This is a genomic window from Robbsia andropogonis (assembly GCF_034047095.1).
GTDB lineage: Bacteria > Pseudomonadota > Gammaproteobacteria > Burkholderiales > Burkholderiaceae > Robbsia > Robbsia andropogonis.
In genome coordinates, this window is record NZ_CP139170.1 from 865,072 (window position 1) to 1,095,757 (window position 230,686).

General features: G+C 61.6%; 190 protein-coding genes, 1 tRNA gene and 6 pseudogenes (2 of these 197 running past the window's edge). 122 read left to right on the forward strand and 75 right to left on the reverse strand.

What is annotated here, in order from left to right:
• A protein-coding gene (locus SJQ66_RS17360) for a DMT family transporter (RefSeq protein ID WP_024905814.1) crosses the window boundary here: on the forward strand, window positions 1-73 show its 3' end. 968 nt of this gene lie to the left of the window's left edge; the window shows 73 of its 1,041 coding nt (coding positions 969-1,041); its start codon lies off the left edge, out of view; its stop codon occupies window positions 71-73.
• On the opposite strand, the gene SJQ66_RS17365 is transcribed toward SJQ66_RS17360, so the two are convergent.
• On the reverse strand, window positions 70-771 hold the full coding sequence (locus SJQ66_RS17365; protein ID WP_081765208.1) for a histidine phosphatase family protein: 702 nt from the start codon (window positions 769-771) through the stop codon (window positions 70-72). The genes SJQ66_RS17360 and SJQ66_RS17365 overlap by 4 nt on opposite strands.
• Before the next feature lie 100 nt (window positions 772-871).
• On the opposite strand from SJQ66_RS17365, the gene SJQ66_RS17370 reads away from it, so the two are divergent.
• The 5 genes from SJQ66_RS17370 (at window position 872) to SJQ66_RS17390 (ending at window position 21,486) form a co-directional block, all read left to right on the forward strand.
• Window positions 872-4,987, forward strand: coding sequence for an exodeoxyribonuclease V subunit gamma (locus tag SJQ66_RS17370; protein WP_320535099.1), 4,116 nt, complete (start codon window positions 872-874; stop codon window positions 4,985-4,987).
• A 44-nt stretch (window positions 4,988-5,031) separates the two neighbouring features.
• A complete protein-coding gene (locus SJQ66_RS17375; RefSeq protein WP_320535100.1) occupies window positions 5,032-9,180 on the forward strand; it encodes a UvrD-helicase domain-containing protein in 4,149 nt (1,382 codons plus the stop codon).
• Entirely contained in the window at window positions 9,177-12,161 is a 2,985-nt protein-coding gene (locus SJQ66_RS17380) for an AAA family ATPase (protein ID WP_052738116.1), read from the forward strand. Before SJQ66_RS17375 ends, SJQ66_RS17380 begins: the two co-directional genes overlap by 4 nt.
• Before the next feature lie 499 nt (window positions 12,162-12,660).
• On the forward strand, window positions 12,661-19,461 hold the full coding sequence (locus tag SJQ66_RS17385; protein ID WP_320535101.1) for a two-partner secretion domain-containing protein: 6,801 nt from the start codon (window positions 12,661-12,663) through the stop codon (window positions 19,459-19,461).
• A gap of 129 nt (window positions 19,462-19,590) precedes the next feature.
• A complete protein-coding gene (locus tag SJQ66_RS17390) occupies window positions 19,591-21,486 on the forward strand; it encodes a ShlB/FhaC/HecB family hemolysin secretion/activation protein (protein ID WP_320535102.1) in 1,896 nt (631 codons plus the stop codon).
• On the opposite strand, the gene SJQ66_RS17395 is transcribed toward SJQ66_RS17390, so the two are convergent.
• Window positions 21,474-22,913, reverse strand: a complete 1,440-nt coding sequence (locus tag SJQ66_RS17395; RefSeq protein ID WP_024905821.1) for an aminotransferase-like domain-containing protein — start codon at window positions 22,911-22,913, stop codon at window positions 21,474-21,476. The genes SJQ66_RS17390 and SJQ66_RS17395 overlap by 13 nt on opposite strands.
• Window positions 22,914-23,175: 262 nt before the next feature.
• Here SJQ66_RS17395 and SJQ66_RS17400 point away from each other — a divergent pair, with 262 nt between their 5' ends.
• Both SJQ66_RS17400 and SJQ66_RS17405 read left to right on the forward strand, forming a co-directional pair.
• Entirely contained in the window at window positions 23,176-24,285 is a 1,110-nt protein-coding gene (locus SJQ66_RS17400) for a glycosyltransferase (RefSeq protein ID WP_320535103.1), read from the forward strand.
• Window positions 24,264-24,704 (forward strand): hypothetical protein, encoded by a 441-nt coding sequence (locus SJQ66_RS17405; RefSeq protein ID WP_320535104.1) that lies wholly within the window; start codon window positions 24,264-24,266, stop codon window positions 24,702-24,704. The genes SJQ66_RS17400 and SJQ66_RS17405 overlap by 22 nt, the downstream gene beginning before the upstream one ends.
• 145 nt (window positions 24,705-24,849) lie before the next feature.
• On the opposite strand, the gene SJQ66_RS17410 is transcribed toward SJQ66_RS17405, so the two are convergent.
• Both SJQ66_RS17410 and SJQ66_RS17415 read right to left on the reverse strand, forming a co-directional pair.
• Window positions 24,850-26,643, reverse strand: coding sequence for a ClcB-like voltage-gated chloride channel protein (locus SJQ66_RS17410; RefSeq protein ID WP_052738114.1), 1,794 nt, complete (start codon window positions 26,641-26,643; stop codon window positions 24,850-24,852).
• Window positions 26,644-26,748: 105 nt separating this feature from the next.
• On the reverse strand, window positions 26,749-27,711 hold the full coding sequence (locus tag SJQ66_RS17415) for a DMT family transporter (protein WP_253463319.1): 963 nt from the start codon (window positions 27,709-27,711) through the stop codon (window positions 26,749-26,751).
• Window positions 27,712-28,062: 351 nt separating this feature from the next.
• Here SJQ66_RS17415 and SJQ66_RS17420 point away from each other — a divergent pair, with 351 nt between their 5' ends.
• The 8 genes and pseudogenes from SJQ66_RS17420 (at window position 28,063) to SJQ66_RS17455 (ending at window position 37,776) form a co-directional block, all read left to right on the forward strand.
• Window positions 28,063-29,550: an aminotransferase-like domain-containing protein gene (locus SJQ66_RS17420; RefSeq protein WP_320535105.1), complete on the forward strand. Its 1,488-nt coding sequence runs from the start codon at window positions 28,063-28,065 to the stop codon at window positions 29,548-29,550.
• A 250-nt stretch (window positions 29,551-29,800) separates the two neighbouring features.
• The gene (locus tag SJQ66_RS17425) at window positions 29,801-30,433 is read left to right on the forward strand and encodes a flavin reductase family protein (protein ID WP_320535106.1); all 633 of its coding nucleotides are present in this window, start codon (window positions 29,801-29,803) and stop codon (window positions 30,431-30,433) included.
• Window positions 30,434-30,545: 112 nt separating this feature from the next.
• A pseudogene (locus SJQ66_RS17430) lies at window positions 30,546-30,704 on the forward strand (DDE-type integrase/transposase/recombinase); the annotation flags it as partial.
• A gap of 577 nt (window positions 30,705-31,281) precedes the next feature.
• Window positions 31,282-33,870: a type VI secretion system Vgr family protein gene (locus SJQ66_RS17435; protein ID WP_320535107.1), complete on the forward strand. Its 2,589-nt coding sequence runs from the start codon at window positions 31,282-31,284 to the stop codon at window positions 33,868-33,870.
• A 118-nt stretch (window positions 33,871-33,988) separates the two neighbouring features.
• On the forward strand, window positions 33,989-34,906 hold the full coding sequence (locus tag SJQ66_RS17440; protein ID WP_320535108.1) for a DUF4123 domain-containing protein: 918 nt from the start codon (window positions 33,989-33,991) through the stop codon (window positions 34,904-34,906).
• Window positions 34,907-34,936: 30 nt separating this feature from the next.
• Window positions 34,937-36,838, forward strand: coding sequence for a T6SS effector BTH_I2691 family protein (locus SJQ66_RS17445; protein WP_320535109.1), 1,902 nt, complete (start codon window positions 34,937-34,939; stop codon window positions 36,836-36,838).
• A gap of 30 nt (window positions 36,839-36,868) precedes the next feature.
• Window positions 36,869-37,158: pseudogene (locus SJQ66_RS17450) on the forward strand (transposase); the annotation flags it as partial.
• 9 nt (window positions 37,159-37,167) lie between these two features.
• Window positions 37,168-37,776, forward strand: a complete 609-nt coding sequence (locus tag SJQ66_RS17455; protein WP_320535110.1) for a DDE-type integrase/transposase/recombinase — start codon at window positions 37,168-37,170, stop codon at window positions 37,774-37,776.
• Between the two features lie 126 nt (window positions 37,777-37,902).
• On the opposite strand, the gene SJQ66_RS17460 is transcribed toward SJQ66_RS17455, so the two are convergent.
• Window positions 37,903-39,195, reverse strand: a complete 1,293-nt coding sequence (locus SJQ66_RS17460; protein ID WP_046154612.1) for an IS110 family RNA-guided transposase — start codon at window positions 39,193-39,195, stop codon at window positions 37,903-37,905.
• Between the two features lie 81 nt (window positions 39,196-39,276).
• Here SJQ66_RS17460 and SJQ66_RS17465 point away from each other — a divergent pair.
• The 3 genes and pseudogenes from SJQ66_RS17465 to SJQ66_RS17475 form a co-directional block, all read left to right on the forward strand.
• Window positions 39,277-39,591, forward strand: a pseudogene (locus SJQ66_RS17465) (integrase core domain-containing protein); the annotation flags it as partial.
• A 100-nt stretch (window positions 39,592-39,691) separates the two neighbouring features.
• Entirely contained in the window at window positions 39,692-40,597 is a 906-nt protein-coding gene (locus SJQ66_RS17470) for a hypothetical protein (RefSeq protein WP_320535111.1), read from the forward strand.
• On the forward strand, window positions 40,581-41,327 hold the full coding sequence (locus SJQ66_RS17475; protein WP_046151914.1) for a putative type VI secretion system effector: 747 nt from the start codon (window positions 40,581-40,583) through the stop codon (window positions 41,325-41,327). The genes SJQ66_RS17470 and SJQ66_RS17475 overlap by 17 nt, the downstream gene beginning before the upstream one ends.
• Before the next feature lie 996 nt (window positions 41,328-42,323).
• Here the strand turns inward: SJQ66_RS17475 and SJQ66_RS17480 are convergent.
• The gene (locus SJQ66_RS17480; protein WP_253463195.1) at window positions 42,324-43,949 is read right to left on the reverse strand and encodes an MDR family MFS transporter; all 1,626 of its coding nucleotides are present in this window, start codon (window positions 43,947-43,949) and stop codon (window positions 42,324-42,326) included.
• Between the two features lie 198 nt (window positions 43,950-44,147).
• Here SJQ66_RS17480 and SJQ66_RS17485 point away from each other — a divergent pair, with 198 nt between their 5' ends.
• Window positions 44,148-44,660, forward strand: a complete 513-nt coding sequence (locus tag SJQ66_RS17485; RefSeq protein WP_024902453.1) for an acyl-CoA thioesterase — start codon at window positions 44,148-44,150, stop codon at window positions 44,658-44,660.
• A 41-nt stretch (window positions 44,661-44,701) separates the two neighbouring features.
• Here the strand turns inward: SJQ66_RS17485 and SJQ66_RS17490 are convergent, their stop codons facing one another.
• The 7 genes from SJQ66_RS17490 to SJQ66_RS17520 form a co-directional block, all read right to left on the reverse strand.
• Window positions 44,702-46,204, reverse strand: a complete 1,503-nt coding sequence (locus tag SJQ66_RS17490) for an MFS transporter (RefSeq protein ID WP_157685658.1) — start codon at window positions 46,202-46,204, stop codon at window positions 44,702-44,704.
• Between the two features lie 133 nt (window positions 46,205-46,337).
• A complete protein-coding gene (locus tag SJQ66_RS17495; protein WP_024902455.1) occupies window positions 46,338-47,666 on the reverse strand; it encodes an NAD(P)/FAD-dependent oxidoreductase in 1,329 nt (442 codons plus the stop codon).
• 191 nt (window positions 47,667-47,857) lie between these two features.
• Window positions 47,858-49,606, reverse strand: coding sequence for an MFS transporter (locus tag SJQ66_RS17500; RefSeq protein ID WP_320535112.1), 1,749 nt, complete (start codon window positions 49,604-49,606; stop codon window positions 47,858-47,860).
• Between the two features lie 121 nt (window positions 49,607-49,727).
• Window positions 49,728-49,919 (reverse strand): hypothetical protein, encoded by a 192-nt coding sequence (locus SJQ66_RS17505; protein WP_081764812.1) that lies wholly within the window; start codon window positions 49,917-49,919, stop codon window positions 49,728-49,730.
• Window positions 49,920-50,105: 186 nt separating this feature from the next.
• The gene (locus SJQ66_RS17510) at window positions 50,106-50,840 is read right to left on the reverse strand and encodes an OmpW/AlkL family protein (protein WP_024902457.1); all 735 of its coding nucleotides are present in this window, start codon (window positions 50,838-50,840) and stop codon (window positions 50,106-50,108) included.
• A 236-nt stretch (window positions 50,841-51,076) separates the two neighbouring features.
• Window positions 51,077-52,030 carry an N-acetyl-gamma-glutamyl-phosphate reductase gene (argC, locus tag SJQ66_RS17515; RefSeq protein ID WP_024902458.1) on the reverse strand — a complete coding sequence of 318 codons (954 nt, stop codon included), beginning with the start codon at window positions 52,028-52,030 and terminating at the stop codon, window positions 51,077-51,079.
• Between the two features lie 203 nt (window positions 52,031-52,233).
• Window positions 52,234-53,016, reverse strand: a complete 783-nt coding sequence (locus SJQ66_RS17520) for a YbhB/YbcL family Raf kinase inhibitor-like protein (protein WP_024902459.1) — start codon at window positions 53,014-53,016, stop codon at window positions 52,234-52,236.
• Between the two features lie 174 nt (window positions 53,017-53,190).
• Between SJQ66_RS17520 and SJQ66_RS17525 the strand changes: the two genes are divergently transcribed.
• The gene (locus SJQ66_RS17525; RefSeq protein WP_320535113.1) at window positions 53,191-54,501 is read left to right on the forward strand and encodes a LuxR C-terminal-related transcriptional regulator; all 1,311 of its coding nucleotides are present in this window, start codon (window positions 53,191-53,193) and stop codon (window positions 54,499-54,501) included.
• Window positions 54,502-54,618: 117 nt separating this feature from the next.
• Here the strand turns inward: SJQ66_RS17525 and SJQ66_RS17530 are convergent, their stop codons facing one another.
• On the reverse strand, window positions 54,619-55,305 hold the full coding sequence (locus tag SJQ66_RS17530; protein WP_024902461.1) for an orotate phosphoribosyltransferase: 687 nt from the start codon (window positions 55,303-55,305) through the stop codon (window positions 54,619-54,621).
• Window positions 55,306-55,719: 414 nt separating this feature from the next.
• On the opposite strand from SJQ66_RS17530, the gene SJQ66_RS17535 reads away from it, so the two are divergent.
• The 3 genes from SJQ66_RS17535 to SJQ66_RS17545 all read left to right on the forward strand — a co-directional run bounded on the left by SJQ66_RS17535 (window position 55,720) and on the right by SJQ66_RS17545 (window position 60,665).
• Complete coding sequence (locus SJQ66_RS17535; protein WP_320535114.1) at window positions 55,720-56,691, forward strand: DUF481 domain-containing protein; 972 nt, start codon at window positions 55,720-55,722, stop codon at window positions 56,689-56,691.
• Window positions 56,692-56,992: 301 nt separating this feature from the next.
• Window positions 56,993-57,769 (forward strand): DUF481 domain-containing protein, encoded by a 777-nt coding sequence (locus SJQ66_RS17540; protein WP_024902463.1) that lies wholly within the window; start codon window positions 56,993-56,995, stop codon window positions 57,767-57,769.
• Window positions 57,770-58,394: 625 nt separating this feature from the next.
• On the forward strand, window positions 58,395-60,665 hold the full coding sequence (locus SJQ66_RS17545; protein ID WP_046152010.1) for an NADP-dependent malic enzyme: 2,271 nt from the start codon (window positions 58,395-58,397) through the stop codon (window positions 60,663-60,665).
• Window positions 60,666-60,792: 127 nt separating this feature from the next.
• Here SJQ66_RS17545 and SJQ66_RS17550 read toward each other — a convergent pair whose 3' ends face one another.
• Complete coding sequence (locus tag SJQ66_RS17550; protein ID WP_024902466.1) at window positions 60,793-61,326, reverse strand: TlpA disulfide reductase family protein; 534 nt, start codon at window positions 61,324-61,326, stop codon at window positions 60,793-60,795.
• An 84-nt stretch (window positions 61,327-61,410) separates the two neighbouring features.
• Between SJQ66_RS17550 and SJQ66_RS17555 the strand changes: the two genes are divergently transcribed.
• On the forward strand, window positions 61,411-62,010 hold the full coding sequence (locus tag SJQ66_RS17555; RefSeq protein WP_024902467.1) for a hypothetical protein: 600 nt from the start codon (window positions 61,411-61,413) through the stop codon (window positions 62,008-62,010).
• A gap of 477 nt (window positions 62,011-62,487) precedes the next feature.
• On the opposite strand, the gene SJQ66_RS17560 is transcribed toward SJQ66_RS17555, so the two are convergent.
• Complete coding sequence (locus SJQ66_RS17560; RefSeq protein WP_320535115.1) at window positions 62,488-64,020, reverse strand: histidine phosphatase family protein; 1,533 nt, start codon at window positions 64,018-64,020, stop codon at window positions 62,488-62,490.
• A 409-nt stretch (window positions 64,021-64,429) separates the two neighbouring features.
• On the opposite strand from SJQ66_RS17560, the gene SJQ66_RS17565 reads away from it, so the two are divergent.
• Window positions 64,430-65,098: an MgtC/SapB family protein gene (locus SJQ66_RS17565; RefSeq protein WP_024902469.1), complete on the forward strand. Its 669-nt coding sequence runs from the start codon at window positions 64,430-64,432 to the stop codon at window positions 65,096-65,098.
• Window positions 65,099-65,339: 241 nt separating this feature from the next.
• On the opposite strand, the gene SJQ66_RS17570 is transcribed toward SJQ66_RS17565, so the two are convergent.
• On the reverse strand, window positions 65,340-65,885 hold the full coding sequence (locus tag SJQ66_RS17570) for a TetR/AcrR family transcriptional regulator (protein WP_201779102.1): 546 nt from the start codon (window positions 65,883-65,885) through the stop codon (window positions 65,340-65,342).
• On the opposite strand from SJQ66_RS17570, the gene SJQ66_RS17575 reads away from it, so the two are divergent.
• The 3 genes from SJQ66_RS17575 to SJQ66_RS17585 are packed head-to-tail and all read left to right on the forward strand — an operon-like array spanning window position 65,884 to window position 67,747.
• Window positions 65,884-66,048, forward strand: coding sequence for a hypothetical protein (locus SJQ66_RS17575; protein ID WP_201779101.1), 165 nt, complete (start codon window positions 65,884-65,886; stop codon window positions 66,046-66,048). The genes SJQ66_RS17570 and SJQ66_RS17575 overlap by 2 nt on opposite strands.
• Window positions 66,049-66,087: 39 nt before the next feature.
• Window positions 66,088-66,840, forward strand: a complete 753-nt coding sequence (locus SJQ66_RS17580; protein ID WP_157684943.1) for an alpha/beta fold hydrolase — start codon at window positions 66,088-66,090, stop codon at window positions 66,838-66,840.
• Window positions 66,833-67,747, forward strand: coding sequence for an alpha/beta fold hydrolase (locus SJQ66_RS17585; protein ID WP_024902472.1), 915 nt, complete (start codon window positions 66,833-66,835; stop codon window positions 67,745-67,747). Before SJQ66_RS17580 ends, SJQ66_RS17585 begins: the two co-directional genes overlap by 8 nt.
• A gap of 31 nt (window positions 67,748-67,778) precedes the next feature.
• Here SJQ66_RS17585 and SJQ66_RS17590 read toward each other — a convergent pair whose 3' ends face one another.
• Window positions 67,779-69,515, reverse strand: a complete 1,737-nt coding sequence (locus SJQ66_RS17590; protein ID WP_320535116.1) for a YifB family Mg chelatase-like AAA ATPase — start codon at window positions 69,513-69,515, stop codon at window positions 67,779-67,781.
• A 62-nt stretch (window positions 69,516-69,577) separates the two neighbouring features.
• The gene (locus SJQ66_RS17595; protein ID WP_081764814.1) at window positions 69,578-69,844 is read right to left on the reverse strand and encodes an accessory factor UbiK family protein; all 267 of its coding nucleotides are present in this window, start codon (window positions 69,842-69,844) and stop codon (window positions 69,578-69,580) included.
• Between the two features lie 462 nt (window positions 69,845-70,306).
• Between SJQ66_RS17595 and SJQ66_RS17600 the strand changes: the two genes are divergently transcribed.
• The 7 genes from SJQ66_RS17600 (at window position 70,307) to ptsP (ending at window position 78,071) form a co-directional block, all read left to right on the forward strand.
• Entirely contained in the window at window positions 70,307-70,645 is a 339-nt protein-coding gene (locus SJQ66_RS17600; protein ID WP_024902475.1) for a P-II family nitrogen regulator, read from the forward strand.
• 24 nt (window positions 70,646-70,669) lie between these two features.
• A complete protein-coding gene (locus SJQ66_RS17605) occupies window positions 70,670-72,151 on the forward strand; it encodes an ammonium transporter (RefSeq protein WP_024902476.1) in 1,482 nt (493 codons plus the stop codon).
• Window positions 72,152-72,945: 794 nt separating this feature from the next.
• A complete protein-coding gene (gene gshA / locus SJQ66_RS17610) occupies window positions 72,946-74,232 on the forward strand; it encodes a glutamate--cysteine ligase (RefSeq protein ID WP_024902478.1) in 1,287 nt (428 codons plus the stop codon).
• Between the two features lie 3 nt (window positions 74,233-74,235).
• Window positions 74,236-75,183, forward strand: coding sequence for a glutathione synthase (gene gshB, locus SJQ66_RS17615; RefSeq protein WP_024902479.1), 948 nt, complete (start codon window positions 74,236-74,238; stop codon window positions 75,181-75,183).
• A gap of 332 nt (window positions 75,184-75,515) precedes the next feature.
• Window positions 75,516-75,983: a PTS sugar transporter subunit IIA gene (locus tag SJQ66_RS17620; protein ID WP_024902480.1), complete on the forward strand. Its 468-nt coding sequence runs from the start codon at window positions 75,516-75,518 to the stop codon at window positions 75,981-75,983.
• Window positions 75,952-76,221 (forward strand): HPr family phosphocarrier protein, encoded by a 270-nt coding sequence (locus SJQ66_RS17625; protein WP_024902481.1) that lies wholly within the window; start codon window positions 75,952-75,954, stop codon window positions 76,219-76,221. The genes SJQ66_RS17620 and SJQ66_RS17625 overlap by 32 nt, the downstream gene beginning before the upstream one ends.
• A gap of 95 nt (window positions 76,222-76,316) precedes the next feature.
• Window positions 76,317-78,071 (forward strand): phosphoenolpyruvate--protein phosphotransferase, encoded by a 1,755-nt coding sequence (gene ptsP / locus SJQ66_RS17630; protein WP_024902482.1) that lies wholly within the window; start codon window positions 76,317-76,319, stop codon window positions 78,069-78,071.
• A 51-nt stretch (window positions 78,072-78,122) separates the two neighbouring features.
• Here ptsP and SJQ66_RS17635 read toward each other — a convergent pair whose 3' ends face one another.
• From SJQ66_RS17635 to gpmA, 3 genes are all read right to left on the reverse strand, one after another.
• Window positions 78,123-78,902 (reverse strand): HesA/MoeB/ThiF family protein, encoded by a 780-nt coding sequence (locus tag SJQ66_RS17635; RefSeq protein WP_024902483.1) that lies wholly within the window; start codon window positions 78,900-78,902, stop codon window positions 78,123-78,125.
• Window positions 78,899-80,482, reverse strand: a complete 1,584-nt coding sequence (locus SJQ66_RS17640; protein WP_024902484.1) for a S41 family peptidase — start codon at window positions 80,480-80,482, stop codon at window positions 78,899-78,901. Before SJQ66_RS17640 ends, SJQ66_RS17635 begins: the two co-directional genes overlap by 4 nt.
• Before the next feature lie 229 nt (window positions 80,483-80,711).
• Window positions 80,712-81,458 (reverse strand): 2,3-diphosphoglycerate-dependent phosphoglycerate mutase, encoded by a 747-nt coding sequence (gene gpmA / locus SJQ66_RS17645; protein ID WP_024902485.1) that lies wholly within the window; start codon window positions 81,456-81,458, stop codon window positions 80,712-80,714.
• 243 nt (window positions 81,459-81,701) lie between these two features.
• Here gpmA and SJQ66_RS17650 point away from each other — a divergent pair, with 243 nt between their 5' ends.
• The 4 genes from SJQ66_RS17650 (at window position 81,702) to SJQ66_RS17665 (ending at window position 84,242) form a co-directional block, all read left to right on the forward strand.
• The gene (locus SJQ66_RS17650; protein ID WP_024902486.1) at window positions 81,702-82,118 is read left to right on the forward strand and encodes a rhodanese-like domain-containing protein; all 417 of its coding nucleotides are present in this window, start codon (window positions 81,702-81,704) and stop codon (window positions 82,116-82,118) included.
• Window positions 82,119-82,230: 112 nt separating this feature from the next.
• Window positions 82,231-82,527, forward strand: coding sequence for a glutaredoxin 3 (grxC, locus tag SJQ66_RS17655; protein ID WP_024902487.1), 297 nt, complete (start codon window positions 82,231-82,233; stop codon window positions 82,525-82,527).
• Between the two features lie 159 nt (window positions 82,528-82,686).
• Window positions 82,687-83,175, forward strand: coding sequence for a protein-export chaperone SecB (gene secB / locus SJQ66_RS17660; protein WP_024902488.1), 489 nt, complete (start codon window positions 82,687-82,689; stop codon window positions 83,173-83,175).
• A gap of 8 nt (window positions 83,176-83,183) precedes the next feature.
• Window positions 83,184-84,242 (forward strand): NAD(P)H-dependent glycerol-3-phosphate dehydrogenase, encoded by a 1,059-nt coding sequence (locus tag SJQ66_RS17665; RefSeq protein WP_046151903.1) that lies wholly within the window; start codon window positions 83,184-83,186, stop codon window positions 84,240-84,242.
• Here the strand turns inward: SJQ66_RS17665 and trmL are convergent, their stop codons facing one another.
• The gene (gene trmL / locus SJQ66_RS17670; protein ID WP_024902490.1) at window positions 84,243-84,713 is read right to left on the reverse strand and encodes a tRNA (uridine(34)/cytosine(34)/5-carboxymethylaminomethyluridine(34)-2'-O)-methyltransferase TrmL; all 471 of its coding nucleotides are present in this window, start codon (window positions 84,711-84,713) and stop codon (window positions 84,243-84,245) included.
• Between the two features lie 76 nt (window positions 84,714-84,789).
• The gene (locus SJQ66_RS17675; protein WP_024902491.1) at window positions 84,790-85,575 is read right to left on the reverse strand and encodes a ComF family protein; all 786 of its coding nucleotides are present in this window, start codon (window positions 85,573-85,575) and stop codon (window positions 84,790-84,792) included.
• Window positions 85,576-85,852: 277 nt separating this feature from the next.
• On the opposite strand from SJQ66_RS17675, the gene SJQ66_RS17680 reads away from it, so the two are divergent.
• The 5 genes and pseudogenes from SJQ66_RS17680 to SJQ66_RS17700 all read left to right on the forward strand — a co-directional run bounded on the left by SJQ66_RS17680 (window position 85,853) and on the right by SJQ66_RS17700 (window position 90,926).
• Window positions 85,853-87,016, forward strand: a complete 1,164-nt coding sequence (locus SJQ66_RS17680) for a methyltransferase domain-containing protein (protein WP_051504282.1) — start codon at window positions 85,853-85,855, stop codon at window positions 87,014-87,016.
• A gap of 595 nt (window positions 87,017-87,611) precedes the next feature.
• Entirely contained in the window at window positions 87,612-87,887 is a 276-nt protein-coding gene (locus tag SJQ66_RS17685) for a cytochrome c oxidase subunit II transmembrane domain-containing protein (protein WP_024902493.1), read from the forward strand.
• Between the two features lie 64 nt (window positions 87,888-87,951).
• Window positions 87,952-89,019: pseudogene (locus SJQ66_RS17690) on the forward strand (COX15/CtaA family protein); the annotation flags it as partial.
• A 245-nt stretch (window positions 89,020-89,264) separates the two neighbouring features.
• Entirely contained in the window at window positions 89,265-90,176 is a 912-nt protein-coding gene (gene cyoE / locus SJQ66_RS17695; protein WP_024902495.1) for a heme o synthase, read from the forward strand.
• 15 nt (window positions 90,177-90,191) lie between these two features.
• On the forward strand, window positions 90,192-90,926 hold the full coding sequence (locus SJQ66_RS17700) for an SCO family protein (RefSeq protein ID WP_024902496.1): 735 nt from the start codon (window positions 90,192-90,194) through the stop codon (window positions 90,924-90,926).
• Window positions 90,927-90,951: 25 nt separating this feature from the next.
• On the opposite strand, the gene rpoH is transcribed toward SJQ66_RS17700, so the two are convergent.
• Complete coding sequence (rpoH, locus tag SJQ66_RS17705) at window positions 90,952-91,860, reverse strand: RNA polymerase sigma factor RpoH (protein WP_024902497.1); 909 nt, start codon at window positions 91,858-91,860, stop codon at window positions 90,952-90,954.
• 469 nt (window positions 91,861-92,329) lie between these two features.
• Between rpoH and SJQ66_RS17710 the strand changes: the two genes are divergently transcribed.
• Complete coding sequence (locus tag SJQ66_RS17710; protein WP_024902498.1) at window positions 92,330-92,899, forward strand: acyloxyacyl hydrolase; 570 nt, start codon at window positions 92,330-92,332, stop codon at window positions 92,897-92,899.
• Between the two features lie 87 nt (window positions 92,900-92,986).
• On the opposite strand, the gene ybiB is transcribed toward SJQ66_RS17710, so the two are convergent.
• Window positions 92,987-94,072 (reverse strand): DNA-binding protein YbiB, encoded by a 1,086-nt coding sequence (gene ybiB, locus SJQ66_RS17715; RefSeq protein WP_024902499.1) that lies wholly within the window; start codon window positions 94,070-94,072, stop codon window positions 92,987-92,989.
• A gap of 203 nt (window positions 94,073-94,275) precedes the next feature.
• Between ybiB and SJQ66_RS17720 the strand changes: the two genes are divergently transcribed.
• Window positions 94,276-94,974: a fumarylacetoacetate hydrolase family protein gene (locus SJQ66_RS17720; protein ID WP_024902500.1), complete on the forward strand. Its 699-nt coding sequence runs from the start codon at window positions 94,276-94,278 to the stop codon at window positions 94,972-94,974.
• Between the two features lie 84 nt (window positions 94,975-95,058).
• Here SJQ66_RS17720 and ftsY read toward each other — a convergent pair whose 3' ends face one another.
• Window positions 95,059-96,504: a signal recognition particle-docking protein FtsY gene (ftsY, locus tag SJQ66_RS17725; RefSeq protein ID WP_046151898.1), complete on the reverse strand. Its 1,446-nt coding sequence runs from the start codon at window positions 96,502-96,504 to the stop codon at window positions 95,059-95,061.
• Between the two features lie 56 nt (window positions 96,505-96,560).
• Between ftsY and SJQ66_RS17730 the strand changes: the two genes are divergently transcribed.
• From SJQ66_RS17730 to SJQ66_RS17740, 3 genes are all read left to right on the forward strand, one after another.
• Complete coding sequence (locus SJQ66_RS17730; protein ID WP_052738105.1) at window positions 96,561-98,084, forward strand: M16 family metallopeptidase; 1,524 nt, start codon at window positions 96,561-96,563, stop codon at window positions 98,082-98,084.
• A complete protein-coding gene (locus SJQ66_RS17735; protein ID WP_036008311.1) occupies window positions 98,081-99,463 on the forward strand; it encodes a M16 family metallopeptidase in 1,383 nt (460 codons plus the stop codon). Before SJQ66_RS17730 ends, SJQ66_RS17735 begins: the two co-directional genes overlap by 4 nt.
• A gap of 212 nt (window positions 99,464-99,675) precedes the next feature.
• Window positions 99,676-100,269, forward strand: coding sequence for a nitroreductase (locus tag SJQ66_RS17740; protein WP_253463315.1), 594 nt, complete (start codon window positions 99,676-99,678; stop codon window positions 100,267-100,269).
• On the opposite strand, the gene SJQ66_RS17745 is transcribed toward SJQ66_RS17740, so the two are convergent.
• Window positions 100,253-101,479 (reverse strand): thiolase family protein, encoded by a 1,227-nt coding sequence (locus SJQ66_RS17745; RefSeq protein ID WP_320535117.1) that lies wholly within the window; start codon window positions 101,477-101,479, stop codon window positions 100,253-100,255. The genes SJQ66_RS17740 and SJQ66_RS17745 overlap by 17 nt on opposite strands.
• A 61-nt stretch (window positions 101,480-101,540) precedes the next feature.
• Window positions 101,541-103,253: an AMP-binding protein gene (locus SJQ66_RS17750; protein ID WP_320535118.1), complete on the reverse strand. Its 1,713-nt coding sequence runs from the start codon at window positions 103,251-103,253 to the stop codon at window positions 101,541-101,543.
• A gap of 134 nt (window positions 103,254-103,387) precedes the next feature.
• Here SJQ66_RS17750 and rsmD point away from each other — a divergent pair, with 134 nt between their 5' ends.
• The 3 genes from rsmD (at window position 103,388) to SJQ66_RS17765 (ending at window position 105,575) form a co-directional block, all read left to right on the forward strand.
• Window positions 103,388-104,113 (forward strand): 16S rRNA (guanine(966)-N(2))-methyltransferase RsmD, encoded by a 726-nt coding sequence (rsmD, locus tag SJQ66_RS17755; protein ID WP_024902507.1) that lies wholly within the window; start codon window positions 103,388-103,390, stop codon window positions 104,111-104,113.
• 57 nt (window positions 104,114-104,170) lie between these two features.
• Window positions 104,171-104,665 carry a pantetheine-phosphate adenylyltransferase gene (gene coaD, locus SJQ66_RS17760; protein WP_024902508.1) on the forward strand — a complete coding sequence of 165 codons (495 nt, stop codon included), beginning with the start codon at window positions 104,171-104,173 and terminating at the stop codon, window positions 104,663-104,665.
• A 625-nt stretch (window positions 104,666-105,290) separates the two neighbouring features.
• Complete coding sequence (locus SJQ66_RS17765; protein WP_024902509.1) at window positions 105,291-105,575, forward strand: YfhL family 4Fe-4S dicluster ferredoxin; 285 nt, start codon at window positions 105,291-105,293, stop codon at window positions 105,573-105,575.
• Window positions 105,576-105,600: 25 nt separating this feature from the next.
• Here SJQ66_RS17765 and SJQ66_RS17770 read toward each other — a convergent pair whose 3' ends face one another.
• The 8 genes from SJQ66_RS17770 to SJQ66_RS17805 form a co-directional block, all read right to left on the reverse strand.
• Window positions 105,601-106,371 carry a hypothetical protein gene (locus tag SJQ66_RS17770; protein WP_024902510.1) on the reverse strand — a complete coding sequence of 257 codons (771 nt, stop codon included), beginning with the start codon at window positions 106,369-106,371 and terminating at the stop codon, window positions 105,601-105,603.
• Between the two features lie 282 nt (window positions 106,372-106,653).
• Window positions 106,654-107,235, reverse strand: coding sequence for an aminoacyl-tRNA hydrolase (gene pth / locus SJQ66_RS17775; RefSeq protein WP_036008370.1), 582 nt, complete (start codon window positions 107,233-107,235; stop codon window positions 106,654-106,656).
• A gap of 213 nt (window positions 107,236-107,448) precedes the next feature.
• Window positions 107,449-108,069 (reverse strand): 50S ribosomal protein L25/general stress protein Ctc, encoded by a 621-nt coding sequence (locus SJQ66_RS17780; RefSeq protein WP_024902512.1) that lies wholly within the window; start codon window positions 108,067-108,069, stop codon window positions 107,449-107,451.
• A gap of 144 nt (window positions 108,070-108,213) precedes the next feature.
• Window positions 108,214-109,179: a ribose-phosphate pyrophosphokinase gene (locus tag SJQ66_RS17785; protein ID WP_036008383.1), complete on the reverse strand. Its 966-nt coding sequence runs from the start codon at window positions 109,177-109,179 to the stop codon at window positions 108,214-108,216.
• A gap of 213 nt (window positions 109,180-109,392) precedes the next feature.
• Window positions 109,393-109,469: transfer RNA gene (locus SJQ66_RS17790), tRNA-Gln, on the reverse strand.
• 204 nt (window positions 109,470-109,673) lie between these two features.
• Entirely contained in the window at window positions 109,674-110,555 is an 882-nt protein-coding gene (ispE, locus tag SJQ66_RS17795; RefSeq protein WP_036008386.1) for a 4-(cytidine 5'-diphospho)-2-C-methyl-D-erythritol kinase, read from the reverse strand.
• Window positions 110,556-110,772: 217 nt separating this feature from the next.
• Window positions 110,773-111,546, reverse strand: a complete 774-nt coding sequence (gene lolB / locus SJQ66_RS17800; protein ID WP_253463181.1) for a lipoprotein insertase outer membrane protein LolB — start codon at window positions 111,544-111,546, stop codon at window positions 110,773-110,775.
• Entirely contained in the window at window positions 111,543-113,405 is a 1,863-nt protein-coding gene (locus tag SJQ66_RS17805; RefSeq protein WP_429499213.1) for a tetratricopeptide repeat protein, read from the reverse strand. Before SJQ66_RS17805 ends, lolB begins: the two co-directional genes overlap by 4 nt.
• A 511-nt stretch (window positions 113,406-113,916) precedes the next feature.
• On the opposite strand from SJQ66_RS17805, the gene mutM reads away from it, so the two are divergent.
• A complete protein-coding gene (gene mutM / locus SJQ66_RS17810) occupies window positions 113,917-114,747 on the forward strand; it encodes a bifunctional DNA-formamidopyrimidine glycosylase/DNA-(apurinic or apyrimidinic site) lyase (protein ID WP_024902517.1) in 831 nt (276 codons plus the stop codon).
• Window positions 114,748-114,853: 106 nt separating this feature from the next.
• Entirely contained in the window at window positions 114,854-116,047 is a 1,194-nt protein-coding gene (gene mutY / locus SJQ66_RS17815; RefSeq protein ID WP_320535119.1) for an A/G-specific adenine glycosylase, read from the forward strand.
• A gap of 104 nt (window positions 116,048-116,151) precedes the next feature.
• On the opposite strand, the gene SJQ66_RS17820 is transcribed toward mutY, so the two are convergent.
• The 11 genes from SJQ66_RS17820 to SJQ66_RS17870 form a co-directional block, all read right to left on the reverse strand.
• The gene (locus tag SJQ66_RS17820) at window positions 116,152-116,793 is read right to left on the reverse strand and encodes an LON peptidase substrate-binding domain-containing protein (RefSeq protein WP_024902519.1); all 642 of its coding nucleotides are present in this window, start codon (window positions 116,791-116,793) and stop codon (window positions 116,152-116,154) included.
• Window positions 116,790-117,752 (reverse strand): RNase adapter RapZ, encoded by a 963-nt coding sequence (gene rapZ / locus SJQ66_RS17825; protein WP_024902520.1) that lies wholly within the window; start codon window positions 117,750-117,752, stop codon window positions 116,790-116,792. The genes SJQ66_RS17820 and rapZ overlap by 4 nt, the downstream gene beginning before the upstream one ends.
• A 200-nt stretch (window positions 117,753-117,952) precedes the next feature.
• Window positions 117,953-118,921, reverse strand: coding sequence for an HPr(Ser) kinase/phosphatase (hprK, locus tag SJQ66_RS17830; protein ID WP_024902521.1), 969 nt, complete (start codon window positions 118,919-118,921; stop codon window positions 117,953-117,955).
• 33 nt (window positions 118,922-118,954) lie between these two features.
• Window positions 118,955-119,410 carry a PTS IIA-like nitrogen regulatory protein PtsN gene (gene ptsN, locus SJQ66_RS17835; RefSeq protein WP_024902522.1) on the reverse strand — a complete coding sequence of 152 codons (456 nt, stop codon included), beginning with the start codon at window positions 119,408-119,410 and terminating at the stop codon, window positions 118,955-118,957.
• Window positions 119,411-119,814: 404 nt separating this feature from the next.
• Window positions 119,815-120,180: a ribosome hibernation-promoting factor, HPF/YfiA family gene (hpf, locus tag SJQ66_RS17840; RefSeq protein ID WP_024902524.1), complete on the reverse strand. Its 366-nt coding sequence runs from the start codon at window positions 120,178-120,180 to the stop codon at window positions 119,815-119,817.
• Between the two features lie 159 nt (window positions 120,181-120,339).
• A complete protein-coding gene (locus SJQ66_RS17845) occupies window positions 120,340-121,899 on the reverse strand; it encodes an RNA polymerase factor sigma-54 (protein WP_407691545.1) in 1,560 nt (519 codons plus the stop codon).
• A 159-nt stretch (window positions 121,900-122,058) separates the two neighbouring features.
• On the reverse strand, window positions 122,059-122,880 hold the full coding sequence (lptB, locus tag SJQ66_RS17850; protein WP_024902526.1) for an LPS export ABC transporter ATP-binding protein: 822 nt from the start codon (window positions 122,878-122,880) through the stop codon (window positions 122,059-122,061).
• Complete coding sequence (gene lptA / locus SJQ66_RS17855) at window positions 122,877-123,614, reverse strand: lipopolysaccharide transport periplasmic protein LptA (RefSeq protein WP_024902527.1); 738 nt, start codon at window positions 123,612-123,614, stop codon at window positions 122,877-122,879. Before lptA ends, lptB begins: the two co-directional genes overlap by 4 nt.
• A gap of 23 nt (window positions 123,615-123,637) precedes the next feature.
• Window positions 123,638-124,195, reverse strand: coding sequence for an LPS export ABC transporter periplasmic protein LptC (lptC, locus tag SJQ66_RS17860; protein WP_046151999.1), 558 nt, complete (start codon window positions 124,193-124,195; stop codon window positions 123,638-123,640).
• A gap of 121 nt (window positions 124,196-124,316) precedes the next feature.
• Window positions 124,317-124,805 (reverse strand): KdsC family phosphatase, encoded by a 489-nt coding sequence (locus tag SJQ66_RS17865; protein WP_046151998.1) that lies wholly within the window; start codon window positions 124,803-124,805, stop codon window positions 124,317-124,319.
• 95 nt (window positions 124,806-124,900) lie between these two features.
• A complete protein-coding gene (locus SJQ66_RS17870; RefSeq protein ID WP_024902529.1) occupies window positions 124,901-125,884 on the reverse strand; it encodes a KpsF/GutQ family sugar-phosphate isomerase in 984 nt (327 codons plus the stop codon).
• Window positions 125,885-126,331: 447 nt separating this feature from the next.
• Between SJQ66_RS17870 and SJQ66_RS17875 the strand changes: the two genes are divergently transcribed.
• The 5 genes from SJQ66_RS17875 (at window position 126,332) to SJQ66_RS17895 (ending at window position 133,491) form a co-directional block, all read left to right on the forward strand.
• Window positions 126,332-128,323 (forward strand): monovalent cation:proton antiporter family protein, encoded by a 1,992-nt coding sequence (locus SJQ66_RS17875; protein ID WP_024902530.1) that lies wholly within the window; start codon window positions 126,332-126,334, stop codon window positions 128,321-128,323.
• A 114-nt stretch (window positions 128,324-128,437) separates the two neighbouring features.
• On the forward strand, window positions 128,438-129,019 hold the full coding sequence (locus SJQ66_RS17880; protein ID WP_236693330.1) for an adenine phosphoribosyltransferase: 582 nt from the start codon (window positions 128,438-128,440) through the stop codon (window positions 129,017-129,019).
• A 49-nt stretch (window positions 129,020-129,068) separates the two neighbouring features.
• On the forward strand, window positions 129,069-130,061 hold the full coding sequence (locus SJQ66_RS17885) for an NUDIX hydrolase (RefSeq protein WP_081764820.1): 993 nt from the start codon (window positions 129,069-129,071) through the stop codon (window positions 130,059-130,061).
• 49 nt (window positions 130,062-130,110) lie between these two features.
• On the forward strand, window positions 130,111-130,980 hold the full coding sequence (gene purU, locus SJQ66_RS17890) for a formyltetrahydrofolate deformylase (RefSeq protein ID WP_024902533.1): 870 nt from the start codon (window positions 130,111-130,113) through the stop codon (window positions 130,978-130,980).
• A gap of 291 nt (window positions 130,981-131,271) precedes the next feature.
• Window positions 131,272-133,491, forward strand: coding sequence for a hypothetical protein (locus SJQ66_RS17895; protein WP_024902534.1), 2,220 nt, complete (start codon window positions 131,272-131,274; stop codon window positions 133,489-133,491).
• Window positions 133,492-133,494: 3 nt separating this feature from the next.
• Here the strand turns inward: SJQ66_RS17895 and SJQ66_RS17900 are convergent, their stop codons facing one another.
• The 4 genes from SJQ66_RS17900 to SJQ66_RS17915 form a co-directional block, all read right to left on the reverse strand.
• Entirely contained in the window at window positions 133,495-135,486 is a 1,992-nt protein-coding gene (locus SJQ66_RS17900) for a hypothetical protein (protein ID WP_320535120.1), read from the reverse strand.
• 145 nt (window positions 135,487-135,631) lie between these two features.
• Window positions 135,632-136,672 (reverse strand): AI-2E family transporter, encoded by a 1,041-nt coding sequence (locus tag SJQ66_RS17905; RefSeq protein ID WP_046151997.1) that lies wholly within the window; start codon window positions 136,670-136,672, stop codon window positions 135,632-135,634.
• Window positions 136,673-136,758: 86 nt separating this feature from the next.
• Complete coding sequence (gene uvrA / locus SJQ66_RS17910) at window positions 136,759-139,623, reverse strand: excinuclease ABC subunit UvrA (protein WP_024902536.1); 2,865 nt, start codon at window positions 139,621-139,623, stop codon at window positions 136,759-136,761.
• Window positions 139,624-139,741: 118 nt separating this feature from the next.
• On the reverse strand, window positions 139,742-140,176 hold the full coding sequence (locus tag SJQ66_RS17915; protein ID WP_157684945.1) for a hypothetical protein: 435 nt from the start codon (window positions 140,174-140,176) through the stop codon (window positions 139,742-139,744).
• Between SJQ66_RS17915 and SJQ66_RS17920 the strand changes: the two genes are divergently transcribed.
• From SJQ66_RS17920 to SJQ66_RS17930, 3 genes are all read left to right on the forward strand, one after another.
• On the forward strand, window positions 140,164-141,375 hold the full coding sequence (locus SJQ66_RS17920) for an MFS transporter (RefSeq protein WP_024902537.1): 1,212 nt from the start codon (window positions 140,164-140,166) through the stop codon (window positions 141,373-141,375). The two genes, SJQ66_RS17915 and SJQ66_RS17920, sit on opposite strands and share 13 nt — an antisense overlap.
• Before the next feature lie 184 nt (window positions 141,376-141,559).
• A complete protein-coding gene (gene ssb / locus SJQ66_RS17925; protein ID WP_046151889.1) occupies window positions 141,560-142,132 on the forward strand; it encodes a single-stranded DNA-binding protein in 573 nt (190 codons plus the stop codon).
• A gap of 195 nt (window positions 142,133-142,327) precedes the next feature.
• Window positions 142,328-143,734, forward strand: a complete 1,407-nt coding sequence (locus SJQ66_RS17930; protein WP_024902539.1) for a sugar porter family MFS transporter — start codon at window positions 142,328-142,330, stop codon at window positions 143,732-143,734.
• Window positions 143,735-143,971: 237 nt separating this feature from the next.
• Here SJQ66_RS17930 and SJQ66_RS17935 read toward each other — a convergent pair whose 3' ends face one another.
• Entirely contained in the window at window positions 143,972-146,386 is a 2,415-nt protein-coding gene (locus SJQ66_RS17935) for an FUSC family protein (RefSeq protein ID WP_024902540.1), read from the reverse strand.
• 108 nt (window positions 146,387-146,494) lie between these two features.
• Here SJQ66_RS17935 and SJQ66_RS17940 point away from each other — a divergent pair, with 108 nt between their 5' ends.
• The 4 genes from SJQ66_RS17940 (at window position 146,495) to SJQ66_RS17955 (ending at window position 150,484) form a co-directional block, all read left to right on the forward strand.
• Entirely contained in the window at window positions 146,495-147,481 is a 987-nt protein-coding gene (locus tag SJQ66_RS17940; RefSeq protein ID WP_320535121.1) for an aldo/keto reductase, read from the forward strand.
• Window positions 147,482-147,627: 146 nt separating this feature from the next.
• Window positions 147,628-148,170 (forward strand): type III secretion system chaperone, encoded by a 543-nt coding sequence (locus SJQ66_RS17945; RefSeq protein WP_024902542.1) that lies wholly within the window; start codon window positions 147,628-147,630, stop codon window positions 148,168-148,170.
• Between the two features lie 11 nt (window positions 148,171-148,181).
• The gene (locus SJQ66_RS17950) at window positions 148,182-148,685 is read left to right on the forward strand and encodes a type III secretion system chaperone (protein ID WP_024902543.1); all 504 of its coding nucleotides are present in this window, start codon (window positions 148,182-148,184) and stop codon (window positions 148,683-148,685) included.
• A gap of 38 nt (window positions 148,686-148,723) precedes the next feature.
• Window positions 148,724-150,484, forward strand: coding sequence for a hypothetical protein (locus tag SJQ66_RS17955; RefSeq protein WP_320535122.1), 1,761 nt, complete (start codon window positions 148,724-148,726; stop codon window positions 150,482-150,484).
• Window positions 150,485-150,523: 39 nt separating this feature from the next.
• Here SJQ66_RS17955 and SJQ66_RS17960 read toward each other — a convergent pair whose 3' ends face one another.
• From SJQ66_RS17960 to SJQ66_RS17980, 5 genes are all read right to left on the reverse strand, one after another.
• A complete protein-coding gene (locus SJQ66_RS17960; RefSeq protein ID WP_157685654.1) occupies window positions 150,524-151,006 on the reverse strand; it encodes a type III secretion system chaperone in 483 nt (160 codons plus the stop codon).
• The gene (locus SJQ66_RS17965) at window positions 150,978-151,406 is read right to left on the reverse strand and encodes a type III secretion system chaperone (protein ID WP_024902545.1); all 429 of its coding nucleotides are present in this window, start codon (window positions 151,404-151,406) and stop codon (window positions 150,978-150,980) included. The genes SJQ66_RS17960 and SJQ66_RS17965 overlap by 29 nt, the downstream gene beginning before the upstream one ends.
• Window positions 151,407-151,498: 92 nt before the next feature.
• Window positions 151,499-151,723 carry an EscF/YscF/HrpA family type III secretion system needle major subunit gene (locus SJQ66_RS17970; RefSeq protein ID WP_024902546.1) on the reverse strand — a complete coding sequence of 75 codons (225 nt, stop codon included), beginning with the start codon at window positions 151,721-151,723 and terminating at the stop codon, window positions 151,499-151,501.
• A gap of 138 nt (window positions 151,724-151,861) precedes the next feature.
• The gene (locus tag SJQ66_RS17975; RefSeq protein ID WP_024902547.1) at window positions 151,862-152,275 is read right to left on the reverse strand and encodes a hypothetical protein; all 414 of its coding nucleotides are present in this window, start codon (window positions 152,273-152,275) and stop codon (window positions 151,862-151,864) included.
• Between the two features lie 29 nt (window positions 152,276-152,304).
• Entirely contained in the window at window positions 152,305-154,335 is a 2,031-nt protein-coding gene (locus tag SJQ66_RS17980) for a hypothetical protein (protein WP_320535123.1), read from the reverse strand.
• A gap of 90 nt (window positions 154,336-154,425) precedes the next feature.
• Here SJQ66_RS17980 and SJQ66_RS17985 point away from each other — a divergent pair, with 90 nt between their 5' ends.
• Entirely contained in the window at window positions 154,426-154,845 is a 420-nt protein-coding gene (locus tag SJQ66_RS17985; protein WP_157684948.1) for an STAS domain-containing protein, read from the forward strand.
• Window positions 154,846-154,936: 91 nt separating this feature from the next.
• On the opposite strand, the gene sctV is transcribed toward SJQ66_RS17985, so the two are convergent.
• Genes sctV through SJQ66_RS18015 form a run of 6 tightly spaced genes read right to left on the reverse strand, consistent with a single transcriptional unit; the run spans window position 154,937 to window position 159,821 of the window.
• Window positions 154,937-157,033: a type III secretion system export apparatus subunit SctV gene (sctV, locus tag SJQ66_RS17990; protein WP_046151879.1), complete on the reverse strand. Its 2,097-nt coding sequence runs from the start codon at window positions 157,031-157,033 to the stop codon at window positions 154,937-154,939.
• Window positions 157,034-157,062: 29 nt separating this feature from the next.
• Window positions 157,063-157,503, reverse strand: coding sequence for a tetratricopeptide repeat protein (locus tag SJQ66_RS17995; RefSeq protein WP_051504295.1), 441 nt, complete (start codon window positions 157,501-157,503; stop codon window positions 157,063-157,065).
• 1 nt (window position 157,504) lies between these two features.
• Entirely contained in the window at window positions 157,505-157,990 is a 486-nt protein-coding gene (locus SJQ66_RS18000; protein ID WP_320535124.1) for a hypothetical protein, read from the reverse strand.
• Between the two features lie 22 nt (window positions 157,991-158,012).
• Window positions 158,013-158,507: a hypothetical protein gene (locus tag SJQ66_RS18005; RefSeq protein ID WP_024902553.1), complete on the reverse strand. Its 495-nt coding sequence runs from the start codon at window positions 158,505-158,507 to the stop codon at window positions 158,013-158,015.
• Window positions 158,500-159,282, reverse strand: a complete 783-nt coding sequence (locus SJQ66_RS18010; protein WP_320535125.1) for a TyeA family type III secretion system gatekeeper subunit — start codon at window positions 159,280-159,282, stop codon at window positions 158,500-158,502. The genes SJQ66_RS18005 and SJQ66_RS18010 overlap by 8 nt, the downstream gene beginning before the upstream one ends.
• Window positions 159,279-159,821, reverse strand: coding sequence for a hypothetical protein (locus SJQ66_RS18015; protein WP_320535126.1), 543 nt, complete (start codon window positions 159,819-159,821; stop codon window positions 159,279-159,281). The genes SJQ66_RS18010 and SJQ66_RS18015 overlap by 4 nt, the downstream gene beginning before the upstream one ends.
• Before the next feature lie 499 nt (window positions 159,822-160,320).
• Between SJQ66_RS18015 and SJQ66_RS18020 the strand changes: the two genes are divergently transcribed.
• From SJQ66_RS18020 to sctC, 23 genes are all read left to right on the forward strand, one after another.
• The gene (locus SJQ66_RS18020; RefSeq protein ID WP_046151877.1) at window positions 160,321-160,716 is read left to right on the forward strand and encodes a hypothetical protein; all 396 of its coding nucleotides are present in this window, start codon (window positions 160,321-160,323) and stop codon (window positions 160,714-160,716) included.
• 27 nt (window positions 160,717-160,743) lie between these two features.
• Window positions 160,744-161,280 (forward strand): hypothetical protein, encoded by a 537-nt coding sequence (locus SJQ66_RS18025; protein WP_024902556.1) that lies wholly within the window; start codon window positions 160,744-160,746, stop codon window positions 161,278-161,280.
• 5 nt (window positions 161,281-161,285) lie between these two features.
• On the forward strand, window positions 161,286-161,792 hold the full coding sequence (locus SJQ66_RS18030; protein ID WP_051504298.1) for a SycD/LcrH family type III secretion system chaperone: 507 nt from the start codon (window positions 161,286-161,288) through the stop codon (window positions 161,790-161,792).
• On the forward strand, window positions 161,789-163,075 hold the full coding sequence (gene sctE, locus SJQ66_RS18035) for a type III secretion system translocon subunit SseC family protein (RefSeq protein WP_036008450.1): 1,287 nt from the start codon (window positions 161,789-161,791) through the stop codon (window positions 163,073-163,075). The genes SJQ66_RS18030 and sctE overlap by 4 nt, the downstream gene beginning before the upstream one ends.
• A gap of 62 nt (window positions 163,076-163,137) precedes the next feature.
• The gene (locus SJQ66_RS18040) at window positions 163,138-163,572 is read left to right on the forward strand and encodes a hypothetical protein (protein WP_320535127.1); all 435 of its coding nucleotides are present in this window, start codon (window positions 163,138-163,140) and stop codon (window positions 163,570-163,572) included.
• 66 nt (window positions 163,573-163,638) lie between these two features.
• The gene (locus SJQ66_RS18045; protein WP_320533713.1) at window positions 163,639-165,054 is read left to right on the forward strand and encodes an IS1182 family transposase; all 1,416 of its coding nucleotides are present in this window, start codon (window positions 163,639-163,641) and stop codon (window positions 165,052-165,054) included.
• Window positions 165,055-165,213: 159 nt separating this feature from the next.
• Window positions 165,214-165,384 (forward strand): hypothetical protein, encoded by a 171-nt coding sequence (locus SJQ66_RS18050; protein WP_320535128.1) that lies wholly within the window; start codon window positions 165,214-165,216, stop codon window positions 165,382-165,384.
• A gap of 92 nt (window positions 165,385-165,476) precedes the next feature.
• Entirely contained in the window at window positions 165,477-166,442 is a 966-nt protein-coding gene (locus SJQ66_RS18055) for a hypothetical protein (protein ID WP_320535129.1), read from the forward strand.
• A complete protein-coding gene (locus SJQ66_RS18060; RefSeq protein WP_046151873.1) occupies window positions 166,442-166,996 on the forward strand; it encodes a tetratricopeptide repeat protein in 555 nt (184 codons plus the stop codon). The genes SJQ66_RS18055 and SJQ66_RS18060 overlap by 1 nt, the downstream gene beginning before the upstream one ends.
• Window positions 166,996-167,424, forward strand: coding sequence for an EscI/YscI/HrpB family type III secretion system inner rod protein (locus SJQ66_RS18065; RefSeq protein WP_046151872.1), 429 nt, complete (start codon window positions 166,996-166,998; stop codon window positions 167,422-167,424). The genes SJQ66_RS18060 and SJQ66_RS18065 overlap by 1 nt, the downstream gene beginning before the upstream one ends.
• Complete coding sequence (sctJ, locus tag SJQ66_RS18070; protein WP_024902563.1) at window positions 167,421-168,305, forward strand: type III secretion system inner membrane ring lipoprotein SctJ; 885 nt, start codon at window positions 167,421-167,423, stop codon at window positions 168,303-168,305. The genes SJQ66_RS18065 and sctJ overlap by 4 nt, the downstream gene beginning before the upstream one ends.
• On the forward strand, window positions 168,283-169,227 hold the full coding sequence (locus SJQ66_RS18075; RefSeq protein ID WP_046151871.1) for a hypothetical protein: 945 nt from the start codon (window positions 168,283-168,285) through the stop codon (window positions 169,225-169,227). Before sctJ ends, SJQ66_RS18075 begins: the two co-directional genes overlap by 23 nt.
• Entirely contained in the window at window positions 169,197-169,910 is a 714-nt protein-coding gene (locus SJQ66_RS18080) for an HrpE/YscL family type III secretion apparatus protein (protein ID WP_024902565.1), read from the forward strand. Before SJQ66_RS18075 ends, SJQ66_RS18080 begins: the two co-directional genes overlap by 31 nt.
• 6 nt (window positions 169,911-169,916) lie before the next feature.
• The gene (gene sctN, locus SJQ66_RS18085) at window positions 169,917-171,263 is read left to right on the forward strand and encodes a type III secretion system ATPase SctN (protein ID WP_024902566.1); all 1,347 of its coding nucleotides are present in this window, start codon (window positions 169,917-169,919) and stop codon (window positions 171,261-171,263) included.
• Between the two features lie 3 nt (window positions 171,264-171,266).
• The gene (gene sctO, locus SJQ66_RS18090; protein ID WP_024902567.1) at window positions 171,267-171,797 is read left to right on the forward strand and encodes a type III secretion system stalk subunit SctO; all 531 of its coding nucleotides are present in this window, start codon (window positions 171,267-171,269) and stop codon (window positions 171,795-171,797) included.
• A gap of 53 nt (window positions 171,798-171,850) precedes the next feature.
• Complete coding sequence (locus tag SJQ66_RS18095; protein WP_320535130.1) at window positions 171,851-173,023, forward strand: hypothetical protein; 1,173 nt, start codon at window positions 171,851-171,853, stop codon at window positions 173,021-173,023.
• Window positions 173,023-174,666 carry a hypothetical protein gene (locus SJQ66_RS18100; protein ID WP_024902569.1) on the forward strand — a complete coding sequence of 548 codons (1,644 nt, stop codon included), beginning with the start codon at window positions 173,023-173,025 and terminating at the stop codon, window positions 174,664-174,666. Before SJQ66_RS18095 ends, SJQ66_RS18100 begins: the two co-directional genes overlap by 1 nt.
• Window positions 174,663-175,532, forward strand: coding sequence for an EscR/YscR/HrcR family type III secretion system export apparatus protein (locus SJQ66_RS18105; RefSeq protein ID WP_320535131.1), 870 nt, complete (start codon window positions 174,663-174,665; stop codon window positions 175,530-175,532). The genes SJQ66_RS18100 and SJQ66_RS18105 overlap by 4 nt, the downstream gene beginning before the upstream one ends.
• A gap of 15 nt (window positions 175,533-175,547) precedes the next feature.
• Window positions 175,548-175,817 carry a type III secretion system export apparatus subunit SctS gene (sctS, locus tag SJQ66_RS18110; RefSeq protein WP_024902571.1) on the forward strand — a complete coding sequence of 90 codons (270 nt, stop codon included), beginning with the start codon at window positions 175,548-175,550 and terminating at the stop codon, window positions 175,815-175,817.
• A gap of 46 nt (window positions 175,818-175,863) precedes the next feature.
• The gene (gene sctT, locus SJQ66_RS18115) at window positions 175,864-176,736 is read left to right on the forward strand and encodes a type III secretion system export apparatus subunit SctT (protein WP_096335532.1); all 873 of its coding nucleotides are present in this window, start codon (window positions 175,864-175,866) and stop codon (window positions 176,734-176,736) included.
• Window positions 176,737-176,745: 9 nt separating this feature from the next.
• Window positions 176,746-177,816: a type III secretion system export apparatus subunit SctU gene (sctU, locus tag SJQ66_RS18120; protein ID WP_036008454.1), complete on the forward strand. Its 1,071-nt coding sequence runs from the start codon at window positions 176,746-176,748 to the stop codon at window positions 177,814-177,816.
• Window positions 177,813-178,379 carry a type III secretion system chaperone family protein gene (locus tag SJQ66_RS18125; protein ID WP_024902572.1) on the forward strand — a complete coding sequence of 189 codons (567 nt, stop codon included), beginning with the start codon at window positions 177,813-177,815 and terminating at the stop codon, window positions 178,377-178,379. Before sctU ends, SJQ66_RS18125 begins: the two co-directional genes overlap by 4 nt.
• A gap of 104 nt (window positions 178,380-178,483) precedes the next feature.
• Entirely contained in the window at window positions 178,484-180,589 is a 2,106-nt protein-coding gene (sctC, locus tag SJQ66_RS18130) for a type III secretion system outer membrane ring subunit SctC (RefSeq protein WP_320535132.1), read from the forward strand.
• Between the two features lie 112 nt (window positions 180,590-180,701).
• Here the strand turns inward: sctC and SJQ66_RS18135 are convergent, their stop codons facing one another.
• The 3 genes from SJQ66_RS18135 to SJQ66_RS18145 all read right to left on the reverse strand — a co-directional run bounded on the left by SJQ66_RS18135 (window position 180,702) and on the right by SJQ66_RS18145 (window position 183,317).
• On the reverse strand, window positions 180,702-181,526 hold the full coding sequence (locus SJQ66_RS18135) for an RNA polymerase sigma factor (RefSeq protein WP_024902575.1): 825 nt from the start codon (window positions 181,524-181,526) through the stop codon (window positions 180,702-180,704).
• Window positions 181,527-181,701: 175 nt separating this feature from the next.
• The gene (locus SJQ66_RS18140) at window positions 181,702-182,112 is read right to left on the reverse strand and encodes a hypothetical protein (RefSeq protein ID WP_024902576.1); all 411 of its coding nucleotides are present in this window, start codon (window positions 182,110-182,112) and stop codon (window positions 181,702-181,704) included.
• A gap of 722 nt (window positions 182,113-182,834) precedes the next feature.
• Entirely contained in the window at window positions 182,835-183,317 is a 483-nt protein-coding gene (locus tag SJQ66_RS18145) for an ATP-binding protein (protein WP_320535133.1), read from the reverse strand.
• Between SJQ66_RS18145 and SJQ66_RS18150 the strand changes: the two genes are divergently transcribed.
• Genes SJQ66_RS18150 through SJQ66_RS18165 form a run of 4 tightly spaced genes read left to right on the forward strand, consistent with a single transcriptional unit; the run spans window position 183,316 to window position 189,803 of the window.
• A complete protein-coding gene (locus SJQ66_RS18150; protein WP_046151867.1) occupies window positions 183,316-184,371 on the forward strand; it encodes a hypothetical protein in 1,056 nt (351 codons plus the stop codon). The two genes, SJQ66_RS18145 and SJQ66_RS18150, sit on opposite strands and share 2 nt — an antisense overlap.
• Entirely contained in the window at window positions 184,358-186,175 is a 1,818-nt protein-coding gene (locus tag SJQ66_RS18155) for a hypothetical protein (RefSeq protein ID WP_024902579.1), read from the forward strand. Before SJQ66_RS18150 ends, SJQ66_RS18155 begins: the two co-directional genes overlap by 14 nt.
• Window positions 186,172-188,484, forward strand: coding sequence for a PP2C family protein-serine/threonine phosphatase (locus tag SJQ66_RS18160; protein ID WP_253463151.1), 2,313 nt, complete (start codon window positions 186,172-186,174; stop codon window positions 188,482-188,484). Before SJQ66_RS18155 ends, SJQ66_RS18160 begins: the two co-directional genes overlap by 4 nt.
• On the forward strand, window positions 188,481-189,803 hold the full coding sequence (locus SJQ66_RS18165; RefSeq protein ID WP_036008480.1) for a hypothetical protein: 1,323 nt from the start codon (window positions 188,481-188,483) through the stop codon (window positions 189,801-189,803). The genes SJQ66_RS18160 and SJQ66_RS18165 overlap by 4 nt, the downstream gene beginning before the upstream one ends.
• Before the next feature lie 122 nt (window positions 189,804-189,925).
• Here SJQ66_RS18165 and SJQ66_RS18170 read toward each other — a convergent pair whose 3' ends face one another.
• Both SJQ66_RS18170 and SJQ66_RS18175 read right to left on the reverse strand, forming a co-directional pair.
• Window positions 189,926-190,744: a siderophore-interacting protein gene (locus SJQ66_RS18170; protein ID WP_036008492.1), complete on the reverse strand. Its 819-nt coding sequence runs from the start codon at window positions 190,742-190,744 to the stop codon at window positions 189,926-189,928.
• Between the two features lie 459 nt (window positions 190,745-191,203).
• Window positions 191,204-191,680: pseudogene (locus SJQ66_RS18175) on the reverse strand (PadR family transcriptional regulator); the annotation flags it as partial.
• Between the two features lie 110 nt (window positions 191,681-191,790).
• On the opposite strand from SJQ66_RS18175, the gene SJQ66_RS18180 reads away from it, so the two are divergent.
• The 3 genes from SJQ66_RS18180 (at window position 191,791) to SJQ66_RS18190 (ending at window position 194,821) form a co-directional block, all read left to right on the forward strand.
• On the forward strand, window positions 191,791-192,996 hold the full coding sequence (locus SJQ66_RS18180) for an amino acid aminotransferase (RefSeq protein ID WP_024902583.1): 1,206 nt from the start codon (window positions 191,791-191,793) through the stop codon (window positions 192,994-192,996).
• Window positions 192,997-193,196: 200 nt separating this feature from the next.
• Window positions 193,197-193,352, forward strand: coding sequence for a hypothetical protein (locus tag SJQ66_RS18185; RefSeq protein WP_157684951.1), 156 nt, complete (start codon window positions 193,197-193,199; stop codon window positions 193,350-193,352).
• A 401-nt stretch (window positions 193,353-193,753) separates the two neighbouring features.
• Window positions 193,754-194,821 carry an alpha/beta hydrolase gene (locus SJQ66_RS18190; protein ID WP_320535134.1) on the forward strand — a complete coding sequence of 356 codons (1,068 nt, stop codon included), beginning with the start codon at window positions 193,754-193,756 and terminating at the stop codon, window positions 194,819-194,821.
• Here SJQ66_RS18190 and SJQ66_RS18195 read toward each other — a convergent pair.
• A complete protein-coding gene (locus tag SJQ66_RS18195) occupies window positions 194,784-195,695 on the reverse strand; it encodes an EcsC family protein (protein WP_253463147.1) in 912 nt (303 codons plus the stop codon). The two genes, SJQ66_RS18190 and SJQ66_RS18195, sit on opposite strands and share 38 nt — an antisense overlap.
• A 37-nt stretch (window positions 195,696-195,732) precedes the next feature.
• On the opposite strand from SJQ66_RS18195, the gene SJQ66_RS18200 reads away from it, so the two are divergent.
• Both SJQ66_RS18200 and SJQ66_RS18205 read left to right on the forward strand, forming a co-directional pair.
• On the forward strand, window positions 195,733-196,065 hold the full coding sequence (locus SJQ66_RS18200; protein WP_081764822.1) for a hypothetical protein: 333 nt from the start codon (window positions 195,733-195,735) through the stop codon (window positions 196,063-196,065).
• 694 nt (window positions 196,066-196,759) lie between these two features.
• On the forward strand, window positions 196,760-197,692 hold the full coding sequence (locus SJQ66_RS18205) for a MarR family winged helix-turn-helix transcriptional regulator (protein WP_024902587.1): 933 nt from the start codon (window positions 196,760-196,762) through the stop codon (window positions 197,690-197,692).
• An 83-nt stretch (window positions 197,693-197,775) separates the two neighbouring features.
• Here SJQ66_RS18205 and queF read toward each other — a convergent pair whose 3' ends face one another.
• Both queF and ilvA read right to left on the reverse strand, forming a co-directional pair.
• Window positions 197,776-198,606 carry an NADPH-dependent 7-cyano-7-deazaguanine reductase QueF gene (gene queF / locus SJQ66_RS18210; RefSeq protein ID WP_024902588.1) on the reverse strand — a complete coding sequence of 277 codons (831 nt, stop codon included), beginning with the start codon at window positions 198,604-198,606 and terminating at the stop codon, window positions 197,776-197,778.
• Between the two features lie 16 nt (window positions 198,607-198,622).
• Window positions 198,623-200,191, reverse strand: coding sequence for a threonine ammonia-lyase, biosynthetic (gene ilvA, locus SJQ66_RS18215; RefSeq protein ID WP_024902589.1), 1,569 nt, complete (start codon window positions 200,189-200,191; stop codon window positions 198,623-198,625).
• A gap of 64 nt (window positions 200,192-200,255) precedes the next feature.
• Between ilvA and SJQ66_RS18220 the strand changes: the two genes are divergently transcribed.
• Complete coding sequence (locus tag SJQ66_RS18220) at window positions 200,256-201,167, forward strand: CDP-diacylglycerol diphosphatase (RefSeq protein WP_024902590.1); 912 nt, start codon at window positions 200,256-200,258, stop codon at window positions 201,165-201,167.
• A gap of 24 nt (window positions 201,168-201,191) precedes the next feature.
• Here SJQ66_RS18220 and SJQ66_RS18225 read toward each other — a convergent pair whose 3' ends face one another.
• Entirely contained in the window at window positions 201,192-201,938 is a 747-nt protein-coding gene (locus SJQ66_RS18225; protein ID WP_253463143.1) for a nucleotidyltransferase family protein, read from the reverse strand.
• 261 nt (window positions 201,939-202,199) lie between these two features.
• Between SJQ66_RS18225 and SJQ66_RS18230 the strand changes: the two genes are divergently transcribed.
• The 17 genes and pseudogenes from SJQ66_RS18230 to SJQ66_RS18310 all read left to right on the forward strand — a co-directional run bounded on the left by SJQ66_RS18230 (window position 202,200) and on the right by SJQ66_RS18310 (window position 224,522).
• Window positions 202,200-206,282, forward strand: a complete 4,083-nt coding sequence (locus SJQ66_RS18230; RefSeq protein ID WP_320535135.1) for a DUF3683 domain-containing protein — start codon at window positions 202,200-202,202, stop codon at window positions 206,280-206,282.
• Entirely contained in the window at window positions 206,279-206,728 is a 450-nt protein-coding gene (locus SJQ66_RS18235; protein WP_024902594.1) for an HIT family protein, read from the forward strand. Before SJQ66_RS18230 ends, SJQ66_RS18235 begins: the two co-directional genes overlap by 4 nt.
• Window positions 206,729-206,803: 75 nt before the next feature.
• On the forward strand, window positions 206,804-207,202 hold the full coding sequence (locus tag SJQ66_RS18240) for a gamma-butyrobetaine hydroxylase family protein (RefSeq protein ID WP_024902595.1): 399 nt from the start codon (window positions 206,804-206,806) through the stop codon (window positions 207,200-207,202).
• A 44-nt stretch (window positions 207,203-207,246) separates the two neighbouring features.
• Window positions 207,247-207,978, forward strand: a complete 732-nt coding sequence (ubiE, locus tag SJQ66_RS18245; RefSeq protein WP_024902596.1) for a bifunctional demethylmenaquinone methyltransferase/2-methoxy-6-polyprenyl-1,4-benzoquinol methylase UbiE — start codon at window positions 207,247-207,249, stop codon at window positions 207,976-207,978.
• Between the two features lie 136 nt (window positions 207,979-208,114).
• Window positions 208,115-209,203: a Tim44 domain-containing protein gene (locus SJQ66_RS18250; protein WP_082102348.1), complete on the forward strand. Its 1,089-nt coding sequence runs from the start codon at window positions 208,115-208,117 to the stop codon at window positions 209,201-209,203.
• A gap of 76 nt (window positions 209,204-209,279) precedes the next feature.
• The gene (locus SJQ66_RS18255) at window positions 209,280-210,098 is read left to right on the forward strand and encodes a ubiquinone biosynthesis accessory factor UbiJ (protein ID WP_253463141.1); all 819 of its coding nucleotides are present in this window, start codon (window positions 209,280-209,282) and stop codon (window positions 210,096-210,098) included.
• Window positions 210,098-211,681: a ubiquinone biosynthesis regulatory protein kinase UbiB gene (gene ubiB, locus SJQ66_RS18260; protein WP_024902599.1), complete on the forward strand. Its 1,584-nt coding sequence runs from the start codon at window positions 210,098-210,100 to the stop codon at window positions 211,679-211,681. The genes SJQ66_RS18255 and ubiB overlap by 1 nt, the downstream gene beginning before the upstream one ends.
• A gap of 101 nt (window positions 211,682-211,782) precedes the next feature.
• Complete coding sequence (locus SJQ66_RS18265; protein WP_320535136.1) at window positions 211,783-212,157, forward strand: FmdB family zinc ribbon protein; 375 nt, start codon at window positions 211,783-211,785, stop codon at window positions 212,155-212,157.
• A gap of 58 nt (window positions 212,158-212,215) precedes the next feature.
• Window positions 212,216-212,950 carry a DUF502 domain-containing protein gene (locus tag SJQ66_RS18270; RefSeq protein ID WP_024902601.1) on the forward strand — a complete coding sequence of 245 codons (735 nt, stop codon included), beginning with the start codon at window positions 212,216-212,218 and terminating at the stop codon, window positions 212,948-212,950.
• A 108-nt stretch (window positions 212,951-213,058) separates the two neighbouring features.
• Entirely contained in the window at window positions 213,059-214,864 is a 1,806-nt protein-coding gene (aspS, locus tag SJQ66_RS18275) for an aspartate--tRNA ligase (RefSeq protein WP_046151979.1), read from the forward strand.
• 165 nt (window positions 214,865-215,029) lie between these two features.
• On the forward strand, window positions 215,030-215,509 hold the full coding sequence (nudB, locus tag SJQ66_RS18280; protein ID WP_024902603.1) for a dihydroneopterin triphosphate diphosphatase: 480 nt from the start codon (window positions 215,030-215,032) through the stop codon (window positions 215,507-215,509).
• A gap of 28 nt (window positions 215,510-215,537) precedes the next feature.
• Window positions 215,538-216,941 (forward strand): phospholipase D-like domain-containing protein, encoded by a 1,404-nt coding sequence (locus SJQ66_RS18285; protein WP_407691547.1) that lies wholly within the window; start codon window positions 215,538-215,540, stop codon window positions 216,939-216,941.
• Window positions 216,942-217,182: 241 nt separating this feature from the next.
• Window positions 217,183-217,779, forward strand: a complete 597-nt coding sequence (locus SJQ66_RS18290) for a TetR/AcrR family transcriptional regulator (RefSeq protein WP_024902605.1) — start codon at window positions 217,183-217,185, stop codon at window positions 217,777-217,779.
• A gap of 120 nt (window positions 217,780-217,899) precedes the next feature.
• Window positions 217,900-219,630, forward strand: a pseudogene (locus SJQ66_RS18295) (acyl-CoA dehydrogenase C-terminal domain-containing protein); the annotation flags it as partial.
• A gap of 300 nt (window positions 219,631-219,930) precedes the next feature.
• Entirely contained in the window at window positions 219,931-222,411 is a 2,481-nt protein-coding gene (locus SJQ66_RS18300; protein WP_046151977.1) for a 3-hydroxyacyl-CoA dehydrogenase/enoyl-CoA hydratase family protein, read from the forward strand.
• Between the two features lie 18 nt (window positions 222,412-222,429).
• Window positions 222,430-223,659 (forward strand): acetyl-CoA C-acyltransferase, encoded by a 1,230-nt coding sequence (locus tag SJQ66_RS18305; RefSeq protein ID WP_024902607.1) that lies wholly within the window; start codon window positions 222,430-222,432, stop codon window positions 223,657-223,659.
• On the forward strand, window positions 223,659-224,522 hold the full coding sequence (locus tag SJQ66_RS18310; RefSeq protein ID WP_024902608.1) for an enoyl-CoA hydratase-related protein: 864 nt from the start codon (window positions 223,659-223,661) through the stop codon (window positions 224,520-224,522). The genes SJQ66_RS18305 and SJQ66_RS18310 overlap by 1 nt, the downstream gene beginning before the upstream one ends.
• 12 nt (window positions 224,523-224,534) lie before the next feature.
• Here SJQ66_RS18310 and SJQ66_RS18315 read toward each other — a convergent pair whose 3' ends face one another.
• A complete protein-coding gene (locus tag SJQ66_RS18315; RefSeq protein ID WP_024902609.1) occupies window positions 224,535-225,440 on the reverse strand; it encodes a formate dehydrogenase accessory sulfurtransferase FdhD in 906 nt (301 codons plus the stop codon).
• 168 nt (window positions 225,441-225,608) lie between these two features.
• On the opposite strand from SJQ66_RS18315, the gene SJQ66_RS18320 reads away from it, so the two are divergent.
• Window positions 225,609-226,151, forward strand: coding sequence for a nitrate reductase associated protein (locus SJQ66_RS18320; protein ID WP_024902610.1), 543 nt, complete (start codon window positions 225,609-225,611; stop codon window positions 226,149-226,151).
• Window positions 226,152-226,155: 4 nt separating this feature from the next.
• Here the strand turns inward: SJQ66_RS18320 and SJQ66_RS18325 are convergent, their stop codons facing one another.
• Entirely contained in the window at window positions 226,156-226,500 is a 345-nt protein-coding gene (locus tag SJQ66_RS18325) for an acyl-CoA thioesterase (RefSeq protein ID WP_046151976.1), read from the reverse strand.
• Between the two features lie 261 nt (window positions 226,501-226,761).
• Here SJQ66_RS18325 and SJQ66_RS18330 point away from each other — a divergent pair, with 261 nt between their 5' ends.
• The 3 genes from SJQ66_RS18330 to SJQ66_RS18340 all read left to right on the forward strand — a co-directional run.
• The gene (locus tag SJQ66_RS18330; protein WP_024902612.1) at window positions 226,762-228,615 is read left to right on the forward strand and encodes an ABCB family ABC transporter ATP-binding protein/permease; all 1,854 of its coding nucleotides are present in this window, start codon (window positions 226,762-226,764) and stop codon (window positions 228,613-228,615) included.
• Window positions 228,616-228,636: 21 nt separating this feature from the next.
• The gene (locus SJQ66_RS18335; RefSeq protein ID WP_320535137.1) at window positions 228,637-229,710 is read left to right on the forward strand and encodes a LysR family transcriptional regulator; all 1,074 of its coding nucleotides are present in this window, start codon (window positions 228,637-228,639) and stop codon (window positions 229,708-229,710) included.
• Between the two features lie 271 nt (window positions 229,711-229,981).
• A protein-coding gene (locus SJQ66_RS18340) for a Glu/Leu/Phe/Val family dehydrogenase (protein ID WP_036008519.1) crosses the window boundary here: on the forward strand, window positions 229,982-230,686 show its 5' portion. 603 nt of this gene lie beyond the right edge of the window; the window shows 705 of its 1,308 coding nt (coding positions 1-705); the start codon lies at window positions 229,982-229,984; the stop codon falls past the right edge of the window.

The window sequence follows — 230,686 nt, forward strand, 5'->3', positions numbered from 1 at the left end:
CACCATTCTGGCCAGCGGCATGGGCGGCAAGCGACCGCTGCAACCCGCCAGGAGTGTCTCAGTACGGGGTTAAAGGCTCGCGCGCCAATTCCAGCGCCGAATCGCCGGGGTTTCCCTGTCAAAGCCCAGCACGCTGATGGTCGCCGTGTCGAGTGTCAGATGGCGGCCCAGGCGGGCGTCGCCTATCCAGGTGCCGGCCAGTACCCGCAGGAAATGGCCATGCGAGAACACCGCGATCCGCGGTCGGTCCGACTGGTTGCGGGTGCTTGACAAGGCGGCACGCAGCCCATCCGCCGTGCGATGCGCACGCACGGCGATGTCGTGCAGACTTTCGCCATCGGGCATCGGCGACTCCCAGACAGCCCAGTCGGGCTCGCTGCGCCGGATATCCGCCGTGGTACGGCCCTCGTAGATGCCGTAATCCCATTCTTGTACATCGGGTTGCGCGAGGCATTCCCGTGCTGCCGCGCCGTTTGGCCCGAGAATGCCGGAGAGCATGCAGGTCTCGCGAGCGCGGGAAAGGGGGCTGTACCAGACCGCCTGGAAATCCACATCGGCAAGTGCGGGCCGGAGTGCCATGGCCTGCTCGCGACCGGTCTCGGTCAAGGGCACGTCGGTACGGCCTGTATGCTGTCCCGACTTGCTCCAGGCGGTCTCGCCGTGGCGGATCAACCAGATTTCCGCATGCGAGGGGATGACGGCGTCCGGGGTCGTGCGGAGGTTGTCTCCTTCGACCTCGGAAGGGAAACGGGTGACGGAAGGAATCGACATGAGCGTTTCGTCGTCCAGGGAGGGTAGTGGGGGCATGGCGTCGTGCACCATTAGCTTAGAATAGCGGTTTCGCACGCAGTTGTCCGACCCCGTTCCCGCAATGCGACCTCCTTTTCTGCGTCCTGGCTTCATGGTCATTCATGGCAATCAGCCGGACGCGTTGCGCGCATTGCTGGTGCAATGGATCACACGCCATCCGCTGGGGCCATTGGAAACCGAGGTCGTGCTGGTTCAGAGCAACGGTATTGCGCAATGGCTGAAGCTCGCGCTTGCGCAGGATGCGGACGCGGCGGCGGGGAGCGGCGGTTGCGGCATTGCGGCCGCGCTGGATGCGCAACTGCCATCGCGGTTTCTCTGGCAGGTTTATCGTGCCGTACTGGGTGAGGATGCGGTGCCTCGCACCTCGCCGTTTGATAAGGCGCTGATGACCTGGCGGTTGATGCGATTGCTGCCGACGCTGCTCGAGGATCCGACGTTCGTGCCCTTGCGCCGCTTTCTGGCGCGCGATGCCGATATGCGTAAGCGGTATCAACTGGCCGAGCGGCTGGCGGATCTGTTCGATCAATATCAGGTGTACAGGGCGGATTGGCTGGAGGGGTGGGCCAATGGTCGTGACGATATCCAGACCAGCCGACAAGGCACCCAGCCGATTGCCGCGTCGCTTGCCTGGCAACCGCGTTTGTGGCGCGCCTTGCTGGAGGACGTCGGGCGCGATCATCGTGATGATCGCGAAGCGGAAGAAAGCGGCAACGAGGGCGACGCGCGCGCGCGTTCGAGCCGGGCGGAAATTCATCGACGCTTCCTGACGCGAATCGCGCACATGCGCGCGTCCGTGGCGCGTCGCGTGCGCGGCACCACGGACGCGCGTGACGCGGCTTCGTTGGACGCCGATGTGTCCGATGCCGCCGATACCATCGATTGGAACGCCATCCCCGATGAGGTGTTGCAACCCGCCGTGGACGCCACGCGCGCGAGGATGCTGCCGCGCCGCCTGATCGTCTTTGGTATTTCTTCGCTACCGCAGCAGGCCTTGGAGGTCTTGTCGGCCATCGCGCCCTGGACTCAGGTGCTGTTGTGTGTTCATAACCCGTGTCGCCATTACTGGGCCGATATCATCGCGGACAAGGATCTGCTGCGCGCCACGCGGGCGCGACAGTCGCGTAAATCGAGCATGCCGGCGATATTGGACGACACGCAGCTGCATCAGCATGCGCACCCCTTGCTCGCCGCCTGGGGCAAGCAAGGCCGGGATTTCATCGGCCTGCTGGACCAGCACGACGATGCGCAGTCCTACGCGGCGCGCTTCGCCGATATCGATCGTCGCATCGACCTGTTCGAATCGTACGGCGAGACCACGCTGCTGCAACAGTTGCAGGACGACATTCTGGCATTGCGGCCGCTCGGCGAGACACGGGAACGATGGCAAGCGGTGGACCCGGACGAAGATGCATCGATCCGATTCCATCGCACCCATAGCACGCAGCGTGAAGTGGAAGTGCTGCATGATCAACTGCTGGCGGCCTTCGCCGACGACCCCACGCTGCAGCCACGTGACGTGATCGTGATGGTGCCCGATATCGATCACTACGCACCGCATGTGCAGGCGGTTTTCGGCTTGACGGTCACCCGCGATCCGCGCCACGTCCCCTACCAGCTGGCGGATCAGGGTGCCTTGCGGCACGACCCCTTGCTCGGCGCGGTGGAGATGCTGCTGGGGTTGCCGCAGTCCCGGCTGGCGCTCAGCGATGTGCTCGATCTCCTCGACGTTCCCGCGTTGCGCGCCCGCTTTGGCATTGCCGAGGGCGACCTGCCGCTGCTGCGCCGATGGATGGTGGGCGCGAATATCCGCTGGGGACTGGATGCCGCGCAGCGAGAAGATGTCGCATGGCCGGATAGCGACGATGCGGAGTCGGCGGAGGGTCGCGGCAACCTACCCGACCTCAATGCCGGACGCGTGGGCGTGCCGGAGCAGAACAGCTGGCTATTCGGCTTGCGTCGGATGTTGCTGGGCTATGCGGTTGGCAGTGACGCCGCGTGGCGCGGGATCGAACCGCTGGACGAGATCGGCGGCCTGGACGCGGCGCTGCTCGGACCGCTGACGCATTTGCTGGACACGCTGCACCGGTATTGGCGCCTGCTGCGCGACACGGTGTCGCCCTCGGACTGGGGCGTGCGATTGCGTGGTTTGCTGGCGGATTGTTTCGACGTCGATGCGTTGGCCGGCGTCGGCGAGGGGAACGGAAAGGGCGCCGACGGTCGCAATCGCGTGTGGACCAGCGGCGAGATCGAAAGCCGCGATGGGTTGACGTTGCTGCGGCTGGACGCGACCTTGCAGTCCTGGCTGGATGCCTGTGCCGAATCGCGGATGACGGATGCCATCCCGCTATCGGTCGTGCGCGAGCATTGGCTGGCGCAGATGGAGCAGCGTGGATTGTCGCAACCCTTCTTTGCCGGTGCCGTGACGTTCGCCACGCTGATGCCGATGCGTGCGATTCCTTTTCGCATGGTCTGCCTGCTCGGCATGAACGATGGCGACTATCCGCGCACCCGCGTGCCCATGGACTTTGATCTGATGGCCGCCGATTACCGGCCTGGTGACCGCTCACGTCGAGAGGATGATCGATATCTGTTCCTGGAAGCGGTATTGTCCGCGCGCGACAGGCTGCATATCAGCTGGGTGGGCCGCAGCATTCATGACAATTCGGAACGGCCGACGTCGGTGCTGGTAGCGCAACTGCGCGATCACCTTGCCGCGGGATGGCGCCTGGCCCGCCAGGATGACGATGGGGCCGCGCCGGCGTCGACCGCGTTGTTGTCGGTGGGCCACGATGATGCGCTGCTGTCGGCGCTGACGGTGGATCATCGGATGCAGCCGTTCAATCGCGCGTACTTCGCCAATACCGGGGACCCGCGCTTGTTCAGCTTCGCACGTGAGTGGCGGGACGGCCTGGTCGCGCAAGCCGAGGCACGCCGGCAACGCACGATCAACTCGGTGCCGGTTGCGGCGACAGGGTTGGCCAGCGTGTCGCGGCAATCGTCACCGTTGCCGCCCATCGCGTGGGACGGCGAGTTGACGGTGCATCACCTCGTGGATTTCCTGCGCAACCCGGTTCGTGCGTTTTTCCGCACGCGATTGAAGGTGACGTTCGAGACCGATGATCCGATCGGCGAGGACCAGGAACCCTTCGTCGTGGATGGACTGCAGACCTGGGCCTTGCAAGACGAGTTGATTCGCCGTCGTGGCGCGGTGCAGCGCGCGTTGCTGTCAGGCGATGCGCATGGCGCAGTAGACGGGAACGCGGCACACCACGTTGCCGCTGATCAAGCCGCCATCGCCGCGACGCTCGACGCCGCCGTCGATGCGCAGCTGCGGCGCTTCGCGCGGCGTGGCGCGTTACCGGTCGGTGCCTTTGGCGATGCCGCGGTGGCGGCGCTGCGCGAACCACTCGTGCCGCTTTTCGCGCAATACGATGGCCTGCTCGCCACCTGGCCGTATCGGCTGCCCGACGAAGCATTGGACTATCGATATCCGATTGATGCGGTGGATGGCGACGCCGACGCGCGCCAGGTACTCGATTGGATTACCGGCTTGCGCGGTGCCGACGACGGCGCGCGGGCGCGCATTGTCACCAGCAGCAGCGCACTGATTTCAACCACGCAAAGTTATCGGCGTGACCGGGCGATTCCGCATTGGGTGGAGCATCTTGCCGCGCATATCAGCGGCGGCCCCTTGACGACATGGGTGCTCAGCAAGAAAGGCGAAATGCAGTTCGCACCGATAGCGGACGCCGACGCATTGGCGTTCTGGCAAGCGCTGCTTCGTGCGTGGGAGATCGGCATGCGGGCGCCATTGCCGTTGGCGATCCGTGCCGGGTTCACCTGGCTCGAGCGCGGCGGGGCACGGGCGGGTCACCTTTCCGACGGCGATGATATCCGGCCCGGCGCGGCGCAGGCGTCCGCCGTCCCCGATGCCGTCGTGCCAGACGTCGATCCGGGCGGCCCCGGCAGCGACGCATGGGAAGCAGCCCGCGCCGTCTACGAGGACGGCGCGTCGACGACCCCGGCGGAACGCGACGAGAACCCCTACCTGGGGCGAGCGTTTCCGACGTTTGCGTCGTTGTGGGCGCATGGCGATGCCGCGTATTGGACGCGTACCTTGCTGGAACCGATTTATCACGCGCTGCCGCGCAAGCATCGAACAAAGGGGGAGCGGTGACGCACGGGCCTTTCATCGACGCTGATGTTCCTACGGACGACGGCATGCCAGGGGACAGAATGCCTGGCATTGTCGATCCCTTGTCGTTTCCGTTACGCGGAAGCCGCCTTATCGAGGCAAGTGCGGGGACCGGCAAGACGTTCACGATCGCCGCGTTGTATCTGCGTCTTGTCCTGGGGCTGGGGACGGCGCGGGCACTGTCGCCGCCCGAGATTCTCGTCGTCACTTTCACGGATGCCGCCACCAAGGAACTGCGTGACCGCATTCGCGCGCGCTTGAGCGAGGCGGCCGCGTTGTTTCAGGCGGTGGCAACGCAGTGGGACAGTACGACAGCCGGATTGCACGATGGTGACGTCGGCGTGGAGGACGTCGAAGCGGCGGTACAGGACGCCGCGTTGCGTGGCGATCTGTTGTTTCGACTGTTGGCGATGATGCCTCCGGATCAATGGGGCGCGGCGGCGCACAAGTTACGCATTGCCGCCGAATGGATGGATGAAGCGGCGGTATCGACCATTCACGGCTGGTGCTATCGAATGTTGCGTGAACACGCATTCGACAGCGACAGTTTGTTTGCGCAGCGCCTGGAGACCGACCAGCGCGACCTGCTTGCCGAGGTGATCCGCGATTATTGGCGGACGTTCCTCTATCCCGTCGATGATGCAGGTGCGGCCGCGATCCTCGGATGGTGGTCCGGCCCTGATGATCCGCCGACGGGGCCGCTGCTCGGCAAGCCTTCCCTGTATGCGCAGGTCACGCGGTTGCTGGCGCATGTTGGCGTATTGCCGCCCGGCGAGATCCCCGTGGACGCGATTGCAACGGCGCGCGCCGCGGCACAGGTGCGGTTCGATGCCTTGCGCGCGCCATGGGCGGCATGGGTCGATGAGCTCGCGGTGCTGCTCGATGACGCGTGCGCGGCCAAGCGCGTGGACGGGCGTAAGATCCAGGCACGCTATTACAAGCCCTGGCTGGAGATCTTGCGAAACTGGGCCGCGCAGGAAGCGCCCGCACCGTTGCTGCTTCCTGATGCCGCATGGAATCGCCTCTCGGAGGCGGGGTTGGCGGAAGGATGGAAGGTCGGCGAGCCGCCTGACCATCCGGCGTTATCGGCGTTGCCGTCGTTACGGCAGGCATTGGCCGCATTGCCTGATGCGCGCGATACCATTTTGCGACATGCGGTGCATTGGGTGGCCGGACGTTTTGCGCTGGAGCAGGAGCGGCGCGCGCAGATGGGCTTTGACGACCTGTTGCGCCGTCTCGATGCCGCACTCCAGGGCAACAATGGTCAGCGTCTGGCCGCGTTGATCCGACGCCAGTTCCCGGTCGCGATGATCGATGAGTTTCAGGATACCGATCCGCTGCAGTATCGAATTTTCGATGCGGTGTATCGGGTGCGTGGAGCCGACACCGATGCCGGAAGTGAAGCTGAATTGGAATGCGCAGTCGAGGGTTCACGTGACGAAGACGGTAGCGCGCATGCGTCTTCCAACGGGGCGGTAGAGGCGGATGCGGTGCCGTCCGGCGCACCGGTCCATGCACTGATTCTGATTGGCGATCCGAAGCAGGCGATTTACGCGTTTCGGGGTGCGGACATCCACACCTACTTGCTGGCGCGCGAGGCGACGGCTGGCAGGCATTACACGCTGGGAACCAATTATCGATCGACGCGATCGATGGTGGCGGCCGTCAATCACTGTTTCCAACAAGCCGAAATCCGCCCTGAAGGCAGAGGCGCCTTTCTGTTCCGCGCCGCTACGGACGTGTTGGCGGCGCATGCCGGCGTAACGCGTAATCCGCTGCCGTTCTTGCCGGTGGACGCCTCTGGCCGGAATCGGGCATGGTGGGTCGACGGGGAAAGGTCGGCGGCCCTGACGGCCTGGTGGACCGATAGCGACAACGGCATCGCGCTGCCGCGCAACGCTTACCAGCATCGCTTTGCGCACGCATGCGCCGCGCATATCGTGCATCTGCTTGCCTTGGGCAAGCAGCATCGCGCCGGGTTCCGCGACGCCTCCGGTCATGTGACCCCGGTACAGCCCGCGGACATCGCCATACTGGTGAATACCGGTGCCGAAGCCCGTGCCATCAAACAGGCATTGCAGGCGCGAGGTATCCGCTCCGTGTATCTCTCGGATCGGGAGTCGGTTTTCGCGAGCGAGGCCGCGGATGATGTGCAACGCTGGCTTGCCGCTTGTGCGACACCGGATGACGACCGCTTGCTGCGTACCGCGTTGGCTTCTCCGATACTGGGGTTGGATTGGAGCGACCTCGATCGGTTGAATTCCGACGAAGCGGTGTGGGAAGCGCACGTGACGCAATTCCGCGAATACCGTCGATCATGGCAACGCCAGGGGGTGCTGCCGATGTTGCATCGCTTGTTGCATGATTTTGGCGTGCCGGGCCGTCTGCTGGCGGCGAACCTGGAACGTGCCCTGACCGATGTGCTGCATCTTGCCGAACTGCTGCAACAAGCCAGTAGCGTGCTGGATGGCGAACACGCCTTGATTCGGCACCTGGCCGAACAACGGCGCGATGCCGGTAGCCAGGACGACGCACGCAAGCTACGCCTGGAAAGCGATGCGGAACGGGTCAAGGTCGTGACCGTACACAAGTCGAAAGGGCTTGAGTATCCGTTGGTGTTCCTGCCGTTCGCCAGTGCCTATCGCGCGGTGAAGGACAGTGATGTTCCACTGATCTGGCACGATGCACGGCACCAGACGCACGTGCGCTTGCGCGGCGACGCCGATGCGGTGCGCCGCGTGGATGACGAACGGCTGGGTGAAGACCTGCGCAAGCTGTACGTGGCATTGACGCGTGCCCAGTATGCGACGTGGATCGGTGTGGCGCCGTTGGCGGACTTGCATCGCGGTGCGCTAGGCTATTTACTGCACGGTGGCCAGCCGATTCCGCCGGGCGATATTGCCGCGGTGCTCGAGCGTTTCCGCGGCGGCTGCGGCGATATCGCGGTGACCGCCTTGCCGACCACTGATGTGACGTCGTCCCTGGACGGCAGGGCGGATGTGGCACTGCATGTGGGCGAGGCCGCGCACGCGGACGGGCAGGAGCTCGCGGCATTGGCGCCGGAACGGGCACCGCCCGCCGTTCCGCGAGAGACCTGGTGGATTGCGAGCTATACGGCGCTTGCCGCGATGGCGCAGGGTTCGCGTGTGCAGATGGCGCCGCCCTTGGAAAGCGCGCACGAGGCCCTGTACGCCGAGGAGGTGGACGATGCCTTCTTCGCCACGAGCGACGAACTGGACACGGATGCATTGAATACCTCTCCGCCGTCCCCGCTCGATGCCATGCATGCTTTTCCGCGCGGTCCCGGACCGGGTAGTTTTCTGCATGGTCTACTGGAATGGGCTGGTGAAGAAGGATTCGATCGTGTGGTGACAGGCGACAGCCTGCGCGACGAGATTGCGCGCCGTTGCCAGGTGCGAGGATGGGATGTCTGGATCGCGCCGCTTACCCAATGGCTGCAAGACTGGCTTGCCACGCCGCTTCCGCTGCCGATTGCAGTGGGGAAGCCGGTTGAGGGCGACGTAGGCGATGCAGTCGACGAGGAATCGACTCATCGGGACAGTCCCGCCGCCACGTTGAAATCGGCGGAGCGCGTTTCAACGGTCTCGTACGGCCCGTCATTGGCTGACTTGCATGGCTATCAAGTGGAAATGGAGTTCTGGTTCAGTCTTCACGACGTGTCAGCTCCGCTGCTCGACCAGATCGTACGGCGCCACACGCCCGAGGATGCGCCGCGTGCGCGACTGACCCCGCATCATATGAATGGGATGTTAAAGGGGTTTATCGACCTGGTGTTTGAATATCAGGGGCGCTACTACGTCGTGGATTACAAGTCGAACTGGCTGGGGGACGATGCGCGTGCCTACACGAGGCAGGCCATGGCGGAAGCGGTGGCGGCAAAACGGTACGATTTGCAATACGCCCTGTATGTGTTCGCATTGCACCGCCTGCTGCGCGCGCGATTACCGGATTACGACTACGACACCCATGTTGGCGGCGCGCTCTATCTTTTCTTGCGCGGTGGCCGGGCTGCAACGCATGGCGTCTATCATGCGTGCCTGCCACGCGCGATGATCGACGAGATGGAGGCGTTGTTCACCGCCTCGCCATCACAGGTACAAGATGTCGCTGGCGCACCGACCGATTTCGACGGCATGTCGGAGGGGGGGCGATGAGCGGCGTGCGCGATAGCGACAAGAAGGGCCGGACGACGCGTAAGCCGACGCATCAAGGCGATGCGCGCGCGCGGGACGATGTTCAAGCGCAGGCGCAAATGGCGTTCACATTCGCCCAGGAGCCGGATCTCGGCCTAGCCATGGCACCGTCGAGCGCGACCGCCGAACCGAAATCGATCACCCCACCGAAGCCCGCCTCCGAACCGCAACCGATTATTGAACCGGAGCCCCCCAGCGAGCGAGACGCTGACGTGCCGCCGAACGTGCTCGTCTTATCGGGCGCGGAGATGCTGGTGATCCTTCGTGACTGGGCGCGACGCGGTTGGCTGCGGGAGTTGGACCGTGCCTTTGCCGCCTTTCTCATGGAGCAGGTGCCCGCCGCGCCGGCGTTGCTGCTGCTGGGCGCGGCGCTGGCCAGTCACCAGCTCGGGCGAGGCCATGTTTGCGTGACGCTGGCCGATACCTTGCACGATCCGCGTTTTGCCTTGTCCTTGCCTCCCGAGGAAAGCGCCGCGTTTCAGGCGTCCGGTGCCGTGCTCGCTTCATCGGATGGCACGTCCTGGGGCGGGCCACCAATGCGTGGCGCACCATTCAACCATGTGGCCGATGACGCGCGTGCGCTGGATACTTTCGCGCGGCGCGTTGCGGAACGAGCGGTAACGCCGGAAGTGCTGCTGAATGGTATCGACGTCGCGGTCTGGCGTTCGGCCCTGCTCGTGCCGGGCCTGGTCACACGCGTTGCGACATCGACGATGCCCGCCATGTCGCATGTCGCATCGGCAATGGCATTTTTCGATCCGCCACCCGACGCGGCTTCGCCACTCGTTCTGGTGGAGACGGACGAGGGCGATGCGCGTTTGTATCTACGTCGGTATTGGCGGTACGAGCAAGCGGTCCGCACCGCCATCTTCCAGCGGGTCGCCGCGCCCACATCGCGAACCGGCGCAGCGACCGACGGCACCTTGCGTGCGTTGTTGAACTGTCTTTTCCCTCCGTCCGGACGCTTGCCCACGGACGTCACCGATTGGCAAAAACTGGCGTGTGCATTGATGACGCGTCAGCGTTTCGGGGTCATCACCGGCGGTCCCGGGACCGGCAAGACGACAACGGTCGTTCGTCTGCTCGCGTTACTGCAATGTCTCGCCCTGTCGGATGGCGGCGCATCCGGCGTTCCTCCAGCGCAGACGGCGGATGCATCGATGGCGACCCGTCATGGCACGGCCGATGGCCCGCATCGCCGCGGCCGTGCCTTGCGCATACGCCTTGCCGCGCCCACCGGCAAGGCGGCGGCGCGCCTCAACGACGCCATTTCCCGCGCGGTGGCATCGCTACCGTTGTGCGACCTTGCCGCGCTATTGCCCCCCACGACGCACGGCGAGGGTGCGTCATTCCCGGCGCACGTCGATATCGCCACTGCCGCCCATCCCGATTCGACCAACGCCATCGTGGCGCGCTTGCGGGCCGCGATACCCACCGAGGTGACCACGTTGCATCGGTTGCTGGGGAGCCGCCCCGACAGCCGACGTTTCAGACATGATGCCGATACGCCGCTGGCGCTGGACGTATTGGTCATCGACGAAGCGTCGATGGTCGATCTCGAAATGATGGCCGCCGTGCTTGCTGCATTGCCGACGGGTGCGCGGTTGATTCTGCTAGGGGACAAGGATCAATTGGCCTCGGTTGAGGCCGGCGCGGTGCTCGGCGAACTGTGTGCACGCGCGCAGCAAGGTCATTACACGCCCGAGACTTGCGCATGGATTGCCTCCGCGACGGGCGCATCGATCGATGCGTCGTTGCGCGATCCCGACGGCGCCCCGCTGGATCAAGCCATCGCGATGCTCCGGCATAGCCATCGCTTCACGGCGGACAGTGGTATTGGTCGCCTGGCCCACGCCGTGAACGAGGGAGATGCTCGCGCGCTGCGCGAGATCCGCGCGACACCGTATCCGGATCTTGCATACGTCGCGCTGTCACCGGCGTCCGACGTGGATGCAACGGTTTTCAGGAATCTCGTGATCCATGGCGGGGTCTCGGATGCCGATGTGTCGACGAACGGCACGCTGGCGTCGGCGGCGGATACGCCAGCGTCGCGGTCCGGCTATGCGCGTTACCTGCGCGTATTACGGGAGCAAGCCCCGCACGGGGCGTTAACCGCCGACGGCACGGCACCAGGCGTGGCAGTGCCAATACCCGATGCGCGCCATGGTCTGCACTCAGGGACATCCGCATTCGGGGAGGCGCGCCATGATCGGGTAACGTCGTCGCATCCGTTCAATGTCGTGCGCGATGATTACGACAACTGGGCGCGCGCCGTGTTGGACGCCTACGGTGGTTTTCAAATGCTTTGCGCGCTGCGGCGGGGCGAATGGGGCGTCGATGGTTTGAACGATCGCATTGCAAGGACGCTGCATGAAGCGGGTTTGATTGCGTTGCCATCGATGCGTCAAGTTCGCGCGCCTACGCCGTGGTACGTTGGACGTCCGGTACTGGTGACACGCAACGATTACGGGCTGGGGCTGATGAACGGCGACATTGGCATGACGTTGATCGGGCCGCCCTCCGATCCGGCGAACGTCATATCGACAGTCGATGACACGGGAGCAACCATCAAGGCAGGCACGCCCCCGTTTGCCGCGCAGACGGGCATGTACGAGCGTGCCGGGCAGGGATTGAGTCGATTACGTGTGGCTTTTCTTGCAAGCGATGGCAGTCGCGCGGTCAAGTGGGTGCTTCCCAGCCGATTGCAGGCGGTGGAAACGGTGTTTGCCATGACCGTACATAAATCCCAGGGCTCGGAGTTTGCCCATGCGGCCCTTGTCCTGCCGCCCCGGATGAATCCGATCCTGACCCGTGAATTGGTGTACACCGGCATGACGCGCGCCCGACAATGGCTCACATTGGCCAGCGCCGCCCGTGACGACCATGTGTTGATGCAGTCCATCGAGCGGCGTGTGCTCCGCGCGAGCGGCTTGATGCGCTAAAACCATTCGCCAAGCTGTCGTTGCAACGATTTTGCGTTGCCTTTTGAAGGCACGGCTGGTATTGGCGTTCCTATCTAGCGGCGTATCCTATCGCCGTCGTGATGCGGTGCGAAGTTGCGTCACGAAAAAAGCAGTCATGCTGTCTTCAACGTCGCTTAGCCGGCATTCCAATCGTAGAATCCGCCATTGCATTAAGACCTTATTGCCATGCCTCATTTGGCATTACGTGGAGGCGTATAGGCAATAACTAGTCGAATCTTCTGCTTTTATCGTACGGCGATGGGCGCGACACGGAAAGACGTCATTAATTAGGATGACGATGTATTTGCGTGATGAAATTTATCGATAGGGTGGTGTTGTTTTAAAGCGCATGACTTCGAAAAATGGTTGCAATAGAAGTCGAAAAGTTGATTGGTTGGTTACGAAAAAAGAGATTTACACAATGCCAGATGGAACGCTCGTTTATAAGAGAAGGGATGTTTGGTTCGTACGACGCCATATGAAAATAGTGATATGCGCACTATTTTCAACCTTATCGTGTCAAGCTCTCGCGCAGATCACGGCGGACCCCACCCACGGGCCGATCCCGAACGTTGTTAGCACGCACAACGGCCTGCCGCAGGTCGATATCGTTGCGCCTTCTCCCGCGGGCGTATCTCACAATCACTATTCACAATTCGATATCGGTGAGCGCGGCGCTATTCTGAATAACGCACCATACGGGGCGAACACGCAATTAGGCGGTGAAATTCTCGGCAACCCGGCGCTGCTTGGCCGATCCGCGACGCTTATCATCAATGAAGTGCATGCCAATGCGCCTTCGCATTTGCGTGGTTTTCTTGAAATAGCGGGGCAGCGCGCGGATCTCATCATCGCGAACCCGAACGGCATCATGGTCGATGGTGGCGGTTTCATCAATACGTCGCAGGCGTGGTTGAGCACTGGCGTGCCGCGTTATTCAGCGGGTGGGTTGGTCGACGGCCTGCGCGTTGATGACGGGACGGTCACGGTGTCCGGAAAGGGGCTTGATGCGCGCCAAACTGACGGGGTGGCACTGCTGGCCCGTGCGACGCAGATCAACGCCGCAATACATGCAAACGAATTGACGATTGCAACAGGCCAAAATGATATCGACTATCAAGGGATGCGGGTAACGCCGAAGCCGCGGGCAGGCGATGACCACGGTATGCCCCCATGCACGGCGTCATCACCGGGCGCGCGCAAGGGCGTCGCTATCGATGTCGCAAATCTGGGTGGCATGTATGCAAATGCAATCACCTTGACGGGAACAGAGGATGGGATGGGCATGCGGGTGGCGGAGGGCGGCAAGTTGTCGGCCGGTCGCACACTGGCGTTGAACATCGAAGGCCACCTCGAATGGGATGGCCCTCATCGGGACGGCCACGGCGGCCATGCTTCGGCGCCGCCGCATCTCGTGGCCGACGGCGAGGCGGAAACGCTTACGTTCAAGGCACGGTCCGCCGACATCCGGGCGGGTCTGCTCGCGGGGAAAGACATCGACATACAGGCGGACCAGGTTGCCTATGGCGGGTGGGCCGAAGCGGGAAACCAGTTGCACATCCAGGCCGGCGAAGCGAACGTCGCGGGAAACCTTCGGGCCACCGATGCGGTGGTGGAGGCCATTGACCGCATCACGCTTACCGGCGTGGCACACGCGGATGCGGGGGTGCGGTTCGCCGCCAATCACGTCGTGCAGCGGGGACAACTGCGCGCGCCCAATGTCACGATCAATAGTGCTAAAACGGTCCTTCACGAAGGAGATACCACGGCTAACACGTTTCGGGTGAGCGGTGGTGACGTTGATATGGCAGGGAACGTCACGGCACGAAATGCGCTGACAGTCAATGCACGCGGTCCCTTGCGCTTGCGTGGTACGTCCAGGGCACGGGGGCCCGTTACCTTCGAGGGGAGCGGAGTTGACTGTACGGTCGCACGGACGTATTCGGGTGACGTGCTGACGATCAAGGCACGCGGCGAGGATATTGTCCATGATGACGCCGTGTCTATCGGTAGGCAGCTAGCCATGGAATCCCCTGGGACGGTGTTCAATCGCCGTGGCCAGATCGAGGCAAGGGATGATCAAGCCTCTGCGGATAATGCGCATGGTCCTGCGTCAGCAAAACATGATGCCTCCGGAGGCGTGTCAATAAAGACCAAGACGCTGACAAATGCGGCCGGTGATATCCGTGGCCGGGACGTTGACATTGCCGTTGCGGATTACAAAGGCGGCGACGGCATGGCCTTTGGATCGAAGCAAATCCGGATCGTGGGCGGCAGTACTTTCTCCCTTGATGCAAATGGCAGTATTGGCGGGCAAGGCGCGGTTGAAATCGTGGCCGACGATATACAGAACGCAGGTACGCTCTCTGGCGGGTCTGTGCTGATAACCGCCGCGAACCAGCTTGGGAATAGCGGGAAAATACGTGGCGTCGACGTGTCATTACTGACAAGAAGCAAACTATTCAACATCGGAGGCGAGGTTGTTGGCAACAATGTCAATATTCTTGCGGCTGACCTTTTAGTGGCGGACGGGTCGCTCGATGGACGACGTAGTCTTACCATCGAAGCAGACAAAGGGGTGTCGCTATTAAAAACGGGTCATATAGGCGGCGACGGTTGGGTTGATATCAAAGCGCGGCGTCTTGATAATGCGGGAGAAATCAACGGATCAGACGTTGCCATCGATGTTGGCGAAAGCGGCGTGCTGTCCAACCAGGGCGGCAAGATTGTGACCAAGGAACAACCCGTCGCTGCCACGCCGGGTGCCAATGGTTGGGTGGGCAGTGAAACCGTATCCTTAAACGCAGGGCGTGTGGATAACAGTGCCGGCGGGGAAATCGGCGGCCGCAATATCGATATCGCGGCGGATATCTATGACGGCGGCAATGGCACGATTGCCGCGACGAATGACGTCGTCATCAAGACCGTTGGTACGGTATCACTCGACAGCGGCGGCGTGATCGACGGCAACCGTCATGTTGAGATTAGCGGCAGCGGTATCGTCAACGGTGGGAAAATCAGCGGGCAGCATGTCGCGTTGCAAGCAAAAAATGCCATTACCTCCGAGCGTGGTGGGCGGATTGCGGGAGGCCAAGTCGATGTTCACGCTAAGACCGTAACGGTGCCCGGTGGTGCGATCGAGGGCACAAGGCAGGTCATGGTGAATGCTGACCATCTTGTAGCGTTGGAGGTCGACGGATTTATCGGGAGCCACGGCGCGGTCGATATCAATGCGGAGGAAATCCGCAACGCGGGGGAAATATTCGGGCAGGAAGTGTCGTTGTTTGGAACGAAACATATAGTGAATCAAGGTAGATTGATCAACGCCGGTCCTGATCCGCTGAAACCCGAAGGCTCGATCTCTATCCAGACACCGCTTTTGCATAATCCAGGTGGCCGCATCACGGCCAAGGATATAGCGATTCACGTCGATGAATATCAAAGCGGAAACGGCATTGTTCTCGGCACGCACCAGGTAAAGATACTAGGGAAAAAACGGGTATCTCTCGATGAACATGGCTATGTCAAGAGTGCCGGTCATCTCGCTATTGACGCACCCGAGATTCTAAACCGTGGCGAAATCAGGGCGGCGTCCGCAGACCTTCGCGCGACAGACATGCTGTCTAACGAAGATGGCATTCTTGGAATCCACGCCGCCGGCAGCGCCATGGGCGAAGGCGCCTCGCTGGACAGCAATGGTCGTGCACGGATTGAAACGTCTTTACTGAAAAACCATCGTGGTCAGATAACGGCGCATGACATCGAGATTGATGCCACGAAAGTCCAAGGCGATGGCGGTGTCATTGTAGCGAGCGGCGACGCCCGTATCACCAGCCTTGAAACGGTGGCGCTCGCTTCGGGGGGGTATATCGGAGCCGATGGGCAGGTAGCAATAGATGCCCGTGATATCTGGAATGCCGGAGAGATTTCTGCGTCCAATTTGCATCTCACCGCAAAAAACAGACTTTTGAACGCGGGTGGATTGGTCAAGATCGAACCGATCTTGACGCACGCGTCGTGGGAGAAAGAAGGGTCATGCCTTCAGGCGCGTGAATTGGATAATCGAGGCGGAAAAATACAATCTCGGTCGCCGGATTCGATACGGGTTGTCGCTGACGCCCTGGACAACCAGGATGGTGAGATATCTCATCGCACGACGCATCTCGCCGCGCATCGCCTCGATCCCATGCTCGCTTTCGATATCGGCACGGTTCGTGGCGTTGGTAAGGTTGCCGCGGATTTTGACGTTGCGTTGCATGTGAAGGACCCGTTGCGGCTATCGGAGCGCGACGTTGTTGACGCTGGCGGAAAGCTGGATATCGCGCTCGATAACGGCATGTCGCATGCGGGCACGATGCAGAGTCGATCGGACATGACGTTAGCCAGCAAGCAGGATATCGTGCAAGAGGCTTCGGGGGCGATGGAGTCGGGTGGTTTGCTGGACATTCGCACAGACGCCGCGATTCGTAACGTCGGCCGGATGCATGGTGCAAAGGGCCTGACCGCTCGTGCCAATGCATCACTGGAGAACCGCGAAAAAGGATCGATCGACAGCGATGGCGATATCGGACTGACGACAAATTACTTGCATAACGATGCGACGATTCGTTCATCTATAGGTAAGTTGGACGTAAGCGCGAACCATGTAAAAAACACTGGTTTGATGGATGCCGAAGCGGTAAGCGTAACGGCGTTGGATATAGAGAATCACGCTGGATTGTTTGGTGGAAACGTCACGCTGAAAGCCGATTGGATCAAGCAGTCGGGTAACCAGGCGCGGATCGTTGCACGGGACAATGTTGCACTCTGGGTTCGGGATCATCTTTATAACGCCGACCGGGCACGGATATACAGCGGGGCGTCAGTGATGATTGGCGGGGAGGCGTTTGCTAACGTTGAAGCCTCGCGTACTGCAACGAAGACGCAATTGGTCGAGAACGTGGACGCCGAGATTGTTGCGATGCGCGATATGGGTGTGGCTGCGCAGACGTTGCGTAATGTCAATAGTCGCCCTGGACGCATTGAAGAGCGCACTGAAACCACGACAACGCGACTGCGGCCTTTACCGTGGTTTCATCGTACCGATCCAACTGAATCCGGTACCCCATGGCACAACGCCAATACAAACCAGTTCGATGTCTATTTCGTCCGGCCAGAGGACATTCTGTCCACGCATCACGTTGTCACGCCGGACGGGATAGACCTCGATCGCGTGGTGATACGGACGCACGGTAATGACTCGGCTTTCAGGCTCATCGAGGGTGGGACGAGCTATCACGATAAAGTCCAGCATCGATTCGAAGAACGGCTGGACGTTAGCGCAGGTACGCGAGAGGTTTTTATTCATCGTCGCGAAGACAATGTCGAAAACCCGGACCATGTTCTTGGCGCACCCGTCTTCGGGCCGAATGGCCGCAGGCCTGCGGAAAATATGCATGGCGCAATCCAGTTTGACAAGGCTGCTCGGGGGGCAGCCACGGGTTGGGTGAGGCTGGACGCGGAATCAGACTATCGAGATCCGATACTTGATCTCGTGACCACACAACGGAAAAGCAGGGAATCGCGCTATCCGATCGAGATATGTCGCGATGCTAAAACGACGGTTACGCGCCAGGTACATGTTCCTGATTCTCAAGCCACACCTGCGCGTATCGCTTCCGGTGGGGCAGTGCACATGGCAATGGGTGAGCGCCTTGAAAATCTCCATGGCGAGATTACGAGCGCTGGTGACTTGCAAATCAATGGTCGACTGCGATCGGGAGATGGCACGGATCCCGGCGGAGATGCGGGCGGCGGCGCGACAATTGAAAATAGCGGAACGCGGCTAACGCAACGGACCACTTTCGACATCACGTCATCTTATGGGCGTGCGCTTGGATCTTTTGCTGACAAGGAGACGCAGGCTGATCGAGAAAAACAGATAAAGGAACAAGTGCATTGGAAAGCGCCACCTCGAAGTGCCGTGATTGGTCACGTCGGAGGTGTCATACGTGGCGGCGCAATGGCTGCTGTCGGTGTTGGCGAGGTATTCAGCGTCGCCCAACCGATCGCCCAACCGATCGCCCAACCGCTCGCCCAACCGCTCGAAAAATCCTGTCGCGCATCGGATGCTCATTCAAGCAACTTCGCCCCCCCCAGTGGCCATCGGTTTGTTGCAGGAAATGAAAGTACGCTAGTACATGACGAAGCACACCGGTTTTCACAGAAACCGGAGAATCTCGGCGGGAACCTTGATCTCAGCACCATCGTCGGTAAGACGGGCCGACCACTGTCGGACTTCACTTCGACTCCGCACGATCTCGCTGGCGATGTACAACCGAAAAGTGCTGGAACGACTCCGAATCTCGTTTGGCAAAATGTCTTTGCCGATAACACCACGGCGGCGCGCAGCAACGGGGAGAGCGACTCTGCTGCAGAAACCCCAACACTGACCTCGCCAAGTGCAATACCGACCGGTGCGTCGCCACCCAATGCATCGGGCTTTGCGCAAGACCCGCATGCCAAACGGCCTCACAACGTGGAGTGGGAGGTCGATCTGACTGACCTTGAGTCAGGTGGCGGTGTGTCTGATTGGTTAGGCATCGCACCGCGCCAAGGTGTGCACATTCTCCACCCGGCGCTGGACGCTCGATATCTCATTGAAACGGATGCGCGCTTTACGAGCCGCACTGCATTGACCGCCTCGGAATATTACCGACGAAAAATACTGAAGACAGTTGTTGCATTGGTGGAGGACGATGAAGGTTTTTCGTCGAGCGAATACGTGCTGCGGGCGCTTGGAGAAGATCCGCGACTATACAAACGCTTAGGCGATGCGCAATACGAACTGAATCTTATTGTTCGGCAGATGCTGGCGGTAAACGGAATGGTACGTCGCGCGGATGACGCTGACGCCTACGCGGGCTATCGCGCGTTGATGGATTCCGGGGTCGCGCAGGCTGCGGCGTTGGGTCTTCGCGTGGGGCAACCATTGACCGAGGCCCAGATATCAGCGTTATCCGAGGATATCGTTTGGATGGTGAACAAGCGGGTCCGCCTGGCCGACGGTAGCGAACAGACGGTGCTGGTACCTCGGGTCTACCTGGTCCGTCCGGAAAGTGATGACGCAGGCATCGCGTTCACGGAACGTATGTCGCCGGTGCATGCTGTCAACATCGAAAATTGGGACGGCACGCTGGGAGCAAAAAACGCATATACGTTTCACAAAGCGTCGTTGACTGAGAAACTATTTCACCGTGAGTCGACGAACGCGCATCCTGTGGCGAGGCTTGCCAATTAAGTCTCAATCGTTCGTTGTGCATTTAAACGGCAGGATTGTTCGTCGTGTCGCTTTGATGTTGCAATTGAGGGGTTTCGGTATTTCAATTCAGGCCCTTTTATAATGATATGTACTACATATGAAATAGCGTTGAACTATGAAAAGCCGTTGCGCGCGTTCATCCGCATCATTACTGCGGGTTGCATGGCGTTCGCAATGGCTTCCCCTGTCAACGCCGTGGAAAGCGACGAGTCGCATAATGAACGTACTGATCTATTTTCTGAAGACGCACGTCGATTGGAGCAGGAGCGCGAGGCGCGTGATAGAGAGCATGCACTTAATGCACCTTCAATGCGCTTGCAGACCCGTGCTCCTGCGACCTACCCGGCACTGCCTGTCGAATTGCGCTGCGTGCCCATAGAACGCATTGTTTTGAGTACATCTCCGAATGCGGCATTGGCACAAGACAACAATGCTGTTTCGCAATGGGGCACCGACAGAGAGCCCGGGGCATTCAGGTTTGCGCAGCGATGGGTGGATCACTATGCCGGTCAATGCATCGGCCCGAAGGGTGTGCAGGCATTGGCTACGGGTGTTACCCGTATATTGTTGCAGCATGGATATGTGACATCGAGTGCCCATCCGGTGCCGCAAGACCTCAGCAAAGGCACGCTCGTACTCGGATTATCGCCCGGCGTCATTCGCGCCGTACGTTTTGAAGGGGATGCGCCACGTGCCGGATTGATGCTGGCGTTTCCCACCGGCGCTGGCCGCATCTTGAATATTCGTGATCTGGAGCAAGGTCTCTCGAGCATCATGCGCACACGCGGCCAGAGTGTGACGATGCGTATCGAGCCTGCGGACAGGGTTGTGGGCGACAGCGCGAACGCCGCAATGCAAATCGGCGGCAGGGACGACACGACGCGCGGCGGTGTGACGGAACTGCACAATCTGAGCGATGTCGTGTTCGTGGTCCGTCACACCCGGCCATTTTCGTTCCAGGTCGGGTATGACGACGGCGGCAGTGCGGGAACGGGGCGACATCGCGGCACGGTGGGCGCGAGTGTCAGCAATCTGTTCGGTCTGAACGAAACGTTCGAGGCGAGGGTCTTGCAGGATGTCTTATGGCGCCGACCATCGGGCGTGCGTCATCAGAGCGGAAGTTTCAGCATTCCTTTTGGATACTGGACGTTCGATGTATCAGGCGGACAGACGAAGTATGCTGTTTACATACCTACCAACACGCGGAATTTTTTCTTCAATGGCGAGATGCGGTACGCGGATTTCCGATTGCAGCGTGTCATATCGCGGTCGGCGTCGCAAGTCACGACATTAGGGGTCCGACTCGGCAAGCGGATGGGCAATAATTTCGCCGATAGCCATCGTCTCGAAAATCAGCGGCGTAATGAAACGCTGCTCGATCTCTTCGCGTCGCATCGGCATTATATCGGTCGTGGGCAGGCCGATATCACACTGACATGGCGACAGGGTTTAGGTTGGTTGGGCGCGCGGCCTGACCCCGCATCGGCTCGACCGGAAGGCTTGGTTTCGGACCCGACCGGCGTTTTTGGCACGACGCGCTACGACATGATGCTGGTGGATGCGAGTCTGCTCTGGCCGTTTCGCGTCTCCGGCCAGACGTTCTCTTTCAGCACGGTCTGGCATGGACGTTATACGGAACAGGCGTTGCTCGCGATCGATATGCTGACGATCGGCAATCGCTTTTCCGTGAGGGGTTTCGATAGTGATAGCGTACTCGCGGCCGAGAAAGGGGTTTTCGTCCGTAACGATCTTGCCTGGCATATCGGCCAGACCGGCGCGCAGCTTTACCTGGGAGTGGATGCCGGTCATGTCAGCGGCGCGTCCTCGCGCTATCTTGCAGGGCGGCACCTCGTCGGCGCCGTGCTCGGCTTTCGCGGTTACATCGGCTCCGCAGGGCTCGGCGGCGTTTCCTATCACGGTTTCGCCGGCAAACCAATCGTCAAGCCGAACGGCATGCCGACTTCGCGTTGGGTCAGTGGTATCGAGCTAGGTTACCGCTTCTGACGCGGCCCTGAATCGGTATCGATGATCTCTCGCAGGAACGTCCACAATGCCGGATCGTCGGACGTGGCCACGTTGAACCGGAACCACGCCGACGGCTCGTCGCCAGGGCGAAAATACGTGCCCGGCGCCAACCAGATGCCGCGCGCCAGTGCCTGTTCGCTGATCACCACCGCATGATCCGGTGCGATCGGCATCCGCGCCCATAGGAAAAGACCGGCGCGTGGCAAATGCATCGGTTTCAGCCCGGCTGCCAGCAGGGCGGGGCTGACGCGGTCATGGGCGGCCGCGAGCCGCTCCCGCAATCGCACGACGTGCCGTTCGTAATGGCCTTCCACCAGCACGTTCGCCACGGCCCGCTCGGTGATCTCGGAAGATGTCAGGCCCACGGCCATCTTTGTCAATGCCAGTTGCGACACAACGGACGGTGAGGCGGCGACGTACCCCACCCGCACTGCCGGCGTGATGGTCTTGGAAAATCCTGACAGGTAGATCACTCGGTCGAGGCCTGCCATTGCCGCAAGCATGGGTGCGCCGGCCGGCGCGAGTTCGCGGGAGATATCGTCCTCGACTACCCAGATCCCATGTCGATCGGCAGCCTGTAAAAGACGAAACGCGGCCGAGACGGTCAGTGACGTACCGGAAGGATTCTGCAGCACCGTGTTGACGAACAACGCCTTTGGCCGATGTGTGCTTATCGCCTGTTCCAATGTCGCGATATCGAAGCCGTCGACGGTTCTCGGCACGCTGACGACGTTGACACCAGCAAGCTTCAGGATCTGCAGCAGATTGCAATAGCCGGGGTCTTCGACCAACACGGTGTCGCCCGCCCGCAGCAGCGTGCGCACGACGAGGTCGAGACCCTGGGTCACACCTTGGGTCAACAGAATCTGACCCGCATCTACGCGCAACGACCACCGCCGTAACGTCGCGGCGATATGCTCACGTAACGCGGCCCAGCCATAGGGATGCCCGTAGCGGCCCATGCGTGCGCCAGGTGATCGGCTCACACGCCGCAAGGCATGTTGCAGTCCTGCATCGTTCACCCAGTCGCCCGGCATCCAGCCGCAGCCGGCCTTGATCGGCACCTGGCGGTCGGCGAACACATCGGACAAGAGCCAGGAGGCACTCAACGCGTTGTCCATCGGTGGCGGAACGGGGGGCGGCTGCCATTGACCCAGTCCCGTATCGGCCACCTTGTAGCCCGCGCCGGCGCGAGCGACGATCAAGCCCATTGCTGCCAGCCGCTGGTAGGCTTCGGCAATGGTATAGGGGCTCAACGACTGTTGTTTCGCGAATGCGCGCACCGATGGCAGCGTCGCGCCCGCGGGGACAATGCGCTGGTTGATCGTCGCTGCGATTCCGTCCACCACTTGGTCAACAAGGGACCCATGTTGGCGACGATCGCGGGAAAGGGACAGATGAAACATCGTTAAGGTCGGAAGACTTACGGGCGCGGCGCGTGCACTGAAGGCGGGGCTCGACGATCGACAGCGGCTACCCATGACGCGACTGAAAGCGTAACACAACGCCCCGTGCACGCCATGCGCAAACGCCCAATCCTCTTCAGCGTCCGCTTGGCCGTCATGATCCGCATCGCATCGCGTGATAAGAGACTGGCTAATCGGCCAGGGGATGCGCTCTATCGGTTTGGCGCAACGCGCGGCACACTCGCAGTGGAGATCGGCAACGGTGAAGGGCCATAAAGATATGCAGGTAACGTACGAAAAAACGCGGACGCCTCGCGCGGGCATCATCGCTGATAATGACGCGAGTGCCATCGGCTGCGAGCATGCACAGACAAACGAGGCGTCCGACACGACGGAGCTGGGTTCGGCAACGGCCTTGAGACAGTTGCCGACACCCGTGACAATGCTTGGCACGGGCTATCGCGTCGAGGAGCCACGCCGGAACCTTTGGCACGCCGGCGAAAGCCTTCCTACGTTGCAGGCAACGGATCATCGTGCATCGGCGAACGAAGAGATCGTGATCATTCCAGGGTGTGCTACCGTACGATCCGGTCCGAATATATTGACGCCTTCTCACATGGCTTTCTTCGAAGTGCGGAGTGAGCATGAGATAAAGCCCGTCATATACGATACAGCGTCGGGTAAATGGTGCGACGCCGACGATGACACCCCTATCGATTCGTCCGCACCCACGGACGCGATGATGGGGGCGTTGACGTTGTTTCGTCCCCGCTGCGTGGCGGAGACCTTTCCTGACGCGAGACCCATTCCCAAAATCGCATTCAGCTTCTGGGTTGGAGCTCCGCCGCCGAAGCATTACCTCAAGAAGGTAAGGCATAACGCCAAGGTGTTACGCCGGTCCGGGTACCGGTTCGCATTGATCCTCGATACGCATGATCCAGTCGGCGATGGCACCGAGGATGCATTGAAATCCGGCATCTGGCCTTTCAAGCGCAGCCATATCCAGATAGAACGCTGGCGTGATACCAAAAAAACGCTGCGCGACTTTTGTCGCGGTCATCCGGATCGCCTCGCGATGATTACCGCCGCGCTGGAAAATTACCGCGCCATTTCACATCTCGGGATCTATGCCGGCGCGGCCGACATCGCGCGCTATCTGCTGTTGTTCCAACGCGGTGGTTTGTACATCGATATGGACGACGCCTTGCCTGGCGGATTCGACGGTGTGTTACTGGCGGATTCGCATATGGTGTGGTCGCCGCTTCTGGAGGGGGGCCACATGAGAGCGTCCTGGGCGATACCCGATCGCTTGCGAACAATATGCTCGCCGCGCAAGCAGGGTCGCCGATCATGGCACGGGCGTTGTCGTTGAGTAACGAGCGCCTGGCGAACGGCGGTCTTGCCGCGCTGACGCGTGCCGCTAGTCCAGGTGCCGGACTGCGTAAAGATGGCGGTCAACATTACCATGGCGGACAACGGGCATTGGTGACGCGCGAAAGAGCACAGGCGCTGTTCATTAACACGGGGCCGGTGCTGCTGCACGACGCCGCACGCGAGGTCGCACCGGGCTTTGTCACGTACTTGGAGAGGGTCGACTCCGCTCGCAAACGTGCTGCCGATTTGATTCGGGACGGCGCGTATCAAGCGCGGCTCACCAGGACAATGCTGCCATTGGATGCCGCGTACGAAGTCCGAACCGAGACAGGGGCGAGCTGGGATCGCACACCTGTACCATTCTCCAGGAGGTTCTCGCGACGATGTCCTCCGCGATCGAACAGCGACGGTGTGTGAGCGGTGTGATCGAACCCGATGTCGCGGACGGTGTCGCTCTCTCAGATTATCGCGTGATTACCGCGCATGAAGCGATTGCCGTGTGCGCCTGAGCGTTGTTGCGGAGCGCAGTACCCATCGTCGGAGGTCTGATCGATGCGTGCCTTTACACCAGCGACTCGATCCGATTCAGGAAGTCCGCTTTTGAGATGACGCCCAGAAAAGTCCGATCGTCCGGCGAGGCCACCACAGGCAGACGTTCGCCTTCATGACGCAAGAACGCTTGCAAGGCGACGGCGGCGCTGTCGTCGGGGTAGAGTACGGGAACATGGGACGTTGCCATTTCCTTTGCCGGTGCGTCGAGGTTCAGTTTGCCCGCGGCGACGAGCTGGTTGAAGTCGCTGAGCGCGACGAAACCGTACAATTTGTGACTGGCATCCACAAGATAGACATACTTTACCGGCATCGCCAGGAAGACGCGCCGGACCGCTTCCAGCGACGCGTCGACATCGACGATCTGCTCGGTGGTTTTCATCAGTTCGCGCACGCGGGTGCCACGTGCGCGTTCGTCCGCTGCGCGTTTTGCGTTGATGCGTGACGTAGCCGAATACATCGGATCGGCGGTGAGTGAACGGCTGACGAAAAACGCAACGATGGCACACAGCATCAGCGGCAGCATGATCTGATAGCTCGACGTCATCTCGAAGACCATCAGGATGGCCATCAAGGGTGCCTGGGCGGTGGCCGCCAGGAACGCGCCCATGCCGACGATGACACAGGTGATTGTGTCCGGATGAATCGACGGCATGATCACTGCCAGTATCTTCGCGCATAACGCACCCAGCGCGGCACCGACGAACAGCGTGGGCGTAAAGACCCCGCCGACGGCCCCCGATCCGGCCGAGATGACCGTCGCCAGCACCTTGAAGAGCAGTATCAGCACCAACGTGGTCCAGGGCCAGGAAACATGCATTAGCTGGTTGACCACGCCATAGCCGTTTCCCCATGTCTGCGGCAGCCAGATCGATATGGTGCCAACCAGCAGTCCGCCCAGTCCCAGACGCACCGGCAGCGCACAGGCGGGCGGCAACGGCAACGCCTGCCATGCGGTTTTGCCCCCGCGGAGTGCCGCCATGAACAAGGGCGACAGAAAGCCAAGTACCAATCCAATCAGCGGAAAGGCCAGAAACTGGATGGTGTCCAGTTCGGGCAGGGCCGGCGGCGTATAGAGCGACGCGTAGCCGGGGAGCGCGCGCATTGTCACATTCGAGACGACCGCGGCAACGATCAACGGGCCCATCCGTTCGGCAACCACCGAGCCCAGGACGATTTCCGAGACGAAGAAGGCACTGGCGAAAGGGGCGCCGTAGGCCGAGGTCAATCCGGCCGCCGCGCCACAGGCGACAATGGTCCGCAGGCGCTCTGGCGAGACGCGGCGTGCTCGTCCGATCAGTGAGGCCGCGAGCGCCGCCATTTGCACCATCGGGCCTTCGCGACCAATGGAGGCACCCGAGACGATGGAGCAGAGTGATGCCGCGGAGCGGACCAGCGTCTGTCGCACGGGGAGGACACCCTCACCCAGCGTGATGGCTTCCATGTAGTCCGAGTGACGCGTCTTGTCGGTGTAGCGCCGCGCCAGCATCAGTAACAGGCCAGCCAGGATGCCGCCTGTCACTGGCACGATGATCCGCGTTTGCCACGGGACCAGCGCCGCCAAAGTGGCCATGTCGCCGTCGCGGCCAAAGATCAGGCGTTCGAGGCTGTCCATCGTATCGCGAAACGCGAGCGTCGCCAGTGCACCAGCCATACCGGCAGGCACCGCCCACAGCAGGGCGATCTGTCCGTCGGACGGATGCAGACGTTCGACCAGGGACAGCAGGAGCCGTGTCTGCAGGAGCGTTTTCCAACGTTGCCAACGCGATGGCGGGGCGCGATGAGAAGGATCGGGGTGGGACGGCAAGATCGTGAACAGTGAGTATCCAGCGAAGGGCGGGACGTGCCTACGATCATACCAGTGCGCCGCGGGCGTATCGCGGCACACTGGTACTGGTTTGTTCCAGCCGGATCAGGTCGATCCGCGCTTGCGTGCGGTCGTGCGTCGGGCCATCGCGACGCAGCCGACGACGGCCGCGCTGACGAACAACATCGACGGCTTGATCGTTTCGCCGAGTACCACGCCGGCAAGGAGCAGTCCAACGAAGGGCTGTAGCAACTGCAATTGCCCCACCGCCGCGACCCCACCCATCGACAACCCGCGATACCAAAAGAAAAATCCTATCAGCATGCTGAACAGCGAGACGTAGGCGAGGCCGAGCCAGGCGCCGACGGGGACCGACGATACCCAGTGCAAGAAGGTTGGCGGGGCGCTGGATGTCCGGTGCGCGTGCAGTCCCGGCAGACCGATGGTGTCGAACAGCGGTCCCGATGACCATGGGCGATCGAACCAGCCGGCCATCAGCATGAACGGCAGCGCCAGCACCAAGGCCCAGCAGATGACCTGCCAGCCGCCTAGATCCCGTGCCAGGCGCGCGCCTTCCGCGTACGCGTAGCCACAGACGATGATGGCGAGCAGCATCATCATCTGCCCCAACAACACCGCGGCGCTCGCGGGCGATGCCCGAGGCGAGGCTGGCGCATGCCCGATCATTTGATGGAGCGCGTAGCCAACGATGATCGCCGCGCCGAACACGGAATAGATCCAGAACCACCGCGAGGGTCGTTCCGACGTCCTCAGCACGCCGAACAAGGCGGTGCTCAGCGGCAGCAGTCCGATAAATACCAGTGCTTGCGCCGAGGTGATAGATTGCAGCGCGATGCCGGTGAACAACGGAAAACCAACCACCGCGCCAAGCGCGACCGCCGCCAGCGCCGTCCATTGCGCCACGGTGGGGCGCCGGCTACGCGTCAGCCACAAGGCGGCCAACGCAAGCACACCGGCCAATGAGGCGCGCGAAAACGTGAGAAACGTCGGGGAAAAACCTGCCAAGGCGACACGGGTCGCGGGCAACGAGCCCGAGAATATCAACATGCCAAGCAGGCCGTTCAGCCATCCGCCGATCGCGTCGGGCGTCGTTTGGACGCGGATATCGACATCCCTGTTGCGTGCGGAGAATGACGCGCCGGGCGCGCGCGCGCCATACGTAGTCGCCGGTGCGTCGGACGACAAGGGTCCGATGGGGGCGGCGGAAGCGGAGGAGGAATGGGACATGTCGGTGCAATGCCTTGGTTCGAATCTACATGAGTGCCTAGCGTGCGCCGATCGCGTTGCGTTGCCCAGACACACACCGGTACAATTGGAGAAAACTGTACCGGTCCTTGTTGCAGTACGGTACTGCGGAGCGCCCCGGTGCGTAGGTTGCGCGGGTCGCGGGAATCTCGAATGACGGATCGATTGACCAAACTGGCTGGAACGGCGGGCGCGCCCCCGGACATCCTGGCCCAACGACGTAGCGAACCGAGCGCGGGTGTCACCACGCGCATCGACGAGGTGATCGCATGGGTTCGCTCACGGGTGGATGCGCGCCTGCTGTCACGGGGTGAGCGATTACCATCGCTGCGGCAGATGGCGCACCTGTTGCAGGTGTCGAAAGCGACTGTCGTGACGGCCTATGATCGGATGCTGGCACAGGACCTGATCGAATCCCGGCCTGGCTCCGGTTTCTATGTGCTGGGCCATGCCCCGGTGCGGGCATTGCACACGGAAACACCGGAGCTGGTGCGCGAAATCGATCCGCTATGGGTAACCCGGCAGTCGCTGGAAGCCGCGGAGGGCTCGTTGAAGCCGGGCTGCGGCTGGATGCCCGCGTCCTGGATGCCGGACGAGGCGATCCGGCGCGGCTTGCGCGCCTTGTCCCGTGGACGTACACAGACCTTGAGTGAATACGGTGTGCCGCTCGGCTTACCGGCGTTGCGGCAACAACTGAGTCAGCGTCTCGCGAAAAACGGTGTGCCTGCGGCGCCGGAGCAGATCGTGCTGACGGATTCAGGGTCACACGCCCTGGATTTGCTTTGCCGCTACCTTGTGGTTCCCGGCGATACGGTGCTCGTCGACGACCCCTGTTATTTCAATTTCCAGGCGCTGTTGCGCGTGCATCGGGTCAGGGTGCTGGGCGTGCCGGTGACGCCGGATGGCCCGGACCTGGAGGTCTTCACGCGAATTGCCACCCAGGAGCGGCCGCGCTTATACCTGACGAATTCGGCGGTGCAGAATCCCACGGGTGCGATCCTGACACCGGTGCGCGCGCATCAGGTGCTCAACGCGGCCCATGCGCAAGGCGTCACCATTGTCGAGGATGATAGCTTCGCGGACTTCGAGCACCGTCCCGCGCCGCGTTATGCCGCTTTCGATGCACTGCAACGGGTGATCGTGCTGGGCAGCTTTTCCAAGACGCTGTCGGGTGCGGCGCGATGTGGCTATATCGTACTCAGGCCGGACCTGGTGGACGCGTTGGTCGACTTGAAACTGGCCACCACCTTTGGTAACGGCGGCGTATCGGCCGCACTGGTCGCGCAGCTATTGCAGGATGGCACCTACCGACGGCATTTGGACAGCCTGCGTGGCAGACTCGCCGATGCCATCGGCGAGACACTGCGTCGGCTCGAACGGGCCGGACTGACGCCATGGCTACGTCCGGAAGCCGGCATGTTCGTCTGGGCGCGACTGCCCGACGGATTGGACGCGGCGGCGGTAGCGCGACGGGCGCTGGATCGTGACATCGTGTTGGCGCCGGGTGATGTCTTCAGCGTTGGCCGGAGAGCGCCGGATTACCTCCGCTTCAATGTCTCGCAATCGTTACATCCGGCGGTCTTCGACGGACTTCGTGCCGCCATCGACGACACCCGCCGGGCGTCGGCGCGAGGCGCCTGACGCTGTGTGAGGGGCCTTGATCAGGCAGGATGGGTAAATGACGGCGATGCACGTGGCGGGCGCGTCCTGGTTGATTCGTCCACGCGCGAAGGCATTCTTGATGCGTACCCATGGGTTTGCCCTGCCGCGGGCGCGCGGGGCCGCGCACGTTATTTCCGGTTGGTCTACGATGCGAACGTGATGGCTGACACGCGCGATGTGAGCCGTCTCTTCATACTTTGATTGATGTTACCGCTGAAAGGAACCGACCATGACGCATGCCGAGCAAGCCGACGATGTCCATTTTTACCATCCCGGCGAAGGACATCGCCTGGCGCATGATCCGTTCAAGGCGATCGTGGCCCCACGGGTGATCGGCTGGATTTCGACGCAGGACAAGGCCGGCAACGTCAATTTGGCGCCTTACAGTTTCTTCGGCGCCTTCGCGAGCTTCCCGCATGTCATCGGTTTTTCAAGTGAGGGGCGTAAGGACAGCCTGCGCAATATCGAGGAGACGGGGGAGTTTGTCTGGAACTTGACCAGCGCGGAACTGGCGGAGCAGATGAACCAGAGCGCGGCGCCGGTGGCGCATGGTGTCGATGAATTCGATCTCGCCGGGCTTGCGAAGGGTGCGGGGAGGAACGTCCAGGTGCCCCATGTGGCCGATGCCCCGGCATCACTCGAATGCAAGTTGCTGCAGATCGTGCGGCTCAAGGGATTGGACGGCAAGGACCTGAATAATTGGTTGGTACTGGGCCAGGTTGTCGGCGTGCATATCCGCAAGGCCTTCTTGAAGGATGGCCTGTTCGATACCGTTGCGGCCAATCCCGTCATGCGCGCCGGCTATCGCGGCGACTATCTGGGCATTGGCGACACGTTCGAGATGATTCGCCCATCGGCCTGACCGGCGCGCGATGCGACAGGCCGATTGGGCACTGTCAAGTTAGCGAGAACATCGGTAAGCCAGTCAGATGAAATCCTAGTTCATCTATCGCGGCCACCGTTTCCCGCCTGCCATCATCATGCAAAAGCACCGCGATACCTCGGCAGCCCAGCGATTCTTTAAAAGGATATTGCGCAATCACCCGGCACCGAGGGTCATCGTCATCGATCAGCTCCGCAGTTACCCTGCGGCGTTTGCTAAGACGAAGCACGTATTGGTATGCGCTGCCGCATGGATGGATTAGCTTGCATCAAGACCAAAGAGAACATATTCACTAATTTTTAATTGTTAAGCGAACGAATTCATTTAAAAATCATTACGGTCTGGCCGTATGCTGCATGCAGCGCAATAATTTCCTGCCTCAAGAAAAATAAGAAACAATTACTCCTCGATCGAAGCTAACCGTCGTGCGCTCGCCATTACCTTTGAAACGATATTGAACTGTCTGGTAGTGGCCGGTAATATTACTTGTTAATCTCACCGAGTTAATCGAACGGGCTAGTCATTTTGGCTATTTTGGACTATCCATTTGGTGTGCGTCACCGATGCGATCACGCGTTTCGAATGATGTTTGTTCGACAAGCTTTTTCATAACAGAGAGACGCGTGCCCATGGCTCCAACGACCGCCGTGCCGAGACTTGTGCGGCAGTTCAAGAATGCCTGTTCTCCATATACTCGCGGCGTACGTCGAGTCTGAGCTCAGGAGCCGGTAGACGGCGCTACCCGCTGTTCTACTAAGCCAAGCCGGCTTTTAATGAAAGCGATGACTAACCGCGCGTAACCGCGCTGTGAAACGAACTCAAAAATCATGGATGTCTACGAGCAGATCCAGTCCGGTAACCCGCTGGGGGTACAGAACAACCGGCCGCTGAAGCTCGATACCCCGGCGGGAAAGGATGTATTGATGCCATTGCGCGCGGTAGGGCACTCACGCATCGGTCGCGGTTACGCCTTCACGGTCGACATGGTGTCAACGTCGCGCAAGCTCGAACTCAAGCAGTTGATCGCACAGCCCGTCACGCTTTGGATGCGCCAGAACGACAAGACGTACAAGCCGCATCATGGTTACGTGCATACAGTGCGTCGCCTTGGCATGGACGGTGGGCTCGTCCATACGCAGCTGGAATTTGCGTCCTGGCTTCACTTCCTGCGCTTTCGTAAGGATGCCAGGATCTGGCAAGGTAAGACGGTCATCGACATACTGACTGACGTGTTTAATGCGCATCCTCAGGCACGGGGCAGATTCAAGTTCAAGCTGTTCGGGGAACTGCGCGATCCCTTGCCGCAACGCTCGTTCTGCATGCAGTACGAGGACGACTGGAACTTCGTGCACCGGCTCCTGGAGTCGGAGGGATTGTGGTTCTACTTCGAGCAGTCGCCGGATGGGCAGTCCCACACGATGATCATCACGGACTACAACTACTACTGCGACGAACTGCAGCCCGGTCAGATCGATTTCTCCCGTGCACAGATGGACGCCGAGGTGGAAGGATTTTCGCATTGGTCGGGAACCCGCAGACTGCAGAGCACGCGCTATACCGGTGTCACCGGCGACTACAAGTCCCCGGGCTCAAGCAACGCGCGCAGCAAGGATACCCTACCTAACCAGGGCGATTTGCCGCAGCAGACCGAAGTCTACGAATACACCGGCAAATATACGTGGCCCGACTATAAGCTTGGCGACCATCTGGCTACCTTGCGGATGGAGGAGATGGAGTCACGGGCCAAGCGGTTTCATGGCGCGGGCAGTATCCGCCGGATGGACGCGGGCCGATATTTCGAGTTGCGAAATCATCCGGACCATCAGAATGATGGGCAGCAGGAACGTGAGTTTCTCGCCATCGACGTGCGGTGGTTTATCGCAAATAACTTGTCGACGGGCAACACCCGACCATTGCCCGGGAGCCTGGAGACCGAAGTAGCCGATGCACGTGCAGACTACCTCGGTGACCAACTGGGGGCTGAGAAGACCGGGAGCGCAAAACTGAGTGCGTCCGCGAGCGGTGGGAGTGCTGGCTTCTTCTTGACGCTGGTTGAAGCGCAGCGCATGAGTGTGCCGTACCGCAGTCCGTTCGAGCACAGGAAGCCGCAGATGCGGATTCAGACGGCGACCGTGACGGGACCTGCGGGCTCGGAGGTCTACACGGATTCGCTGAACCGCATCAAGGGCAAATTCGAGTGGGACCGGCTGAATAGCGGAGACGAAAATGCCTCGTGTTGGCTACGGGTGGCGATGTCGGATACGGGTGGCAGTTACGGCGGTGTGCACGTGCCCCGCGTGGGCGAAGAAATCTTGGTGGATTGGGTCGACGGGGATTGTGACAGGCCGATTGTGACGGGGCGCGTATACAACGGTTCGAAGACGCCAAATTGGCATTCGAACGGACTGCTGTCGGGTTATCGGTCAAAGGAGCACAGCGGGGATGGCTATAACCAATTGGTGATGGACGATGCCACCGGCCAGAGTCGCACGCAGCTTTATTCGAGTACGGCAGATACAGGGCTGCACCTAGGATATCAAGTCGCGCACGAAGGTAACACGCGGGGGCAGTACCTGGGCAGTGGCTTTGATTTGAAGTCGCGGGCTTATGGTGCCATTAGGGCCACGCAAGGGCTGTTTGTGTCGACTTACGCTACTTCGGGAATACAGCCGTATGACACAACGCAAGTGCGTACGCAATTGACAAGCGTTAAAACACTTGTCGAGCGTATGTCGAGCGCGAGTAGTGCCAATCAGGCCGAGTCGTTGGACGGCGCTAAAAGCGCTGCTGGGAGCTTGGTTGATGCGACACAGCACACGGATTCTGGTGCAATCGGCGGTGGTGGTGGCAGTACCGCGGGAGGCGGCACGGGCGATGCAGCCGGTTTCTCGCGTCCTGTGATTGTAATCGGCAGCCCGGAGAGCGTTGCGGTGTCATCGCAACAAACAGCGCAGCTTTCGGGCAGTACGCACGTCAATATCGTCAGCGGTGAAAATACACACGTTGTGGCCGGCCAGTCTCTGCTAGCAAGTGTTGCGGAGAAAATCAGCATTTTCGTCCAGAATGCCGGCATGAAATTGTTTGCCGCGAAAGGTCCGGTGCAGATTCAGGCGCAAAGCGACGCAATGACGTTGAAGTCTGCGCAAGATCTAACGATCACCAGCACGGAAGGAAAGATCGTCATATCTGCGAGTAAAGAGATCTGGATCGGGGCTGGTGGGTCCTACATCAAGCTTGGCGAAAATATGATCGAGCATGGCACTCCTGGTGACCTGACGTTCAAATCACAGGCTTTTAATAAGGTCGGCCCAGCCATGATGCGCGTCAACGATACGTTGAAGAGTACCGCGCCAGGATGTTCGTGGAAATCAGCGAGTGCTAGCGCGGATAGTGCCTCAGCGCTCACGCTGGATTAATCAGTGCGATGTCGAATAAATTTCAAGACAACATGCGTGTGAGAGACCAACGTCAGTGTCCGATCCAGAAAATCTAAAGAAGCAAATTCGAGCGACAATCCAAAAGCAACTGGCGCGGATGGAAGACGCACGCCTTTTAATCGTCGTCGACCCCGCAGCGTCGCCGCTTGAGTCATTGGATGCGGAGCCGTCGTTTCGCGGTTTGCCATCCAGTCCAATCTTGGTGCAGCACGACTTGTTTCCGTCGTCAGACTGTCCGTACTTGATTGAATTGGATATTGAGATTCCGGAAGTAAGGACGTTGCTCGAACGTAGCATTAACACTGTCTTGTCCGATCGTACGGCAGATCGGATGGCGCGCGGCGCCGGGCAGCGTATCGGAGGTTGGATCGTTACTCAAGAGACACCAGAAGCACTGGCGGCGTATTGGGGCAATTTAATTTTGCAGCGCGACGAACGAGAACGAGCAACATTGCTTCGTTTCTACGATAACCGCGCCTTAGCATTGCTTTGGCCGATGTTAACGATGCGACAACGGCAAGGGTTATTAGGTCCCGTGACAACCTGGCTGTCCCTGGATGCCGTGGGCGACTTGACGACATACGAAGTGTCCGAGCCGTCCATGGCCGGGATGAGTATTGCCGCGGCGCAATGGCCTGCGATCCGTCGGCATGGGCTTGTGAATAAAGCACTGGCACGATTTGCATTTCACGGTGGCACATTGCAGCCCGTGAGCGTCGATACGGCAATCGCAGCAGCAGAGAGAGCGGACGTATTGGAGTTAGAGGACTCTGCCGATGCGACGCTCTTTGTCAGTCACGCATTGATCTGGCATCCGCGATTTTACGAGCATCCTGCGGTGGAGAGGGCCTTGGGTGAAGTGGGCCCGGAAACATTCTACGCAGAAGCGATTTCCGTGCTCAGTGATACCGAGATAGAGGATATCAAGGGCGGCAGATGGCTGGAGGCGCAGAGGCGCAATACAGTCGAGGAACCCGACGGGCAACAACGTGTGATTGGCAGCGTAAAGACATGATTACGCGTGGGCGATATGAAGGTATGAACCATGGATAAAACAATAGGTGGCGTTGTATCTTGCGTGAATTGCCAAAAGGCGGGCCTTGCTATCTTACCGGTGCGATATGCGGTGGTGCCCACCACAATGCCCGGGATACTTCCCGCCGGAATGACGGGGCCCGGCGTTCTCGACGTCCCCTTGACGATGCATCGTTATAGCCTTCGCACGCTTCGAGAAGGGTGGGTGTACGTATTCTACGAACAAGGCGCGCGTGGGAAGCATTATTGGGAAGCGTATCAGGTCACGGCGGATGGCTTGCTGTGGAAGTTGAACCCGCCGCCGCATCCTACCGAGCCGAAGATCGATATGGCGTGCGCCGCACATTCCGTTGCGGTGCCTATGGCGTTGCTTGTGATTGAGCGGCCGGAAAAAGCCACCAAAGTGTATTTGGCGTTCTCTGAGCACGCCTGGGTTGACAATACGTTTAAACAATACGCATCGAATGCGAAAATTCGCAGCGAGCGTATGCAGATGATCAAGCCTTCTAGCTGGATCACTTCCTCCGATGGGAGCTTTGGTGGCGGCAAGGGTGAGCATGGGCATGCTGTGGCTGCGACGACTGCTGGTATCGAGACCGTTGTTGAATATCATCCTGGTATAGACCCGAAAAAACTGCAGCCGAGCGCGCCTGTTTTTAATGCGGATGCGGACGGGGTAGTCAAAGATTCGAATGTTTGGCGACAAGCGTCGACCCGTTACCCGCTTCATATGCGTCAAGCGTCGACGGTGTCGGTTAGCGCCGAGACGCTGAAGTTGATGGAGCACATCGGTCATCGGCCCTCGGGTAAGCCGTATACGCCGATGCTTTTGGGGTTGTGGGATGGTATTGGTATTACGCATGAACTGAACGGGTTTAGCAATGATCCGGCGGGCGTGCTGATGCAGTACACGAGTTCGCAGGATATGCGCGTGGATGCGGTGCAGTTGATCGGCGCATCTGAGGCGGCGGTGCGCAGTGGGGCGGCCCAGTCAAAGAGCCGGTGGCGGAAGACCTGGATGACAATGGCGTTGGCGGGCGGTGGCGTTGACGATCCCATGGCACTCTCGCGCCCCGGCGCGCAGGAAATGATTAATGACGCGGGCAAGCTTACGCCGGCGGAGGTCAAGGAAGCAGGTGATAGCGCATGGAAAGACTACGTTTCTTACTTGAAAGATAAGGCATGGCCCAATAAATTTAAAAATGGTTTGGACACAGCGAGCAGCGAGTGTACGCACATACAGTCGCAGCGAACGGTCGACGTCGGATCTTGGATTGGTTCCGACGTTTTTTTGCACGCCTTACATGACTACGATCAGGCAAATATTGCTGACGGACTAGCATTTGTTCGAGTAATCGACACGGCATTCTCGGGGCTTTCTGGAACAGCGGTCGGGCAAGCTATCATCGAGAAATACGTTAAAAACTTCGATGCAACGGATGATAAAAGTTACTTCTGGCGCGCTTTCGCATATAACCAGGCAGAGACGCGTCAAGAGGTAAAGCAGTTGGTTGTGGTGGCCGCTAATGATCCGCAGGCGTGGGTTGCAGACCACCAAGCGACGCTTTATTTGTACATGGGGTATATAAAGTCGTTCAGCAAGCTTTACGAAAAGATGGAGGAAGTCGCAAAGCATGAGACAGCGATCTCCGGCACAGAGAAAGCTGTGAAGGCGATAGGTGCCGAACGCCTGATGCTCTGGGCGGGACGAAATTTAGTCAAATTCCTCGGTCCCATCTCCAATACGGTCGGGGGCGTGGCGATCAAAGGAGCCCTGCTTGTCCGGGCCGGTATCGCTTTAGAAGATGCGAAAAAACTCATTGCCGAAGTAGCTACTTGGGAAGCGAGCATTGCCGGAAAACTTGCGGAATACGAGCAAGTGACCTGCTCCCCGCGATTGGTACGCGAATAATGTAGAGTCCGTTCCAAAGGGAGCGGAGAGATGAAGAAGCGATTCACGGAAGAGCAGATCATCGGCATATTGAAGGAAGCCGAGGCGGGTCTGAAGGCAGCTGAGCTGTGCCGTAAGCACGGAATTTCCGAGGCGACCTACTACAATTGGAAGGCGAAGTTCGGCGGGATGACGGTTTCAGAGGCGCAGCGGCTGAAGGAATTGGAATCCGAGAATGTCCGGCTGAAGCGATTGCTGGCTGAGTCGATGCTCGACAACGCCGCCTTGAAGGACCTCGTGCGCCAAAAGTAGCAAGCCCGCAGGCCAAGCGCGAAGCGGTTCAGAAGTTGATGACCGAACGCGCTATGGGCATCACCCGTGCCTGCGGGCTGGTTGGTATCTCCCGGTCTTTTTTTCTTTATAAGTCGACTCGCGAGAGCGATGTGGCTTTGAACGAACGCATGACCGCTATCGCGGCCGTGAAGCGCCGCTATGGCTATCGCCGTATTCACGTGCTTCTGCGACGGGAAGGCTGGATTGCGAACCATAAGAAGATATGGCGGCTGTACAGCCTCGCTGGCCTGAGCGTTCGCCGACGCAAGCGCAAACGAATTGCGGCTGTCGAGCGAGTCCAAAAGCCCGTGCCCAGCGGCCCTAACCAGAGCTGGTCGATGGATTTTGTATCGGATGGCCTAGCGTATGGACGGCGCTTGCGAAGCTTGAACGTGGTCGACGATTACACGCGAGAATGTTTGGCGATTGAAGTTGATACGTCGTTGCCGGGCTTGCGGGTACGGCAGGTTATGGAGAGGCTTTGCGAGATGCGTGGCTTGCCGTTATCTATCACTGTGGATAACGTACTAAATGCAATAGGCTCAGACAGAAAAGTTACAGCATCCCCTGGCGGCGAGATTTCGCTCGTCGCACATTTAAAAGAGCGCGTCCTGCAACATTCCTAGCGGTCTTCCGCTCTGTAACGGGCTCGCCCAGCTCACCATAGTAGAAACAAGATTCGAGATGCCCGCACCTCGATCTTCACGTTACTTAAAACAGCATAAGGGCCCAGCGGAAGGTCCAATCATTATCTACGAGGTCACTTGCTGCTGTGCCTCAACGGCCCTGCAGAGAGGGATCGATCCGCTGGGTAAGCTTTGTTCAAAGAACCGCTGATACGGACGGTTCGTTTTAATCATTCCGTGTGCGACTCGCGCCATCTTCGCGCAAACAGCAGTGAGGGCTTTGCGCTTTAAGTCGGCGTTGCCAGGATCGGACTTGATATATCGATCGTATTTATCTTTAAATGAATTCTCACGTAGGCGAACTGCGACAGTGCCTGCCATCCAAAATGCCAAGCGCAGTCTCGCGTTTCCACGTTTGGACAACTGCTCACGACCTCGTGCCGTTCCAGACTGATGCTTGGCCAGATCAAGGCCACAATATTTCAGGAATTGCCGATAATGGCGGAATCGGCGCAAATCACCCGCTTCCGCGAGAATGGTAAGTGCGATGATCGGACCAATACCTGGCAACGTTCGCAAACGTTCGTAGTCGGCATTGTTCAATAATGCCGCTTCGGCACGCTCCTCCAAACTCGTACGCGCTTCGTTGAAGTGCTGAAGTTGCCGAAGTGACAGTCGAAATGTTTCTACGGCTAGGCTGTCTGGGTGATGCGGCAGCGCAGCTGACTGTTGTGACATGTCCCAGATTTCACCTAGTTTTTGGGTCTTCTCGACCTTGCGACCGACAAGGTCCCACGCCGCTTTTACAAACTCTTCTCGCGTCAGCCGTTGCACATGAGCCGGCGTCGGAAATTCCAGCATGAATCGTATCCACCACTCACTGCGGCTGCTGCTCCAGTACTTGTACATCTCCGGAAAGTACAGAGGGACGTGGTGATTGATGATTGAATGCTGAACGCGTGTTCGCAACCTCGATATCTGGAAGTAAGTCTTGGACAGCTCTTGCAGATCATGGTTGCCAGCGATCATCGGGTCAACGTATTGCTGCACGATGCCGTGTTTCAGCATATCCAGAATCACTGAGGCGTCTTTGGGATCATTTTTATCCCATGAGTTGAATTTGGCCTCGCGGTAGCGAGCCTGTGCGACCGAAGACACACTGACAAGATCGACACCGGCCATCAAAAGTCGATGAGCTATTGGGCGGTGGTAATCGCCGGTCGGCTCCAGTGCACCTTTACACCGACCTCCAAGGCTTTGAATGAATTGGATAAGCCGGTCAAAATCCTGAGCGGAGTTTGCCATCTTGAAGCGATGCTTCATACCGGTCGCGGTTTCGATCAACACAGCGTTCCATTGCTTTGCAACATCGATTGCAAGGAAATGCACGTCAGTCGTAGTATTGGAAGTGTCAGCCATCACGGTGTCCTCCTGTGGTCCTCGAGAAACCTAAGGATGCCAGTCACTGGGATTGGCTGACCACCATTCTGCATTTACTACGGGCCCGAATTCGCAGGCAAAGTGCTTGATGCCTGGGCTTATGAGGCTGGGGTTACGCTGTCGTTCATTCGACCAGGAAAGCCCGTCGAGAACGCGTATATCGAGAGCTTCAACGGCAAGTTTCGAGACGAATGTCTGAATGAGCATTGGTTCACGTCGATGCGTCATGCCAGGGAAATCATCGAAGCCTGGCGCATCGAGTACAACACCGAGCGGCCACATAGTTCGCTTGGTTATCTAACGCCTGAACAGTTCGCCACCGCGTACTGTCAGAAAGGGTTTTTAACGACGGACTCTACAGCCGTTGGAGACTAATGCCGGGGGCAGGTCACAAGCAGCCTTGGCAAAAGGGGTTGCTGCGCTAGAGGCAAGGACAACCGCACTCGAGCAGCTATCCCGAGAGCGGCGAAGTGAGGTGGTCCAGGCACTCTATGTCGATGCGGAAAATAACGCGAGCACCGGGGTAGCAAAAGCGATTACTGCCAAGGCACTTTATGGAACCCTCTTGATAATAGAGTTGATAAATTTTAGCGTAATGGCGGCGAAGCCCCATAAGTCTGGTGCCGACTATCTAACATTGGGGAGTGGGACGTTGTCACTTGTGGGGGCATGCCTAAATGTCCCGAACAAATGGCTGGGGGGCTTTGCGAAGACAGCTGCGGCAACCACTCTCGCGAATATGAAGGTGGCGGCGAGTTATTTGAGTGGGCTTAGTGGTTTCATCTCTTTATATGCCGATGCGGATAAAGCGATCAGCAATTGGCGCGACGGCAAGCTGACGGAGTCACTTTTATACGGCGTCAAGGCAGTCAATGATTTTACTTCCGGAACGGCATATGTGTTGACGGCAATGTCATCATCGGCATCTGTCATAGTCAGGTCGGTTCAAGGCGGAACGAACGGTGCTGCGAAAGTACGCTTTTTAGGACGACTCGCTCTCGGGAATTTGGCGAATGCAGAGCGAGCGACGCAGCTTGCGGCAGGAGCTGGTAAAGACGCCGCTGCAAGTGCCGCGCGCAAAGTTGCGGCCACCGCGCTTTCAGAAGCTGCGGGCGAAGTAGTTACCGAGCAACTTGCCTCAAGGGCGGCATTAATGATGATGGGACGCCTTTTAGTCATAGCCTCAGGTTGGGAAATCGCTGTCCTAATTCTTATTGTTCAAGTTGGCCTGAATTATTTCCTCCCGAATGATTTGCAAAATTGGATTAGCCGATGTGTTTTCGGTAAGGCCCCATGGGGCGAATGGGACATCGAGAAACAACGATTGGAATTTCACAAAGCTATGACCTCACAGGGTTTCGAGAATGACACAAAAAATTGAAGGGCCGCAAGGTACAACCGTGCTCAAGGGCCGTATAAGTAAGTTGCATGTCCGGATCGAGTCACGCGAGGCTCTTTTTACTGCGGATGACAAACAAGCTTTGCAAGGTACCGCAGTAGCGGCAGCGGCGATGGGATTAGGTGGGATTGCGATCGGTTTGAGCGCATCGGACGATTTCACTGCCGACGACGGGGAATTAATGACATTTGATTTGGAGGATGAGCGCGTAGAGGCTTGGGTATGGCATAGCGAATTTAAAGACGGTGATGAAGTCGAAGTCGTTGCAGAGAAAATAAACGGTCGATGGATAGGTTTTGCGATTAGGCGAGTCGCTGATGGCTTAATTGCGGTATATCCGCATTGTGAGCGAGGCAGTGCTGCGTTCTATGTATATGCTTTAAAGTTTGTTGGAGCGCTTTATGGATCCGGGTTTGTCGTTGTATATATTGTTGGGATGTTAATAAATTATTTCAAGTACAACAATGAATGGCTTTCGATAAATATTATGATGGGATGGTTGCTTCTCATCACTTTGGCGATGGCTGTATTTATTACGTGGCGAGTCGGGTCAAGGTTCTCAAAAGCTAGGAAATTAGCAGATCGAATTTTCTCAGCCTACGGTTGGAAGAGACCCTCGTTCATAAATCTGCCAAGAGAATCGAATCGTGATCGACGAGCCGGTGATACATTGTATATGGGAATTTCTATCTTTCGATATAATCCAAAATAAATTACAGATTTATAATTTTAAAAGCGATTGTTGAAGAGATTTTTTGTATTTTATTTCTCAAATTTCGCGATTTAGAAATATTGCTGTAGTATTTCCAAGTTTTTCGCTGTTAATTTGATTATCTGGGGTTAAGTCCTTGCGATTGCCGTGTTTATATACGGTACATGCTGCGAAGGGCTCTGGCACCGATACGCAAGAAGACGGGCGCGCGCGCGTGCTTGATGGCGATCTTGTTCTGTGCCCATGCTAGAAAAACCTTGTAAAAGCCAGTGTTGAGTACCGGGGTAGCAAAAAGCGATTACTGCCAAGGCACTTTATGGAACCCTTTTGATAATAGAGGTGATAAATTTTAGCGTAATGGCGGCGAAGACCCATAAGTCTGGCGTCGACGTATCTAACGTTGGGGAGTGCGACGTTGTCACTCGTGGGGGCATGCCTAAAGGTCCCCAACAAATGGCTCGGCGGCTTCGCGGAGACAGCTGCGGCAACCACTCTTGCGAATATGAAGGTGGCAGCGAGTTATTTGAGTGGGCTTAGTGGTTTCATCTCTTTATATGCCGATGCGGATAAAGCGATCAGCAATTGGCGCGCGGGCAAGCTGACGGAGTCACTTTAATACGGCGTCAAGGCAGTCAATGATTTTACTTCCGGAACGGCATATGTGTTGACGGCAATGTCATCGTTGGCATCTGTCATAGTCAGATCGGTTCAAGGCGGAACGAACGGTGCTGCGAAAGTACGCTTTTTAGGACGACTCGCTCTCGGGAATTTGGCGAATGCAGAGCGAGCGACGCAGCTTGCGCCTCCGTAAACTTGCTCGTCTTCATGGCATCTCTTCCCGGTTCGGACCAGTCAAATAATGCCGGATTCTCTAGTTTTCAACGAGACTATTTTCTGGGGTAGGGTCATCAGCGTTCATCTGATTGTTGGGCTCAATACTCTAACCGATTCGCGCCGCCTATTTGCACCAGAGCCGTCTCCCGCACGTTTGCGTTCTCAGGCGGATGAGCGCCGGCTCAGGCGGAAAACCATGACGAAGGCGATGAACATCAGGAAGCCGCCGGTGATGAGGCTGGTGCCGATGGCACCTTGATAGGCGTGCGCCAGCATGTGCTGTTGCGCGACGGGCAAGGCACGCATGGCGCTGATGCCATGCTCCAGCAACGTCGTGACATCCACGTCCAGATGCAAAGACGCCAGGCGCTGATGCAGGGCGAATGCCATGACGCCGCCGGACAGCGCCGTGCCCAGCGAGCCGCCAAGCGACCGTACGAAGGACATGGAGGCGGTGGCCGCGCCCAAGGACGTGGGGGGTACGGCGTTTTGCACGACAACGGTGGCGTTCGGCATGCCGATCCCCATGCCCATGCCGAGCAGTGCCATCACCGCGAGAAACGCCCATACGGGCGCGCCGAAATGCGCACACGTGGCAAGCAGTGCCAGACCGAGGAATTCGAGGAACACGCCTAGCGCCAGCAGTTGGGTGAAGCGCTTCGTTCGCGACGAAATCCGGCCACCCACCACTGAGCTGATCATCATCGCGATCACCTGTGGCAGCATCATCATCCCGGATTCGGCGGGCGTCTGGCCCAACACCAACTGGTAGTACAGCGGCATGAACACGAGTGAGCCCATCATCGCGAATGCCATGCAACCGGAGGCGGCAACGCTGATCGCGTAGGGGGGCAATCGGAACAGGGTCAGATCGAGAATCGGCTCCGCCGCCCGATGTTCCACCACCAGTAACAGGCCGAACGCCAATACGGCCAGCAGGCCGAGCCCGATTCGCGACAGCAGCGCGTCCATCGCGGCATTGGCGTGAGCACTCGCCACCTCGGTTGCCGCACCACCGCTGTTGAGCAGCAGCAGGAGCGCCGCGGTCCCGATGCTCAGCAACGCGGCTCCGGCGTAATCGATTCGATGGCGGCCGCCACGTAACCCTTTTGGTAGCGCGGACATCACCAGCGCCAGGGACACCACGCCAATGGGCACGTTGATCAGGAAAACCCAACGCCACGACGCGTGGGACGTGATTATCCCCCCAAGCAACGGCCCCGCGACACTACTGACCGCAAACGCCCCGGTAAACAGGCCCTGGTAACGTCCGCGTTCCGTCGGTGTGACGATGCTGCCGATAACCGTTTGCGACAGCGTCATCAGCCCGCCGGCCCCCAGTCCTTGCAGGCCACGAAACAGGATCAATTGCATCATCGTCTGCGCGGAGCCGCAGAGCCCCGATGCCACCAGGAACAGGACGATGCTGATGGCGAAGAGGGGGCGTCGCCCGTACATGTCGGACAACTTGCCGTAAAGTGGTGCGCTGATCGTCGAGGTCAACATGAAGGCCGTCACGACCCACGTCATATGCACCAGTCCGCCGAGGTCGCTCGCGATGACCGGTAATGCCGTGGAGACAATGCTCTGATCCAGCGCGGCCAGAACCATTGCCAGCATCAGCCCCGCGAAAATGACCTTGCGCCGACTCGGCGCCACCAGCACGATATCAGCAGTGCGATCGGCATCGGCATGCTCCCTAGTCTGCGGGTCCGACGCGCCGGCCGTCTTTCCGGCGGCGTTGTCGGGTGAGGGGTAAGGGGATGGCGGTGTAGGGGAATCCGGCAAAACAGAGCTCCAGGGAAAATGGGGCGACGATGTCGACCGATGGTATCCGTTTCCGGGATGGAAAGTCTTTGTAAGGATTCTGTGCATCAAGGGCCAGGAGGATCATCGCGGTATGATGTCCTCGCGTGGCGCTTGTCTGTCTTGCTCGAAGACACGGCGCCGTCATCGCTCAACCCACCAATACACACGAAAAATACGATGAACGAGGCCAGTCACCAGTTATCGATGACGGTGTTGATGACGCCGGACATGGCGAATTTTTCCGGCAACGTCCATGGCGGCGCGGTCCTGAAGTTGCTGGACGGCGTTGCCTATGCTTGCGCGAGTCGCTATGCGGGGCGATATGTCGTGACGTTGTCCGTCGATCAGGTCGTATTTCGTCAGCCCATTCACGTGGGAGAACTCGTCCATTTTCTCGCGGCGGTCAATTACACCGGACGCAGCTCGATGGAAATCGGGATCAAGGTCGTCACGGAAAATATCCGAAGCCAGGTCGTCCGCCATACCAACAGCTGCTATTTCACGATGGTGGCCGTCGACGACGAGGGCCGCTCGGTCGAAGTGCCGCAATTGCAGCCGTCGACCGTTGAGGAGCAGGAACGGTTCCGCAAGGCGCAACTGCGGCGACAGCTGCGCAAGGAGATGGAGGATCGCTATCAGTCGATCCGTGCGTCCGGCTTCGATGTCGCGGGAGGCGCGAAAGGCGACTAGGCGATCCACGTCCGCTTCCAACGGGGTTTCTCCGCCGGTTGCTACAGAGCCGCCGCCGGCGCGTTGCTCGACTGGTTGCCGATGCGCGCCCTGACCCTGAAGATGATGGCCGCGCATCCCGCCAGCGTGATCGTGAAAATGGCCGTGGCGGCGGATATGCCGAGCCAGTCCGACAACACGCCGAAGGCGAGGATCGGCATCGTGCAGCCAACGTAGCCGATCACGTAGAACAGGGACACCACTGCCGCGCGGGCATGTTCCGGCGCCGCATGATTGACGAGGGTAGCCGCGCCGACGAACGCGGCCCCATATCCCACGCCAAGCAGCACCATCGAGGCCGCGAACAGCATCGGCAGCTTCAGCCAGGCGGCGGTGGCGCACAAGGCCAGCATCACCGCGACAACCACGACACCGCCGATGATGGCGCCATGCGGCGGCATTTTTCGTGCGACGAGCTGCGTGCTGCCGGTCACCAGTTGGAACAGGCTCAGCAGCAGTGCGATCGATGCCGGATCATGGATCTGCATCAGCGTGTCCGCAAGGGACGGGGTCAACGTCATGACGAACGTGCCCGCGCACCACACCAGACCCAACGCGGCCGAGGCGATCAGGAACGGGGCACTGGACATCGCCTGCCATTTCGCCGGGGCCGCCGCCGTCGCGGTCTTGCCGGCGTCCCGCGTATCATGGGCGCCCGTGGCAGCATCGGGCGCCGAGGGCGGCGTATTCGCTCCCGCTGACACCGCAGCCGCGGCGGCTGCGGCGGTTGCCACCGGGACCGTTGCGCCATGTTGCAGCGCCGCCTCGAAGGCGTCGGCGACGATGTCCACGCCCGTCCCGGACGCGAGCGGCGCGAACGCCGACGGAATCGATGCGTCGGTTGCCGAGGCCGGGGGCAGCACTACCAGAGTGTCTGTTTCCTGCACGTCGGGCGCGAGGTCGAGCACCGTTTCCCGAACGGGCCAGTACACGCGGGTCAACGCCACCACCGTCGCCAGCCCGGCGGACGCAATCAGCAGGAAGGACAGCCGCGTGGGGATCACATCGATCCACAGCGCGCCCGCATCCAGCAGCGGACCCAATGCGCAGCCGAATGTAATGGCGCTGGTGCCGAACAGGGCAGCACGCTTGCGCAATTCGACGGGCGCCAGTTCGACGATCGCGGCGCTGGCCGAACCGGTCAATGCCCCCACGCCGAGGCCTGAAATAATCCGGCCTCCCACCAGCCACCCGATCGACTGCGCGAACGCCATCGATACGGCGCCAATGCATACGCAGACCAACGCCGGAATCAGGATGACACGCCGGTCGGGCAGACGGTCGGACAGACGGCCCGTGGTCAGCAATGTCACCAGCACGCCCGCCGAATGCACCGCATAGATCACGGTTAGCATGGTACTGTCAAAGCCCATCCGCACCTGTAACTGGTGGTACAGCGGGGACGGCGCCGTGCTGTTGGCCGAGGCGATGACCAAGGCAAGCACGGCGAGCAAGAGGGCCCTCAGGGAGGCGTCGGGAGAGGGCGAACGCGAAGACGAATCCACTTGAAAACCGCGTCGGTCGCGGAAAAAGAAAGGGTGGCAGGGCCGGGACGTGGCAACGAGGTCGGTTTTCGTGCGAACGCAGCGATGTCTTCGGACATGGATACCGCGCGGAAACCGGCCGGCGGGGACGTAGCTAGTGTAGTTTGATGCGGGGCGTCGACGATTTGCGCAGCCGCTGCGCAATGGCGTCGAGCAAGGCGTGCATCGGGCCGGTCAAGGCCATGAGGTGCTTACGATACAAGGACACGTACATCAAGCGGGCCAGCAAGCCTTCGATAAACAGGCTCTTGCCGCTGACCCCGCCCATCAAACTGCCCACCGCGGTCCAATGGCCCAGCGAAATCAACGAGCCGAGATCACGATACACGTACTGCGGCAGTGCCTCACCGCGCATGTGCATGGGTAGCGCCTTGGCAAGGAACGCCGCCTGCTGGCTGGCCGCTTGCGCGCGCGGCGGCACCAGGCGGCCAGTGGCGGGCCAGGGGCAGGCGGCGCAGTCACCGAACGCAAAGATGTTCGGGTCGTCCTTCGATTGCAGCGTCTGATGAACGTCGATCTGGTTCGAGCGCGTAACGCTCAGCCCCGCCAAGGTGCCAAGCACCGCGGGGCCCTTGATGCCGGCAGCCCACACAGTCAGATCGGTCGGGATGTACTGGCCACCCTTGGTCTGCACGACGTTTTCCTCGACCTTCGCCACGACGTCGCCCGTCAGGATCGACACGCCCAGCTCGCTGAGTTGCTGCGCGGTCGCCGTGGCCACGCGTTCTGAAAGCGCCGGCAGGATGCGCGCATTGCCTTCGATCAGCGTGATGGTCACGTCCTGCCACGGGTCCAGCTTATGTACACCGAAATCGCGCAGTTCGCTGGCCGTCGTGCGCAGTTCGGCCGCCAGTTCGACGCCGGTTGCGCCGCCGCCGATGATCGCCACGCGGACCAGCGGGCGCGCGTTGTGCTGGGCCTTGGCCGGCGCACGCACCAGTGCGCTGATCAGCAGACGCCGGAAACGCTCCGCCTGCGCCACGGTGTCGAGTGCGAGCGCGTGCTGTTCGGCACCTTCCACATTGAAAAAGTTCGTCGTGCTGCCAATTGCCAACACCAGCGTGTCATAGGGCAGCGTACGTTCCGGCAACAGCGCCACGTCCTCGCCGCTGTCGCTGAACACCAGCGGCGCCAGCGTGATCGTCCTTGCTTCCCGGTCCAGCGCAACGAACTCGCCTTGCTCGAACTGGAAGTGATTCCAATGCGCCTGTGCCGCGTACTGTACCTGATGAATGTACGGATCCATGCTGCCGGCCGCAACCTCGTGCAGCATCGGCTTCCAGATGTGCGTGGCGTTGCGGTCGACCAGCGTGATGTGGGCCGTACCTGGCTTGCCCAGCTTTCGGCCGAGTTGCGTGGCCAGTTCGAGACCCCCGGCACCGCCGCCGACAATCAGGATCCGATGGCTGGTTTGCGTCTGCATCTTGGGTTGCACCTTGCTGAAGATCACGCCGCGCGGGGTGCGTCGACGTTAGGTCGGGACAAAAACATTATTGTAGCGACTGCCTGCCGCCGCTGTCGGTCCCGGCGCGTGTATCGCATCGCGTTTTACGACGATCGTGGTGCCTTCGGTCCCAGGGCGGACGCTTTGCCGCGCTTGCGCGATGATCGTTGCTATTGTTCATCCGACGCCTTCGGGGCGGTCTTTTCGGGGGAAGGCGGAGCGGGTTGTGCCGCCGGGGCGGATGGCGCGGCCGATGACCCCGCCGATGGCGTCTCGCCCGCGTTGTCCGGATGCATGGTTTCGGGCGGATGCGCCTCTGTGGTCACTGTTGACGTGGAGAGCACCACTGCGATGGGCTTTGCGTGCAGGGTGATGTGCAGCAGCTTGCGCGTCATCAGCACGGCGATGAACGCGGCGCCTGCCGTCAGCAACATGCCCATATGAACGGAACCCACCAGCACGTCGCGGCTGGTCGCGATCAGGGCACGGCCCGCGACACCGATTTCTCGCAGCGCATCGAGGACCTGTTGCTGCGCGGCCGGATCGACCAATAACTGCGGATCGCGAAACCGCTGGGCAAGGGCTTCCGGCAGCGGCGTGTCGAGCGTGGCAGCCAGTCGCCGGCCCACGCCATTTTCGTAGCTATGCGTGACCATCACCCCAATCAGCGTAGTGCCCATCATGCCGCCAATCATCCGGGACGACTGCATCAGCGCGGTGGCAATGCCGAAACGGGCCTTGCCGGCGATATTTTGCGAAAAAATATTGAGATTGTTCAGCGTGAAACCGAGGCCCAGTCCGGCGAACATGACGGACAGCACCAGGAACCAGTGAGGCGTGTAGGACTGCGTGGCCATCACGCCCATCGCCGACGCCAGCATCAATGAAAAGCCGATCGTCAACGTGAGGGCCGGCCGACGCAACCGTATGACGATCGACGTATTGACGACGCTGCCCACCGCGATAAACGCGGCTTGCGGTGTTGCCAGCAGGCCCGCCAGTTGCGGCGACAGGCCGAAACCCCCTTGCAGCAGCAGCGGCGTGAAGAACAGCAACGAGAACATCACGAAGCCGGCCAGTACGGACATGATGAACAGCCGCACCAGTTCTGCGTTGCGAAACAAGTCCAGCGGGATGATGGGATGCGACGCCCGCTTCTCGCACCATAGCAGTCCGGCGATACTGCAGATGACAATGCCCAGCAGCCAAAGGTTGTAGGTCGTCAAACCTTCCCGAGGGATGGCCTCCACGGACATTTGCAGCGCCCCCAGCGCGACGGTGATCAGCACCGCGCCGCCGATATCCAGCTTGACTTGTCCGGTATGCACGTGCCGCACCCTCGGGAGGAAGCGCATGATGCAGAACAGGCTTGCGGCGCCCACGGGCAAATTGATCAGGAACGTCGATCGCCAGCCATATTGTTCGGTCAGAAACCCACCCAACGACGGGCCGGCCGCCGTACCGATGCCGTACGCGGCGGCCATCACGACCTGCCACCGCACGCGGGCACGCGCATCGGGAAACAGATCGGGGATCGACGCGAATGCCGTGGCCACCATCATGCCGCCGCCAATCCCCTGCAGGGCGCGCGCCAGTACCAGGAACAGCATGTTCGTCGCCAGACCGCACAGGATGGAAGCGACGGTGAAGACAATCACCGCCGCGACGACAAACGGCTTGCGACCGAAGAAATCACCGATACGCCCAAAGATCGGCACCGTCGCGATCGATGCCAGCAAGTAGGCATTGGCGATCCAGGCGTAATACTCGAAGCCTTTCAGCTCGGAGATGATGGATGGCAAAGCGGTACTGACGACAGTCTGATCGAGCGCAACCAGCATGTTGACGAGAGCGATACCGATCATCGCGAACAACGCTTGCTGGAAACGCAGCGCGGAAGGCGTTGCGGACTGAGACATGGGTGGGACCGGGCAGGCTGGTGAAAAAGATGAGAGAGGCGCGTGGGGCATACAGCGGGGCTGCAAGCGCAATGCCACGCTGCCAGTGGCAACTCGGCGGTCCGCGCGGGTCGCGCGATACTTAGCGCAGCGTGACTTCGATCGGTGCGGTATCGGTGAAATCCGGCATGGCTGCGAGCCGCATCTCAAGGCGCTCTACCCACTGCCGCGCTTCGTCGCGTGTGACATCGATCCAATACGGATCGCCGGCCATGTCATTAAGACGATGCTGGGGAAATTGGATGATCAAGGAAGGCGTGGGCTGTGCGGGCATGGTCAAGGTGTCGGCAGGGGAGCGGCTTGAGCGCGGGGCCGAAGCCGTCGCGCGTTCAAACCTGTATTGTGCCCCTATCCCGGACGGCGCGCCTGTCCGAATCGCGCCATCGATGCGATCCGCGCCACAAAACTGTTCTCGCGGCGACGCGACGGGGTTTCCGCGGTCGCCGCTTTTTTGCCGGTGTTAGAACGTATAGCCCACGGACACGAAGGTCACAAGCGGGTTCACGCGCAATCGGGTCTTGCTGGTCACCGTGCCCACTGCTGACTGCGTCGTCAGCGTGGCGTCCGTGTTCAGCCACATGTAGGAGACCGATGCACCGATGGACCAATGCTTGTCGAACTTATATGACGCACCGGCATTGATCACGGGTGCGAATGAGCTGCTCAGGTCCGCACTGGTCTTCCCGACCAGCAAGGGACTCTGCGCGGCAAGGAATGCACCGTTGGCCATCTGGCCCGACAATTTGACGTTCGAGTACCAGACGTATGACACACCCGCACCCAGGTAGGGACGGAATTTCGCCTCGGGCTTGAAGAAGTTGTATTTCACAAGCAAGGTCGGGCTCCACTCGTTCGCCGTGCCCAGTTCTCCTAGCGAAGACAATCTGCCCTGACCATTCAGCTTCATTTTCGGCGGATAACCGAACACGCCTTCGACCGAAATGTGATCGGTGACGAAATAGTTCAGCGTGAGGCCGGCCGTGTTCGCATTGCTGACACTCGCGCCGGTATTGGCGACCGTCGTGGACGTGCCCCGCGCGCTGACCGTCAACGGCTTGCTTGAATCCTGAGGCGCCAGATGAAACCAACCGGCATTGACCGTAAAGCTGCCGGCGGATTGCGCCATTGCCGCGGTGCTGATACCGCATGCACAGGCGGTGAGCGCGGTGAACGCGCACGCTTGGCGGATTGTCATTGCTGTCTCCTTGTACCTTGAGCCTCAGGCGGGGGTGCCCGTTTATTAGATGTGGCTGCAAGTGATAATACGACGAACGATCGTGCTTTTTCGATTCGGTATTATCCCTGATGAGTCAAATAGGTAACACTCGACAGGTCAAGGTTTCGGGAGGATGGCGGAAAAAATCGGCGCTGTTAGCGGGAAGTAAAAAAATAAGCGTCCGAAGACGCTCGTTGGTTATGCCGCGCGACGGATCAATCCCGCGCCAGACCCTGATTCTCGGCACAACCCAGGTGCAGGTTCATGCATTGGATGGCGGCGCCGGCGGCCCCCTTGCCGAGGTTATCGAGCCGCGCAATCGTGACGATGCGGTCTTCATCGCCGAAGGTGAACAGATCGACGCGGTTGGTGTCGTTGCACGCTTGCACGTCGAAGAAGCCGCCATCGAGATTATCGGCCGCGCCGATCGGACGGACGTTGATGAAGTGTTCGTCGGCGTAATGCGCGCGCATGCAGGCGTGGATATCGGCCACGTCGGCTTTTCGGGCGAACTGGCGCGGATGCCAATAAGTCGTGACCGCCAGACCCTTGAGGAAGTTGCCGACGATCGGCGTGAAGATCGGCGCCGCGTCCAGCCCACCATGCGCCTTCATTTCCGGCAAGTGCTTGTGTTTCAATTCCAACGCGTACGGACGCGGACCTTCCAATGCGGGGGAGAGCGGAATCGACTGGTAATCAGCGATCATCTTCTTGCCACCGCCGCTATAGCCGGTCAACGAATAGGCGGACACCGGATAGGATGCCGGCACGATCCCCGCCTTGACCAGCGGATGCACGCTCAGGACGAAGGCGGACGCATGGCACCCTGGCACTGCGATGCGCTTTTTCCCGCGGATGGCGTCACGGTAGGCAGCGCCCAGTTCCGGCAGGCCGTATGCCCAGTTCGGATCGGTACGAAATGCGGTACTGGCATCGATGATGCACGTATGCGGATTCGTCACCAATTCGACCGACTGCCGCGACGCGACGTCGGGCAGGCACAGGAAGGTGACATCGGATGCGTCGATCAACGTACGACGTGCTTCCGGGTCTTTGCGTCGGTCTTCATCGATACGGAGGATCTCGATATCGGCGCGCGCGCTCAGGTATTCGAAAATCCGCAGGCCGGTCGTGCCTTCCTGCCCGTCGACAAACACTTTGAAGCTCATTGCGCTTCCTCTATCACGTCATGGGAACGCCACACACGGCGCATCGGCGCGCATCGCTCGTCGCAACGCGCACCCTTGTATTTTAAAGCCAACCGTGAGGCATTTGTCCGGTTTTCTGCAAAAGCCGCCAACGACGGCAGGACATTGTCGTGACGGGCCGTGCCGCCTGAAAGCCACGGCCAGACTACATCGCGCGGCTTCCTTCAGGGTTCCGAGAAGACCGGCGGCACGGCGCGCACTTCGATACTGGCTTGCGCAATCGCGTCATTCGCGATTTCATGCTCGAAGAACGGCGCCGGCAAGCCTTGTGCAACATGACCAATCGGCCCTTTCATGGCGTAGACGGTCAATATGTATCGGTGCGTTTCGGCGTACGGCGCGGTGGCCCAAAGGGGGTGGTCGACTGGCTTTTGCGGGAGTTCGCCGCTGGGGCGGTTCGTCATGCAGGGGCCGGTGTATCCCCCTTCGCTTGCGTCGTTGCGCGCTTGTACCGCCCCGAGCGCGGCGAGGGCACCAGACGCCGCCGCATTGGCGGGCAGTTGACTGATGCTGGCGGGGATACCCGCGACGGCCCAAAACCACCAGCCATGCCCAGGGGAATCGCGATCGAAGAACGTAATGGCGAAGGAGGTCGTGCCCTCGGGGGCATCGCGCCATTGCACGGCGGGTGATCGGTTCTTCCCTCCGCAGTCGAGACCGATCTGCGCTACGTCCAGCGGCATGCCCGGTACAAAATCCGGACTGCTGATGGAGAAAGGCGGTGCGGCGTAGGCGGATGGCAGCGTCATGCGGCAGACCAAAACCGCGCCCACGATCAATCGGACAAGTCGACGCCGAAGAGGGGATACCTCGAACCGCCTCGCACCCGTGCCGGTCCGGCGCGAAAAGGGGATGCCAACGAGGCCATCGAGGATGGCGGCGTCCCACGCTTGCGGGGCCGGCGCGTCGATCCAATCGACGCCTGAACGGAGAGCAAGCGGCCTCATGAGATATGCATGCGATTGAGCTGACAACGATAATCGAGTCTATCACGCCCCAGGCCCGATCGGTCGGTATCCCTCGGGCAGGGACCGGTGCCGTCGGACATGCCACGGCGTTGCGTCATCGATGTCATTCAAGCGTGTGTTGCACCGTGTGTAATGCGATAGGAGAGAGCAACGATGAGTGGAAGGGAGGACGCAGGCGCGTGCGCCATCCGGGTGATGCTGGCGGACGATCACCATGTCACGCTATGTGGCATGGCGATGATATTGGACGTGCCATTCGCGTTGGAGTGGCTGTATCGATCCGAGGCGCAGGGGCGTACGCCCACCGGCCAGGTCGCCAACGGGACGCGCTCGTGCGCGACACAGGGTGTCAAGGAGCGCGCAAAGCCGCGCGATGCCAGCGCGGCGCGCGGGATCGTGCCCAATGCGATCGACGCGCCGAATGGCATGTCCGACCGCATCGTGGTCGACGTCAACCGGGGGGGAATGGCTGCAGATGGGCCGCCGTCGCCGCCCGTTTCGTCATTGCAGCAGTGCGTGTCCGCGTCACCGGCGCTGGCATCATCAGCGGGGCCGTTGGCGCCCGCCGCCTGGCATCCCGCGACGAACGGTTTCACGTCAATGCCCTCAGCGCGCGCGCCACGGCGATCCGCATTGCCGCGGGTCGATCATGGCGATATCGATGACGATGAGGATGCTGGCGAGGTGCGTGCGTTATTCGCCGTGCGTGGCGGCTTTGAAGCGATCGCGGCGTATCGGGGATACACACAAGCGTGCATGCGTGACGGCCTCAAGACTGCCGCGCGGACAGGCGCGCGCGGCGCCGTCAAATACGCTTCACCCCGTCGCGACCGGCCGCCGTTCGACGTCGTGGTGACCGGCGCCTACTCGCGGTCGGTCGATCTGTTCGACGCCTTGGCCGGTACGCCGTGCGATGTACTGATCTGCGATCTTGCCATGGGGGAGGGGCCTCATGGCGATGGACTGACGATGATCGGTTATCTACGTCGGCATTATCCGCGCATCAAGTTGATCGTCCATACGATGTGCCTGCATGCTTGTGTGTTACGCAACCTGCAGTTGCTCAACGTGCAAGGCATCCTCAGCAAGATGGACGATCTCGCCCTGGTGCCCACGGCGATTCAAATGGTGCAGAAAGGCGGGACATTCCGCGGGCCGTCTATAACGGCGGCGTTGGTGCAGGCGGGCTATCCGGAGAGCGAGACGACGCGACCGGCGATCTGGAGCCCACGGGAAGCCGAGGTGATTCGTCGTTTCGTTAATGGCGATCCGGTAAAGCACATCGCGCAGGCCTTGAACCGCAGTGTCAAGACGGTCAGTACGCAGAAGATGAGCGCGATGCACAAGGCCGGTATCAGCAGCAATGCCGAGTTATATCAATACGCTGCCGCGAACGGTCTGCTGTCGATACCCGGTGTCGCTTCCACTGCGTGGCAGTGGCATGACGGTGGCGTCGACGATTGACCTTATCGTGCATCGGCAGTCCGTCACATCGGCCTGCGGACAATGACGTTGAAAGCACAACGCGCGCATCGGGCGCAACCGGAATTGCGCGCGCCCGCTGTCGCTATCAACAGCCTGTCAGGCAGATACGCCGTTTGAGCCGCCGTTGCGCGCTGACCAGCCTGCCGGGTCTTTCAGGAAGGCTTCCACTTCATCCAGCGTGTTCTGGTCGAAGTACGATTGCTTGCGCGCCACGGCGAGCACATCGTGCCAGGTCGCCAACGCGTGCAACTGCACCCCGATATCGGCCAGCGCCGTCTTGCTCTGTTCGAAGATACCGTAGTGGAATAGCACGAAAGTGTGCTTTACCTCGGCGCCCGCGGTGCGCAGGGCTTCGCAGAAATTGATCTTGCTCTTGCCATCGGTCGTCAGGTCCTCGACCAGCAGCACACGCGATCCTTCTTTCAGGTATCCCTCGATCTGTGCATTACGACCGAAGCCTTTCGGCTTCTTGCGCACGTACTGCATCGGCAGGTCGAGCTGATCCGCGATCCATGCGGAGAAGGGGATACCGGCCGTTTCACCGCCGGCAACGGAATCCAGTTGCTCGAACCCGATATCGCTCAGGATGACGTCCTTCGCCATTTGCATCAGTGCACGGCGTGCGCGTGGGAACGAGATCAGCTTGCGGCAGTCGATGTAGACCGGGCTTGCCCAACCGGAGGTCAGCTTGAACGGCGTTTCGGCGTTGAAATGGACCGCCTGGACTTCCAGCAGGATCTTGGCGGTGGTTTCGGCGATTGTTTGGCGGTCGGCGCTATTCATGTCGATGGCGTTCGGTGGAAATCCAATGGGATGCGCGGCGCCCTGGTGCGTACTGACGTCGCTGCGGCAGGCTGCGCACCGGCGCGCCGTGAGGCGGCATCAGTCGCAGACCACATCGGGCGATCGCGTCCCGGTCGGGACGCGCGCCAGGGGCGCGGGCGCGAGATGCGCGCCCGGCAACGGAATTGGGGCCACATTTTACATCAGTTGGACCACGTGCCAGGGCAAATATCGCTTTTTGATCGGCAGGAGCAACATTCCAGCCTCATTGTAACCGGCAATGATCATAAAGGTGCTGAGACCGAAGTCTTGCTGTATTTGTATGCCTTCGCTTTGGTGGTTTGCATATTCGCGGATCAATGGGCGGCCAAACAAGTCGACATCGACACTACGGAGACTATTTACCGGAGTGACATGATGATTGCTTTTCCCTCCCGATTCGTTGCAACCTTGCCCGTGTATCGCGGTATGCCTGACCCCGGGACGCATACGATGTTTGTCCACCTTGCCCGTGCAAGTGTAGCCGCCCACGACGATGCGGGAGCCGTCGGCAAGGGGACCGGTAAAAGATTGGCCTCTGCCGTCATTGTGCTTGCCTTATCATGCGCGGCACTCAGCGGCCGCGAAGCGCGAGCCGATCTTGTGGACCCCGGTGGCACGGTGACCGTGGTCTCGCCCTACGGCTTGAAGACCAAGATGGATTCCCGGTGGCGCGGGTCGATAAATGGTGGTTTCACCGGGGTCAATGGCGACGTACGCTCTTTCGCCGTCAATCTCGATGCGGATGCGCAGCGTTCAACCGGCATCGACACGATTACTTTAACCGGCATGGCGGTAAGGGGCCTGACACGTACCGCGAATGGTGTGTCCGCGCAGACCGCGAATTATCAACGCGGCCTGCTGCAGTACGATCGAAACATTAGCGATCGGGTGTACGGCCTCGGATATGTCGAACTCGAACGCGCACCATTACGCGGACTGTCGATGCGGACGACTTTCGGTGTTGGCGCGGGCTATCATGTTTTCAAGGATGTAAGCAAAACGTTCGACGTGTTTGGCGGTATCGGCTATACCACGGAGCGCTACGCAGCGTCGGATACCCAGCCCGGTGTTACGATCAAGGCACCGGAATTGATGGTGGGTGAACGCTTTACGTATCAGTTTTCCGAGCGGTCACGATTTGAACAACGCTTTGTTGTTTATCCCAGTGTGGGGCCGTTCGGTCGCGTCCGCACGCAGTTGGAACTGGCATTGAGTACTGCGATATCGGATCGATTGCAGGTAAAAATGTCCTTTCTGAATATCTATCGCAGCCATCCGCGTGCCAATAATAACAAGATGAATTCGATGTTAATGGCCAGCATTGGCTATGTGTTTGGCGGTTGATATGTCGGAGCCCGTCGCGCTGCGGCGGCGCGTCGGCGTGATGAAAGGTCATGAAAGATCCGTTCGTCCATTCGTGTTTCACGAAGAAAAGTGACATGCGGCAAGCGTCGTTCATGTCAAAAGCATTTTGGTTGCTCGCACGCGCGAATTGTTTGTCTGTTCTATGATCAGAGAGCAGCCGGTGCAAATGGCGGGGGCGCGTATGCGGTCGCGCTTTCCGTTTTTGCACTGGAAATCCAGGCTGTAGATGTGTCCGGTTCACGAATCGGGTCTCGCTTCCCTCATCCGCCTCTCTGACAACATGAAATTGAAAAACTTCCCTGTTCTGCCGCTTTTCATGATGTTCGCCAGCGCGCCTGTCTGGGCAGATCCCGTTGCTCTTGAGAGTAGCGCGGCCGTCAAGACAGACGGGCAATGGCGAGGATCGTTCAACGCGGGGCTGAGCGCCGCGTCGGGTGACACCAGTTCCATGGCCGTCAACGCCGCGGCCAACGCACAGTGGGCCAATACGACCGACAAGTTCGTGGGATCCTTGACTGGCCTCTACGGCTGGACGAAAGACAGCGACGGTACAAAGTCCACATCAAATAATTTGATCAAGTTCGATGCCGAATACGATCACGACCTGACGCCGAAGGTATATGCGCTAGGCGTGTTTCAGGCGCAACGTAATGAATTGCAGGATTTGAACTTTCAGTCTTCAGTAGGCGGCGGTTTTGGTTATCACGTCGTGAAGACGAATCCCACCGTGTTCGATGTCTATAGTGGTGTGTCGTACAACTATGAGCAGTACCACAGCAGTTCACGCAATTACCCTGAACTATTGATGGGTGAGAACTGGGTGCAGAAAATCGGCCCCAATACGACGTTCAACGAGCGCATCGCGGTGTATCCCAACCTTGGCTACATCGGCAACGTTCGTACGCAGCTCGACGCTGGCCTGACTACCCAAATCACCGATCACTTGAACTGGAAGATCACGGTTTCAAACAGCTATCAAAATCATCCAGTCTCAGGCGTCAAGAAAACAAATACGATTGTGATGACGTCCATCGGATACAACTTCGGTCCGAAATAAAGCGTATTGCATCGCAGCATCATGACACCGCTTTATTGCGTCGCAACATCCTGCCAGGAAGGCATTTCCGCGCTGGTTGCGTGCTTTGTCGCATGATGCAAGGCAGTTTGCATGTGACGTTCTGTCGCGCCCTGAGCGTGTAGCGATGCAAGGCCGGGACCATTTGTGCCCTCGTACAGCGTCCCCGGCGAGATCGTCGCGCTCTTTCCTTTTTGCATTGCCGGCAGTTCTCGCGTCGGACCCTTCGTGTCATTTCTTCGTAACGCCCCGCGCCATTTGCACGGATCATGCATGAATGGCACACCTCACGCCTTGCGCCACATAATGTTTCGGCCCTTTAAATAAGAGGTAGAGCGCGAGCAATTGGTTTGCTCCGTTTTGCTTCTCAATATATTCAGGGTGCCCGTCGCACGCTTTCCGCCAAGCGACGCAACTCGTGCCGCCCTCTCTCCATATGTGCCCCGCTGGCGGTTTGTGCTGGCAAAGGTGTACACTGGGCGCCGCTTATACTGGCCTAGCGTGGCCATCGTAAAGATATTATTGCGCGGTGTTATGGATGATCGGCGTGCTGGTATCCGTGACACCGCGTTGTTGCTTTTGATTCAGGTAACCAGGGGAGATGCAGATGGATGAAGAACTGAAAAAGAACGCGCTGGCTTATCACCAGTTTCCGCGTCCTGGGAAAATCTCTGTTACGCCAACGAAGCCATTGTCCAATGGCCTTGATCTATCGTTGGCGTATTCCCCTGGTGTGGCGGCCGCTTGCATGGAGATTCATGCGGACCCGCTGAATGCCAATAAATACACGTCGCGCAGCAACCTGGTGGGTGTGATCAGCAACGGGACCGCGGTACTGGGCCTGGGCAATATTGGCCCGCTTGCGTCAAAGCCGGTGATGGAAGGGAAGGGCTGTCTTTTCAAGAAATTCGCCGATATCGATGTCTTCGATATCGAGTTGGCCGAGACGGACCCCGACAAGCTGGTGGATGCTATAGCGATGCTCGAACCAACGCTAGGCGGCATCAATCTTGAGGACATCAAGGCGCCCGAGTGTTTCTATATCGAAAAGAAGCTGCGCGAGCGAATGAAGATCCCGGTCTTCCACGATGACCAACATGGCACCGCGATCATCGCCGCCGCTGCGATTCTGAACGGATTGAAAGTCGTCGGCAAACAGATCGGCGATGTGCGCCTTGTTTGCTCCGGCGCTGGCGCGGCGGCCATCGCCTGCCTTGACTTGTTAGTGCACCTCGGCGTGAAAAAGTCGAACATCCTGATGGTGGACTCCAAGGGCGTTGTGCATACCGGGCGCGATAATCTCGATCCGTCGAAGGCTGTCTATGCGGTGGAGACGAATGCCCGGACACTTGCCGATGCCACGCGCGGCGCGGATATCTTCCTGGGTTGCTCGGCTGCCGGTTTGTTGAAGCCGGAGATGGTCAAGGACATGGGGACGCAGCCACTGATCCTGGCACTGGCCAACCCTGAACCGGAGATCCGTCCGGAAGCGGCGCGTGCCGTGCGCCCGGACGCAATCATCGCCACGGGTCGGTCGGATTATCCGAACCAGGTCAACAATGTACTGTGCTTCCCGTTTATTTTCCGTGGAGCATTGGATGTCGGCGCCACGTCGATCACCGAGGAGATGAAGCTCGCGGCGGTGCATGCCATCGCCGAACTGGCCCAGGAAGCCGACCAGGGCGACGAAGTAGCAAAGGCGTATGAGGGCCATACGCTCGAATTCGGTCCGGACTACTTGATTCCCAAGCCATTCGACCCTCGTCTGATCATCAAGATCGCGCCGGCGGTGGCACAGGCAGCGATGGATTCCGGCGTGGCAACCTTGCCGCTCGATAGCCTGGACGCCTACCGCGACAAGCTGGCTTCCACGGTCTATCACACGGGCATGGTCATGCGTCCTGTTTTCGTCGCGGCCAAGGCGAACCAGGCGCGCATCGTCTTTGCCGAAGGGGAGGATGAGCGCGTATTGCGGGCCGCGCAATATGTCCTGGCTGAAGGCATTGCGAAACCGATCCTTATTGGTCGTCCTGCCGTTGTCGAAATGCGCTTGAAGAAAATCGGCTCGAAACTGCTGGCCGGTGAGCATTTCGATCTGGTGGATCCTGAAGACGATCCTCGCTTCCACCAGTGCTGGCAGGCATATCATGAGATTGGTGCGCGCGAAGGGGTGACGCCGGAGGTCGCGAAGGCGTCGCTGCGCAAATTCAACAGTCTGATCGCAGCGATTCTCGTGCGCCTTGGCGAAGCCGACGGCATGATCTGCGGCTTGATCGGCGGCTATCACGACCACCTGAAGTACATCGATCAGGTATTGGGTCGTGCCGACGAAGCGAAGAACTTTGCGGCGATGAACCTGCTGATGTTGCCGGGCCGGAACCTGTTCATTTGTGATACCTACGTGAACGAAGTGCCCACCTCCGAGCAACTGGCGGATATGGCGGTCCTGGCTGCCCGGCAGATCGCGCGTTTTGGTATTCAGCCGAAGGTCGCCTTGTTATCGAATTCGAACTTCGGTAGCGTCCCCAGTGCATCGGCAAAGCGGATGGCGAAAGCCCGCGAGCTCATTGCCGCACGGGAACCTGGTCTGCAAGTGGAAGGCGAAATGCATGGCGACGCGGCACTGTCGCAAAGTATCCGCAAGGCGGCGTTCCCGGCGTCGGCGCTGGAGGGCGAAGCCAATCTGCTGCTGATGCCGAATGTCGAGGCGGCCAATATCGCGTACAACCTGCTGAAGATGACCGGCGGGGAAGGCATCACCGTGGGCCCGTTCCTGCTGGGCGCCACGCATCAGGCGCATATCCTCACACCCGCCGCCACGGTCCGTCGCATCATCAATATGACGGCAGTCGCCGCCGCGAATATCGCGCAGGAATAAGTCGATGGAAAACGCCCGCTTTCCGTCGTCCGAGAGATCCGGGGCGGGAAAGCGGACGTTTTTCTTATACGGTGGGCATGTGCGCAGTGGGCGGTCGCACTACGCGGTGCCGGCGACATACCATGTTTTATGCTTGTGCCGACAAGGCTTTGGTGATCAGTTGGTGCAATTCCGCGAAAGAGGGCTCGCCAACGTACCGCTTCAGGATCTTGCCATCGCGGTCCACCAGGAAGGTGGTGGGGGTGAGTTGCACATTGCCGAATTCCTTCGATGCGTCGCCGGTGTTATCGAAAGCGACTTGGAACGGCAGGTTGCGGCTCTTCGTGTAGTTTTCCACATACGATCGATTGTCGTAATTCATCGCCACGGCAACGAACTCCAGGCCATCGTTCTTGAACTGGTTGTAGGTGCTGATCATCTGCGGCATTTCCTGCATGCAGGTTTCGCAGCTGGTTGCCCAGAAATTGACCAGGTACACCTTGCCTTTCAATTCGCCGGTAGAGACTTTCTGACCCGAGAGCAACGTGAACGTGGCATCTGGAACATGTTTTGTCGACGTAAACGCGAACCATCCCGACAACGTGAGCGCTGCGACGATGATGGCGGCGGCAATGCCGTAGATGCCCTTGCGACTCGTGGCCGTGGACGATGTTGGACGCATGACGTCATGCCTCTATGACCGCGCGAAAAAACGCGAATGGGGAACTGCGGCGATAATACACCGGTTTCTTAAATTGTATTGATTATGATCTTTCGCTTTGCTTCCGGTGCGACAGCCAGTGCCGAATGGACCCGTCGCGGCGTGGTTTCTCTCTGTATCGTGGGTGGTGTTGTCTGTGGCGTGTTTGCGCTGGGCGGGTGCAGCGATAAGACACGCTGGCGCAGCGCAACCGACGCCACGGGGAAATACAGCGCTGATTTCCCCGATGCGCCGCAGATGGAAATTGACAAGATCGTGCTGGACGAGACGCATCAGGTTGGCATGCGCACGCAGACCGCTACCAATAAGGATGGGGTGACCTACGCCGTAGGGGCGATGATCTTGCCGGAAGACAGCGACGCCATGCGCCGGCTTGCGCAGCGTGCGTTGCTCGATGGCATGGCGCGCAACGTGGCGCACGCCGTCGCTCCGGCGCCTGTTTCGATGACGGCTGCGGATGGGACGGTATTGTCCGGCGAGTCATGGCAGTCGACAGACACCGTGCCTGGCACCCGCCAGTCGCGCGTGGTGCGGGCGCAGTTCGTCTCCCGCGGCGATCGGGTCTATGAGGTGGTCATCGTCGGCGAGCATTTACCATCCGATCAGGATCAACAGCGATTCTTTAATGCTTTCAAGCCTTTCTGAGCGACGCGTCGCGCTGGATGGGCGCAGACCCAATACCATCGGACAGCCTGTGGATAACCTTGTTCACAACTTTTTTTCACTTGACGCAAAGTTGAAGGGGCTTGTCAATAGTCGATGCGTGTCAAATTTGTTTGGTAATTATTTTTATAAAAATCAATAACTTATTAAAAATATATTACGTAATGCGATACGCGAAGACCGATTGTGTAAGCGCATGCCTACGACGCGGTTTTGTGTATAAGTCAAGTCTTGACAAGGCAGTCATTTTGACTTTCCCGTCATTCCCTTGAAATAACGAGCTTACTTTTCCCATACGCCGTTCAGGGCCGGTAAGAAAGATACCAAAACGTGACCGCGATGGCGCCTGTAAATATTGCCAAAGCAATAATATGGCGTGGTCGGCACATCGCGGCCCGCCCGCTGGTCACCGTCTCACCGCTGCTGCGGCGCGCGATGTTGGCGATTTGCCGGGCTTCTTTATGGCGCAAGCCGCGTGCAATCGGTTGCCAGGCGCTTGCTGATGGTGCGCTGGAAGTCTTCCAACCCGCACGCGCCGTTCGCGTCTGAAGCGTCGCAATCGCGCAACCGCAATGCGCTGCTGTTCGCCAGTGTAAATGCCGTTGATGTTGGTAGCGCGCCCCGATTGCCTGAGCGTCCCTTCATCACAGGCGTCGGCGTGTCGACGGCGTTGACCCGCACATAATAGTGCTGGTCCGCTGGATCGCGCCAAAGGGAGAACAGCCATTGTGCGGGCTGTCCCGCGTGTCTGATCGCTCGGGGCGCAGTGGTGGCGCCGTCGAGCATCGATGTCACCGCATCGAACATGGAGCCATCTCCCGAGATCCAATACACGCGGCTTTGCGTGCTCGCATATGTCCAGGGTACCGTTACGCCGAAACGTTGCTGGGTCAGCGCCCCCAATACCTGACGCATTGCCAGCGTGCCGCGACGCGCCGTAAAGTAAGGCGATGCTCGCAACAAGGGTCCTTCGTCGTTTAGTGCGAATGCCACCACTCCCTCCGCGGTCGTCTTGCCCTGAATCAGCCGGGCACCGGGGCCGGAACGCACATCGCGCCGCAGCGCCGTGGCGTCGATCAGGCAGGCGCGACTGCCCATGCTGTCGAAAAGGGGATCGGGTCGACCCAGGTCGTTTTGCCGATGCACGGGAACGCCGCAGCCGGGCGCCATGGCATCGGCTGCGTGACGCGCGCTATCCGTGGCGGCAGCGGTGATATCGGCATGAACGTACAGTTGATCCGGGGCGGGGCAACCGTGTAGCGGCAGTAATTGCCAACTGCGCAGCCAGCCTGCTTCGTTCCGGGCCAATCGCGTTGCCGCTTCCGGGCGCGTCAACGCGATGACCGCCTGCAACTGCCAGCCGTTCGCGTCATTGGCGGACACGGTACCGGGCCGGCTGTCGCCATCGGTGCCAGGTTGCAACGCCCGTACCTTCGTCGGGCCCGTGGCAAGCGCCAATGCCAGGCGCAGCGTATCGGGATCGATTGTCCTGACGCGCGGTGCCGGTGTCGCGGCGGTATTGTTGACGGATTGATCGTTCGGCGAGGCTGGATTCTGTGCGGCTTCATTGTCTACCGCCGTGCCGGCCGCGACGCTTGCAACGCGGCGGTCGGATCCGACCGTGATGACGCGCAGGTCTGACGGCACGGGGCGCGTGTCTACCACGGTGGACGTCGGGGTGGCCGGGCGCGATGCGGCGTTGGCGGGAACCGTCATGCTGACGGTCCCCGACGAGCGGGGCTGATCGGGTCCGGAAAGGGGGGCGGCCGTCGATGACGCCTTCCACTGCGCGATGAGCGCGCAACCTCCCATGCCAAGGCCTAAAGACAGACCGAGGACAAGCGGTGCGTGGCGGACATATCCGCCGAATAGCGCATGCACCGAGGCGCATGCGCGGGCGATCCGTGCTTTGTGTGTCATCGGTGCCATGGGTGCCTGCGCCCGATCTGCCAGTCTCGCATACGCTTCTCGTTCCATTCCTCGCGCCGTCATGTCGCTCCTTCTCAGCCGCATGTTTCGCGTGTGCCGCGTGTTCGAGGAAAGCCGCCGGTAGAGCGATTGGCGTTCTTTGATATCGTTGCGCACACATCAAATTAATTGTCGCGCCATTTTCCAGAAAGCCGCGCGGAACGACAAGAGCTGTTTGAGCGCACAGGGGCGCGGACACGACGCGGCGATGCCCGTATCGCCGGGCGGGGGCGTACACGGGTGCCGGTGCGGCGTCATGGCGGAGACGATGGCGTGGGTAACGATGATGTGGATGTGGACATAGACTCGCGGTCGTGCTGCGGTCCGTGAAGGGGATCGCTACAATGGATTTTTTACCGGTGTACGTACGACGTACGGCGAAGCAGCGTGTTCTTCGTTGCCGGGACGCAATCAAGCGAAGGAACCCGTAATGTTGTTGTCGAATTGGGAAATGATCGGACGGCTGACCGGAGCGGCCATACTTGGTGGCGCGATCGGGTTCGAGCGGGAAAGGCTGTCGTGGGCTGCTGGCCTGCGCACGCATATGCTGGTCAGTGTCGGCAGTTGCTTGATGATTCTCGTATCTGCCTACGGATTCTCGAACATCATGCAGGCTGATCATGTGGTCCTAGACCCGTCTCGGATTGCCGCGCAAGTGGTTTCAGGGATTGGTTTTCTCGGTGCGGGTTCGATTATTCTGCGCAACGAAGTGGTTCGGGGTTTGACCACGGCGGCAAGTGTCTGGGCAGTCGCCGGTGTCGGTCTTGCGATGGGGGGCGGCATGTACATTCCCGCGACCGCGGCGACCCTGATCATCCTGCTGATTCTGGCAGGGATCAAGCCGCTGGAGGAACGATATCGCGCCAACCGGCAATCACACCAGATCGTCCTCGATGCGGAGCGAGGTGTGTTGACGCTGCATGTGCTGCACGATGTGCTGGGGCCCGAGGCGGGCCGGGTGCGGCAATTCGTTGTCGAACGTCATGAAGAAGACGATAACCTTGATCAGATCCGTATCACGTTCTCGCGCGTGACGACAGGGCAATACCGGAAATCCGTGGAAGCGCTTCGGAAACTGCGGGGCGTTACGGTTCGGGATTGAGAAAGGCAGCGTCAGCGCGTAACGCGGAAGGCTGTCTCGGCGGACACCATACGATGCGAGCACTTAGCAGTGCATCCGCTTCCAGAGATCTCGCCGGCGTTATACACGCCCCCGTTCGCGTTCTGGATGCGCCCGCCATCGGCGATGCGCACCTCGTCTCGTTGGCGCGCAGCAGCGCCGGGACTTCTCGATCCAGCGCCTTGAGCCGTTCCCGGTGATCGTGAGCCCATCTCTCTCAAGATCACATATCTCCTCGAAATCCAGGGCGCTTCAAGGCAAACGAATGAGCGATATGTTCCGCGGTTTCCAGTAGCGCTTCGCGCGACACACCGTCGCGCGCTTGAATTGAAAAACCCTGCAATACCGCCGCCAGGTGTCGTGCGGTGGCGGCCAGTTGAGAACCTTCGACCCAAGGCGCAAGCACTGACGCGATGTCCTGGCGGATGCGGTCGCGGCGCTGGGCCAGTTCGCTGGCCAGTTCGTGGTGATCGGGGTGTGTGCATAGCATGCCGCTCGACACCATGCAGCTACGTTCCCCCTCTACGGAAGTGACCGTGTCGACAGCGGCGACGAGCAATCGGCGCACCGCCTCGGGCAGGGAGTCCGCCTGCTGGACGGCTGAACGGTCGATCAAACTGAACGCTTGCGAGTAACGATCGAGCGCTCGTCGATACAGGTTCGCTTTGCTGCCGAATACACCGTACAGGCTGGGTGGCGCCACGCCAATTGCCTTGGTCAGTTCATTCATGCCTACGCCTTCATAACCATGGCGCCAGAAGAGCCGCATGGCTGTTTCCACGGCCTTGTCTTCATCAAAGGCGCGTGGCCTGCCGGTTTTGCGGGATGAGGCGGGCTTTTCCGCGGGGCTTGTCTGTTTCATAGTGATCATTAAAAAACACTTGACGCCGTTCGTCAAGCTCCTCAGACTGATGTTTTTTAGCGATCACTAATAAACAATGATACCTCATTCTGCACCTCCGGCGTTCCTCTTGGTTCACGGTGCATGGCACGGCGGATGGTGCTATGCCCGGGTTGCCCGGATACTGCGTCGTAAGGGTTACGACGTTTTTACCCCGACTCTGACCGGCCTGGGCGAGCGTTCGCATCTGGCGTCTGCAGCGGTCAATGCGTCCACCCATGTACGAGACGTTCTCAACGTCATTGAATTTGAGGGGCTGACCGATGTGGTGCTCGTAGGCCACTCGTATGGCGGAAGTATCGTCACGGCTGTCGCAGATGCCGTCCCAGAAAAGGTCCGGTCGCTGGTCTACCTTGATGGTTTCATCGGCGAGGATGGAAAGTCTCTTTTCGACATGGACGCGCCGGCAGCCACCGCCGCGTACGTCGACATGGCCCAATCGCACGGGGGGCACACCGTACCGCCGCTTCCGGCCGCCGTATTTGGTGTCAATCCTGACGATCAGGCGTGGGTAAATTCGCGGACGACCTCCGGTTCATTGGCTTGCTGGACTGAGCGATTACGTCTGACCGGGCGTCATGAGTCTGTTACCAACCGCTCATATGTGCTTGCAACCGGATGGACTGGCCCATTTACGAAGTTCTACGACCGTGCCCGTGCTGAAAACTGGCGAACATACGCGTTCGACTGTGGGCATGATGTCATGATTGATATGCCTCATGACACCGCGGACGTTATTGAGCAGGCCGCTTCACCAGGAGCAACGATCGTGTCGCGGCACTCTCCTCGCCGTAAACTTATCAGGAGTGCCACGCATGGTTGAATCGAACGCTGCCATCGCTCCACCATTTTTCCCGTCATGGCAACGCATCGATGCCGAGGCAGGTGGCGTGCATTTCGCTGGCGCGAGGGGAGGCGATGGTCCGCCGTTGCTGCTGATTCACGGTTATCCCCAGACCCACATCGCCTGGCGGAAAGTGGCTCCGGAACTGGCCGAACACTATACCGTGATCGTTCCGGACCTGCCAGGCTACGGTTCCAGTCGACCCAGTGACATGTCGCCACGATGGACCAAGCGACGTGCCGGCGACGCGCTTGCCGCGCTCATGACCCACCTTGGTCATGAGCGCTTTGCGGTCGTCGGCCACGACCGCGGCGCACGCGTCGGATATCGGCTTGCACTCGACCATCCGACAAGGATATCGGCCTATGCATCACTTGCTGTGCTACCCACCGCGGACGCGATGGCAGCCATGGACTATCGCGCTGCAGCGCGCGCCTTCCATTGGTTTTTCCTTGCCCAGGAAGCCGACTTGCCTGAGCGCCTGCTTGCCGCCGCCCCCGACGCCTTTATTGACCAAGCGCTTGACAGGATGACCGACGGCAGAGACATCATCGAGCCAGCGGCCTTAGACGCCTATCGCGCTGCGTTTCGTGACCCCTTGGTACGACATGCCATCTGCGAGGATTATCGCGCCGCGATGAACGAAGACCTCGCGCTCGACCTGGGTGACCTTAAGGCGGGACGCAAGATGCCTTGCCCGGTTCTCGTGTTATGGCCTGAGGCCGATCATCCATCCAAACAACGTACACCGATCGACACCTGGCTGCGATGGGCAGACAATGTAAGCGGAAAGGCGACTTCGGGTGGGCATCTTCAGCCTGAAGACGCGCCCGGGGAAGTGCTGGAATCACTCTTGCCATTTCTTACAATATGTACAACGAAGTAATAAAAGCAAGCGCAATACGTTGAGTTGGTATTCAATCTTCCGCCTTTCGATATTGGATTGCTTCCGCGACGTGTTGCGTGGTGGGCAGATCGCTATTGTCAAGATCCGCGATCGTGCGGGCCAGACGGAGTACGCGATGGTGCCCGCGGGCCGACCAACCAAAGCGTTGCATGGCGCGCGCGAGGAGATCGCGCGAAGCGTCGTCGAGGCGGCAATGCTGCGCCAACTGCCGTGCGTCGAGCATGGCGTTGGCACAACCTTGCCGTGTCGTCTGACGATGCCGGGCTGCTTGTACCCGCGCCCGCACGTTCGCGCTGCACTCACCGCGCGGGCGCTGGCGTTCCACCGCGCTCGTTCGCGTTCCGGCGTGCCGAGGCGCGCTATTCCCCGACATCAATTCCATCGGCGTCAATGCCGCCAGTGTCAGCCGTATATCGATCCGATCGAGCAAGGGGCCCGAGATGCGGGCCTGATACCGTTGTACGATCGCCTCGCTACAGCGGCATCGTCCCGACGGGTCGCCGGCATATCCGCAAGGGCAGGGGTTCATCGCCGATACCAACTGGCAAGCGGCGGGAAAGTGGGCTTGCTTGCCCGCACGACTGATTGTTATATGACCGGTTTCGAGCGGTTCCCGCAACATATCCAGCGTACGCCGATCGAACTCCGTCAATTCGTCAAGAAACAAGACGCCGTTATGCGCCAGTGACACCTCTCCGGGCCTCGGCGGATTGCCGCCGCCAACAAGAGCGGCCGCGCTCGCGGAATGGTGCGGTGCGCGGAACGGACGCAGGCGCCACCGTAAAGGGTCGAATCGCGCGGCGCTGCTGAGCAAGGAGGCCGAGGAAAGCGCTTCCGCGTCGGACATGGGCGGCAGGATACCCGGCAGACGCGCCGCTAGCATCGATTTACCGGCGCCCGGTGGACCGACCATCAGGATGTGATGGCCTCCCGCCGCCGCGACTTCGAGCGCGCGCCGTGCCGCGGCTTGACCAATGACATCCGCCAGATCTGGCAGACCATCGGTACCGGGCGAAGTGTCCGGGGACGTCGCTTTCGAACGACAATGAAGTGTCGCCGTGCCGCTACCGTTATTGCCGTCGCGGCTCTTGCCCTCTTCCCGGCCATCACCGCAGCAATCGTCGATGACATGGCCGTCGTGGCACGTCCCCGCGACTGTGCGGGCGATTTGCGCGCCACGTTCGCCGCGCAGGTGGGCACACAGGGCAGGGAGATCGAGCGCGCCGTAGACCACGCTGCCTGGGACGTAAGCCGCTTCGCGTGCATTGCCGAGGGGAAGGTAAAGCGCTATTGGCGCGACGTCGCCGCCCTGTGCGGGTGCGTATGCCGGTGTCGGCATTGCCTGCCGCGTAGCGGCAACCGTGCTGCAACTCAGCGCGAACGCACCCTGTATGGCCCGCAGTTCGCCGTTCAGCGACAACTCGCCGACGAACACCGCGTTGCGCAGTGCACTTTCCGGTAATTGGCCGCTGGCGACGAGAATGCCCAGCGCAATTGGCAAATCAAAACCGCCAGAGGCCTTCGGCACGTCGGCAGGTGCCAGGTTGACCGTGATGCGGCGCGGCGGAAACGTAAAACCACAGTGATGTAGTGCGGCTCGCACGCGTTCGCGGCTCTCCCGTACCTCGGCATCCGGGAGTCCGACGATGGTGCAACCGGGCAGGCCATTGGCCAAATGCACCTCGACGGTGACTGGCAATGCCATGCCAATGGTCAGGGTCCGGCTGTGGACCACGGCTATCGTCATCGTGCGACCCCTTTTGTGTTCGTTACATCATTCATTAAAGGAGAGGTCGCCGCGCGCGCATGTCAGCGGGATGTGCTGCCCGGCGTGCCCGCGGTATTCGCCTGCTGCTCGAGGCTGGCGACACGGTGCTCGAGCTCCTCCAGGCGCTGACGCGTCCGCGCCAATACCTGCGCTTGCGTGTCGAAATCCTCGCGCGTGACAATGTCAAGTTTCGCGAAGCCTTGGGCAAGGACTGCCTTTACATTGCGCTCGACATCTTTCGCCGGGGATTGCCGCAACAGGTCAGCAATCCTCTCTTGCGCATCTTTCAGAAAAGCTTCGGGTTTCATATTTATCCTTGTATGCACTTTATTGGTGCGGGAGGCGGTGTGTGGCGGAAAAGCACCAACAAAGTGCGCACCAAAATGGACAAAGAGCGTGGTATTTTACGTGCGTACCACAGTCAAGGCCGCTGAAATGGGCGTGCCGCCATACCGTCACGGATGCACTCTAGCATGAACCAAACGAGAATTTGTCAGGGATGAAAAGGGTTTGACCGTCTGGACTACAGCCCGTTCGCGCCGCGTCTCTGTTCCCTTGGCGTCCGGGAACGTCGACGACTCTTGGCATGGCATAAGGCTTGCCTAGGGGTGGACTGGTCCTGCGATAAGCAATCCGAAAACCTTCGGTACCAGGGGTGTGCCGATGGCAACATCGGGACCGTGAGAGCACCGTAGCGCGTCCGCTTCACGGCGCATGCGCATCGCGGATCGTCTTTCACTGAGCGAGGAGCCGATTAATTGGAGCATGCGATGAAACTCATTACAGCAATCATCAAGCCGTTCAAGCTCGACGAAGCGCGCGAATCGCTGTCGGCGCTCGGCGTCTCCGGGATTACTGTCACGGAGGTCAAGGGTTTCGGACGGCAAAAGGGGCACACCGAGCTGTATCGCGGTGCGGAGTATGTCGTGGACTTTCTGCCGAAGGTGAAGATCGAGGCGGCGGTTTCCGACGATCTCGTCGATCAGGCGATCGAAGCGCTCGAGCGCTCCGCGCGCACGGGCAAGATCGGCGACGGCAAGATCTTCGTCACGCCGATCGAGCAGGTGATTCGTATTCGGACCGGGGAAACGGGCGCTGACGCGCTGTGAGTGAGACAGAAGAGGGAATAGCAAATGCGTAAATTCTTGTTGGGCATTCTGATGGCGGGATCGCTGCTCGGGGCAGTGGTAGCTCCCGCGGTAGCGCAGGATGCGGCATCCGCAGCGTCGGCCACGCCGGCGGCAGCATCATCGGCGGCTCCGGCCTCCACTCCGTCGGCAGCGCCCGATGCGGGCTCCGGCACGGCGGCAGCGGCAGCGGCGTCGGGTGCTTCTGCTCCGGCAGCGGCGGCGCCAGCGGCACCGACCGAGCCGTTCTCCGTGGATGCGTCCAAGATCTCCAGCGGTGACACGGCCTGGATGTTGACGTCGACGGCACTCGTGCTGTTCATGACGATTCCGGGTCTGGCACTGTTCTACGGCGGCATGGTCCGCAAGAAGAACGTGCTGGCGACGATGATGCAGAGCTTCGCGATCTGCTGCGCGGTCACGATCGTCTGGATGGTGCTGGGCTATACCTTGGCGTTCACGCCGGGCAGTGGCTTCCTCGGCAACTTCTCGCGGGCGTTCCTGAGCGGCATGACGTACGCGAAGTCGGCGGACGGTGCAACGGTCACGGAAACGGTCAGCCACTTGGCGCCGACGATTCCCGAATCTGTCTACATGATGTTCCAGATGACGTTCGCGATCATCACGCCGGCCCTGATCACCGGTGCGTTCGCTGACCGGATGAAGTTTTCGGCGATGCTGGTGTTCTCGGTGCTGTGGTCGATCATCGTCTACGCGCCGTTGGCACACATGGTCTGGGAACCGACGGGTTGGCTCGCGGCTTCAGGCGTGCTGGACTTCGCCGGTGGTACGGTTGTTCACATCAACGCCGGTATCGCTGGTTTGGTTGCCGCGCTGGTCCTGGGCAAGCGGATTGGTTATCAGCGTGAAATCATGGCGCCGCACAATCTGGTGCTGACGCTGGCTGGTGCCGCCATGCTGTGGGTGGGCTGGTTCGGCTTCAACGCGGGTTCGGCAGTGGCAGCGGACGGCCGTGCCGGCATGGCGATGGCAACGACGCAGATCGCAACGGCGGCCGCGGCGCTGGGCTGGATCTTCGCCGAGTGGATTTCGCATGGCAAGCCCTCGGCCCTGGGTCTGGCCTCGGGCGCGGTGGCAGGTCTGGTTGCCATTACCCCCGCGGCGGGCTTCGTCAATCCGACAGGCGCGTTGATCATCGGTATCGTTGCTGGCGTCGTCTGCTTCTGGGGTGCAACCTGGCTCAAGAACAAGATGGGCTGGGACGATTCGCTGGACGCTTTCGGCGTGCACGGTATCGGCGGTATCATCGGTGCGGTGTTGACCGGCGTATTCGTTCAACCGAGCATCGGCGGCCTGGACGGCAACGTGCTGACGCAGATCAAGGGTGTGGTGACGACGCTGGTCTACAGCGGCGTGCTGACCTTCGTCCTGCTGAAGATCGTCGACGTGATCATCGGGTTGCGTGTCACGGAAGACGAAGAGCGCGAAGGTCTCGACGTCTCGCTGCACGGCGAGCACGTGGAGTAATAACAGGGCGTCACATCGGGGAGGGCCGTGCATCGCACCTCCCGGTATGTCGTTTCAATGACGGACCCGCCTTTCGGCGGGTTTGTCATTTGGGCCGACCGTCCGGCGCGAGTGCGCTGTGATCCGTGGTGCAATCGATGTCGTGGGGGGGGCGTCGCGGCCGACGCGAACGCGATCGCATGCAAGCCCAATTCCCGATTTCCGTAGCGATGTTGCATCTCGCTCGTTTCATCGTTGCTACCGATGACGACGGGCGGCGTACGGGGCAATGACGTTAAGGCACACAACCTTAAGGCAGCGCCCGCCAACAGGAAAAGAGCCAGCTTTCGCAGAACACGGGAGAGATGGTATTCCTTCTTTCACATGTCACGCTCAATCGTTGCAATTCGCGCCTTGAAACGGGTGCGTGCGGCCCCATATGTAAGCGCGTCATGACGTTTTATGCCGGGCGGTCGGAAAAAATGACCCACCGGTCATCAATCGGGTCTCGGGGCGTCGGGTGATAAAATTAGGCTGATCAAACACTTATCGCGGTGTGGTCCAGGGTGCCCGCGCAATATCGAAGTTGGCCTGATTTTTGCGCTACGATGAGCCCGTCCCATGCCCAACGGGCCGGCCTGTGCATGACGCATGGCACCGGACGGCAGGGGATTTTGTCCTCCATGTTTCGGACGCGGGCGGATAAGGATTTGACCGATCTGGGGGTCGTGTCTGGTCTGTGAAAGACGGTTTTCAACGTCTCTCCGCTCTATATAAGCATACAATTCCCCACATTAACCGCCCGCGAGATATTAATGGTTCCGCATCTTGTTACCGCGCTGAACGGTCCCTTGCTCGAATTGGAACGGAAGATCCTCGATGCCACGCCGGCGATCGAGCGTTGGTTCCGACTCGAGTGGCAGGAGCATACGCCGCCGTTCTATTGCTCGGTGGACTTGCGCAATGCAGGCTTCAAACTGGCGCCCGTGGACGCCAATCTCTTTCCCGGTGGTTTCAATAACTTGCCGCCAGAGATGATTCCCCTGGCGGTGCAGGCATCGATGGCCGCCATCGAGAAAATCTGCCCCGACGCGAAGAATCTGCTGTTGATCCCGGAAGGCGGGCATCACAGCCGCGCTTATCTCGAAAATCTGGCGCAGTTGTCGTCGATCATGCGGCAGGCGGGCTTGAATGTCCGGATCGGCTCGCTCGACGACGACCTGATGGACCCGATGACCGTGACGCTGCCTGACGGTCAGACGCTGGTGTTCGAGCCAGTGCAGCGTATGCCGCGGCGCCTCGGCATGCAGAACTTCGACCCGTGCTCGATTCTGCTGAACAACGATTTGTCTGGCGGTATTCCACGTGTGCTCGAGAATCTGAACGAGCAATACCTGCTGCCGCCGCTGCATGCCGGATGGGCCGTGCGGCGCAAGTCGAACCACTTTGCGTGCTATGACGACGTGGCCAAGCGCTTCGCCAAGGTTGTCGATGTCGATCCCTGGATGCTGAATCCGTATTTCGCGAAGGTCAACGATGTCGATTTCCAGGAGCGGATCGGCGAGGAACGGTTGGCCGACGCGATCGATTCGGTGCTGAAGAAGGTCGCGAAGAAATATCGCGAATACGGCATCGGCGAGAAGCCGTACGTGGTCGTCAAGGCGTCCGCGGGAACGTACGGCAACGGTGTGATGACGGTCCACGACGCGGCCGAGGTGGCCGGCCTCAGCAAGCGCGACCGGAACAAGATGGCGACTGGCAAGGAAGGCATCGAAGTCCATGACGTGATCGTCCAGGAGGGCGTGCCCACGTTCGAGCGCGTCAATGCCGCCGTGGCCGAGCCGGTGGTGTATATGATCGACCGCTATGTCGTGGGCGGGTTCTACCGGGTGCATCAGAACCGTGAGCGCGACGAGAACCTGAATGCACCGGGCATGCAGTTCGTTCCCTTGTCGTTCGAGAGCGCGGCGATGCCCGACCAGCACGCCGCGGCTGCCGCGCCGCCCAACCGGTTCTATCTCTACGGCGTGGTCGCGCGCCTGTCATTGCTGGCTGCGTCCATCGAACTGGAAAAAACCGATCCGGAGGCCATACAGGTCTGATCCATGAAAATTCTGTTCATCGCCGATCCGCTGGAACAATTCAAGATCTACAAGGACTCGACCTACACGATGATGGTCGAGGCGCATCGTCGAGGCCACACCGTGTTTGCCTGTGAGGCGCAGACGCTGGCCCTGGAAAGCGGCGCGGTGTCCGCCGTCTCCAGCCAGATCGACATCGTTGGTGAAGAGCAGTCGCATTGGTTCGCCCGTCAACCTGCGCGGCAGCGCGTGTTGACCGACTTCGACGCGATCCTGATGCGGAAGGATCCGCCTTTCGACATGGAATACGTCACCGCGACGTGGTTGCTCGAAATCGCCGAGCGGGCGGGTGCACGCGTATTCAACAAGCCACGGGCAATCCGCGACCATTCGGAAAAACTGGCGATCGGCGAATTCGCGCAATTCACCGCGCCGACGCTGGTGACGCGGAATGCCGCCCAATTGCGCGCGTTCCATGCGACCCACCGGGACGTCATTTTGAAGCCGCTCGACGGCATGGGCGGCACTGGTATTTTTCGCGTGCGGGACGACGAATTAAACCTCGGTGCGATTATCGAGACGCTGAGTGATAATGGTGCCCGCACCATCATGGCGCAGCGCTACATCCCGGAAATCAAGCAGGGTGACAAGCGCATTCTGCTGATCGGTGGCAAACCGGTGCCGTTTTCCTTGGCGCGCATTCCGCAGGGCACGGAGGTACGTGGCAACCTTGCCGCGGGAGGCGTCGGGCGTGCGCAGCCCCTGTCGGCGCGGGACCGGGAGATTGCGGAGACCCTGGCGCCGGTCCTCTATCCACGTGGCTTGTTGCTAGTAGGGCTGGATGTAATCGGTGATTGCCTGACCGAGGTCAACGTCACTAGTCCGACCTGCTTCCGGGAGATCATGGATCAGACCGGCTGTGACGTGGCCGCACTGTTCGTCGACGCCCTTGAGACCACCGCCAATGCCTGATCCAGTCGACGCACGGTAGGCTGCTGTCGCGAAGGGTTTATGGCAACACTTTGATGACCGGTCCATCATTGTGCAGCGCACTTCGGCCGCCGGAATGTTACAATCGATTCAAAGCCTGACGCTTTCCCGTCAATCCGGGCGGATACGTCATGTTCGCGCGCATGTAACGTACCAGGGTTGGTGCGAATGCCGCGGGGCGCAATATCGCCGGGAGGTCGCGTAATCTTGCCGCGCGTGCCTCATCGGCGGCGGCTGGCGGTAGACCGGCACCTCCCCCGATATTCGCAGCGATGGCGCGCCTGGCAACTCGAGCCTTTCGGGGCTGGAAAAAAATGGCCGGTATTTTGATTGTTGCTCACGCCCCGCTGGCAAGTGCGCTGCGGGATTGTCTGAAACACATCTACTGCGGATTGCCTGCGCAGATTGGTGCAATCGACGTATTGCCCGATAGTGATCCCGCCGCTGTCGAAGAAGTCGCGCGTGCGGAAATCGAGCACCTGAAAGACAGCAATGGCACGCTGGTCTTTTCTGATTTATATGGCGCAACCCCGGCAAATATCGCCGGGAGGCTGGCGTCGATACCCAATGTTCGGGTGCTTTCCGGCGTGAATCTGCCGATGCTGCTTCGTGCGATCTGCTATCGCACCACATCGCTGGACATGCTGGTCGAAAAGACGTTGGCCGGTGGCACCAATGGCATTCAGGCGGTCGCGCAGGCGGCACCCTACGTTTTCCCCGTTCCCCCGGTTACCTGTCCGTCCGAGCACCATGCAGCGCGAAGAAATCACCATCATCAATAAACTCGGGCTGCATGCGAGAGCATCGGCTAAACTGACGCAGTTGGCAGGCAAGTTTGCCTGCGAGATCTGGATGTCGCGCAATGGACGCCGGATCAATGCAAAGAGCATCATGGGCGTGATGATGCTAGCGGCGGGCATTGGCAGTACGGTGTTGGTAGAAACCGAAGGCGCCGATGAAGCCGATGCCATGACGGCGCTGAAAGGGCTGATCGCCGACAAATTCGGTGAAGGCCAGTAGCGCATTCGCACGCGTCGTCGTCACCCTCTTTCCTCCGTCCTGCGCGTGCTTTGTGGCATTCAACCCCATCGACCTCTTTTGTTGGGAGCGCGCGCGTGTCTTTCACTCTGCATGGGATTCCGGTTTCGAAAGGCATCGCCATTGGTCGTGCCTGCCTGATCGGATCGGCCGCGATCGACGTCGATCACTATGTCGTCGAGCCGGGTGACGTCGACGCAGAGGTGCAGCGGTTCCGGACGGCGCAAGACGCCGTGGGCGCGGAGCTGGAAGTCTTGCGTGCGGAACTGCCGCCCGATGCGCCCGGCGAAATGGACGCCTTCCTGAACGTCCACGGCCTGCTATTGCGCGACGCCATGCTCGGCGACGCGACGGTGGAGTTGATCCGCACCCGGCGCTACAACGCCGAATGGGCCTTGACCGAGCAGTTGGCCAGCCTGATCCGGCACTTCGACGAAATGGACGATCCCTATCTGCGGGAACGTCGCGCCGACGTCGAGCAGGTCGTGGAACGTGTCCTGAAGGTACTGGCCGGTCATCCGTCCGCGGCGTTACTGGTGGCCGAACGCACGCGTGATGGAGACATGGAGATGATCGTGGTTGCACACGATATCGCCCCGGCCGACATGCTGCAGTTCAAGACGCAACGTTTCTGCGGCTTCGTCACCGACTTGGGTGGCCGTACTTCTCACACCGCCATCGTCGCGCGCAGTTTCGGGATCCCTGCGGCAGTTGGCATGCAGCAAGCGAGTACCTTGATCCGGATGGACGATGTGATCATCGTGGATGGCGAGCGCGGCGTCGTCATCGTTTCGCCACCAGAGACCGTGCTGGAGGAGTACCGCTACCGGCAAAGCGAACGCGCGCTCGAGCAACGCAAGCTGCAGTTGTTGCGCTCGGCCAGTACGCAGACGTTGGACGGCACGCCCGTGCATCTGCACGCCAACATCGAATTGCCGGACGATGGATTGGCGGCGTCTGCCGCAGGTGCTACCGGGGTCGGCTTGTTTCGAACCGAATTCCTGTTCATGAACCGGCGCGGCACCTTGCCCGATGAGGATGAACAACTGGCGCAGTACCAGCGCGCGATCGAGGCGATGAATGGTCTGCCGGTGACGATTCGGACCATTGACGTGGGCGCTGACAAGCCGCTCGACTCGCGTACCGGCGAGGGTTTCGAGGCGGAGATGAACCCGGCCCTGGGGCTGCGCGCCATTCGGTGGTGCCTGTCAGAGCCCCAGATGTTCTTGACGCAGTTGCGTGCGATACTGCGCGCCTCGGCGCATGGTCCGGTTCGCATCCTGATCCCGATGCTGGCGCATGCCAGCGAGATGGATCAAACGTTGGCGTTGATCGACGAGGCCAAGACGCAGTGCGACGCTGCCGGCATCAAATACGATCCGAACGTGCCGATTGGTGCGATGATCGAGATCCCGGCCGCGGTATTGGCTCTGCCCTTGTTCCTGAAACGTTTCGATTTCCTGTCAATCGGGACCAATGACCTGATCCAGTACACGCTGGCAATCGACCGTGCGGACAACGCCGTTGCGGCGTTATTCGACCCGTTGCATCCTGCTGTCCTGAAATTGCTGAGCATGACGATCAGCGAGGCGAACCGCGCCAAGATTCCGGTGGCGGTCTGTGGTGAAATGGCGGGTGACCCGCTGATGACGCGACTGCTGCTCGGGATGGGTCTGCGTGAGTTCTCGATGCACCCGAGCCAATTGCTGTTGGTGAAGCGCGAAGTGTTACGCTCGGATCTCGAAAAGCTGGAAAAATGTGTCGCCGACCTTGCGGCAATGGTGGAGCCTGCCGAGATTCAGGCGACCGTGGCCCGGCTGGCGGCGTTGTAGCGCGCGATGAACATCGGAGGCAAGCCGGCGGGAACTGTGGCGGCGCGCCCGTTATATCGCATGCGGTCGTGTCGCGCCTGCATGACCGCTGCAGACCGGGCAATCCGGTTGCCGTGAGACCTTGAACTCGTTCCAACGCATGGTCAGGCTGTCGAGCATCAGCAGTCTGCCGGACAGTGTCTCGCCCATTCCCCCGGACAGCACCTTCAACGCCTCGCCTGCCTGGATCGCCCCGATGATCCCGACCGTCGGGGCAAACACCCCCATCGTCGCGCAGGATGCCTCTTCTGGCGCAGGCTCGGGTGGAAACATGCACGCATAGCAGGGTGCGTCGTCGTCGGTGAGATCGAACGTCGTCACCTGGGCATCGAATCGCAATGCCGCTCCGGACACGAGCGGTACCCGATGCGCTACGCAGGCACGATTGATGGCCTGGCGAATGCGGAAGTGATCGGTGCAGTCGAGCACCACATCGGCCAACGGCACCTCGCGCGCCAGCAGGGCATCGTCGGCGGGGGTGCGAATAGCGCGGAAGAGAACATCAGCGTTGAGACGGGCCGCCGTGTCCGCCAAGGAGTCGACCTTGGCCTGGCCCACGCTGGCGGTGGTATGCGCTATCTGTCGCTGTAGATTGGTGAGGTCGACATCGTCACCGTCGATCACCGTTAGTTGCTTGATGCCGGCCGCCACCAGATACAGCGCCGCCGGACATCCCAGCCCGCCCGCGCCGATGATCAGGACACGGGCGTTGCATACGGCCTGCTGAACCTCGATACCCCATTCATCCAGCAGGATGTGCCGCGAATACCGCAGCAACTGCGCATCGTTCATTTGCCGGCCGGTGCCGAGGCGCCGGGGACTGCCGGCAACGCGGGCTTGGTCGTGACCACGGGGGCCGATGCATCAACCGGCGGCTTCGCGGCCGACAGCGTACGTTCGGCTGCCGACTTCGACAACTGTACCGGCAAGCCCTTGAACTTGTTCAATGCCTGTTGCAGCATGAAGTCCGCATTCGCGCCGGTTATCGTTCCGAAATCAGGCGGTTGGCGATTGCGCTCCTTCTGACGCTGTTCCGGCGTCATCTTGTCGTTGCGTTCTTCCAGTTGGCGCAGTTGCTCCATCCGGTCTGCTTCCCGTGTCTCGGCTTCCTTCTTCTCGTTCGGGTCCTGCAGGTTGGCCAGATGGTTCGTGTAGTCCACTTCACGTGTCACCAGCGCATCATCCGGGTCGCCTTCGGCAAACTGGTCGACGGTCAGGTCCGGACGGATTCCCTTGTTCTGTATGGAACGGCCGCTCGGTGTGTAGTAGTACGCCGTCGTCAGACGCAACGCGGTATCGGCGGTCAGCGGCCGGACCGTTTGCACGGAACCCTTGCCGAATGTCGTCTTGCCCATGATCAGCGCGCGATGATGATCCTGCAGCGCGCCCGCGACGATTTCGGAGGCCGACGCCGAGTAGGCATTGGTCAACACGATCATCGGCACGCTCTTGAACTCGTCGGGCAGGCCCTTGAGCGGATCGGTGGTCATGCCTGGCAGACGATAGTTGTCGAACGTGTCGCGATAGGCCTGCTTCGAATCGGCGATCTGGCCGTTCGTCGACACCACCAGGGAATTGGCCGGCAGGAACGATCCGGCCACGCCCACCGCGCTTTGCAGCAAGCCGCCGCCGTTGTTACGCAGGTCCAGCACCAAGCCCTTCAGGTTCGGCTGTTGGCGCGCGATATCGCGCAGCGCGGCGGCCAGATCCGGTACCGTCTTTTCCTGGAAACTCGTGATCCGGACCCACGCGTAACCCGGCTCCTCGATCTTGTACTTGACGCTCTTGACGACGATTTCCGCACGGGTCACCGTGAGCGGGAACGTGCGCTGGTCCGATTTGCGGAAGATCGTCAACGTGACCTTCGAACCCGGCGCGCCGCGCATGCGCTTGACCGATTGATCGAGCGTCATCCCACGTACAGGCGTGTCGTCGATGCGGGTGATCAGGTCACCAGGACGGATACCGGCCTTCGCGGCGGGCGTGTCCTCGATTGGCGAGATCACCTTGATCAGGCCGTCTTCCGACGAGATTTCGATGCCGAGCCCCGCGAAGCGGCCCTGCGTCTGTTCCTGGAGTTCCTGGTAGTCGGTCTTATCCAGATACGACGAATGCGGGTCGAGGCTGGACACCATGCCCTTGATGGCGGCGGTCAACAGCTTCTTGTCGTCTACCGGCTCGACATATTCATGCTTGATCTGTCCGAAAACTTCCGCCAGCAAGCGGAGTTGATCCAATGGCAACGGCGCTACCGCAGCCGCAGCCGTGTTGTTCGCAGTGGTCTGGGCGGCCGCTGAAATCTGCAGTGTGGCCAGCACGCCGGTCGCCAGACCGGCAACGATCAATACCAGGTGCTTCAGGTGTTTGCGCATAACGAAGGTGGGAATGAGCGGATTGGTCCGCGTGCAAAACGGGCGAATTAGGAAAATACGTTAGAACGCGCCGTTATCGACGGGTATCCCAGGCAGTATAGCGTGGTTTGCGTGCATGATTTGAACCGGTGTTGCCTGAGCAAGGCGGGTGAAAGGCCGTGCGCGGGCGCCGTCCAGGTTCGGCGTGGGCCGGGCGGGCGCCAGATGCGCGCGTCCGCCCGGCGCGGATTTATTTCGCCTTGCCCTGGTTCGCCACGGCAGCTTGCGCTTTGGCGATGGCGTCGGCATCGCCTAGATAGTAATGCTTGATCGGCTTCAGGTCTGCATCCAGTTCATAGACGAGCGGGATGCCGTTCGGGATATTCAGGCCGACGATATCGTCGTCCGGGATGCTGTCCAGGTATTTGACCAGCGCACGGATGGAGTTGCCATGCGCGGCGATCACCAGGCGCTTGCCGCCGCGCAATGCCGGCGCGATCGACTCGTTCCATAACGGCATGACGCGTGCCACGGTGTCTTTCAGGCACTCGGTCAGCGGCAATTGCTCCCGTGGCACCTTGACGTAACGTGGATCGCGGGCCCACTTGTCGGCTTCCGCGGCATCCAGCGCCGGTGGCGGGGTGTCGTAGCTGCGACGCCAGACCAGCACCTGTTCATCGCCGTACTTCTGCGCGGTTTCCGCCTTGTTCAGACCCGCGAGCGCACCATAGTGACGCTCGTTCAAGCGCCAGGAATGCACGACGGGCACATACATCAAGTCCATTTCGTCTTGCACATGCCACAGCGTGCGAATCGCACGTTTCAGCACCGAGGTGTAGGCGATATCGAAGGTGAAGCCGGCATCCTTCAGCAGTTTGCCGGCTTGCCGGGCTTCGGTCGCGCCTTTTGCGGTCAGATCGACATCAACCCAGCCGGTAAAGCGATTTTCCTGATTCCAGGTGGATTCGCCGTGGCGAATCAGAACGAGTTTGTACATGGCGAAACATCGGTAGTGGATAATGCGGCCTGCGCGCGAATGCCTGGATGCCAGGCCACACGGGGTTCCCCCCGGGGAGAGGAGGCCTCCACCAGGCAGGCGCCGGGTGCTTGATTCGCGCGCATCTATCCCCACATTCTAGAGTGTCCGGCGCACAACCGTACCATTGCGCCGACGCAATTGGCCCGAAAATCCGGCGAGACTGTCTATAATGCGCGAATTCCCTTTTTGCGGCGGTCGCCTGTGAAGTTTTTTACAAATCCCTTCAACCTTGTCCTGATCGTCGTCGTCGTGGTTTCCGGCGTGATGTTGTTGTGGCCCACGTTGACGCGGCGCAACCGTGGGCTGTCGTCCAGTGAAGCCATTTTGCTGATAAATCGCCGGAATGCGGTTGTCATCGACGTCCGCACTGCCCAGGCGTACGCGGTGGGGCATTTGCCGCAGGCGCGGCACCTTCCCGCTGCTGATCTGTCGGCGAAGGCGCAGCAGGTGGCAAAAAACAAGGTGACCCCGGTGATCGTCGTCTGCCAGACCGGCCAGCAATCGGCCAAGGCGCTCGACGTGCTGCAACAGGCTGGTTACACCGAAGTCCATTCGCTGCAAGGCGGTGTGGACGGCTGGCAGAAAGCAGGGTTGCCAGTGGTGGCATCGAAAGCGTGACATGCTGGGAAGGTCCCTGAACGCATCCGTCCGGTTCGGCCGCGCCTCGCGAGGCGTGCGGTGACCGATGTAACGGGCGCGGCATCGAATGCATGAAGCAAGGAGCAAACGAATGAGTAACCCACAAGACAAAGGCGCACATCACGTCGTGATGTACAGCACGCAGGTCTGTCCGTATTGCCAGATGGCGGAACGCTTGCTGAAGCAGCGAGGCGTCGAGCACGTCGAGAAAATTTTGATCGACAAGGACCCCGAGCAGCGGGCAGCCATGATGTCCCGTACCGGCCGCCGCACCGTGCCGCAGATTTATATCGGTGAAACGCATGTTGGTGGCTATGACGACCTGTCCGCACTGGACCGCGCCGGTGGCCTGATGCCGCTGTTGGATGGTGCGGTGACGGGCAGTTGACCCGCTTGCCCGCTGTGCCGCGTCCGCGTTCGCGTGTTGTGGCGGCCACCGGGCGGCACCCCGGATACCACCTGTTTGCGCGTTGTCGCGCATGATGGGTTGGCGTATTGCACCGGCGATATGATCCGCATGTCGCCGGTTTATTTTCTGAGATGATCGATGAGCGACCAAAACGACCAGCCTTTCTTCAATATCCAGCGTATCTACCTGAAGGATACGTCCCTGGAACTGCCCAATGCTCCGCAGATTTTCCTTGAGCAGGAAATGCCGCAGGTGGAAGTGGAAGTGATGGTCAAATCCCAGCAGTTGCAGGAAAACGTCTACGAAGCGAGTGTCATCGGCACCGTGAAGGCCAAGGTCGGCGAGAAGGTGGCGTTTTTGGTGGAAGCGACGCAAGCAGGCATCTTCGATATCCGTAACTTGCCGGCGGATCAGCTCGATCCCGTTCTGAATATCGCTTGCCCGCAGATCCTGTTTCCGTACCTCCGCTCGAACATCGCCGATGTGCTGACGCGCGCGGGGTTCCCGCCGATTCACCTGGCGGAAATCAACTTCCAGATGCTATACGAGCAGCAACAGCAACAGCAGCAGGCCGGCGGCCCGGATAGCGACATCATGGTCGCCCAGAGCGCGCCGCAGACGCACTGAGCGTCCGCATGAAAATAGCAGTATTGGGCGCCGGTGCCTGGGGTACCGCGGTTGCCGCCCATCTCGCCCGCCGCCACGACGTGGTGCTGTGGGCGCGTGATGCCACGCTCGTTGCCCGTCTCGCGGCGAATGGCACCAATGAAATCTACCTTCCTGGCTGCCCGTTGCCGGCTATGCTGCGCTATGGCACGGACCTCGCGGCAGCCGTCGCGCATGGCACGCCTGATGCCACCGTTTCTCCCACGCTGCTGGTTCTGGCAACGCCCGTTGCCGGCCTGCGTCCGATGCTGTCGCGACTGACGGGATTGGACGGCGCCGGCCCGATGTTGTTGCCGGCCGGTACGACCATTGTCTGGCTGTGCAAGGGCTTCGAGGCCGGGTCAGGCAAATTGCCGCATCACGTTGCCACCGATGTCCTGGAGGCCGCGTATCCTGGCGCGCAGAACGTTGCACGGCCGGCTTTGGGGGTGCTGACCGGCCCCAGCTTCGCGAAGGAGGTCGCGTTGGGTCTGCCGGTGGCCTTGACCGCGGCCAGCACCGATCCGTCGTGCCTGCAGCGTATTCGTGATGCCTGTCATCACGATGCGATGCGAATCTATACGAGTGACGACTTACCGGGTGTGGAGGTGGGGGGGGCGGTCAAGAACGTGATGGCGATTGCCACCGGTATCAGTGATGGCCTGGGCCTTGGTCTGAATGCCCGTGCGGCGTTGGTCACGCGAGGGTTGGCCGAGATGACCCGTCTTGGCGTCGCACTGGGCGCCCGAGCGGAAACGTTCACCGGCCTGTCCGGCGTGGGGGATCTGATTCTGACGGCTACCGGGGATCTGTCGCGCAATCGCAAGGTCGGCTTGCAACTGGCGAGCGGGCAATCGCTCGATGCGATCCTGGCGGGGTTGGGTCACGTCGCCGAAGGCGTCGCGTGCGCGCGTGCCGTGGATGCGTTGGCCCATGCGCGCGGTGTCGACATGCCGATCACGCGCGCTGTGTGCGCCGTGCTGTTCGATGGACAACCGGCACGCGACGCCGTTGCCATGCTGCTCCAGCGAGACGCGAAGGCCGAATAGTCAAAGCCCGCCCTCATAGCCGACTTGTCGCCATGCCTCGAACACCGTGACTGCGACGGCATTGGACAGGTTGAGGCTGCGATTGTTCGGCCGCATCGGCAATCTGAGTCGATGCGCGGTGTCGAATGTCGCCAAAAAAGCGTCCGACAAGCCACGTGTTTCCGGGCCAAAAACAAACCAGTCTCCGGGTTGCAACGCTTGACCGGCGAAGCCGGTGGCGCCTTTCGTCGTGAACGCGAACATCCGGGCGGTATCGGGTTGCGTCGCGTCCAGAAACGCCTCCCATGACGGATGTACCCGCATGCGCGCGTACTCGTGATAATCGAGCCCGGCGCGTCGCAGCTTTGCGTCCTCCAATGGAAAACCGAGGGGTTCGATCAGATGCAGGTCAGCGCCCGTGTTGGCGCAAAGGCGGATGACGTTGCCCGTATTGGGTGGGATTTCCGGTTCGACCAGAACGACGTTGAACATGGTGGCGACAGCGTGATGAAACAGTGAATCGATAAAGTACGAAAGAAGGTATCGGGCAATGCCGCCACGCCGGGTTTCAAGCCGTCCGAAATACGACGATGGCCGTGACGCGCCGTGCACCGTGGCGTTTCAAGGTGGTGGCAATCGCATCCAGCGTGGCGCCCGTTGTCATGACGTCGTCGACAACGCCGACATGAATGCCGATCGTGGACGCGTCCGCCTCCGACATCGTATCCAGGGCCGTAAGGGACACGCCACCGGCCAAAGAGAACGCACGTTGCAGGTTGCGCTGTCGGGCAGCGCGCCCCAGCTTTGCCTGCGCTTCCGTATGCGCGCGTTGCAACAGTCCGGCATGGGTGCCGATTGCCAGATGTGCACCCAGACGTCGGGTGATTTCCCAGGCCTGATTGTACCCGCGGGTGGCCAGACGCTCCGGTGAAAGTGGCGCCGGAATGAGAAGATCCGGTCGTGCGGATGCGGGCATCGTCGTCATCCGGGAGGCGAGACGTTGCGCGAAGTCGGAAGCCAGGCCCACGCGGCCCTGGTATTTCAAGGCAACGATCAATGCGTCGAGCGGCGCCCGGTAATCGGCAAGCGCAATGGCCGCATCGAAGGCCGGCGGGCGGATGTGGCACTGGCCACACCGGCGCAGCGCCGCGCGGACGCCTTCGCGTTCCCGGGCGGGAGGCGCCTGCAAGGACAACCGTACGGCGCAACGCTCGCAACGCGGCACGGCGTCGTCGGCGTGCCAGTAGCATTGTTCGCAGCGCCGGCACAAGGGGCCATCGGCGCGATGTTCACATAGCAAGCACGCCGCGGGCAGGAGCGCCCGCCATTGCTTGCTCGCCCAGGCCCGTATCATGCCTGCGAGCGTTCTCGAAGTCCCGGGCATGAGGGCGTGCGGCGGATGGCGTATCGGGATGGGGGAGGCGATGCGTTCGACATGAGAGGCTCAGGGTCACGGGTGGCCGGCGCCGGCCACGAACGGTGTCCGCGTGCGTGAACGCGTCGCCGGTGCGGTGGACGGTATACTGCGATACCAGTGTAGCGTCGTCCCGACGCGTGGAAAACGCCGTTTCACTATGCCGAACGACTCAATTTCTCCGTTGCCCGGTGATGCCGGATCGCCAACATCAGCCATGCCCGCGCATTCTACGGTGTTGACCAGCGTGCGCCGCGGGTTTGAACGGCGTGCGGCGTCGTTTGGCGAGTTCAGCTTTCTGCCTCGGGAAATTGCGTCCCGGATGCACGAACGTCTGGACTATATCAAGGTGTCCCCGTTACGTATCCTGGACGCCGGTTGTGGCCTTGGGAGTGATCTGGCTGCATTGATGCAGCGCTATCCCATGGCGCAGGCGGTGGGCGTGGATCTTGCGCATGGCATGCTCGCGCGGGTCCCGGAGACGCTCGACGGCGCGCAGGCCGACAGCGCCGGGTGGAAGCGCAAACTGTCGCGGAATCTGCCCGCGCCACTGCGTCGCGCGATGGGAGAGAAAGCGGCGTGGCGCGTTCAAGCCGACTTTACCGACCTTCCGATCGCGGCTGGCAGCATCGATCTGATTTGGTCGAATCTCGCGCTGCAATGGCACCCGGCGCCCGATCAGGTGTTTCCGTCGTGGCAACGTGCGCTGGCCGTGGGGGGGCTGTTGATGTTCTCCACAGTCGGGCCGGATACACTCGCCGAAGTTCGGGATGCCTGGTACGACGCGTACACCGCGCTGTACCCAATGCCTGTCGTGCCCGCCACATCGACGAGCGCGCGGCAGGGTGCGGCGGCGTCCGCGTTGCCTTGGACAGCCCCTGCGTCAACGGAATCACCAGCCGCGTCGGACATGCCCCGTGCGCCGGTACGCGATTTCGTCGATATGCACGATTTTGGCGACATGCTCATCGCCAGCGGTTTCGCCGAGCCGGTGATGGATATGGAGCGGCTGACGATCACCTATCGCGAGCCCGCCGCATTGCTCCGCGACGTCAAGGGATGGGGACCGTGGGTGCGGGGCGTCGGTGCGCAGGGCGCGATGTCCGGGCCAGTGGAGTTCGCGTCCGTCGGTGCCGCGAACGGGCAAACCATGGCGACTCGATCATCTGGGTTAATGGGGCGCCGGTTCTACCAGGCCTGGCTCGAAGCGCTGGATGCGCGGCGCGACGCCAATCGAGTGATTCCGTTGACGTTCGAAATCGTCTACGGCCATGCGTGGAAGGCCGCACCGAAGCAGACCGCTGATGGCCGCGCGATCGTGCGGATCGATGAAATCGGGGGACGACAGGGGCGGCAACGCTTGCGCCGCGACCCCGGCTGATGGAAGCGCCTGGTGCGCGCCGCAGCGCGCGCGGGATGAGGCCGCACGGCAGGGCAGGAGGCGAGTGTGGCGTCGCCGTCGCGCGCACGCTGCACTGCCGCATTGCAGTAGGGCATGCGCCCGCGTGAGATATCGAACAGCGTCGCAAAATGACATCGTTGCTGCCGCCGCATTGTATTGTTTTGGGCGGTGCGGCATTTGGTCGCGAAAGATGAGGGGAGACCCTGAATAAAAACCGGTCCGCGTTAAAACGGGGTGGACTGACGATGAAATAGCGGCAAAACCCCGGAAAATTCGGCCAAGTTCCGCTTACCTTCATGATCGATGCGGGCGGATGTGTCTGACATTTCGGCGCCTGCGGAGCAGGGTGGCCACGTACCCGGGCGCGTGCTCGGTTGCTGCCGTGGTGGGGCGGCGCCTATAATGCGGCGCTTGGTCGCATGACGCCGACCATGCGCTGGATCGCCATTTTCGGAGAAGTTCGTACCGGAGGGACGGCGGGCACATCCTGATTCAGTATGGTGTTGCGCCGACGCTGGTGTGAAAGTGACCGCGCCACATTTGGCGCGCCTGGTCCGGTCCCCGGTGGGAGGTAATGATGGCCGCATTTGACTTCGCGCAGTGGTTGCATGCGCTTTTAGACATTCATGTCGCGCTGATGGTGTTCTGCTTGCTGGTGTTCGCGGGCGTATTCGTCGCGATGCTTTATTCCATCCTCCGGCTTCGCCGCATTCGCGGTCGTAGCGAGGATGGCACCAATTTCCATGGCAGCATGACCGTTGAAGTGGTCTGGCTCGTTGTGCCGTTTCTCATCATCATCGGCATGGCCATTCCGGCGACGCGGCTGGTGTTTTCGCTATCCGCCGGCTGATCCATGCGTGGCGTAGCGGGACGATCTTCCCGTTACGCTGTCGCCGTGGAGACCCTTTAAGACGATGATTTCTCTCGCTCATTTCATCCAGCTTGCCGCCATCGGACTGTGCGTCGCGCTATTGCCGTTGTCATATGTCCTGGTCAAGGGTGACAAGGCGAAGTTCCGCAAGTTGCTCTGGGTCACCACGTTCCTGACGCTGGACCTTGTGATGTTCGGCGGCTTCACGCGGTTGACCGATTCCGGCCTGGGTTGCCCGGACTGGCCGGGCTGCTACGGTACCGCCTCGCCATTCAGCGCCGGTCACGCCATTCATCAGGCCGCCACGGCAATGCCGACGGGACCGGTGACGATGACAAAAGCATGGATCGAAATGATCCATCGCTACATCGGCATGGCTTTGGGCGTGCTGATCATCACACAAGGCATCATCGTGTTCGCGCGCCGGAAGACACTGGGTATCTCGCTTCGCTGGCCCTTAGGACTTCTCGGACTTGTCTTGGTGCAAGGGGCATTTGGTGCGTGGACCGTTACGCTGAAGCTGCAGCCGGTCATTGTCACAACCCATCTGTTGCTGGCCTTGACGCTGCTTGGCGCGCTGGGATGGTTTGCCGCCTCGCAAACGCCGCAGCCCGCGTTCGATCCAGGTATACGCCGCTGGCGGTTTGCCGTATGGGCCGGCTTGTTGCTGCTGGCGGTGCAGATTGCGCTGGGTGGCTGGGTCAGCACCAATTACGCGGTCCTGGCCTGCACGGATTTCCCCTTGTGCAACGGTCAGTGGGTCCCGCCGATGGACTTTCACCAAGGTTTCCACTTGTGGCGTCAGTTGGGGATGGGGGCGGATGGCGAGATGATCACGCAGGCCGCATTGGTGGCGATTCACTGGACGCACCGGGTGTTCGCGATTGTCGTGGTGGCCTATCTGTCATGGCTCGGATGGATGCTGAAGCGCTCGCCGGCCCTGCGGCAACCGGCGCGTTTGCTCGTCGCGCTCGCGATCGTCCAGTTCCTCACCGGGATGTCGAACATCGTGCTGAAGTGGCCGTTGCCGATCGCGGTGGCGCATAACGGCGGTGCCGCCATCATGTTGCTGACCCTCGTCATGTTAAACTACCGCGTGTCGGCCGCACGCTGGCGTTCCGTGGAAAACGCCGGTTCAGGCGTGGATTCCGATACCGGTGTACCTGCCGGATCGACGCCGCCTGCGCGTGGTGCGCCGCACCCGGCCGTCCTTTCGAATCACGCGGCGCCAGTGGGATCCGCACCGCTCTCTTCGACGCCTACGCAAAAAGCGGCGGCTTTTTCAACGGATTCCGCGTCGTCCGCCGTATCGGGCAGGGGCGCCGATAATGGCGCCACGCCCGCACCGATCAAGTGATGGATAGCACAACTCTTTCCTCCGTGCCGCGCAGTCGCGCCGCGCAGTACTATGCACTGACCAAGCCGCGCGTTACGCAATTGGCGGTGTTCTGCGCCATCATCGGCATGTTTCTGTCGACGCGTGGCATGGTGTCCTGGCGCGTGCTGATTGGTGGCACCGTGGGCATCTGGATGACCGCGGGCGCCGCGTTCGCGGTCAACTGCCTGGTCGAGCAAAAGGTCGACGCGATGATGCGACGGACCGCCTGGCGTCCCTCTGCCAACGGCCAACTCGACAGCCGCCGCATTCTGGCGTTTTCAGCGGTGTTGGGCGGAGTGGGTATGTGGGTGCTGTATCGATTCACGAATCCGCTGACGATGTGGTTGACCGTGGTCACCTTTGTTGGCTACGCGATCGTCTACACATTGATCTTGAAGCCGTCGACACCGCAAAACATCGTGATTGGCGGCGCGTCGGGGGCGATGCCGCCCGCGCTAGGGTGGGCCGCCGCGACGGGTGCGGTGCCCGCGGAAGCCTGGCTGCTGGTGCTGATCATCTTCATCTGGACGCCCCCCCACTTCTGGGCGCTGGCGCTCTATCGCCGCAAGGACTATCTGAGTTCCGGATTGCCGATGTTGCCAAATACACATGGCGAGGCACTGACACGGTTGCATATCCTGCTGTACACGATCGCGCTGTTCGCCGTCACGCTGATGCCTTTCGCGGCGCGGATGAGCGGCTATCTGTACTTGGTGAGCGCCATCGTCCTGGGCGGCGTCTTCATGCGCTATTCATGGCAGATCTGGCGCCACTATTCCGATGCGCTGGCGCGTCGGGCGTTCCGTTTCTCGATTGTCTACCTGTCTTTGCTGTTTGCGGCGTTGCTCGTCGATCACTACGCGCAGATGCTGTACGGCGTGTTTGCCTGAGCGCACTCCGGGGTCATGACTTCCTCCAACCGGCACGCCCCATGCCACGCGGCCTTACCAGCGTCCGCCGGCCGTCGCCGTGCGCTTTTGTGCATTGGTGCGGCTGGCGCGTCACGCCCCCTTTGCCTGTCGCCGCTCGGCTTGATGAGCGCGGCCCTCGGCGGCTGCGGTAAACGCGGTGCGGATTTCGCCAATCTGGATATCACGGGCAGTCGTGATTTCGATCCGCGTTTCTCTCTTGCTGATTCCCACGGCACCTTGCGCACGATTGCTGACTGGCATGGCAAGGTGGTGGTGCTGTTGTTCGGCTATGCGCAATGTCCAGATGTCTGTCCGACGTCGTTGGCCGAGCTGGCGCGTGCCAAGGAGCGCCTGGGGGCCGATGGAAATCGCCTGCAAGTCGTTTTTCTCACCGTCGATCCCGACCGCGACACGCCGGCTATATTGACGGAATATGTGCGGGCATTCGATGCTGGTTTTGTTGCACTCAGGCCGGAGACCGATGCAGCCGTCCAGCAGTTGGCAAAGCAATTTCACATCTATGTGGCAAAGACGCCCGCAACATCTGCAGCCGGCGCTTCTATGTCACAGCCGGGCGCAGGGCACTACGGCATTGCCCATACGGCAGCCAGTTTCGTGTTTGACCCTGAAGGTCGCCTGAGGCTATATGCAAAGGATGGGGAGGGCGTGGACCGGTGGGTCCACGATGCCCGTCTTCTACTAGCACCGGAGCGCACCGGCGCCGCGTAGGGCGCCGCGGCCGCGGCGCGTGGGATCAGGCGAACGCGTTCAATGCGCCACGCATCTTCTTCATGGCGCTGGCTTCGATCTGGCGAATACGCTCCGCCGAGACGCCGAATTCATCGGCCAGCTCATGCAGGGTCGCACCGCCGCTACCGTCATCCTCGACGTTCAACCAGCGCGCCTGGATGATTCGGCGGCTGCGCTGGTCGAGCGACTCCAAAGCCGTGCTCAAACCATCCGATTGTAGGCGATCGAACTGACGGGTTTCCAATACTTCGCTGGGCTCGGCCCGCGAATCCGACAGGTAAGCGATGGGCGCATAAGATTCTTCGCCGTCTTCCACCTGGCCTTCGAGGGCGATGTCACCGCCGGACAGCCTACGCTCCATCTCGGCCACGTCTTCACGCTTGACGGACAATTCCTTTGCCAGGCCATCGATCTCGGCCGGTGAGAAGGCCTGAGCGCCCTGTTTGTGGCTGCGCAGATTGAAGAACAACTTTCGTTGCGCCTTCGTGGTTGCAACCTTCACCAGGCGCCAATTGCGCAGGATGTATTCATGGATCTCGGCCTTGATCCAGTGCATTGCATACGATACGAGTCGCACGTTCTGCTCCGGATCGAAGCGCTTCACCGCTTTCATCAAGCCGATATTGCCTTCCTGGATCAGGTCGGCATGCGGCAGGCCATAGCCCAGATAATGCCGCGCAATCGATACAACCAGCCGCAAGTGCGATAGAACGAGTTGCCGTGCCGATTCCAGGTCCTGATGTTCACGGAAATCGCGGGCAAACCGGGTCTCTTCCGCCTGCGTCAGCAGGGGAATCCGGTTTACTGCTTGTATATAAGCGTCGATATTGCCGATGTGCCCGGTCAGCAACGACTTCGGCGCCAGCGCCAGCGCGCCGCCGCGCACTGCCGCGCTTGAAAGGGTAGGGGACATGGCTTCGCTCACGTGAAATCCTCGGTTAGCTTGTCAGAAAAATAGCCGAACAGCAGCATCATGACAGAGAGATATTAGCACTCAATGCTGCCGAGTGCTAATAGCCAATTGGACAAAACCCTGAACGAAAAGTTCAAAAACTATCAGGTATGCTTCACCGATAGGGTAACGTCTATGGTACGCCTCCGCGCCGGTCCGCGTCTAGTGCGCAGCGTGTACTACTTACCGGGGATTTGTCTCTAAATCTTACGGAAACCCTTCATTTTAGCCGTATCCCCGACGTTTCCGCAGCAAATCGCCAAAGTGCTTAGAATGAATTCAGCATGTGTCCCCGCGATCTTCATCCAAGGGCGGCAAGCTGTCAGACGTGATGCGCTGAACGTCTGGTCTAATGGTTTGAGTAATCAAACATATTAAAAAGAACGACTGCGGTATTCATTACCGCGGTAGGTAGACGACGGAGCGGTAGATGCAAATTACAAAACGGATTTTCCGCAGCGCACTGATCGCGGGCGCTGCGGCAATCATGTATGGGCCGACCTTGGCTCACGCGGCGAGTACCTGGGGTGCGCAGTTTGCTTATGGCTTTGCCAACGATCATGAGGTGCACACGCAAAAATACGATCTAGGCCTTGTCTGGGATCCACATTTGACGTGGTGGCAGATCGGTGGCTGGAATTTTTCGGTCGTCGGTGAAGCCCATGCGGTGTACTGGGATGTGGGAAGCAGCGCCACCAAGACAATTGGTGAATTCGGCGCCACTCCGGTGTTGCGTTTCGAAAAGTCGTCAGGTGCGTGGCGTCCCTATGTGGAGGCGGGAGCAGGCGTGCGCATACTCACACATACCAGATTGTCGGATACATACACGATGTCCACCGCGTTCCAATTCGCCGATATGGTGGGCGTGGGGGTCAAATTCGGCAATCATCAGCAGTATCAACTGGGATACCGGTTTCAACATCTCTCGAACGCCAGTATCAAGAGCCCCAATCCGGGGATCGACTTTCACCAAGTCTACGTGCAATACAACTTCCAGTAGCGGAGCTGAAGGCCGACTTTTCGGTTGATGCGTTGGCCGAAGAGGCCGAGTTCGCGTGCCGCCGACGGCATGGTGGCGGCGCGTGAACTAGCGCCCGCCGTCGCTGGCAATCGCCACGATCTGCGTCACTTGTCGCGCGATGCCGGCCGGAATCCGCGTGGCGTCGGCCAGCGCCGCCGTAATCCATGCCGCCGTGGCATGTGCGTCCATCGCCTGCGCGGCGTCGGGCAATTGCAGCATTGCGGGATCGTCGGGCACGTCGTCGCTACGGCTGGAGGGCACCAGCACATCGGCAGCCCCCTCTTTCAGCCGATCGATCTGTACTTGACGCCGAACATCCGCCACGGCTTCTCCTTCCGTGCCGCGCGCCAGCAGGATATCGCCGCGTGCCAGCGACGGATGCGCCGCGAACAGGCCGGCCAGACTGTCGCGATAGGGGGGGTGCGTGTAGTTGACCAGGCGTATGCCATGCCTGCCCTCCGGATAGGCGAACACATCCAGCAATTTGACAAGGGTATGGGCGCTGTTACGTACGCCCATCGTCGCGCGCAGTTTCAGCAGCCGATCCAGCCCTGGCGACAGCACATCGATTGGCACGAAGACGGGTTTGCCTTCCCTTAACCGTTCCGTCGCATCGTCCGCCGACGCGACCGGGGGCAACCCCATTGCCGTGAAGATAGCCGCGCTCGTCACCCGGCCGGGGTCGTCGCGGACGCCGTGTACGACAACGGGAACGCCCCGCTGTGCCAACATCGCCGCCAGTAGCGGCACGAGGTTCGCCATCTTCCGGGCGCCGTTATAAGACGGGATCGATACCGGACGCAACCATCCAGTGGCGCGATGCGAGGCGGCTGTCTCCGCGACCGTTTCCACGCCATCGCACGGAAACGGGATCGCGTTGACGCGCGTTTGCGCGGCGGCGAGCATGCCGGCTAACTCGTCAGGCGTCTCCCCTTTGATGCGGTACGCCATCAACAGCGCACCCAGTGCCACATCATCGACGCGGCCATCCAGAATGGCGGTAAACAACGCCTCCGTGTCATCGCGGGACAGTGCCCGCGCGCCGCGGGCGCCGCGCCCGATTTCCTTGATCAGGTGCGCGCAGCGGAAGGCGCTTCCGTCCGGGGCGGAAGCGGGTGTGGCGGAGGCAGCGGCGGTAGGGGAGGATTGCATGTTCGATTTCGGTGAATAACGGCTGTCGCGAGTACTATAGCGCTTTCATCGGCCAGGCTTGCGGCGATGTCCCATGGAGGATGGTCACGGGACGATCTGCTCGCCCCCCTGGCAGTATGGCCGCCCGTGGCGGAGGTGGCCGCCGGTTGCTACATTCGTATTGCGATCCGATCGCTTTTTGAGATGTTCTTGGGAGACTTGTGATGGCCTATGTTATCGAACCCCCGGTCCAGGCAGCCGTTCCGGTGGCGGGCACCGATGCCGACTTTCCGGTACGCCGGATCTATTGCGTAGGCCGCAACTACGCAGCACACGCGCGTGAAATGGGACATGACCCGGACCGCGAACCACCGTTCTTTTTCGGTAAGCCGTCCGACGCGGTGGTCTACGTCGCGCCAGGCACCGAAGGCGTTTTCCCCTATCCAACGAAGTCCGATGACGTGCATTTCGAATTGGAACTGGCGGCGGCCATCGGCAAGGGTGGAAAAAATATCCCGGCCGCCCAGGCATTGGATCATGTCTATGGCTATGCGCTAAGTCTGGACATGACACGTCGGGATTTACAGACCGCGTCCAAGAAGTTGGGGCGCCCTTGGGAAACAGCAAAGGGCTTCGATCATTCGGCACCCATTGGTCCGATCCATCGCGTCGCCGATATCGGTCATCCTTCGAAGGGTGCGATTTTCCTGGAGGTCAACGGTGACGAGCGTCAGCGCGGCGACCTGTCCGACATGATCTGGTCGGTGGCCGAGACGATCGAATACCTGTCTGGCCTGTTCGAGTTGTTCCCCGGCGACCTGATCCTCACCGGCACGCCGGAAGGCGTCGGCAAGATCGTGCGCGGCGATGTGATGCACGGGGTGATCGACGGCGTGGGGGAGTTTACCGTCAAGGTGGTCTGAGCGCGGCGGCTGGTGGTTGCGGTTGGATCGCGTCAGCACGGGATCGGCGCGGCGTGATGCCGCGCGTTGCCCGGTAGAGGACAGTCAGCCAAGTAACGCGTCGGCGAATTCCACGGCCGAGAACGGCTGTAAATCGTCGACTGATTCGCCAACGCCGATGAAGTAGACCGGTACCGGGCGTTGCCGGGCGATGGCAGCCAGGATGCCGCCCTTCGCGGTGCCATCGAGCTTGGTCACGATCAGGCCGGTCAATCCCAGCGCGTCGTCGAATGCCTTCACCTGGGCCAAGCCGTTCTGTCCCGTATTAGCATCCAGTACCAGCAGCACCTCGTGTGGTGCGCCGTCCATCGCCTTTGCCGTCACGCGCTTGATCTTGCGCAGTTCGTCCATCAAGTGCAACTGGGTTGGCAGCCGGCCCGCGGTGTCGGCCATCACGATGTCGATCTTGCGTGCTCGCGCGGCGTTGACGGCATCGAAAATAACGGCGGCAGGGTCGCCACCGGCTTGCTCGATGACGGTGACATTGTTGCGCTGGCCCCAGACCACCAATTGCTCACGTGCCGCCGCGCGGAACGTATCGCCCGCTGCCAACAGCACGGATTGTCCGTAGTGCTGTAGATGTTTGGCCAGTTTGCCGATGCTGGTGGTCTTGCCCGCGCCGTTCACCCCTGCAATCATCATCACCATCGGCTGTTCCCGGCCAAGGGTAATGGTGCGTTCCAGGGGCTTGAGCAGATCCACCAGCAAGTCGCGCAATGCCGCCTTGACTTGCGTGCCGTCTGTCAATCGGTCGTTGCGGACTTTTTGACGGAGGCCGTTGATCAGGAACTGCGTGGCTTCTACGCCGGCGTCGGAGAGCAGCAGGGCGTCTTCCAGTTCCTCGAAAAGCGCCTCATCGACCTTGACACCGACAAACAGCGTGGTCAGATTCGAGGACGTGCGCGACAGGCCGCCTCGCAGACGCCGCATCCACGATTGTTTCGCCGCCGGTTCCGGCACTGGTGGCGGTACGATTTCAAAGGCGTCGGCTGCTGGTGCAGGCGCGCGTGCGCGGGTTGCCGCCGGTGCGGCCATGCCGTCGGTTGGCGCTACAGCCGATCCACCGATCGGCGTGGGAGCGGCCGGAGGCCGGCTGGCAATCGAGGAAGACGAAGTCGCCGGCGTCGAGGGGGCGGCCGGCGCAGGTTCCGCAACGGGGGCGGGGGCACCGAACGGCACCGGTGCCGCGGGCGGTGTCACTGTCGATGCCGCGTCGGCGACCTGGGTGGGCTGCGTTATCGGTGCCGTGGAAGGCGCCCCCGCGGGTGCGATTGACGTACTGTCGTGAGGTTGCGCCGGTCCGATGGCAGGCGCCTGCTGCGCTGGAGACGGCGCGACGGGGGGGCGATCGTGTGCCGATGGCGACCGTTGCGCATCGGGCACGGCGGGAGCAGGCTGCGTTGGCGCCAGTGGCGGCGTATCATCGCGCTTCTGTTCCGCGTTATCCTTGCTGTCCTGCGAGCGGCCGAAGCGTTTGAAAAAACTGAACATTTGTGAAATCCGGAAAGCAACGCGCGAGCGCCCAGTATTCTAACAGAGAGGTAACGATGGATCTTGACGCAGCACTGGCCGAACTCGCCGTGACGCCCGTCGCCGCGGATGCGCCGCTGTCCGTGCATCGTCTGGACAATGGTCTGACGGTTTACGTGCTGGAAGATCACCGTGCGCCGGTCGTGGCGCATTCGCTGTGGTATCGCGCCGGTTCCATCGATGAGACCAGCGGGGTCACGGGCGTCGCCCATGTCCTCGAACATATGATGTTCAATGGCACGAACCGATATGGGCCTGGTGAATACGACAAGCAGATGCAGGCACTCGGCGCGTATGCCAATGCGCTGACGTGGACGGACTATACCGCTTATACGGTGGAAGCGCCTGCTCGACATCTCGGCGCTATCATGTCCTTGGAGGCCGAGCGGATGTCGCGTCTGGCAATCGACGATGCCGAGTTCGCCCGCGAAATCCGCGTGATCATGGAGGAACGTCGGCAAAGCACGGACGACGATCCCAGTGGCTTATTGTTCGAGCAATTGTACGCAACCGCATTCCATGCGTCGCCGCAGCGCTGGCCGATCATCGGTTGGATGAGTGATCTGGAGTCGATGACCGCCGACGATGCGCGTGCGTGGTATCGGCAGTGGTATCGGCCTGACAATGCGGTGCTGGTGATCGCCGGGGACGTCGCGCCCGATCAGGTCTTGGCCCTGGCGCGGGACCATTACGGCGACATTCCGTCGGACACCGGCGCGCCCTTGCCCACGCGACGCGCGCAACACGAGCCGGAACAAGGTGGCACGCGTCGCGTGACCGTACGTGCGTACGTGCCCACGCCGCAGTTGGCGCTTGGTTTCAAGGCGCCTCGGCTGCATCGCGCGCAACCCGGAGGCACACCGGCTCAGGCGGCACTCGATGAGGATGTGTTTGCATTGGCGATCCTGGCCGAACTGCTGGATTGGGGGCGCGTGCTGGAGACGGCCTTGGTACGAAAGCGCCGTCTTGCCGACGAGGCGTGGGCTTCGTTCGACTATCTGATGCGCGCACCGGGATTGTTCACCATCGGCGCGGTCTGTGCCGCCGATGTCTCGCCCGCGCGCGTCGAGCGTGCGCTGTGCGACGCCGTGGCGGCGGTCGCGCGGGATGGTATCGACGAAGCGTCGCTACGGCGGGTCCGGATGCAAATGATGGCGTCGCGACTTTACCGCGCTGATTCCGTGTTCGAGCAGGCCGAGGAAGTGGGGCGCCTGGCGATGCTCGGTTTTGGCGACGATGCGCGTGTGATCGATGCGCGACTGGCGGCGGTCACCACGGCGCAAGTGCAGTCGGTGGCGCGGCGCTATTTCAGACCGGAAACCATGACCGTGGCGCTCCTTGTGCCCGCCAACGAGGATACCGGGGACGAGCCGGACGAGCATGTGGAAGTGATTGCGCCGACACATGCCGGGGGCGCTACCCAACACGCCGGAGCGGCGGCTGCGGCGCAATGCGATGGCGATGCCACTAACGGGGCGGCATCGCCGATCAGACAATCGGGTCAGGCGCTTGCCCGGACGGGCGGGAGGATGAGCGGGTGATTGAACAGTGGACCAGCGCGAGCGGCGTCGTGGTGTATTTCGTGCCGCGTCGCGAAGTGCCGATCGTGGATATCAACATCGACTTCGCTGCAGGCAGCGTATTCGACCCGCCGGGCAAATCCGGCCTTGCCGACCTGCTGGCAAGCGTGCTGTTGACCGGCCAGAAAGCCTACCGCGCGACAGGGCCATTCGTCGAGGAGACATTACCGGCGATGCGCGAGGAAGTCGCCGAGCATGCATTCGACATGATCGGCGCCAAGGTAGCGGCCGATGCACAGGCGGATCGTCTCTCGGTTGGATTGCGCGCGTTATCGCATCCGGTGCTGTTGCGGCGCGCGGTGACATTACTTACCGCTATGCTGGCCGTGCCGTCTTGGGCGGCACGGCCGATCGCCAGAGAGCGAGAGCGCTTGCTGGCCGCCGCCGAGGAGCAGTTGATCGATCCTGAGCAGTTGGCAAATTTGCGGCTGACGCAGGCGCTCTACGGCGACCACCCTTATGGAAGGTTGCCCGACGTCGCGAGTCTGGAGGATATTGAAACGGCCGACCTGCGTGCTTTTCATCGGCGCTATCTGACCCGTGAACGGGCGGTCATCACGGTCGTCGGCGATCTCTCGATGGACGACGCCCGCGCGATGGCCGAGCAACTGGGGGGCGCGTTGCCGCCGGCCTTGCCGGAGGATGCGCCATGCGTCGCGCGGGACGGCGAACACGTCCGTAGCCGAGGTGCCGCGATCGATCCCCTGCTCAAGGATCTGCTCATCGCGCCAGGTCCGTCGGCACGGGCGGGCGCGCAATGGATCAATCACTCGGCCAGCCAGGCGCATCTGTTGATCGGTGCCTTGACACCGGGTATCGCGCACGCCGACTATTTTCCGCTGATGCTCGCGAACAGGATGTTTTCCTGGATGCTGAACGATATGGTTCGCGAGCGTCTCGGGTTGGCTTATGAGGTATCGAGTACCTTGTACGCGTCGCGCGTGGGCGAACATCGCATTGTCGTAAAAACGCGGGCGGACCAGGCGCGCCGCTGTGAGCAGGCGATTCGCGATACGCTGGTCGCGTTCGTCGGTGACGCGCTGACGGATCAGGCGATGTTGCAGGACTTGTATCTGCGCACGCGGACCGAGATGATCGAGGGGCGAGATCTAGCGCTGGATTCGAATGCAAAGCTGCTGCGACAGGCCGCCGATATCGGCTTCGATGGCCTGCCGTTGGATCGCATCCGGACGTGGGTCGATGCGGTACGGAACGTCACGTATGCGCAGGCGCGTGAGACCTTTGCCCGTTGGATCGACCCCGCACGACAGGCACGGGTCGTTGTCGGCGCTAGCGACGAAGTGACGCATGACAGCCGACCCGAGGCCGATGCCGTATGACCGAACGTCGCGTGATGCAGACAGCCGTGGCATTCGAAACATCGGATAGCCTGTCGACCGGAATGCGCGCCATTTTTACGCCCGAGACGCATGACAGTCGGACGCCGTGCGATCTGTCGGCCGCGGATGGTGCGTTTGCCATCGATGCCGATCATCCTTTGGTCACGCGCCGATCGACGCGGCAGTTCCTGTCGACGCCACTGCCTGACGGCATGCTGGCGCATCTGCTGCGTGTGGCGCGTCAAGCGCCGAGCGGCGCGAACTTGCAGCCAGGCGAGATCATCCACGTACGCGGCGCGGCGCGCGCGAGGCTCAGTGCCGCGCTGTGCGAGGCGCATCGTGCGGGGCGACAGGAGGTGGAGGACTATCGGTACTTCCCGAATCCGATGCCGCATACGCTGCGACGCAGGCAAGTGGCGGCGGCGCAGGCACTGTATCAGGCCCTGGGTGTCGCGCGGGACGACAGTGATGGCCGTGCCAAGCAGTTCACGCGGAATTTTCAGTTCTTCGATGCGCCGGTAGCCTTGCTGGTGACGATCGATTCGAGATTGGGCGCGGGCGGTTACATGGACCTGGGCATGATGCTGCACGGCTTGATGGTTGCCGCGCAGGCCGAGGGCCTCGGCAGTTGCGCGATTGGGGCAATGGCGCATTTTCCGCGCGTGATCCGCGCGTCGCTTGGCCTGACCGATAGTCGGCACGTGGTGTGCGGCATGGCGCTGGGGTATCGCGACCCGGCGGCGCCGGTGAATGCATGCCGGACCGCCCGCATGCCGCTCGCTGACTTTTTTACCGAGATTGGCTGAGAGGCGCCGCCTGCGTCGCATCCTTGTGTAGGGCGACGAGGGCTGCCGCGCCCAGCCCACCCGCGCCTGCGATCGCCGCCAGTCCAAGGTCTCCGTCCTTGCCGGTGTGATGGAGATCCGCCAACACCCGTACCAGGGCGATCGCACCCGATGCGCCAATCGGATGACCGCGTGCGATGCCGCCGCCGCGACGGTTCAATTGCAGCGGATCGACACCCAACTGCTCGGCAAAGGCGAATGCTTGCGAGGCGAACGCGTCGTGCAGCTCGATCGTATGGAGTGCGCAAGCCGATAGCGCGTGACGCGTCAGAAGCGCGTGCGCGGCGTGGCCCGCGGCGAGCATCGGCTGTTCCGGCGCGCCGCCTAGCGAGATGCCGCCGCGCCATACCAGGCGTGGCAGCGTGGTAGGCGCAAGCCGATCGGCGCGTGTCAATACGACGAATGCCGCGCCGTCCGCGCGGGGCGACACCGCGATGCGGCTTTGCGCGTACACCGCATCCGCAGGCGTCAAGGCAACGGGTCGTCCGTCCGCCCGCATCGCCAGGGGCATGCGGGCGGCATGATTCGTGCCGAGGATACGCGGATAAAGGTCGGCCTCGACCTCGGCGACAGCGACGATTTCTTCGTCATTCAGGTCGGCGTGGGCGACCGCGCGCGCATGCATCGCGACGGCGTATCGGTCCTGATCGGCGCGCGTCCATTGTCGCGATCGTGCATGCTCGGCCGCCGCCGCGAATAAATCCGGATCGCGCGCCGGATCAGGTGCGAAGGCGGGGCGATCGTAAGGTATGGGACGATCGTCGGCTTTCGCGGGGCCGAGAGGGCGGTGCGCGCGGATCGGCGCACGGCTCCATGCCTCCACCCCGCCCGCGATGACGATCGATGCGGTGCCGGCCGCGATCAGGCTGGCGCCGATCGTCACGGCATCGAGGCCGGCACAGCACTGGCTGTCGATCGAGAGGGCGGCGCACCGGTCCGGCAAACCCGCGGCGAGCGCCACCATGCGCGCCGGATTGCCGTTGGCGGCCAAGGCGTTACCGGCAATCACCGCGTCCACTTGCGCGCCGTCGATTCCTGCTCGTGCGAGCGCCGCGCGAAGGACCGGTGCACCGAGTGCATCCGGGGTCAATCGCGAAAAGGCGCCATTCACGGGGACGACCGCGCTGCGTGCCCATCCCGCGATCACGACCGACGTATCATGTGCCATCATCAAGTATCGTTCCGTGCAAGGGGCCGCTGGCGCATCGGTGAAAGATTCGTCCATGCCTTGTCTAGAGCGGTCGCAGCGTCGCGTGGCCGGTATCGCGCGCGCAGGCCGTCTCCAGTAGCGCCGCCACGGCTGGGTGATCGGTTTTGCCGCTGGTCGTGCTGGGCCAGTGGGTCTCGGCGTCGAAAACAAAAAACCGGCGGGGGGTCTTGTACGGTTCGAGCCGCGCCCGGCACCAATGGAAGAGTTCCGTGAGTGCCGGACGCTTGTCCGATTCCGCCGGCATGTCGCGCCACCGTATGGCCGCCACCAGTGCACGTCCTCGAATCGGGTCGTGGACCCCATGCACCGACGCTTCCTCGATCCACGGGTGCGCCCGCAGCACGCTCTCGATCTCTTCCGGGAAGAGGTTTTTCCCTTGCGTCACCAGCATCCGTTTCGCCCGGCCGATCAGACAAAGGCGACCCGCCTTGTCGAGATAGCCGACGTCGCGGACAGACAGCCAGTCGCCTTTCCCGGCGTCGCGCTCCCGGATGGCGGCGGTCTCATCCGCTGCGCCGTCGGCATTGGCGTAGACATAGTCGTTGAAGAGCATCGGACTACGCACGAAGATAAGACCCGCACGATCCAATCGCTCCGATCGCGCGTCGGGATCGATATCCTCGGCGGGACGCAAGGCATGCACTGCATCCGTCGCGTTGGTGGACGCCGCATGGTCAAAGCGATCGGTGCCATCGATCTCCGCATGTGACACTTCCGCGTCGTCGCCGGGCGTGGCGTCCAGAGGCTGGATACGCACTTCGACATTGTCGAACAGTCGTCCAACCACTGCGTCGGGCAAGTGCTCGTCGGCATCGGTCCAGGCGACAAAGCTCGTTTCCGACGCGCCATAGAATTCGACAATGCGCGCGTTCGGAAAGCACGCCCGCAGTGCCGGTGTGCGTTCGCGCATCCAGCGCGCGCCGCTTATCATGACGAGCGTGACACCGGTTAGCGGTGCAAGTGTGCGTCGCGCCGTAAGGTCGAGCATCACCGCCAACTGACTTGGCACCGCCACCACGCAGTGTTCGCCGCTGCGTAGCGTCTCGAACGCCCGCGCCGCGGAAAATCGTTGTTGCAATACCACTCCGGCACCGGTCCACAGGCCTTGCAAGGCACCGAACAGAAACAAGGAGTGAGAGAGGCGTCCGGGGCAGAATACACGCGACTGCGCGCCGGGCCCGAACGCGGCGATCGCCGTGCGCAGGCTTTCCGTCCACGACAGGTGATGTCGGCGAAACCCCTTAGGCAGACCGGTGCTGCCGGACGTGAAGCCGACGTAGAAAGGTGTCAAGCCACCGGGTGCCGGGGGCGCGGCCGGCGTGTCTGCGAGGGCATTGCCCAGGCCTGACCTGACGGTATCGGGCCAGTCGTCGTCGGCCACGACGGCCGCGCGGCCGCTATGGATGATTGCCAGAAAGTCGCGCAAGCGCGCGATCGGATCGTCATGACGACCTGACAGGGTTGCGGAGGCGAGGTCGCCAGGATATCCGGCCTTCCGCCGCGTCGGTGCCGCGGCATGTCCGGCGTCGTCCGTCGTGGGGGCGTCATGCCATAGCGTCGCGTCGAGCCATACATGCCACGGAGCGTCGATATCGCGCAGGTAGGCGGCACGTGCCTCGACAGCGCGATGCAAAGCGGCAAAGCTTAACTGCCGGGTGCCATCGTCCAGCGCAATGCGGTTGGGAAACTGATCGGCCCAATAGGCCAGCGGCGCATCCAGCGTGGCGAAGTGCATCGGTGTGACCAATCTCGCGTGACGGGAAGTTGCCCATTATAGGGAAATCGGCTGCGGGAATCGTGCGGCGGGAGCGGCCCTTGCGACGTCGAACCTGCGATAATCGCGTTTTGCTTTCACCGGAATTTCCCGTCATGCCTCGTTCGTCCTCTTTTGGCGCCACGCCGTCACGTGCTGGCAGCCCCGCCTCCAAAGTCGGCGGCGCTGCGGTGACGCGGCCTCGCGGCGTTGCACAGCAGGTACGGATCATCGGCGGCATGTGGAAGCGCACGCCGCTGGCGGTGATCGATGCCGAGGGGCTGCGGCCGACACCCGATCGGGTGCGGGAGACCCTTTTCAACTGGCTGGGGCAGGACCTGAACGGTTGGCGTTGTATTGATGTTTTCGCCGGCAGCGGGGCGCTCGGTTTCGAGGCCGCGTCGCGCGGCGCGGCGCAGGTACGGTTGATCGAGCGGCATCCGCGCGTGGCCGCGCAACTGCGCGCCGTGAAGGATAAGCTGGAAGCCCGTGGCGTCGAGGTGCTGGAGGCCGATGGCGCACGCCTGCTGTCGAGCATGGCGCCGGGCAGTGCCGACCTGGTATTTCTCGATCCGCCTTTCGACAGCGGTGCATTGCCGTCCGCGCTGCTCGCCGCGTCGCGCGTTTGTGCGCCGCAAGGTTTGATTTACGTGGAGGCGCCTGTGCCGCTGGCACCGTTGCCTGTGAAGAAAAAAGGGCCGGCCTCGTTGACGCTCGATCCGGAAAGCCCGCTGGCACGTGCATGGGCCGGTTTGATGCAGGAAGAGGGCTGGGAAGTCTCGCGTCAAGGCGTCGCGGGTGCGGTACATTATCACTTACTGCAGCGCAACACGACGACCTGACGGGCGCTGCATCACCAGCATAGGAGCGGCCCTGCGAGCCGACGCGGAGAAGAGACAATGATCATTGCGGTATATCCCGGCACCTTCGACCCCTTTACGCGGGGGCATGAGGATCTCGTGCGACGCGCGTCGTCGATGTTCGACGAACTGGTCGTAGGGGTGGCGGCCAGCAAGCGCAAGGGGCCGTTCTTCTCGCTCGAAGAGCGCTTGGAGATTGCGCGGGACGTGCTTGGGCACTACCCGAACGTGCGGGTGGAAAGCTTTTCCGGCTTGTTAAAGGATTTCGTGCGCGAGGTGAACGGACGTATCATTGTCCGGGGCTTGCGCGCGGTTTCGGATTTCGAATACGAATTCCAGCTTGCAGGCATGAATCGGCATCTGCTGCCGGACGTCGAGACGATGTTCATGACGCCTTCCGAGCAATATCAATTCATCTCGGGCAACATGGTCCGGGAAGTTGCCTTGCTCAGCGGGGATGTCAGCAAGTTCGTGTTTCCCTCGGTCGAGGCGCGGCTTAAAGAGAAGGTCGCACGGACCGATATGGGAAGCTGAGCGGTGAACCGTGGCATCGGCGGGCGCAGCGCGCGCCCGCCGATGGCATCATTGCCTTGTGCTGTTTGACATAATGGTTTCGACGCGCCTGGGATGCGTGGTATCAGCGGCCTGTTGCAATATGGCCACTGCTGTTTCCAGCGTATGTCGATGGTAATCGGTCGGAGATTTTCTGACGGCGGCTGTCGACGTGACGGAAATCTGGCTTCATCCCACGTTCCGGTGGGCATCGTATCCATGGTTCATGACATTTAATATGTAGTCCTATTGAATAACAATGTTTATTGTTTGTAAGATTGTGTTTTTCAATTGATGAAGCAGTGCCCTTCGATGGGGATACCTATGTTCATGCTTCGTCCGCGCCGTCAGCGTTGACGTTTCAACAGGCATTGCTATTAGGTATCGCGAGAATCGCCTGGGGTTTCCTCGCAATGCAGACTAGTGCCATCGAGCGCGGCGGCGCTTGAACCCTATTCGGGCGTGCATTCGCCTGACCCGCGACGCGACTTTCCCCGGCATTCGACCATTCGGCGTTAAAATGCAAGCGCCTGACTTGTTCCGACGTCGCGGTTTCGTAGGCGACACACGATAAGTTATTGTATTTTTACGTGTTTATGGTTTCGATATGGCGCTGATCATCACCGACGAATGCATCAACTGTGATGTCTGCGAACCCGCATGCCCGAACCATGCAATCAGCATGGGCATCGAGATCTATGAGATCGACCCGGACAAATGCACCGAGTGCGTCGGGCACTTCGACGAGCCGCAGTGCCAGATGCTTTGCCCGGTCGAATGCATTCCGCTTGACCCGAACCACACCGAAACGCGATCGATGCTGCTTGTCAAGTACGCGCGGCTAACAGGGCGCGACGTACCTGCTGAGGACGGTGCGCCAGCGGCCACCTAACGGCGAACCGGCCGTTGCGCCGACATTATCCGACGGAAATCTTATCCAGTAACGCTGCCGGCTCGCCTTCAGGCGTATCCGACATCGCTGGCCGGCTTTCCGATGTATCCGATACGATCGATGGCTGTGCCGGCAAGTCGCATAACGATTTGTCCTCGCGCGCTGGCGTCAACAAGTATTCCGACGGGTTGGATGCCCAGCGCGAAGGTATATCCGGCAACGCAGGTGCCGACACTCGCAGTGGCGCGTCGCTTCCCAACGAAGCCAACGGATTCACCGTGTTTTGCAGCGAAAGCATGTCGGTCATCGACAGTGAGCGATCAGGGGCGGACATCGCCAGCGTCGTCAGACTGGCCGCGATGACTGCAGGGGGACTGCAAGTGGCATCGCGTGCCCACCCCTGCATCAGGTTGCTCGACAGGACGCTTTTGGCGGTCCATCCCAACGCCCTGCCGAGATAGCCATCCCCTCCTGCGACACGGATCTGATCGGCGACCAGTCCTGGGAAGCTTTCCTGCCTGACAAACGCCCAACCTAGCTCACCGGACAGTTCCGTCAGCGCGGTCTGCAGGTAGGGGCCGACGAAGGCCGCGCTTTGTCCCAGCATCCCCGATTGCGTGACAACGGCATGCAGGTGCGCCGGCGCGTGTGCATCCAGCGTCTCTTTTGACAGATAGCCCCAGGTAACAAAGGAACAGACGCCATTTAAACGGTCTGAGGCGTGAAGCGCGCTGCTCGCGGCGATTTCCGTCGCTGCACCTATTATCGTACCGAATCCAGGCAGTGTCGCATCCATAGCTACTCTCCAGGTTGACCGAGCCGCCCTGCTTGCACGCAGGCCAAGGCGGCAGGGTGTGATGAAACTCGTTACCTGGTGACGCTAATACGGATTAGCCGTTGCCACGCCGTGCCTTTCGGATTGCGGGGGAGATGTACGTATTCTTTCGCCGGGCTTCGCGGCAAATGGACTCCCTGCGGCGCAATAAGCGCTTTTAGGCAGACCGCCGAACGCGGCCGCGCTTTTTGTATGATGCGGACCTCGATCGAGCGGCAGGCTGTGTCCGTGCTGCCCGCTGCTTTATTGTCGATGCAATGCCATCATCGCTTTTTCCTGCTGTCCCTGCACGAAGGTAGGCAGGACGGCGCGACAGCGGTCGATGGATGCATCGATCTCGGCCTGTTCCTCACGGCGCGGCGGCTTCAGGACGAAGTTCGCGACATCGGGCTTGCCAGCGGACCCGGGCACCAGATCGCGCGGATGCCCGATGCCGATCCGCAGGCGCCAGTAGTCCTGCGTGCCAAGTTTCGCGCTGATGTCCTTCAGCCCGTTGTGACCGCCACTCCCGCCACCGCGCTTGAACCGCGCGATGCCGGGTGCCAGGTCCAGCTCATCGTGTACCACGAGAATCTCGTCGGGCAAGATCTTGTAGAACCGCGCCAGGCCACCCACCGATTGACCGGAAAGATTCATGAACGTGAGTGGTTCGATCAGCCAGACCTCGTCGCCATGGAGACGGGCGCGCGCCACCAACGCATTGAAACGGGGTTCGACACGTAATGTCGCACCGGCCTCGCGGGCCAACTGGTCGATCAACCAAAAACCGGCGTTATGCCGCGTGTCTTCGTATTCCGGACCGGGATTGCCCAGTCCGGCAATCATGCGGATGGCAGCCACCACGCTCTCCTGAAAATAAAAAAACCCGCCAGCGTGATGCCTGGTGGGTTCTGTCATACCGGCTCCGCCCCTATGATAGCGGCGGAATCGGTGAAGGGGGAGGGACGCCGGCATCGTGTCCGGCAGGGCCGCGCGAGCGCCCTGGCAACAACGGTACGATACCGCTCGACCAGGCAAGACACCTGGCCGATGTCGAGATTACGACGCTGCCGCTTCGCCGCCTTCGGTGGCGCTGCTGTCGTCGCCAGACTGCGCCGCTGCCGGCAACGTCGCCGTGACGATGACCGGGTTTTCCGCCGCGAATGCCGGCGACAATTGCACGCCGTTCGGCAGCTTCACGTCCTTCGCATGCAGCGACTGGCCCAGCACGAATGCCGCCATGTCGACCGTCACGAATTCCGGCAGGTTCTTCGGCAGCGTGACGATGTCGAGTTCGTAGTACACGTGCGAGATCACTGCACCGCTCAGCTTCACAGCCGGCGACGTTTCCTGATTCAGGTAATGCACCGGCACCTTCGTGTGCAGGACCTTCGATGCATCCACACGCATGAAGTCGACGTGCAGCACCATCGGCTTGAACGGATGGTATTGCACATCGCGCAGCAACACTTGCTGCGTGGCGCCATCGGCAACCTTCAAGTTCAGGATCGATGCGTGGAACGATTCCTTCTTCAACGCGTGGAACAGCGCGTTGTGATCCAGTTCGATCAGTTGCGGCTCGCCGACACCGTACACGATGCCCGGCGTCTTGCCAGCGCCGCGCAGGCGGCGGCTCGCACCCGTGCCCTGTACACTGCGCTCAAAAGCGATAACGTCCATCTTGTTTCTCCACAAACTGCCCGCGACCAGGCAGTGTAACGAATCCGTATCGGATTCTCGTCAAAAAACGACGCGACCCGCTTTGCAGCAAGGCCGCGCCGATTGGTCCCGCGTCGGCTTCGACCGGCGCGGAGCAATGGGGTATCAGGGCAGCAGGCCTTCGCCGTCCTGAAACAACGACAACACCGAATCACCCCGACGAATCCGTGAGAACGTCTCGGCTAGCAGGCCGGCGCTCGACAAGGCACGAATCTTCGTGCAGGAGCGCGATTCGTCGCTCAGCGGAATCGTGTCGGTCACCACGAGTTCGTCCAGCTGTGATGCGGCAATACGTGTGGCGGCACCGCCCGACAGCACCGGGTGCGTCGCATAGGCGAAGACCTTCAACGCGCCACGTTCCTTCAGTACTTCCGCGGCCTTGCACAACGTACCCGCCGTGTCGACCATGTCGTCCATGATCACGCAGTTCCGACCTTCGACATCGCCAATGATGTTCATCACCTCGGCGACGTTCGCCTTGGGACGACGCTTGTCGATGATGGCCAGTTCCGTGTTCAATTGCTTCGCCAGCGCCCGGGCGCGCACCACGCCACCGATATCGGGCGATACCACCAGCAAATTGTCGTTGTTGCGGCTGCGCAGGTCGTCGAGCAGGATCGGCGTCGCGTAGATATTGTCGACCGGAATATCGAAGAAACCCTGGATCTGGTCGGCATGCAGATCCATCGTGATGATCCGGTTCACGCCGGCAATCTGCAGCATGTTGGCCACGACCTTCGCCGAGATCGCTACCCGGGCCGAGCGTGGACGCCGGTCCTGACGCGCATATCCGAAATAGGGAATCGCGGCAGTGATCCGACCCGCCGATGCGCGACGCAGCGCATCGGTCATGATCATCAGTTCCATCAGCGTGTCGTTTGTCGGCGCGCAGGTGGACTGCAACACGAAGACGTCCTTGCCCCGGACATTTTCCTGGATCTCGACCGATATCTCACCATCGGAGAAGCGGCTGACCGTTGCCTTGCCCAACGGCAAGCCCATGATCTTGACGACTTCCGCGGCAAGGTGCGGGTTGGCATTGCCAGTGAAAACCATCAGGCCTTCGTTCATCGTTTTTTCACTCGGGGGGGCGGCTTTGAAGGAGGCAACACGGGCGGACAAGCGCTGATGCTGGATGCCTGCGCCACCCGAAAGGCTGACGTCTTGCTTTAGCTTCTTCATCGGACTGGCCGAAGATCAAACTGGGAGACTTATCGAGCAACGGGGCCATGTGGCCCCGTTTTTATAATGACTGCCGCCATCGCTCGATGGGAAGAATTCTTTTGGCAGGGGAGGAAGGACTCGAACCCTCGCATGCCGGAATCAAAATCCGGTGCCTTGACCAACTTGGCGACTCCCCTACGTACTGCTGCCGGCGCGATGCCGGTTACCGCTTTATCGAGACATCGCCTACACAACCACGCTGTTCGACTCGTTCTTTCAAGTGCTTCCGAAGTCGCGTTTGCGTTCGTTCGGATCACTCAAGAGCCCTGCATTATAGGTGGGTTTTTCCTACCCGTCCAGCGTTTTCGCCAGATTTTCTCAAACACCGTACTACGCAAGGTTCATCCTGCCAAGAGCGGATGTCGTGCAATGCCCGGCGCCACCACACTGAACCAGGAAGCGTACGGCAATCGCGCTTGTGCATCCTGTGCGGCCTGTTGGCTGGCGAACGCTGCAAAGACGCTTGCGCCAGATCCGGACATCCGCGCCGGCGCAAAAGCAGACAACCAGACTCTTGCTTCCTCGACCATCGCGAATTGCTTTTCCACGGCAGCTTGCATGTCGTTCGCGCCGAACCCGAAGACTTCGGTGGCGCTGGCGCCCGCAGCAGCGTCTGGAAAGTCCGCAATTGTGATGACTTTCGTGTCCCTTGTCAAATAAGGCGAGGAAAATATTGCCGCTGTGGAGGCATGTGCCGGGGGCGTGACGATCAGGAACCAGGCATCCGGGGTCCGCACCGGTTGCAGTACCTCACCCACGCCTTCGGCAAAGGCGGTTCTGCCATACACAAAGAAGGGAACGTCGGCCCCCAACGCCAACCCGAGTGTCTGCAGTGCTTCCCGGGATTCCGACAGTGCCCAGAGTCGATTCAAGGCAAGCAGGGTCGTGGCGGCGTCCGAACTGCCCCCACCCAGGCCAGCGCCCATCGGAACACGCTTCTCGACGACGATGTCGACGCCGTGGCGGGTCCCGGAATGCGCTTGCAGCAATCGTGCGGCACGCACCGTCAGATCCATTTCCGGATCAACACCGGGCAGCGGCGTCAACAGGCGGACATTCCCGTCGTCACGCCGCGCGAAGTGCAACGTGTCGCCCCAATTCACCATTTGAAACACGGTCTGCAACAGGTGATACCCGTCGGCGCGCCTGCCGGTGATGTGCAGGAACAGGTTCAGCTTCGCTGGTGCAAGGCAGTCCGTCAACGCGGGTGCGCCGGAAGGCAACAAGGCGCGAAGCGCTGCGTCGGGTGAAGTGATATCGGTGGCGGAGCCTGAAGGGCGCGAAGTCGATAGCGGCGGCGTGGTCATGTTGAAACGGCAAGGGACATAATAAAACGCGGTGACGAACGCGGCGGGAAGCAGGTCCCGCCGACGTCGTCTGCCAGGCCCGGAACACGGATGAGCGTCGGCGCGCGGCGCGATCCGTGGCCGGACGTCTTGATCAAGGATTCAACACGAGCCGGACATCAAGTGGTGCATCCTTGGGGGCGTCAATGCGCGTCAAGTTCATGAGGCGCACTCGCCCCGCCGACGCCGTGGCGGGGCCGGACGTGGACACGTCATTCGATGCCGATGCCGCGCGGGTCGACGCCGACGCGTCGGCCGAACGGTCGGCGAACGCGAGATAGTCGATACGCCAACCGTCCTGGACGATCCGCGTGATCCGGCCTTGCGCATCGCGTGTCAGCGTCGCATGCGTTTCCGGCGCCGGGGTGTTCTTCAGCCAGTATCGCATTCCGGAAACGGGCAAGGGGAAACCGAGGGCGCCACGCATCAGGTCCTCGACGTTATTCGCGGTGCGAGGCGCCTGATTCGGCAATTCGAGCGTGGCTTGCGTGGGGGTACTGCCGACGATGGCCAGCGTGCTGCCCAGCGGGCTTCGCAGTGACAATGTCACCTCGTCGCCTTGTTCGAGCCAGTCGAAATTACCGTAGGCGCTCTGAATGTGTTGGTTCTGATCGGCATATCGCACCGAGAAGCGGCCTTGATATGCGTCGCGCATCGTTGCCTGTCCGGTTTCGGACGTCTTTTCGCACTGTGGTGTTTGCTGGGTGGCGCACCCCCCGAGCAATGTCACCGCAGCGAGGCAGGTCACGGTGCAATGGAACGCCAGACGCCGGGTCGGCCACGGTTTCCGACGCTGCACGTCAAGGACGACAGCGCCGCTGCCCTCGACGTCCGGCCGTCGACGGTCATGCAGGGGCGCGCACTTCATTCGATGGTGACCTTCAGGCGGGACATCACGTTCAGCAACGTGTCATTGGTCGGATCGAGCTGTTGCGCCGAGCGCAGCACCTGACGCGCGTCGTCCTGCTTGCCCTGACTCCACAGCACCTCGGCCAGATGGGCACCGATTTCCGCGTTTGGCTGGATCTGGTAAGCGCGGCGCAAAAGGGTGACAGCCTGATCCTTGTCACCCAGCTTGTACTTGACCCAGCCGGCGCTGTCGGTGATGTAGGCATCGCCCGGTGCCAGCGACATCGCTTTCTGGATCAACTTGTCGGCTTCCTCCAGCCGTATGCCACGGTCCGCGAGCGAATAACCCAAGGCGTTATAGGCCTGCGCATTGGTGGGATCGAGGGCGATAACGCGCCGCAACTGTGTTTCCATCAGCTGATAGTGGGCGTTGCGTTCGGCCGCCATCGCATAGTCGTAAGCCAGGTCCGGGTCCGTCGGCGCCAGTGGGATCAGCGCGGCCAATCGTTGCTCCGCCTGGTCGTACTTGCCAGCCTGCATCAGGACGCTGGCATCGGCGCGACCCAAGGTGAGGGCTTCCGCGCCGGTACGCGGCTGCACGTTCGACAGCAACGCATCGGCTTGGTCGTAATGCTTTTGCTGGACCAGCAATTCGGCGCGGCCGATCTGCGCAGGCACGTACTGCGTGCTGTTGAGATCCACCTTTCGCAACCAGGCATCGGCGGCGGAGTAGTCCTTGCGCTCCGCGGCGATTTGCGCCAGATACAGATACGCCGGCCCCCCGTCGATATGACGGGCCACCAGCCCGTTGGCCGTGCCGCCGCTGGCTGTGCTGGCGCTCTGCGCCGCTGCATTCAACCTGGCTGCCTGATCTGCGTACTGCGTGAAATATTTCTCGGCGTCCGCCTGCTGCTTGAGTTGCATGCTGAGCAAGCCCAGCGCGAACAGCGGCGCGGGGTCCGACGGGTTCGCGCGATGCAGCGTCTCAAATTGCTTGCGCGCCGGATCGATCTGATTGTCCGCCAGGTACAGCTGGGCCAGCAGGAAACGCGCCTCGCGATCCTTCTGGTGCTGCTGTACATAGCCGGAGACCGATGCAATCGCGTCGTGCCGTGCGTCGGCGCCCATTTGTGCAAGCAATAACGCCGCCGGCGCATAATCGGGCTTCAGTGTCAGCGCCGCGTTGAATGACTTTCGTGCGCCGGGCTGGTCATCCGACAGCAATTGCTGCCGCCCGATGGCGGTAGGGGCTTCCGGCCGGCTCATATCGTCTTGCAGCAATTCACGCAGGACGCGAATGCCGCCGATATGATCCGGGCCTCGGCCAATCAGGTCTTGCAGCGACAGAATCGCCGCACCGCGATCCGCATCGGACACGGCGGCCAACTGGCGCGCAAGCAATGGCTTGGCTTCATCCAGATAGCCGTTCAGCACGAGCAGCGTCGCATCGAATTGCGCCGCTTGTTCGGAGTGGGGGGCATATTGGCGCCACAGGCGCGCGGCGGTCAACGCATCGCTCGGGCTTTGCACGCTCACGGCGATTTCCGCCGCGCGTTGCGCCATGCGCGGGTCCTGCGTCGAACGGGCCAGGGACAGATAGGTCTGATACGCCGGCGCGGGCTGACCGCGCTGCAACGCGACTTCGGCGGCAAGCACCTGGAACACGATCTGGCTCGTCAGTTCGCGATTGGGGAGGTCGATCGTGTCTTCCGATGGCAGGGTGCGGCCATTCGGCATCATGACCGCCGCCGCCCGCGTCGATATCGCGGTGCCGGTGGGCATGGGCGTAACGGACGGGTCGTCGCCATCGTCATCCCCGTCCGGTGCTGCTTGCGCCGGCGCACCGGACGAGGGCGCCGTATTTCCCTGCGCCAGCATCAGCCCGGCATGCGACGGGCGCGTGACGGTTGCGCCGTCGGCGGCGAACGCGGCATGCGACGTCAAGCCACCCAATGCAGCGGCGGATACCGCCGTCACGACGGCGGCACGCACCAAAGCGACGATCCGGCGTACGGCGAAGGCCCCGGCTGTATGCGTGGGCGCTGTTGGCATCCTGGTGATGCGCGCGCTACCGTGCAGCCCGCGTTGGTGGACGGGGGCAGCCTGCGGCGCTGCGATGTGCTCGGCGGACAATAGGGACATGGACAGTGCATCCTGATGCGTCGTTCGCTCCGGACGCGATAAACGGGCGGGTGTGGCGAAAGAGTGGTTCATAAGTTCCGGGCTGCGGTTTCCTTGATTGTATCGCGACCGCTACGTTTAGACCCGCCGCTACATCCAATCGCTTGCAAAATGCCCATTTCTGAAAGTTCCAGGCGCAGACATCGTCGGGATGGCGGTGGTACATTGACGGACCGTTGTCGGGACAGGGCGCCCGCTGCCGCTGATCATGCCTGAATTACCTGAAATAGAAGTGACCCGGCGCGGCATCGCGCCTTATGTCGAGTCGCGCCGCGTGCGTGCGGTGCATGCACGTGCCCCGGCCTTGCGCTGGCCGATTCCCACCGAACTGCCAGACGCGATGCGTGGACGCGTCATCACTTCGGTAACGCGTCGGGGTAAATATCTGTTGCTCGAATCCGATGCCGGATGGCTGATCCTGCACTTGGGGATGAGCGGTTCACTCCGCGTGCTGCAAGGCGAGGACCGCCACCTGGCGCCTGGACGGCATGATCATCTGGACGTCGTGTTTGATGACGCGGTGCTGCGGTTACGCGACCCGCGCCGTTTCGGCGCCGCCTTGTGGCACCCGCGCGCGGCGGGCGATGTCCTCGCGCATCCCTTGCTGGTCTCCCTGGGTGTCGAGCCATTCTCCGATGCGTTTTCCGGCGCCTTGCTGTTCGCGCGTACCCGTGGGCGGTCGATGGCAGTCAAACAGGCGTTGCTGGCCGGCACGATCGTCGTCGGCGTGGGGAATATCTATGCCTCCGAGTCGCTGTTTCGGGCCGGTATTCGCCCAACCACCGCTGCAGGCAGAATATCGCGTCAACGCTATGATCTGCTTGCGGAGCGGATTCGCGAAGTTCTCGGCGAGGCGATCGAGCAGGGGGGCAGCACGCTGCGCGACTTCATCGGCAGCGATGGGGCCAGCGGGTATTTCCAGATGGCGCATGCGGTGTATGATCGCGACGGCCAACCGTGCCGCGTCTGCCTGCTGCCGATCAGGAAGATCGTGCAGGGGCAGCGCTCCACGTTCTTCTGCCCGCGGTGCCAGCACTGATTCGTATCGATCCGAGGCGTGCCCCATGCGGATACGGACGTCGCGCACCGCGTGTTTCCGAAACAGGTAGCCCTGGCGCTGCCATTGAACCGTCCTGTGGGTCCTCGTGGTTTCACTGATCGCAAAAGACACTTTCGCGCCGCGCCTGATCGCGTGGCAACGGCAGCACGGCCGGCATGACCTGCCTTGGCAGACCGATGACGCCTATCGCGTCTGGCTCTCCGAGATCATGCTGCAGCAAACACAAGTGGCCACCGTCATTCCGTACTATGCCCGCTTCACCGCGCGCTTCCCGGACGTGCATGCATTGGCCGCCGCGCCGGAGGACGAGGTCATGGCGCTATGGGCCGGGCTGGGCTATTACTCGCGTGCGCGAAATTTGCATCGGTGCGCGAAAGACGTGGTGGCGCGCTTTGACGGTCGCTTCCCGGACAATATTGCCGAGCTGGTCACGCTGCCCGGTATCGGTCGCTCGACTGCCGCTGCCATTGCCGCCTTTGCCTATGGCGCGCATGAGACTATTCTCGATGGCAATGTCAAGCGTGTCTTGGCGCGCGTGTTCGGTATCGAGGGCTTTCCCGGCGAAAAGCGCATCGAGATCGCAATGTGGCTGCTTGCCGAGTCATTGTTGCCGAAACCTTCCGGGTCGACCGGCTCGGCAAAATCACGTGCGACGATGAAGGCCTATACGCAAGGCCTGATGGACCTGGGCGCCACGTTGTGCATTCGTGCGAACCCGTTGTGCGAACGGTGTCCGTTCAACGACGATTGTGTCGCCCGATCCACCGGTCGTCAGAAGGATTTGCCCACCCGCAAGCCGCCGAAGGTCATTCCGCAACGGGAGACGACGATGCTGGTATTCGATAGCGGTACGCATCTGCTGTTGTATCGGCGACCGCCGAACGGTATCTGGGGAGGATTATGGAGTCTGCCGGAGGTATCGGATCAGGCGCAGGCTCGCACCTTGGCGCGTGAGTACGGTGCCGATTGGTCCGCGACTTCCTCGCTGGCGCCATTCACGCATCAGTTCACGCACTTCCGTCTGACGATTACGCCGCTGCACCTGCCCTGCGCGGAACCACAAGGTGGGCCATTGCCCTTGTTGTCCACGGCGTCCGCGCCGAAGCCGCGCGCCGCGGCGACATCATCGGCACGCAAAGCGTTGGAAGTCGATATCGACCCTGCCGCGTCAGCGGACAGTGCGCCGGTGGAATGGGTGGCATGGACGGCCCTGGATCAATACGGCCTTCCGGCACCGGTGCGCAAATTGCTGGATGGCATGCACGGTGCCTTGTTGTAGCAACGGGACGAACCGGCGGCGATAGCGCGCAAGACCGCCCGTCTTGGCAGGCTTTCATGCGGTCAAAAGCGCTTGCCGCGTGACCGGGCTTGGCAGCCGGGACACTACAACATCTGGTGTCGCATCATGTACTGATGAACCAGTTCTAGGCGTGTACCCGCATCGTCGAGTTCCATCAATTGCTGGCGTGCGCGTATCGAAATAGGGAGCACTTCGGAGAGTCTATTCGCGACCCAGCTCGCATCGTCGAGGCGAAACGGCTCCAGAAACGGTATATGGTTAGGATCACGCTCTTTGACGTTATCGATAATGCGGCTCAGCGCTTCGGAACACGATGCAAGCCGCATCCGATGCGCGTCCGAATCATCCTCTACGGTGTCGTCACCAAGCGGCTCGGCAACCGCGCGAAGCAATCCATCTTTTTCGACGTGCGTCGATATCACCCTGAACCGCTGCGAACCGCGGCACCGCAGTAGCAGCACACCCAACTGCTGCACATCGCAATTAACGATCTGGGCAAGGCAGCCGATGGGCTCCGGCTCCGGCTGGTCGCCTCCCGGCAGTGACACTTCGCTGCCGCTCTTCAACAGGCAGACGCCGAACGGCGCGTCACGACGCAGGCAATCCCGCGCCATATCGAGGTATCGCGCCTCGAACACCCGCAACGACAGCAGGCCTTCCGGGAAAAGCACGGTTCCCAATGGGAAAAGAGGCAGGTCGGCCAACAGCGTTGCCATGATCGTCACCGTCCGGTGGAGGCGCCGGCCAGGTATACCGGCGCGATTTCACGATGCCGCAGAATCACGCGCTCGACGCCGCCGAAACGCTCGGCCAATGTCTTAGAGATAAAGACCGAGCGGTGTTGGCCGCCAGTGCATCCAATCGCCACCGTCAGGTAACTGCGATTGTCGCCCCGGATAGCGGGTAGCCAGGTTTCGACAAAATGCGCGATGTCGTCAATCATCCGATGGACTTCCGGAATGGCGTTCAGATAATCGATCACCGGCTTGTCGAGGCCGGTCAGCGGGCGCAGCGCAAGATCGTAATAGGGGTTGGGCAGCATGCGCACGTCGAACACATAGTCGGCGTCAAGCGGCAGCCCTTTCTTGAAACCGAAGGACTGGAACATGACGGTCAAGCCTTCGTTCTGGTGTTCGGCAAACGTGCGAACCCAAGCACGGAGCGTATTCGCGCGGAGATTGCTGGTGTCGATCTGATGCCCAAGACTTGCCAGCGGCGCGACCAGCGTGCGTTCGCGTTCGATCGCATCGGCCAGGGAGGTATCGGCAACACTCGACACCCCGTCCGGCGACGATGGCAGGCCGCCGGCCGCGGACAACGGATGGCGCCGCCGTGTTTCGGAATATCGCGCGATCAGCGCCTGGGTGCTTGCGTTCAGGAACAGCACGCGGACGGTATGACCGTCGGCACGCAAGTGGGTAATGATGGCGTTGATATCGGCTACGGACGGTGCGCCTGCGTCGCGGGCGGTTATCCCTTCCATTTTGGCCATTGCCACCGCGCCAGGCCGTGCATCGATGGCAACGGCAAGCCGTGTGCAGCCATCGCGATGCAATTCATCGGCGAGATCTTGCAGGAAGCGCGGACGAAGATTCTCGACGCAGTAATAGCCTACGTCTTCGAGCGCGTTCAACGCGACCGATTTGCCCGACCCGGAAATACCGGTGATGAGAATGATCCGCATGGCGGCAGCTGTACTAACCCAAGTCGCCCAGATGTTGCGGCATACCGTGTCGGCATGCGCCGGTGGCACTGCGCGCGTTGGCGACGTCTGCTGAATCGAATCAGTTGCCGCGCGCCGCGCCACCGTCTGGATAAGCAGACGATGAACCGGTTCATACCGGCGATTGCAGCCATCATAGCACTGTCGTCACTGCCTGCGCGTCAGATCATTTTTCCAGGAAACTGACTGTCCGGTTCTTGCATGGCCAGCCTTTGCCGATCCATGAAATCATGCAACGTGTCGATGCCGCGCAGCTTCAGGATCGTATTGCGGACGGCCGCCTCCACCAACACCGCCAGGTTTCGGCCCGCCGCTACCTGCAAATTCACTTTCGGAATCGGCAGGCCGAGGACGTCGAGCGTCTGTGCATCGATAGGCAGGCGGTGGAATTCCCCGTCCGGCCGCCGCACCAGATTGACGATCAATTTCAGCTTCATCTTCCGGCGAACAGCGGTTTCGCCGAAGATCGTCTTGATGTCGAGCAGACCCAGCCCGCGGACTTCAAGCAGATTCTGCAGTAGCGGCGGGCAGCGTCCTTCGATGTAATCGGGGCCCAGGCGCACGAAATCGACGGCATCATCTGCCACCAGCCCATTGCCCCGGCTGATCAACTCGAGTCCCAGCTCGCTTTTGCCTAGTCCTGAATCGCCTGTCAGCAACACACCGAGACCGAGAATATCGAGGAAAACGCCGTGCATCGTCGCGCGCGGCGCAAGGATGCGGGACATATACAGTCGCAGGCTGTCGATGACGGCGGCCGACGAAAGCGGTGTCGTGAAAACGGGCGTCGAGGACCGTGTGCAGCGCAGGATCAACTCGTCCGGCACCTCGCCAGTCCCCGCGATCACTAGAAACGGCGGTTCGAGCGCGATCAGCTTGGCGATGTCGTGCGAGCGGTCCTCGTCGGACTGGCGTTGGTAATAGGCCAGCTCGGCGTCCCCCAGCACTTGGATCCGGTTGGGATGGATCACGTTCAAGTGTCCTACCAAATCCGCGCTCGACGTCGCGCTCTCGACCGTTTCCGGAGAGAAACCGCGCTCCCAGCCTTCATGGCCGGTCAGCCAGCTGAGTTTCAATTCGGCGGCGTTATCGTCGAAGATGCTTTGCGCATTGATGCTCGACGTGTCCATCAGGCGGAAAACTCCACGCGAAGAAGAGGAGGGTCAGTTATGCCACTGCGTCAGGACACGATGAACGTGCAGCGGGTCGGATTCCGCGGCAAGCATTTCGCGTGTGTCGCGGTCCGACAGCAACTGGGCGATTTCGGACAAAATTTCCAGATGTTGCTGCGTGGCCTGTTCCGGCACTAATAGGAAAATCAGCAACGAGACAGGCTGGCCGTCCGGTGAGTCGAACGGCACCGGCGTATCCAGCCGCATGAATGCGGCAAGCGGTTGCTTGAGTCCCTTTATGCGGCCGTGCGGAATGGCGACGCCTTCCCCCAGGCCGGTGGACCCCAACCGCTCACGTGCAAAAAGGTTGTCAGTGACGGTGCTGCGCGCGATGCCATGCTGGTTCTCGAAGATCAGACCCGCCTGCTCGAACACGCGTTTCTTGCTCGTGACACTGACGCCGAGTTGTACGTTTTCCGGCGCTAACAGTTTGGCTAAACGATTCATGTTGAAAAGCAGGCATCCGCCGCTAGCGCTTTGTGCGCACGCTAACGTCATGCCGAGCCGAATTTCCCCGTGATGAACTTCCTATTATAGAGCACGTGCTTTCGTTATTGCGGCATTGTTGCGCGCGTCAAATGAAACCACACAATGGCATGATGCGGGCAAAACACATTGCAAACAACAAAGCCGGTGGCATGACCACCGGCTTTGATACCAGATGCGACACGAAGCGCGGTGCGGTAACGCGTAACCGGCACGCAGCCGAGCCGTTGTACGGCCTGGAAAGGGCGCATACGCCCGCGACTATATCGACATCGTAACGATTCCTTACCGCCACTTTCCCGATCCGGACACATGTGCCACGGCATCAACGGGATTATCGCGTGGTACTCACCACGCCGTGGCGCTTATTGCATTGCTTGCACTTCAGCCTGCGCCGCATCCACCGCGACGTACTTCAGCGCCTCGCGCTCATGGCCTTGCAGCCGGTCCTTGTGGCGCAGTACCTGGCGGTCGAGTTTGTCGACCAGAAGATCGATCGCCGCGTACAAGTCTCCGTCGGCACTTTCGACGTAGATGTCGCGTTTCTTGACCGTCAGCGTGATTTCGGCGCGTTGCCGTTTTTCCTTTTCCCGATGGTTGTCTACTGTCAGCAGCACATTCACGGCGATTACCTGATCATAGTGCCGTAGCACCTTGTCGAGTTTGTTCATCACATACTCGCGCAAGGCGGGCGTAACATCGAGATGGTGTCCACTGATGGTCAGATTCATTGCTGCTTCTCCCATGCTGGGGCCGGAGGATCGCCGCGCAGCGTAGGCTGTTCAGTCGATCGCGGCCGGTACAAACCCGGCGCAACATGCGACGGGCTACTACACCCTCGCTGCGAGCCACCGGCCGCAGCCTTGCTGGGCAACGGCTGGGACGGGAACCTACAGCGACTTTCGGAGGTTGACAGCAGGAATGCGAAGCGCTTCGCGGTACTTGGCAACCGTGCGTCGTGCGACGACGAAACCTTGTTCGGCGAGAAGTTCGGCGATCCGGCTGTCCGATAGCGGAGATTTCGGGTCTTCTGCTCCTATCAATTGCTTGATCAGTGCACGTATCGCTGTGGATGAGGCCGAGCCGCCGGTATCCGTTGAGATATGCGACCCGAAGAAAAACTTGAATTCGAGCGTCCCGGACGGCGTCAGCATGTACTTACCTGTGGTGACGCGCGATACCGTCGACTCGTGTAAACCTAGCGTATCAGCAATCTCGCGCAAAACCAAGGGACGCATGGCGATTTCGCCATGGGCAAAAAAATTCTTCTGCCTTTCCACGATAGCTTGCGCCACACGCAAAATTGTATCGAAACGCTGCTGAATATTTTTGATCAGCCAACGTGCTTCCTGAAGTTGCTGACGCAATGAACCACTGCCGGGATCGCCCCGGTTATTGCGCAGGATATTGGCATACAGATTGTTGATCCGGAGTTTCGGTACGACTTCGGGATTCAACTCGGCGATCCAGCCCTGGCCGGTCTTACGAACAAGCACGTCCGGGACCACGTAGTCTGCTTCCGCGCTACTATAGGCCGCGCCCGGGAAGGGTTCGAGCGAACGAATCAATTGATGCGCTTCTCGCAGCGCGTCGTCGTCGACCTTCAACTGGCGCCGCAGCCGCGTAAAATCTCGCGCCGCCAGCAATTCGAGATGATGATTGACGATCTCGATCGCCAGTGTCCGCGTCGCGCTTGGTTCATGCCTGCGCAATTGCAGCGCCAGGCATTCCGACGGCGAACGTGCCCCTACACCAGGGGGGTCGAAGCTTTGCAGCAACGTCAACGCATTGGTCAAATCATCGAGATCAACACCGCTGTCTTCGGACAATTCATCGATGATTTCGTCCAGCGTGGTCGTCAGATAGCCGGCGTCATCGATCGACTCGATCAGGAAAGTTACCAAGGCCCGGTCGCGTGCATCCGTACGGGTCAGTGCGAGCTGGCCGTTCAGATAATCGCGCAGGTTCGTGGGGACTTCCTCGAGCTGCATCGGTGGCAAGTCATCATCGTCGTTGCCGGCGCTATTGCCACCCGAGGGACCGCGCGCGTAGTCGTCGAGACTCCAGGTCGGGCCGTCGTCGCTACTGTCGCGCGCCGGCTCGTCACGTCGTTCGCCGTCGTTGCCGCCATCGCCACGCGCATCCGCCCCGGCGCCGCCGTCCACGGCACCGTCGCCGTCCCGCCGATCCGCCCCGCGCGCGCCATCGTTGGAAGCGGCCGTACCGGCGCTCGATGCCAATGATCCATCACTGGCGACGCGCAACGACTTGCCGCCCCAATCGTCATCGCTCTCGAGCAATGGATTCTGGGCGACAGCGGTGGCAACTTCCTGTTGCAATTCCAGCGTCGACAGTTGCAGCAATCGAATGGATTGCTGCAACTGCGGCGTGAGCGCGAGGTGTTGAGAGAGGCGTAACTGGAGGCTGGCTTTCATAATATCGCCAACCATTGTAGTGGCTTTGCTGACGCGGCGAAACCACTAGATTGCGTTTGATACGTAACATGGCCCGGTAATTGCAGCGCGCCCCGGGCAACGTAGGTCGACCGGGGCGCGGGAATGTAGAAAAAGCGATGTGACGCGGTTGACGGATCGGTTTTTGGCCGTGTATTACATCCGGAAATGTTCGCCGAGGTACACCCGCCGCACGTTTTCGTTGGCGATGATGTCGGACGGCGCGCCTGCGGCGAGGACATGCCCGTCGCTGATGATGTAGGCGTGATCGCAGATACCCAGGGTTTCGCGTACATTGTGATCGGTGATCAGTACGCCGATATTGCGGCTTTTCAGAAACCTTACGATCTTCTGGATCTCGATCACCGCGATCGGGTCGACGCCGGCGAACGGCTCATCCAGCAGAATGAAACCGGGATCGGTCGCGAGTGCCCGTGCGATTTCCACGCGTCGCCGTTCGCCACCAGACAAGGACAGTGCCGGATTTTGACGCAGATGCGCAATCTGCAATTCTTCGAGGAGCGCCGTGGTCCTGTCTCCCAGTTCCTGGCGCGACAATTTGCGGCCGTCCGGGTGATGCTGCAATTCCAGCACCGCGCGGATATTCTGCTCCACGCTCAACTTTCGGAACACGGACGCTTCCTGGGGCAGATACGACAGGCCCAGCTTTGCGCGCAGGTGAATCGGCAGCTTCGAGATAACCTCGTCGTTCAGCTCGATTTGCCCAGCGTCCAATGGCACCAGACCAACGATCATATAGAACGATGTCGTTTTGCCCGCGCCGTTCGGACCAAGCAGACCGACGACCTCGCCACTTGATACGTCCAGGGACACGTCCTTGACGACGGTACGCGCACCATAGCGTTTTTCCAGGTTGCGCACTTTCAGCGTGCGGCGCTCGCCGGCATGCTGCAATAATCCGCTGCTTTCGTGCGCTGTCGCCTGGTCGTTCATTGCTGCGATGACCGTGTCCGTCATTGTGCATCCTCCAACTGACGCGCGGGTTCCAGCGGCGTGGCGCCCGATGTGGTGGATGCGCCGTCCGTCGCCGCCGGCGACAGGTTGCTTCGCGCCTTGCCTGTCGTGGCGGGGGGCGGCGTTACGTCGCTGCTATCGCTCGGCGTCAACACGGCGCCGCCCGACGTATTGGTCGTCGGTGCGATCATGCCACGCACGCGACCACCGGGCGTACCCGTCTTTGTGCCGCCATTCGATTGCGCCGTGTAATAGCCCGTCTGACCATCGTAGCGGATGACACTGCCGTGTACCTCGTCGATAGGCGTGGTCAGACCTGACAGGCGTCGCGCGACGGCCTGGCCAGTCAGTGTCGAGACGTCGTTCTTGCCGTCATAGTCGATACGCTTGCCCTGTCCCTCGAAGTATTCATTGACCCCATCGCGCTTCTCCCGGATGTAGGCGAGCCCCTTGTCGGACGTGGCCGTGGCGTAGGAATAGCCTTCCGGGTCCTGGTGAATTTCAGCCCGGTCGCCGCGAACGATGATCGTACCTTTCGTCAGTTCGACATTGCCGGTCAGGATGGTCGTCTGTTTCAGGTCGTCGTAGGAGAGATGGTCAGCCGAATAGACCAGCGGCTTGTTCTTGTCCGCTTGCTCGGCATGCACGGTCGACGTGATCAACCCGCTCAACAGGGCTGTGATCGTTGCCAGCGCGGCCGTCACGCGCCGCGCGAGGATACGAGGCTCTTGATACATGAATGTCATCTGGTCGTTCTAATTCAGCGCGACCCGCCGTTCAATTCCTGTGCCGCGATGGAACCGCGTACATTACCGAACAATTGGGCCGCGCGGGTCGTGTTGATATATGTCATGCCTTGCGTGGACGTCGCAACCGACGGGCCGCGGGTCAGCTTGACGGGTTTTTCTGTCCGAATCGTGTCGTCGTTCACCAGTACTTCGAAATGAGATGAATCGGCTTCCATTGGCGGGTCCGCGGGCCCTGGTGCACGGACGATCTTCGCATCATCGTACAGGTTCACGATGGAGCCATCGCTATTGACCACGCCCCATTTGGACGTGGCGGTGATGATCGGCGAGCCCGGCTTGAACGAGCGCAACGCGGGCTCGGTCAGGAAGCTCGTCTGGTCGTCTTCAAAATGCTTCATCGTTTTCGCATTGAGCCGGTACTGGACGTTGCCGGTATCGTCCAGCATCGTCACGGATAGGTCGTTGCCAAAATAATCCGGCGTATGTTCAAGCTTCTTCGTGACCGTTTCTTCAGCAGGGCGCAGCGATGTCTGAAGCACCCAGTACGTCCCGGCAGCCAGAATCGCCATGATGATGATCGGCAGGAACGGCGCGACGCGCTGTGTCCATTTCACCTGATGCGCACGGCGCGGGCTGGGTGGCGGTGGCGGGGTGGGCGTGCCGCCGGCGGAAGCGCTGGAAGTCATCACATCAGCTCCGGCATTGCTGTGCCAGCAGCGCGTCGTAATGTCCGGTGGCCCGCAGGATCAGATCGCACACTTCCCGTACCGCACCCTCGCCGCCACGCGCTTGCGTCACGACATGCACACGTGCCTTGACGTCCGTGTGCGCGTTCGCCGGCGCGCAGGCAAGACCGACACGGCATAGCACCGGCAGATCCGGCCAGTCATCGCCCATGTAGCCGATGTGCATGTCTTGTAACTGCAATTCGGCCCGCAGCGCCGCCAGGACATCGTCTTTTTGCTTGACGCCCTGGAATACGCGCGTGATGCCGAGTTCGCGCGCCCGGGAGGACACGATGCCGGACTCCCGGCCCGTGATGATGGCTACCTCGATGCCACACCGGGCCAACTGCTTGACGCCATGGCCATCGAGCGTATGGAACGCCTTCAGCATTTCACCATCGGCCCCGTAGTAAATCTCGCCGCTGGTGAATACGCCGTCTATGTCGAACGCCATCAACCGGATACCGGCGGCGCGGCGTGCCACGTCGTCGGCGTCGAATGGCGCAGGAAGCGGCGCTGCCGCATTGGCGAGGGCGGTCTGCCGGGTCATCAGATTACCTTCGCGCGGAAGAGGTCATGCAGATTCAACGCACCAACCAACGTGCCGGCGGGTTCGACCACCAGAATCTGGGTGACGCGGTGTTTTTCCATCTGGCTGGCGGCTTCGCTTGCCAGATGATCCGGCGCGATGACTCTCGGCGATGGTGTCATCACATCGCGGATCGGCAGCATATCCAGATTCGAATGGCTCTTCAGCACGCGCCTCAGGTCACCGTCCGTGAAGACGCCGATCAATTTGTCGCCAGCCTCGGTCACCGCGGTCATGCCCAGCCCTTTCGCCGTGATTTCGAACAAGGCGTCATGAACGCTCGCGCCTGCCGAAACACGGGGGACGGCGTCACCGACGCGCATGATGTCGCGAACGTATGTCAGCAGGCGACGACCCAGGGCGCCTCCAGGGTGCGACCGTGCGAAATCTTCAGGGCCAAAACCGCGTGCGTCCAGGACCGCGCAGGCCAGCGCGTCACCGAGGGCCAACGCGGCGACGGCGCTGGCGGTGGGCGCGAGATTCATCGGACACGCTTCTTTTGTGATATGCCCGTCGAGATGCGCATCGGCTAATCGCGCCAGGCTGGACTGCGGATTGCCGGTGATAGCGATCAAGCCGGTATCCATGCGTTTCACCAGCGGCATGATCCGGAGCAACTCATCGGTCTCGCCGGAATACGAAATCACGAGAAACACGTCGTCCGCGGTAATCATGCCGAGATCGCCGTGAACCGCCTCGGCCGGGTGGACGAAGAATGCCGGCGTGCCGGTACTCGCCAATGTGGCCGCGACCTTGCGCGCGATATGGCCGGACTTGCCGATGCCGGAGACGACCACCCGTCCGCGGCAAGCCAGCAGCAACTGGACCGCGTCGACGAATTGCACATCCAGACGCTCCGCGACGCCGCGCACGGCGTCCGCTTCGATGGCCAGGACGTTGCGTGCCAATGACATGGCACGGTCTTGATTGATTTTCGCTATCATTCGCGGAGTATAACAAAAGGCCTGTAATCGGGTATTTCGGGCGCCCGCCGGGAAACGCATTTCCGTTACCGTTCTGTGACGGAACATTACCGGCCGACGACGGAAGGGCACGCGTCGATCTGCCATCGAATTCAGCCTGTTGCAGGCGCTTCCCCGTGGTGAATGTTGGTAGGAAGCGACAGTGTTGTCACAAGATGATGCTATTTTCGAGGTGGTTACCTTTCCTCTTCGAGAGATATGCCGTGCTTGCGGCATCGCCGTTCTGTTTTCTCCTGTTCTTTGCCCGCTGCGCCACCTTATGCCTGATGCCCGATGCCGTGGGCGCCGCGCATGCCTGCCGCCGATGTGTACCGGACCGATCCGGTTCCGTATGGCGACGCTTGACATATTCGATGCGCTCACCGTAGTGCCCGTTCTTACCTGACTTTCCACGAGCAAGACCTGACGATGACGACACCGCTGGAGCTGACCTTGATGCTGTTGCTGGCTGCCGTGGCCGGCGTGGTCCTGTTCCGCAGCTTGAACCTGCCGCCGATGCTGGGGTATTTGACCGTCGGCATTCTGGTGGGACCGCATGCGTTGGGCATTGCGTCCGATGCGTCGCGTGTTGAATATCTGGCCGAGTTCGGGGTTGTCTTCCTGATGTTCTCGATCGGTCTCGAATTTTCGCTGTCACGATTGCGTGCGATGCGTCGCATCGTTTTCGGCTTGGGCGTGGCGCAGGTGGTGGGTACGATCGCCGCGTCGATGCTGGCAGGCGCGGCTATTAATGCGTTCGCGCATTTCAGTTGGCAATCGTCTTTTGCCCTGGGCGCGGCACTGGCAATGTCGTCCACGGCGATCGTCAGCAAGATGCTCGCGGAGAAGCTGGAACTGGAGTCCGAACACGGGCGAAGGATCATTGGCGTCCTGTTATTCCAGGATCTCGCGGTGGTGCCTTTGCTGATCATCCTCGCCGCGCTCGGCCAGAATGCACGGGATCTGGCGGTTTCGCTCGGGCTGGCCGCGGTGAAGATCGGGGTCGCACTGTCGTTGCTGTTGTGGCTCGGACAGCCGTTGATGCGTTTCTGGCTGACGTTGGTCGCGCGTCGCCGTTCGCAGGAACTGTTCATGCTGAACCTGCTGCTGGTGACGCTGGGCGGTGCTTTCCTGACCGAGGAACTGGGTCTGTCGATGGCGCTCGGCGCGTTCATTGCCGGCATGCTGATTGCGGAGACGCAGTATCGGCATCAGGTGGAAGAGGACATCAAGCCGTTCCGCGATGTGCTCCTCGGGCTGTTTTTCATCACCACCGGCATGCTGCTGGACCCGATGATCGTCTGGCACCATCCGATTGCCGTCCTCGTGCTGTTTGTCGTGCCGATGGCGTTGAAGTTGGCGTTGATCACGGGTCTGTCGCGGCTTTTCGGTGCAACGCCCGGTGTCGCGTTGCGTACCGGGTTGGGCCTCGCGCAGGCCGGCGAGTTCGGTTTTGTCCTGATGAACCTGATCAATGACAAGCACCTGCTGGACCCGGTGACCAGCGAGGTGATTCTTGCAGCCATGCTGTTATCGATGATCGCTGCGCCGTTTCTCTTGCAGAACATGAATCGGATCGTGATGCGCGTGTCCTCCAGCGAATGGCTGGTGCAATCGTTGCAGATGACGAAGATCGCCACGCAGAGCATGAAGAACAGCGGTCATGTGATCATCTGCGGTTATGGTCGCTCCGGGCAGAATCTGGCGCGCATGTTGGAACAGGAGGGCGTCGACTACGTCGCGCTCGATCTGGACCCGGATCGCGTAAACGCCGCCGCGTCCGCCGGGGAATCGGTCGTGTTCGGTGATGCCTCCCGGCATGAGGCGCTCACCGCCGCCGGCCTGCAACGCGCCGCGGCGGTGGCCATCACGTATGCGAATGTATCGTCGGCATTGCGGGTGCTGGCGCATGTGCAGGAGTTGAATCCAGGGTTGCCGGTGATCGTACGTACCATCGACGACGCGGCATTCGACAAGCTGACGGCCGCCGGCGCGACCGAAGTGATTCCCGAAATCGTCGAGGGCAGTCTGATGCTGGCGTCGCACACGCTCGTGGTGGTGGGGGTGCCGATGCGGCGTGTGCTGCGGCGCGTGGAACAGATGCGCGACGATCGCTATGGCCTGCTGCGTGGCTATTTTCGGGGTGCCGATGATCCCGACGATGAGAACGAGGACGAGCAGGTCAGGCTACAATCCGTCAAAATCGAACCGCATGCCGATGCGGTGGGCCGGACGCTGGGCGATTTGCGCCTGCGCGAGATCGGTGTGGAAGTAACGGCCATCCGGCGTCGCGGCATTCGGGGAGGGGAGCCGGATGCCGCGGCCAAGGTGATGATAAACGACGTGCTGGTGCTGCGCGGCACGCCTTTGGCCCTGTCGGAGGCGGAGGAAAGGCTGCTCCGCGTGAGCGCCCGCGTGTAGTCCTGTTTGCCGCGCCCGCCGTGCGATGTGGCGCGATCGCGCGGCAGACCAGGGTGGCGGCGCAGGACTGCACGTCAAACGACCTGTCGGCCGACGAATCAACAAGGGTATCCAGTGGATTTTTCAACAAAGACGTTGCCGGCTCCCGGTGATCGGGAGGCCGTCGCCGCCTATCTGCGCGCGCGTGTCAGGACTGTTCCCGACTGGCCGTCGCCAGGTGTGCAATTTCGTGACATCACGCCATTACTGGCCTCCGCCGCGACGATGAACGTCATTGTCTCGGCGTTTGCCGCCCGCTACCAAGAGCAGCGCATCGCGCACTTTGCCGGACTTGAGGCGAGAGGGTTCATCCTCGCGCCACTGCTCGCCCATGCCTTGGGCGCGGGCTTTATTCCATTGCGCAAGCAAGGAAAACTGCCTTACAAGAAGATAAGCGAATCGTACAAGCTCGAATATGGCGAGGCAACGCTGGAAGCCCACATCGATGCGTGCCAGCCTGGCGATCGGGTCGTATTGGTGGACGATTTGATCGCGACGGGCGGTACGTTGCTGGCCGGGCGGGCGTTGTTGCAGCGCCTGGGCGCCGAGGTGGTCGAAGGGGCGGCATTGATCGATTTGCCCGAGTTGGGAGGATCGACGCTGCTGCGTAATGCCGGGTTGCCGTTGTTCACGCTATGTACGTTTGAAGGACATTGATCGGGTGCTCCCGGCAAACCTGGCTTCGCGACCTATGGGGATGGGCGGCATGAATATATCGGACAATACATTGGACGCGGCGCGGGAGCGGTTGACGGGCGGCCCGACGGGTGCGCCGGCATGCATCGCGGACGCGCGTTACTTCGATCCGAGCCGTTTCTGGCGATTCGAGATCAACGGTGTCCGCGTGGGCTGGGTTCGTCACGATGACGTCGCGCGTCTGGCGCGCTGGCCAGGGTATTTCGCTTTCGTGCCGGGGCGGCGTGCGATCGACGGCGGCGCTGAACCGACGCGCGGTGCGGACGAAGGGGGCGCCGTCTTTGACAATACGCAAGGCGCGGGGGTCGTGATGCTGGCGCCGTCGCTTGCCGACGAGCCTGCGCGCACGCGTGCGCTGGGCGAGGTCATTGCCACCTTGCGCGACGACGGCCGAATCACGGGTTGGCGTGACGAGATTTTCGCGATCCGCAATACGTTCGATGATCCGCCGCTGGCATTCATCGAGCGGGCCGCGTCGCGGTTCTTCGGCACGATGACGTATGCGGTACATGTCAACGGGGTGCAAGGAACGCTAGCCGACGAAGCGGGTATGTCGATGTGGATTGCACGGCGCAGCAACGCGAAGGCCGTTGATCCAGGGAGGCTGGACAATTTGGTGGGCGGCGGCATCCCGTGGGGCTGCAGTATTGCCGAGGCCCTGGTCAAGGAGTGCTGGGAGGAGTCGGGTATCGCCGCCGCATTGGCGGCCACCGCAACGCCTGGTGGCATACTTCACGTCTTGACCGAAATCGACCAGGGCGTGCAAGCCGAGCAACTGTTCGTTTTCGATCTGGCGTTGCCGTATGATTTCGTGCCGCATGCCGAGGATGGCGAAGTGGCGGAGCATCTTCATGTCACGCTTGCCGATGTGCTCCTTGCTATCGCACGCGGCGAGATGACGATGGATGCCAGCATCGCCACGCTGGATTGTGCGTTGCGTCGGGGCTGGATCACGGCGCAGCACGCAATGGGATTCGGTGCGCTTTATAGCGCGCCACTATGATACGTTTCAATTTAATCAAGCAATAGTAGAGAGTTGAGGGAAGCATCCTATGTCAGCGCGCCACGATTACATATTGACGCTGGGTTGCCAGGACCGCCCGGGCATCATTCACGCCGTGACAGGGTTCCTGTTCGAGCGTGGCGCCAACGTGCTGGATTCCGCGCAATTCGGCGATGCACACACCGGGCGTTTTTTCATGCGTGTGCACTTCGAGGAGATTGGCGTGGAGGCCGGGCATGCATTGTTGCTGCAGGCGTTCGCGCCGCTTGCCGAGCGTTTTGGCATGCAATGGGAACTGCATGCGATGGCGCACAAACCGCGGGTCATGTTGATGGTGTCGAAGATCGGGCATTGCTTGAACGATTTGCTGTTTCGCTATCGGACCGGTCAACTACCGATCGAGATTCCGGCAATCGTGTCGAATCACAAGGACTTCTACCAGTTGGCGGCGTCGTACGATATTCCGTTTTATCACTTCCCGCTGATGAACGCGACGCCGGAAGGAAAGGCGGCGCAGGAAGCGCGGATCATCGAGGTGCTTGAAGAACAGCAGATCGACCTGGTGGTGTTGGCGCGATACATGCAGATTTTATCGCCGGCACTCTGCGAGAAACTCACCGGGCGGGCCATCAATATCCACCACTCGTTCCTTCCCAGCTTCAAAGGTGCGCGGCCGTATTTCCAGGCGTTTGACCGGGGTGTGAAACTGATCGGCGCAACCGCGCATTATGTAACGACGGATCTGGACGAGGGCCCGATCATCGAGCAAGGCGTGGAACGTGTCGATCACAGCATGAACGCGGAACAACTGACCGCGATCGGTCGCGACGTCGAATGCGTGACCCTGGCACGCGCCGTCAAATGGCACGTCGAGCACCGCGTGCTGATCAATGGGCATAAGACGATCATATTTTCGTAGCAGCACGGCAATCGGCCGCAGCGGTTGATGGCCGTAAGCGCATTATTTCCACCGAAATCGTCCATTCGATCGCCTGCCTTTTGACGCGGCTCGATTCGATTGCCTGACAGCGTTTGGCGGATTGCCGGATGTTGGCCGTGTTCGACCCCGTGGGGCCAAGGTACGCCTGCTTGAACGGCGTGGATGCACCGGCGAGACGTGTGAGGATTGGCCGAATGGCGGAGCCTCGCCTGGGTGCGTCAAAGCAGCAAGTCTGCGAAGCTTTCTGCTTGCACACATTCGGATTCTATCGTGAAAGCCTTGCTGAGCATCGACGCTGCGAACCAATGGACGGAGCGCGCAAGACGCTTGCTCGTTGATGCCGCATGCGATGGGGGACTCCTGGAAGGGCAGGGCGAATCTGTGACTCCGGCAGGCGCTTCGGTGCCGTTGGTTGTTGGTGAGATGCTCCGGCGCACGCGTGATGTCGCGATGCCTGCAAGCGCACCGATGGCGATGACGGAGCGAATCGTCGTGCTCTTGAGCAACGATGGCGTCAGTCAACGTACAGCGGTGAAGGAAGTCATCAATAGCGGGGCGACTTGGCTGGTGGAGGCGCCTGACGGGCAGATCACCGATGCGCTCCGGGTATTTCAGTGGGTGCCGGGCACGGAGGATACCGTGTCGGTCACGCGCCGTTTCGCGCAAGAGAGGCCCGTCGCGCGTAAGCTGGCATCGTCGCAAGCATGGCGAGAACCACGGGTTTGTCGCTTGCTTAACGGGCAATTTCAGAGCGTCTCCAGATCGTGCTACAAGAAAATGTTGTCCGGGACGGATATCCCGTTACGCCTTTATATCGTTGCGCACGGCACGACGCGAGGCGAGTCCGCAGCGGTGGGCGTACGTCGCACGCTGGATCGTGTGGACGCGCCCGACCTGGTGGGTTTCTTGATGCGCAACGTGTTCAGGCATTTGCCGGGCAAGGGAAAATCACACACATCCGGTGTAACCATCGATATGGTGGCATGCGCGTTGTCTGTTCCTGGGGAGTGCTTGACGGATGCTTCCTCCTTCGTTGGTTGCTTTCTGAAGGCACTGGCGGATTGCGACCCTTCGCTGGCGGAGCGATCAACTATTGTCGCCAGCACATTCAAGATCGGCTATCCCGCTCATGGCTTCGAACGTGCGCAGCAGATCACGATCAGCGGGCGCGATTTGATCTTTCCAGAATCCATGTTGACCCAATTTGGCATTTCGCATCGCTTCATGGCGATATTGCCGAAGGCCAGCCTTGGCCGCCGGGAACCGATTCGCATTTCCTTCGTGCAACATGATTTCTTGCAGCAAGAGTTCGTCGTGCTGGATGCCTTCGTAGCCGCGTATGAACATTGGCAACGCGTTGAAGGTTGGCATGCACATGAGCTGTCGAGTCGCTTTGTGCTGTTTGAGTTGATGGCCGATCTCACTTTCACCCTCGATCATCCGTCTGACATCGCCATCGTGCGGACGTTTGTCGAACGGCTGATGATTCGCCGGACGCCATCGATGTCAGTGCCGAGTGAGGGGACGAATGCCACGGTATCCATCGAGGGTGGGACCACGGAAGGGGTTGCGCCAATGAGCGAGGTCTTAAGCGGAGCGCATGATGATCGGTCCGTGTTCGAGCGTACGACCTCATTGCGGATCGACGGGGGAGTGATTCGGTTGTTCGCCGATGCCACCAGTCAAACGCCGCTAGCCGTGTTCGATCTCAAGGATGATATCGGCTTGTTCGGTATTACGCTTTTCAAATATGCAACGTCCACGCATTTGATTGATGAGTTGTCGGATGCGGAGCGACAGACCTTGCGCAGGTACTTGCTGACGCAGGTGCGGTTGTTGGATAACGGTATTTATCGGTGGATCGGGGTCCCCGAGACGGGTCGGGAGTTTGTCGCGCGTTGGCGTGGCCGGTGGGCGGCCGCGCCAGATGACCAGATGGCGCGTACACCGCCTGGTTACATGGGCGGTGAACTGTTCAACGCACTTCTGAAAACGGCGTGGATACACGGACGTACCGATGACGTGCAAGCGCTCGCCGCGCTGACATTGCCGGGAGGGGTGTTCGATGCGTCGTCGGCGGTGATGCGCCTCAACGGGTTCAACGAGCAGGCGGGTCTTCACATCGGACGCACGGGAGGCTGGTACGTACATGCCCGGCATGATGGTGTGCAGGGCTGCCGTGCCATACCCCGATCAGCTGAATGGGAGGTCGTCTTTGGCGAGATTGGGGCGGCGGTAGGTAGCATGATCCGGGCGGACCTGATGAAAGCGGATGATCTTCGGTGGCGGCTGCTGAAGATGGCGCGCGATACCGTTGCAAGCGGTCACCCCAATCCTTTGCTGTCACGGAATGACGGCCTGAGCGTGTCGACGTCCGCAAGTCATGCGGGATCGACGGGGATTGATCCGGCGCTCAGCGCATCGAGTGTCTGGCAGCGCGGCTTGTCAGGACGCGCGTCCTATTTTCCCTGTACGCCGGCACGGCGGTGATTTTTAAAGTCGCGTGATTTCATCGGGACGCATACGTTCCGATGGCAGGGCGTTGGCGGAAATGTCTGCGTTGCGGTGTGCGCGATTTTCTTCGCCAGGCGCGATGGCGAAGTGTGCGTTGCCTTCCTCCATCCGTGCTATTGCGGCGTTCGCGTTTTGTGTTGTTGTATCGTTCCCATTGATTTCCGTTTTTGGTGCTTCAGAAATAGAGAGGCTTGCCGCATTTGCACGTTTCAACATGGCGGAATGGACTTTCTCCGTTTCGAGTAGCGCACCGAAAAGGCTGTTTATGGGCCAGACCCACGTTGCCACGCCATTGTTCTGGGGCATACTGAACCCGAGAAACTTATCGATGCCCAGGTTCGAGTACAGTTCGGCATGCCGTGGCATGGTTTTCATGTAGCGCATGCGCTCACGCGCGAACGCGCTAAACGAGGACCATCGATAGCGGGCGCCGCGGTAGACGAAACTGGCCCCGGCGATACCGTTGCCACCGAGTTGCAGTAGCGGCATCACCCCCCCGAACGCCATCACTTCCGTGAAAGTCTTTGCCGCCCACCTCGAGAAAAACCATGGCACGGCCTGCATGTGCGCGTTCTCGATTGCAAGGAACAATCCGGCACGGGTGTAATGCATCCCGATGAATGTGGTGAAGATCACCGCACACCACGAGAGCACGGTGCGACGCGACGCATTCCCTGGACCGCTTTCACCGGTCAGACCACAGGTGATCAGCATTTCCCACACCTTGTCGACGATGAACCCGACGACTTTCCCCACGGTGCCGGCGCGATCGGCGAGCACGGATAATCCGACACCGAGAGCGTATAAGCCCGCATAGACGGCGTGCTTCAACGGGGTGTCGCGGACGCGATAGTGCCGCAAGTGTCGGACGGCATACATGACCGCGACACACATGCAAAAGATGGCCGTCAACCATGGAAGATGGGGCGCCGCGGAAAAGGGTATCAGATCCCATAACAAGAGCAACGCGCCAGCGCTGATGTTCCGCAAAGCGGCGAGTGCGGCATTGCCGCGCATGGCGGCCCACAGATTGTGCCGATTCAATGGCTGGACGATATTGGCTTCGGTGTCCTTGGCGACGGTTTCATTGGTGTTCTCGGTGGCGGTATCCTCGGAGCGGCCGGGCCGCCGCGATAGCCACTTTACTGCGCTACGTGCCGACGTCGCAAGGCGATGCAAACCACGGTTCACGGCATCCGCGACTGCACCGAGGTCATCGTATATTCCCTCTCGTCCGATGCGCGTATGCAGCGGGCTTTCGCCTTTTTCGGGGCGCGAGAAATCGTGGATCCGGGCGGGGGCGATCGGTTCCTCCACGAACGCCTCGCGGTCGAGTCCTTCGAAAGGCGAACGTACGTCCTGAACGGGTGCGTTTGATATGCGATTGACGGGATTGCGTGCGATCGGCGCTTGCAGGTGCGCCCCATGTCCGCGCTGGGCGACGTCAGGAAACGCATGCATAACGCGGATTTCGATCGGTGGCGGCACATATTCGACGGCATCGCCTTGATCCGCCACTCCCATTGGCGCGACAGGATCACCCTCGGGACGCGTGTCGAAATGGGCCAGGGATGCGACAACTGACTGGAGCAACCCTTCCACCGTGGCCTCGACTTCCGTGGTGAACAACGCATTCGCGGCTGCCGCCATTCCAGTGTCGACGGTAATCGAGGCGCGCATCGGTGTCTCGCCAATCACGGATGTACGGTTTATGGCGCGCGCGACAGTCGCGTGGGCGTCACCGCCCGTTGCCTCGGTTGGCGACGAATTATCTCCATCATGCGATGCCGGGTCTGTCGGCGAAACCATTTCCCACGCATCCAAATTCGCCTTGTCCAGGCGTGCCGTGCCAGGCACCGATAGCGGTTGGTGCCAGCCGCGATGCGCGCCGGTCCGCGACATCTCACGGGCAGGTATCACGCGCTCCAGGTGCGACGGGGTATCCCCCGACAGCGCATCAAATCCTCGCATTATCATCGTCTCCGGTCGCGGGAAAACACGATGCACTATAGCGATGGCGGACAGGCGCGGGCAGTTGGCCAAAAGGCCTTGCCGCGAGATGGCGAGCGCGTGTCGTCTTGGCGATGACGCGCGCCAGCGGCGCGCCGTGCCGGGATCAAACGAGTTGTTTCAGCCGTAGCTCGCGCTTGAGGTAGGCATAGAAGATGGGGGCCGCCACGACACCGGGCAGGCCGAATGCCGCTTCCATCGCGATCATCGCCAGCAGCAGTTCCCACGCTTTGGCTTCAATCTCGCCACCGACGATGCGCGCGTTCAGGAAGTATTCGAGTTTGTGGATCGACACCAGGAACACGAAGGCCGCGATGGTCGTCGGCAAACCGACCGATAAACCGGCGACGATGATCAACGTATTCGAGATCAGGTTGCCGATGACGGGCAGCAGTCCGACGATGAAGGTCACCATGACCAGCGTTTTCGACAAAGGCAGGCGCGTATGAAACAACGGCAGCAGCACCAGCAGGAACAGTCCGGTGAAGAGGGTATTCAGCGCGGAAATCTTGACCTGTGCAAACACGATGCGGCGGAATGCGTCGGCCAGACGCGCGAAGCGCGTCATGAGCAGGGCCGCCAGCGGGCGTCGCGCCGTGGCGTCGGACGCGTCCACGGCAATGATCGCGCCGATGATCATGCCTAGCACCACATGCGCGAACGCACGTGCGACTTCGCGTCCCGCCAATTGCAGCGTTGACATGTGCTCATGCAGCAAACTGGCCGCCGCAAGGCGAATGTCTTCGATATCGTCCGGTAGATAGCCATCGACCCATTCGGGCAAATGATCACGCGCCTGATCGATGACCTGCATTGTCTTATCGAGCAGGTGCGGCATCATGCTGGCGTCCGCCTTGAAATGCGCGATGATCATGAGCGTCAGAACGGTCAATGCGCCGACGATGGCCGCCGACAAGACAGCCAGCGCGAGCAGGCGTGCGCGACGGCCGGACACGCGCCGGGCAAGGACGGGGGCCAGCGTATTGATCAACTGGTAGACCAGCAGGCCGGCGAGCAAACCGCCAAGCAGGTGCAAGAGCAGTACACCAAGCAAACCGGCGCCGACCAGCACGAAACTCACGGCTTCCAGCCAGCGTATTGGTGGTTGAGCAGTAGGCGTTGCGTGCCCGCCGAGGGAGGAATGCATCGGCGCGCCCGCGCCATGACCGCCCTTGGGTCCCGAGCCGGATGTTCCTTTTGGTCCCGCCGTGCCGCGCTTGCCGTCCACTTGTACTATTTCCTTGCCAACAGCGATGCCAGGTATTTACCGGTAAAACTGGCCGGTGTCGCCGCAACCTGTTCAGGCGTGCCTTGCGCGATGATCTGACCACCACCGGCCCCGCCTTCCGGGCCCATGTCGATGCACCAGTCGGCGGTTTTGATGACGTCCAGGTTATGCTCGATGATCACGATCGTGTTTCCCTGCTCGCGGAGGCGATGGATCACCTCGAGCAGTAGTGCAATGTCGTGGAAGTGTAGCCCGGTTGTCGGCTCGTCGAGAATATAAAGTGTGCGGCCGGTATCGCGTTTGGATAATTCCAACGACAACTTCACGCGCTGCGCCTCGCCACCGGATAACGTCGTCGCGGATTGGCCGAGTCTTACATAGCCCAGTCCGACTTCGAGCAGCGTCCTCAGCTTGCGTGCCACCACCGGCACCGGCTTGAAAAAGTCATGCGCCTGCTCGATCGTCATTTCCAGCACGTCGCGGATATTCTTGCCCTTGTATTGAATCTCAAGCGTCTCACGGTTGTACCGGGCGCCGTGACAGACGTCGCAGGGCACGTAGACGTCGGGCAGGAAATGCATTTCCACTTTGAGCACGCCATCGCCCTGGCAGGCCTCGCAACGGCCGCCTTTGACGTTAAACGAGAAACGGCCTGCTTCGTAGCCCCGTTCCTTTGCCGCGGGCACGCCGGCGAACAATTCCCGGATCGGCGTGAAGACGCCGGTGTACGTCGCCGGGTTCGAGCGCGGGGTACGGCCGATTGGAGACTGATCGACCGCGATGACTTTGTCGAAATGCGACAAGCCTTCTATGGCCTCATGCGGCGCGGGTTCGGCGGCCGACCCGTAAAGATGCTGGGCGATGGCGTTATAGAGCGTGTCGTTGATCAGTGTCGACTTGCCCGAGCCGGATACGCCGGTCACGCAGGTCAGCAGGCCCACCGGCAGGTCCAGGGTGACGTGCTTCAGATTGTTGCCGAATGCATCGACGATACGAAGCTGGCGTTCGGGGTCGGGCGCGCGCCGGACCTTCGGCACGGGAATGCCTAGCTTGCCGCTCAGGTAGCGGCCCGTCGTGGAGTTGTCGTTCGCGACAATTTCGTCAGGGGTGCCGCGTGCCACCACCTGACCGCCGTGGACCCCGGCGCCAGGGCCCATGTCAACGACGTAGTCGGACGCGCGGATCATGTCTTCGTCGTGTTCGACGACGATGACCGAATTACCGAGATCGCGCAGGTGCTTCAGTGTCTCGATCAGTCTGTCGTTGTCGCGCTGATGCAGGCCGATCGACGGCTCGTCCAACACGTACATGACGCCGGTCAGTCCGGAGCCAATCTGCGAGGCGAGCCTGATACGCTGCGCTTCACCGCCTGACAAGGTGTCCGCACTGCGTTCCAGTGACAGGTAATTCAGGCCGACATTATTCAGAAACGACAGGCGTGCGACGATCTCCTTGATGACCTTGTCGCCGATATCGCCCTTTGCACCTTCCAGATGCAGTTCCTGGAAGTAGATAAGGGCATCGCGCAACGGCATCGCGCCGATACTGTAGATCGCACGGGCCTGGTTGCCTTCTCCCACGCGGACAAAGCGTGCCTCGCGCCGCAGGCGCGTGCCGTCACAGCTTGGGCACGATTGGATGTTCTGGTACTTCGCCAGTTCCTCGCGCACGGCAGTCGAATCCGTTTCCCGGAAGCGGCGTTCCAGGTTCGGAATAATGCCTTCGAACGGGTGCGAGCGAACGGCGGCCTTGCCGCGCTCGTTGATATAGGAAAAGGGAATGTCTTGATCGCCCGATCCATGCAACAACATGTCGCGGATAGCGTCCGGCAACTGGTCGAACGGCATCTCGATGTCGAAATCATAGAACGCCGCCAGGCTTTGCAGCATCTGATAGTAAAACTGATTACGACGATCCCACCCCTTGATCGCGCCGCCTGCCAGCGACAGCGACGGATGGGCGACCACACGCTTTGGATCGAAGAACGTCTGTTGGCCCAAGCCGTCGCAGGCCGGGCAGGCGCCCATCGGGTTGTTGAACGAGAACAGCCGTGGTTCCAGTTCCTGTAGCGAGTACGAGCAGATCGGGCAGGCGAATTTCGTGCTGAACACGTGTTCGCGGCCACTGTCCATCTCGATGGCCAGCGCGCGGCCATCGGCCAGCCGGACGGCCGTCTCGAACGACTCGGCAAGCCGTTGCTTGATATCCTCGCGGACCTTCAACCGGTCAATGACGACGTCGATCGAATGTTTTTCGGTTTTCTTCAGCTTCGGCAGGTCGTCGACATCGACGATGCGCGCTTCGCTGTCATGCACCGCCCCGCCGCCCGAGCGCACGCGGAAGCGGACAAAGCCTTGCGCTTGCATGTCGTCGAACAAGTCGGTGTACTCGCCCTTGCGGTTCGAGACGACCGGTGCGAGGATCATCAGCCGGGTATCCTCGGGCAGCGCGAGCGCTGCATCCACCATCTGGGAGATGCTTTGTGCCCGCAACGGGACGTCGTGGTCGGGGCAGAACGGTGTACCGACGCGTGCAAACAACAGGCGCAGGTAGTCGTGGATCTCGGTGACGGTGCCCACGGTGGATCGCGGGTTGTGAGACGTGGCCTTTTGCTCGATCGAGATCGCGGGGGACAGGCCTTCGATCAGATCGACGTCCGGTTTCTCCATCAATTGGAGAAACTGGCGCGCGTAGGCCGACAGGCTCTCCACGTAACGGCGCTGTCCTTCCGCATAGAGCGTATCGAACGCCAATGAGGATTTGCCAGAGCCGGAGAGGCCGGTGATGACCACCAGCCGGTGCTTCGGCAAATCCAGATCGATGTCCTTCAGGTTGTGCGTGCGCGCACCGCGGATGCGGATTTCTTCCATGAAGCTGGTCAGATCTCGGAAGGAACAAACCTGCTACTATAGCGACTTTTCCGGCACGCCGTAGCGGGATGGTCGTCTCGCGTCTTTTGCCGCCCCTGTTTCGCCGACGGCGCCGTTTTCAGATCAGGGGTGCCCGCGCCCGGATGGCAACGCTTGCGACTGGCTGACAAGCCAGCTTGCAGATGGCTTTCCCAGGGGCTTGCGCGCCTGGCTGGTAACCGCCAGAAAAGAAGAAAGCGATAGCGCCCCACGCTTCCCATAGAGTCAATACGCGACAAATCGTCACCCGGCCATGGACGGCCAGGTGACGTAGCATGCCGATGTACGGTGAGATCATGCCGACGCGCGGCGCCGCGGTCCTGGTTGCCGCCTTGCCCTTTGTGTCTCGCCGTCCCGCGTCATGCAGGCTGTAGACGGTGCCACGGAGGCGAGTCTGTGCGTGGCGTCTCGCCGGTGCGCGCGGGGGCGTCAGCGTCTTTGCCCGCGTTGGTGCGCCTGGAGCCTGGGGCGCCGACCCTTGCCTGAATTGCGGAATTTCCGATGTCACACTCACACGCATCATCCACCGGCATGACCGCGCTGGAACGGCGCGCGACGTTGTCGCTTGCCGCGATCTTCGCATTGCGCATGCTTGGGCTGTTCATGATCATGCCGATCTTCTCGATCTACGCCAAGACGATCCCCGGCGGTGACAATACCGCGCTCGTGGGCCTGGCGATCGGCATCTATGGCCTGACCCAGTCGTTGTTGTATATCCCTTATGGATGGCTGTCGGACAAAATTGGCCGCAAGCCTGTCATCGTCGCCGGGTTGCTGGTGTTTGCGCTGGGTAGCGCCATCGCCGCGCTGGCGCCAAACCTGGAATGGATCATCGTCGGTCGCGCCATCCAGGGTGCCGGTGCCATTTCGTCCGCCGTCACCGCCTTTATCGCCGATTTGACGTCCGAAGCCAATCGGACCAAGGCGATGGCAACGGTGGGGGCCAGCATCGGCGTGTCGTTCGCGGTCGCGATCGTGGCCGCGCCTGTGGTGTATCGCTGGATCGGGATGGAAGGGCTGTTCTCCGTCATCGGCCTGCTCGCGATCGTGGCCATCGCCGTCGTTTTGTGGGTCGTGCCGGATGCGCCGAAGGGGGCGCCGACAGTCCGCACGCCGTTCTCCGAAGTGTTCCGCAACAGCGAGTTGTTGCGAATGAATTTTGGCGTCTACGTGCTGCACGCAACCCAGACGGCGTTGTTCGTGGTATTGCCCCATATGCTCGTGTCGACGGGGCTGCCGGTGTCTTCCCATTGGATGGTGTATCTCCCCGTAATGGGGGTTGCCTTCGTTCTGATGGTGCCGGCGATCATCGTCGCCGAGAAGCGCGGCAAGATGAAGCCGGTGATCAACCTCGCGATTTTTCTTGTGCTGATTGGTCTACTGGCAATGTTATGGGTGCCTGATACGATCTGGTCTATCGCGATCGTGTTGCTGGTGTACTTCACCGGATTCAATATCCTGGAGGCATCGCAGCCGTCGATGGTATCGAAGTTGTCGCCGGGACCGCGCAAGGGCGCCGCCATGGGCGTGTACAACACCCTCCAGGCGCTGGGCTTGTTTTCCGGCGGCGCGCTGGGCGGCTGGCTGGTCAAAAGCCATGGCGATCATGCGGTGTTCCTCGCAACCGGTACTTTGGTTCTGGCATGGCTTATCATTGCAAGCAGGATGAAAGCGCTACCGGCGACCTCGAAGACACCGGTGGGGCGCGCTTGATCGTTGCCTCGGCACAATTGAGGTGGCACTCAGCCTTTTGAAGCTTGTCGATACCGTTCGACCTATGTATTAGTGAATCAGTGGCATCGATGCGCGACGCCGCCGCCACGCCGGGCTTTTCAGGCCTGGACGTGGCGGGCGGCGTCGTCGCACATCGGGCCCAACCGAACCGCAAGGAGAAAGCATGGCATCGGTCAATAAAGTCATCATCGTTGGCAATCTCGGTGCCGATCCGGAGGCGCGTTCGTTCCCGAACGGCGGCAGCGTGACCAATATTCGCGTGGCTACCACGGAGCGCTACAAGGATCGGGACGGCAATTTCCAGGAAAACACCGAGTGGCATCGGATCTCGCTGTTCAACAAGCTGGGCGAGATTGCGAGCCAATACTTGAAAAAAGGCTCGTCGGTGTATATCGAAGGACGCATTCGTACGCGAAAGTACCAGGACAAGGATGGACGTGACGTGTACGCCACGGAAATCGTCGGCGACCAAATGCAGATGCTTGGTGGCCGGAGCGGTGGCGGTGGTGGCATGGGCGGCGATGAAGGCGGCTATGGCGGTGGCGGTGGCGGGGGAAGCTATGGCGGCGGCCGGTCCGGCGGCGGTGGCGGCGACGGCGGCTTTTCACGTGAGCCGGCTGGCGGTGGTGGTGGTCGGGCAAGCGGCGGCGGTGCCGGCGGTCGCTCGGGGGGATCGGGCGGCGGCTACAACTCGCCGAACCCGGGTTTTGATGCCGATGACGACATCCCGTTCTAATAGCTGAAACGCGTATTTTTGTTGACTGAAGCCCGTCTGCCTGGTGCACGCGGGCTTTTGTTTTGCCATCGCCACCCGCGGCGTTTCTCGGTCGCATCGACGTTTGTATAAGCAGAAACCCGTACTAAAAAATCATGTTATTTTGAAAGAGTAAGAAAAAAATGAGTTAAAAAACGTTAAAAGGGCCTATCTTCTATGGATACTTCCGCACAAACGCAAAGCAATGCTCTGGCGCCGAACGTGTACATGGCCATGGTGGCTTCGGTGTCCGCAATCGCCGGTGGGTTGTACGGTTATGACACCGGTATCATTTCGGGTGCCTTGCCTCAGATCGCGCATGATTTTCACCTGAACTATCGGCAGCAGGAATGGGTGACGGCCGCCATCCTGCTCGGCGCGGTGATCGGAGCGCTCAGCTCGACGAATTTGTCGGCCCGTATCGGCCGTCGCCGCACGATCATGATCGTATCCGCCATCTATTGCGTCGGCGTCGTGGCCGCGGCGCTAGCCCCTAATGTGAGCAGCTTGATGGTGGCACGCCTGGTACTGGGTTTCGCTGTCGGCGGCTCCACGCAAATCGTCCCAACGTATATTGCTGAACTCGCTGAGCCGGAAAAGCGCGGCCGTCTGGTCACGTATTTCAATGTGTCGATTGGTATCGGCATCTTGTTGGCGGCCATTGTCGGGGTCGCGGGGCAGCATGTATTCAACTGGCGCTGGATGATTGGCGTGGCGGTCGTGCCCTCGCTTGCCTTGCTGCTTGGCATGACGAAGTTGCCCTTCAGTCCGCGTTGGCTGGTGACCCAGGATCGGATGGAGGATGCAAAGGTCGAACTGTCGAAGGTGCGTGAGACCGAGAGGGCGGTCCGTCGCGAATTGGACGACATTCGGTCGCTGGTGAAGAAGGAAGAGCAGAACGACGTGAGGGGCTGGCGCGCACTCGGTCAGCCGTGGGTGCGTCCGGCGCTCGTTGCGGGCCTGGGAGTGGCGGCTTTTACCCAGTTGAGCGGTATCGAGATGATGATCTACTACACGCCGACCTTCCTGAAAAATGCGGGCTTTGGCGCGTCGTCGGCGTTATGGGCGGCCTTGGGCGTGGCGTTGACGTACCTGGTGATGACCTGGCTCGGCAAGATGTTCGTCGACCATATCGGCCGCCGCCGGTTGACGCTGTGGATGATGCCCGGCGCCGTGATTGCCTTGCTCGTGCTGGGCGCCGTGCTGCATTTCAATCTGATGGGTGCGGCGCAATCATGGTGGATTGTGGCATGCCTGATTGTGTTCATGATCTTCAATTCGGGCGGCATCCAGGTGGTGGGATGGCTTACCGGTGCCGAAATCTATCCCGTGGCCATTCGTGACGCGGCAACCGGCGCGCACGCCGCCATGCTATGGGGCTCCAACCTGTTGCTGACCGGCACGGCATTGACGATGACGCATTGGCTCGGCGTGGGGGGCGCGATGTGGGTCTACGCCGGCTTGAATGCAGCAGGCTGGTTGTTCGTCTATTTTCTTGTGCCGGAGACGGGCGGCAAGAGTCTGGAGGATATCGAGCGGGCCTTGAAGCACAACACCTTCCTGCCCGGCCAGCGTACAGCGTGATCCACTCGGATAGCGCTTGTATGCGGCGGTGATCAATCGATAATGCATGACGCATGACGCATGACGCATGACGCATGACGCATGACGCATGACGCATGACGCATGACGCATGACGCATGACGCATGACGCATGACGCATGACGCATGACGCATGACGCATGACGCATGACGCGGGATAGGCAAAAACTCCCTGCTCGCTCGTCAGCTCCGCGTCATGGGCCGGCCTTTGCCACTATTTCAACGCGGTCTGCCAGCACTTGCGGCTGTCTGCAGCGCATCCTGGATGCGCGTATCGACGCTGACGAGGCGCGCGAGCGCCAGCCACCGACCATCCGTTTGGGGCAGCGCCGGGCGCTGCGGTGGGGTGAAGTCCGCTTGCGTGCCTGCCGGTGCGCCATCCCGCAACCAACGCGCCGCCGCCCGTAGCATGGCGGCAATGTCATCGGCGTAACGCCGAAGCGCGATGTCATGCTCGTTGGCCGGCGGTACGGCATCGGGCCGGCGCCACGGTTGCAATTCGAGGACGGTCGCGGCAGCGGTCAACGCTTTCATTGCTTCCACCAACGACGCACAGAGGACCAACCGCCGATCGCGCTGTAGCGGCGTCTGACGCAATGCACGCAGCAATACCTGTGCATTGTCGGCAGCCACGCAGGCCTCGCGCCGCAGTCCCGTCGACTTGAGCGCCGAGGGGCGCGGCGGTGGCGTGCCGTCGCTGCGATCGAGCATGCCGCGCAAGACGTCGAGGACATAAGTCGCATGCCGATCAAGCGCATCGGCCACCACGCGGGCGAGCCGTTCGCCACCGCGTTCGGGCCATAGCAATTGGCCGATCGCCAGCCCGAGCAAGCCGCCGTAGATGCTGTTCAAGGCGCGTAACGCGGCCAGTCCGAATTCATGCGCGGCAGGCTGCTGTATTTCCGCGACCAGCACGAACTGCAAGGTGACGAAGAAGGTGAAGAGCGCGTAGTGGACGGTGCGACCGACGAAGGTGCCGATCGCGATAGGCAATACCGCGAGGCCTACCGCCAATGGCGATGGCAGCAGAATGCCGACCAGCGCTGCGCCCACCGCACCGATGACACTGCCGGCGATGCGATCGAATGCCCGCTGCCACGTGGAGGTTAGATAGGGCTGCAGCACGAAGACGACGGTCAGCGATATCCAATAGCCGTGATTCAGCGCGAGGCTCTTACATAGCGCCACCGACAAGGTCGTGGCAATGCCAACACGTAACGCATGACGCGCGATGTGCGTGCGAGGATGCAGCTCGCGACGCGCCACCGCTAGCGCATGTCGCGACATCTCGCCCAATCGCCGCCATAACGCCGGCCCCATCCCCTGATGCCCGGACTGCGGCGCATCGGTATGGTTGGCGTGGGTCGAGGAAGGGGGCGTCGCACGCGATGTACGGTCTGTGCCGCCCCCCTGGATCAGGACGGCAGTCGCGGTCGCGCCGGCATCGAGCAATTGCGTCAGCAGATGCAGGACCGTGTGCAGCGTCGGATCGTCGGCCACGCTGAGCGTCCGCGCGGACGCATGCGCCTGTCGCACTGCTTGATCGACCAGCGCCAATGCCTGTTGCAGGCGTTGGCGTTGTTGCGCGTTGGTCAGGTCGGAGACTTCGGCCACGCCGTCCGCGCATTGCCCGAAACGATAAAGCACCCGCAGGATGCTGGCGTCGGCGATCCGTTCCTGCGCGCTGACTGGCATGTTGCGCGGACGGGCGGCCAGCGTATCCGAAAGCGCCACCAGGACGACGAATCCGGCTTCGGCCGCGTCCAGCAACGCCAGCAGTTGCTGACCGCGCTCGCCCCGCGAGGGGCGGCTGCCCAACACTTCCCGGACGCGGGCTCTCGCGGCTTCGATTCGCGCGCGCAGCAATTGCCGGTGTGTGATGCTCACATCCCGTAGCGCGGCGTCGTCTTCGCCGACGATGCCGTCAGCCGCCACGTCGTGGGCGCGGTGTGTGCCGTCCTGAGGCGCGCTTGCCGACGTGGCCGCGTCGCGTGCCTTGCGCCGGGCGTCGCGTCGCGCCTCGCGGGCCGGCGATGGCATATAGCGCAACCCTAGCGCATGCGCGTAATCACCCAGTTCCACAAAGCAGCCCGCCACGGCGGCGGTCGCGTGGCGCCACGGTCGCCGGCGCCACACCAGTGCGGTCATGACGATGGCCCACACGCCGCCGCCAATGAAGAAGATGGCGTACGCCGCGCTCTCGCGAATGTCATGCGTCGGTAGTTCAGTCGAGACGACGAATCCGGCGCAAACCAATGCGCCGACAATGGCATTCGACGGACCGGTCAATTGCGCGAGGCTGGCGATGGTACAGCAGAGGAAGGTCAGCGGCAGCAATAACCACAGCACGTGCTGGGCCGCGCTGCCGAGAAAGCAATAGAGCGCCCCCACCAGTGCGACCGCGGCCATGGTGCCTGTTCGACGCGGCAGTGGTCCGCCCGGATCGGCCAGGCAGGCCCAGAACGCGGCAATCGCGCTCCAGCCAAGGCGCGGTTCACCCAGAAGCACGGCCAGGATGACGGGGACCGCACTGACCACGGCGGCGTGGCCGGCATCGGCCCATGGCAGGCTGCGCCAGGCGGCGCGAGCAGGAAGTCTTGCAGCTGTCCTGGCGCGGACGGAGGAAAAACGCATTGGCGCAAAACGGATTATCGTATCGAGGAGAGGTCATTGTATGCGCCCGGCGTGCCGTTTTAGCGTGCGCGGGGGCGACTTTTTACTTATTTCGCCAGGAGACGTGCTGTGTCAGCAAAACGCAAACTGGGCCGCCAAGGCCTGGAAGTCTCGAAGATCGGCCTGGGTTGCATGGGCATGAGCCAGTCATACGGACCCGCGAATGAAGCGGAGGCTATCGCCACGCTACATCGCGCATTGGATCTGGGGATCACCTTCTTCGATACCGCCGAAGTCTATGGACCTTTCACGAACGAGGCGTTGCTCGGGCGTGCGTTGAAGCCATATCGTGGCAAATGCATTCTCGCCACGAAATTTGGCATGCGGATCGAGGATGGCAAGACCACGGGTCTCAATAGTCGACCAGAACATGTGATCGAGGCGGTGGAGGGGTCGTTGCGGCGCTTGCAGACCGATCATATCGATTTGCTGTACCAGCATCGAGTCGATCCAACGGTGCCGATCGAAGACACCGTTGGCGCGATGGCGCGATTGGTGGAGCAGGGCAAGGTTCGCTTTCTAGGCCTGTCTGAAGCCGGCGAGGCGAATATCCGGAAGGCGCATGCCACCGCGCCTATCTCCGTGCTGCAAAGTGAGTATTCGCTGTGGGAGCGGAATCTGGAGCCGCGCATCATCGGCGTGCTGCGCGAACTGGGTATCGGCCTCGTGCCTTTCAGCCCACTGGGTCGCGGCTTTCTGACCGGAACGGCCAAGCGGGCCGAGGAATATCCTGCCGACGACTTCCGGCATGACGATCCGCGTCTGCAAGGCGATAACTTCGATGCCAATATGCAAGCGGCATCGGTGGTGCAGGATATTGCGCGACATAAAGGCGTGAAGCCGGGGCAGATCGCCTTGGCCTGGGTGTTGCATCGAGGAGATGACATTGTCCCGATCCCAGGCACGAAGCGCCGAACCTATCTGGAGGAAAACGCGGCCGCCATGTCGATCACGCTGTCGGTCGATGAACTGCAGGCGCTGGATCGCGCGCTGCCGCCGAACGTTGTTTCCGGGGCCCGCTATAGCGAAGCGCGGATGAAGTCGATCGATCGTTGAGGGAGGGCGCCGGTGGTTGGCCGAGGTGTTAAGACAGGCGGCGCGGAAGGGGGTGACGATGGGAACTCGGGGCGTGGGCCGGTTACTGAGCGGCTGTGCGGGAACCCAGAGCCGTCCTTTTTCCCGCTTACTCACTCGAGGCCGGAATGAATTTCACCGAATTGCTGGAAGCGCTCAGCGCAGAGACCAAGCTCGATCTAAAGGATGTGAAAAATGGGGAATCGTGCTCGATACGTTTTGATGACAAGGTAGACGTCACCCTGGCGTCCGCGCCGGAGGGCGTGGGCGTCAATTTGTTCGCTGTTCTCGGTACGGTGTCGCAAGAAGATCGGTCGATCTTGTTTCCGGTGTTGATGCAGATCCATTTGCTCGGCCTGGTAACCGACGACGCCTACTTCAGCTTTGACGAAGCCGCGAGCCAGGTCACGCTGTTTCGCACCGTCCAGCTTGCGGGCATGGATCGCGCGGCCGGCATGAAAGCGGTCGAGTCTTTCGTCAATCAAGCCATGCGATGGTCCGCCGCCCTGCCGGATCTGAAAAATATTCCCCTGCATGCCGCCGTCAACGACATGGCGGGCAGTGGCGATCCTGCCGCCGGCTCCGTGTTGCGCCCAGGTGCTTCCACGACGCCCACGGGTTCCGGGCCGAATGCCGCCGGTAATGGCGCGCCTTTTGTCATGCCGGTATAAGGGGATAGAACATGATGCAATATCGCGATCTGCTGCTGGCGTTGGGACTGCAGGAAAAAATCGATATCGACCAGGTTCTGGAGACCGGAAGTTGCCTGGTGCGGATGGACCATTCGGGCGGCAAGGCATTGGAATTGACGCTTGAATGCGACAATGAGCGGCAGGTGGTCTGGCTGTATGCGCCACTGGGACGCGTGAAGGCGGAGGCCCGCGCAGATGTATATGGCATGCTGCTGCGCATGCATCTCTTTGGCCTGGCGACCGGGGGCGCGTATTTCGGTTTCGATGCGCAACGCGATACGATCAACTTGTTCAAGTCGATCCGCCTTGCATCGGCCGTGGCGCCGGACGCGGCACGACAGGTGAAGGCCTTCGTCAACGATGTACAGGCAATGTTGCAGACGCTGCCGGTGGAGCCGGACACGGCCATGACCGGGGCAGGCCTGAACCACATGACGCTGCTCACCGGATCATCGGCGGGCGCTGGCGGCATGGCGTCGCCGCAACAGGTTTGACGTTTGCCAGAACATCGTGACGCATGTGAGGAGCAGGGATGCAGTCGACAACCGGGATGTCGGGGTTGGGTGCGGTGCCAGGCCTGGCGGGGTGGCACGCGGTAAATGTGACGAATGCCGCCGGAGAGGTCGCGTCCGCGTTGGTCACCATGATTCGCGGTGCCCGGGTCAATGCCATGTCGGACGCAGTACGGCAGCACTTCCTGCATGGCGCGCTGATGGCGGGCATATCGGCGATGTCGACCGCGGAAGGCGCGCTGGATTTCCAACGTCGTATCGGTGATCGCCAGGCACGGGAAGTGTCGCCGCGCGAAGGCCACGATGCCGGATTGCGCGACCGCGTCGACCGCGCCAGACGCAGCGGTGCCAACGATGGTGTTGGCGCCGCTTCCGCCGAGCAGGATGGGGGCAGTGCCTTGCACTGGCATGACGCGGACCGGGTGGTGACATTGGGCGCGCATGCCCTGCGCCACCATGTCTGCGTCGCATTGGATGATCTCCAGAATCGGTATGCCGCGGACCAGGGCGAGACCACGGTACCGCTTGCGCTCGCCTACTTTCAGCAGGATCAGGATCTCACCCCGGACGCGGCATTGGCCGTGTCTTTGGCCGCGGCGGCAAGCCCTGCACCGCGTAGTGACACGCTGAGCGATGCGTTGGGCCACATGCTGTCGCTGTCCGCGTCGACGACCCCTGCCACGCGCTCAATGTTGCGCCAGGTGGATGATGGCCGTACCCCTTTCTGGCATGAAGGTGTGGCGGACGCGAGCGCGGTCGCGCACCGGACCTTGCGGCGTGCACTGCAATTGCTGACGGAGCAGCAGGGGTCGGTGCCTGCCGAACGTCATACGCCTTTGCGCGAGGTCTGCGCGGCATTCGACCCGTCGAGAATCGCACCGTTCGAGGCTGGCGTGCGTGTCGGCCTGGCACGCCACTGGAGCGGTACGATCGCGGCGGTGCGCACCGCCTCCTCCTTCACCGCCACGGTGACGCCCGCGGAACACGCGGATCCATTTTTGAGAAATATGCTGGAGCAGTTGCCGCGCGACGCGGCCGCTCGAAGGTCGGCGGTCGGTGGGGGAGCGTTATCACGACGGCTCGATCCGGCATTCGTCGCTGAAGCGGCGTTTGCATCCATTGGCATCCGCGACGGCCAGGATGCGAGGTCTCCGGCGACGTTCGATGCGTGGCCGCCGTCATCGCAGGCGATCGCCTCGCCGATATCCGCCGGGGCGGTGGACGCTCGTGCATCGGCACTGTTTGCCCGACTGCTCGCGCTCTGCGGCGGCGACGAGGCCGTGCTGCAGGTGCTGAGCCATCGCATGCATCAGAGCAGCCTGTTGGCGGCGACGTCGCCGGTCCTCGCGCAATATGCCCATGGTGACGACCCTCAGGTCTTGTTGCTGCCAGGGAGTAGTGGCCCTGGGCGCGATCAATTCGTTGTCCTGGGCGATGCACCGCTGTTTCACGTCGATGTTTGGGCCGATGCGGCCGGTGGTGTATGCGCCGATGGCGAAGTCAAGTGGCCGATTACGCAATATGGTGCGGCGGAGGATGCGTACGGCGCTGGGGCAGGGCGGCGCGCCGTTGTTCCGGCGCTGGCCGAATGGCACGTGCCCAGCGCGCCGAGCTGGCTGCAGATCCGCCGGGTTGTCCATGCAGGGCGTGACGAGGAGCCGGAGGGTATCGCGGCAATGCCGTCCGCCGGCGCGGTCCGCCTGACGTATGGCGTATCGCACATGGTATGCGAGATCGCACACCATATGACGTTCAATGCCGACACCGGCGCGCTGGTCTGAACCCACGGATATCATGGGCCGGGTCCGCGGTATCTTTGGTCAGTTGGCGTTTTGCCGGACGACGGGGCCAGTATGCACGTCCCTGCGCCAGATCATCGTCACATGCTTCAAGTCGTTTATTTTTGCGATCAACGACGCCGGTTGCGTGATCGGGATCGGCAACCTGGCATATAAGGTGACGACACCGGTGTCGCGATGCTGCCCGAGGGTGCAGCCACCGGTGCCCGCGCCGTGGTGATTGCCTTCCAGCAATTGCCGGTTCAGTGCAAGGATGTGTTCTTGCAATGGCTTGCCCAATGCGGCGTAGAGGAGGATGTCTCCGTGCGTCGGGTCGCCATCGCACATCATGCCGATGGGCAACCCGTCCACTCGCAGTTCCTCCTGATTCCAGAGTTGATCCACCGTCATGCCGAGCGAGGGGCCGTGCCGCATCAACGCCATGCGCAGCGTGTCATAGGTCCAGGCAATGTCGGAACGGGCCGGCACGACAGGGTCAGTGTGTGTTGCGGGTATCGGGGTCACGATGAATATTCCCATACCAATCGCTTGCAATCGCGTGAAAGGCATCGAGGGCATTTTGCAATGCGTCGGCATCCAGCAGGTCGAGTGGCAAGCGCGCGTAGATGCTGACATTGCCCTGTGCGCTGTCACGTCCCAGCGTACATCCGGATGTTCCAAGTCCCAGGTGATTCGCTTCGAGCAGGCGTTTGTCGACGTCGGCGTCGCGCTCGGGGTGAGGGCGGCCCAACGACGCTGTCAGCATCACCTGGTCGTGGCCGTCATCGGCTTCGTGGAGAATATCGATGAGAAGCGTACCGTGACGGGGGCGAGCGGTTGCACAGTGGTTTTGAATGACGATCTCCATCGAACGGTCATGCAATTGAAGCAATGCGTGCAAAAGGTCGACGAATGCACTGGTCACGGTGTTACGGATACCTCATCGAGGAACAACAACAGGTTCGACACCGTGTCATCGCGACACACCGCCGCGATCACCTGTTCGACCTACCATGTTCAAGCCATCTTCTGGACGATGCCGCCGAAGGCGTCGTACAGATTCTTGATCAGCGTACTGCTCAGGTTCGACATCAGTGACCATTTGCCGATCAGCCCCTGGAATTGCAGCAGTTGCGACGTGCTCAGGTTGGGTTGCGTGATGAAGGTATTCATGTCCGCTTCGGTCGCCGTCAACGTCGAGCCGAGTGAGTTGATGATGCCGTCTGGCGAGAAAGTAGCCATGAGATTGCCTGTATCGGTTTGAATACGGTTGTGGAAGAAAGATCATATTGAGTGACGGAGCGTGCCGTGCCGTTCCGTTCACCCCGTACCGCTTTTCATCAGGCGGTCGTATGCAATGCGCCGGCTTCGTCGCGGACGTCACCGGTTCGGTTTCTCGCGATCCGGGGCCGCGCCATGGGTGTTCGCCGTGGCATCGCCCTCCGATCGTAATGCGGGTGGCGCAGCGGATCGGACGTGCAGCGCATGCGCGGTGTCCGGGCCGATTGACACGCGAAGCGACGACACAAAAGACAGGCCGGCCTCCAATGCCCGCACGCACGCTTGTGCCTTTACGAAGGCATCCTGCGGCAAGCCCGCGACGATCTGGGCGCGCAGGCGATCACGCATCGCCGTGATTCTTATCGTCAGCGCATCGCATTCGGCGCGCGTTCGAGGCGCACCGAAGTTGCCGTTCGCGCCATGGGGCGGCACATCGGCCGCGCCGCTTTGCGGCTGGCTGTCGCTTTTGGGCGCGATGCCGGGCGTGGGTGAAAGTGGCGGGGCAGGATGCATGGTGTCGACTCCGATGGCTTGAGCGATGCTTAGCGTTGCAAGACGATCCGCTGTGGTGGCGATGGCGGCGGCGCCTGCGTGCTGGACGCTGTGCGGGCGGTGCCTTGTTGCGCGCGTTGTGGTGGCGCCGTTTCCCGATCAAAGACAACGGTGGCGTCATCGACGAATATCAGACGGAAGCCGCGATACGCGCCACCCGGCAGCAGGCGCACATTCCCATCCACCACCACCGACGGCAGGGGGCCGCTGCTGATCGAGACGATTGCGAACGGCAGCAAGGTTGGGGTGAAACTGGCCCGGCTACCGCCGATCAGTGTTCGAACGGGGACGCGGTCGCCATAGCGCTGGTGGAAGCTGTCGAGCATACTGCGCAGCCGTCCGGCATCCGTCGTGGGGGGGGCATCCAGCACCAGTTGGCCGAGGCTTTGGGCCGCGCTCGTGCGGGCGCTCGCGACAGTGGGGGCGGTGGCGCCGGCCGGGGCCCAGTGAATGGCGGCTCCGGGCAAGCCCACCGCGCGCATCGCGTCTTCGAGCGCCGTCACCGCGCCGTCGGCGGTCAGCAACGCGGTGTCGGCCAGCGTTGCGTTCGGCACCGCCGAGGCGAAGGCGTCACGCAACATGGTGCGCAGCGATGTCAATGCGGGATCGGTGTCAGTGCCGACTCCCGCTGCCGTTATCGAAGGCATCGCGGACGTTTCCGTCGATGCCTCGGACGCCGTCGGGGATGCTGGCGGGACGATACCGAGCGCATCGGCATCGGACGGCGGCAGGATGACGCCGCGGATGCGTATCTGGCCGCTATTACCGGCATCGACGCTGAGGAAAGGGCCGAAGTGACTTGCCATGTCGCGTGCGGCCTGCACGGCCTCGGCGATGATATCGATGCGCATCGCGGGCATCGGCGTCAGACGCGCCAACGCATTGGAGAGGCGATCTCGTGCCCCGTCGTCGGCTACCCAGCCCGAGACAACCACGCCGCCGAGCGGATCGCGCTCCGCGCGGATGGCATCGCTCCATCCCCCGGCGCGCAACGCTTGTCGCACCTGCGCGAGGATGTCGTTTGATGGCGGGGGGGAGGGCGTCACCGGGGGCGGTGCGTGGCGCGGCAGGATGACGAACAGCGCGAACAAGGCGGCGATGATCGACAGCGCACCGGCCACCATGATCCAGCGGGTGGGCACGCCCCCCGCTGATGCGGCCACGGGGGTAAGCGCCGTTGCGTCCGTTGCGTCCGTTGCTTCGGTACGGCCCGGGGCACGATGGATATGGCGGCGTAGCGCCCCCCAGGGGCCGCGTTCCACCGCGCGGGTCGGTTGGTTCGTCACAGTGGGTCCCGAAGCTTTCGCCGTCACTTCTTCCGCGTCCACTCGCGCATCGGTGTCCACCGGGTCCAAGGGAGATGCATCGTATGCGTCCGGCGTCGACCCATGGGTTGCCATTGGGGTCTCGATCGTTCCGTCCTGTCCCGAGGGCGTCGCCATATCGCGTGACGGGGATGTCGATAGCGCGGCGCCTAGCTCGGACAGGGTCACGTCTTCCGGCAGATGTACGGCGGGCCAGGGAGCGTCGGCATGCGCGACGGTCACCGTCAATTGCCCGATGTCGATCGGTGTGTCGATCGGCATGACCGCGTCGTGATCGCGCGTGGCGTCGCGGTTGCCGCCGCCGCTGTCGTTGACGGAATCAGCGTGGTGATGCGCGTCATCCGCCTCATCGGCGCGCGGTGGGTTATCGGCGCCGTCGCGATGATCGTCCTGGTCGCGATCGGCTTCGGCGTTGGTGCGGTGCGATGCGGGACGCGCGTCTTGACGACGCAGGCACCAGCCGGTGACACGGCCGTCTGATGCTTGTGCCAACCGTACGCGCAGCGTCAAGTGAGAGACGGCGTCATCGGTCAGCATGATGTCGCAATCGTCCTGCCCGCCGACACGCAGGGTTTCACCCGGCCCCACGGCAATCTGCGCCCCTGCATGCCAGCCACGCAGTATGCGAAGCGCGAACCTGGCAGGTCCCTGCGATGGCGCAATATCGTGCGGCGCTGAGAAATCCTGAGGTTTCATCGTCTATCTATTTTTAGGATATGAGGCGCAAAGCCCGCCACTGAGGTGGCGTTGGCGGCACATTTGCCGCGACAAACCGGAAACCGAACCATGCAGATCGATCAAACGGAACAAGATGGCTGGCAGGTCATGCACCTCAATGGCAGACTCGACGGGACGGGCGCGCCGCTTCTCGAGCACGCGATCGATGCCTACCTCGGCGACGGGGGGCGTCATCTTGTGCTCGACTTGTCGCGGCTCAGTTACATCAGTTCCATCGGCTTGCGCGTCCTGCTGATGGCGGGAAAGCGGCTGGCGCGTCCGGGCCCCGGCAATACGACGTCCGACGCGCGGCAGTCCGCTTCGGTCGCCGCCGCGGGCGGCGAGGTGACAGCGGAGCGCGGCGCCAAGGGGCAACTCGTGCTGGCTTCGCTTAAGGCGAACGTACGGGAGGTACTCGAGATGAGCGGCTTCATCGCGTTGTTCCCAGTCATCGACGACCTCGCGACCTTGCAGCCGGCAGCGGCGTGATACCGGCACGTCATCATGCAAAAGACCTTCAGGCGCACCGACGGGTTGGCGTGCCTGCCTGTGCTGCCGTGCGTGCATGATCGGCATGGTCCTAGAGCACGATGCGGTCGAGCGGCTGAACATTGATCTCGGGCGTCAACTCCTGGTACGACAGCACCGGCAGTTCGTAAAAGTCGCTCTCGATCAGCTTGCGCATATAGCGCCGGATATCCATCGACGTCAACATCACGGGGGGATGGGCACCCCCGCGCAGATCGCCCACGACGAGCTTGATCGCCGCGATCAGTGATTTCGAGACGGCGGGATCGAGGGCAAGGTAACTGCCGCCGGACGTCTGCCTGATGGCGCTGCGCACCGTATCCTCGATAGCGGGTGCCAGCAGATACGCGGGCAGCACGTTGTGGTTGCTGGCGAACTTGTAGCTGATCTGGCGCTTCTGGCTGATGCGGACATACTCCGTCAGCAAGACGGTATCCTTCTCTTTCTGACCCCATTCGATCAATGCCTCCAGAATGCCACGCAGGTTACGCACCGAGATGTCTTCCGAGACGAGGCGCTGCAAGATCTCCGCGATCTTCTGGATCGGCATCACGCGCATCGTCTCCTTGACCAGGTCCGGAAACCGGCCTTCCATCGACTCGATCAGGAAACGTGTCTCCTGGATGCCGATGAAATCCGCGGCGTATTTTTTCAGTACGAAGGCGAGGTGGTAGGTCAGGATCTGGCTCGGGTCCATCGTCGCGATGCCGACGTTCGTCAAGGTACCCCGCAACGAGGCGTCAACCCATAACGTCGCGATGTTTGGCAGGAAGGGCACATCGGGTTCGAACGGCACTTGCAATGCTTCAAGGTTGCGCTGCGTGTCACGTACCAGCAGATGTGCGGGTCGCAGGCGTCCGCTGGCTACCGGTACCTCGGAGAGCAGTACGCTGTAGCGCTCGTCGGCCAGCGCGTTCGTGAAGCGCAACGCGATGCCAGGGAAGGGCACGCCCAGGTCGGCGTACAGCGCGCGTCGGATCTTGATCAGTTCGCTATTCAACACATTCGCGCTGAAGGTACTTCGCAGTCCCGTGGCCACGTCGACACTCAACGGAACCGTGGGCGAGAATTCCGTATGTTCCTGAGCGGTTTCGGGCGTTTCTTCCCCTTGTCCCGCGGCCCGCAGGCCGGGGATTTCAGAGACCGTGCCCGTCTTCGCGTCCACGACCCGTCGGGTGGAACGCAGCAGCACGAAACCAATCAGGCCGGCGGGAATCGCCAGGCAGATGAACACGGCCATCGGCATGCCCGGAATCATGCCCATGCCCAGCGCCACGCCCGCGCCGATCAGCAAGGCCCGCGGTTGCGACAGGATCTGCATGCCGATGTCGCGACCTACGTTCGACTCGCCTTCGCCGGTTTGGACACGCGTGACGATCATGCCCGCGCAGATGGCGATGAATAGCGCCGGAATCTGCGCGATCAAGCCATCGCCGATCGTCAGGACGGAATAAGTGCTGACCGCCTCCGCCATCGGCATGCCGCGCTGGACGCTGCCGATGATGATGCCGCCGAGCATGTTGACCGCCACGATGATGATGCCGGCGATGGCGTCGCCCTTGACGAATTTCATCGCGCCGTCCATCGAGCCGTACAACTGGCTTTCCTTCTCTACGCGTGAGCGGCGTTTGCGCGCTTCGGTCAGGTCGATGGCGCCGGCGCGCATGTCCGCATCGATCGACATCTGTTTGCCCGGCATGGCATCCAGCGAGAAACGCGCCGCGACTTCCGCGACCCGTTCGGCCCCTTTCGTGATGACGACGAACTGGACGATGGTCAGGATCAGGAATACCACCAGGCCGACGACGAGATTACCGCCGACGACGAAGTTTCCGAATGTCTCGACGATATGGCCCGCATCGCCTTGCAGCAGGATCAGGCGCGTGGTGGATATCGAGATGGCCAGACGAAACAACGTGGTGACCAGCAACACCGACGGGAACGACGAAAATGACAGCGGTGAAGGGAGATACATCGCGACCATCAACAGAATGGCCGACAACGTCATGTTGATCGCGATCAGCGTGTCCACCAGCCAGGTGGGCAGCGGCAGGATCATCATGAACACGACCCCGACCAGGATGAACGCCAGCAGGATATCGTTACGGCTGGTGGCCAGCGCCACCGCGCGTTGCAAGGTCTGGTACATGATCGGGCGTGTGAAGGAGGGTTCGGGGGTCAGGCGTCCGGCACGAATGGCGCCGCATCCTGTGCAGGCAACGGGTCCGCCGCGCGGGCAATCGCGAAGGCCTGCATGGCGCGCGCCGCTTCTTCATGGCGTCCGAGCGCGGACAGGATCTGGGCACGTAACAACTGGTAGGGTGCGCTTACCTGTACCCGCACCGGAATAGCCGAGAGCGTCGCCAACGCCGCCTTCGGCTTGCCGGCGCGCAATTGCGCCAGCGCCAGTACCCCGCGGATCGGGTCGTCGGCGGCGGCATCGTGTGCCAGCAACGCGAGCAGTGCGGCGGCGCGGTCCGCGCGCTCGTGTGACAGGAACAGAAAGGCAAGCTGTTCGATGAAGGCGCGGTCATCGTGGTCGGCCAGCAACATCCGTGAAGCGGTGGGCGTCTGACGCGCGGCGGGTGGAGACGAGGTGTCCAATACGGCGGAGGCCATCTCAACCCGCCACTACCAGGCCGCGATACGTTGCCAGCTCCTGCCGCATTTCACGGGTCGACACGAGCACGCGGTGCGCCGCCCGCATGGTCCTTGCCCCGGTGTCATTCGTCGCGTTGACGTTGTCCGTCCGTCCTGCGTCCTGGCGCACCGCCTTTTCGCGCGCGGCCAGTCCGCGTTCAAGCGATTGACAAGAACGATCGAGTGCTTCGCCATAGCTTTTCGGCTTTGCAAAGGCGCGGGTGGATGCGGCTATTGATGCATCGGCGGGGGCATGTTCTGGCGCAGTACTGCTTTTAACCCCGAGCGCGGCCAGCAAATAAATGTCGAGCCCTTGTTCACGAAACAGCTTTTGTAACGGGCCGCCGGTCGGCGTATCCGATGGCAGGAGCGAGGCGGGTCCGGTGGGTAAGCGCGGTCGATCCGCGGCATCGAGTTGGCTGACGTTCGTCAGGCCGTGGTCCAGTCGATATGGGTGCAGTTCCATCTTTCTCGATCAAAGCGTTTCTTCAGTCCATCGAATGCGGTTGCCACCCGTGCAGGTAACGCAGCGCCGCTTCAGCCTCATCGAGATGCAGCGCACTGCCGTGCAAACGCACCATGACGATCAAGGCGTCCTCACGGGCATGCGCGTCCTGCACCGACTGGGCCGCAACATGTATCGACCAGTGCGGATGCGGCGGATGCAATGCATCGGTGGCGTGGGACGCGTCGCGGTTCCGTCCGCCGAGCATTTCCCGCGATGTGGCGGCCAGACGCTGCATCGCGTCCAGCACATGACTTGGCAACTGCGACGCCACCGGGAAGATGGCTTGCAGCAATAACGTTTCATCAAGCGGTTCGATACCGATCCGCGCGCCGGACGCGAGGCGCAACACCGTGCGCTGACGGCTTTGCGCGGGCTCGGCGGCAAAGCCAAGTCGCACGGCCAATGCTTCCACCAGCGCCTTGACCGCATGGGCGGCATCCGATGAGCCGGATGCACCTACGCCGAGATCAGACATGCGCGTTTTCCTCGTCTATCAGATCGTCCAGCGCATGCTGCACCGCTTCGCGGGCACGCATGCGTTGTTGATCGTCCACGAATACCCGCTCTGGCATGTCTCGCAGCACGGCGCTGAAGCCATGCAGGAAGGGAATGGCGCGCGCCAGTACGACAGGAACGCCTTCCGTTCCGGGCGTCGCGTCGGGGGCCGACGGATCTTGCTCTTGGCCAGCCATTGTGCGCGCGAAGGCCACGAACGCTTCCGGTGTAAAGTACGATTGATCAGTCAGATCAACCGCTTTGCGCATCGTCTGCAACGCAGCCGCGCCCGCATCGGCCGGAGAACCCGGGTGGAGTACTTCGGCCAACGAGTCGCACTGCTGCAGCACGGTGACGGCCGTGGTGACGTGCGATTTTTCCGTCAGCAACGCGTGCAGGTGCGCCCGATCGACCGAGGGACGCAGCGAGTCGATATCGCGCCCCACAGCCAGGATGAATCGTTCGAGCACTGCTTGCACCACGCTACCCGCGGCCTGGGGGGATGTACCGTTCTCCCCTGCTGCCGTGCCGGCGCGGGCAGGACTGTCGAGCAGGGCGGTCACGCCGTCCAGCACCCGATGCAGCACCGAGGCAATGCGCGTGTCGCCTTCCACCAGCGTTGCATAGGACGCTTGCAGCGACACGATTTCAGCCGCATCCAGTCGCCGTCCGTCTCCGGGCGTTTGCCAGACGCCACCGGTATTCAGGTCCGCACGAATCCGCGTGCCGTGCGAGAACTCCAGTTCCTGCGTCATGTCTGCGAGCCGTTCCAGGATTGCCTCGGTGTCTTCACGCCGTCCGCCTCCGCGTCTGCCCGCGCGCTGTCCTGATCCTGATCCGACCCCACCGCACCACGGCGCAGCGCCCCCGCGGCCTGCTGCAACGCCACGAAGAGTTTTGTCGGATTGTTGTCGCATCGTTCGCGCAACAACTGCAGCATCGTGTGCGGTGCGCCTTGTTGAAGATCGGCGACCAACGCCTCGCGTGTGCGCTGCGCATCTTCATCCTGCTGCAATGTCTCGGCAAGGAACTCGGCCAGCGCTTCAGGATCGATCCATTCGTGCGTCTCTTCCTCCCGCAACGCGCGATCAGCCTCGTCTTCGCTATCCATTTCGGCCGCGATGTATTCCGCCAGGGCATCGGCTTGCTCGGCCAGACGTTCCCCGTGCTCGATGGCGAGGAGCGCATCGTTCTTGAAGATAGGGGCCGCGCCGTCATGGCTTTGTCCGCCGGGCCGCGCCGTGGTATCAGCGCGCGGGCCGACGGAATCGAACGTACTTGGGTCATGTTTCATGGGGGTGGAGCCGATGTGAAAAGCGGTCATGGCGGTGCACGCAGGTAAGCGAAATAGCGAAGGAACGAAGAAGCGCGAAGTCATCGGTGCTGCGCGATGTCGATGCATGGTTTGATGGATCGATACAACGCCTCGGTTATTCGTGGTCCAGGAACGTGGCGCCTGTCGAGACGCGGCGCGGCAGCCCGACTGTCTGCTTTTTTTACCGTAAGGAAAGGTTGTCGGGATCTGCTGGTGCACAGTAACGCGGCAGGGGACATGCGTTCCTCGCGCGCGCTGAATTGCCGCGCGGGGTGGTCGCCAGATCGCATGGGTCGGCAAACAATGTGACGGGCGGGCGGGTCGTGCATTCGGAAACGCCGGATTGGCAAAGGGAACCCGAACGAGCCGGAGGGTACAGAGTTGGGACGCCTATATAAAGTCGAACGCGGATCGCGACGATGCAGCCCGCACGAGGGGATTGGGCGACGTTTTCATCTTTTCATATGAAGGAGGGTTTGTGTCCACGCATTCCGAACCCGATGACCGCCATGTTGATACTGCAAATGCGCCGTCGCCCGACGTTGGCAATGCCACGTTGACCCCTGCCGATATTGAATTGGATGCCCGTATCGCCGCCTACCTTGAGAGCGGCGCGGAGACGATCGCGCAAGCCGAGGCGTTGCTGATCGAAAGTCAGGCGCTGTTCGATGAGAGTGGTTTGGATCTGGCGTCCGTCATGTCGCGGTTGTCGCCTGCGGAGCGGGCGCAGCTCAACGAAATGACGGCGGAAGACGAGGCGGAAATCGAGAAAGCACTAATGCAGGCCAAGGCGGCGCAGGCGTTTTCCGTGGCGGATCGCAAGGACGTCGGCGGCATGGCCGGCGCGGTGCGCCGCGGGCGCTTGTTTATTTGATGATGTCGGTTTGCAAGGAGGAATGATATGAGCACTCCCGTTTCTGGTGTCGGCGGTGTGACCGATTTGACCGGGAATTTTGAGACCGATTTGAATCTGGTGATGGCGGCGCGTTTATCGGTCAGTGAGCAAAGCATCCAGGGAAAGCTCACGGCGATGAAAGCGTCCACCACGCAGATGCAGAAGTTGAACGAACTTTCGGGTTCCCTGTCGCGTCTGGCGGCCAGCATGCAAACGAGCAAATCGGAAGATAAGCTCAAATTGACAAACGCCGAGCCGCAGAAAAGCAATATCGAGGAAATCAAGACGCTTTGTAGTCAGACCGGCCTGGATGTGACGTCGATCCTGGGTAATGCGGATTTATCCCAGGTGACGCTTAACCAGTTGACCAGCGCGGCGACATCGGTACGCCAGAAAGCCGACTCGATTGGGAGTACGAGTCAAACGGATCAGCTCATGACGCAGCAGGCGATGAGCAGAATGGGGCAGATTGTCGATCAGTGGTCAAACATGATGTCGAAGATCGCGCAGGCAAAGCAGACCCCCATCTCGAATATGCGTTAACGACCATGAACGATGCGGCCGAAGGGGTCAACGAAAGCAAGGCCACGCCGGATGTCCAGGTGGTCGGTGGCCGATGGGTGGAATGGGTCGCGCAAGGCGGTCTGACGCGTGACTTCGTCGGTATCGATGAGCGGGAAATGGAAACGGCTTATCACTACGCCACGCAGCTTTATCAACAAAAGCGCTATCAGGATGCATCGGTGCTGTTTTTGTTCCTGAGCGCGCATAACCAGTGGGAAAGCCGTTATCTGCTCGGGGCGGCCGGGTGTGCGCAGATGCTGGGCCGCTTCGAGGATGCCCTGTCTTCGTATGGCACGGCCGCCAGTCTCCAGATGTCGGACCCGATGCCGCAATTCCGCATTGCGGAATGCTTGATCGCATTGAACATGCGCGAGGAGGCCGTGGAGACATTGCGCTTTGTCATCGATCTTGCCGATGCGCCAGAGCACGTCGCGCTTCGTGCCCGCGCACGGGCGACGCGGGAGTGGTTGCTGCAGGAGGCCAGGCCATGAGTGATACAGCGTTGCCGTCGAGCGGCGCGTGGTCATCGACGAACGAGACCTACGGGGATGGCCTGGACGGTGGTAACGCCGCGAAGCCCGGTGGCGGTCGTGCGCCGGGGGAGCCGACGTCGACCACGGGCGCGCCGGCCGGCGCACCGCGCATGAACGTGGGCGTTGATCCGACGATAGATCCCCTGCGCGCGCTTCGCGATTACCTTCGTACTTCCAGCGTGTCGGGCGGCAGTGGCGACGACGATAACGGCGCACCCGCGCTGGCGCCGTCACACCTGAGCGGCAACGTCGAGGATATGGCGCTCGCGATGCATTTGATGCAAGCGAGTTTTTCCAATGCCCAGGCTGGCACGGCGCTCGCGGAGATCAAGAACAATTCGGTGAAGCTAAAGGCCAGTCAGGCCGAACAGAATGCGCACTACAAGAAGGCCGTGGAAAGCGGGCGAGAAGCGGAAGCCAAATCGGGCGGCGTGCTCGGATTTTTCAGGAAACTTTTCAAGGCGACTGCGGCGTTGGCCGGCATCGTGTTGTCGGCGATCGCCGTTGCCGCGACCGCGGGCGCCGCGGCACCCTTGCTCGCGTTCGCCGTCGCCGGTGCGATTGGCGCGACCATCAGCCTGGCCAGCGAAATCAGCCAGGCGGCGGGCGGCCCCCCGATTTCCCTGTCGGCGATGCTGACAAAAATGGGTACGGCACTTGCCCTGGCCTGTGGGGCTTCCGAAGAGGATGCGGAGAAGATCGGCAAGGTCGCGGGAAATAGCATGGGTGTCTTGCTGGCCGTGATCGACCCGTCGATATTGGGGGAACTGGCGGGGGGCATCGCTGCGCTGTCGGGCGCTAGTCCCACGGTGATGGGGATCATTACCGTGGTGGCGACGCTCGCGGCCGTCGCATTGACGATGGCGGGGACGAATGCGCTGCTCAAAGGAGTGGAAGGCGGTAACAAGCTCGTTGGTGTGCTCGCGAAAATGGCCGGCTTGAAGTACGGGTTGATGGTCACGAAAGGGGTGGCCGAGGGCGCGGGCGGCATCGTTGGTGGGACGCAGGGCATTCTGGTCGCGCGCAGCCAATTCGAGGTCGATACCGCTCGCGCCGATGCGAAGGCGGCGTCTGTACAGACCATGAAATTGCAGAAGCAGATGGACGATCTCCTGGAAGAAGTCCGCCGGTTGTTCGAGCGGGTAGAGGATAGCTATAGCGGCGCCACGCGGATGTTGGGCCGCGCATCGCAGTCGTATCAACTGCTTGCCCGCAACATGGGCGCCCGAATGGGCGCGTGAGTACAAGCGCGTAAGTTCGAATAACGCCGGGCCTGATCGAAGGCATGAGGAAGGAGAAAGTCATGGTGGACACGCAATTATCGGCTAAACGAAACGATGCCGGCGCGATCGGCAACGCTTACGCGTCGGAACGGCAAGGGGCAGCCACACGATCGGTCGAAGATATCGAAGGGTTGGTCAGCCGTCTGCGGGAGGGACTGTCCACGCTTTCCTTGACGTCGCGCTACACGCGCGACGAATTGGACACGATCTATGCGTTGGGATGGTCACATTTGTCGCGTGGGCAGGCAGACACGGCTTTGCGTCTTTTTCTGTTCCTGACGGACTACGCGCCTACCGCCCCGACCTATTTGACGGGCTTGGGCGTTTGTCTGCAGCAGTGCGATCGATATGAGGAAGCGCTGACCGTGTTTTCCTGGGTCGGCACGCTTGACGGTGAAAACGTCGAAGCCACCCTTCGCAGCGCTGAATGTCTGCTCGCGCTCAGATTGTGTTGAAAAAGTCTGTCGACGTGCGGATTGTTCGGTATTCTGGAGGACATCGATCGACGGGAGTGATTCGTCATGATGGGTCAACTGGGCAGCGAACAGGACAAACTTTTCTACTCGTTCAACCTCGACAATCACGTCCCTCGCGAACACCTGTTGAGAGGCATCGATCACTTCCTAGATTTGAGCGATCTTCGTCAGCATCTCGCGCCGTTCTACAGTCCGATGGGACGGCCATCGATTGATCCGGAGCTCATGATCCGCATGTTGATCGTCGGTTACTGTTTCGGCATTCGGTCAGAGCGCCGCCTGTGCGAAGAGGTGCATCTGAATCTTGCATATCGATGGTTCTGCCGCCTGGGTCTGGAGGACACCGTACCGGAACACTCGACATTCTCCAAGAACCGCCACGGTCGCTTCCGCGATAGCGATGTGCTACGCCATGTGTTCGAGTCGGTAGTGGGTCGATGCATGTCCGAAGGGCTTGTCAAGGGAGAAGGATTCGCGATTGACGCGAGCATCATTAGAGCCGATGCGAGCTCTGTACGCGCTGTTCCGGGTTCTGATCCCATCGACGGGGACTGCGTCAACGGCCAAAGCCGTGCAGTGCGGGAGTATCTGGAAGCATTGGAAAAAGCCAATTCGGCAAACACCGAAGTGGCAGAGAAGGAAGAGACATTGACGCCTCCAAAGAGGCTATCTCTGACGGATCCCGCCGCGAGCTGGACAGCCGCGAAGGGTGGCTTGCCGTTCTTCGCCTACTCGACCAATTATCTGATTGACCTGCAGGCGGGGATCATCGTGGACGTCGAGGCGACGCCCGCGAACCGGACGCACGAAGTGGAATCAACCAGAACGATGATTGACCGTGTTGAGCGGCGGCATGATCTCAAACCTCGACGTCTTGCAGGCGACACCGCGTATGGCTCAGCGGCGATGCTTGCCTGGATGATCCAAGAGAAGGAAATTGCACCACATGTTCCGGTCTGGGATAAAACCGCACGCAAGGACAACACATTGTCCAGCAGCGAGTTCAAATGGGATGAACTGGCCAATGAATATCGCTGCCCCACCGGGCACGCACTACGCAGTGATCGACGCAAGTTCAGAAACCCGCGCTCGCGAGTCACGAAGGCTGACACGATCATCTATAGGGCAAGCCAGTTTGACTGTGAGGGCTGTTCGATGAAGGATCGCTGCTGCCCGAATACACCATTTCGCAAGATCGCCCGCAGCATCCATGAAGCTGCGCGTGACGAAACGAGGCGTATTGCAAAGACCCCTGAATACAACCGATCTTGCCGTGAGCGAAAGAAGGTGGAAATGCTATTCGCCCATCTCAAACGCATCCTGAAACTGGACCGTCTGCGACTGCGAGGTCCGAGCGGTGCCCATGATGAGTTTCTGATGGCAGCAACTGCGCAAAATCTGCGAAGAATGGCCAAGCGGCTCATGCTAGGAAGCCAGCAGATGAACCAGGCAGTCGCATGACGGGCAACGGGCCTCGTTGCCCTGTCCAAGTTCGCCGCTTCGCCAATCCCCACAACTCGAAAACGTACTGCTGACTCCAGCGTTTCAAGACAAAACAAGACTTTTTCAACACAATCGCTCAAGGACCGGACAGAGGCGGAACGCCTGCTGGATCTCATCGTGACGGATTCGATGGTTTCTTCTGGAAAACGGACGCATGTGGCCTATCGTGCGCAAGCCTTGCTCGATGTGCTGCGACGCGGCATCGAGGGCAACGGCGCGAGTTCCGTTAGCGGGCGAAGGACCGCAAGCGCAGCGGTTGACAGCGGTCCGGTATCGGCACCGTTCTGACGGTGCGCGTGTACCCGACCGTGGAACCGGGCGCCGCTGGCGGGTTACACAGGTAATGGAATAGATGACGACAGTATTGAGGAGAAGGAACGATGGTTGACGGAATTCGCGGTGACGGGGCCGGGATTACCCAGTCCGTGGTCAACGAAGGCGCAACGAATACCGCGGGTGCGTCGTTGGCAAAGCCGGGCGCTGCCGGGGCGTTGTCGTCGCAAACGTCAACGCCGGTTACCGCCGATCATCCGGGCCTGGCGTTCGACGCAGCGGCGAAAGCGCCAGGGGCACCGATGCCGTTGCCCGCGCCGGATGCCGATGCGTTGTCGAAACCGCGAGTCGGGCAGGCAATGACCGCGATCATGGGGGGCGGCGATGACGGCGGCGCCGCAGCGGTATCCGAGATCGATATCAATCAGTTGATGTTGATGATGTTCGAAATGTCACGCAGTCTGCGTGATACCGCGATGAAGCAACGCGCGATGAGTCAGGAAGCGAATATCGCCAGCCAGTCGGCGGCGATCAACGCGATGCGGGATGCGGCGGCGCAACGCTTGGCCAGCGCCATCATTGAGGGTGTGAGCCAGTGTGCGATGGGCGCGCTGGCACTGGCTCAGGCCGCCGGCACGGCAAAAGCGTCGTTGGCGGCGGAAACCGCGAAGGTGGAGTATGCCGGTGCGAAGGAGCTGTCCAAGCAAGGTAACGCCGCTGCGCCCGGGATCGGCCCGATGCGTCCTACTCCCGCCGACGTGCGGGCGGTAGGGGCGCGGTTCGCGGAAGCGAAAGTGGCAGCCAACACACTGGCGGCCCGCAACGACGGCTACCAGAAGATGGGCGCGGCGATTGGGAAGGCGACCAGCGCCGTGACGACATCGTTTGCCGACGAGGCATCGATCACGCAGCGCCGGCATGAACTGGATGCAAGCCGGCATGATACTGCGACGAATTCCGCCGCGGAAATGGCCGGCGTGATGCGCGACCGCGCGAATGAAACATTGCAAACGCTGCGTGCGATTCACCAGTCGCTGGCGGATGCGTCCAACGCGATCACGCGCAATCTGTGATGTCCGCCCGACCCGGCACCGCGCACGTGGCCGATACCGCTCAGGGGCCTGCCGGATCCCTTCTCGACAGCGGCGAAATCAATCTGCTGAACCGCCTGGGATACCTGGCGGCGGAGCGGGGTGATCTGAAGCATGCCGAACCGATCCTGGCCGGTGTCATCGCCATGCGGCCGAATCGCGCCGCGGGCCATATCGGCCTAGCGTTCGCGGCCATGAGCGCGGGTCAGGGGTCGCGCGCGATAGCGGTGTTCGAAAACCTCCGGCCGCCGGTGCCCTCGCTGTCGGCGCTCTGGCGGCGCACGGCGGCCCCCGACGACACCGCGGCGGATGCGCCCGACCGTTTTGCGCCCCATGAGCGCGTGGCGCTTGACGTGCATCACGCGGTGATGCTGCACGCGGTAGGTCGCCAGGCCGAAGGCGAGCAGATCGTGTCGGCCATCCAATGGGATAACGTGCCGGCACAGGATGCCGATGGCCAGCCGCTCGATCCGGCGTTACGACGACTCGCCGATGTCTTGACGAATAAGACAACTGCAAACGCAAGGAGCAGGTGATGTTGGAGGCACTGGCACAAAACGCGGCGGGCATACCCGCTGGCGCTGGATCGGGTGGCGGCGTGCGCGGCGCGGCCGATCCCGCCGCAGTCGCGCGTTTCAACGCGGCACTGCAAGGCGAACCGCTCCCCAGGAGTATCAGCGACGGTGCGTTGCAGGCGGACGGGCAGCCGGTGCCCGCCCTTGTGGCACCAACCTCCTCGACCACCGCATCCCGTTTTGCCAACGACGTGAAAGGCGCGCTGCGAGGTGTGTCGCAATCGTGGCATGAGGTCATGCATAACGTCGCGGCGACCGATGACATGTCATTGGCCACCTTGACGCGCCTGCAGATGACCACGCTCGGCGCGACGTTTCAGATCGACCTTGCGACGAAGTTGATCTCGAAGCCCCCTCAAATTATCGATCAGTTGGTAAAGACACAATGATGCGCGCCGGATGCATGGGGGCGGTGCTGCTGTGCCTGTTGCTGGCGGCCTGCAACTCGCGGGTGGAGTTGATGTCGACGGTCCCGGAGGACGAGGCGAACGACATCATGTCGACGCTGCTAAGCGACGGTGTCCAGGTTACCAAGACGGTAGTCAAGGGTGGTTCATCCTTGTCCGTGCCGAGCGATCAGGTCGCCGTCGCGCTGGAAGTGATGCGCGCGCATGGGTTGCCGCGCGAGCGTTTCACGGGTATCGGTAATGTCTTCCGCAAGGAAGGGCTGGTGTCCTCGGCGCTCGAGGAGCGCGCGCGATACGTTTTCGCGCTGTCGCAGGAGCTGGGGCAGACGCTGTCTCAGATCGATGGTGTCGTCTCCGCGCGCGTGCATGTGGTATTGCCGGAACGTGGCGGCATCAACGAGGTCGCCACGCAGGCAAGCGCGTCGGTTTTTATCAAGCACAAGGCGGGCGTCAGCCTGGATGCGCTGATGCCACAGATCCGGACCATGGTCGCCAACGGTATTCCGGGTCTGAGCGTGGCCCGGGTGACCGTGTTCATGGTGCCGGCGCAAGCGGTGCCCCATGGGGACGCGGTGCCGTGGGTACGTGTGGCCGGTTGGCATGTCGCGCCGAATTCGGTGTCGGGATTGCGCATCGTGATCGGCGTGACCTGCGCCCTGGCGCTGGCGATGGCCGCCGGTCTGGCCGGAATGGGCTGGTGGACATGGCGGATGCGCGCATCGTTGCGTGACGCTATCGCGGCGTCGGGCGCGAGCTCGCCGCCTGCTGCAAAAAGTCCCGGCCTGATGGCAGTGCCAGGCGGACAGGCTGCCGTTGGGCCTGGCACTGAGGAAGCGGGTGATGAACGTGCCAACCCCCGTTGACCCGGAGAACCGGTGGCAGTTGCCCGCGCCGCTGGCCGAGCGCCTGGATGACTTCACGCGCTGGCCGTCGCGGAACCTGCACGCCAGTCGCCAGGAACCGTCGGACCGGGAGACGCTGACGCGTCTGAGCGCGTTTGGCCCCTCGGCGGCGGTGTACTGGCACCGCGTGAAGTCCGAGGCCTTGTCCGCGACGCATGGTCTTGACGATCTGCCAGTGCCGGCATTGCCTGCCGCATTGGCGCGCGTGGTGCTGCTGGATGCAAACGAGTTAACCGCGCTGGCCAGCTTGTGTGGCGTTACGTTGCAGGCACCGTGGGTCCGCTCGGCAATCCGGCGTGAAGAGGTGGCGCAATGGCGCGAGGCGCTTGGCGATTCGCTCTACACGTTCGCGCTGCGGCAGGCGCATCGCTTCCACCCCCTTGCATGCATGACGCCGCACATGCTTGCCATGGAAGCGGGTGAAGCGTTTGCCGATACGTTGCTGGCCGGCCCCGCCATGACGAGCGAACCCGCGCCGGTACAGACACGCGCCGCGCTGCCCCAGGGCGCCGTTCTCCTCCCCGGTGCCTTCGATCGCGATCATCTCAGCGTACTTGGCACGCCGCGGATGCGGCAGACGGTCGATGCCATCGGCTGGCGGGTGCTGGCCACCCTCGCGCTGCGCACGCCGGATGCAATCGGTCGACGCCTTGCCTTGAAGCTGCCCGTCGACGCGATTGCGGCGGTGGTGCCGGATCGCTTTCCCGGGTCGCCGCTTTTGGCCGCGGGACAGGTGCGCGCGGCGGCCTCGCTGCGCCCCACCGTTTTGCCGGCCGCACCGGCACTGACCGCCTTCGCCGACACGGACTTGCTGACGTTTGTCGCCTCTTTGACCACCTGCCTGGATGCGCCATGGCTTTCCACATTCGACACGTTGCCGTGACCCCGCAGCAGGCCAGTGTTCACCTCACGCCCGGAACGCGGGTGGTGAAGGCGTCCGCATCCGCGGCATACGTCGCCGCCGACCGGCTGCTGGCAGAGGCAACACGAAAGGCACAAGCGATCATCGACGACGCCCAGCGCGCCCATGACGAAGAAAGTGCCCGAGGCTATGCAGAAGGGCGCGAGACGGCGCAACTGGAGCAAGCGGAGCGCATGATCGAGAACGTTGGTCGCGCGATCGACTATTTCGCGCGGGTCGAACGCGACGCGGTGGATCTGGTGATGTCCGCCGTCACGCGCATCATCGATGATTTCGACGACCTCGCAAAGGTGACGATGGTCGTGCGCTCGGCGCTTGCCGCCGTGCGCAATCAGAAGCAGGTGCTGTTGCGCGTCCATCCGGAGCAAGCCGCGTCCGTGCGCTCGCGTCTCGATACCATTTTGTCGGGTTTTCCATCGGTCGGTTTTGTCGATGTGGTGGCCGATGGCCGGCTTGGACATCACGCCTGCATCCTGGAAACCGATATCGGCATGGTGGATACCAGCCTTGATGGTCAACTCACGGCAATCCGCAACGCGCTTGGCGCCGTTCTAGGGGAACGTTCGGAGCGGGACGGTCACGCGCGACCCGCGAGGCGTCTTACGCGCGGCGAAGACGTACATGCCCGTGGCTCGGAGGATTGACGCGCCATGCGCACATTCGACTACATCACCGACATGATGCAGGCCGCGCTGCAGGATGCGCGGACCGTTGAGGTCAAGGGGCGTGTCACGCAGGTGACCGGCACGATCATTCGCGCGGTGGTGCCCCGCGTGCGCGTAGGCGAACTCTGTATCCTGCGCGACCCGGACGGCCGTTTCGAGATGCGCGCCGAGGTGGTGGGTTTTGTCCGCGACGCGGCCTTGCTGACGCCGCTCGGCGACATGTATGGCCTGTCCGCGGGCACGGAAGTGCTGCCCACCGGACAGTCGCATCGCGTGCCGGTGGGCGACGAATTGCTCGGCCGCGTATTGGACGGCCTGGGACGTCCGCTGGACAACCTGGGCGAGACCGATAAGAACGGCGCGCCCAAGCCGTTGCGCACCGGCATGTACTACCCCGTGTTCGCCGAAGCGCCGGACCCCCTGACACGCCGCATCATCGATCGGCCTTTGGCGCTCGGTATCCGAGCGCTGGATGGCCTGATGACCTGCGGCGAGGGGCAGCGGCTCGGTGTATTCGCCGCGGCGGGCGGCGGTAAGTCGACGCTGCTAGGCATGCTTGTCAAGCACGCGGACGTCGATGTGACGGTGGTGGCCCTGATCGGCGAGCGCGGGCGCGAGGTTCGGGAATTCATCGAGCGCGAACTCGGACCCGAGGGGCGCCGACGCGCGGTGATCGTGTGCGCCACGAGCGACCGCTCGTCGATGGAACGCGCCAAGGCCGCCTATGTCGCCACGGCGATCGCCGAATATTTTCGCGACCAGGGCAAGCGCGTGCTGTTCCTGATGGACTCGGTGACGCGTTTCGCGCGCGCGCAGCGTGAGATCGGCCTGGCCGCCGGAGAACCGCCTACACGGCGCGGTTATCCGCCGTCGGTATTCGCCACGCTGCCCAAGCTGATGGAGCGGGTGGGAACGAACGACAAGGGTTCGATCACGGCGTTGTACACGGTGCTTGTGGAAGGCGACGACATGACGGAACCGATCGCGGACGAAACGCGTTCGATCCTGGACGGGCACATCGTGCTGTCGCGCGCGCTTGCGGCGACGAACCATTATCCAGCGATCGATGTGCTTGCGTCCACGAGCCGCGTGATGAATGCCGTCACGTCCCCGGAGCATCGCGCGGCGGCCGCGCGCGTCCGTGAGCTGATGGCGAAATACGACGACGTCGCGTTGCTGCTGAAGATCGGCGAATACCAGCGCGGCGGCGATCCCGTTACGGATGAGGCGATTGCAAAGCGGGACGCGATCGTCCGGTTTCTGCGGCAAGGGGTGCATGAGCACAGCACCTTCGAGGAGACGCTGGGGCAGTTGATCGCATTGGCGCGCTGAACGATGGAACTGATCGACGAGTTGTTGAAGATAAAGGAACTACGCGAGTCGCGTGCGCAACTCGCGTTGACGCGCGAGCAATGGGCATTCGCGAAGACACGGCAGGAGCGGGACGATGCGCTGCAGACCTGGGAAGCGCAGTGCGATGAGGCACGCGAACGCGAGACCACCTTGTTCGGCGCGATGATGGGCGCATTGCGACGCGTCCGGGAAATCGAGGACACCCGCTGGGAAGTCCAGTCGATGCGGCAGGAGTCGGACCGACTCGGCGACCTGGCGAGCCAGGCCGAGCTTGCATTGACGCAGGCGCAAGCGCGGCTCGATGAGGTCAGGAACACCGCACGCCGCGCCGAGCGCGCCAAACAGAAGTTTGTCGACCTGGCACTGCGATACACCCATATTGCGGCGCGCGAGGCGCAACGGGTGGAGGACCTAGAAATGGAGGAGGTCGCCGCGCAAGGCAAGGCCGGGGCGGATCGCGCGGACCAGGAAGCACGGGAAGAATGGAACGCCGACCACCCTCCGGGTGACTGAGCGGCAAGAAAACCGCAGTGCTCACCCGGTAAGCTGGTTAAGGAAAGCATGTGATGACAACAACGCGAATCACCGGTGGCGATGCCGCCTACGATACGACGCGCGCGGGGCGGGATCGGGTAGCGGGGGGCGCGCGCGGCGCATCGGCGCAGGTCAAGGCGGGGGTGGGCGGTGACCGGGGGCGGAACGGCGCGCATGGCGATACGCGTGACACCGTGACGCAGGCACGCGCTTTCGCGGCGGCATTATCGCGTCATGCTCCAGAGAAGTCGGTCTCACCTTCACCGCGACGGCCTGAACCATCATCGACCGGGTCTTTATACGGACGCACGGATGTGCGTGATGGTGTGCAATCGCGCCATGCGTCATTCCATGGCATGTCCGACGCCGATCGACAGGCTAGCTGGTCGGACGAACATCGCTCGTCCGGCAACGAGGCGGACGCGTCGCCCCGGTATCCGTCAAGTAATGCTGCGGCGGAGGTCATTGCCGATGGCAATGAAGCGGACGATGTGGCAAACGCACGGTTGCAGGCCGACGGTGACGTCGAACGCGATGTTGGCGACGAACGTGGCGGCCTCGGGGAAGAAGAGGGGGAATCCGTCGGCAACCGCGAGGGCCTGGCCGGGCATGGCATGTTGTCGACATCACATGCCGGTTCCCCGCCGCCAAACGCGCGACGTGGCGATGGCGAGTTCGCGGGCGGCGAACGTGACGGCGAGGGAGGGGAGGCGAGCGACGGGATGGCACGGCACGCCCAGGATGCCGTGTTGGCGGCACTGACGCGATCCGGAGCAGGCGCGTTGCAGGGCGCGGTGACGACGTCCCTTCCAACACGCGGGCAGGTGTACGCGTCGCCGCTTATCCCGGAGCTGGGGCCGACCAGCGCGGAGATGGCCAAGGCCTTGTTACGCGAGATGGTGGATGCGATCGACGCGTTGCGGGTCGATGAAGAAGCAGGGCGCGGCGTGGAGATGGATATCGCGGTGCCGGGAACGCGCGGCGTCACCGTTCGCGTCGAGGAGTACGAGGGGTGTCTGCAGACCACGCTGTCCTGCCGCGAGGCGAACGACGTGGCACGGCTGCAATGCGGTATCCAGACGCTCGCCGATCACCTTGCCACGCGTTTCACCCGCGCTGCCCGGGTTCGGATTAGGACAGCAGAAGGCGAGTCTGAAAGCGTGGCTGAGGCATTCGCACCGTCGCCGGGCGGGGAGTCGGTTTGATGGGGGATTTGCCACCACCAGTCCAGCATGAACCCACGCTGACATCGTCGGCGTTTTCACCCACGCTACAGGTTCCGGGCGAGGTCGTGCCGGCGATGTCGCCACCGCTTGCCACGGGGCGCGCACGGCCGGCGCGCGTGGCATTACGTCGCCTGTCCGCGGACGTGGCGCAGTCGTTGACGTTGCTCAGCCATCGCGGCATCGACTGCTTGATCGACATGAAGGCCGGCGCGACGCCGCGTGGCTGGCGGCTCAGCCTGTCCACGGGCGTGGCGCAACCGCTGCGCGATGCGTGCGATCGCGAGGCCGTCATCGATTGGTCCGGCGCGCGCATGCGCTTGTTGTATCGCAATGCGGCGACGTTGTCCTGGCTTGCGGCCCGTCTGAATATCGATGGCGATATGCCGCTTGATGATGCTTCGGCACGGTCGCTGCGTGGCGCCGCATTGGACGATTTGATCGGCCGCCTGGCGCTGACCGGACTAGGCATGCCGCATATCGTGCACGACCGGGCGCTGTCCGCCAGCGCACGTGGCACTGCGTCCGGGGCGTTTTCCTTTGTCGTGTTGCTGCAGGCCTTGGATGCCGCCAAGCCAACGATTCTCGCCGCGCTGGAGGCCGACGCGTTCGGCGTGAACGTGTTGGCGGCCTTGCTGCAAAACCGTCCCGAGCGGCCGCGTGGTAGCGCGCGGGACGACACGTTGCCGCATGTGCATACGACAGCAGGCGAGGACATGGTGCCGCCATGTCCGGTGCATGTATCCATGCCGATCGTCGTGCGGGCCATCCTGCCGCCCGCGTACTTGACGCTCGCCGAACTACGCGCGCTGGCGGTGGGCGACATCGTGTTGCTGGGTGTGCCATGGACCGCCAGGCCGCATACGTCTGGAGAGGGGCACGCGCCGTCTGCCGCGCCGGGGGGGCAACACGGCCTGCGCGCGGTTGGCGTTGAAGCAATCGACGACGCGGCAATGCCTGTCTTTATCGAAATTGCCGGCCGGGTGTACTGGCGCGTTGTGGCGAAAGGCGGAACGGGGGCGGCGGCGGACGGCTGGTGCGTACGCTTGATCAATCGGGAGCGCGGTGTGGTGGACGACGGGATGAATGACACGAATGGCGGCGGGAGTCGGATGGACGGATCCCCGGTAAGCGGCAATCTCGACGGCCGCGATGGTGCGTCGTGGACGGATCATGTCGCCGTGCGCGTATCGTTTGAACTCGGTGGGAAAACGGTCCCGCTCGCGGAACTGCGGCAGTGGCGCGAAGGCGGCATCCTGACGTTCCAACCGTCATTCGTGCCGCAGGCAAACGCTACTGCCTCCGCTGGGAGGGCGGCCCGGCGCGACGAAGACGATGAGGCGGACCTGGATATCGACGACGACATCGAGGCCGCGCTGGAGCGGCACGACACACATGAGATGGGCGAATCGGCGGACAGTATCGCGCCGGATGCCCCGCCGTTGGTGCGGGTGCGCATTCGTGTCAACGGCGCGCCCGTGGGCGTGGGTGAACTCGTGGAGATCGACGGTCAACTGGGCGTGTCGATCATGACCTTGTTCGCGGACGGGGCGTATTCGCGGACGCACCCGGAAGAAGAAAAGGCGGATGAGACCGGCGGCGTTGAAGCGGATGGATCGCGGTGAGCAATCTCGATCCCATCGCACTGGCAGTGATCCTGGCGTCGCTGACCTTGGTACCCACGTTGGCGGTGGTATCCACTTCCTTTCTGAAAATCTCGGTGGTGATGCTTCTGGTCCGCAACGCATTGGGTGTGCAGCAGGCGCCACCGAACGTCGCCATCTATGGCATGGCATTGATCCTGTCGGCCTATGTCATGGCGCCGGTTGGCGCGCGCATTTACGATGCGGTCATGACGACATTGCCGGCGGGGACGGTCACCGCGTTCGGTCCGGCGGCGCCGGCCGGCATGGGCGCCAATGTCACCGATCCTCGCAACGTCGATGCGAATGGCGGTAGCGCACCGTCGATGTCGGCGCCGCCGCAGACCGTGAACGGCTATGGTGCCGCGAGCCCGCAACTCGGCCGCCAGGGCGGGGCGCAAGGCATGGCACCCGGTGTGTCGCGTCAGGCGACCTCGTCGCAGGGCACGGGCATATCGCTGGATGGTCTGATGCGGGCAGTGGCGGCCGGCGGCGCGCCGTTCAAGGCTTTTCTCATTCACAACAGTCGGCCGGAACATCGCACGTTTTTTGTCGATACCGCGCGCCGGATGTGGACCGGTACGATGGCGGCCGATGTTGCCGAGGATGATTTGCTGGTCCTGATTCCCGCCTTCGTTCTGTCCGAGATGGATGCGGCGTTCAAGATGGGTTTCCTCCTTTACTTGCCGTTCGTGCTGATCGACCTCATCGTCTCCAACGTGCTGCTGGCGATGGGCATGATGATGGTGTCGCCGGTCACGATTTCCCTGCCATTGAAGCTCTTTCTGTTCGTGATGGTGAACGGTTGGACCCGGTTGATCCAGGGCCTGGTTCTTTCGTACTTATAGGCGCCGGGGCACATCATGCAGACCGTGGACCTGGTTGGATACCTGAAGCAGGCGATGATGCTGACGCTCTGGTTGTCGCTGCCGCCCATCGCGGTGGCGGCTGTCGTCGGTACCCTGTTCTCCTTATTTCAGGCATTGACGCAGATCCAGGAGCAGACGCTGTCGTTCGCGGTCAAGTTGATTGCCGTGATCGCCACGCTCATGCTGTTGGGCGGATGGATCGGCACGGAGCTATACAACTTCACCGTGGTGTTGTTCGAGCAGTTCGGCGATATCGTGCGATGAAGCGGCGTGGCGACGTGGTGCGCGCCGGGGGCGGTCGGAGGCTGCAATGTCGACAGCGATAGCCGGTTTCGACACGGTCGCCTTCGAGGGGCTGCTGCGCATGATGTGGGCCTGGCTCGCCACGCAACCGCGAATGCTGGCGATGTTCACCGTGGTGCCGCTTTTCGGAAAGCAGGCGATTCCGATGACGATGCGCATGGCGATATCCGCGGCCTTCGGCTTCGTCGCGATGCCGGTATTGCTGGCCGGGGCGGCGGACGGATCAAAGGCACCCCCCGGGCTCGATGGCGTGGCGTTTCTGTTGTCCGGTGCCGTGGGCGTGTCCACGGGCGACGTCGCCGGCTTTGTCGTCTGGGTCTTCAAGGAGGCATTCATCGGGCTGGTGCTGGGCTATGCGTTTTCGGTGCCGTTCTGGATTCTGGAGGGCGTGGGGTTTTTCATCGACAACCAACGCGGTGCCGGGCTGGGCGCGACATTGGATCCGTTGACCGGCAACGACTCCTCGCCGCTCGGTCAACTTTTCCTGCAGGCCTTCGTCGTCTTCTTTGTCATTGCCAATGGGCCGCAAATGATGCTGACTTGTATCTACGACAGTTTTCATTTGTGGCCACCGGCGTCGTGGTATCCGTCCCTACGCGGCGACAGCGTGCCGGCGATGCTGGATATGCTGAGCAATCTCGTGCGCACGGCAATCCTGCTTGCCTCGCCGGTGATGATCGTGATGTTCATGACCGAGGTGGGCATTGCGCTGATCAGCCGGTTCGTCCCGCAGCTACAGGTGTTTTTCATCGCCATGCCGGTCAAGAGCGCGGTCGCCTTTTTCGTCCTCGTGCTGTACATCGGCACGTTGATGCAGCAACTCGAAGGGGTGCTGACGGAACTGGGTGGCCTGCTGCGGTTCCTCAACGCGCAATGGTGAGGAAAAAGCATGAGCAGCGAAAAAACGGAACAGCCCACGCAAAAGAAACTCAGGGATGCCAGAAGGAAAGGCGATGTGCCGAAGAGCAAGGATTTCACGCAGACCTTGCTGATCCTGTCGTTGTTCGGTTACTTGATCGGACGGGGAAAGGCGATGTACGAATCCCTTACCGGCTTGATCCTGGTGCCGCCGACGCTGATGGACATGCCGTTCGATTCGGCCGTTTCGGCGTTTACGCATATGGCGGCGAAGGAGGTGGCGATGATCGTCGCGCCCTTTCTCGTGATCGTGCTGGCAGTGGGCATTTTCGGGGAGATGATCCAGTCCGGCGTACTCCTTGCGTTCGAGAAACTGAAGCCCAGCGGGAAGAAGCTCAATGCACTGACGAACCTGAAGCAAATTTTCTCGAAAAAGAACTTCGTCGAGTTCCTGAAATCGACGCTGAAGATCGTTTTCCTGTCGGTGCTGGTCTACAAGGTGCTGATGAATGCATTGCCGCAATTGTTCACATTGCCGCGTGCAGGATTGGAAGGGGTGTTCAGTGCGATCAGTACGCTGATGCTGACGTTGCTGATCAACGTGGCGCTGGCCTATCTCGTCATCGGTCTGGCGGATCTGGCCTGGCAACGTTTCCAGCATCGCACCCAGTTGAAGATGAGCAAGGACGAGGTCAAGCGCGAATACAAGGAGATGGAAGGAGACCCGCATGTGAAGGGTATGCGCCGTCGCCTGCAGCGCGAGATGGCCACGGAAGGCTCCGTCAAGCGTGCGCGCAATGCCACGGTCGTCGTGACCAATCCCACGCACGTGGCCATCGCGCTGTACTACAAGCAAGACGATCCGGACTCGCCATTGCCTTTGGTCCTGGCAAAAGGAGAGGGCGCGGTGGCGGAAGCAATGATCCGCGAGGCCCGGGACGCGGGCGTACCGATCGTACAGAACATTCCGCTTGCACGCGGCATGCTCGCGGACGCCACGGTGGATGAATACATTCCCGAAGTCTTCCTGGAGCCGGTGGCGGAAGTGCTGCGTTTCGTGCGGGAAATGTTGGGGCCGGACGACAGGGGAGACGGATCATGAAACAGGACGGCGAGGCTGCCGCGCGGCGGCTGATCGATGCCTATCTGCTGCGCCGCGGACTGCCCGGTGAGGTGCGTGCGGCGCAGGGCGCGTCGAAGACGCGGGTCGTCGTGTTCGATCAGCGGTATCGCGTTGAAATGATCCCGTGCCGGGAAGGCAGCGTGTTGCTTCGTGGACGCTTGACGCTGCTGCCTTCTCCTGGGACGCAGCGTGACGCGGTGTTGTTGCGGCTGGGCCGCCTGGCATTGTGGTCGGCGAACCGGTATCGCGCATATTGTGTCGTGGACGCGGCGGCACGTGCGGCATGGCTGCAGCGCGTCGTGGACATGGCGGAGCAAAGTGGTACGTCAACCGGCGTCCATGTCGACACGTCCTACGGTCCGTCGCGGCGGGAGGCGCTTCGGACGCCGCACGTCGGCCAGGATGACCTGGATGTCTTCGCTCGCACGCTAGGTGACTTCGTCAATGGATTCGCTGCGTGGCGCACGCTTCTGGCGCGTGCCGAGCGGATCAATGCCGTGCAGGCCCCTGCACGGATGCCCGTTTTTTTCATACCCGCGTGATGGCGTCGGCAATCGTCGCGCGTCATTATGCCGTTGCGTCTTGCGAGGCAAACGCGGATGCAGATCGTTTCATCTTCTGGCCCTCCCCCACTTCCAAGTCCGTCATGCGCCTTTCAAAGCAGTCTGCCTCTCTCGTCGGGCACGCCCACGCCGCCCCGGTTCCGGTGTATCGCCTGCGGTCCGTCGTCATCGCTTTTGCATTGGCGGCAGTCTGTGCAACGGGCATCGATAGTGCTGCGGCGGCGCCGCGCTGGGACGATGCACCGTTCACGTATTACGCGAACAATGCGCCCGTGACAAAAGTCCTGCAGGACTTTGCGCGCAATTTCAGCCTCCAGCTCGATCTCGACGGCGTCGCATCGGCCCGCGCTGATTCACGCCTTGGTGCACGGGTAAACGGCCGCTTCAACAGTGCGAATCCCACCGCCTTTCTCGATCAGATGGGAAGCGTCTACGGTTTCTCATGGTTCAGCTATGCGGGCGTGCTGTACATCAGCGGTGCATCCGATGTCAGCACCCGCGTGGTGGATGCGCGTGGCGGGAGCATCGGCGGCCTGCGCAGCGCGTTGTACACGCTCGGGGTACTCGACCCCCGGTTCGGATGGGGGGAGATGCCGGAGCGGGGGGTTGCGCTGGTGTCCGGACCGCGACGTTATGTCGAGCTGGTCGAGCGGCTGGTCGCGCAATTGCCGAGTGCTGCGGGCGCGCAGGAAGTGCGGGTGTTCCGGCTCAAGCATGCATCGGTGCTTGATCGGACGATTCAATACCGGGACCGGCAGATTGTCACGCCCGGATTGGCCACCACGCTCCGTGCGCTGATCGAAGGGGACGGCAGCGGCAACGGCGGGGGGCGTGGCAGCAACGAGGTCATGTCGGCATTGACCGCACCCTTGCGGGCGAATCCGCCTTCGTTTCAAGCGCCGAATCTACCGCCATCGTATTCACCGTTGCAGGGCGGCGGCACTGGATATCCCTCATTGACGGGCGTGGCGGGCGGCATGCCACCACTGCCGCCGATGGGGTTGTCGGCCGGTGCCAGCGTCTCGCCACCGAACGGTCTGGGCCAGGCGCTGGCGGCGGGGGGGGCCGGAAACGGCAATGCCGTTGCGGCAGGCACTGCCGGCGGTGAGATGGCGCTCCAGGCCAACCTGCCGCGCACGATTCAACCTTCGATTCGCGCCGATGCCCGGTTGAACGCCATCATCGTTCAGGACGTACCGGACCGGATGCCGATCTATCAAAAGCTGATCGACGAACTGGATGTTCCCACCGCCATCGTGCAGATCGAGGCCGAGATCGTTGATGTCAGTAAAAACCGCGTGCAGGAACTGGGAATCAACTGGAGCGCACGCACGGGCAATGTCGGCATCGGTTTAGGGAGCACCACGGCGACCGCGGCAGCCAGGGGCGGCGCATTGTTGGGCGCAACCGCCGGCGCCAGCGGCGTGTTGTCATTGGTCGGCAATGCAGGCAACGCCTTCGCATCCCGGTTGACCCTGCTGGAGGCGGATGGTGACGCACGCGTGCTGGCCAGTCCGTCGATCTTGACACTCGACAACCTTGGCGCCGTCATGGATCTGTCCGACACCGTCTATATCAGAACGACCGGCCGGGACGTGGCAACGGTCACGCCCGTCAGCGTGGGGACGACGTTGAATGTGACGCCGCGGTATGTGGCAAATGCGCCGTTGGGTGAAATCGAGTTGACGGTAGACATCGAGGACGGCACGATTCTGGAGCTGGATGACAGCGGCCTGCCGCGCATACGCAAGACCACGATCGGGACACAGACACGCCTTTCCGAAAATGAAGCGCTGGTGATCGCGGGGTATAACAGCAGCAATGAGCGGCTGGCGTTGCAGCGTACCCCCTGGCTGAGCAAGATTCCGCTGCTGGGCGCCTTGTTTCGCAGCCGCCAGACCAACTCCGCCAATACCGAGCGGATCTTCATCATTCGGCCGCGGATGATCAGTATTCCCGATGGCCCGGCCTATCGTCCAAACGGCAATCCCGTGCCGAACGGCGCGACGAGTGGCGTAATACCAACGCCAACGCCAACGCCAACGCCGGCTCTGGATGGGATGACCTCGATCGACCGGGGCAGGACTCCGCCCGGTAGTACCGTCAGCCGTGATGCATTGGGGATCACTACGATCACCACGCCGCTACTGCAGCCTCCTGGCGTTTCAACAGTGCCGGATCGCCCCTAGCCAAAAAAAAACCAGCCTCCGTTTCAAGCGAGGCTGGTATCAATCGGTATGGTGTGGCGTGTGCGGGCAACAAGCGCCGCCTGTTCGCGCCCCATGACGTAAGGGCCGGGTATCAAAGCACGATGCCACGCGCCGCGAGTTTCTCGGAGAGCGCTTTGCGCGCGCGTGAGAGCCGGCTGCGTACGGTACCGATTGGAATCGTCAGCATGACGGCGGCTTCTTCATAGGACAACGCTTCCACGCCGACCAGAATCAACAGCTCGCGCATATGTACCGGCAATTCCGCCAGCGCGATGTCCATTTGCGCGAACAACTGTGATTGCGCAAAACGTTGCTCGGGGTCATGCACGGTACGCCCCGCGATCTCGCTTTCCGGCATGTCGTCGAGTATCGAGTCGTCCGTCATATGATGCCGACGATGCGGTGCGCGAGAAAGGTAATTGCGCACCAGATTCATCGCGATGCCGTACAACCAGGTAGACAATTGTGAGTCACCACGGAAGGTGCGGTATGCCTGCACGGCTTCAACGAATGTCTGCTGGGCCAACTCTTCCGCATCAGACGCGTTGCCGATATGCTTCAAAATAAAACGATAGAGCCGCGACGCGTGGCGATCGATTAATTCCTTGAAAAGTGCGTTCTCGTCGACGTAGCCGGTGAACGGCATCGTATGGACGATTGGTTCCACTCCTGCGGACTGCGCTGCCGGGGACTGCAATAGCGCGCACGATTCCAATCTGGATGCCGGCGCCGGTTCGCCCTCGACATCCAGCGATGTCGTAGTAATTGTCTCATCGAACGCGCCATCGGTAAGCGCATCGTCCTCATTTACCTCCGGATGGCATTGCGTCGCATCGACCGACGTAAGGCTGACCGATATCTTCGACAGCGATGCAACATGGTGAAAGTGATCAGTACTACATATCATGTCTTTCATTTTATTTCCCCGGAGGCGGTATCCGCCGGCATGCGTGCGGCTTGGCGACGAACGCAAACGTTGATAGGCAAATTTTCACAAGGGGCGCCTGCGGCACGCGCAAACCCGGTCCGTTGACTGTCGACGATTATGAAAACCGTTCGTCCCGCGGACAGCGTACGCCCTGTCTTAGGTGTTAAAGCGCAGTGCCGAGAGACGCCTTGATGTGTAGCGTCTGCATGAATGCCACACCTTCCAGTGATGCCTTTGCGCTTTCAGCCATCTCTATCGCGTTCTGTATCAGCGACGCTGTCAATGGCACACTCCCATACGACGTCAGATTCAGCTCACGGGCGGTATGCTCCGCTATCCGTTTGCCAAATGCGTTACCTAATGACGACACAAAATGCGCCGCCGTGTCTTCGTTCGCTCGTAACCAGGCCACACTCCGGGCATCAGGCGTCAACCCGACAGCGATTACCTTGACACTGGTGCGGTCTCGCACGACAGCTACAGCGGACCCGCATTCGGCACGTCGACGGAACTCGGCAAGATTCAAGGCCGCGATACCAGGGGTCGTGCTCGATGCGTTGCGAAAACTCATCATGTCGCTTGTGCTCCTTCGGGTAGCTCCGGAGGTGGGTAACCCCTGGCAACCGACGGTTCCGCCAGGGAGGATCGCCCCCGGCGAATACACGTGCTATGAGATAACGATTGATTACATTAGAAACGATCTTTCTCAAAAAATCGATACCTGGATTTAGGTAGTCTTCGAATTATCCCTAAAAAAAGTAGCTGGCGTTGATTAAGGGTTATCGAAGTTCGTTTTGAATTATTATTTTTCGGGTTTTTCTGTGTTTTGCAGGTAGGTAATTCCCTAGAGCATGGATTTTTTATTGGTGATACGGGTGTTTTAACTTGTGTCAAGATAAGAAATTTTGAAATTCATGTACCTAACAACAGTAGTTCGTGAGCACATCATGTAGATGATAGTGTAAATCAAACGATCGTTTAGTCGTTTTTTTCAAACGATCGTTTTAACTGGTATAAAATACATTCAAAGGAATTTGCGTAAAGGGTTTTACGTAACTAATTTGAATCGTGGTTTTTACTTCTGGCGATGGAAAATCAATTTCAATACCGGATGAAGATCGTTGAGAGACATCTGGCATTCGCGAGGATTCACGTCGATATACTGCCAGATACGCAAGGTTTGTTACGCAACTTTTAAGAATTTACGGACATGACAAGAGACGTTTCTGATAATTGGAATGCTGTTCGGTAAGCATCTCACGGGGTGCTTCGGTGAGACGAGCAGCTTGGCCTGAGCTAGGGCAAGACGAGGATGAAAAGGCGATTTTCTCCGTTTTGCACGTGATAATGCGCCGCGTGCAACAACCGCTTCACCAGCACCAGTCCCAAGCCCCCCATCGGATCGTCGAGTGACGGCGGGGTCACGCGTGCCGGCCGCGCCGTCAGCGGATCGAAGGCGATCCCATTGTCATGAAGCGTGATCGCGAAACCCGTTCCCATGGGGGTCACCCAGAGCGCGAAACATGTGTGGTTGCCCGGGTCATCGTCGGCGGATCGTTGTCCGTGCATTGACACATTGTGCAGCAGCTCGTCGATGATCAACGCGGCGTGGAACCCATGGCGCGACCCCGGTGACCTAGCGTCGAGCCATTCGTGCAATGCGCGGATGCAGCGTGCCGTTTCGTCGATCGTTGCAACCGTGCACAGATGAAAAACCGGGGCGCAGGGCTGGATGCTTTCGGCCGGTAGGAACGGAAAGGGCGGAATCGGGTCTTTCATGTCATGTCACCATAGCATCACGCGGCCGCGCCGCTTCACGTTCATCGACACCACGCATTTTTTCTCCTCTCGACGCGCGGTGCGCGTTCTGGCTGGCTGGCTGGCGCTGTTCGGTGTGCCGTTGCTGTGCGCCGTCACGGCGGTGAGTGTCATGTCGGCCATGTTGCGTTCACACGATCAAGGTGTACTGGAGGCGACGGCACAGGCACGCGCGCGGCTGACATTGGCGTCCGTGGCCGAGCGTCTCGGTCGCTTCACGGCATGGGACCCGATATTCACGTCGATAACATCGTCGACGCCGCCCATGCCAGCGACGGGAAAGGCGGGGGCGGTGCATGCGGTCGAGCGCCAGGACATGCCTGTAACCGATCCATCGGCAATGGATGCGGACAATGCGACGTTCTCGCGAGTTCCGGCGGTGCTGGCCCGGGCGTACGAGGATGAGACGTCACTGCATTGGATTGCGCTGGTGGACTTGCAAGGCGTCATCCGTGCGGGAAGTGATACCACGGGCACGGGCGGCATCTTGCCCGCGCCCGTACGTGATGCGATGCACGGAGGTACGGGCGGCGATGCGGGCACGATGGAGTGCATTCTGACGAGTGGCCGCGCCTCGGTGGGACAGGTGCCATGCGGCGCGGCGCACGACGATGTCTACCGACGCTCGCCGGAGGCGTGGGCCATATCGCCGTGGTCCATCGTGCATGCGGGAGAGCGCCTGATTGGCGAACCTGTACGCGATGCGCTCGGCCGGGGCGTGGCGTTCGCCGTCATCGGTGTGGATACGGCCGAAAGTGGCCTCTGGCATGAGGCGGCGAGCCTTCGTGACACGGACGGCGCGGCGTTCATCCGCCATTGGCGTTGGGTGATCCGATACCTTTTAGCGGCAGGCCTGCTGTCATTGGTCGTGTCCGCCGGCGCGTGGTGGCGTGCACGCCGGCAGCAGGTGATGACCGATGGATGGCGCGCCGCGTGGTCGCGCGCATATCGGCGCCAACATGCGTTGGCGCATGCAATGGTGGAACTACCGGGCGTCACCGATGATCCCCTCTGATAACCGTGCCTTCACCCGGGCACGCACCGGCCGTTGGCAGGGCCTTGCCGTTGCCACGTTTGTGACGGCGGTGTTGGCGTTGGGGACGGCGATCGCGATACCGGTACTGATCGACAGCGCGGCACAGCGCCGTATCGGCTTGCAGGCGCTGCGGCAGCATCGTCTCGAAGCGGTGGTGACCGCCGTGGCGCGTGAAAGCATGGTGGCGTCGCGGATCGCGCCATTGGGCGAAATCGCGGGACTATCGATGCAATTGCGGGAGCGGGTCCAGGATCAGCCCGGCATGACGATACGCATCGTCGATCCGGCAGGTGCGGAGTTGGGATCATCCTGGCTATCCGACGCGCCGAGGATGCCGGCCTCGCCGGCATTTGTCGTGTCGATGCCGGTCGATGACGCGGGGGGGCATGTCGTTGCATATGTGCAGGGAAGTTTATCGCCGATGCCTGTGCAGGGTGCCGGTGCGATCGTGCTATCGGCGTTGCCGCGTGACTGGACGTTTTGGATGCCGCTGTTCTGGTTCGGCGGCGCAATGGCAATCCTGTGTCTCGCCGCATGGCGTTATGCGTGGTGGTCGGGCCCCATGGTGCGCGACGCGGTTACGAGCCGGATGATCGATGCGCTGCTGCACGACGATTATCGGACGCTCTGGCGCGTGGGAGGACGTGGCGGGTTCCTGGCCGCGGTATCCGCGGACGCGGCGGATGATGTCGATCGGGCGCGTATTGCCGCGCGTGCGGTACAACGCGTCACGGCGCGTTGGCATACGCTACGCGAACGATCCGGCATCCTCGATCGCACCGAGACAGACCCCGCATGGCCTCCCCTTCGCGCGGCGTGTCTTTCCAATGCGGCCGGCGGCGCGGCATTCGCGCAGGGAACGGTCACCACGCGCATCGTGGTACCGGTTGGCGCGCAGACGCGATGGTTCGCCCTCCTATGCGGCATTGGCGCGGGCAGTCTGGCTGGCTTGCTGGGACAGGTCGGCGCGTCGGTTATGTTCGGCGCGTACGCGGTCGTTTGCCTCGCTGCGGGATGGGGGCTGCATCGGCTATGGGCCGTGGACCGGACCGTGCACGACGTTTCCCCGATTGAGGCGCTCCTTCAAACGACGGCGTTGCCGGCACGCGCGACACCGGATGTCGAGGCCGGCGCGGCGTCATTCGGCATGCATGCCAGCGGGATCGCGCTGTGGATCGGCGTGGCGGTCGCGTCGTTGATGGGTGTGCGTATGTGGCCGGCGCTGTTGGATTGGCCCGCGGCGCTTTTGCCAGCAACGATATTAGTCATGGTGGGATACCTGTTGCGCGAGGCCGTGTCCTGCACATGGTGCGTACATGACATCACGCGGCATGACCCGGTCTACATTGACGTTTGTGACGTGCGTGACCTCGAGGATGTGGCGTCCAGGCCGTACCCGCATGCGGGAAAGGACGCATGCGGCACGTCGTCTCTTTTCCCGCGTGCCGGAGACGGTGGTTGCAAGCCACGGATGCGGGCGAGAATAAGGGCGAGGCGAGATGTGATCGCGGCTGTCGCGGTGGGCGCGCTGATCGTTGGACCGGGCTTGAGTTGCATGGTGGTATCGGGCTGGCCATTCGCGGTGACCGTGTTGGCACTGACGTGTTTGCCGATGATGGCGGCTGTGCAGGCGTGGCGTTGGCAGGCGGTCGCCAGTCCGTGGCAGCGCGCGGCTCGCCGATCGATTGCTTTGCGCCCGCGTGCGCCAGTGCGTTGCACGTCCACACCCGTCTACGACGGCGATAACGGTGACGGTAACGGTATCCATTCGGGGCCACCATGAAGGGGCGATCACGGGCATCCCGCACGCGTATCGAACGCGATGTCTTTGCCGTGACCGGCATCGCCTTGCTGGGCGCCGCATGGATGACAGTGCTGGTGATCGGCTTCTGCCTTGTTGTTTTCGGCAAGTTTTCCGCGGCACCGGTATTGCGCGGGGCTGGCGTGGCGCATGTACGGGAAGAGGGCGCCGCAGCCGGCGGGCCGCTGCCGTGGCGCCGGCTTGCGGACTGGGGCGCATGGCACGAGACGGGCCACTTCCCCACCTGGTCGCAAATCGAGGACCGGTTGACGGGGCAGGATGCAGGTGACAGCGCGGTGTTGCTTGCGTTGCTGGCACGTCGCTGGCATGACGAACGTGCGACGGCCGCCGAGGCATTGGGCTGTACGGGTCCCGCGTTACTGCGCGCGCTTGATGGTGCACATTATGGGTGGTCCGACTGCATCGATACCGGCCCGATGTCGTCATCGTCCTTGCCGGGATCGCCACCGCTCGCCGCCGTACGAGACGTGGCGACGGTCGTGTCGGCCGCCCCCGCCTTGGAACGATTGCAACGCGGCATAGGTGGAGACGTCGCATTGGTGAATCTCCATGGTGGCGTGGTCGAGCGCGCCGCTGCCGCCATGGGCACCCAGGAAGCGCAGCCGGGTGACGATGCCGTCCCGTCGGTGAGTGCGATGCGCGGTATTCGCGGCGCGCCCCTTTCCATCGCGATGCGTCCTGGATGGCCAGCGGACGCGCAATGGCCGGTGATGCACCGTGACCGCGCCGAGGTCCGGCGCGTGACAGTCGATGGGCGTCATTATTGGCAAACGGCGTTGCCGGTGACGGGTGCCGACGACAGGCAGATCGGCTGGCTTGTCTGGCGCACGGGCGGGGCGGCGCTCGCATCGGCCGATGTCGCGCCAATCGATACCGGCGCGATCGTCGATGACGACCCGATTTCCCGTGTCGACCGATATCGGAGCAGTGCGTTCGGGATGGTATTTTTCATCGCGGTCGTGTTGGTGACGATCGGCTTTGGGGTGGGATTGCGCGGATCGTTTGCCGTGATTTTCGCGCCGCTGCGACGGGCCATGACCGGCTTGCGACGCGTGGCCGATGGTCGAAGCGATGTGCATCTCGATGATGTCGACCGCGATCGTGATGACGAGGCCGGCGTCATCGTGCGGGCCGCCACCGCCTTGCATGCCGAGCTGGCGGCGTTGCAGACGTTACGTGATGAACGCGCGCGCGCCGTTGCGCAACAGGGCCAGTTGATGCGGGCGCAACTGCGTACGCTGGCGGCAACGCTCGACGAGGGGGACCGCGCGGCGATCCTGCGGACCCTCGATGCGCTGCAAGCCCCATCGGATTCGCTGATTGACCTTGCCGCGGTGCTGACCCAGATGACGCGTCTGGTGTGCGAGCAGCATCAACGGTTGCGTGGCCTGCTTGCGGAGCGAGAGGCGGCGCTGGTGCAGGAAGTGCGATTCGCCGCATTGCGCCAGGAACTGCTGATCGCGCAGCAGATGCAGATGTCGATACTGCCACAGGGACTTCCCGCCGCATGCGGTCGCGCCGGACTGGCGCTGGCGCCGGCGATTCAACCTGCGCGCGAAGTTGGCGGCGACTTCTATGATTACTTCATGCTCGACGACCGGCATCTGGCGATCGTCATTGCCGATGTATCGGGCAAGGGCGTGCCGGCCGCGTTCTTCATGGCCGTCGCGCGATCCTTGCTGAAGAACATCGCGGGCCTGACGCCGGAGCCGGCTGCCGTGATGACGCGGTTGAACGCATTGTTGTGCGAAGACAATCCCCACTGCATGTTCGTCACGCTGTTCTTCGGCGTGTTGGATCTCGAAACCAGGACATTCGATTATGCCAATGCCGGGCACAACTTCCCGGTGTGGCTGAACCGTGCGGTGCCCGATGAGGCACGCTGGCTCGATCAAGGCAGAGGAATGGCCCTGGGCGCGTGGTCCGAGGCGTGCTACACGCAGCACCGGGAGATCCTTGACCGGCGCGACATCGTTTTCTTTTACACCGATGGCGTTACCGAGGCATGCGACCACGCCGAGGCCCTATATGGTGACAATGCCTTGCGGGATACGGTGATTGCGGCGGTGGGCGTTGAACGACTCGTGGATGCGTCCGTTCTTGACAACGTAGCCGCAACCGGTGGCGCGCCGCCGTCTTCGGCGATGCGCGTTGCGGCCCATGTCACCGACGCCGTGTTGCGATCGGTTCATGCCTTTGCGGACGGCGTGCCGCAAGCCGACGATATTACGTGTGTCGCCCTCGCCTGGAACGACGAGGAGGCGCGATGATGCGTTCGGTCCCATCGCGGCGCGGCAGCCACTGGTGGCGTCGCATGATGATCACGCTGGCTGGCGCGGTGTTGTTGATTGCCGGCGTGTGGTGGAAACTGGCGCCGCCTGTGGCATGGGCCGGGCTGTTGCAAGAGATGCCACGCTTCCTGCGGCCTGGCGTGGCGTTGTTATTCCGGCAGGGTGCCGTGCCGGCATTACGTCGGGAGGACAATGGATCAAGACTGTTTGACACGTCGCGCGCGGCGGCTTTTCCCACGGTGATGATCATTCGACCGGACAGTACGGCGGCCGCGGCCAAGGCGCAGGCCTTCCATGATGCGTTGACCGATGCCAATTTCTTTCCAGAAGTCGATGCGGTATTGCTCCCCACGAATGATCGCGAGGCCGATTGTGACGTGACGGTCACCAACGCCTTGCAGCGGCGCGGTACGCGGCCCGCCGTGGTCTATACGATAGGTGCCTGCGCGACCGGTGCTGTTAGCACGGTAATGCAGCGTGAGGCGGCCATGCAAGGTGACCGGGCCAATGCGTCGCCGCGCGGCGACGTCCGCGTTGTCTTCAGCGACGTCGACGAGGTCACGGCAAGGTGTGTCACCGATATGGCGCGCGAGACCAAGGCACACTACGCGATCGGTGGTGTCATCGCAGGTCCGTCCGAGGCGATGCAATGGCAGTGGGCGCGCCGCTACCTACCGCATCAGGCGCCGCTACGCATCGGCTATTGGCGAGGGGAACCGATGACAGGCATCGGCGTTTTGCAGAAGAGGTCATTGGTGGGAGGTAGCACATCGGGGCAAACGACATCGGCGTTGGGCATGCGTGCGGATGCGACGGAGGGCATTGAGGTCGTCATGGCGGACGGCGCGCTCGACAGCGCCGTGGCGTACTGGCGTGCAAAGGGGGTGCGTTTGCTCTATGTCGATGGGCGGACCCCGGAGACAGTGACCCGTGCCGCCCTGGCCGCCGGAATTGGGACGTTTTGCGCGGCGGATGCGTTGCCGCGCGAGGCGATGCCGGGACGATGCCTGTTGCGCGTGATGCCGCTACCCCAGGCCGCAGCGGCGATGGCGGCGCGGCTGGCATTGCAGATGATGCGGGAAGGGCAACCGTCGCCGAGCGGGGTGATGCCGCTGCATGCCAACGCGCGGCAAGCCGCGTGGCAGGCGTTGCCGCAAGGGCCATTGCAGTTGGATATCGCCGTGGCCCGCCGGCTTCGGCAGATACCACCATTATCTTTATTGGACGACGTGCAGATCGTGGATGACGGCGCCGACGGGGTGGACAATGCAGGGCTCCACGGTACAACGGATCACTGATCGTAGCGACGCCACATGGTGCCCGGGGTCGATGACGATGGCACGTTCACTTATCACCGTACCGCGGTGCGCGTGACACACGGCACATCGGCACATCGGCACATCGGCACATCGGCACGCGCCTAGTCGTCCAGCGATTCATGCTGGTTGCTGGCGCCGTTGCGCCAATAGCTTGCCGCCCGCACATGTTGTTTGTCGAAGCCGCGCGCGTCGATCAGATGATGACGCACGGCGCGGGCCGCACCGGACTCGGCCGCGACCCAGCCATGCCCGACCCCCTTTGGCAGCGGCGTGTCGCGAACGGTCTGCAACAATACATCGCTTGTACCGGGCGGGGCATTGCCGCGCAGCGCCGGCACGACACGCACGTTCGGCCGCGCGGGCCACTGCGGTATGTCCTCGGGCGTGCTCGCTTCTACAAAGACGAAAGCCTGGCAATGTCCCGGCAACTCGTCGATACGACGGCCGATGGCGGGGAACGCCGTTTCGTCGCCTGCCAGCAGATACCAGTCAAACGTGTCCGGTACGACGAAGGAGCCGCGCGGTCCCGCGATACCGAGCAGGTCGCCCGGCTTCGCCTGTGCCGCCCACCGTGCAGCTCGACCCTCGTCGGAAACGTGTGCCCTGTCCGCATGGTCGTCCGCGCCATGTCCGTGATGCAGAACGAATTCGATATCGAGCTCGTTGGTCGCCGGATCGTAGCGGCGCGGGGTGTAATCCCGTGCGATTGGACGTTGCGTGGGATCGTCGCTCCGGCGTTTCAGATCGCTCAGATCGGGCATGCGGGGCGTGTCCTCGCCTTCACGCGGAAAAAAAGCCTTCACGTGATCGTCGAACGATGCACTGACGAAGCCTGGCAGGTCATCCCCCGTGAGTGTGATGCGTACGAGATGCCGCGTCACATGTGTCACGCGTTTTACCTGCAGCAGGCGGCGCGACAATGTGTGCCTTACCCGTTGCGGGAGGAAACGGTCCGCGGGGACATGGGGCGCCTCGGCAGCAGGGTCGGCAGGGCGATCGGCCACAGGCTCGGCGGGCCGCGCGGTCGACGTGTCGGGGGCTGCCGTCGTGACGGTTGTTGATTCGCCGATGGCCGATGCGGTTCGGCTATGCAACGGCGAGCTACCCGGGTCGACGATGGATAATGCCGCGCGTTCGATTTCCGCCGCGACGCGATCGGCCTCGGCATCGTCCCAGCGTGCGCCGGGCGCGAGTAGCGCTTGTTTCAGTGTTTCCATCGCCTGGCGCACCCGGGGCGGCAGGGATTCGCGGGCCCGCATCCGCGCCACCATGTCCAGGCGTGCGAACGCGCCGCGGATCAGGCCGTCGTTCGCCGTGGCGTGGACCCGCCCCGACTCGGTGGCTAGGAAACGCCGCTTGCCGGTCTCGTCGGCGCCGAGTCCCGCGATCCACAATTGTTCTTCCAGCATCGTCAGCGTGGGATAGACCACCCCTGCGCTGGGTGCGTAACCGCCACGCGTGCGTTCTTCGATGATCCGAATGATTTCATAGCCGTGACGCGGCGTATCCACCAGCAGCGCGAGCATCACCAGCGGCAGCTCGCCACGCCCGAGCACACGACCACCTTCGCCATGCCGCCCGCCGTGTCCATTGTGACCGTGATGTCCGCCGCCGTGCGGCATGTCCGCCGGTGAAAAGGTCGCGCGCTCGATACCGTCCACGCCGTCGAGGCGCGTGGTACGGCCTCGACGGCCGCGACCCCCGAGGCCGGCCCCGTGAGGGCGTGAGTCAGCCGCGCCGCCGCCAGGAAAATCATCCCGGGCGCGTACCGGCCCCCAGGCGCGAAAAAAGGGGTGAAGGAATGGTTTCATTTCGATATATCTAAATATAATATCGAAAAGATATATCGATAACATTGCAATGTCAACGAATGCGTTATCAACGGGTGGTGAGAAGGGACTTTCTACGCGCCGAGGGCGCGCAAACAGGCTAGACTTACGCCTCGCGCACCCATCAGAGAAACGGAATGTTCCAGCACGTCGACGCCTATGCAGGCGATCCCATCCTGTCGATGATCGAAACCTTTGAGCGCGACACGCGCGCGCGCAAGGTCAATCTGTCGGTGGGGCTGTATTACGATGCGGCTGGCCGTATTCCCGTGCTGGACTGTGTGCGCGAGGCGCAGCATCGCATTGATGCGCAGCCGGTACCGCAGGTCTATTTGCCGATGGAAGGGCTGGCCGGTTATCGGACGGGGGCCCAACGCCTGATTTTCGGTGCCGACCAGCTCGCGCTGCGGGAAGGGCGGATCGCGACAGTGCAGACCGTTGGCGGTTCCGGCGCATTGAAGATCGGCGCCGATTTCCTGCGGCGCTATTTCCCCGAGAGCCATCTATGGGTCAGCGATCCGACGTGGGACAACCATGTCGTGCTGTTCGGCGCGGCGGGCTTCAAGGTCCACACCTATCCGTACTATGACGCAGCAACCGGTGGTCTACGTTTCGATGCGATGTTGGCCACGCTCGCGGCGTTGCCCGAGAAAAGCATCGTGTTGCTGCATCCGTGCTGTCACAACCCAACCGGCGTTGACCCATCGCCGGCGCAGTGGGCGCAGGTCACCGACGTATTAAAGGCGCGGAACGTCATCCCTTTCCTGGATATGGCTTACCAAGGCTTTGGCATGGGTATCGAGGAGGATGCGGGCCCGGTGCGGATGATGGCGGATGCCGGCTTGCCAATTGTCGTCGCGCAGTCTTTCTCGAAGAACCTGTCATTGTATGGCGAGCGGGTCGGCAGTTTGTCGGTCGTGGCCGAAACCCCGGTGGCAGCCGATGCCGTGCTGGGTCAACTAAAGGCAACGGTGCGCGGCAATTACTCCAGCCCGCCGCGACACGGTGGCACGCTGGTGTCGACGATCTTGAATGACGCGGCGTTGTTCGCCGGCTGGATAGCTGAGGTGGCGCCGATGCGCGATCGGATTCGCGCAATGCGTGACCGGCTGCATGCCGAGTTAAAGGCGCGACTACCGGACCGCGACGTCCGTTATTTCGTGACGCAGAACGGCATGTTCAGCTATACCGGCCTGACGGGGGCGGAGGTGGACCGTTTGCGCGAGGAATTTGCGATCTACCTGATCCGTTCGGGCCGGATGTGCGTAGCAGGCCTCAGTGAAGACAATGTCGGCTACGTGGGCGAAAGCTTCGCGCAAGTGTTGCGCGATCGGCACGCCTGAGCTGCGCCCGATGCCATCTGTTGTATAAATCCCGCGCCATGGCGTTGTATCGGTGTTGAACTGACGGTGAATGGATAGAGGCGGTGCATCTTTCGCGGCTCAGGATGCACCAAAAGAATCCGACAACTTGCAATGTGGCGGTCGACTGACTAGACTAGGGGTAATCCCTAGGTAATATCCCTAAGTCAGAGGATGCCATCATGACCGCCATTGCAAAATTCCTGATTCGTGAAAATAACGTGTTCGCCCGTAGCCTGGCCTACGTAGGCGCGCAATCGCGCTTGGCGCTGCGGCAACATCTCCAACTCTGCCAGGTTGTTGTGGATGCGATGGCGCAGCAAAACGCCAAGCGTTGATCGACACGGGCCGCGCCGGAAGCGGCACGCGGCGGATGCCGCATCAGTACGGGTCGGTTAACACGTGGCGTTGCGAAAAAAGGGGATGTCGCCTGCCGACAAGCCCCTTTTCTTTTTTTTATGTCTGCGAAAAAAAAGCGCGGCCGTCAGGCCGCGCCAAAGGACCGGACACCTCCTCAAACGGAGGTCTCCTTCTCGCCTGCATATTGTAGAAGCTTGCCGCGGCCGATATGCCGTGAGATTCGGAAACGGGCCATTGCCTGAAAGCGAACAGTGCGGCAATGCTATCGTCTTGCATGGCGCGCGGCGTCGCCGTTGCGGGTGACCGTGGCGGTGAGGGCCGGACAGCGCAGTATGGATGCCGATCGACGAGCAGGGCGAAAAAAAGGACGGTTGTCGCAATGAGTTGGCAGAACGGGCTATTGAGTTGGTTTTTGCGTCGCCGCGTGCGCGCGTTGCGACATTCCCCGCTGGACCCGGTGCGCGTGCGGCAAGGCGCTGAAAAGATGATCTGGCCGGCGCGACCTGCCACCGGTTGGGTGATTCGTGAGATGGAAGACCTGACGGTCAAGGCGTCCGACGCGGCGTCAACGCCATCTCGGGTATCGTCGTCGACTCCTGCGGACGGCTTACCGGCCTCGGCTCCGAAGGCCAGTGCACCGCCGGCTATCGCGACTGCACCGGTTCTGTCCACGCCAGGCCGCGTGCCTGGTGAATGGATCACGACGGCATCGCCCCGATTGCTGAAGACCACACGTCGCGTGGTGCTGTACCTGCACGGCGGCGGATATTTTTTCTGTTCCCCGCGAACCCACCGCGCCATTACCTGTACATTGGCGCGCCGCGGATTGGCGCGGGTGTGTGCGCCAGATTATCGACTGGCCCCGGAGTATCCGGCACCCGCCGCGCTGGATGACGCCTTGCGCGTGTGGCACGCCTTGCGCGATTCGGGAGAGCCGGCTGATCAGATTGTCGTAGCGGGAGATTCCGCAGGCGGGGGGTTGGCCTTGGCGCTGTTGCAGGCGTTGCGTGATGCGGGCGAGCCGATGCCGGCGGCAGCGGTATTGTTTTCGCCGTGGACCGACCTGGCATTGACCGGTGCGACGCTCGAATCGCATGCCGGCACCGATGTCCTGATGGACTCCCAGGGCCTGCACGATGCCACGGCGCTCGTGTTAGGTGCCGGGGGCCTGGATGCCCATGATCCGCGGATTTCCCCGCTATATGGTGATTTCCATGGCTTGCCGCCGCTACTGATCCAGGCGAGTGACGTGGAGATGCTTCTTGACGACGCGCGTCGCGTGGCCGAGCGTGCGCGGGAGGCGGGCGTCAATGTCACGCTCGAGATCACGTCCGGCGTGCCCCATGCCTGGCAGATGTTTGCGCCGGTGCTGCCCGAGGCACGTTGCGCATTGGTGCGCGCCGCGCAGTTCATCCGAGGTCATACACATCCGAATAGGCAAGCCTGACGGCCTCTTCACCGTATTGCCGCTCCAACGCCCGCACGGTGAAGTGTGCATGCGCCATGGCCTGGAAATGTGCGATAAAGATCGTGTTGATGGCCGCGCCGAACACGGCGCCGACCACCGGGACCGCTTTGGCGGCGGCTTGTTCGCTGACCTGCGCCGAAAACCGCGCGGCGACCGAGTGCAACAGCTTGGTGACCAGCGCCGAGCTGTGACCACCGGCGCCGCGGGCCGCCAGTTCCGCGGTGGCGGCCGCCACCTGCTGCGCCATCGCGCCACGCACCATGAAATAGCCATACGACGCATCGTCGTCGGCTACCGTCGGGCCGCCCATGGCCAGCACCGTCAGGCATTGCAACTGTACTTCCGCGCGACGGATGTCCTCGCCGTGCCGGGCGGCGATGTCCCCGATCGAGCGGAACATCAGGGTCGTGGTAACCGGCAACTCGATTGGCAGCGAGATCATGCCGAACGCGCCGCCCGCCGCCCCGGTGGCGGCCACCGCGAGTTGATGCAGCCGACGACTGCGCTTGCCGTCCCGTCCATTCCCGTCCGTCACCACTTCGGTTGGCACGACAGGCGTCACCGTATTGGTTTCATCGATGGTGAAGGCCAGTTCTTCAGTGCGCGGCGCTCGAATCGTACGGATCGCGAGTGACAGGCAAGTTTGCAACGCGCGGCTGGTTGCGTCGTTGACGAAGCGACCGGCCAACCTTGGCAAGCGGCCAAGCAATTTTTCTAAAGGTGCTCCCATCGCCGAGGCGAGTTTGACCGCCAAGCCAGGATTTTCTAGCGTCTGGCGCGCGGCGCGCAGTTGTGCCAGATCGGCGGGTGCGAGCGCGGTGGGAAGAGGCGAATCCGATACCGAATCAATCATGACGTGTCCGTACCATGGGCATGTTTGCGAGCGCAACGTGCGTGCATCTCTCTCGATCATACTGCGTGTTCATCATAACGGCCTGTCGTCCTTACGGTTAGACCGGACATCACGCTCCCTGGCTTCCGCCGGCTCGTTGACGCCTTCGGGGCGTCACCCGTTTTTGCTGGCATCGATCGCAAATACCGCCATCATGCGGGTGGCGTCCGTTCAAGGGGGCTTCGGTTCGCCGCCCGGAAATGCGGGTGCGCTTGTCACGCCATTGGTTGTCTGTATTACAGTAGGCAGCATCACGAACAGCCGGATCGTTACCCGACTAAAGCGGCCTGACCGCGTCGGGTCGCACGGGAACGTAGTCGGCTGGCGATGAATGATGTCAAGTGCATGGCAATGTATATGTTTCCTGCGTCATTGATGAGATATCGGCATCTGGTAGTTAGCTAGCGATGTTGAGGAGACCGGCGCAATAGTCCACTCTGCAAATTTTGGTGGATCAAAAAGATGAGACTTGGCTGGTCGCGCAACGGTTGCGGGCTGGGCATAATGGTCTGGTAATCGAACCTGTCTTTACCGCGTCTAAAAGCGTTGTGCGTGTCTGATGCGTGTGTGGTGGTGACCGGATAACAGGGCCGTGGCGGACGTGCCGGGTCATCTCTTTTTAATCGTTTTCTCGAAGGATAAGAAGGTCGGCTTCCGGCCTGGCATTGCCAATGCGTTATCCGATGCCGGCCGCGACACACACGTGATACGACGGTTGCGCATGGTGTTGATATGTCTTTGGCGACATGAGCGTGCTGCTGGTGGCGGCAACCGCTGCCGCAGTCACCGGGTGGTGACAGTGCTGTAATGGATGTCGTGGAATGGTCGCGAAATGTCAATCAGACAGTTCGGATACCATAATAATTTCCAAGATGACGAAATAAAAAGAAGGTGCGCCCGCTTCATGCGAAGCGCCACCGGAGGCGGCTTTGTGCGGTGAGGATAAGGGTTGGTAGGGTCAAGGCGGGCCGATGGGTTTGGTGGCGCGCCGGCTGGTCCGGAAATCGGGATAGGAGACAGGAAACGTGAGTGGAAACTTTATCGGCGACGTAATCGATGTGCCGGGGCGCAGTATTTTCGATGGAATGAACCGTATGCAGCAGCGTGAGGATGAAACCGCATGGACGCCGGCACCTGTGGCGGCAATTGCCCGAAAGTCGCTGACATCGGAGCAAATCGATGCGTTGAACGCTGCCTTCGACACCATTTCCGGCATTGTCACCGACCAGTCTGGTGATGCGGCCGAGGGGCGGCATCCCGAAACTGTCGCCAACGGTGTGTCTGATAGCGGTGTCAACGAAGGGGATCGGGCCGGATCGATCGATGCGGTTGCCGTGCGCCGGGAGGCATTGGCCCGTGGGTCGATCGCGCTGCAGGACGTGATCGAGCTGGCGCGGGGCGTGATCCTGGGCACCCGTGCTGCGGATGCCAGGACGGCTGCGGAACCTCCTGTGGAGACCGATGTTGCACGGGCGCTTTCGCTGGACGAGTTGTGCAATGACCTCGCACAGGCCTGCAATCGTTTGAGCCGCGACTATACCACTGGCTTGTGCGGCCATAACGAGCAGAAGATTTCGGCACCCGAATGGCGTGTGCTGAAGTGCATGTCGGACTGGAAGGATGAGCACCCGCAGAAGCTGTTGGTCAGCACGCTGGGTATCGACGCCGGTGCATTGACGCGCGTCTGTCAGGGGTTGGAAAACGGACGCGGAGCGATCAATCGCGAGCCGGATGCGCGGGACAACCGGTTGAACAACCTATGCCTGACGGATCAAGGCCGCAAGTTGATCGAGGATGCCACGCCCCAGATCGCGGCGTTTCATAGTCGTCTTCAGGACGCGGTGGCAAGCGGTCCGGTCCTCGAATTCCTGTTCTTGCTGGTGAATCAGGTTGAGCACCGCTTTGCGCAATGGTCGAGCAGCGACCAACGGGCGCGCGTCAGCGCATCGAAGAATTGACGGAGGGCCATGGATGAGGAATCGCGTATTCTGGAAGGGCGATTCCTTGCGCCGCGCAGATGGCGGTCAGCGTGGACTTAAGCTTATTGACGCGCAGTCCGGGCGTTGTCCGGTACCGGCATATTGAAGTTGGTCCGGAAAGGATTGATATCCAGGCCGCCCCGGCGCGTGTAGCGCGCATATACCGCCAGTTTGACCGGGCGGCATTGTCGTAGCAGATCGAGGAATATCTGTTCGACACATTGCTCATGAAAGCCGGTGTGCTCCCGGAATGACACGATATACCGCAACAGTCCGGCCTGGTCGATCTGTGGCCCCGCATAGTGGATTTGCACGCTGCCCCAGTCTGGCTGCCCGGTCACAGGGCAATTAGAACGTAGCAGATTCGACACCAGCGTTTCCTCGACGGGTGCTTCATCAAAGCGCGCTTGAAGAAACGACGGGTCGGGCGTGTAGACTTCGCAATCCAGATCCAGGCGGTCCACATCGGTACCTGACAGCTCGTCGAGAGTGAGCCGACCGAACGCATGGGGCGGCGTTAATTGCACACTGACGCTTGCACCGCAGACGGCGCCGATGTCGTGCCGCAATGTATCACGCAGGATCTCGATCGATTCCTGGCGCGTTTGCGCAAATGATCCCAAATACAGCTTCAGCGATTTCGACTCGACGATGCAAGGTGCGTCGGCTGGAACGATCAGCGTCAGCACGGCGATCTGCGGCTTGCCGCGGCCATTCAGCCAGGACAATTCATACGCGTTCCAGATATCGGCGCCGAAGAACGGCAATGTTGCGCCCGGCGCGATGCCGAGCATGGTACGACCTTGGGCGCGAGGAATCGGGAAAAGCAGGGACGGATCATATCGATCCGTGTATCCAACGCTTTTGCCGAGAGATGATTGTTCCGGGGTCATGTCTGTAGCCTGCGCCTTAGCGCGAAGCGGCGCCGGGCGTGCGCGGCGTCGGCAGGGGCGGGTCGGCGAGGAATAACCGGTAGGCCGGATTGGCCGTTTCCTCTTTATAGGGATAACCGATGCGTTCTAGGAAAGCGGCAAACGCCGTACTGTCTTCAGTGGGGACCTGCAGGCCCACTAGCGCGCTGCAATAGTCCGCACCCTGGTTGCGATAATGGAACAGGCTGATGTTCCAATTCGGTGACATCGACGACAGGAAACGCATCAGCGCACCGGGCCGCTCCGGGAATTCAAAGCGATAAAGCAGTTCGTCGTGCGCATTCGGCGAATGGCCACCGACCATATGCCGCACATGCTGCTTGGCCAGTTCATCGTGCGTCAGGTTGATCGTCGAGAAACCCGCGTGTTCGAATGCATCGACCAATTCCCGGCTCTCTTCACGACTGCGCGTCTGCACACCGACGAAAACATGCGCGGAACGCGAGTCGGCGATGCGGTAATTGAATTCAGTGACCGAGCGTTCGCCGACAATCTCGCAGAAGTGCCGGAAACTGCCGCGCTCCTCCGGAATCGTGACGGCGAACACCGCCTCACGCGCCTCACCCACTTCCGCACGTTCCGCGACAAACCGCATCCGGTCGAAGTTCAGGTTTGCACCTGAGTTGATCGCGATTAATGTGCGATCCGTCAGGCCGTCGCGCTCCACCACGCGCTTCAAACCGGCCAACGCGAGCGCCCCAGCTGGCTCCAGCAGGCTGCGTGTGTCCTGGAAGACATCCTTGATTGCGGCGCACAGGGCATCGGTATCGACACGAACGATCTCATCCACATGCATCTGACATAGGCGGAATGTTTCTTCGCCCACCAGTTTGACCGCCGTACCGTCCGAGAACAAGCCGACGTCTGTCAGCGCGATACGCTCGCCGGCGGCGAGAGACTGGGCCATCGCGCAAGAATCTTCCGTCTGCACGCCAATCACCCGTGTTTCCGGCCGGACGGCCTTGACGTACGTCGCCACGCCGGAGATCAATCCACCGCCCCCGATCGGTACGAATATCGCGTCGATCGGGCCCGGATGCTGACGCAGGATTTCCATGCCCACCGTGCCGGCGCCGGCGATGACGTCCGGATCGTCGAACGGATGGACAAACGTCAAGCCGCGCGCTGCCTGGAGCGTGAGCGCATGGCCGTAGGCATCGGAGTAGGACTCGCCATGCAGCACCACCTCGACGAATGCGCCGCCGTGCGCGCGCACCGCGTCCACCTTGACCTGCGGCGTGGTGGTCGGCATCACGATCACGGCTGTGCAGCCCATGCGTGCAGCCGCCAGCGCGACGCCTTGCGCATGGTTACCGGCGGAGGCGGCGAGGACGCCACGTCCCCGTTGCGCGTCGTCCAACCGCGCCATCTTGTTATACGCGCCGCGCAGCTTGAACGAAAAGACCGGTTGATTGTCCTCGCGCTTGAACCAAATGCGATTGCGAATGCGCGCGGAAATATTGGGCGCGAAGTCCAGTTCGCTTTCGCGCGCTACGTCGTAGACACGCGCATTTAAGACTTTTCGCAGATAGTCGGGGGCTGACATGATGCCACGGGCGGAGAGGAAAGGGCCTATGATATCGCGATTCGTTACCCGTTCCGGCTGATAAATGACGACAGAATGGCTGTCTTGGCGCTTTTTGGGCAGCATTGCCATTATTCGCGCCATTGCCGGTCTGACGCTGTTCGCGGCGGTGGCGGCCAGGAGTGACATCATGTCGTCGCCGAAGGGTGAGCGACACGCACCGGCAGTGCGGGCCGACGTCGGCACGCAGCCTGTTGGCGCAACGCCGACGAGCGACGCCACGGCGTCAAACGGACCGCGGCGCCAGGCCCTGGCCCGCATTGTCGCACGCTGCGTCGCGGCGGCGGATCATCAGCCATGCCTTGTATATGACCCGGCGGGCGACGATGTCCTGATCAAGGATATCCGCGGCCGCGCGCAATTTCTGCTGATGCCGATTTCGGCGATTTCCGGCATCGAGTCGCCGGCCGTATTGCGTCCGGACGCGCCGCCGTATTTTTACGAGGCGTGGAGCCGGCGTCGTTATGTGATCGCCGCGCTGGGCAAACCGGTCGACGACAGCGAGATCGGGCTGGCGATCAATCCCGCCAACGCGCGGTCCCAGGATCACCTGCATATCCACATCGATTGCGTGCGCGCCGATGTGCGCGACGCGCTCGCCGCCGCGCGCATCACTGCCACGTGGTCCGACCTTGCATTGGGTGGCAGTCGATGGAAGGTGCGGCGTCTCTCGGTCGACGCGTTACGTACGGGCAATCTGTTCGCGATGGTGGCGCGGGATATGCCAGACGCCGCCAATGACATGGGGCGCAAGACGATCTTCGTCAGCGGTGCGCCCTCCGCGACGCACGGCGCGGCGGATGCAACCGAGGTCTACGTCGCCGTACGCCATGTCGCGATGCCGCTGATCGGGGGAGCCTCCGCGGAGGATTTGCAGGATCATGCTTGCGGTGTGGCGTCGCGGCTGAGCATCGGGCCGGGGGCGCGTTCGTCGTGACCGGTGCCCATCGACGGCCCGCCGTCAGCCCAGGTCTTCCGGGTGGTCGATATCGCGGAGCACACCCGCATCGCCCGTTTCCACGGTGATGAAGCCGGACGCCTTGAACCAGCCACCGGCGCCGCGATCACCGTCCAACGCCAGCAGCGCGGCCAGATGACCTGCGCCAATGCCGGCCGGATGGCCACGTTGCCCTTCGTATACCGGCGCGACGAGGGCGAGCGGATCGCCTGCGGCCAGCAGTGCGCCGGCTACTTCCTGCGTGGTCGCGGGAGCGATCATCGGCATATCGGCCAACGCGACGACCCAGCCGGGCGGCGGCGTGCCGCCGGCAACGGCTTTTGCGTCGGCGGCTGTTGGCGCGGCGGGGGCTGTCGCAGGGGGCGCCGATGCGACCGCCGGTGCCGCTGCAAGGCTTGCCTGCACGGCGTCGGCAAGGCTGGCTCCCATGCCGAGTCGGGCGCGTGGGCTGGCAATCACCTCGCAGCCGGCCTTGGTCAGCCAGTCGCGCAGGGTGCGTTGGTGCGCCGCCTGTGCCGGCGTCAGGTCTGGATCACCGTCGATGACGGCGATCACGCGCGGCAATGCGTTACGCAGGCGGCGCGCGGCGACGAAGGCGACCGGAAGACCGGCCTCGGCGCCCGTCGGCAGCGTTGTCAGCAACTTGTTGTGGGCCCCGGAGGGGTCGAAACGGCTGCCGCGGCCGGCCGCGAGCAAGATGCCCACCGGCTGGGAGGGGACAGGGGGTGAGGGCGCGTGGACTGGTTTCATCGGCGTATTGTCACGGTTTTTTCGGGCAGTGGCTACGGGCGCGCCGGGATCAGGCGCCACGCGGCGGACGGCCTGGCATTCGCGCGGCAAGGCAACAGTCCGGCGATGTCCCCGCTTCCGGGCCGGTGCGCGTTGCCCGCGCGCAACGAGGCGTTGCAGTACAATGCGCTACTTTCGAGGCAGTGATATCGCCGAATACCGCGCCTCGCGGCGGCTGTAAAAGCCGGTCCGGCGGCATGCCGGACACGACCTCAGTTGACAATGAACGCTCCCCAGATATTCGATCAGAACGGCGTGCCTGTTGCCGTTGGCAGTGGCGTCGACGCGCATGGCGAATTGCGCTTGCGCGAAATTCCCTACAACTACACGTCGTTCTCGGATCGCGAAATCGTGATCCGGCTGTTGGGCGACGAGGCTTGGCAAGCGCTGTCCGCGTTACGCGAAGAACGCCGCACCGGCCGTTCCGCACGCATGCTGTACGAAGTGCTGGGCGACATCTGGGTGGTGCGGCGCAATCCCTACCTTCAGGACGACTTGCTCGACAACCCCCGTCGTCGCCAGCTGCTGATCGACGCATTGGAGCATCGGCTGGCCGAGATCGACAAGCGCCGCCGCGCGGATCTGCGTGACCATGGCGACGAGCAAGGCCGTGAACGCGCGGCGCGTGTCGAGCAACTGATCGCGGCCGCGCGTCGTGCCGTGAGCGCCTTTGCCGACGAGTTCGGCAAGATGGCCGACCTGCGCAAGCAAGCCGCGCGTCTGCTGGGCAAGCACACGCAGAAGGACAATATCAAGTTCGACGGCCTGTCACGCGTATCCCATGTGACCGATGCGACGGACTGGCGTGTCGAATATCCGTTTGTCGTGCTGACGCCGGACACCGAGGAGGAAATCGCCGCCTTGATTCGCGACTGTTTCGCGCTCGGCTTGACGGTGATCCCGCGTGGCGGCGGTACGGGCTATACCGGCGGTGCACTGCCGTTGACGCCGTTTGCCGCGGTGATCAATACCGAGAAGCTGGAGCAACTGGGAGAGGTGGAGAGCACGATGTTGCCGGGGCTCGGCGTACCGGTCGCCACCATCTTCTCCGGCGCCGGCGTGGTCACGCGCCGGGTCACCGAGGCGGCCGAGAAGGCCGGCTTCGTGTTCGCCGTCGACCCCACATCGCTCGATGCATCCTGCGTGGGCGGTAACGTGGCGATGAACGCCGGCGGCAAGAAGGCCGTGTTGTGGGGCACCGCACTTGATAACCTCGCCTGGTGGCGGATGATCGATCCGAATGGCGACTGGCTGGAAGTCACGCGCCTCGAGCACAACATGGGCAAGATCCATGACATTGCCGTGGCGAAGTTCGAATTGCATTGGTTCGATGGCCGCCATGCGCCCGGCGAGAAGCTGCTGCGCAAGGAGACGCTCGATATCGAAGGGCGCCGTTTCCGCAAGGAAGGACTGGGCAAGGACGTTACCGACAAATTTCTGGCGGGCTTGCCCGGCATTCAGAAAGAAGGCTGCGACGGCCTGATCACCAGTGCGCGCTGGGTGCTGCACAAGATGCCGGCGCATACCCGGACTGTTTGCCTGGAATTCTTCGGCCAGCCGCGCGACGCGATCCCGTCGATCGTCGAGATCAAGGACTACCTGTTCCAGACCGCGAAAGAAGGCGGCGCCATCCTGGCCGGCCTTGAGCATCTGGATGAGCGTTATCTGCGCGCCGTTGGCTATGCGACGAAGTCCAAGCGCAATGCGTTTCCAAAGATGGTGTTGATCGGCGATATCGTAGGTGACGATCCTGACAAGGTCGCCCATGCCACCTCCGAGGTGGTGCGCATGGCCAACGGCAAGAGCGGCGAGGGTTTCGTGGCGGTCAGCGCCGAGGCGCGCAAGCGATTCTGGCTCGACCGTTCCCGCACCGCCGCGATTGCGAAGCATACGAACGCCTTCAAGATCAACGAAGACGTCGTGATCCCGCTGAACCGTATGGGCGAATACACCGACGGTATCGAGCGAATCAATATCGAACTGTCGCTGAAGAACAAGCTGCAACTGGTTGAGGCGCTCGACGCGTTCTTTGCGCGCGGTGACCTGCCGCTTGGCAAGAGCGACGACGCCAACGAGATCCCCAGCGCCGAACTGCTGGAAGACCGCGTGACGCATGCGCTGGACCTGCTCGCGCAGGTCCGCGCGCGGTGGACCTATATTCAGTCGCATCTGGACCAACCGTTGTCCGAGGCGGCGCCGGCACTGCGCAGCCTCGGTCTGGCGCACCTGGACGACGCGTTCACGAACCGTCTCGCCACGCAGCCCGACGCCACGTTATTCGACGTCGCGCAGGATCGCACGGTGCGGATCTCCTGGAAGCAGGAAGTTCGCGCCGAGTTGCGCAAGATTTTCAACGGCGGTGAGTTCAAACCGATCCTCGATGAAGCGCAGGCGATCCACAAGCGCGTGTTGCGGGGCCGGGTATTCGTCGCGCTGCACATGCATGCGGGCGACGGCAATGTCCACACGAACATTCCGGTGAACTCGGACAACTACCCGATGCTGCAGGACGCCCACGCGGCTGTGGCGCGGATCATGACGCTGGCGCGTTCCCTCGACGGCGTGATTTCCGGCGAGCATGGCATTGGCGTGACGAAGCTCGAGTTCCTGACCGAAGCGGAAATCGCGGAATTCCGCGCGTACAAGCGTCGCGTGGATCCCGAGGGACGCTTCAACAAGGGCAAGTTGATGGAGGGGGCGGATCTGCGTAACGCCTATACGCCCAGCTTCGGCCTGATGGGGTACGAGTCTTTGATCATGCAGCAGTCCGACATCGGCGCGATTGCCGACAGCGTCAAGGATTGCCTGCGCTGCGGCAAGTGCAAGCCGGTGTGCGCAACGCACGTGCCGCGCGCGAACCTGCTGTATAGCCCGCGCAACAAGATCCTCGCCACGTCGTTGCTGGTGGAGGCATTCCTGTACGAGGAGCAGACGCGACGCGGCGTCTCGATCAAGCATTGGGACGAGTTCAATGATGTAGCCGACCACTGCACTGTCTGTCACAAGTGCGTGACGCCGTGTCCGGTCAAGATCGACTTCGGCGATGTCACGATGAATATGCGCAACTTGTTGCGCAAGATGGGCAAGAAGAAGTTCAACCCGGGCTCCAGCGCGGCGATGTTCTTCTTGAACGCGACGAATCCGAACACGATCAACGCCACGCGCCAGGTCATGATGAACTGGGGCTACAAAGCGCAACGCGCCGGCAATGACCTGTTCAAGCGACTGGCGCGCAAGCAGGCCGCGCATCCGCCGGCTACGGTTGGCAAGCCACCGTTGACCGAGCAGGTCGTGCATTTCGTCAACCGCAAGATGCCGGGCAATCTGCCGAAGAAGACCGCGCGGGCCTTGCTCGACATCGAGGATAACAAGATCGTCCCGATCATCCGCGATCCGAAGGGAACAAGCGCGGATACGGAGGCGGTGTTCTACTTCCCGGGTTGCGGTTCCGAGCGCTTGTTCTCGCAGGTCGGCCTGGCGACGCAGGCGATGCTCTGGCACGCCGGGGTGCAGACGGTGCTGCCGCCGGGCTATCTGTGTTGCGGTTATCCGCAACGCGGCGCGGGACAGTTCGACAAGGCCGAGAAGATGATGACGGACAACCGCGTCATGTTCCATCGCGTGGCGAATACGCTGAATTATCTCGACATCAAGACGGTGGTCGTGTCGTGCGGCACCTGCTATGACCAGTTGGCCACGTACGAATTCGACAAGATTTTCCCCGGGTGCCGGATCATCGACATACATGAATTCCTGTTGGAGAAAGGGATCAGGCTCGACGGCGTGAAGGGCACGCGCTACATGTATCACGACCCCTGTCATACGCCGATCAAGACGATGGACCCGGTAAAGCTGGTCAATCAGCTGATGGGCAGCGAGCGCGACGGTTACAAGATCGAAAAGAACGACCGGTGTTGCGGCGAGTCTGGCACGCTGGCCGTCACGCGCCCGGACGTATCGACACAGGTGCGTTTCCGCAAGGCCGAGGAAATGCGCAAGGGCGAGGCGCGGGTGCGCCAGATCCCGGTGCCGATCGCCGCCGCACCTGTCCAAGGCGACGCATCGGCGGATCCGGCGCTGTCGGTCACGCGGACATCGGCCGAGCCGGCGGCGTTCGACGGCAACGTCAAGATCTTGACCAGTTGCCCTTCGTGTCTGCAGGGCCTGTCGCGCTATGGTGAAGACGTGGACGTCAGCGCCGACTATATCGTCGTCGAGATGGCCCGCGCGGTACTGGGTGAGAATTGGATGGTCGAATACGTCGACAAGGCAAACGCCGGCGGCATCGAGCGGGTGCTGGTATGACGCGCGCAGCGGACTGTCCGTTATGCGAGAGCGATGGCGGAGTGGTGGTTTGGCGCAATGCCGCGCTGCGCGTCGTCCTCCCCGACGAGCCGGACTATCCGGGGTTCTGCCGTGTGATCTGGGAGGACCACGTCGCGGAATTGAGCGACCTCGATGCGCCGTCGCGTGGCCAGTTGTTCGATGCGATCGTTGTCGTCGAGCGTGTCTTGCGGGCGCATCTGGCCTGCGACAAGGTTAATGTGGCGAGCCTCGGTAATATGGTCGCGCACCAGCATTGGCACGTGATTCCACGATTTCGTGACGATGCGCATTTCCCGCAGTCCGTGTGGTCGGCGCGCCAGAGAGAGGTTGCGCCGGATGTACTGACAGCACGCCGGGCCCGCGCGGCCACCGTGGGCATCGCCTTGCGTGATGCATTGGACAACGCCTTTGCGCCGCGCCCCTGAGCATCGGGAAGGCGTCCGGTACGCCAGGCAGGCACACGTGCTGGATGATGCGGAAACGGAACAGGAGCCTGAGTGATGGCCGGACTTGAAAAAGATACGCCGATTCCCACCGGACTGGTGCTCCATACGGCATCCGGGGTACTGGAGGTGCAGTATCCGGACGCGCGATATCGACTGCCGTTCGAGTTCTTGCGCGTGTATTCACCGTCCGCGGAAGTCCGGGGGCATGGCATGGGCCAGGAAATACTGCAAACCGGCAAACGTGACGTACGCGTCACGCGGATCGACGGTGTTGGGCATTATGCGATCCGTTTGGGTTTTTCCGACGGCCATGACACGGGCATTTACTCGTGGGATTATCTGTACACGCTGGCAACGAGGCAGGACGCACTATGGCAGGATTACCTGACCCGGCTCGAGGCCGCGGGCGCAAGCCGTGACGGCGCGGTGCCCGGCCAACCGGTCGAGGCGTGAGATGACGGACAAAAAAGACGCAAGAGGACGCGAGGCATGACGCGATGAGCAAGACCCATTTCGGATTCAGCACGGTGGACGAGAATGAGAAGGCCCGGAAAGTAGCGGGCGTTTTCCACTCGGTCGCGCAGAAATACGACGTGATGAACGACCTGATGTCCGGTGGGTTGCATCGCGTCTGGAAGGCTTTTACGATCGGCCGTGCGAACGTGCGCCCCGGTCAGAAAGTATTGGACATCGCGGGTGGCACGGGCGACTTGGCCGCCGCGTTCGCGAAGGCGGCCGGCCCGCATGGTGAAGTCTGGCTGACCGATATCAACGGCTCGATGTTGCGTGTCGGCCGTGACCGCCTGCTGGATCGCGGCATCGTCACGCCGACGTTGCTGTGCGACGCCGAGAAACTGCCGTTCCCCGACAATTATTTCGACGTGGTCACCGTGGCGTTCGGCCTGCGCAACATGACGCACAAGGATGCCGCACTGGCCGAGATGCGCCGCGTGATCAAGCCGGGCGGCAAGGTCATGGTGCTGGAATTCTCGAAGGTCTGGGGCCCGCTGACGAAAGCGTACGACATGTACTCGTTCAAGCTGTTACCCTGGCTGGGTGAACGAATCGCCGGTGATGCCGAAAGCTATCGTTATCTTGCCGAGTCGATCCGGATGCACCCGGATCAGGAGTCGCTAAAGGACCTGATGCATGGCGCGGGCCTGGAATCGGTCCAGTATTTCAACCTGACCGGCGGGATCGTGGCGCTGCATCAAGGTACGAAATTCTGATTTACTTCGGCACCTTTCGGTTGTATGCTAATTGAAAGGTTGCGCATGATAATGGCGCAACACCGCGCTATCGTCGACTTTGCTTCGTGCGTGCGACGTCAGGCGGTCAATTCAGCATGTCAATCGTGAGGGACGTATGTCTACAGCAGGAATGGAAGCGGTCCGGTCGTTCGGCCGTTCAATAGTACGTTCGCTGCGCCGCGTGAAGGTGCCGGCGGTGAAGGTGGGGGCGCTGTCAATTGTCGCGGTAGTCGCATTTGCCGCGATGACTGAGCATGCCGATGCGCGCCGGATGGGAAGCAGCCGCAGCATGGGTCGTCAGTCGCCGATGGTGTCGCAGCAAGCCCCAACGCGTCCTGCGACACCGGCGCCGTCAGCGGCCGCCAAGCCTAATACGCCTGCACCCGCGGCCGCGCAACCGGCGCGTAATCGCTGGATGGGTCCGCTCGCGGGTCTCGCCGCCGGCCTCGGTATCGCCGCGCTCTTGTCGCACTTTGGCCTGGGCGGTGCCCTTGCCGGCGCGATGGCGAACATGATCGTGATCGCGTTGATCGCCTTCGTTGCCATCTGGCTGATTCGTAAATTCATGTCGCGTCGTCAGCCGGCAGCACCGACGCCGGCCTACGCGGCGGCGGGTACGGGCCCCTCGTCGGGCTTGGGCGGATCAGATCGGGATGCGGGTAGTCGTTTCGATGGTGTTACCTCCGCGCAGACGGCACAGTCCGGTTCGTCTGGCCGTTGGAGCGATGCACCAGGGTCGGCAGCCGGTCTTGCGGGCGGTGCATTCGGCGCGGCCACGCATGCCGCGCAAGCTCAGCCGGCGGCGGATGTGCCCCACCAGCAGTGGGGCGTGCCCGGTGATTTCGACCAAACGACATTCCTGCACAACGCAAAAGTCTACTTCGTGCGGATGCAAGCGGCGTGGGATGCGTCGGATCTTGACGATCTACGTGATTTCACGACACCGGAGATGTTCGCCGAGTTGCGTCTGGATCTTCAGTCGCGTGGTGAGTCAAAGAACCGCACCGATGTGGTTCGCGTTGATGCGGAACTTTTGGGTATGGAAGACACGGCGACCGATTATCTGGCCAGTGTGCGCTTCACCGGCTTGATTCGTGAGAATGAAGGGGCAACGGCGGAAGAGTTTGCCGAGGTATGGAATCTGATCAAGCGTAAGAAGGAGCAGTCTGGCTGGTTGCTGGCGGGGATTCAGCAACTGCATTGATCGAACTGCCCTACAATAGGAGCCCGCTGCACGAATTCCGTGTGGCGGGCTTTTTCCTTTTGTGCTCTTTGTGCTGATGCGCGTCGCTCCTTTTCCTGTTCCGTCTTTTCAAGCGGCGGTCAATCACTTGTTGCGCCGTGAGTCGTGGGCGCTGGCCCAACTCCTTCCGTACGCGGGTCGTCGTGCCCGTCTGCACGTCTCGGCCTTCAGCTTCGACGTGCTTGTCGCGCAGGATGGTCTGTTGGCGCTGCCCGCGACATTGCGTGATGCGGCACCTGTGGCCCGTGCATGGCGTGCCGCCGCGACGTTCGTCCCCACGATGCCGGGAGGCGTTGGCGCCGTCATGACGGCCGCGGCGGCCCAGGCAGGCAGCGCCACCGGTCTCGCGGCTGCCTCGGGCAATAGCGGCGGTGCTGCTGCAGGTGATGTCGCGGATGTCGAGATCACCGTTTTGCCGGATGCCATGCCGGCACTATTGCGGTATGGTCCGTCGGTGTTGATGAAACATGTGCGCATCGAGGGCGATGCCGAGTTCGCGCAGGCGCTTGGGCGATTGGCCGAGCATTTGCGGTGGGAGCCGGAGGAAGACTTGGCCCAATGGATCGGTGACGCAGCGGCGTTCCGGATGATACGAGGGGTGCGGCAGGTCGGCGCACAACTGCGTCAACTGGCCGACGGCGCGCTTGGACAGGTCGCGGAATACTTGCTCGACGAACGGCCGCAACTGGTTCGCACCCGGGTGAACGAGGCCTTCGCCGCCGATGTCGCCGCAACGGCGCAACGCATTCAGGCGCTGGAGGCGCGCATCGCGCGGCTTCAGCAGCAACGCACGGGTGGGGCGGGACGCATGTCACCCTCACCCTCGTCAACCAAGCACACCGGAGCGCCGCGATGATGCGAACTTTCCGGTTATGGAAGATCATTTTCACGTTGATCCGATTTGGTCTGGACGAAGTCGTCCTGTCCGGCTTCCAGCACAACCGGATACGGTTGCTGGTCCGTCTGATGACCATTGGCCGTAAGCTCGATTCCCCGCGTGGCGTCCGATTGCGCCTCGCGCTTGAAAGCCTCGGCCCGATCTTCGTCAAGTTCGGCCAGATGTTGTCGACGCGCCGTGACCTGCTGCCCGCCGACATCGCCAACGAACTGGCAAAGCTACAGGACCAGGTGCCGCCATTCCCGTCCGATGTCGCCGTTACGTTGATCGAAAGGGCATTGGGGCGGCCTGTCGAGGATCTGTTCGATGCGTTCGAGCGGGTGCCTGTTGCCAGTGCATCGGTCGCACAGGTCCATTTCGCGAAGTTGAAGTCCGGCGAACACGTCGGCAAGCCAGTTGCCATCAAGGTGCTTCGTCCCGGCATTTTGCCGGTGCTGGAAAGCGATCTGGCGTTGATGGCCGACGTCGCCACCATGTTCGAACGCTTCTGGGCGGATGGCCGGCGCTTGCGGCCGCGTGAGGTCGTGGCGGAGTTCAACAAGTATTTGCACGATGAATTGGACCTGATGCGGGAGGCGGCGAATGCCAGCCAACTACGCCGCAATTTCGCGGCCACGGACCTGTTGCTCGTGCCGGAAATGTACTGGGATTACTGCACCTCCACCGTGCTGGTGATGGAGCGGATGGTGGGCGTGCCGATCAGTCAGACCGACCGATTGCGGGCCGCCAAGGTCGACATCCCCCGGTTGGCGCGCGAAGGCGTCGAAATCTTTTTCACCCAGGTTTTCCGCGACGGTTTTTTCCATGCCGACATGCATCCCGGCAATATCCAGGTGAGCCTGGATCCGAACACGTTCGGCCGCTATATCGCGCTGGACTTCGGCATCGTCGGCGCGCTGTCGGACTTCGACAAGAATTATCTCGCGCAAAATCTGCTCGCGTTTTTCAAGCGTGACTACCATCGTGTCGCCATGCTGCATCTGGAGTCGGGATGGGTTCCGGCCAAGACGCGCGTGGAAGAACTCGAAGGCGCGATCCGCGCGGTGTGCGAGCCGTACTTCGATAAGGCGTTGAAGGACATCTCCCTGGGTCAGGTGTTGATGCGCCTGTTCCAGACGTCGCGTCGTTTCCAGGTCGAGATCCAGCCGCAACTGGTGTTGCTGCAGAAGACGTTGTTGAACGTGGAAGGCCTGGGTCGCGACCTTGATCCGGAATTGGATCTCTGGCAGACGGCCAAGCCTTACCTCGAGAACTGGATGCTGAACCAGATTGGCTGGCGCGGCTGGTATGACCGGTTGAAGGTTGAGGCGCCCCAGTGGAGCAAGACGTTGCCACAGGTTCCCCGTCTGGTGCATGCATTGCTCAGCGAGCATCAGCGCGCGACGCAAGGCCGGCGCGGAGACGACTTGATGCTGGCGCTGGTCAAGGAGCAGCAGCGTACCAATCGCATGCTGCGTGGGGTCATCCTGTTCGGCGTCGCGGTGGGCATCGGCGTCGTCCTGACCAAGGTTTGGCTCGCAAGCACCTACGGGATACTCTGAACGTCAGTCCCAAGCCACGGTTTTGCACGGTAAAGGGACGGTTTGCAGCTATAATTCAACGCTTTGCACATTGCAACACGTATTCAAGAGGGTATCGGATCATGCCGATCTATGCGTATCGCTGTGAATCCTGCGGTTTCCAGAAAGACGTCCTGCGCAAGATGTCGGATCCGCCATTGACGGATTGCCCGAGCTGCGGCAAGGCCACGTTCCAGAAACAAGTAACGGCGGCCGGGTTCCAATTGAAAGGATCGGGTTGGTACGTGACGGATTTCCGCGACAACGGCAATAAGTCGTCCGGAACCGGGGCCGCGTCCGATGGCGCGGCCGAGGGTGCGGCCGCCACCGGTGGGGACGCCAAGAGCGGCAGCAGTGGGGACACGTCCGGCAGTGCCGCCGCAGTGCAGGCACCTCCGGCTGCGCCGGCCGGCGGTAGCGGTGCGAGCCCGGCCGCGCCGACGTCGAGCGCTGCCTGAGTATTGCCGCGGCCTGCGTTCCAGGGCGGTCGCCACGGAATCGCCGACGGAAAAATCGATGACAACGAAGAAGACGCTAAAAACCTATTTCCTGACCGGTTTGCTGGTCCTGGTGCCGCTGGCGATCACGCTATGGGTGCTGGGTCTGGTCATCGGTACGATGGATCAGACGTTGCTGTTACTGCCCGAGTCGTGGCAGCCGGATGCCTGGCTTGGCGTACACATACCGGGCATCGGGGCGTTGCTGACGCTGGCTTTCATCTTCGTCGTCGGTTTGCTGACGCAGAATTTCATAGGCCAGACGCTGGTCAAGTGGTGGGATTGGTTGTTGCGTCACATTCCGATTGTGGGGCCGCTGTATACGAGCATTAAGCAGGTATCGGACACCTTGCTGTCGAGTAGCGGCAATGCCTTTCGCAAAGCGCTATTGATTGAATATCCGCGTAAAGGGTCTTACACGATCGCGTTCCTGACCGGCGTGCCGGGCGGGGATGTGGCCGACCAGCTGAACGGCGATCATGTCAGCGTCTATGTGCCGACGACGCCGAATCCGACGTCAGGATTTTTCCTGATCGTGCCGCGCGCGGAAGTGATCGAACTTGATATGTCGGTGGATGCGGCATTGAAATACATCGTGTCGATGGGCGTGGTGTCGCCGGTCGGTCCGCCGCGGCGTGTTCCGGAGCCACCGCAGGTCGTCGAGCCGGGCGTCGACACGTCGGGCGAGGCATCGGCAGGTCCGCCGGACGGCGTGCTGAACGGCAAGTCGGCCGAGAGCAACCACGCCGCTTGAAAGAATCACGCGATGCCTGGCGACGGGCGGGTTCTGCCCATCCGTCGCGCTGCAGACCCGCAGCCTTGCGCGCATTGCCATTACTGAATGAATGACAGAGTCAACGATATGACCACTTCGATGAGAACCGAATATTGCGGCCGCGTGGCCGAGCATCTACTGGGACAAACGGTGTCCCTGTGCGGCTGGGTCAGCCGCCGGCGGGATCACGGGGGCGTGATCTTCATCGATTTACGTGACCGTGACGGGCTGGTCCAGGTGGTGTGCGACCCCGACCGCGCGGACATGTTCAAGGTCGCCGAAGGCGTCCGCAATGAATTCTGTGTTCAGGTGAAGGGTCTGGTCCGCCCGCGTCCCGCCGGCACCGAAAATGCCGGATTGACCAGCGGCAAGATCGAAGTGCTTTGTCACGAACTGACCGTATTGAACGCGTCCGTGACACCGCCGTTCCAGCTCGACGATGACAACCTGTCCGAGACCACGCGTCTGACGCATCGGGTATTGGATCTGCGCCGTCCGCAGATGCAGCACAACCTGCGCCTGCGTTATCGCGTGGCGATGGAAGTGCGTAATTACCTGGACCGCCTCGGCTTCATTGATATCGAGACACCGATGTTGACGAAGAGCACGCCGGAAGGCGCCCGCGATTATCTGGTGCCCTCGCGCACCAACGCCGGTCAGTTCTTCGCCTTGCCGCAGTCGCCGCAGTTGTTCAAGCAGTTGCTGATGGTGTCCGGCTTCGATCGCTACTATCAAATCACGAAGTGCTTCCGCGATGAAGACCTGCGAGCGGATCGCCAGCCCGAATTCACGCAGATTGATTGCGAAACGTCGTTCCTGACCGAGCAGGAGATCCGTGACCTGTTCGAGACGATGATCCGTAACGTGTTCAAGAATACGATCGACGTCTCCCTGGCGGACACGTTCCCGGTGATGGCGTACTCGGAAGCGATGCAGCGCTTTGGTTCGGACAAGCCAGATTTGCGCGTGAACCTGGAATTCACGGAACTGACGGATGCGATGACGGACGTCAGCTTCAACGTCTTCAGCAACCCGGCGAATGCGAAGGATGGCCGTGTGGTCGCCCTGCGCGTGCCGGGTGGCGCGGCGCTGTCGCGTGGCGATATCGACGCCTACGGCGAGTTCGTCAAGATCTACGGCGCCAAGGGTCTGGCATGGATCAAGGTCAACGACCTCTCCGCTGGCCGTGATGGTTTGCAAAGCCCGATTGTCAAGAATCTCCATGACGCGGCGGTTGCCGCCATCTTGGCGCGCAGTGGCGCCCAGAACGGTGACATCCTGTTCTTCGGCGCGGACCGGGCCAAGGTCGTCAACGATGCAATCGGTGCGTTGCGCTTGAAGATCGGCCATTCCGAATTCGGCAAGAAGAACGGATTGTTCGAAGCGGGTTGGCGTCCGCTGTGGGTGATCGACTTCCCGATGTTCGAATACGACGACGATAATGGCCGGTGGACGGCTTGCCACCACCCGTTCACTAGTCCGAAAGACGAGCACCTTGATTATCTGGAAACGGACCCGGGTCGTTGCTTGGCAAAGGCGTACGACATGGTGTTGAACGGTTGGGAGATTGGCGGTGGTTCGGTGCGGATCTATCGTGAAGACGTGCAAAGCAAGGTGTTCCGCGCATTGAAGATCAATGCCGAGGAGGCGCAGCTGAAGTTCGGGTTCCTGCTCGACGCGCTGCAATACGGCGCGCCGCCGCATGGTGGTATCGCCTTCGGGCTCGATCGGATCATCACGATGATGGCCGGTGCCGACTCGATCCGTGACGTGATTGCGTTCCCGAAGACGCAGCGCGCCCAGGACTTGTTGACACAGGCACCGAGCGAAGTCGACGAGAAGCAACTGCGCGAGCTGCACATCCGCTTGCGTCAGGAGCAGAAGCCGGCCTGAGTCCGGTGGCACGCATCACGGCGCGACAACGATGCCAGGGTCTGGAGAGCGGCGATGACACAGCGGTCTGCATCATCGGGGGTACCCACGGAGCAGTTGGTGTCGGCGCCGGTGCATGCGCAATCACGACAGCCTGAGCCGCGGGGACCGGCTGGTGCGTCGCCGATGCATGACCGCCCCCCGAAGATTCCCGAGTCGGTGCTCGTGGTGATTCATACCCCGCCCCCCGATATCCAGGTGCTCTTGATCGAGCGCGCGGACTTTCCCGGTTTCTGGCAGTCTGTGACCGGCTCCAAGGACCGGCTGGATGAACCATTGGCCGACACCGCCATCCGCGAGCTGGCGGAGGAGACCGGCATCGTCGTCGGTGGAGACCGGGTCGCACGCAGCGCGCTGCACGACTGGGGGCGCACCATTATCTACGACATCTATCCAGTCTGGCGGCATCGCTATGCGGCTGGTGTGACGACCAATACAGAGCACTGGTTCAGCGTCGAGGTCCCGCGCGACATCCCGATCACTCTCGCGCCGCGTGAGCACACCCACTACGCGTGGTTGCCTCTATCCGATGCGGCAGCGCGCTGCACCTCCCCCTCCAATGCCACCGCGATCCTCGCGCTCCCCGATCATCTCGCCGCGCGCTGAGTCATCGCGCGCGCGTCCCGGTGCGTCGGTGTCTCGTACGCGTCGGCTGCACGGGACATGGCGAAGCTGGCGTGCCACGCGCCTCACCTTCCTCGATTGCCCGGGCGCGACGCTGTTATCGGGCGGCACGATGCTGTTTCCCGCGATGATTCAGGCGATCGATGACGCGCATGAGACGGTACGCCTTGAAACGTATATTTATTGTCATGATGACGCTGGCCGCGCCATCTCCGCCGCGCTTGAGCGTGCGGCACGGCGGGGCGTGATGGTGCAGGTGATTACCGATGGCGTCGGCACCGCCGCGTTACCGTTGATCGCCGCGTGGCCTGCCCAAGGGATACGGCATCGGATTTTCAATCCGCATTGGTTCGGGGCGATGGGCGTGGCCCGTGATCATCGCAAGTTGTGCGTGGTGGATCAACGCGTGGCGTTTGTCGGCGGGATCAATATCGTCGATGATTGGATGAACGAGGGGATGAGGCTCGACGCACCACGGTGGGATTTTGCGGTCGCATTGCGTGGACCGGTTGTCCGTGACGTGACGGTGGCGTTCGACGTGCAATGGCATCGCGTCGATCCGGCGCGGCAACAGGGTTCGCTGTGGCAGCGACTCCGCGCCGCCATGGCCTCGCAACGTGACCGACGTCATTTGCGGCGCGAGCTACGGCGCGAGCGGGCCTTGTTATCGGCTTCCGCACAGGTTTCGTCGCCTCTACCGGGCGCGGCGGAGGGGACCGCCGAGGACAGCGCGCAGAGGATGGTTAATCACGGTGCGCGTGTCGACGATACGTCCGCCACGCATACCGATGCCCACTTGGCACATGGCGAAGGGGGGCGGCCCACCGCCTCGACGCATGCGGCGCAGGTCGCGTTTGTTGCCCGCGACAATCTGTTGAATCGGCGCGCCATCGAGCGCGCCTACCTGCAAGCCATTCGGCAGGCGCGGCGTCAGGTGGTGCTGGCTACGCCGTACTTCACGCCCGGGCGGCGTTTGCGGCGCGCGTTGACCCAGGCGGCACAGCGCGGCGTGGACGTGCGATTGTTGATCGGTCGCAAGGAATTCAGATTGCTCGATTGGGCGGTGCCTGCCTTATATGGCGGTTTCCTCAAGGCCGGCGTGCGCGTGGCGGAGTACGATCAGGCGTTGCTGCACGGCAAGGTGGCGGTGGTCGACGACGTCTGGGCGACGGTAGGGTCCTCCAATCTCGACGCGCTGAGTCTGTTCCTGAACCACGAGGCGAATGTCGTCCTGATGCACGATGCGTTGGCCGTCACGTTGCGCGAGGCAATCGAGAAGGCGTTCGACGCATCGCGTCAGATCGATCCCGGGCGTTTTGCCGCACGAGGGTGGATGACGCGCCTGTTGAATGGGACCGCTTACCTGGCGTACCGTTTCATGATGCGCTTACTGACCGCGGGCCGGTTCGAATGAGCGCCGCGACCCCGCTAGGGTTTCCGGCATGTGGGAGGCGCGTCCCGTACTGCAATGGCGTGACGCGCCGACGTAACAGGACAAACGATGATCCCGGTCGCCAGCCTTCGCTCCGTTTGGTATCCAGGACGGTCCCGAAGTCTGCATTAGAAAGTCATTTCTAATAAATTGCTTGTTTTGCGGAATGGCCGGCGCCAATAATAGTACGGCCGTTCGATTTTTAGAATCGGAAGAGAAGAGCATGCGCAAAGGTGAGCAGACGCGGTCGAAAATTCTCGACGCCGCGCTCCAAATGGCCAGCCGTGAAGGACTGGAAGGCTTGACCATCGGCTCGCTGGCTGAGCGGATGAGTATGAGCAAAAGCGGCGTTTTCGCGCATTTCGGCTCGCGAGAAGACTTGCAGGTGGCGGTGGTGGAGGAATATCACCGCCGTTTCGAGCAGGACGTGTTTTTCCCGAGCCTGGCGGCGCCGCGTGGGTTGCCACGGCTGCGGGCCATGGTGTTTTCCTGGGTCGACAAGCGGATCAAGGAAGAGATCGCCACCGGTTGTATCCTGATCAGTGGACCTGTCGAGTATGACGATCGCGCAGCGGACAGTCCTGTGCGCCAGCATCTGGAGCACAGTGTGATCAGCTGGCGAAAAGCATTGGAGACCGCGATTTTGCAGGCTCAGGAAGAGGGGCATTTGCGGCGGGATGTCGATCCGCAGATGATGTTGTTCGAGTTGTATAGCTTGACGCTAGGCGTGCATCACGACGCCCGGTTCCTGCGACTTCCGAACGCGATTCCGCTTGCGCGGGCCGCGCTCGAGAAGTTGATCGTTTCATATCAGGCATAGCGCGCCGGCGTATCCCTGGCTCCCGTCACCGCTTTGCCGCCCCGCGCGACCGCGCGGACGCGGACAAGACGGCACGGACGGCAAAGGCGGTATTGGCGGCGCGTCGGAGGAGAGACACTCATGGCAGAGTATCGCGCGCCGTTGCGAGATATCCGGTTTGTATTGCATGAACTGCTGGCCGGTGAGCCGGCACGGCAGGCCTTGCCGTCGCACGCGCAAATAGACGCGGACACGATCAATCAATTGCTTGAGGAAGCGGCCAAGTTCTGCGAGGACGTGCTGTTTCCGTTGAACGCGTCCGGCGACCTTGAAGGGTGCGTTTTCGACAAAGGTACCGTCACCACGCCGTCGGGCTTCAAGGCAGCCTACAAGCAATATGTCGAGGGTGGTTGGCCGGCGCTGGCCTGCGACGAGGAATATGGCGGCCAGGGCCTGCCGGTCAGCCTTAACAATACGCTCTATGAGCTGTTGAACGGCGCGAACCAGGCCTGGACGATGTATCCCGGTTTATCGCACGGGGCCTATGAGGCGCTGCGTGCGCATGGTACCGCCGCGCAGAAGACACAGTACTTGCCTAAGCTGACCTCGGGTGAATGGACCGGCACGATGTGCCTGACCGAACCGCAGTGCGGCACCGATCTCGGCATTCTCCGGACCAAGGCGCAACCGGCACCGGATGGCGACGGTTTTTTGATCAGCGGCGAAAAAATCTTCATCTCCAGCGGCGAGCACGATCTCGCCGACAACATTGTCCATCTGGTATTGGCACGGCTGCCTGATGCGCCGGCCGGCACGAAGGGCATCTCGTTATTTGTCGTGCCGAAGTTCCTGTCCGATCCATCCGGCAAGCTGGGCGCACGCAACCCGGTCCGTTGCACCGCGATCGAACACAAGATGGGCATTCATGGCAACGCGACCTGTCAGATTCTGCTGGACGGTGCACGTGGCTGGCTGGTCGGCGAGCCAAATCGGGGCTTGCAGGCGATGTTCGTGATGATGAATACGGCGCGGCTGGGCGTGGGCATGCAGGGACTCGGGCTTACTGAAGCCGCCTATCAACAGTCGCTGGCCTATGCCAGGGAGCGCTTGCAAATGCGCTCGCTCACGGGCATCAAGGCGCCGGACAAGCCTGCCGATCCGATCATCGAACATCCGGACGTACGCCGGTTGCTGTTGACGCAAAGGGCGTACGCGGAAGGCGCCCGCGCGTTCACCAGTTGGCTGGCATTGCAGATCGACGTGATGCACGGTCACCCGGACGCGGCGGTACGCAAGACGGCCGAAGATCACGTGGCGTTGCTGACGCCAATCGCCAAGGCCTTCCTGACGGATAACGCGTTCGAATGCACGAATCATGCGGTACAGGTGTTTGGCGGTCACGGCTATATCCGCGAGACGGGCATCGAGCAGTACGTCCGCGATGCCCGAATCAACATGATCTACGAGGGAACGAATGCGGTGCAGGCGCTTGATCTGCTGGGCCGCAAGATCCTGGGTGACATGGGGATGAAGCTGAGCCAGTTCGGTCAACTTATCATTGGTTTCGTCGAGGCGGAGCAGGCGTCGTCGGAGATGGCGGAGTTCATCAGGCCGCTGGCCTTGCTGGGCGAGGAGGTCAAGAAGTTGACCGCCGAGGTGGGCATGGCGGCGATGCAGAATGCCGACGAAGTGGGGGCAGCCGCCGTGCCATACCTGCGGGTGGTCGGGCATCTTGTGTTCGCCTATTTTTGGGCGCGGATGGCGCGTACGGCATTCGACGCGCTGCAAGGCAAGCATGATGCGTTGACCGATGAAGGCGGCGCGGCGTTCTACCAATCCAAGCTTGCAACTGCCCGGTTCTATTTCGCGAAGCTGCTGCCGGAAGCCCTGACGCAGGTGGCATTGGCGCGCACCGGTGCGGAGCCGATCATGACCGAAGGCACCGCGGCGTTCGGCGCGGACGGTACCGTGACGAAGGCGTTCGATCGCGTCAGCGCATTGTTTGCGCCGTCGGCCGAGACGAAAGGCGCATCCGCCGCCGCGATCGCCACACCGACTTCCGCGACGGGAGCGGGTGGCCCTTCGCGTGCGCTCGCCGACGCGCCGGCGACGACGCCGTTCGTCGCCGCGCAATGGCGTGTGCGCAAGGTCGCGGTATTGGGTGCCGGTGTCATGGGCGCGCAGATCGCCGCGCATCTGGTCAACGCGCGCATTCCCGTGGTGCTGTTCGATCTGGCGACGAAGTCCGACTCGGAGGCCGCCGGAAAGGGCGGCGCCGCGCCGCGTAGCGCGATTGCGCTGCAGGCCATCGAGCGGTTGAAGAAACTGAAGCCGGCGCCATTGGGCAATCCGGCGGACGCGGGCTATTTGCAGGCGGCGAACTACGACGACGATCTCGGTTTGCTGGGCGAGTGCGATCTGGTGATCGAGGCGATTGCCGAGCGCCTGGACTGGAAGCACGACCTGTATCGCAAGGTAGCGCCGGCGTTGGGCGCGCAGACGATTTTCGCGTCGAACACGTCCGGCTTGTCGATCGCCTCGTTGGCACAAGGTCTTGAAGGCGCGGCCGCCTCGTTGGCGGAGCGGTTCTGCGGCGTGCATTTCTTCAACCCGCCGCGGTATATGCATCTGGTCGAGTTGATTGCCACGCCCTCAACGCGTCCAGACATCCTGGAGGCGTTGGAGACGTTCCTGACCGGCGTGGTGGGCAAGGGCGTGGTCCATGCAAAGGACACGCCGAATTTCATCGCCAACCGGGTGGGCGTCTTCTCGATTCTCGCGGTGATCGCGCGCGCCGCGCAGTACAAACTGTCCTTTGATCTGGTGGACGACCTGACCGGCAGTCGTCTGGGACGTGCGAAGTCCGCCACGTTCCGTACTGCCGATGTCGTTGGATTGGACACGATGGGACATGTGATCAAGACGATGCAGGACGGCTTGCGCGATGATCCGTTCGCTGCTCACTATGCCACACCCTCGGTCCTGCGCGCATTGGTCGAGCATGGTGCGCTTGGTCAGAAAACGGGGGCGGGTTTCTATAAGAAGGTGGGCAAGGACATTTTGGTGCTGGACGCGGAAAAAGCGGCAGCTGGCGCCTCGGGTGACGCCGCGTACAAGCCTTCCGGCGCCAAGGCCAGCGATGAGATCAAGCAGATCCTGAAGTTGGCGCCGGCCGAGCGCTTCGCCGCTTTGCGCGATGCCGCCGCGCGCAATGACCCGCAAGCGCAATTTCTGTGGTCGATTTTCAGTGACGTGTTCCATTACGTCGCCGTGCATCTGGAGACGATCGCGGACAACGCCCGCGATGTCGATTTCGCGATTCGCTGGGGCTTTGGCTGGAACGAAGGTCCGTTCGAGTTGTGGCAGGCGGCAGGCTGGCGCCAGGTCGCGCAGTGGGTGCGTGACGATATCGCCGCCGGCAAGTCGTTGTCGTCGGCGCCGTTGCCGGCATGGGTGCTCGACGGCCCCGTGGAGACCCATGGCGGCGTGCATTCGCCGGACGGGTCTTGGTCGCCTGCGCGGAAGCGGTTTGTCCCACGTAGCACGCTGCCGATCTATGCCCGGCAAATCTTCCCGGCACGGGTTTTTGGCACGCAGCGCGATGCCAATGCCGATCCGGCCAAGCGTGGCACCACGGTGTTCGAGAACGCCGGCGCACGGCTATGGGTCGACGATGTGCCGGCTGCGGACGGGTCTTCGAATCCGGACGTGCTGATCCTCTCGTTCCGCTCGAAGATGAATACGATCGGCCCGGACGTCCTGCATGCCATCCGCCACGGCGTTACGCTCGCCGAGGAAAGCTATCGCGGCCTCGTGATCTGGCAGCCGACGTCGCTGACGCTCGGCACGCCGGGCGGGCCGTTCTCGGCGGGCGCGGATCTCGCGTCGGCGATGCCGAAGTTCATGATCGGAGGCGCCGCCGGGGTGGAGCCGTTTATCGCGGAATTCCAGCAGACAATGCAATGCGTGAAGTACGCGCAGGTGCCGGTTGTCGTTGCCTTGTCGGGTATCGCGCTTGGCGGTGGCTGTGAGTTGACGCTGCATGCGGCGCGACGTGTGGCGCACGTGGAGACGTATCTGGGTCTTGTCGAGATTGGCGTGGGCGTCGTGCCGGCGGGCGGTGGTTTGAAGGAAGCGGCCATTGCGGCGGCGCGCGTGGCGGGTCAGTTCGATAGCAAGCGCTATCTCGATTTCCTGACGCCGCGATTCAAGTATGCGGCTACGGCGCAGGTATCCGCATCGGCGCACGAAGCATTGCACATGGGCTATCTGCAGCCGTCGGACCCGATCGTCTTCAATGTCCACGACTTGCTGGGTGCCGGCATTCGCGAGGCGCGGGCGTTGTCGTTGTCCGGGTATCGTCCGCCGTTGCCGAATGTATTGGTGCCGGTGGCGGGACGTTCCGCCGCGGCGACGATTCGTTCGCAATTGGTGAATATGCGTGACGGCGGTTTCATCTCCGCGCATGACGCAGAGATCGCCACCCGTATCGCCGACATCGTGTGCGGTGGCGACGTCGAACCCGGCACGCTGGTCAGCGAACAATGGCTGCTCGATCTGGAGCGCCGTGCGTTCGTCGACCTGCTGGGCACGGCAAAGACGCAGGCACGGATTGCCGGTTTGCTGCAGGGCGGCAAGCCGCCGCGAAACTAACAAGGTGGAGCGAGACGAATGACAACCTTCAATCAACAACGATCGGGCGGCGCGCGCCAGCTGCAGGATGCCTATATCGTCGCGGCAGTCCGCACCCCCATCGGCAAGGCACCACGCGGCGCACTGCGCTTCACCCGGCCTGACGACCTGCTGGTGCATGCATTACGCAGCGCTATCGCACAGGTGCCATCGCTGGACCCGCAAGCGATCGAGGACGCGGTCGTTGGCTGCGCGATGCCGGAAGGCGAACAGGGCTTGAACGTGGCCCGATCGAGTGTGTTGCTGGCGGGCCTCCCGCAACGGGTGGGCGGCATTACGGTCAACCGTTTCTGCGCCTCGGGCTTGAGCGCGCTGGCAATGGCGGCCGATCGGATTCGCGTGGGGGAAGCCGATGTGATGATCGCCGGTGGTGTCGAGTCGATGAGCATGGTGCCCATGACGGGCAACACGCCATCGATCAACCCGCAGGTCTATGTGCGCGATGAGGATGTCGCGATTGCCTACGGCATGGGCTTGACGGCCGAACGGGTGGCCGAGCGCTGGAACGTCAGTCGCGCGGATCAGGATGCGTTCGCGGTGGAGTCGCATCGCCGTGCATTGGCCGCGCAGGCAGCAGGCGCGTTCGAGCGCGAGATCGCGCCGATCGATGTGGTGACCCGGTCCCCGGAATTCGAGGGTGCCACGGTGCGGCTGGATACCCGCGTGCTGCGCGCTGACGAGGGGCCGCGCGCCGATACGTCGCTGGAAGGGCTGGCGAAGTTGAAGACGGTGTTCGCGGCAAAGGGCTCGGTGACCGCCGGCAACAGTTCGCAGATGTCCGACGGCGCGGCCGCGCTGGTGTTGGTATCCGAGCGCGCGTTGAAGCTGTTCAACCTGACGCCGCTGGCACGCTTCGTCGGCTTCTCCGTGCGCGGGGTGGCGCCGGACGTGATGGGTATCGGACCGAAGGAAGCGATTCCCGCGGTATTGCGCGCCACGGGGCTGGCGCAGTCCGATATGGACTGGATCGAGCTGAACGAGGCGTTTGCCGCGCAAGCGCTGGCCGTGATACGGGACCTCGACCTGGACCCGACGCGCGTCAATCCACTCGGCGGCGCCATCGCGCTGGGGCATCCACTCGGGGCGACCGGTGCCGTGCGCGCGGCAACCCTCGTTCACGGCTTGCAGCGGACGAAGCAACGCTACGGGATGATCACCATGTGCGTGGGAACCGGCATGGGCGCCGCCGGCATCCTGGAGCGGGTTTGATGACTACCGGGGAGGAAGGTATCCGCGTCGAGTCCGACGCGGCGTCGGCGGGTGCGGTGCGCGTTTTGCGCTGGCATCGCCCGGCGAAGCGCAACGCGATCAATTTGGCGATGTATCGCGCGATGGCCACGGCGCTGCGCGAGGCAGAAGCCGACGAGACGGTCAAGGTCGTTGTCGTGGCCGGTTCCGAGCATGACGGCACCGCGGCGTTCACCGCGGGCAACGACCTGTCGGACTTCGCTGCCCGGGGTCCATCGAATGGGCCTGATGCCCATCACGCCGTCACCGCCGCGGATGCATCGGACATCACGGTCGGCTTGCAGCCGGTGCTTGCTTTTCTGGATACGTTGAACCGGATGCGCAAGCCGTTGCTGGCGGCCGTACGCGGCCCGGCGGTGGGTATCGGCACGACGATGCTCCTACATTGCGACATTGTATGTGCTGGCGATGATGCGCGATTTGCGCTGCCTTTCACGGCGCTTGGCCTATGTCCTGAAGCGGGCGCCAGCCTGTTGCTGCCGCGACTGGTCGGGTATCAACGCGCCGCCCGGTTGCTGTTGCTGGGCGAACCCTTCGATTCGGCTCAGGCGCTGGCATATGGGGTAGTGAGCGAAGTGCTGCCCGCCGATACCGTGGAAAGCCATGTGCTGGCATTGGCGCGTAAGCTCGCGATGCTGCCCCGGGAGGCGGTGCAGGCAACGAAGGCGCTAATGAAGCCCCGTGAATCGGACGCTCCCGCCGGCGTTGCCTCAACCGCGCGGCAGATCACGATCGAAGCCGATGTGTTTGCCCGGCTGCTCCAGACACCTGCGGCGCAGGAACGCATCCTCGCCGCGAGCGGCGGGAAAGCCAGACGTGCCTGACCAGAAGGCCGCTCAGTCCCGCGCCAGAGTGACGCCGGCCACGGTGGTATAGTCCACGAAGCCGTCATCACGGCAGAAGCTCGCCAGCCGCACGCCGGCCTGGCGGGCGATCCGTACCGCCAACGTGGTGGGCGCGGAAATGGTCGCCAGCATCGGGATCCGCATTCGCGCCGCCTTACGGACCAATTCGTAGCTCCCCCGGCTCGATAGAAACACGAACCCCGACCCGAAATCGACGCGATCGAGCGCCAGTCGCCCGATCAGCTTATCCATGGCGTTATGCCGGCCCACGTCCTCGAATACCGCCAGCAGCGTGCCTTCCGGACTGCACCAGGCGGCGGCGTGTACCCCGCCCGTGCGGTGCATCAAATGCTGATGCGCACGTAATGCGGCCGCCGCACATTGGATCGCGGCGTCGGTCACCATGTCTGCAATCGGGGCCGCCTCGGCGGGCGCCGCGGCATTGGCCGCGTGGCCATGATGACGTGGTCGGCATGCGTCTATCGGCTCCGGATCAAGGTCCAGCAGGTCGAGGCTTTCAACGCCACAAATACCGCAACCGGTCCGGCCGGTCATCGCGCGCCGCTTTTCCTTCAACTTGACAAAGGCCGACTGCAGGATGTCGATGCGGATCTCGGCGCTGTCTTCGTAAAACGTGGTGTCAATGTCGCGGATATCCGCGACGTCGGTGATGATGCCTTCGCTCAGTGAGAAACCGGCCGCGAACGCCTCCAGGTCGCGTGGCGTGGTCATCATGACGGCATGGGAAATACCGTTGTATACCAGCGCGACAGGCCATTCCTCGGCAATATCGTCCCGTGCGGCAACGCTCGCGCCACCGCGATGACGCGCGACGTCCAGCGCGCGCCAGCCCGCGCTCGGGGATGGGTCGCGTTCGCTCGGATCTGATTTGATCATGCTGCCTGTCTCGGGTGCGGGAAGGGCTGGTCGATGGCATGCCATCGACCATACGCTATCATGCAACATTCCCAATCCAGCGGGATAGTGGCCTCCAGCAAGCAATCACTGTACCGCCCAGGCCCCACGGTACAGTGTGGAGTGGGACGATCATGCTATCGTGGGAACATGAACAGCCACCGTCACTCGGATCACCTCGCCGGCGCGCCGCAGCTATTCGCGTTCGAACAGCCATCGTGCGAGGATTTTACGTATATCCCGCTGAGCGTTCGCTTTCACCTGGACCGCTGCGGCTGGCGTTTGTCGCTCGCGCAGTGGCAGGCGTTTCCCCATGCCGACCGGGTGACGCTGGCAACTTTTCCGGTGCTTGCCGATGCGCCCGCCGATGTTGCCGCCGCGCTTGCGCACGAGGGTGCCGCGCCGGACGCGTCGTCCGCGGCATTCGATACCGCGCTCGTGGCCCTGGCCGCGCGACACTTGCGCGAGCCGATCGAACGCACGCCACCGATGCGGCCCATGCCGGGCGACGACGTCACGGCTGTACCCGAGGCCGTATTGGCGCAGTGCGGATTAGCTTCTGTCCCGGAATTGACCTTGCAACAATGGGGCGCGTTGTCGCGATTCCAGCGTTATGCGTTGGAAAAGCTGTCGCGCAAGCCAAAATCCAACCATGATTTCTTGCCCGCGCTACGGGAATTCGGCCTGGCGTGAGTGTTTAGAGCGGCGGGATAGGGCGAGGCCGCCGGTCGTCACCGGTTGCGACAAACGTCAGGCTGGCTTCCGTCACGCGCACGACGTTGTTCGGAGCATGCATCCGTTGCGCGAATACCTCGACATCGATGGTCATCGACGTTCTGCCCGTGCGCACGACATCCGCGTAAAAGCTGAGCAGATCACCAACGAAGACCGGCTGCTTGAAAACGAAGGAATTCACCGCAACCGTCACCACACGCCCGTTTGCGCGGCGAGCCGCGACCAGGGAAGCGGCGATGTCCACATGGGACATGATCCAGCCGCCGAACACGTCACCGTAAATATTGGCATCGGATGGGCGGGCCATGACCCGCAGGGTGGGTTGGCTGGTCTCGCGATGCGCGGGGAAGCCGTGCGTCTCGTCGTTGCCGCTGACAGGCACCGCATTGCCGCCCGAGGCGGGTGAGACCCCTGTCTGGCCCGCGCCGTCGCCGGCGGAAGCGTTGTATTGTTCGGTCATCGTTGTTTTGAATGAAAAGCCGTTCTGTAAGATGCGGGCTGTCAGTGACAATGACGGACCGTACGCGAATGTCCGCTATTGTAAGTCCGCTCCATTCTTTCGTTCTCGATGCGTCGTTCTTCTACTTTCTCCCCTGATGCCGCCTCGCTGGCCGATTCGTCGCGGCGCGATTTCCAGACGCTGCGCTCGCTGCTGCCCTACCTGTCGGGATTTTCGCTTCGCATCACGCTGGCGTTGAGCTGCCTGATCCTGGCGAAGGTTGCAAACCTTGGTGTGCCGTTGTTGTTGAAGTCGATCGTCGATAGATTGTCCGCCTCCCATACGCTGGTTGCCGTGGGGCGGCAAGCGCATGCGCCGCTGATCATCCTCGCTGGCGGCATCGGGCTGCTGGTCATCGCCTACGCGGTGGTACGACTCTCCACGTCGCTGTTCACCGAATTACGCGAATTGCTGTTTGCTCGCGTCACCGAGCAGGTTGTTCGCGATATCTCGCTACAGGTCTTCCGGCACCTGCATGGCCTTTCCTTGCGATTCCACCTGGATCGGCAGACGGGCGGCATGACGCGCGACATCGATCGCGGGACGCGCGGTATCCAGCAGGTGCTGCAATACTCGTTGTACAGTATTCTGCCGACGTTGATCGAAATCACGCTGGTCATCGTCATCTTCATCACGCGCTACGAAGTGTATTACGCGGCGGTGACGTTTTTCGCATTGCTTGCTTACGTCGTATTCACGATCAAGGTCAGCGCCTGGCGCACCGCGCTGCGTCGTTCGGTTAACGAGCTGGAATCCAAGGCGAGCACCCGCGCGATCGATTCCCTGTTGAATTACGAGACAGTGAAGTACTTCAACAACGAGGATTTCGAGGCGGCGCGCTACGATGCGCACCTGCGTCAATATCGCGCCGTGGCGGTCAGATCTCAGAAAACGTTGTCGATGTTGAATTTTGGACAGCAGGTGATCATCTCGATCGGACTCGTGCTGATTCTATGGCATGCAACCGGCGAGGTGATGGCGGGACGCCAGACGCTGGGCGACCTGGTCCTGATCAACACCTTCATGTTGCAACTGTATGTGCCGTTGAATTTTCTTGGCGTCATTTATCGCGAGCTGAAACAAGCGTTGGCGGACATGGATCGGATGTTTACGTTGACCGCCGAGCAACGCGAGATCGCCGATTTCCCGGATGCCCCCGCATTGGCATTGCATGGCCCCTTGGGCGCGACGGTCGTGTTCGATCACGTCCGCTTCGGTTATCAGTCCGACCGGACGATACTGCATGACGTCTGTTTCACGGTGCCGGCGGGAACGACCACGGCGATTGTCGGACACAGCGGCTCAGGAAAATCGACGCTGGCGCGGTTGCTGTTCCGTTTCTACGACGCGGAGGCGGGTACCCGGATCACCGTCGATGGCCAGGATATCCGGACGGTCCGGCAGCAATCGCTGCGTGCGGCCATCGGTATCGTGCCGCAGGATACCGTGCTGTTCAATGACTCCATCTACTACAACATCGCCTACGGCCGTCCGAGCGCCAGTCGCGACGAGGTGATCGCGGCGGCGCGGGACGCGCAGGTCCATGACTTTATCGAGAGTTTGCCCAAAGGGTACGATACGCCGGTGGGGGAGCGAGGTCTGAAGCTCTCCGGAGGCGAGAAGCAACGGGTCGCCATCGCGCGAACGCTATTGAAGAATCCGCCGATCCTGATTCTTGACGAAGCCACGTCGGCATTGGACTCTCGTGCCGAACGCGCGATCCAGCAGGCGCTCGATCGGGTCGCGCGCGGTCGCACGACATTGGTGATCGCGCACCGCCTATCCACGGTCGTGGGTGCACAGCAGATCCTCGTGATGGATGCCGGGCGTGTCGTCGAGCGTGGCACCCATGCGGATCTGCTCGCGGCAAACGGCCTGTATGCGCAGATGTGGCGGCTGCAATCGCACGACGAACCGGCATAACGTAACGCGAGACGGGACACGATGGAAACCAAATGGCTCGAGGACTTCATCTCGCTGGCGGAAACCCGCAGTTTCAGCCGCTCCGCGGCATTGCGGCACGTGACGCAGCCGGCGTTTTCGCGTCGTATCCAGGCCCTGGAAGCCTGGTTGGGCGCTGAGTTGATCGATCGCTCCGGTTATCCCACGCGACTGACCCAGGCAGGCAATATCTTCCATGCGCAGGCATTGGCGTTACTCAACCAGGCGCGAGAAGCCCGCACCTTGCTACGGGGGCAAGGTGTACTGAGCGCAACCACGCTTGATTTCGCCGTACCGCATACGCTGTCGCTTACCTTCTTTCCGCAATGGATTCAGCGTATCGATGCCTTGCTGGCGCGCGGCGTCGTCACGCCGAGCGCGCCAGCCGCCGATGGGAAGCCGCCGATCCCGCCGCCGTCCGGGCCGTTGCACGCGCGATTGCGTGCGCTGAACGTTCACGACGCCGTGCTGACGTTGACTGAAGGCGGCTGCGACCTGATCATGGGGTACCACCATCCCAGTCACCCGGTTGCGCTCGATCCCCGGCGTTATGCCCAGTTGACACTGGGCACGGAGACCATCGGACTGTTCTGTGCTGCCGGGCCGCCCGAGGTGTCCGCCTCGGTGGCCAGTGCAGGGGGCGCACGAACGGGGCGGCTCACACCGCGTTTTACGTTGCCCGGGAGTCCAACCCATCCTGTGCCGTATCTGGCTTATGCATCTGATGCATATCTTGGCCGCATGACCGAAGTACTGCTTTCACGGGCGACCCAGCCGTTGTATCTCGACCGGATATATGAGACCGATATGGCGGAGGGGCTTAAAGTAATGGCGGTCGCCGGACACGGTATCGCGTTTCTACCTCATAGCGCGGCGGCCGACGCGTTGGCCGATGGCCGGCTGGTGCCGCTGGGGGACGTTCCTGGCAACAGCAACGTGGCGGGCCCATGGACACTCACGATGGAAATTCGTCTGTACCGAGATACCCTTGCCGATGTCGACGGGCAACGCCGGGCGTTGCGCGACGCTGTCTGGGAGGCCGCTCAGCGGTTGCTGGATAACCCCGAGGGTGTCTGAAAGGTCGGAAATACAGATGAGATTTGCCGCGATCTGTGTAGAGTAAGGTGGGAGTTATCCTGGATTACGATGAAAATAAGGGATCTTGTCTGAAAGACTGATAGCAATGGCAATGCATCACTTGTCCGAAAAATGCGGGTGACCTGCTGTTTTGCAAAGCTTTTCAGGGGTTATGCAAAAAATGCATGGATAAATGACGCTTCGGCATTTGCAACGCGATTTCGTCGGTTCTAGAGTGCAGTCATCAACTACTTAATGCGGAGCAGCCGCCATGTCAGAAGGTCATCGCACCCCCTCGTATCTCAGCGCGGAAGATCTGGGTCCCTGGGGCAGTTATCTCGAGCAGGTTGATCGCGTCACGCCCTATTTGGGGACGCTGAGTCGATGGGTCGAGACACTGAAGCGGCCGAAACGCATCATGATCGTCGATGTGCCGATCGAACTCGACAACGGCACGATTGCCCATTTCGAGGGTTATCGTGTGCAGCACAATGTCTCGCGGGGCCCTGGTAAAGGCGGCGTGCGGTTCCACCAGGACGTGACGCTCAGCGAAGTGATGTCGCTGGCGGCGTGGATGTCCGTGAAGAACGCCACCGTCAACGTCCCCTATGGCGGTGCGAAGGGCGGTATTCGCGTGGACCCGCGGACGCTGTCGCGGGGCGAGCTGGAGCGCATGACGCGCCGTTACACCAGCGAGATCAACAACATCATCGGGCCGAACACCGATATCCCCGCGCCGGACGTCAACACGAACGAACAGATTATGGCGTGGATGATGGACACCTATTCGGTGAACCAGGGCCATACGGCGACGGGCGTGGTTACCGGCAAGCCCATTTCGTTGGGCGGTAGCCTCGGCCGCCGCGATGCGACGGGCCGTGGCGTGTTCGTTGTCGCCGGTGAAGCGGCGACGAAGATCGGCCTGGATCTGAACGGTGCGCGTATTGCGGTGCAGGGCTTCGGGAATGTGGGCGGC

Coding starts and splice junctions, on each gene's coding strand:
- SJQ66_RS17365 (WP_081765208.1), bottom strand. CDS start 771: ATGTCGATTCCTTCCGTCACCCGTTTCCCTTCCGAGGTCGAAGGAGAC.
- SJQ66_RS17370 (WP_320535099.1), top strand. CDS start 872: ATGCGACCTCCTTTTCTGCGTCCTGGCTTCATGGTCATTCATGGCAAT.
- SJQ66_RS17375 (WP_320535100.1), top strand. CDS start 5,032: ATGCCAGGGGACAGAATGCCTGGCATTGTCGATCCCTTGTCGTTTCCG.
- SJQ66_RS17380 (WP_052738116.1), top strand. CDS start 9,177: ATGAGCGGCGTGCGCGATAGCGACAAGAAGGGCCGGACGACGCGTAAG.
- SJQ66_RS17385 (WP_320535101.1), top strand. CDS start 12,661: ATGAAAATAGTGATATGCGCACTATTTTCAACCTTATCGTGTCAAGCT.
- SJQ66_RS17395 (WP_024905821.1), bottom strand. CDS start 22,913: ATGTTTCATCTGTCCCTTTCCCGCGATCGTCGCCAACATGGGTCCCTT.
- SJQ66_RS17405 (WP_320535104.1), top strand. CDS start 24,264: ATGGCACGGGCGTTGTCGTTGAGTAACGAGCGCCTGGCGAACGGCGGT.
- SJQ66_RS17415 (WP_253463319.1), bottom strand. CDS start 27,711: ATGTTGATATTCTCGGGCTCGTTGCCCGCGACCCGTGTCGCCTTGGCA.
- SJQ66_RS17420 (WP_320535105.1), top strand. CDS start 28,063: ATGACGGATCGATTGACCAAACTGGCTGGAACGGCGGGCGCGCCCCCG.
- SJQ66_RS17425 (WP_320535106.1), top strand. CDS start 29,801: ATGACGCATGCCGAGCAAGCCGACGATGTCCATTTTTACCATCCCGGC.
- SJQ66_RS17435 (WP_320535107.1), top strand. CDS start 31,282: ATGGATGTCTACGAGCAGATCCAGTCCGGTAACCCGCTGGGGGTACAG.
- SJQ66_RS17440 (WP_320535108.1), top strand. CDS start 33,989: ATGGAAGACGCACGCCTTTTAATCGTCGTCGACCCCGCAGCGTCGCCG.
- SJQ66_RS17445 (WP_320535109.1), top strand. CDS start 34,937: ATGGATAAAACAATAGGTGGCGTTGTATCTTGCGTGAATTGCCAAAAG.
- SJQ66_RS17455 (WP_320535110.1), top strand. CDS start 37,168: ATGACCGAACGCGCTATGGGCATCACCCGTGCCTGCGGGCTGGTTGGT.
- SJQ66_RS17460 (WP_046154612.1), bottom strand. CDS start 39,195: ATGGCTGACACTTCCAATACTACGACTGACGTGCATTTCCTTGCAATC.
- SJQ66_RS17475 (WP_046151914.1), top strand. CDS start 40,581: ATGACACAAAAAATTGAAGGGCCGCAAGGTACAACCGTGCTCAAGGGC.
- SJQ66_RS17485 (WP_024902453.1), top strand. CDS start 44,148: ATGAACGAGGCCAGTCACCAGTTATCGATGACGGTGTTGATGACGCCG.
- SJQ66_RS17495 (WP_024902455.1), bottom strand. CDS start 47,666: ATGCAGACGCAAACCAGCCATCGGATCCTGATTGTCGGCGGCGGTGCC.
- SJQ66_RS17500 (WP_320535112.1), bottom strand. CDS start 49,606: ATGTCTCAGTCCGCAACGCCTTCCGCGCTGCGTTTCCAGCAAGCGTTG.
- SJQ66_RS17505 (WP_081764812.1), bottom strand. CDS start 49,919: ATGCCCGCACAGCCCACGCCTTCCTTGATCATCCAATTTCCCCAGCAT.
- SJQ66_RS17510 (WP_024902457.1), bottom strand. CDS start 50,840: ATGACAATCCGCCAAGCGTGCGCGTTCACCGCGCTCACCGCCTGTGCA.
- argC (WP_024902458.1), bottom strand. CDS start 52,030: ATGAGCTTCAAAGTGTTTGTCGACGGGCAGGAAGGCACGACCGGCCTG.
- SJQ66_RS17520 (WP_024902459.1), bottom strand. CDS start 53,016: ATGAGGCCGCTTGCTCTCCGTTCAGGCGTCGATTGGATCGACGCGCCG.
- SJQ66_RS17525 (WP_320535113.1), top strand. CDS start 53,191: ATGAGTGGAAGGGAGGACGCAGGCGCGTGCGCCATCCGGGTGATGCTG.
- SJQ66_RS17530 (WP_024902461.1), bottom strand. CDS start 55,305: ATGAATAGCGCCGACCGCCAAACAATCGCCGAAACCACCGCCAAGATC.
- SJQ66_RS17535 (WP_320535114.1), top strand. CDS start 55,720: ATGATGATTGCTTTTCCCTCCCGATTCGTTGCAACCTTGCCCGTGTAT.
- SJQ66_RS17540 (WP_024902463.1), top strand. CDS start 56,993: ATGAAATTGAAAAACTTCCCTGTTCTGCCGCTTTTCATGATGTTCGCC.
- SJQ66_RS17545 (WP_046152010.1), top strand. CDS start 58,395: ATGGATGAAGAACTGAAAAAGAACGCGCTGGCTTATCACCAGTTTCCG.
- SJQ66_RS17550 (WP_024902466.1), bottom strand. CDS start 61,326: ATGCGTCCAACATCGTCCACGGCCACGAGTCGCAAGGGCATCTACGGC.
- SJQ66_RS17555 (WP_024902467.1), top strand. CDS start 61,411: ATGATCTTTCGCTTTGCTTCCGGTGCGACAGCCAGTGCCGAATGGACC.
- SJQ66_RS17560 (WP_320535115.1), bottom strand. CDS start 64,020: ATGACGGCGCGAGGAATGGAACGAGAAGCGTATGCGAGACTGGCAGAT.
- SJQ66_RS17575 (WP_201779101.1), top strand. CDS start 65,884: ATGGCTGTTTCCACGGCCTTGTCTTCATCAAAGGCGCGTGGCCTGCCG.
- SJQ66_RS17570 (WP_201779102.1), bottom strand. CDS start 65,885: ATGCGGCTCTTCTGGCGCCATGGTTATGAAGGCGTAGGCATGAATGAA.
- SJQ66_RS17585 (WP_024902472.1), top strand. CDS start 66,833: ATGGTTGAATCGAACGCTGCCATCGCTCCACCATTTTTCCCGTCATGG.
- SJQ66_RS17590 (WP_320535116.1), bottom strand. CDS start 69,515: ATGACGATAGCCGTGGTCCACAGCCGGACCCTGACCATTGGCATGGCA.
- SJQ66_RS17595 (WP_081764814.1), bottom strand. CDS start 69,844: ATGAAACCCGAAGCTTTTCTGAAAGATGCGCAAGAGAGGATTGCTGAC.
- SJQ66_RS17600 (WP_024902475.1), top strand. CDS start 70,307: ATGAAACTCATTACAGCAATCATCAAGCCGTTCAAGCTCGACGAAGCG.
- SJQ66_RS17605 (WP_024902476.1), top strand. CDS start 70,670: ATGCGTAAATTCTTGTTGGGCATTCTGATGGCGGGATCGCTGCTCGGG.
- gshA (WP_024902478.1), top strand. CDS start 72,946: ATGGTTCCGCATCTTGTTACCGCGCTGAACGGTCCCTTGCTCGAATTG.
- gshB (WP_024902479.1), top strand. CDS start 74,236: ATGAAAATTCTGTTCATCGCCGATCCGCTGGAACAATTCAAGATCTAC.
- SJQ66_RS17620 (WP_024902480.1), top strand. CDS start 75,516: ATGGCCGGTATTTTGATTGTTGCTCACGCCCCGCTGGCAAGTGCGCTG.
- SJQ66_RS17625 (WP_024902481.1), top strand. CDS start 75,952: ATGCAGCGCGAAGAAATCACCATCATCAATAAACTCGGGCTGCATGCG.
- SJQ66_RS17635 (WP_024902483.1), bottom strand. CDS start 78,902: ATGAACGATGCGCAGTTGCTGCGGTATTCGCGGCACATCCTGCTGGAT.
- SJQ66_RS17640 (WP_024902484.1), bottom strand. CDS start 80,482: ATGCGCAAACACCTGAAGCACCTGGTATTGATCGTTGCCGGTCTGGCG.
- gpmA (WP_024902485.1), bottom strand. CDS start 81,458: ATGTACAAACTCGTTCTGATTCGCCACGGCGAATCCACCTGGAATCAG.
- grxC (WP_024902487.1), top strand. CDS start 82,231: ATGAGTAACCCACAAGACAAAGGCGCACATCACGTCGTGATGTACAGC.
- secB (WP_024902488.1), top strand. CDS start 82,687: ATGAGCGACCAAAACGACCAGCCTTTCTTCAATATCCAGCGTATCTAC.
- SJQ66_RS17665 (WP_046151903.1), top strand. CDS start 83,184: ATGAAAATAGCAGTATTGGGCGCCGGTGCCTGGGGTACCGCGGTTGCC.
- trmL (WP_024902490.1), bottom strand. CDS start 84,713: ATGTTCAACGTCGTTCTGGTCGAACCGGAAATCCCACCCAATACGGGC.
- SJQ66_RS17675 (WP_024902491.1), bottom strand. CDS start 85,575: ATGATACGGGCCTGGGCGAGCAAGCAATGGCGGGCGCTCCTGCCCGCG.
- SJQ66_RS17680 (WP_051504282.1), top strand. CDS start 85,853: ATGCCCGCGCATTCTACGGTGTTGACCAGCGTGCGCCGCGGGTTTGAA.
- SJQ66_RS17685 (WP_024902493.1), top strand. CDS start 87,612: ATGATGGCCGCATTTGACTTCGCGCAGTGGTTGCATGCGCTTTTAGAC.
- cyoE (WP_024902495.1), top strand. CDS start 89,265: ATGGATAGCACAACTCTTTCCTCCGTGCCGCGCAGTCGCGCCGCGCAG.
- SJQ66_RS17700 (WP_024902496.1), top strand. CDS start 90,192: ATGACTTCCTCCAACCGGCACGCCCCATGCCACGCGGCCTTACCAGCG.
- rpoH (WP_024902497.1), bottom strand. CDS start 91,860: ATGTCCCCTACCCTTTCAAGCGCGGCAGTGCGCGGCGGCGCGCTGGCG.
- SJQ66_RS17710 (WP_024902498.1), top strand. CDS start 92,330: ATGCAAATTACAAAACGGATTTTCCGCAGCGCACTGATCGCGGGCGCT.
- ybiB (WP_024902499.1), bottom strand. CDS start 94,072: ATGCAATCCTCCCCTACCGCCGCTGCCTCCGCCACACCCGCTTCCGCC.
- SJQ66_RS17720 (WP_024902500.1), top strand. CDS start 94,276: ATGGCCTATGTTATCGAACCCCCGGTCCAGGCAGCCGTTCCGGTGGCG.
- ftsY (WP_046151898.1), bottom strand. CDS start 96,504: ATGTTCAGTTTTTTCAAACGCTTCGGCCGCTCGCAGGACAGCAAGGAT.
- SJQ66_RS17730 (WP_052738105.1), top strand. CDS start 96,561: ATGGATCTTGACGCAGCACTGGCCGAACTCGCCGTGACGCCCGTCGCC.
- SJQ66_RS17740 (WP_253463315.1), top strand. CDS start 99,676: ATGCTGGCGCATCTGCTGCGTGTGGCGCGTCAAGCGCCGAGCGGCGCG.
- SJQ66_RS17745 (WP_320535117.1), bottom strand. CDS start 101,479: ATGATGGCACATGATACGTCGGTCGTGATCGCGGGATGGGCACGCAGC.
- SJQ66_RS17750 (WP_320535118.1), bottom strand. CDS start 103,253: ATGCACTTCGCCACGCTGGATGCGCCGCTGGCCTATTGGGCCGATCAG.
- rsmD (WP_024902507.1), top strand. CDS start 103,388: ATGCCTCGTTCGTCCTCTTTTGGCGCCACGCCGTCACGTGCTGGCAGC.
- coaD (WP_024902508.1), top strand. CDS start 104,171: ATGATCATTGCGGTATATCCCGGCACCTTCGACCCCTTTACGCGGGGG.
- SJQ66_RS17765 (WP_024902509.1), top strand. CDS start 105,291: ATGGCGCTGATCATCACCGACGAATGCATCAACTGTGATGTCTGCGAA.
- SJQ66_RS17770 (WP_024902510.1), bottom strand. CDS start 106,371: ATGGATGCGACACTGCCTGGATTCGGTACGATAATAGGTGCAGCGACG.
- pth (WP_036008370.1), bottom strand. CDS start 107,235: ATGATTGCCGGACTGGGCAATCCCGGTCCGGAATACGAAGACACGCGG.
- SJQ66_RS17780 (WP_024902512.1), bottom strand. CDS start 108,069: ATGGACGTTATCGCTTTTGAGCGCAGTGTACAGGGCACGGGTGCGAGC.
- SJQ66_RS17785 (WP_036008383.1), bottom strand. CDS start 109,179: ATGAACGAAGGCCTGATGGTTTTCACTGGCAATGCCAACCCGCACCTT.
- lolB (WP_253463181.1), bottom strand. CDS start 111,546: ATGAAGTGCGCGCCCCTGCATGACCGTCGACGGCCGGACGTCGAGGGC.
- SJQ66_RS17805 (WP_429499213.1), bottom strand. CDS start 113,405: ATGCTGGCGCAGGGAAATACGGCGCCCTCGTCCGGTGCGCCGGCGCAA.
- mutM (WP_024902517.1), top strand. CDS start 113,917: ATGCCTGAATTACCTGAAATAGAAGTGACCCGGCGCGGCATCGCGCCT.
- rapZ (WP_024902520.1), bottom strand. CDS start 117,752: ATGCGGATCATTCTCATCACCGGTATTTCCGGGTCGGGCAAATCGGTC.
- hprK (WP_024902521.1), bottom strand. CDS start 118,921: ATGGACACGTCGAGCATCAATGCGCAAAGCATCTTCGACGATAACGCC.
- ptsN (WP_024902522.1), bottom strand. CDS start 119,410: ATGAATCGTTTAGCCAAACTGTTAGCGCCGGAAAACGTACAACTCGGC.
- hpf (WP_024902524.1), bottom strand. CDS start 120,180: ATGAATCTGACCATCAGTGGACACCATCTCGATGTTACGCCCGCCTTG.
- SJQ66_RS17845 (WP_407691545.1), bottom strand. CDS start 121,899: ATGGTTGGCGATATTATGAAAGCCAGCCTCCAGTTACGCCTCTCTCAA.
- lptB (WP_024902526.1), bottom strand. CDS start 122,880: ATGACGGACACGGTCATCGCAGCAATGAACGACCAGGCGACAGCGCAC.
- lptA (WP_024902527.1), bottom strand. CDS start 123,614: ATGTATCAAGAGCCTCGTATCCTCGCGCGGCGCGTGACGGCCGCGCTG.
- lptC (WP_046151999.1), bottom strand. CDS start 124,195: ATGGCGATTCTGGCTGCCGGGACGTACTGGGTGCTTCAGACATCGCTG.
- SJQ66_RS17865 (WP_046151998.1), bottom strand. CDS start 124,805: ATGGCGTTCGACATAGACGGCGTATTCACCAGCGGCGAGATTTACTAC.
- SJQ66_RS17870 (WP_024902529.1), bottom strand. CDS start 125,884: ATGATAGCGAAAATCAATCAAGACCGTGCCATGTCATTGGCACGCAAC.
- SJQ66_RS17875 (WP_024902530.1), top strand. CDS start 126,332: ATGACGACACCGCTGGAGCTGACCTTGATGCTGTTGCTGGCTGCCGTG.
- SJQ66_RS17885 (WP_081764820.1), top strand. CDS start 129,069: ATGAATATATCGGACAATACATTGGACGCGGCGCGGGAGCGGTTGACG.
- purU (WP_024902533.1), top strand. CDS start 130,111: ATGTCAGCGCGCCACGATTACATATTGACGCTGGGTTGCCAGGACCGC.
- SJQ66_RS17900 (WP_320535120.1), bottom strand. CDS start 135,486: ATGCGAGGATTTGATGCGCTGTCGGGGGATACCCCGTCGCACCTGGAG.
- SJQ66_RS17905 (WP_046151997.1), bottom strand. CDS start 136,672: ATGCATTCCTCCCTCGGCGGGCACGCAACGCCTACTGCTCAACCACCA.
- uvrA (WP_024902536.1), bottom strand. CDS start 139,623: ATGGAAGAAATCCGCATCCGCGGTGCGCGCACGCACAACCTGAAGGAC.
- SJQ66_RS17920 (WP_024902537.1), top strand. CDS start 140,164: ATGTCACACTCACACGCATCATCCACCGGCATGACCGCGCTGGAACGG.
- ssb (WP_046151889.1), top strand. CDS start 141,560: ATGGCATCGGTCAATAAAGTCATCATCGTTGGCAATCTCGGTGCCGAT.
- SJQ66_RS17930 (WP_024902539.1), top strand. CDS start 142,328: ATGGATACTTCCGCACAAACGCAAAGCAATGCTCTGGCGCCGAACGTG.
- SJQ66_RS17935 (WP_024902540.1), bottom strand. CDS start 146,386: ATGCGTTTTTCCTCCGTCCGCGCCAGGACAGCTGCAAGACTTCCTGCT.
- SJQ66_RS17945 (WP_024902542.1), top strand. CDS start 147,628: ATGAATTTCACCGAATTGCTGGAAGCGCTCAGCGCAGAGACCAAGCTC.
- SJQ66_RS17950 (WP_024902543.1), top strand. CDS start 148,182: ATGATGCAATATCGCGATCTGCTGCTGGCGTTGGGACTGCAGGAAAAA.
- SJQ66_RS17955 (WP_320535122.1), top strand. CDS start 148,724: ATGCAGTCGACAACCGGGATGTCGGGGTTGGGTGCGGTGCCAGGCCTG.
- SJQ66_RS17970 (WP_024902546.1), bottom strand. CDS start 151,723: ATGGCTACTTTCTCGCCAGACGGCATCATCAACTCACTCGGCTCGACG.
- SJQ66_RS17975 (WP_024902547.1), bottom strand. CDS start 152,275: ATGCATCCTGCCCCGCCACTTTCACCCACGCCCGGCATCGCGCCCAAA.
- SJQ66_RS17980 (WP_320535123.1), bottom strand. CDS start 154,335: ATGAAACCTCAGGATTTCTCAGCGCCGCACGATATTGCGCCATCGCAG.
- SJQ66_RS17985 (WP_157684948.1), top strand. CDS start 154,426: ATGCAGATCGATCAAACGGAACAAGATGGCTGGCAGGTCATGCACCTC.
- sctV (WP_046151879.1), bottom strand. CDS start 157,033: ATGTACCAGACCTTGCAACGCGCGGTGGCGCTGGCCACCAGCCGTAAC.
- SJQ66_RS17995 (WP_051504295.1), bottom strand. CDS start 157,503: ATGGCCTCCGCCGTATTGGACACCTCGTCTCCACCCGCCGCGCGTCAG.
- SJQ66_RS18000 (WP_320535124.1), bottom strand. CDS start 157,990: ATGGAACTGCACCCATATCGACTGGACCACGGCCTGACGAACGTCAGC.
- SJQ66_RS18005 (WP_024902553.1), bottom strand. CDS start 158,507: ATGTCTGATCTCGGCGTAGGTGCATCCGGCTCATCGGATGCCGCCCAT.
- SJQ66_RS18010 (WP_320535125.1), bottom strand. CDS start 159,282: ATGACGCAGGAACTGGAGTTCTCGCACGGCACGCGGATTCGTGCGGAC.
- SJQ66_RS18015 (WP_320535126.1), bottom strand. CDS start 159,821: ATGAAACATGACCCAAGTACGTTCGATTCCGTCGGCCCGCGCGCTGAT.
- SJQ66_RS18025 (WP_024902556.1), top strand. CDS start 160,744: ATGAGCACTCCCGTTTCTGGTGTCGGCGGTGTGACCGATTTGACCGGG.
- SJQ66_RS18030 (WP_051504298.1), top strand. CDS start 161,286: ATGAACGATGCGGCCGAAGGGGTCAACGAAAGCAAGGCCACGCCGGAT.
- sctE (WP_036008450.1), top strand. CDS start 161,789: ATGAGTGATACAGCGTTGCCGTCGAGCGGCGCGTGGTCATCGACGAAC.
- SJQ66_RS18040 (WP_320535127.1), top strand. CDS start 163,138: ATGGTGGACACGCAATTATCGGCTAAACGAAACGATGCCGGCGCGATC.
- SJQ66_RS18045 (WP_320533713.1), top strand. CDS start 163,639: ATGATGGGTCAACTGGGCAGCGAACAGGACAAACTTTTCTACTCGTTC.
- SJQ66_RS18055 (WP_320535129.1), top strand. CDS start 165,477: ATGGTTGACGGAATTCGCGGTGACGGGGCCGGGATTACCCAGTCCGTG.
- SJQ66_RS18060 (WP_046151873.1), top strand. CDS start 166,442: ATGTCCGCCCGACCCGGCACCGCGCACGTGGCCGATACCGCTCAGGGG.
- SJQ66_RS18065 (WP_046151872.1), top strand. CDS start 166,996: ATGTTGGAGGCACTGGCACAAAACGCGGCGGGCATACCCGCTGGCGCT.
- sctJ (WP_024902563.1), top strand. CDS start 167,421: ATGATGCGCGCCGGATGCATGGGGGCGGTGCTGCTGTGCCTGTTGCTG.
- SJQ66_RS18075 (WP_046151871.1), top strand. CDS start 168,283: ATGAACGTGCCAACCCCCGTTGACCCGGAGAACCGGTGGCAGTTGCCC.
- SJQ66_RS18080 (WP_024902565.1), top strand. CDS start 169,197: ATGGCTTTCCACATTCGACACGTTGCCGTGACCCCGCAGCAGGCCAGT.
- sctN (WP_024902566.1), top strand. CDS start 169,917: ATGCGCACATTCGACTACATCACCGACATGATGCAGGCCGCGCTGCAG.
- sctO (WP_024902567.1), top strand. CDS start 171,267: ATGGAACTGATCGACGAGTTGTTGAAGATAAAGGAACTACGCGAGTCG.
- SJQ66_RS18095 (WP_320535130.1), top strand. CDS start 171,851: ATGACAACAACGCGAATCACCGGTGGCGATGCCGCCTACGATACGACG.
- SJQ66_RS18100 (WP_024902569.1), top strand. CDS start 173,023: ATGGGGGATTTGCCACCACCAGTCCAGCATGAACCCACGCTGACATCG.
- sctS (WP_024902571.1), top strand. CDS start 175,548: ATGCAGACCGTGGACCTGGTTGGATACCTGAAGCAGGCGATGATGCTG.
- sctT (WP_096335532.1), top strand. CDS start 175,864: ATGTCGACAGCGATAGCCGGTTTCGACACGGTCGCCTTCGAGGGGCTG.
- sctU (WP_036008454.1), top strand. CDS start 176,746: ATGAGCAGCGAAAAAACGGAACAGCCCACGCAAAAGAAACTCAGGGAT.
- SJQ66_RS18125 (WP_024902572.1), top strand. CDS start 177,813: ATGAAACAGGACGGCGAGGCTGCCGCGCGGCGGCTGATCGATGCCTAT.
- sctC (WP_320535132.1), top strand. CDS start 178,484: ATGCGCCTTTCAAAGCAGTCTGCCTCTCTCGTCGGGCACGCCCACGCC.
- SJQ66_RS18135 (WP_024902575.1), bottom strand. CDS start 181,526: ATGAAAGACATGATATGTAGTACTGATCACTTTCACCATGTTGCATCG.
- SJQ66_RS18140 (WP_024902576.1), bottom strand. CDS start 182,112: ATGATGAGTTTTCGCAACGCATCGAGCACGACCCCTGGTATCGCGGCC.
- SJQ66_RS18150 (WP_046151867.1), top strand. CDS start 183,316: ATGTCATGTCACCATAGCATCACGCGGCCGCGCCGCTTCACGTTCATC.
- SJQ66_RS18145 (WP_320535133.1), bottom strand. CDS start 183,317: ATGAAAGACCCGATTCCGCCCTTTCCGTTCCTACCGGCCGAAAGCATC.
- SJQ66_RS18155 (WP_024902579.1), top strand. CDS start 184,358: ATGATCCCCTCTGATAACCGTGCCTTCACCCGGGCACGCACCGGCCGT.
- SJQ66_RS18160 (WP_253463151.1), top strand. CDS start 186,172: ATGAAGGGGCGATCACGGGCATCCCGCACGCGTATCGAACGCGATGTC.
- SJQ66_RS18165 (WP_036008480.1), top strand. CDS start 188,481: ATGATGCGTTCGGTCCCATCGCGGCGCGGCAGCCACTGGTGGCGTCGC.
- SJQ66_RS18180 (WP_024902583.1), top strand. CDS start 191,791: ATGTTCCAGCACGTCGACGCCTATGCAGGCGATCCCATCCTGTCGATG.
- SJQ66_RS18185 (WP_157684951.1), top strand. CDS start 193,197: ATGACCGCCATTGCAAAATTCCTGATTCGTGAAAATAACGTGTTCGCC.
- SJQ66_RS18190 (WP_320535134.1), top strand. CDS start 193,754: ATGAGTTGGCAGAACGGGCTATTGAGTTGGTTTTTGCGTCGCCGCGTG.
- SJQ66_RS18195 (WP_253463147.1), bottom strand. CDS start 195,695: ATGATTGATTCGGTATCGGATTCGCCTCTTCCCACCGCGCTCGCACCC.
- queF (WP_024902588.1), bottom strand. CDS start 198,606: ATGACCCCGGAACAATCATCTCTCGGCAAAAGCGTTGGATACACGGAT.
- ilvA (WP_024902589.1), bottom strand. CDS start 200,191: ATGTCAGCCCCCGACTATCTGCGAAAAGTCTTAAATGCGCGTGTCTAC.
- SJQ66_RS18220 (WP_024902590.1), top strand. CDS start 200,256: ATGACGACAGAATGGCTGTCTTGGCGCTTTTTGGGCAGCATTGCCATT.
- SJQ66_RS18225 (WP_253463143.1), bottom strand. CDS start 201,938: ATGAAACCAGTCCACGCGCCCTCACCCCCTGTCCCCTCCCAGCCGGTG.
- SJQ66_RS18230 (WP_320535135.1), top strand. CDS start 202,200: ATGAACGCTCCCCAGATATTCGATCAGAACGGCGTGCCTGTTGCCGTT.
- SJQ66_RS18235 (WP_024902594.1), top strand. CDS start 206,279: ATGACGCGCGCAGCGGACTGTCCGTTATGCGAGAGCGATGGCGGAGTG.
- SJQ66_RS18240 (WP_024902595.1), top strand. CDS start 206,804: ATGGCCGGACTTGAAAAAGATACGCCGATTCCCACCGGACTGGTGCTC.
- ubiE (WP_024902596.1), top strand. CDS start 207,247: ATGAGCAAGACCCATTTCGGATTCAGCACGGTGGACGAGAATGAGAAG.
- SJQ66_RS18250 (WP_082102348.1), top strand. CDS start 208,115: ATGTCTACAGCAGGAATGGAAGCGGTCCGGTCGTTCGGCCGTTCAATA.
- SJQ66_RS18255 (WP_253463141.1), top strand. CDS start 209,280: ATGCGCGTCGCTCCTTTTCCTGTTCCGTCTTTTCAAGCGGCGGTCAAT.
- ubiB (WP_024902599.1), top strand. CDS start 210,098: ATGCGAACTTTCCGGTTATGGAAGATCATTTTCACGTTGATCCGATTT.
- SJQ66_RS18265 (WP_320535136.1), top strand. CDS start 211,783: ATGCCGATCTATGCGTATCGCTGTGAATCCTGCGGTTTCCAGAAAGAC.
- SJQ66_RS18270 (WP_024902601.1), top strand. CDS start 212,216: ATGACAACGAAGAAGACGCTAAAAACCTATTTCCTGACCGGTTTGCTG.
- aspS (WP_046151979.1), top strand. CDS start 213,059: ATGACCACTTCGATGAGAACCGAATATTGCGGCCGCGTGGCCGAGCAT.
- nudB (WP_024902603.1), top strand. CDS start 215,030: ATGCATGACCGCCCCCCGAAGATTCCCGAGTCGGTGCTCGTGGTGATT.
- SJQ66_RS18290 (WP_024902605.1), top strand. CDS start 217,183: ATGCGCAAAGGTGAGCAGACGCGGTCGAAAATTCTCGACGCCGCGCTC.
- SJQ66_RS18300 (WP_046151977.1), top strand. CDS start 219,931: ATGGGCGCGCAGATCGCCGCGCATCTGGTCAACGCGCGCATTCCCGTG.
- SJQ66_RS18305 (WP_024902607.1), top strand. CDS start 222,430: ATGACAACCTTCAATCAACAACGATCGGGCGGCGCGCGCCAGCTGCAG.
- SJQ66_RS18310 (WP_024902608.1), top strand. CDS start 223,659: ATGACTACCGGGGAGGAAGGTATCCGCGTCGAGTCCGACGCGGCGTCG.
- SJQ66_RS18315 (WP_024902609.1), bottom strand. CDS start 225,440: ATGATCAAATCAGATCCGAGCGAACGCGACCCATCCCCGAGCGCGGGC.
- SJQ66_RS18320 (WP_024902610.1), top strand. CDS start 225,609: ATGAACAGCCACCGTCACTCGGATCACCTCGCCGGCGCGCCGCAGCTA.
- SJQ66_RS18325 (WP_046151976.1), bottom strand. CDS start 226,500: ATGGCCCGCCCATCCGATGCCAATATTTACGGTGACGTGTTCGGCGGC.
- SJQ66_RS18330 (WP_024902612.1), top strand. CDS start 226,762: ATGCGTCGTTCTTCTACTTTCTCCCCTGATGCCGCCTCGCTGGCCGAT.
- SJQ66_RS18335 (WP_320535137.1), top strand. CDS start 228,637: ATGGAAACCAAATGGCTCGAGGACTTCATCTCGCTGGCGGAAACCCGC.